At 67.3% G+C, this 195,770-nt stretch carries 175 protein-coding genes, 5 tRNA genes, 1 other RNA gene and 1 riboswitch; of the genes, 87 read left to right on the top strand and 94 right to left on the bottom strand.

Going from position 1 to position 195,770, the window contains the following annotated elements; genetic code table 11:
- Positions 1 to 96: 96 nt before the first annotated feature.
- Positions 97 to 582: a CreA family protein gene (locus CG50_RS07585; protein ID WP_051909697.1), complete on the top strand. Its 486-nt coding sequence runs from the start codon at positions 97 to 99 to the stop codon at positions 580 to 582.
- Here the strand turns inward: CG50_RS07585 and CG50_RS07580 are convergent.
- The 4 genes from CG50_RS07580 to speB all read right to left on the bottom strand — a co-directional run bounded on the left by CG50_RS07580 (position 558) and on the right by speB (position 5,115).
- Positions 558 to 1,073 carry a MarR family transcriptional regulator gene (locus CG50_RS07580; RefSeq protein WP_051909695.1) on the bottom strand — a complete coding sequence of 172 codons (516 nt, stop codon included), beginning with the start codon at positions 1,071 to 1,073 and terminating at the stop codon, positions 558 to 560. The two genes, CG50_RS07585 and CG50_RS07580, sit on opposite strands and share 25 nt — an antisense overlap.
- Positions 1,074 to 1,233: 160 nt before the next feature.
- Positions 1,234 to 2,847, bottom strand: coding sequence for an FMN-binding glutamate synthase family protein (locus CG50_RS07575; protein WP_036636641.1), 1,614 nt, complete (start codon positions 2,845 to 2,847; stop codon positions 1,234 to 1,236).
- Between the two features lie 134 nt (positions 2,848 to 2,981).
- Entirely contained in the window at positions 2,982 to 4,019 is a 1,038-nt protein-coding gene (locus tag CG50_RS07570) for a DUF475 domain-containing protein (RefSeq protein WP_036636639.1), read from the bottom strand.
- 127 nt (positions 4,020 to 4,146) lie between these two features.
- Positions 4,147 to 5,115 (bottom strand): agmatinase, encoded by a 969-nt coding sequence (gene speB / locus CG50_RS07565; RefSeq protein WP_036636636.1) that lies wholly within the window; start codon positions 5,113 to 5,115, stop codon positions 4,147 to 4,149.
- Between the two features lie 183 nt (positions 5,116 to 5,298).
- Here speB and CG50_RS07560 point away from each other — a divergent pair, with 183 nt between their 5' ends.
- Entirely contained in the window at positions 5,299 to 5,799 is a 501-nt protein-coding gene (locus tag CG50_RS07560) for an RrF2 family transcriptional regulator (protein WP_036636633.1), read from the top strand.
- Positions 5,800 to 5,928: 129 nt separating this feature from the next.
- Positions 5,929 to 6,066, top strand: a complete 138-nt coding sequence (locus CG50_RS17035) for a hypothetical protein (protein ID WP_161785392.1) — start codon at positions 5,929 to 5,931, stop codon at positions 6,064 to 6,066.
- Positions 6,067 to 6,353: 287 nt separating this feature from the next.
- Here CG50_RS17035 and ndk read toward each other — a convergent pair whose 3' ends face one another.
- On the bottom strand, positions 6,354 to 6,776 hold the full coding sequence (ndk, locus tag CG50_RS07555; protein ID WP_036636631.1) for a nucleoside-diphosphate kinase: 423 nt from the start codon (positions 6,774 to 6,776) through the stop codon (positions 6,354 to 6,356).
- 278 nt (positions 6,777 to 7,054) lie between these two features.
- On the opposite strand from ndk, the gene CG50_RS07550 reads away from it, so the two are divergent.
- The 7 genes from CG50_RS07550 (at position 7,055) to CG50_RS07520 (ending at position 15,207) form a co-directional block, all read left to right on the top strand.
- Positions 7,055 to 8,917 carry an ABC-F family ATP-binding cassette domain-containing protein gene (locus tag CG50_RS07550; RefSeq protein WP_036636629.1) on the top strand — a complete coding sequence of 621 codons (1,863 nt, stop codon included), beginning with the start codon at positions 7,055 to 7,057 and terminating at the stop codon, positions 8,915 to 8,917.
- 85 nt (positions 8,918 to 9,002) lie between these two features.
- Positions 9,003 to 9,941, top strand: a complete 939-nt coding sequence (locus tag CG50_RS07545) for a nucleoside hydrolase (protein ID WP_036636627.1) — start codon at positions 9,003 to 9,005, stop codon at positions 9,939 to 9,941.
- Positions 9,942 to 9,991: 50 nt separating this feature from the next.
- Positions 9,992 to 11,422, top strand: coding sequence for a protein adenylyltransferase SelO (locus CG50_RS07540; protein ID WP_036636625.1), 1,431 nt, complete (start codon positions 9,992 to 9,994; stop codon positions 11,420 to 11,422).
- 1 nt (position 11,423) lies between these two features.
- Positions 11,424 to 12,122, top strand: a complete 699-nt coding sequence (locus tag CG50_RS07535; protein ID WP_036636623.1) for an endonuclease/exonuclease/phosphatase family protein — start codon at positions 11,424 to 11,426, stop codon at positions 12,120 to 12,122.
- Positions 12,123 to 12,345: 223 nt separating this feature from the next.
- Complete coding sequence (locus tag CG50_RS07530; RefSeq protein ID WP_036636621.1) at positions 12,346 to 13,242, top strand: DMT family transporter; 897 nt, start codon at positions 12,346 to 12,348, stop codon at positions 13,240 to 13,242.
- A gap of 77 nt (positions 13,243 to 13,319) precedes the next feature.
- Entirely contained in the window at positions 13,320 to 14,594 is a 1,275-nt protein-coding gene (eno, locus tag CG50_RS07525; protein WP_036636619.1) for a phosphopyruvate hydratase, read from the top strand.
- A 187-nt stretch (positions 14,595 to 14,781) separates the two neighbouring features.
- Positions 14,782 to 15,207 (top strand): cupin domain-containing protein, encoded by a 426-nt coding sequence (locus CG50_RS07520; protein WP_036636617.1) that lies wholly within the window; start codon positions 14,782 to 14,784, stop codon positions 15,205 to 15,207.
- Positions 15,208 to 15,211: 4 nt separating this feature from the next.
- Here the strand turns inward: CG50_RS07520 and CG50_RS07515 are convergent, their stop codons facing one another.
- On the bottom strand, positions 15,212 to 16,309 hold the full coding sequence (locus CG50_RS07515; protein ID WP_036636614.1) for an anhydro-N-acetylmuramic acid kinase: 1,098 nt from the start codon (positions 16,307 to 16,309) through the stop codon (positions 15,212 to 15,214).
- Positions 16,310 to 16,368: 59 nt separating this feature from the next.
- On the opposite strand from CG50_RS07515, the gene tyrS reads away from it, so the two are divergent.
- A complete protein-coding gene (gene tyrS / locus CG50_RS07510; protein ID WP_036636612.1) occupies positions 16,369 to 17,619 on the top strand; it encodes a tyrosine--tRNA ligase in 1,251 nt (416 codons plus the stop codon).
- A 295-nt stretch (positions 17,620 to 17,914) separates the two neighbouring features.
- Here tyrS and CG50_RS07505 read toward each other — a convergent pair whose 3' ends face one another.
- Positions 17,915 to 18,427, bottom strand: a complete 513-nt coding sequence (locus CG50_RS07505) for a cell division protein ZapA (RefSeq protein ID WP_081880332.1) — start codon at positions 18,425 to 18,427, stop codon at positions 17,915 to 17,917.
- Positions 18,420 to 18,947: a hypothetical protein gene (locus CG50_RS07500; protein ID WP_051909693.1), complete on the bottom strand. Its 528-nt coding sequence runs from the start codon at positions 18,945 to 18,947 to the stop codon at positions 18,420 to 18,422. Before CG50_RS07500 ends, CG50_RS07505 begins: the two co-directional genes overlap by 8 nt.
- A gap of 172 nt (positions 18,948 to 19,119) precedes the next feature.
- On the opposite strand from CG50_RS07500, the gene tkt reads away from it, so the two are divergent.
- From tkt to CG50_RS07485, 3 genes are read left to right on the top strand one after another with little or no spacing between them, the layout of a single operon-like run.
- Positions 19,120 to 21,138 (top strand): transketolase, encoded by a 2,019-nt coding sequence (gene tkt, locus CG50_RS07495; protein WP_036636610.1) that lies wholly within the window; start codon positions 19,120 to 19,122, stop codon positions 21,136 to 21,138.
- A 38-nt stretch (positions 21,139 to 21,176) separates the two neighbouring features.
- Positions 21,177 to 22,106 carry a DMT family transporter gene (locus CG50_RS07490; RefSeq protein WP_245615636.1) on the top strand — a complete coding sequence of 310 codons (930 nt, stop codon included), beginning with the start codon at positions 21,177 to 21,179 and terminating at the stop codon, positions 22,104 to 22,106.
- A gap of 7 nt (positions 22,107 to 22,113) precedes the next feature.
- A complete protein-coding gene (locus CG50_RS07485; protein WP_051909691.1) occupies positions 22,114 to 23,007 on the top strand; it encodes a lysophospholipid acyltransferase family protein in 894 nt (297 codons plus the stop codon).
- Between the two features lie 173 nt (positions 23,008 to 23,180).
- Here CG50_RS07485 and CG50_RS07480 read toward each other — a convergent pair whose 3' ends face one another.
- The gene (locus CG50_RS07480) at positions 23,181 to 24,167 is read right to left on the bottom strand and encodes a DUF1223 domain-containing protein (protein ID WP_051909690.1); all 987 of its coding nucleotides are present in this window, start codon (positions 24,165 to 24,167) and stop codon (positions 23,181 to 23,183) included.
- Between the two features lie 300 nt (positions 24,168 to 24,467).
- Here CG50_RS07480 and acnA point away from each other — a divergent pair, with 300 nt between their 5' ends.
- Positions 24,468 to 27,221 (top strand): aconitate hydratase AcnA, encoded by a 2,754-nt coding sequence (gene acnA / locus CG50_RS07475; protein ID WP_036636605.1) that lies wholly within the window; start codon positions 24,468 to 24,470, stop codon positions 27,219 to 27,221.
- Between the two features lie 324 nt (positions 27,222 to 27,545).
- Here the strand turns inward: acnA and purB are convergent, their stop codons facing one another.
- Positions 27,546 to 28,850 (bottom strand): adenylosuccinate lyase, encoded by a 1,305-nt coding sequence (purB, locus tag CG50_RS07470; RefSeq protein ID WP_036636603.1) that lies wholly within the window; start codon positions 28,848 to 28,850, stop codon positions 27,546 to 27,548.
- 78 nt (positions 28,851 to 28,928) lie between these two features.
- Here purB and CG50_RS07465 point away from each other — a divergent pair, with 78 nt between their 5' ends.
- The 3 genes from CG50_RS07465 to CG50_RS07455 all read left to right on the top strand — a co-directional run bounded on the left by CG50_RS07465 (position 28,929) and on the right by CG50_RS07455 (position 32,593).
- Positions 28,929 to 29,372: a DUF6314 family protein gene (locus CG50_RS07465; RefSeq protein WP_051909688.1), complete on the top strand. Its 444-nt coding sequence runs from the start codon at positions 28,929 to 28,931 to the stop codon at positions 29,370 to 29,372.
- A 147-nt stretch (positions 29,373 to 29,519) separates the two neighbouring features.
- The gene (gene mprF, locus CG50_RS07460; RefSeq protein WP_036636601.1) at positions 29,520 to 32,159 is read left to right on the top strand and encodes a bifunctional lysylphosphatidylglycerol flippase/synthetase MprF; all 2,640 of its coding nucleotides are present in this window, start codon (positions 29,520 to 29,522) and stop codon (positions 32,157 to 32,159) included.
- Positions 32,156 to 32,593 (top strand): EamA family transporter, encoded by a 438-nt coding sequence (locus CG50_RS07455; RefSeq protein WP_036636599.1) that lies wholly within the window; start codon positions 32,156 to 32,158, stop codon positions 32,591 to 32,593. The genes mprF and CG50_RS07455 overlap by 4 nt, the downstream gene beginning before the upstream one ends.
- Before the next feature lie 28 nt (positions 32,594 to 32,621).
- Here the strand turns inward: CG50_RS07455 and CG50_RS07450 are convergent, their stop codons facing one another.
- Together CG50_RS07450 and hisC are read right to left on the bottom strand one after the other, a co-directional pair.
- Positions 32,622 to 32,936: a TM2 domain-containing protein gene (locus tag CG50_RS07450; protein WP_036636598.1), complete on the bottom strand. Its 315-nt coding sequence runs from the start codon at positions 32,934 to 32,936 to the stop codon at positions 32,622 to 32,624.
- A gap of 101 nt (positions 32,937 to 33,037) precedes the next feature.
- Entirely contained in the window at positions 33,038 to 34,099 is a 1,062-nt protein-coding gene (hisC, locus tag CG50_RS07445) for a histidinol-phosphate transaminase (protein ID WP_161785391.1), read from the bottom strand.
- A gap of 357 nt (positions 34,100 to 34,456) precedes the next feature.
- On the opposite strand from hisC, the gene CG50_RS07440 reads away from it, so the two are divergent.
- The 8 genes from CG50_RS07440 (at position 34,457) to CG50_RS07405 (ending at position 41,515) form a co-directional block, all read left to right on the top strand.
- Positions 34,457 to 34,532: transfer RNA gene (locus CG50_RS07440), tRNA-Phe, on the top strand.
- Between the two features lie 149 nt (positions 34,533 to 34,681).
- The gene (locus tag CG50_RS07435) at positions 34,682 to 36,154 is read left to right on the top strand and encodes a UbiA family prenyltransferase (RefSeq protein WP_081880330.1); all 1,473 of its coding nucleotides are present in this window, start codon (positions 34,682 to 34,684) and stop codon (positions 36,152 to 36,154) included.
- Complete coding sequence (locus CG50_RS07430) at positions 36,151 to 36,573, top strand: GtrA family protein (RefSeq protein WP_051909686.1); 423 nt, start codon at positions 36,151 to 36,153, stop codon at positions 36,571 to 36,573. Before CG50_RS07435 ends, CG50_RS07430 begins: the two co-directional genes overlap by 4 nt.
- Positions 36,570 to 37,910, top strand: coding sequence for an FAD-binding oxidoreductase (locus tag CG50_RS07425; RefSeq protein WP_036636597.1), 1,341 nt, complete (start codon positions 36,570 to 36,572; stop codon positions 37,908 to 37,910). The genes CG50_RS07430 and CG50_RS07425 overlap by 4 nt, the downstream gene beginning before the upstream one ends.
- The gene (locus CG50_RS07420; RefSeq protein ID WP_036636595.1) at positions 37,907 to 38,644 is read left to right on the top strand and encodes an SDR family oxidoreductase; all 738 of its coding nucleotides are present in this window, start codon (positions 37,907 to 37,909) and stop codon (positions 38,642 to 38,644) included. Before CG50_RS07425 ends, CG50_RS07420 begins: the two co-directional genes overlap by 4 nt.
- Positions 38,641 to 39,876 carry a glycosyltransferase family 87 protein gene (locus CG50_RS07415; RefSeq protein WP_051909684.1) on the top strand — a complete coding sequence of 412 codons (1,236 nt, stop codon included), beginning with the start codon at positions 38,641 to 38,643 and terminating at the stop codon, positions 39,874 to 39,876. Before CG50_RS07420 ends, CG50_RS07415 begins: the two co-directional genes overlap by 4 nt.
- A 98-nt stretch (positions 39,877 to 39,974) precedes the next feature.
- Positions 39,975 to 41,150 carry a glycosyltransferase family 87 protein gene (locus CG50_RS07410; protein ID WP_051909683.1) on the top strand — a complete coding sequence of 392 codons (1,176 nt, stop codon included), beginning with the start codon at positions 39,975 to 39,977 and terminating at the stop codon, positions 41,148 to 41,150.
- 128 nt (positions 41,151 to 41,278) lie between these two features.
- Positions 41,279 to 41,515 carry a hypothetical protein gene (locus tag CG50_RS07405; RefSeq protein ID WP_036636592.1) on the top strand — a complete coding sequence of 79 codons (237 nt, stop codon included), beginning with the start codon at positions 41,279 to 41,281 and terminating at the stop codon, positions 41,513 to 41,515.
- 144 nt (positions 41,516 to 41,659) lie between these two features.
- Here CG50_RS07405 and CG50_RS07400 read toward each other — a convergent pair whose 3' ends face one another.
- Entirely contained in the window at positions 41,660 to 42,031 is a 372-nt protein-coding gene (locus tag CG50_RS07400) for a hypothetical protein (RefSeq protein ID WP_036636591.1), read from the bottom strand.
- Between the two features lie 111 nt (positions 42,032 to 42,142).
- Here CG50_RS07400 and CG50_RS07395 point away from each other — a divergent pair, with 111 nt between their 5' ends.
- Positions 42,143 to 42,922: an alpha/beta fold hydrolase gene (locus tag CG50_RS07395; protein WP_036636590.1), complete on the top strand. Its 780-nt coding sequence runs from the start codon at positions 42,143 to 42,145 to the stop codon at positions 42,920 to 42,922.
- A 64-nt stretch (positions 42,923 to 42,986) separates the two neighbouring features.
- Here CG50_RS07395 and CG50_RS07390 read toward each other — a convergent pair whose 3' ends face one another.
- Positions 42,987 to 43,325: a hypothetical protein gene (locus CG50_RS07390; RefSeq protein ID WP_245615634.1), complete on the bottom strand. Its 339-nt coding sequence runs from the start codon at positions 43,323 to 43,325 to the stop codon at positions 42,987 to 42,989.
- Positions 43,326 to 43,540: 215 nt separating this feature from the next.
- Between CG50_RS07390 and CG50_RS07385 the strand changes: the two genes are divergently transcribed.
- From CG50_RS07385 to ptsP, 7 genes are all read left to right on the top strand, one after another.
- Complete coding sequence (locus CG50_RS07385; protein ID WP_036636587.1) at positions 43,541 to 44,659, top strand: efflux RND transporter periplasmic adaptor subunit; 1,119 nt, start codon at positions 43,541 to 43,543, stop codon at positions 44,657 to 44,659.
- 10 nt (positions 44,660 to 44,669) lie between these two features.
- The gene (locus CG50_RS07380) at positions 44,670 to 47,738 is read left to right on the top strand and encodes an efflux RND transporter permease subunit (protein WP_036636585.1); all 3,069 of its coding nucleotides are present in this window, start codon (positions 44,670 to 44,672) and stop codon (positions 47,736 to 47,738) included.
- 135 nt (positions 47,739 to 47,873) lie between these two features.
- Positions 47,874 to 49,142, top strand: a complete 1,269-nt coding sequence (locus CG50_RS07375) for a 3-deoxy-D-manno-octulosonic acid transferase (protein WP_051909681.1) — start codon at positions 47,874 to 47,876, stop codon at positions 49,140 to 49,142.
- A 158-nt stretch (positions 49,143 to 49,300) separates the two neighbouring features.
- Positions 49,301 to 49,750 (top strand): NUDIX hydrolase, encoded by a 450-nt coding sequence (locus CG50_RS07370; protein ID WP_036636583.1) that lies wholly within the window; start codon positions 49,301 to 49,303, stop codon positions 49,748 to 49,750.
- 108 nt (positions 49,751 to 49,858) lie between these two features.
- Positions 49,859 to 50,308 (top strand): DUF1178 family protein, encoded by a 450-nt coding sequence (locus CG50_RS07365; RefSeq protein ID WP_036636581.1) that lies wholly within the window; start codon positions 49,859 to 49,861, stop codon positions 50,306 to 50,308.
- Between the two features lie 219 nt (positions 50,309 to 50,527).
- Positions 50,528 to 51,787 (top strand): aspartate kinase, encoded by a 1,260-nt coding sequence (locus CG50_RS07360; RefSeq protein ID WP_036636579.1) that lies wholly within the window; start codon positions 50,528 to 50,530, stop codon positions 51,785 to 51,787.
- A 65-nt stretch (positions 51,788 to 51,852) separates the two neighbouring features.
- Positions 51,853 to 54,096, top strand: a complete 2,244-nt coding sequence (ptsP, locus tag CG50_RS07355; protein WP_036636712.1) for a phosphoenolpyruvate--protein phosphotransferase — start codon at positions 51,853 to 51,855, stop codon at positions 54,094 to 54,096.
- A gap of 145 nt (positions 54,097 to 54,241) precedes the next feature.
- On the opposite strand, the gene CG50_RS07350 is transcribed toward ptsP, so the two are convergent.
- Both CG50_RS07350 and CG50_RS07345 read right to left on the bottom strand, forming a co-directional pair.
- Positions 54,242 to 55,000: an EcsC family protein gene (locus CG50_RS07350; protein WP_036636577.1), complete on the bottom strand. Its 759-nt coding sequence runs from the start codon at positions 54,998 to 55,000 to the stop codon at positions 54,242 to 54,244.
- 83 nt (positions 55,001 to 55,083) lie between these two features.
- A complete protein-coding gene (locus CG50_RS07345) occupies positions 55,084 to 55,617 on the bottom strand; it encodes a GNAT family N-acetyltransferase (RefSeq protein ID WP_036636575.1) in 534 nt (177 codons plus the stop codon).
- 166 nt (positions 55,618 to 55,783) lie between these two features.
- Between CG50_RS07345 and CG50_RS07340 the strand changes: the two genes are divergently transcribed.
- On the top strand, positions 55,784 to 56,329 hold the full coding sequence (locus CG50_RS07340) for an adenine phosphoribosyltransferase (protein WP_036636573.1): 546 nt from the start codon (positions 55,784 to 55,786) through the stop codon (positions 56,327 to 56,329).
- Between the two features lie 36 nt (positions 56,330 to 56,365).
- Here CG50_RS07340 and CG50_RS07335 read toward each other — a convergent pair whose 3' ends face one another.
- The 6 genes from CG50_RS07335 to cyoE all read right to left on the bottom strand — a co-directional run bounded on the left by CG50_RS07335 (position 56,366) and on the right by cyoE (position 62,410).
- Positions 56,366 to 57,754, bottom strand: a complete 1,389-nt coding sequence (locus tag CG50_RS07335) for an FAD-binding oxidoreductase (RefSeq protein WP_036636572.1) — start codon at positions 57,752 to 57,754, stop codon at positions 56,366 to 56,368.
- Positions 57,755 to 57,900: 146 nt separating this feature from the next.
- Positions 57,901 to 58,482, bottom strand: a complete 582-nt coding sequence (locus CG50_RS07330; protein WP_036636571.1) for a GNAT family N-acetyltransferase — start codon at positions 58,480 to 58,482, stop codon at positions 57,901 to 57,903.
- A 2-nt stretch (positions 58,483 to 58,484) separates the two neighbouring features.
- Entirely contained in the window at positions 58,485 to 59,744 is a 1,260-nt protein-coding gene (locus tag CG50_RS07325) for a M16 family metallopeptidase (protein WP_036636570.1), read from the bottom strand.
- Positions 59,741 to 61,138 (bottom strand): threonine synthase, encoded by a 1,398-nt coding sequence (gene thrC, locus CG50_RS07320; protein WP_036636568.1) that lies wholly within the window; start codon positions 61,136 to 61,138, stop codon positions 59,741 to 59,743. Before thrC ends, CG50_RS07325 begins: the two co-directional genes overlap by 4 nt.
- A 124-nt stretch (positions 61,139 to 61,262) precedes the next feature.
- A complete protein-coding gene (locus tag CG50_RS17030) occupies positions 61,263 to 61,412 on the bottom strand; it encodes a hypothetical protein (protein ID WP_161785390.1) in 150 nt (49 codons plus the stop codon).
- Positions 61,409 to 62,410 (bottom strand): heme o synthase, encoded by a 1,002-nt coding sequence (cyoE, locus tag CG50_RS07315; RefSeq protein ID WP_081880329.1) that lies wholly within the window; start codon positions 62,408 to 62,410, stop codon positions 61,409 to 61,411. Before cyoE ends, CG50_RS17030 begins: the two co-directional genes overlap by 4 nt.
- A gap of 168 nt (positions 62,411 to 62,578) precedes the next feature.
- On the opposite strand from cyoE, the gene tldD reads away from it, so the two are divergent.
- A complete protein-coding gene (tldD, locus tag CG50_RS07310) occupies positions 62,579 to 64,000 on the top strand; it encodes a metalloprotease TldD (protein WP_036636567.1) in 1,422 nt (473 codons plus the stop codon).
- Positions 64,001 to 64,046: 46 nt separating this feature from the next.
- Here the strand turns inward: tldD and CG50_RS07305 are convergent, their stop codons facing one another.
- The 3 genes from CG50_RS07305 to CG50_RS07295 form a co-directional block, all read right to left on the bottom strand.
- Entirely contained in the window at positions 64,047 to 64,922 is an 876-nt protein-coding gene (locus CG50_RS07305) for a methylenetetrahydrofolate reductase (protein WP_211248579.1), read from the bottom strand.
- Between the two features lie 320 nt (positions 64,923 to 65,242).
- Positions 65,243 to 66,001, bottom strand: a complete 759-nt coding sequence (locus tag CG50_RS07300) for a gamma-glutamyl-gamma-aminobutyrate hydrolase family protein (protein WP_036636564.1) — start codon at positions 65,999 to 66,001, stop codon at positions 65,243 to 65,245.
- Positions 66,002 to 66,095: 94 nt separating this feature from the next.
- Positions 66,096 to 68,258 carry a malate synthase G gene (locus CG50_RS07295; protein WP_036636563.1) on the bottom strand — a complete coding sequence of 721 codons (2,163 nt, stop codon included), beginning with the start codon at positions 68,256 to 68,258 and terminating at the stop codon, positions 66,096 to 66,098.
- Between the two features lie 190 nt (positions 68,259 to 68,448).
- Between CG50_RS07295 and pepN the strand changes: the two genes are divergently transcribed.
- Positions 68,449 to 70,995 carry an aminopeptidase N gene (pepN, locus tag CG50_RS07290; protein ID WP_036636559.1) on the top strand — a complete coding sequence of 849 codons (2,547 nt, stop codon included), beginning with the start codon at positions 68,449 to 68,451 and terminating at the stop codon, positions 70,993 to 70,995.
- A 227-nt stretch (positions 70,996 to 71,222) separates the two neighbouring features.
- Here pepN and CG50_RS07285 read toward each other — a convergent pair whose 3' ends face one another.
- The 3 genes from CG50_RS07285 to CG50_RS07275 form a co-directional block, all read right to left on the bottom strand.
- Positions 71,223 to 71,459: a hypothetical protein gene (locus tag CG50_RS07285; RefSeq protein WP_161785389.1), complete on the bottom strand. Its 237-nt coding sequence runs from the start codon at positions 71,457 to 71,459 to the stop codon at positions 71,223 to 71,225.
- 93 nt (positions 71,460 to 71,552) lie between these two features.
- A complete protein-coding gene (locus tag CG50_RS07280) occupies positions 71,553 to 72,776 on the bottom strand; it encodes a tetracycline resistance MFS efflux pump (protein WP_036636556.1) in 1,224 nt (407 codons plus the stop codon).
- A 25-nt stretch (positions 72,777 to 72,801) separates the two neighbouring features.
- Positions 72,802 to 73,470, bottom strand: coding sequence for an HAD-IA family hydrolase (locus CG50_RS07275; protein ID WP_036636554.1), 669 nt, complete (start codon positions 73,468 to 73,470; stop codon positions 72,802 to 72,804).
- A gap of 147 nt (positions 73,471 to 73,617) precedes the next feature.
- On the opposite strand from CG50_RS07275, the gene glmU reads away from it, so the two are divergent.
- Together glmU and glmS are read left to right on the top strand one after the other, a co-directional pair.
- Positions 73,618 to 74,964, top strand: coding sequence for a bifunctional UDP-N-acetylglucosamine diphosphorylase/glucosamine-1-phosphate N-acetyltransferase GlmU (gene glmU, locus CG50_RS07270; RefSeq protein WP_152559459.1), 1,347 nt, complete (start codon positions 73,618 to 73,620; stop codon positions 74,962 to 74,964).
- On the top strand, positions 74,965 to 76,779 hold the full coding sequence (gene glmS / locus CG50_RS07265) for a glutamine--fructose-6-phosphate transaminase (isomerizing) (RefSeq protein WP_036636552.1): 1,815 nt from the start codon (positions 74,965 to 74,967) through the stop codon (positions 76,777 to 76,779).
- Between the two features lie 195 nt (positions 76,780 to 76,974).
- On the opposite strand, the gene CG50_RS07260 is transcribed toward glmS, so the two are convergent.
- The 6 genes from CG50_RS07260 to CG50_RS07235 form a co-directional block, all read right to left on the bottom strand.
- On the bottom strand, positions 76,975 to 78,600 hold the full coding sequence (locus CG50_RS07260; RefSeq protein WP_036636551.1) for an alpha-D-glucose phosphate-specific phosphoglucomutase: 1,626 nt from the start codon (positions 78,598 to 78,600) through the stop codon (positions 76,975 to 76,977).
- Positions 78,597 to 80,678 carry a glycogen debranching protein GlgX gene (gene glgX / locus CG50_RS07255; RefSeq protein WP_081880328.1) on the bottom strand — a complete coding sequence of 694 codons (2,082 nt, stop codon included), beginning with the start codon at positions 80,676 to 80,678 and terminating at the stop codon, positions 78,597 to 78,599. Before glgX ends, CG50_RS07260 begins: the two co-directional genes overlap by 4 nt.
- Positions 80,624 to 82,054 (bottom strand): glycogen synthase GlgA, encoded by a 1,431-nt coding sequence (gene glgA, locus CG50_RS07250; RefSeq protein WP_036636538.1) that lies wholly within the window; start codon positions 82,052 to 82,054, stop codon positions 80,624 to 80,626. The genes glgX and glgA overlap by 55 nt, the downstream gene beginning before the upstream one ends.
- A 66-nt stretch (positions 82,055 to 82,120) precedes the next feature.
- Complete coding sequence (gene glgC, locus CG50_RS07245; protein WP_036636537.1) at positions 82,121 to 83,392, bottom strand: glucose-1-phosphate adenylyltransferase; 1,272 nt, start codon at positions 83,390 to 83,392, stop codon at positions 82,121 to 82,123.
- 10 nt (positions 83,393 to 83,402) lie between these two features.
- The gene (glgB, locus tag CG50_RS07240; protein ID WP_036636706.1) at positions 83,403 to 85,562 is read right to left on the bottom strand and encodes a 1,4-alpha-glucan branching protein GlgB; all 2,160 of its coding nucleotides are present in this window, start codon (positions 85,560 to 85,562) and stop codon (positions 83,403 to 83,405) included.
- 27 nt (positions 85,563 to 85,589) lie between these two features.
- Positions 85,590 to 87,986: a glycogen/starch/alpha-glucan phosphorylase gene (locus CG50_RS07235; protein WP_036636536.1), complete on the bottom strand. Its 2,397-nt coding sequence runs from the start codon at positions 87,984 to 87,986 to the stop codon at positions 85,590 to 85,592.
- 147 nt (positions 87,987 to 88,133) lie between these two features.
- Between CG50_RS07235 and CG50_RS07230 the strand changes: the two genes are divergently transcribed.
- The gene (locus tag CG50_RS07230) at positions 88,134 to 89,786 is read left to right on the top strand and encodes an alpha-amylase family glycosyl hydrolase (protein ID WP_051909676.1); all 1,653 of its coding nucleotides are present in this window, start codon (positions 88,134 to 88,136) and stop codon (positions 89,784 to 89,786) included.
- 172 nt (positions 89,787 to 89,958) lie between these two features.
- Here the strand turns inward: CG50_RS07230 and CG50_RS07225 are convergent, their stop codons facing one another.
- From CG50_RS07225 to CG50_RS07210, 4 genes are all read right to left on the bottom strand, one after another.
- On the bottom strand, positions 89,959 to 91,014 hold the full coding sequence (locus CG50_RS07225; RefSeq protein WP_036636535.1) for an ATP-binding protein: 1,056 nt from the start codon (positions 91,012 to 91,014) through the stop codon (positions 89,959 to 89,961).
- A 205-nt stretch (positions 91,015 to 91,219) separates the two neighbouring features.
- On the bottom strand, positions 91,220 to 91,741 hold the full coding sequence (locus CG50_RS07220; RefSeq protein ID WP_036636533.1) for a gamma carbonic anhydrase family protein: 522 nt from the start codon (positions 91,739 to 91,741) through the stop codon (positions 91,220 to 91,222).
- Positions 91,738 to 92,373: a guanylate kinase gene (gmk, locus tag CG50_RS07215; RefSeq protein ID WP_211248581.1), complete on the bottom strand. Its 636-nt coding sequence runs from the start codon at positions 92,371 to 92,373 to the stop codon at positions 91,738 to 91,740. The genes CG50_RS07220 and gmk overlap by 4 nt, the downstream gene beginning before the upstream one ends.
- A gap of 24 nt (positions 92,374 to 92,397) precedes the next feature.
- On the bottom strand, positions 92,398 to 93,312 hold the full coding sequence (locus CG50_RS07210; protein ID WP_051909674.1) for a YicC/YloC family endoribonuclease: 915 nt from the start codon (positions 93,310 to 93,312) through the stop codon (positions 92,398 to 92,400).
- Between the two features lie 215 nt (positions 93,313 to 93,527).
- Between CG50_RS07210 and CG50_RS07205 the strand changes: the two genes are divergently transcribed.
- Positions 93,528 to 94,181 carry a PAS domain-containing protein gene (locus CG50_RS07205; RefSeq protein WP_051909673.1) on the top strand — a complete coding sequence of 218 codons (654 nt, stop codon included), beginning with the start codon at positions 93,528 to 93,530 and terminating at the stop codon, positions 94,179 to 94,181.
- 68 nt (positions 94,182 to 94,249) lie between these two features.
- Here the strand turns inward: CG50_RS07205 and CG50_RS07200 are convergent, their stop codons facing one another.
- Positions 94,250 to 95,620, bottom strand: coding sequence for a class II 3-deoxy-7-phosphoheptulonate synthase (locus CG50_RS07200; RefSeq protein ID WP_036636526.1), 1,371 nt, complete (start codon positions 95,618 to 95,620; stop codon positions 94,250 to 94,252).
- Positions 95,621 to 95,929: 309 nt separating this feature from the next.
- Here CG50_RS07200 and CG50_RS07195 point away from each other — a divergent pair, with 309 nt between their 5' ends.
- Positions 95,930 to 96,886, top strand: a complete 957-nt coding sequence (locus tag CG50_RS07195) for a GlxA family transcriptional regulator (protein WP_245615638.1) — start codon at positions 95,930 to 95,932, stop codon at positions 96,884 to 96,886.
- Positions 96,887 to 97,066: 180 nt separating this feature from the next.
- Here the strand turns inward: CG50_RS07195 and CG50_RS07190 are convergent, their stop codons facing one another.
- Together CG50_RS07190 and CG50_RS07185 are read right to left on the bottom strand one after the other, a co-directional pair.
- Positions 97,067 to 98,281: an MFS transporter gene (locus CG50_RS07190; RefSeq protein ID WP_245615633.1), complete on the bottom strand. Its 1,215-nt coding sequence runs from the start codon at positions 98,279 to 98,281 to the stop codon at positions 97,067 to 97,069.
- A gap of 66 nt (positions 98,282 to 98,347) precedes the next feature.
- On the bottom strand, positions 98,348 to 98,992 hold the full coding sequence (locus CG50_RS07185) for a DsbA family oxidoreductase (protein ID WP_036636524.1): 645 nt from the start codon (positions 98,990 to 98,992) through the stop codon (positions 98,348 to 98,350).
- A 244-nt stretch (positions 98,993 to 99,236) separates the two neighbouring features.
- On the opposite strand from CG50_RS07185, the gene ctaA reads away from it, so the two are divergent.
- Positions 99,237 to 100,388, top strand: coding sequence for a heme A synthase (gene ctaA / locus CG50_RS07180; RefSeq protein ID WP_036636521.1), 1,152 nt, complete (start codon positions 99,237 to 99,239; stop codon positions 100,386 to 100,388).
- A gap of 400 nt (positions 100,389 to 100,788) precedes the next feature.
- On the opposite strand, the gene CG50_RS07175 is transcribed toward ctaA, so the two are convergent.
- The 10 genes from CG50_RS07175 to CG50_RS07130 all read right to left on the bottom strand — a co-directional run bounded on the left by CG50_RS07175 (position 100,789) and on the right by CG50_RS07130 (position 111,879).
- Positions 100,789 to 101,310, bottom strand: coding sequence for a L,D-transpeptidase family protein (locus CG50_RS07175; RefSeq protein WP_245615631.1), 522 nt, complete (start codon positions 101,308 to 101,310; stop codon positions 100,789 to 100,791).
- Positions 101,311 to 101,397: 87 nt separating this feature from the next.
- Complete coding sequence (gene guaA / locus CG50_RS07170) at positions 101,398 to 102,957, bottom strand: glutamine-hydrolyzing GMP synthase (protein ID WP_036636520.1); 1,560 nt, start codon at positions 102,955 to 102,957, stop codon at positions 101,398 to 101,400.
- A 118-nt stretch (positions 102,958 to 103,075) separates the two neighbouring features.
- Entirely contained in the window at positions 103,076 to 104,407 is a 1,332-nt protein-coding gene (locus CG50_RS07165) for a branched-chain amino acid ABC transporter permease (protein WP_211248577.1), read from the bottom strand.
- Positions 104,407 to 105,414 carry a branched-chain amino acid ABC transporter permease gene (locus CG50_RS07160; protein ID WP_036636518.1) on the bottom strand — a complete coding sequence of 336 codons (1,008 nt, stop codon included), beginning with the start codon at positions 105,412 to 105,414 and terminating at the stop codon, positions 104,407 to 104,409. The genes CG50_RS07165 and CG50_RS07160 overlap by 1 nt, the downstream gene beginning before the upstream one ends.
- A gap of 1 nt (position 105,415) precedes the next feature.
- Positions 105,416 to 106,120 carry an ABC transporter ATP-binding protein gene (locus CG50_RS07155; protein ID WP_036636688.1) on the bottom strand — a complete coding sequence of 235 codons (705 nt, stop codon included), beginning with the start codon at positions 106,118 to 106,120 and terminating at the stop codon, positions 105,416 to 105,418.
- A 52-nt stretch (positions 106,121 to 106,172) separates the two neighbouring features.
- Positions 106,173 to 106,961, bottom strand: a complete 789-nt coding sequence (locus CG50_RS07150) for an ABC transporter ATP-binding protein (protein WP_036636516.1) — start codon at positions 106,959 to 106,961, stop codon at positions 106,173 to 106,175.
- Positions 106,962 to 107,065: 104 nt separating this feature from the next.
- Complete coding sequence (locus CG50_RS07145) at positions 107,066 to 108,250, bottom strand: ABC transporter substrate-binding protein (protein ID WP_036636514.1); 1,185 nt, start codon at positions 108,248 to 108,250, stop codon at positions 107,066 to 107,068.
- 425 nt (positions 108,251 to 108,675) lie between these two features.
- Positions 108,676 to 109,806 (bottom strand): tRNA guanosine(34) transglycosylase Tgt, encoded by a 1,131-nt coding sequence (tgt, locus tag CG50_RS07140; RefSeq protein ID WP_036636513.1) that lies wholly within the window; start codon positions 109,804 to 109,806, stop codon positions 108,676 to 108,678.
- A gap of 139 nt (positions 109,807 to 109,945) precedes the next feature.
- Positions 109,946 to 110,401 carry a DNA polymerase III subunit chi gene (locus CG50_RS07135; RefSeq protein WP_211248580.1) on the bottom strand — a complete coding sequence of 152 codons (456 nt, stop codon included), beginning with the start codon at positions 110,399 to 110,401 and terminating at the stop codon, positions 109,946 to 109,948.
- Positions 110,398 to 111,879, bottom strand: coding sequence for a leucyl aminopeptidase (locus CG50_RS07130; RefSeq protein WP_036636502.1), 1,482 nt, complete (start codon positions 111,877 to 111,879; stop codon positions 110,398 to 110,400). Before CG50_RS07130 ends, CG50_RS07135 begins: the two co-directional genes overlap by 4 nt.
- A 265-nt stretch (positions 111,880 to 112,144) precedes the next feature.
- Between CG50_RS07130 and lptF the strand changes: the two genes are divergently transcribed.
- The 6 genes from lptF to rsmA all read left to right on the top strand — a co-directional run bounded on the left by lptF (position 112,145) and on the right by rsmA (position 120,058).
- A complete protein-coding gene (gene lptF / locus CG50_RS07125) occupies positions 112,145 to 113,293 on the top strand; it encodes an LPS export ABC transporter permease LptF (protein ID WP_036636501.1) in 1,149 nt (382 codons plus the stop codon).
- Positions 113,290 to 114,396 carry an LPS export ABC transporter permease LptG gene (gene lptG, locus CG50_RS07120; RefSeq protein ID WP_036636500.1) on the top strand — a complete coding sequence of 369 codons (1,107 nt, stop codon included), beginning with the start codon at positions 113,290 to 113,292 and terminating at the stop codon, positions 114,394 to 114,396. The genes lptF and lptG overlap by 4 nt, the downstream gene beginning before the upstream one ends.
- A complete protein-coding gene (locus CG50_RS07115; protein WP_051909669.1) occupies positions 114,396 to 116,702 on the top strand; it encodes an LPS-assembly protein LptD in 2,307 nt (768 codons plus the stop codon). The genes lptG and CG50_RS07115 overlap by 1 nt, the downstream gene beginning before the upstream one ends.
- A gap of 26 nt (positions 116,703 to 116,728) precedes the next feature.
- On the top strand, positions 116,729 to 118,123 hold the full coding sequence (locus CG50_RS07110; protein ID WP_051909667.1) for a peptidylprolyl isomerase: 1,395 nt from the start codon (positions 116,729 to 116,731) through the stop codon (positions 118,121 to 118,123).
- Entirely contained in the window at positions 118,120 to 119,121 is a 1,002-nt protein-coding gene (pdxA, locus tag CG50_RS07105) for a 4-hydroxythreonine-4-phosphate dehydrogenase PdxA (RefSeq protein ID WP_036636498.1), read from the top strand. The genes CG50_RS07110 and pdxA overlap by 4 nt, the downstream gene beginning before the upstream one ends.
- Before the next feature lie 94 nt (positions 119,122 to 119,215).
- Positions 119,216 to 120,058 (top strand): 16S rRNA (adenine(1518)-N(6)/adenine(1519)-N(6))-dimethyltransferase RsmA, encoded by an 843-nt coding sequence (gene rsmA / locus CG50_RS07100; RefSeq protein ID WP_036636494.1) that lies wholly within the window; start codon positions 119,216 to 119,218, stop codon positions 120,056 to 120,058.
- Between the two features lie 367 nt (positions 120,059 to 120,425).
- On the opposite strand, the gene CG50_RS07095 is transcribed toward rsmA, so the two are convergent.
- From CG50_RS07095 to prfA, 3 genes are all read right to left on the bottom strand, one after another.
- Positions 120,426 to 121,103 (bottom strand): DUF4167 domain-containing protein, encoded by a 678-nt coding sequence (locus tag CG50_RS07095; protein WP_036636493.1) that lies wholly within the window; start codon positions 121,101 to 121,103, stop codon positions 120,426 to 120,428.
- 246 nt (positions 121,104 to 121,349) lie between these two features.
- Positions 121,350 to 122,180 (bottom strand): peptide chain release factor N(5)-glutamine methyltransferase, encoded by an 831-nt coding sequence (gene prmC, locus CG50_RS07090; RefSeq protein ID WP_051909665.1) that lies wholly within the window; start codon positions 122,178 to 122,180, stop codon positions 121,350 to 121,352.
- Complete coding sequence (prfA, locus tag CG50_RS07085) at positions 122,177 to 123,232, bottom strand: peptide chain release factor 1 (protein ID WP_036636492.1); 1,056 nt, start codon at positions 123,230 to 123,232, stop codon at positions 122,177 to 122,179. Before prfA ends, prmC begins: the two co-directional genes overlap by 4 nt.
- A 147-nt stretch (positions 123,233 to 123,379) precedes the next feature.
- Here prfA and CG50_RS07080 point away from each other — a divergent pair, with 147 nt between their 5' ends.
- The 4 genes from CG50_RS07080 (at position 123,380) to tpiA (ending at position 126,355) form a co-directional block, all read left to right on the top strand.
- Positions 123,380 to 123,802, top strand: coding sequence for an SUF system Fe-S cluster assembly protein (locus CG50_RS07080; protein WP_081880324.1), 423 nt, complete (start codon positions 123,380 to 123,382; stop codon positions 123,800 to 123,802).
- A gap of 149 nt (positions 123,803 to 123,951) precedes the next feature.
- A complete protein-coding gene (locus CG50_RS07075; RefSeq protein ID WP_036636491.1) occupies positions 123,952 to 125,028 on the top strand; it encodes an alkene reductase in 1,077 nt (358 codons plus the stop codon).
- A gap of 102 nt (positions 125,029 to 125,130) precedes the next feature.
- Positions 125,131 to 125,490: a HesB/IscA family protein gene (locus CG50_RS07070; RefSeq protein WP_036636489.1), complete on the top strand. Its 360-nt coding sequence runs from the start codon at positions 125,131 to 125,133 to the stop codon at positions 125,488 to 125,490.
- Between the two features lie 106 nt (positions 125,491 to 125,596).
- Positions 125,597 to 126,355, top strand: coding sequence for a triose-phosphate isomerase (gene tpiA / locus CG50_RS07065; RefSeq protein WP_036636488.1), 759 nt, complete (start codon positions 125,597 to 125,599; stop codon positions 126,353 to 126,355).
- 90 nt (positions 126,356 to 126,445) lie between these two features.
- On the opposite strand, the gene CG50_RS07060 is transcribed toward tpiA, so the two are convergent.
- On the bottom strand, positions 126,446 to 126,757 hold the full coding sequence (locus CG50_RS07060) for an ETC complex I subunit (RefSeq protein WP_036636486.1): 312 nt from the start codon (positions 126,755 to 126,757) through the stop codon (positions 126,446 to 126,448).
- Between the two features lie 174 nt (positions 126,758 to 126,931).
- On the opposite strand from CG50_RS07060, the gene uvrB reads away from it, so the two are divergent.
- The 10 genes from uvrB (at position 126,932) to CG50_RS07010 (ending at position 141,501) form a co-directional block, all read left to right on the top strand.
- Entirely contained in the window at positions 126,932 to 129,115 is a 2,184-nt protein-coding gene (uvrB, locus tag CG50_RS07055; protein WP_036636484.1) for an excinuclease ABC subunit UvrB, read from the top strand.
- A gap of 97 nt (positions 129,116 to 129,212) precedes the next feature.
- A tRNA-Arg gene (locus CG50_RS07050) sits at positions 129,213 to 129,289 on the top strand.
- Between the two features lie 1,132 nt (positions 129,290 to 130,421).
- Entirely contained in the window at positions 130,422 to 132,017 is a 1,596-nt protein-coding gene (locus tag CG50_RS07045; protein ID WP_036636482.1) for a GMC family oxidoreductase, read from the top strand.
- A 17-nt stretch (positions 132,018 to 132,034) separates the two neighbouring features.
- On the top strand, positions 132,035 to 133,519 hold the full coding sequence (locus tag CG50_RS07040; protein WP_036636480.1) for an aldehyde dehydrogenase: 1,485 nt from the start codon (positions 132,035 to 132,037) through the stop codon (positions 133,517 to 133,519).
- A 292-nt stretch (positions 133,520 to 133,811) separates the two neighbouring features.
- On the top strand, positions 133,812 to 135,875 hold the full coding sequence (locus tag CG50_RS07035) for an oxidoreductase (protein WP_036636478.1): 2,064 nt from the start codon (positions 133,812 to 133,814) through the stop codon (positions 135,873 to 135,875).
- 68 nt (positions 135,876 to 135,943) lie between these two features.
- Positions 135,944 to 137,017, top strand: coding sequence for an ABC transporter ATP-binding protein (locus CG50_RS07030; RefSeq protein ID WP_036636477.1), 1,074 nt, complete (start codon positions 135,944 to 135,946; stop codon positions 137,015 to 137,017).
- On the top strand, positions 137,014 to 137,883 hold the full coding sequence (locus CG50_RS07025; RefSeq protein WP_036636476.1) for an ABC transporter permease: 870 nt from the start codon (positions 137,014 to 137,016) through the stop codon (positions 137,881 to 137,883). Before CG50_RS07030 ends, CG50_RS07025 begins: the two co-directional genes overlap by 4 nt.
- Positions 137,880 to 138,683 (top strand): ABC transporter permease, encoded by an 804-nt coding sequence (locus CG50_RS07020; RefSeq protein WP_036636475.1) that lies wholly within the window; start codon positions 137,880 to 137,882, stop codon positions 138,681 to 138,683. Before CG50_RS07025 ends, CG50_RS07020 begins: the two co-directional genes overlap by 4 nt.
- Positions 138,684 to 138,757: 74 nt before the next feature.
- The gene (locus CG50_RS07015) at positions 138,758 to 139,777 is read left to right on the top strand and encodes an extracellular solute-binding protein (protein WP_036636472.1); all 1,020 of its coding nucleotides are present in this window, start codon (positions 138,758 to 138,760) and stop codon (positions 139,775 to 139,777) included.
- 59 nt (positions 139,778 to 139,836) lie between these two features.
- On the top strand, positions 139,837 to 141,501 hold the full coding sequence (locus CG50_RS07010) for an amidohydrolase (RefSeq protein ID WP_051909663.1): 1,665 nt from the start codon (positions 139,837 to 139,839) through the stop codon (positions 141,499 to 141,501).
- A gap of 180 nt (positions 141,502 to 141,681) precedes the next feature.
- Here CG50_RS07010 and CG50_RS07005 read toward each other — a convergent pair whose 3' ends face one another.
- Positions 141,682 to 142,518: an alpha/beta fold hydrolase gene (locus CG50_RS07005; protein WP_036636470.1), complete on the bottom strand. Its 837-nt coding sequence runs from the start codon at positions 142,516 to 142,518 to the stop codon at positions 141,682 to 141,684.
- 204 nt (positions 142,519 to 142,722) lie between these two features.
- On the opposite strand from CG50_RS07005, the gene CG50_RS07000 reads away from it, so the two are divergent.
- From CG50_RS07000 to CG50_RS06985, 4 genes are all read left to right on the top strand, one after another.
- The gene (locus CG50_RS07000; protein WP_051909661.1) at positions 142,723 to 143,730 is read left to right on the top strand and encodes a GlxA family transcriptional regulator; all 1,008 of its coding nucleotides are present in this window, start codon (positions 142,723 to 142,725) and stop codon (positions 143,728 to 143,730) included.
- Positions 143,731 to 143,881: 151 nt separating this feature from the next.
- A complete protein-coding gene (locus CG50_RS06995) occupies positions 143,882 to 144,181 on the top strand; it encodes an ArsR/SmtB family transcription factor (RefSeq protein ID WP_036636468.1) in 300 nt (99 codons plus the stop codon).
- On the top strand, positions 144,178 to 145,239 hold the full coding sequence (locus CG50_RS06990; protein ID WP_036636465.1) for a permease: 1,062 nt from the start codon (positions 144,178 to 144,180) through the stop codon (positions 145,237 to 145,239). The genes CG50_RS06995 and CG50_RS06990 overlap by 4 nt, the downstream gene beginning before the upstream one ends.
- 13 nt (positions 145,240 to 145,252) lie before the next feature.
- Positions 145,253 to 145,489: a thioredoxin family protein gene (locus CG50_RS06985; RefSeq protein ID WP_036636463.1), complete on the top strand. Its 237-nt coding sequence runs from the start codon at positions 145,253 to 145,255 to the stop codon at positions 145,487 to 145,489.
- 84 nt (positions 145,490 to 145,573) lie between these two features.
- On the opposite strand, the gene CG50_RS06980 is transcribed toward CG50_RS06985, so the two are convergent.
- The 10 genes from CG50_RS06980 to hisD form a co-directional block, all read right to left on the bottom strand.
- Positions 145,574 to 145,747: a DNA gyrase inhibitor YacG gene (locus CG50_RS06980; RefSeq protein ID WP_036636460.1), complete on the bottom strand. Its 174-nt coding sequence runs from the start codon at positions 145,745 to 145,747 to the stop codon at positions 145,574 to 145,576.
- Positions 145,744 to 146,790 carry a ribonuclease E/G gene (locus CG50_RS06975; protein WP_036636457.1) on the bottom strand — a complete coding sequence of 349 codons (1,047 nt, stop codon included), beginning with the start codon at positions 146,788 to 146,790 and terminating at the stop codon, positions 145,744 to 145,746. The genes CG50_RS06980 and CG50_RS06975 overlap by 4 nt, the downstream gene beginning before the upstream one ends.
- A complete protein-coding gene (locus tag CG50_RS06970) occupies positions 146,787 to 147,374 on the bottom strand; it encodes a Maf family protein (RefSeq protein ID WP_036636452.1) in 588 nt (195 codons plus the stop codon). Before CG50_RS06970 ends, CG50_RS06975 begins: the two co-directional genes overlap by 4 nt.
- Positions 147,371 to 147,589, bottom strand: coding sequence for a translation initiation factor IF-1 (gene infA, locus CG50_RS06965; RefSeq protein WP_036636451.1), 219 nt, complete (start codon positions 147,587 to 147,589; stop codon positions 147,371 to 147,373). Before infA ends, CG50_RS06970 begins: the two co-directional genes overlap by 4 nt.
- 82 nt (positions 147,590 to 147,671) lie before the next feature.
- On the bottom strand, positions 147,672 to 148,589 hold the full coding sequence (locus tag CG50_RS06960) for a carbon-nitrogen hydrolase family protein (RefSeq protein ID WP_051909659.1): 918 nt from the start codon (positions 148,587 to 148,589) through the stop codon (positions 147,672 to 147,674).
- A 5-nt stretch (positions 148,590 to 148,594) separates the two neighbouring features.
- On the bottom strand, positions 148,595 to 149,173 hold the full coding sequence (locus tag CG50_RS06955; protein WP_036636447.1) for a GNAT family N-acetyltransferase: 579 nt from the start codon (positions 149,171 to 149,173) through the stop codon (positions 148,595 to 148,597).
- Positions 149,173 to 149,598 (bottom strand): ketosteroid isomerase-related protein, encoded by a 426-nt coding sequence (locus CG50_RS06950; protein WP_081880323.1) that lies wholly within the window; start codon positions 149,596 to 149,598, stop codon positions 149,173 to 149,175. Before CG50_RS06950 ends, CG50_RS06955 begins: the two co-directional genes overlap by 1 nt.
- Positions 149,598 to 150,068: an arsenate-mycothiol transferase ArsC gene (locus tag CG50_RS06945; RefSeq protein ID WP_036636445.1), complete on the bottom strand. Its 471-nt coding sequence runs from the start codon at positions 150,066 to 150,068 to the stop codon at positions 149,598 to 149,600. Before CG50_RS06945 ends, CG50_RS06950 begins: the two co-directional genes overlap by 1 nt.
- A 4-nt stretch (positions 150,069 to 150,072) precedes the next feature.
- Positions 150,073 to 150,552, bottom strand: coding sequence for a UPF0262 family protein (locus CG50_RS06940; RefSeq protein ID WP_036636442.1), 480 nt, complete (start codon positions 150,550 to 150,552; stop codon positions 150,073 to 150,075).
- A 108-nt stretch (positions 150,553 to 150,660) separates the two neighbouring features.
- Entirely contained in the window at positions 150,661 to 151,968 is a 1,308-nt protein-coding gene (gene hisD, locus CG50_RS06935) for a histidinol dehydrogenase (RefSeq protein WP_036636439.1), read from the bottom strand.
- A gap of 252 nt (positions 151,969 to 152,220) precedes the next feature.
- Here hisD and tig point away from each other — a divergent pair, with 252 nt between their 5' ends.
- Together tig and CG50_RS06925 are read left to right on the top strand one after the other, a co-directional pair.
- The gene (tig, locus tag CG50_RS06930; protein ID WP_036636436.1) at positions 152,221 to 153,555 is read left to right on the top strand and encodes a trigger factor; all 1,335 of its coding nucleotides are present in this window, start codon (positions 152,221 to 152,223) and stop codon (positions 153,553 to 153,555) included.
- Positions 153,556 to 153,853: 298 nt separating this feature from the next.
- On the top strand, positions 153,854 to 154,231 hold the full coding sequence (locus tag CG50_RS06925; RefSeq protein WP_036636434.1) for a DoxX family protein: 378 nt from the start codon (positions 153,854 to 153,856) through the stop codon (positions 154,229 to 154,231).
- 67 nt (positions 154,232 to 154,298) lie between these two features.
- On the opposite strand, the gene CG50_RS06915 is transcribed toward CG50_RS06925, so the two are convergent.
- From CG50_RS06915 to CG50_RS06905, 3 genes are all read right to left on the bottom strand, one after another.
- On the bottom strand, positions 154,299 to 155,195 hold the full coding sequence (locus tag CG50_RS06915) for a hypothetical protein (protein ID WP_036636431.1): 897 nt from the start codon (positions 155,193 to 155,195) through the stop codon (positions 154,299 to 154,301).
- A 44-nt stretch (positions 155,196 to 155,239) separates the two neighbouring features.
- Positions 155,240 to 157,195 (bottom strand): DNA topoisomerase IV subunit B, encoded by a 1,956-nt coding sequence (parE, locus tag CG50_RS06910; protein WP_036636429.1) that lies wholly within the window; start codon positions 157,193 to 157,195, stop codon positions 155,240 to 155,242.
- 267 nt (positions 157,196 to 157,462) lie between these two features.
- Positions 157,463 to 158,122 carry a glutathione S-transferase family protein gene (locus CG50_RS06905; protein WP_036636426.1) on the bottom strand — a complete coding sequence of 220 codons (660 nt, stop codon included), beginning with the start codon at positions 158,120 to 158,122 and terminating at the stop codon, positions 157,463 to 157,465.
- Positions 158,123 to 158,287: 165 nt separating this feature from the next.
- Between CG50_RS06905 and ppk2 the strand changes: the two genes are divergently transcribed.
- A complete protein-coding gene (gene ppk2 / locus CG50_RS06900) occupies positions 158,288 to 159,325 on the top strand; it encodes a polyphosphate kinase 2 (RefSeq protein WP_036636424.1) in 1,038 nt (345 codons plus the stop codon).
- 69 nt (positions 159,326 to 159,394) lie between these two features.
- Positions 159,395 to 160,771: an MATE family efflux transporter gene (locus tag CG50_RS06895; protein WP_036636670.1), complete on the top strand. Its 1,377-nt coding sequence runs from the start codon at positions 159,395 to 159,397 to the stop codon at positions 160,769 to 160,771.
- 184 nt (positions 160,772 to 160,955) lie between these two features.
- Here CG50_RS06895 and CG50_RS06890 read toward each other — a convergent pair whose 3' ends face one another.
- A complete protein-coding gene (locus CG50_RS06890; RefSeq protein ID WP_036636422.1) occupies positions 160,956 to 162,158 on the bottom strand; it encodes a pyridoxal phosphate-dependent aminotransferase in 1,203 nt (400 codons plus the stop codon).
- 178 nt (positions 162,159 to 162,336) lie between these two features.
- Here CG50_RS06890 and CG50_RS06885 point away from each other — a divergent pair, with 178 nt between their 5' ends.
- Positions 162,337 to 162,609 (top strand): FAD assembly factor SdhE, encoded by a 273-nt coding sequence (locus tag CG50_RS06885; protein WP_036636668.1) that lies wholly within the window; start codon positions 162,337 to 162,339, stop codon positions 162,607 to 162,609.
- Between the two features lie 176 nt (positions 162,610 to 162,785).
- Positions 162,786 to 163,283, top strand: a complete 498-nt coding sequence (locus tag CG50_RS06880; RefSeq protein WP_036636420.1) for a MarR family winged helix-turn-helix transcriptional regulator — start codon at positions 162,786 to 162,788, stop codon at positions 163,281 to 163,283.
- Between the two features lie 184 nt (positions 163,284 to 163,467).
- Here the strand turns inward: CG50_RS06880 and CG50_RS06875 are convergent, their stop codons facing one another.
- Positions 163,468 to 164,826, bottom strand: coding sequence for a sigma-54-dependent transcriptional regulator (locus CG50_RS06875; RefSeq protein WP_051909657.1), 1,359 nt, complete (start codon positions 164,824 to 164,826; stop codon positions 163,468 to 163,470).
- Positions 164,826 to 166,589, bottom strand: a complete 1,764-nt coding sequence (locus tag CG50_RS06870) for a sensor histidine kinase (RefSeq protein WP_081880322.1) — start codon at positions 166,587 to 166,589, stop codon at positions 164,826 to 164,828. Before CG50_RS06870 ends, CG50_RS06875 begins: the two co-directional genes overlap by 1 nt.
- 253 nt (positions 166,590 to 166,842) lie before the next feature.
- On the opposite strand from CG50_RS06870, the gene CG50_RS06865 reads away from it, so the two are divergent.
- A complete protein-coding gene (locus tag CG50_RS06865) occupies positions 166,843 to 168,165 on the top strand; it encodes a dicarboxylate/amino acid:cation symporter (protein WP_051909655.1) in 1,323 nt (440 codons plus the stop codon).
- A 156-nt stretch (positions 168,166 to 168,321) separates the two neighbouring features.
- On the opposite strand, the gene CG50_RS06860 is transcribed toward CG50_RS06865, so the two are convergent.
- The gene (locus tag CG50_RS06860; protein WP_036636416.1) at positions 168,322 to 169,062 is read right to left on the bottom strand and encodes an ABC transporter ATP-binding protein; all 741 of its coding nucleotides are present in this window, start codon (positions 169,060 to 169,062) and stop codon (positions 168,322 to 168,324) included.
- On the bottom strand, positions 169,062 to 170,066 hold the full coding sequence (locus CG50_RS06855) for a FecCD family ABC transporter permease (protein ID WP_036636415.1): 1,005 nt from the start codon (positions 170,064 to 170,066) through the stop codon (positions 169,062 to 169,064). Before CG50_RS06855 ends, CG50_RS06860 begins: the two co-directional genes overlap by 1 nt.
- A gap of 181 nt (positions 170,067 to 170,247) precedes the next feature.
- Positions 170,248 to 170,440: riboswitch (cobalamin riboswitch) on the bottom strand.
- Positions 170,441 to 170,636: 196 nt separating this feature from the next.
- Between CG50_RS06855 and CG50_RS06850 the strand changes: the two genes are divergently transcribed.
- The gene (locus CG50_RS06850) at positions 170,637 to 171,854 is read left to right on the top strand and encodes an aminotransferase-like domain-containing protein (RefSeq protein ID WP_036636413.1); all 1,218 of its coding nucleotides are present in this window, start codon (positions 170,637 to 170,639) and stop codon (positions 171,852 to 171,854) included.
- Positions 171,855 to 172,022: 168 nt separating this feature from the next.
- Here the strand turns inward: CG50_RS06850 and ygiD are convergent, their stop codons facing one another.
- Both ygiD and CG50_RS06840 read right to left on the bottom strand, forming a co-directional pair.
- The gene (gene ygiD / locus CG50_RS06845) at positions 172,023 to 172,841 is read right to left on the bottom strand and encodes a 4,5-DOPA-extradiol-dioxygenase (protein WP_036636409.1); all 819 of its coding nucleotides are present in this window, start codon (positions 172,839 to 172,841) and stop codon (positions 172,023 to 172,025) included.
- Between the two features lie 56 nt (positions 172,842 to 172,897).
- A complete protein-coding gene (locus CG50_RS06840; RefSeq protein ID WP_036636407.1) occupies positions 172,898 to 173,305 on the bottom strand; it encodes a DoxX family protein in 408 nt (135 codons plus the stop codon).
- 141 nt (positions 173,306 to 173,446) lie between these two features.
- Between CG50_RS06840 and CG50_RS06835 the strand changes: the two genes are divergently transcribed.
- Positions 173,447 to 174,397, top strand: coding sequence for a LysR family transcriptional regulator (locus CG50_RS06835; RefSeq protein ID WP_051909653.1), 951 nt, complete (start codon positions 173,447 to 173,449; stop codon positions 174,395 to 174,397).
- On the opposite strand, the gene CG50_RS06830 is transcribed toward CG50_RS06835, so the two are convergent.
- Positions 174,366 to 175,202, bottom strand: coding sequence for an alpha/beta fold hydrolase (locus tag CG50_RS06830; RefSeq protein ID WP_036636404.1), 837 nt, complete (start codon positions 175,200 to 175,202; stop codon positions 174,366 to 174,368). The genes CG50_RS06835 and CG50_RS06830 overlap by 32 nt on opposite strands.
- Positions 175,203 to 175,332: 130 nt before the next feature.
- Positions 175,333 to 175,686: a transfer-messenger RNA gene (gene ssrA, locus CG50_RS16525) on the bottom strand.
- Positions 175,687 to 175,772: 86 nt separating this feature from the next.
- On the opposite strand from ssrA, the gene CG50_RS06825 reads away from it, so the two are divergent.
- Positions 175,773 to 176,246: an SspB family protein gene (locus tag CG50_RS06825; protein WP_036636402.1), complete on the top strand. Its 474-nt coding sequence runs from the start codon at positions 175,773 to 175,775 to the stop codon at positions 176,244 to 176,246.
- Between the two features lie 166 nt (positions 176,247 to 176,412).
- Here CG50_RS06825 and CG50_RS06820 read toward each other — a convergent pair whose 3' ends face one another.
- Positions 176,413 to 176,985 (bottom strand): DoxX family protein, encoded by a 573-nt coding sequence (locus tag CG50_RS06820; protein ID WP_036636401.1) that lies wholly within the window; start codon positions 176,983 to 176,985, stop codon positions 176,413 to 176,415.
- Positions 176,986 to 177,299: 314 nt separating this feature from the next.
- Between CG50_RS06820 and fumC the strand changes: the two genes are divergently transcribed.
- The 3 genes from fumC (at position 177,300) to CG50_RS06805 (ending at position 179,374) form a co-directional block, all read left to right on the top strand.
- The gene (gene fumC, locus CG50_RS06815) at positions 177,300 to 178,694 is read left to right on the top strand and encodes a class II fumarate hydratase (protein ID WP_036636657.1); all 1,395 of its coding nucleotides are present in this window, start codon (positions 177,300 to 177,302) and stop codon (positions 178,692 to 178,694) included.
- Positions 178,695 to 178,949: 255 nt separating this feature from the next.
- On the top strand, positions 178,950 to 179,150 hold the full coding sequence (locus tag CG50_RS06810) for a DUF4169 family protein (RefSeq protein ID WP_036636399.1): 201 nt from the start codon (positions 178,950 to 178,952) through the stop codon (positions 179,148 to 179,150).
- A complete protein-coding gene (locus CG50_RS06805; RefSeq protein ID WP_036636396.1) occupies positions 179,147 to 179,374 on the top strand; it encodes a ribbon-helix-helix domain-containing protein in 228 nt (75 codons plus the stop codon). The genes CG50_RS06810 and CG50_RS06805 overlap by 4 nt, the downstream gene beginning before the upstream one ends.
- Here CG50_RS06805 and CG50_RS06800 read toward each other — a convergent pair.
- From CG50_RS06800 to CG50_RS06790, 3 genes are all read right to left on the bottom strand, one after another.
- Entirely contained in the window at positions 179,366 to 180,190 is an 825-nt protein-coding gene (locus CG50_RS06800) for a lysophospholipid acyltransferase family protein (protein ID WP_081880321.1), read from the bottom strand. The two genes, CG50_RS06805 and CG50_RS06800, sit on opposite strands and share 9 nt — an antisense overlap.
- Positions 180,187 to 180,972 (bottom strand): GNAT family N-acetyltransferase, encoded by a 786-nt coding sequence (locus tag CG50_RS06795; protein ID WP_036636395.1) that lies wholly within the window; start codon positions 180,970 to 180,972, stop codon positions 180,187 to 180,189. Before CG50_RS06795 ends, CG50_RS06800 begins: the two co-directional genes overlap by 4 nt.
- Before the next feature lie 132 nt (positions 180,973 to 181,104).
- The gene (locus CG50_RS06790) at positions 181,105 to 181,287 is read right to left on the bottom strand and encodes a DUF3553 domain-containing protein (protein ID WP_036636653.1); all 183 of its coding nucleotides are present in this window, start codon (positions 181,285 to 181,287) and stop codon (positions 181,105 to 181,107) included.
- A 25-nt stretch (positions 181,288 to 181,312) separates the two neighbouring features.
- Here CG50_RS06790 and CG50_RS06785 point away from each other — a divergent pair, with 25 nt between their 5' ends.
- Entirely contained in the window at positions 181,313 to 181,924 is a 612-nt protein-coding gene (locus tag CG50_RS06785; RefSeq protein ID WP_051909651.1) for a histidine phosphotransferase family protein, read from the top strand.
- A 202-nt stretch (positions 181,925 to 182,126) separates the two neighbouring features.
- Here CG50_RS06785 and CG50_RS06780 read toward each other — a convergent pair whose 3' ends face one another.
- The 9 genes from CG50_RS06780 to CG50_RS06740 form a co-directional block, all read right to left on the bottom strand.
- Positions 182,127 to 183,392 (bottom strand): glutamate-5-semialdehyde dehydrogenase, encoded by a 1,266-nt coding sequence (locus CG50_RS06780; protein ID WP_036636394.1) that lies wholly within the window; start codon positions 183,390 to 183,392, stop codon positions 182,127 to 182,129.
- Positions 183,393 to 183,531: 139 nt separating this feature from the next.
- Positions 183,532 to 183,608, bottom strand: a tRNA-Asp gene (locus CG50_RS06775).
- A gap of 30 nt (positions 183,609 to 183,638) precedes the next feature.
- Positions 183,639 to 183,715: transfer RNA gene (locus CG50_RS06770), tRNA-Asp, on the bottom strand.
- 149 nt (positions 183,716 to 183,864) lie between these two features.
- Entirely contained in the window at positions 183,865 to 184,803 is a 939-nt protein-coding gene (locus CG50_RS06765; RefSeq protein ID WP_036636390.1) for a pirin family protein, read from the bottom strand.
- Between the two features lie 234 nt (positions 184,804 to 185,037).
- The gene (gene rplI, locus CG50_RS06760; RefSeq protein WP_036636388.1) at positions 185,038 to 185,610 is read right to left on the bottom strand and encodes a 50S ribosomal protein L9; all 573 of its coding nucleotides are present in this window, start codon (positions 185,608 to 185,610) and stop codon (positions 185,038 to 185,040) included.
- A gap of 12 nt (positions 185,611 to 185,622) precedes the next feature.
- Complete coding sequence (gene rpsR, locus CG50_RS06755; RefSeq protein WP_036636385.1) at positions 185,623 to 185,850, bottom strand: 30S ribosomal protein S18; 228 nt, start codon at positions 185,848 to 185,850, stop codon at positions 185,623 to 185,625.
- Positions 185,851 to 185,867: 17 nt separating this feature from the next.
- The gene (gene rpsF / locus CG50_RS06750) at positions 185,868 to 186,248 is read right to left on the bottom strand and encodes a 30S ribosomal protein S6 (protein ID WP_036636384.1); all 381 of its coding nucleotides are present in this window, start codon (positions 186,246 to 186,248) and stop codon (positions 185,868 to 185,870) included.
- Positions 186,249 to 186,445: 197 nt separating this feature from the next.
- Positions 186,446 to 187,456: an LLM class flavin-dependent oxidoreductase gene (locus CG50_RS06745; RefSeq protein WP_036636649.1), complete on the bottom strand. Its 1,011-nt coding sequence runs from the start codon at positions 187,454 to 187,456 to the stop codon at positions 186,446 to 186,448.
- 158 nt (positions 187,457 to 187,614) lie between these two features.
- Positions 187,615 to 188,580 carry a DMT family transporter gene (locus CG50_RS06740; RefSeq protein WP_051909648.1) on the bottom strand — a complete coding sequence of 322 codons (966 nt, stop codon included), beginning with the start codon at positions 188,578 to 188,580 and terminating at the stop codon, positions 187,615 to 187,617.
- 252 nt (positions 188,581 to 188,832) lie between these two features.
- Between CG50_RS06740 and CG50_RS06735 the strand changes: the two genes are divergently transcribed.
- Positions 188,833 to 190,359 (top strand): acetyl-CoA hydrolase/transferase family protein, encoded by a 1,527-nt coding sequence (locus CG50_RS06735; RefSeq protein WP_211248576.1) that lies wholly within the window; start codon positions 188,833 to 188,835, stop codon positions 190,357 to 190,359.
- Between the two features lie 194 nt (positions 190,360 to 190,553).
- A complete protein-coding gene (locus CG50_RS06730) occupies positions 190,554 to 190,769 on the top strand; it encodes a hypothetical protein (protein WP_036636383.1) in 216 nt (71 codons plus the stop codon).
- Positions 190,770 to 190,776: 7 nt separating this feature from the next.
- Here the strand turns inward: CG50_RS06730 and CG50_RS06725 are convergent, their stop codons facing one another.
- On the bottom strand, positions 190,777 to 190,986 hold the full coding sequence (locus tag CG50_RS06725) for a hypothetical protein (protein ID WP_036636382.1): 210 nt from the start codon (positions 190,984 to 190,986) through the stop codon (positions 190,777 to 190,779).
- Positions 190,983 to 191,699: a peptidoglycan-binding protein gene (locus CG50_RS06720; protein ID WP_081880320.1), complete on the bottom strand. Its 717-nt coding sequence runs from the start codon at positions 191,697 to 191,699 to the stop codon at positions 190,983 to 190,985. Before CG50_RS06720 ends, CG50_RS06725 begins: the two co-directional genes overlap by 4 nt.
- Positions 191,700 to 191,972: 273 nt before the next feature.
- On the opposite strand from CG50_RS06720, the gene CG50_RS06715 reads away from it, so the two are divergent.
- Complete coding sequence (locus CG50_RS06715; RefSeq protein WP_036636380.1) at positions 191,973 to 192,662, top strand: alpha/beta fold hydrolase; 690 nt, start codon at positions 191,973 to 191,975, stop codon at positions 192,660 to 192,662.
- A 27-nt stretch (positions 192,663 to 192,689) separates the two neighbouring features.
- Here the strand turns inward: CG50_RS06715 and CG50_RS06710 are convergent, their stop codons facing one another.
- Positions 192,690 to 193,418, bottom strand: a complete 729-nt coding sequence (locus CG50_RS06710; protein ID WP_036636378.1) for an SDR family NAD(P)-dependent oxidoreductase — start codon at positions 193,416 to 193,418, stop codon at positions 192,690 to 192,692.
- Between the two features lie 150 nt (positions 193,419 to 193,568).
- Here CG50_RS06710 and argB point away from each other — a divergent pair, with 150 nt between their 5' ends.
- The 3 genes from argB (at position 193,569) to CG50_RS06695 (ending at position 195,411) form a co-directional block, all read left to right on the top strand.
- A complete protein-coding gene (gene argB / locus CG50_RS06705) occupies positions 193,569 to 194,447 on the top strand; it encodes an acetylglutamate kinase (RefSeq protein ID WP_036636376.1) in 879 nt (292 codons plus the stop codon).
- Between the two features lie 147 nt (positions 194,448 to 194,594).
- Entirely contained in the window at positions 194,595 to 195,200 is a 606-nt protein-coding gene (locus CG50_RS06700; RefSeq protein ID WP_036636374.1) for an SCO family protein, read from the top strand.
- Between the two features lie 135 nt (positions 195,201 to 195,335).
- Positions 195,336 to 195,411: transfer RNA gene (locus tag CG50_RS06695), tRNA-Val, on the top strand.
- The last annotated feature ends 359 nt before the right edge of the window (positions 195,412 to 195,770 follow it).

Raw genomic sequence — 195,770 nt, 5'->3', positions numbered from 1 at the left:
CCCCCCCCCCCCCCCCCCCCCCCGCCGCAGGCCCGCTCTTGCGCCACGGCGGTGCGCTTCCCATCTCGTCGGCAGAACGATCCGAAGGAACCGCAGATGCACCCCCCTTTTTTCCCGTTTGCCGGACTGGCGCTGGCTGTCGCCCTGGGGTGCGCCCTCGCCGTCCCGCTTCGTGCCGAGGAGGTCGGCCGCGTCGGCGTCGACTGGACTGGCAATGACATCGTGATCGACGCTTTCGACGATCCGAAGGTTCAGGGGGTCACCTGCCATGTCGCCTATTTCGACCGCTCGGTGATCGACCGGCTGAAACAGGGCAACTGGTTCGAAGACCCGTCGAACGGCGCGATCTCGTGCGAGCGCACCGGACCGGTCGTTCTGGGCGACATCGCCCGCGGGCCGAAGGGGGAAAGCGTGTTCTCGGAACGGCGCTCGCTGATCTTCAAGAGCCTGCGCGTGACGCGGATCTATGACGAACGGGCGCAGACACTCATCTATCTGACTCATGCCGCAGAACTGGTCGAGGGCTCGGCGAAGATGTCGATCTCGACGGTGCCGCTTTACGACGGGTCGGACGTGCGCTGAATATCGGGCGCGCGCTGAACCTCGTCGTCATAGGGGATGACCTCGGCGCGGCACACGGCATCGTTGAACCGCGCCACCAGCCCGGCGAACGCGGTAACCTCCTGGTCCGTCCACCCGCAGAGCAGCTTGCTCAGCCCGCGCCGGCGCATCGCCTGCATCTCGCTGCAGCGCAGGACGCCAAGGGCCGACAGCTCCAGAAGGGCGCTGCGCCCGTCCTCGGGGTGCGGCGTGCGGATGAGGTAGCCCAACCGTTCGAGCGCCGCGATCTGGCGCGTCACCGTCGAATGATCGAGCCGCAGCCCCACTGCCAGATCGCCGCTGGCGCGCGGCCCGTCGCGCAGTTGCAGCATCAGAAGATACTGCGCCCGCTCGACCGGATACTTGCGCCGCCGATACAGACTTTCGAGCCCGCGCAGCAAAAACGCCATATCCTGTTCAAGCAGCGCCACTGCCGGGCCGACGGTCCCGGTTTCATCCCGATGCGCGGTCATGTCTCTCTCCCCCGGCCTCTCCGGCCGCCGTTTTTCCGGTCCGAAGCCCAGCATCGCAGCACCGTCCGTTTGGACACACCTGCGCCATCGCGGCATGGGCGTCAAGCGACAGGCGGGTGCGGCACGGTCATAGCAGCCTCCCGCCCGGGAGAGATCAGTCTCAGATCCCGCCGTCGAGCGGCTCGAACGCGGCCGCGCTCGCCCGGCGCCAGCGGTTCAGATAGCCGAAACGGTCATCGTCCTCGCGCAGCAGGAAGCCTTCGGGCATGTAGGGATAAACCTCGTCGCCGACGACCATGTTGCGGTCCTTCTCGCGCATCAGGAAGTGCTGCGGCATGAACTTGCCCGGATGGTCGAGGCCGGCGGCGCCGGTCATCTCGGCCAGCGCCTTGAGCGTATTGCGGTGGAAATTCGCCACCCGCACCGCCTTGTCGGGCACCACCAGAGCACGCTGACGCGACTTGTCCTGTGTCGCCACGCCGACGGGGCAGCGGTTGGTATGGCACGACTGCGCCTGAATGCAGCCGATCGCGAACATGAAGCCGCGCGCCGAATTCGCCCAGTCCGCGCCGAGCGCCAGCACCTTCGCGATATCGAAAGCGGTGATCAGCTTGCCCGAGGCGCCAAGCCGGATCCGGTCGCGCAGACCGGCACCGCGCAACGTATTGTGGGCAAACGTCAGCCCCTCGATCAGCGGCATCCCCATGTGATTGGCGAATTCTTGCGGCGCGGCGCCGGTGCCGCCTTCCTTGCCGTCGATCACGATGAAGTCGGGCGTCACACCGGTTTCCAGCATCGCCTTGACGATGCACATGAACTCGCGCCGATGGCCGATGCACAGCTTGAAGCCCACGGGCTTGCCGCCCGACAGCTCGCGCAGCTGAGTGATGAACGCCATCATTTCGAGCGGCGTCGAGAACGCCGGATGCGAGGCGGGCGAGATGCAATCCACCCCCATCGGCACGCCGCGGGCCTCGGCGATCTCGGGGCTGATCTTGGCGGCCGGGAGCATCCCGCCATGGCCCGGTTTCGCGCCCTGGCTGAGCTTGATCTCGATCATCTTGACCTGAGGGCTCGCCGCCTGGGCGGCGAATTTCTCGGGGCTGAACGAGCCGTCGTCATTGCGGCAGCCGAAATAGCCCGAGCCCACCTCGTAGATCAGATCGCCGCCGCCCTGCCGGTGATAGCGCGAGATACCGCCCTCGCCGGTGTCATGGGCAAAGCCGCCGGCCTTCGCCCCGGTGTTCAGCGCCAGGATCGCATTCGCCGAAAGCGCGCCGAAGGACATCGCCGAGATGTTGTAGATCGACAGATCGTAGGGCTGACGGCAATCCGGCCCGCCGACGCGGACGCGAAAATCGGCGTTCTCGATGTGGCGCGGGCGAATCGAATGGGTCATCCACTGATAACCCGATCCATAGACCTGCATCTTGGTGCCGAAGGGGCGCGCATCCTCGACATTCTTGGCGCGGGTATAGACGATGGTGCGCTCATCGCGCGAGAACGGCACCTCTTCCTCGTCGTTCTCGATCAGATACTGGCGGATCTCGGGGCGGATTTCCTCGAACAGGAAGCGCAGATGGCCGATCACCGGATAGTTGCGCAGGATCGAATGCCGGGTCTGCGCGATATCCCACAGCCCGAGCAGCACCAGACCGAGGCACACCGCCGCCCAAAGCCAGGCCCAGGGCGACCAGATCGTCAGCACAAGGCAGCCGAGGCAAAGCAGGGCCGCAAGCCCAAGAGCCGAGAATCGCAGATATTTTCCGTGCATAGGTCCCCTCGTCGACAGTCGCGGCCGGTCGTTTCGGCCCACACCCTAGACGAAAGAACCGGGCTGTCCACCCATGCCGGCCTCATCCGTGCCGGACGTGAACGTCATGGCCATGGACAGAGGGAAGACCGGCCTCAGTGCCGGCGCGCGTGGCGCCGGAACCGGATCGAGGACAGGAAGGACAGACCGATCAGCACCGCGCCGACAAGGCCGGTCACCGCTTCGGGCACATGCACCAGCGTCTGGAAGAACATCACCACCGACAGGATCAGGATCGACCAGAAGGCGCCGTTCTCGAGGTAACGGAACTCGTTCAGCGTGCCCTTCTCGACCAGCATGATGGTCATCGAACGCACATACATCGCCCCGATGCCCAGCCCGATGGCGATCAGGAACAGGTTCTGGGTCAGCGCGAAGGCGCCGATCACCCCGTCGAAGCTGAACGAGGCATCGAGCACTTCGAGATAGAGGAACGCGCCCAGACCCGCGCGCGCCATCTCGCCGCTTTCGGCCGCGCGGTCGAGCAGCTGGCCGAGGATCTCGACACCGAGGAAGGTGCAGATCCCGGCGATGGCGGAGAACAGGAACGTGTCCTCGGTCCCCGCGGGCAGCAGCCAGGTGAACAGCATGATCATCACCAGCACGATGCCGATCTCCAGCCCCTTGATGCTGGCGCCCGCGCGCATCCGTTTCTCCAGCGCGGCGATCCAGTCGACCTCCTTGCCCGAGTCGATGAAATAGGTCAGCGCCACCATCATCAGGAAGGCCCCGCCGAAGGCCGCGATCGAGACATGGGCGGAGCCTACGATGCGGGCATATTCCGCGGGCTGCGTCGCGGCGAGGCGCAGCGCCTCGATCGGGCCGATACCGGCGGCGATCACCACCACGGCGAGCGGGAACAACACCCGCATCCCGAACACCGCGATCACGATGCCCCAGGTCAGGAACCGGTGCCGCCAGGCCGGCGCCATGTGCTTCAGCCGGTTGGCGTTGACGATGGAATTGTCGAAGGACAGCGAGATTTCCAGCACCGCGAGGATCGCCGCGACCAGGAAGAACGACAACGCCCCCGAAAGCGAACCCGAATAGCTCCAGCCGAGCCACAGCGACAACAGCAACCCCACGGCGGTGAAGGCAAATGCCCCACCGAAATACTTGAACGCCGATGCCATTGCCGAGCCTTCCCTGTGCGTAAGCCATCATTCCCGCCGCGCATCCGAAGCACGGCACGGGATTTCGCACGAAATAGGATCTCACGGCACAGTGTTCAACCCGGCGTTCGGGCCGATGCGCCCCGGATCAGCCGCGCGCCCGCCGGGTCCAGCCGTAAAGCGCGATCATCTCGGTCGCGACATGGGCGCCGGCGATGGCGGTGGCACCGGTGGTGTCATAGGGGGGCGAGACCTCGACCACATCGCCGCCGACCATGTTAACCCCGCGCAGGCCGCGCAGGATCTCGGCCGCCTGCCAGGACGCGAGCCCACCCCACACCGGCGTGCCCGTGCCCGGCGCGAAGGCCGGATCGAGGCAATCGATGTCGAAGGTGATGTAGCACGGCCGCTCTTCCACCGTTTCGCGGATGCGTTGGATGACCGCATCGACGCCAGAGCGGTGCACGAACGGCGCATCGAGGATCTGCACCCCGAGCGTATCCGGGTTGTCGGTGCGGATCCCGACCGAGACGGTGGTCTCGGGCCGCACGATTCCTTCGCGGATCGCCTTGTAAAGAAAGGTGCCGTGGTCGATGCGGTTCGGATCGTCATCGGCCCAGGTGTCGGAATGCGCGTCGAACTGGATCAGCGAGACGGGGCCGAATTTCGCCGCATAGGCGCGCAGGATCGGCAGCGCGATGAAGTGATCGCCGCCAAGGGTGATCGTGCCTGCCCCCGCCTCCAGAATGCCGGCGATGTGACGCTCGATCAGGCCGGGCACGGCGGGCACATTGGCGTAATCGAACGGCATGTCGCCGTAATCGACGATATCGAGCTCGGTGAACGGATCGTAGCCCCAGCCATAGGGCGCATCGAAGGCCTGCAAGGTCGAGGCCTCGCGGATCGCGCGCGGCCCGAAGCGCGTCCCCGGCCGGTTGGTCACCGCCTGATCGAAAGGCACCCCGGTGATCGCCAGATCCGCCCCGCTCAGATCCTTGGAGTAGCGCCGACGCAGGAAGCTGAGCGCGCCCCCGAAGGCGTTCTCATAGGCCAGACCGCGCCGGTCGGTCCGGGTGAAGGCCATGTCGACCTGTGTCTTCGCGTCTTCAAGGGCCATCGTCGTCTCCGCCGGCTGAGGGGTGGGATCAGTGATCTCCCGCGGGCACCGGCGCCGTCAAGCCCCCCGCAGCCAGCTGGAAAGACACATATCTGATCCAAGTCAAATCGTGACCGGGACAGGACAGATAAGATGCACGCCAAAGGCCGAAATCCCTCGGCCATTCCGTAACGAGGCCGAGGCATGAGACTGACGATCCGTAGCAACCTGGCGATGCGCACCCTGATGTTCTGCGCGGTCAACCCCGGCCGCATCGTGCGCAAGCACGAGATCGCCGAGGCCTGCAACGCCTCGGAAAACCATCTCGCGCAGGTGGTCAACACGCTCGCCCAGCTCGGCTTCATCTCGACGCAGCGCGGCCGCGCGGGTGGCCTGACCCTCGCCCATCCGGCAGCGGACATCCGCGTCGGTGCCGTGCTGCGCGCCTTCGAGGCGAGCCTGCCCTTCGCCGAATGCTTCGACGAGAGCGCGAACACCTGCCCGCTCGCCAAGGCCTGCCTGTTCCGCGACGCCCTTGCGGCTGCCGTCGAAGCCTTTTATGCGACGATGGATCGCTGGACGCTGGCCGATCTGGTCGCCGACAACACCGCGTTGCAGCATCTTCTGGCGGTTCCGGGCCGCGACATCCGTCCGACCTGCGCCGGCCGCAAGCCGCATCTGGAGCTGCAGGCGGCGGTTGCGTAACATTTTCGAGACTTTCCCGGCCCGATCCGCTGCGACATATTGACGCAACGTCACACATTGCATAAATGCCTGTCACTTACGATCTGAACCGCCTCGCAGAGGCAGTAAACAGTTGAGATGAGGCACAAGATGCAGATGTCGCAGCAGATGGGTTCCGCTCCCGCTCAGGCTCCGGCCGAGAACAGCAAGCAGCAGCAGGCTCAGGCTCCGAAGCCGGCGCAGCAGCAGGGGTCGACCTACCGCATGACCGACTGGGCGTCGATCTGACCCCTCGGGTCGATCCACCCCGACATTGGCGGAACGTTCCGCCCGCAAGCATTCCCCCCGCGCCCGTCGCGGGGTTTCGTATTTTCGGGGGGCGTTGATTGCCGGCCCTTTGGTCCCGCACTGCATCGGCGGCCGTCTTTCTCCGAAGGCGCCCGCCGCCCGGTGCCTCCCGCCTCACCGTCACGACAGAACGTCACTGCCGCGCAGCCTCACTGCCGCGCGCATGAAAAAGGCCGCTCCGAAGAGCGGCCTGTTCCGGATGTTCTGCGATCGGGCGAAAGCCCGGATCAGCCGACGATCTCGAGACCGGCGAAGAAGAACGAAATCTCCTGCGCGGCGGTTTCCGGAGCGTCCGAACCGTGGACCGAGTTCTCGCCGACCGAGAGGGCGAATTCCTTGCGGATGGTGCCGTCAGCGGCGTTCGCCGGGTTGGTCGCGCCCATCACTTCGCGGTTCTTCGCGATGGCGCGTTCGCCTTCCAGAACCTGAGCGACGACCGGCTCGGACGCCATGAAGCTGCACAGCTCGTCGTAGAAGGGACGTTCCTTGTGCACTTCGTAGAACTTGCCGGCCTGATCCTTGGTCAGGTGGATGCGCTTCTGCGCGACGATGCGCAGACCGGCTTCCTCGAACTTGGCATTGATCTTGCCGGTGAGGTTGCGGCGGGTCGCGTCGGGTTTGATGATCGAAAGCGTACGTTCGATGGCCATGACATGAGCCTTTCAGAGGTAAGGACCGGGCACGATCGCACGGTCGGGATGGGTCTGGCGCCTGCTACCATGGGCCAACGGCTTTGAAAACCCCCGCCGCGCGTCGAAATCTGCCCGATCCGGGCAACATTTTCGCGACAATTCGCGCCCCCGGCGGCGGATCTGCGGCCCCGCCCGGTTCGCGCCGCAGCTCTCACCCCTGCCCCATGACCCGCGACGCCATATCCCCGCCATATCCCCGATTGACGCGGCCGCGCCGCTCGGGCAGGACGGTCGCCATGCTGAAGATCTCCGACATCTCTTATTCCGTCGAAGGGCGCCCGCTGCTCGAGGGCGCCTCGGCCACCATTCCGGACGGCCACAAGGTCGGCCTCGTCGGCCCGAACGGCGCCGGCAAGACCACGCTGTTTCGCCTGATCCGCGGCGAGCTGACGCTTGAGGGCGGCACGATCGAACTGCCGTCGCGCGCCCGGGTGGGCGGCGTGGCGCAGGAGGTGCCGGCCTCGGACGTGTCGCTGATCGACACCGTTCTCGCCGCCGATACCGAGCGCACCGCGCTGATGGCCGAGGCCGAGACCGCCACCGACCCCCATCGCATCGCCGAGGTGCACGCCCGCCTTGCCGACATCGACGCCTGGTCGGCCGAGGGGCGCGCTTCGGCGATCCTCAAGGGCCTCGGTTTCGACGCCGAGGCGCAGCGCCGGCCTTGCGCGGATTTCTCCGGCGGCTGGCGGATGCGGGTGGCGCTCGCGGGGGTGCTGTTCTCGGCCCCCGATCTGCTGCTTCTGGACGAGCCGACGAACTACCTCGACCTCGAAGGCGCACTGTGGCTGGAGAATTACCTCGCGAAATACCCGCATACGGTGATCGTGATCTCGCATGACCGCGAGCTGCTGAACCATGCGGTCGGCGCGATCCTGCATCTGGAGAACCGCCGTCTGACGCTGTGGACCGGCAATTACGACACTTTCGCGCGCAACCGTGCCGCCGCCCGCGCCGTGCAGGCCGCCGAGGCGAAGAAGCAGGAAACCCGCCGCGCCCATCTGCAAAGTTTCGTCGACCGGTTCCGCGCCAAGGCCACCAAGGCCGCGCAGGCGCAGGCCCGGATCAAGATGCTGGAGAAGATGGAGCCGATCTCCGCCCCCGAGGAGGCGGCGAAGCAGGCGTTCAGCTTCCCCTCGCCCGAGCAGCTTTCGCCCCCCATCGTCTCGCTCGACGCGGTGTCGGTGGGCTATGGCGGCACGCCGGTGCTGCGCCGGCTGACGCTGCGCATCGACCAGGATGACCGGATCGCGTTGCTTGGCCGCAATGGCGAGGGAAAATCGACTTTTTCCAAGCTGTTGGATGGCAAACTTGAACCGATCGAGGGCAAGATTTCGCGCTCGTCCAAGCTGCGGATCGGCTATTTCGCGCAGCATCAGGTCGAGGAGCTGGATCTGAACGCCTCGCCGCTGCTGCATCTGCAGCGCCTGCGGCCGGAGGAATCGCAGACGAAACTGCGCGCCCGTCTGGCCGGGTTCGGGCTGCATGCCGATCAGGCCGAGACCGAGGTGCGCAAGCTCTCGGGCGGGCAGAAGGCGCGGCTGTCGCTGCTGCTCGCGACGCTCGACGCGCCGCATCTGCTGATCCTCGACGAGCCGACCAACCACCTCGATATCGAAAGCCGCGAGGCGCTGGTCGACGCGCTGAACGACTACACCGGCGCGGTGGTTCTGGTCAGCCACGACATGCACCTGCTGAGCATGGTGGCCGACCGGCTGTGGCTGGTGAAGGGCGGCAAGGTCGCCCCCTATGAGGGCGATCTGGAGCGTTACCGGGCCGAACTGCTGGCGGGAGATCCCGCCGACAAATCCGCATCGAAGCCCGCGCCGAAGCCTGCCGAGAAGCCCGCTCGCCCCTCGCGCGATCAGGTCAGCACCTTGCGCGCCGAGGCCCGCAAATGCGAAGACCGGGTGAACAAGCTCGCGGAAATGCTTGCGAAACTTGATGAAATCCTCGCCGATCCGGGGCTTTACGACGCCCCCCGCGCGGCCGAGCGCGACAAGTGGCTGCTGAAGCACGCCGAGGCCCGCACCGCCATGGCGCGCGCCGAGGAGATGTGGATGGCCGCCCTCGAAGCGCTGGAGACCGCGGAGGGCTGAGCTCCCCCCGGCACGCCCCCGGCGGGCACTGGACTTCGCCCGCCGCCGGGGGCAGGCTGCTCCCGAGTGACCGACGGAGGGCCAGATGCCGCGCAAGATCATCATCGACACCGATCCCGGACAGGACGACGCCGTGGCGATCCTGCTCGCCCTCGCGAGTCCCGATGAGATCGAGGTTCTGGGCATCACCTGCGTCGCGGGGAACGTGCCGCTCGATCTGACGACGCGCAACGCGCGGGTGTGCTGCGAACTTGCCGGCCACCCCGAGGTCAAGGTCTTCGCCGGCTGCCCGCGCCCCATCGCGCGCCCGCTGATCACCGCCGAACATGTCCATGGCCAGACCGGCCTCGACGGTTACGACCTGCCCGAACCGCAGATGGCGCTGCAACCGGGCGATGCGGTCGATTTCATCATCGACACGCTGCGCGCGGAACCCGAGGGCACGGTGACGCTGTGCACGCTCGGGCCGCTGACCAACATCGCCACCGCCTTCGCCCGCGCGCCCGACATCGTCGCCCGCGTGCAGCAACTGGTGATGATGGGCGGCGCCTATTTCGAGGTCGGCAACATCACCCCCGCGGCCGAGTTCAACATCTTCGTCGATCCCGAGGCCGCGAAGGCGGTCTTCGCCTCGGGCGTGCCCTTGGTGGTGATGCCGCTCGACGTGACGCACAAGGCGCTGACCTCGCCCGAGTGGATCGCGCGGATGGGGGCTCTCGGCACCGGGGCGGGGCGCGCCGTCGCCGGCTGGACCGGCTTCTTCGAGCGGTTCGACATGCAGAAATACGGCTCGGACGGGGCGCCGCTGCACGACCCCTGCGTCATCGCCTATGTGATCGAACCCGGCCTGTTCGAGGGCCGCTTCGTCAATGTCGAGATCGAAACCGGGTCCGAGCTGACGCTTGGCATGACCGTGACGGACTGGTGGGGCGTCACCAAGCGCGCCCCCAACGCGACCTTCATGAACCGCATCGACCGCGACGGCTTCTTCGCGCTGCTGAGCGAGCGGATCGCCCGGCTGTAACCGTGACGGCCCCCATTGACCGGCGCGCCCGAGCCCCCAGATAGACTGTCATGACGCTCACCATCGCCTTCGACAACAGTTACGCCCGCCTGCCCGGCCGCTTCCACGCCCGGCAAACCGCGACCCCGGTCGCGGAGCCGCGGCTGATCGCGCTGAACCGCGCTCTCGCGGCGCGTCTCGGCCTCGATGCGGACGCACTCGCGAGCCCCGAGGGCGTCGCGGTGCTCGCCGGCAATGCCGTGCCAGAGGGCGCCGAGCCGCTGGCGCAGGCCTATGCCGGCCATCAGTTCGGCGGCTGGGTGCCGCAACTCGGCGACGGGCGGGCGCTGCTTCTGGGCGAGATCATCGCGCCCGACGGTGCACGCTTCGATCTGCAACTGAAGGGATCGGGGCGCACGCCGTTTTCGCGCGGCGGCGACGGGCGGGCCTGGCTCGGCCCGGTGCTGCGCGAATATGTCGTGTCCGAGGCGATGGCGGCCCTCGGTCTGCCGACGACGCGGGCGTTGGCCGCCGTCGCGACCGGGGAACCCGTCTGGCGTGACGGCTTCGCCCGGCCGGGCGCGGTGCTGACCCGCGTCGCGGCAAGCCATATCCGCGTCGGCACCTTCCAGTATTTCGCCGCGCAGGGCGATACCGAGGCGGTGGCGCTTCTGGCCCGTCACGCCATCGAACGGCATTATCCGGACGCGTCGGACGCGCTTGGCCTCATCGCGGGCGTGGTCACCCGTCAGGCGCGGCTGATCGCGGGCTGGATGTCGGTGGGCTTCATCCATGGCGTGATGAACACCGACAACATGACCGTCTCGGGCGAGACCATCGACTATGGCCCCTGCGCCTTCATGGACACCTATCGGCCGGACAAGGTGTTCTCCTCGATCGACGCGGGCGGACGCTATGCCTGGGCGAACCAGCCGCAGGTGGCGCTGTGGAACCTCGCGCAGCTCGCCTCGGCGCTGCTGCCGCTGATCGCGCCCGATCAGGAAGCCGCCATCGAGGCCGCGACCGAGGTGGTGAACCGCTTCGCCGCGATCTATCAGGCCGAGTGGACCCGCCGTTTCGGCCGCAAGATCGGTCTGGCCGAGGCGGGCGAAGACGATCTGCCGCTGATCCAGAGCCTGCTCGGCGCGATGGCGCGGAACGAGGCCGATTTCACCCGCTGCTTCCACGGGCTGTCGGACGGCACCGCGCGCGACACCTTCATCGACCCGACCGCGTTCGACGCCTGGGCGGTGGACTGGCAGGCGCGCCTTGCGCGCGAGGCGGATCCCGTGGCGACGATGCAATCGGCGAACCCCGTGCGCATCCCGCGCAATCACCGCATCGAACAGGCCATCGCAGCCGCGCTCGAAGGCGATTTCGCGCCGTTCCATGCGCTCAACGCCGCCCTCGCCGCGCCTTATTCGCACGTCGAGGGGACAGAATGGCTCGAAGCCGCGCCCGAGCCCGAAGAAATCGTCGCGCGCACCTTCTGCGGAACCTGAGATGACCACCCGCATCGCCTCTTACAACACCCACAAATGCGTCGGCACGGATGGGGTGCGCAATCCCGGCCGGGTGATCGACGTGATCAACGCGCTCGGCGCCGACGTGATCGCGCTGCAGGAGGTCGACCGCCGTCTCGGCGACCGCCCCGCCGCCCTGCCCGCGCGGATGATCCAGACGCTGACCGATTACGACATCGCCGATCTGCCGCGCACCGGGCCGAATTCGCTCGGCTGGCACGGACAGGCGGTGCTGATCCGGCGCGGCGCGCGCATCGACGCGACCCATGGCATCGACCTGCCCGGCCTCGAACCGCGCGGTGCGCTGAGCGCGACGATCTCCGTCGCCGGCCGGCCGAGCTTCACCCTCTTCGCCGCCCATCTCGGCCTGCGCCGGCGCGACCGCCGCGCGCAATGGGAGCGCATCGCCCGGCAGATGGAGGACGCCCCCGCGCCGCCCCTCGCCATCGGCGATTTCAACGAATGGTCAAAGCTCAAGGGGTTCGAGCCCCTGACTGGCTTCGAGGTCCATGCACCCGGCCGCAGCTACCCGTCGCGGCTGCCCTTCGGCCGGCTCGACCGGCTGGTGACCGGCCCCGGCGTGAGGGTCGAGCGGATGGGCGTGTTCGACAGCCCCGTCGCGCGGCGCGCCTCGGATCATCTGCCGATCTGGGCTGACGTCAGCGCCATTCGCGGCTGACCCCCCGCCCCGTTCCGCCCGCCCCCGTTCGGCGCGGCGACATCTGCGGCTCCGCGACGTCTTTGTGACCGATACAGCGCCGGCACTGGACGGCGGCGGCCGGCTTTGGCACAGGAAGCAATGACGCCGCGGGATTTCGCCCGCGCGACGCCTAGCCGCACTTCTTCCGACATCCGGGACGGATTTCGCGCGCCTTCATGCCTCGGACCGGACGGAGACGATCATGGAAAATATGCGCGGCGCGCTGCTGATGGTCGCCTCGATGCTCGGCTTCGCGGCCGAAGACGCCTTCATCAAGCTCATGACGGCCGATCTGCCGATCGGTCAGGTGATTCTGGTGCTCGGCGCACTTGGCACCGGGGTCTTCGCGCTAGCGGCACGCGCACGCGGCGAGGCGCTGTTCGCCCGCGATCTGCTGCGCTGGCCGCTGCTGCTGCGCTCGTTTTGCGAATTCGCCGCGGCGTGCCTCTATATCAGCGCCATCGCGCTGACGCCGCTCGCTCAGGCCTCGGCGATCCAGCAGGCGCTGCCGCTCGTGGTGACGATGGGGGCGGCGCTGTTCATGGGCGAGCGCGTCGGCTGGCGGCGCTGGAGCGCCATCGGCGTGGGCTTTGCCGGCGTGCTGGTGGTGATCCATCCGGGGACCGAGGGGTTCTCGGCGCTGTCGCTCCTCTCGCTCGGTTCGGTGTTCTGGCTGGCGCTGCGCGATCTGGTGACGCGCACCATGCCGCCCACCGTTTCGGCGCTGCAGATCGCGGTCTGGGGCTTCGCGGCGCTGCTGCCGGCGGGCGGGCTGTTGCTGGCACTGCAGGGCGACAGTCTGCAACCGATGGACGGGATGCACTGGGGCTGGGCGGTCGGAGGATCGGTCTTCGGGGTGCTCGGCTATTATGCGCTGATCGGCGCGGTGCGGGTGGGCGAGATGTCGGTGGTGACGCCGTTCCGTTACAGCCGGCTGATCTTCGCCGTGCTGATCGGCTGGATCGCCTTCGGCGAGGCGCCGACGCTTGCCACGCTCGCGGGCGGGGCGCTGATCGTCGCCTCGGGGCTTTACACGCTGTGGCGTCAGACAGTGGCGATGCGTGCCGAGGGTCGGCAATCGCGCACTGTCCGTCGCTAACAGTCGCGCGCCCTCTTTTCGCATCGTCTGGGCCGGGATATAGATCGCGCGAAACGCTTCACCGGAGGGCCAACCCCATGAGCACGATCATCGACATTCACGCGCGCGAGATCCTCGACAGCCGCGGCAACCCGACCGTCGAGGTCGACGTCATCCTCGAAGACGGCACGATGGGCCGCGCCGCGGTTCCCTCGGGCGCCTCGACCGGCGCGCATGAGGCGCATGAGCGCCGCGACGGCGACAAGTCGCGCTACATGGGCAAGGGCGTGCTCGACGCCGTGGCCGCCGTCAACGGCGAGATCGCCGAGGCGCTGGTCGGCGAAGACGTGACCGAGCAGGTCGCCATCGACCGCGCGATGATCGAGCTCGACGGCACCGAGAACAAGTCGCGCCTCGGCGCGAACGCCATTCTCGGCGTGTCGCTCGCCTGCGCCAAGGCGGCGGCCGACTTCACCACCCAGCCGCTCTATCGCTACGTCGGCGGCACCTCGGCCCGCGTCCTGCCGGTGCCGATGATGAACATCATGAACGGCGGCGAACATGCCGACAATCCGATCGACATCCAGGAATTCATGATCATGCCGGTGGGCGCCGCGAACATCCGCGAAGCCGTGCGCATGGGCTCGGAAGTGTTCCACACGCTGAAGAAGGAACTTCAGGCGGCAGGTCTGTCGACGGGCCTCGGCGACGAAGGCGGCTTCGCGCCGAACATCGCCTCGGCCCGCGAAGCGCTCGACCTGATCCTGAAGGCGATCGAGAAGGCCGGTTACAAGCCCGGCGAGGACATCTATCTGGCCCTCGACTGCGCCTCGACCGAGTATTTCAAGAACGGCAAGTATGAGATGAAGGGCGAAGGTCTGTCGATGACCGCGGCCGAGAACGTCGAATACCTGAAGAAGCTGGTCGCCGATTACCCGATCATCTCGATCGAGGATGGCTGCGCCGAGGATGACTGGGAAGGCTGGAAGCTGCTGACCGACACGCTCGGCGACAAGGTGCAACTGGTGGGCGACGACCTGTTCGTGACCAACCCCGCCCGCCTCGCCGACGGCATCAAGGCCGGCGTGGCGAATGCGATGCTGGTGAAGGTCAACCAGATCGGCTCGCTGACCGAGACGCTGCAGGCCGTCGATATGGCCCACCGCGCCCGCTACACCAACATCATGTCGCACCGTTCGGGCGAGACCGAGGACGCGACCATCGCCGACCTCGCCGTCGCGACCAACTGCGGCCAGATCAAGACCGGCTCGCTCGCGCGGTCGGACCGGCTCGCGAAATACAACCAGCTGATCCGCATCGAGGAAATGCTGGGCGAGACCGCCGAATACGCCGGCCGCTCGATCCTGAAGTAAATACAGGGCGACGCAGCAGCCCATCGGCCGCCGGGGCACGCTCCCCGGTAGCCGAAAAGGCTCCTGACTTTCGGCTTTCCATAAATATCCCCGCCGGAGGCAAACCCGCCTGCGGCGGGTTTTCTTTTGTTTTCTTGCCTCCGGCGGGGATATTTGAGGCGAATCGAAAGCGAAACCGGAGGCGCGGATGACACAGGCAGAGGCGATCATCGACAGGCTCGGGCTGACGCGCCATCCGGAAGGCGGCTGGTTCAGGCAGACCTGGATCGGGGGCGAGGGCATCGGCGGGCGCGCTGCCGGCACCTCGATCCTGTTCCTGCTGGCGGCCGGAGAGCGCAGCCACTGGCACCGGATCGACGCGACCGAGATCTGGCATTTCCATGCCGGCGCGCCGCTGAACCTGCGGATCGCTCAGACCGCAGCGGGACCGGCCGAAGTGCTGCGCCTCGGGCCCGACGTGCTCGGGGGCGACAGACCGCAGGGCATCGTTCCGCCCGGATACTGGCAGGCGGCGGAAAGCTGCGGGAGCTGGAGCCTCGTCGGATGCACCGTGAGCCCGGCGTTCCGCTTCGAAGGGTTCGAGCTCGCCCCGCCCGGTTTCGACATTCCCTGACCGCTCAGGGCCGGCTGAGCTGTCCGCCACGGCACGGCACCGGAACACCCGTCGTCGAGGGACCGGAGATCGGCAGCCCGCGCGCGACCCGCACCGCGAGCCAGCCGAAAGCCTGCGCCTCGAGCATGTCGCCATCGAGGCCGAGCGCCTCGACCGGCTCGACCGGCAGCCCGGTCCGCTCCGCAAGCGCCGCCATCATCGCGCGGTTGTGCCGCCCCCCGCCGCAGACGTAGAGCGCGGCGGGCACCGACGGCACCTGCGCAAGCCCCCGCTCCACCGCGGCCGCCGCGCAGCCGGTCAGCGTCGCCGCCGCATCGGCATCGGAGAGCCCCTCGACCGCCTGCTGCAGCCCCGCGAAAGCGTCCCGGTCCAGCGATTTCGGCGGCAGGCGATGGAAATAGTCCGCATCGAGGAAGCGTTCGATCACCCCGGCATCGGCCTGCCCCGACAGCGCCAGAGCCCCGCCTTCGTCGCGGCTTTCTCCAAGGCGGCGGTGCATCAGATCGTTGATCGGCGCATTTGCCGGCCCGGTATCGAAGGCGAGGAGCGCCCCGGGCGCCTCCGGCCCCGCCACCCGCGGATCGAGCCAGGTGACATTGCCCACGCCGCCGAGGTTCAGAAACGCCACCGGCGCCCTGAGCCCGGCCCATTGCGCGCAGGCGAAATGGAAGAACGGCGCGAGCGGCGCCCCTTCGCCGCCCTGCGCCACGTCTTCGGAGCGGAAATCCCAGGCGACCGGCGTGCCAAGCGCCGCGGCCAGCCGCGCACCTGAGCCCGCCTGATGGGTGCGGCGCGTGCCGCGCGGATCGTGCGCCAGGGTCTGACCGTGAAAGCCGATGAGTTCCGCCCCGGTGAAGCCAGACAGCAATTCGGCATGGGCGGCCTCGACGATCCGGGCCGCGTCGGAAACCCCCGGCTCTGCCGGCCAGCGCCCGAGGGCCGCGCGCAGAACCCCCTGCTCGGCCGCCGTGTAAGGGCGATAGCCCGCCTTGCCGAAGCCCGCGATGGCGATCCCGTCGGTCTCGATTTCCGCCGCATCCACCCCGTCGAGCGAGGTTCCCGACATGGTTCCGACCGCGCGCACCATTCCAGACCGCAACATGGCTTTCCCTTTCAGCTGCGCGGAGATATACGCATGGCGCCTAACAAGGGACAAGCACGATGACCTACCATCCCAGATCCGACTTCCTGTCGACCATCATCGAGCGCGGCTACCTTGCGGATTGCACCGATCTGCAAGAGCTGGACGCGGCACTGACGAAGGGGATGGTCACCGCCTATATCGGCTATGATGCCACGGCGGCCTCGCTGCATGTGGGGCATCTGCTCAACATCATGCTGCTGCGCTGGTTCCAGAAGACCGGCAACAAGCCGATCACGCTGATGGGCGGGGGCACCACCAAGGTGGGCGATCCCTCGTTCCGCTCGGAAGAGCGGCCGCTGCTGACGCCCGAGAAGATCGACGACAACATCGCCGGCATGGGGCGGGTGTTCGCGCGCTACCTCGATTACGGTGCGACGGGCAACGACGCGCTGATGCTGAACAATGCCGAGTGGCTCGACGATCTGAACTACCTCGAATTCCTGCGCGACATCGGGCGGCATTTCTCGGTCAACCGGATGCTGTCGTTCGATTCCGTCAAGACCCGGCTCGACCGCGAGCAGTCGCTGAGCTTCCTCGAATTCAACTACATGATCCTGCAGGCCTATGACTTCCTCGAACTGAACCGGCGCTACGGGTGCCAGTTGCAGATGGGCGGCTCGGATCAGTGGGGCAATATCGTCAACGGCATCGACCTGACGCGCCGGGTGAACGACCATGTGATCTGGGGGCTGACCACGCCGCTGCTGACCACCTCGGACGGGCGCAAGATGGGCAAGTCGCAGGGCGGCGCGATCTGGCTGAACGGCGAGATGCTGTCGCCCTACAATTTCTGGCAGTTCTGGCGCAACACCACCGACGCCGATGTCGGCCGGTTCCTGAAGCTTTACACCGATCTGCCGGTGGTCGAATGCGACCGTCTGGCGCGGCTCGGCGGGTCCGAGATCAACCATGCCAAGATCGTTCTGGCGAATGAGGTCACGACGCTGCTGCACGGCGCCGAGGCAGCAGCCGCGGCCGAACAGACCGCGCGCGAAGTGTTCGAGAACGGCGGCGTGGGCGAGGAACTTCCGACGCTGGAACTGACGGTCGAGGACGTGGCCGACGGTATCAGCCTCGCGCAGATGGTGATCCGCGCGGGTCTGGCCAAGACCGGCAAGGACGGCAAGCGGCTGATCTCGGAAGGTGGGCTCAAGGTCAATGACGAGATCTGCGTCGATCCGGGCCGGATGTTCGGCGCGGGCGAGCTGAACGAGCCGGTGAAGCTCTCGGCCGGCAAGAAGCGTCACGCGCTGATCGTGCTGAAGTAACCGCCACCGACCTGCTCCCTGAGCTGTCCGAAGCCCGCCGGCCCTGCCGGCGGGCTTTCTCTTGTGCCGGGGGGCGGAAGGGCGACGAGGGGGGCTCCGCGCCGCAAAACAGCGGGTTAAGGGCTGCCCCACAGGACGTGGAAAGACAGGGGGCTCTGCCCCCTCGGGCCTCGCGGCCCTCACCCCCGGGATATTTTCGGCAAAGATGAAAGGCAAAAACACCCGACTTGCGAGGATTTCGCCGAACCATCTCGCGGCGCCGGTTCACGTGAAGATGCGGAAGGCTCCCGGACGGTCAGCCGGGAGGAACGGAGGAGCTTTCGGGCCCGATCCCCGCCTCAGGTTCCTCACTGGCGGACAGCTCATCCGCCAGGGGGCCTTGCGCGATCGTCTCCGGTTCGGTCGGAGCGGCATCCGGAAGCGCAGCAGGCGCGGCCTCGGCACTGGCGGCCAGGGCCTCCGCCTCGGTCGCGATGGCGGCAAGGGCTTCGGCAAGCCCCTCGGGCAAGGCGGGCGGAGCCGCGCAGACCTCGGCCAGGGCTGTCTCGGCTGCGAGACGGGCGGTCTCGGCCCCGGTCAGGCGGGTTTCGAGGGTGCGCAACTGGCGCTGCGCCGCGAGAGTCTTGTCGGCCAGCATCAGTCCCGCCATCAGCAGCATCTTCGGCTCTGTCATCCGCCCGATCGCACGGACAAGAACGCTGGCCTCGGCATCGAGGAGACCCGCCGCGGCCTGCAGCGCGGGCTCCTGACCGGCCTCGCACAGCACTTCGAAACTGCGCCCGCCGATCGATATCCGGACTTCAGGCATGATCGGCTCCTTCTTGCGTGGGATCGGCAGGGGGCTGGACGGCCGCCCCGGAAGCCGGCGATGCGATCAGCGGGTCGATCGCGGCGACGATGGCGCCGATCTCGGTCAGCTCCAGCCGGCGTTCGGCGCGCAGGGCGCAGAGCTCGGCGCGCAGGGCCATGTCGGCGAGCGGGCCGTTCAGATCGCCTTCCGCCGCCAGCAGAACCCGGTTCGCCTCGACGAGATCGCGGTTCAGCCGGCGCAGGCGCGACAGCTCCGCCTCGGCCTCGGCGAGGCGGCGTTCGAGCCCGGCGACGGCGGTCTGCTGCTTCTCGCCCAGAAGCCGCACTCTTTCGGACAGCGCCGCATTCGCCGCGCGTTCGGCCGCGAGCGCGCCATCGGATACGGAAGCGGACGCGCAGGATCGGGCCTGAAGTGCCGCGACACCGGCCCCGATGCGGGCAAACGCCGCACCGATCCGGGCCTCGCAATCGGCGATGGCGTCGAGCTGCGCCAGTGGCTGCGCCGGTGTCTGTGTCATCCCTGCCCTCCCCGAATCGCGGGCTTTTCGCTTTGCATTCCAGATTACCGCGACCGGCCCCGCCATCCCACCCTTTTGCATCAAGCACTTGGGCAGCACGCTTGAACTTGCCCCGATCCCTGCTATCAGGGGCGCAGGTTATCGCAAACACAGCCATCGAAAGGACAGGCCGGTGGATATCGCCACGCTGCGCGCCAATCACCCCGAGCATTGGAAACTTGCGACCGCGATCCGCGTTCTCGCGATGGATGCGGTGCAGGCCGCGAACTCCGGCCATCCGGGTATGCCGATGGGCATGGCGGACGTGGCGACGGTGCTGTTCTCGAAGCATCTGAAGTTCGATGCGAAAGCGCCCCGCTGGGCTGACCGCGACCGCTTCGTGCTGTCGGCGGGCCATGGCTCGATGCTGCTTTACGCGCTGCTGTATCTGACCGGCTACGAGCAGGCGACGCTCGATCAGATCAAGTCGTTCCGGCAGTGGGGCTCGCGCATGGCGGGGCACCCGGAATACGGCCATCTCGAAGGCGTCGAGACCACCACGGGCCCGCTCGGTCAGGGGATTTCGACCGCGGTCGGCATGGCGATGGCGGAAAAGTCGATGGCGGCGCGCTTCGGCAAGAAGGTCGTCGATCACCGGATCTGGGTCATCGCGGGCGACGGCTGCCTGATGGAGGGCATCAGCCAGGAGGCCATCGGGCTTGCCGGCAAGCAGCAGCTCGACAATCTGGTCGTGCTTTGGGACGACAACAACATCACCATCGACGGCCGGGTCTCGGTCGCCGACATCACCGACCAGAAGGCGCGCTTCGCCGCCTCGGGCTGGACGGTTCTGGCCTGCGACGGCCATGACCCCGAAGATATCGAGCGCGCGCTGAGCGCGGCCGAAACCGCGAAGGGCCCGGTTCTCGTCGACTGCAAGACCATCATCGGCTTCGGCGCGCCGCACAAGGCCGACAGCCACGCCGCCCATGGCGCGCCGCTCGGGGCCGAGGAAATCGCCGCCACGAAAGAGATCTACGGCTGGCCCTACGGGCCGTTCGAGATCCCGGCCGAGATCAAATCCGCCTGGGAAGCCATCGGTTCGAAGGGCGCCGCGGATCATGCCGAATGGCAGGTCCGGTTCGAGGCGCTGTCGGGTGCCAAGCAGGCCGAGTTCGAGCGTCAGGTGACGCATGGCGTGTCGAAGAAGCTCGCCACCGCGATCCGCGCCTTCAAGAAGGCCCAGTCGGAAGCCGCGCCCAAGGTCGCGACCCGCAAGGCCTCGGAAATGGTGCTGGCCGCGGTCAACCCGGTGCTGCCCGAGACGATGGGCGGTTCGGCCGACCTGACCGGCTCGAACCTCACGCTGACCCCGGGCCTTGGCGATTTCTCGGCCGAGAACCGCAAGGGCCGCTACATCCGCTACGGCATCCGCGAACACGGCATGGCCGCGGCGATGAACGGTCTGTATCTGCACGGCGGCGTGCGCCCCTATGGCGGAACCTTCTTCTGCTTCACCGATTACGCGCGCGGCGCGATGCGGCTCTCGGCGCTGATGGGGGTTCCGGCGGTCTATGTCATGACGCATGACAGCATCGGGCTTGGCGAAGACGGCCCGACGCACCAGCCGGTCGAGCATCTGGCGATGTGCCGCGCGACGCCGAACACCTGGACCTTCCGCCCGGCCGACGTGATCGAGACCGCCGAGGCCTGGGAACTGGCGCTGTCGTCCGAGCGCACCCCCTCGGTCCTCGCGCTGAGCCGGCAGAACCTGCCGACGCTGCGCACGAAGCATACCACCCAGAACCTGACCGCGAAGGGTGCCTATGTCCTCGAGGAAGCGGCCGGCAAGCGTCAGGCGATCCTGATGGCCACCGGCTCCGAGGTCGAGATCGCGATGAAGGCGCGCGACATCCTGCAATCGCAGGCGATCGGCACCCGTGTCGTCTCGGTCCCCTGCATGGAGCTGTTCGCGGCGCAGGACGAGGCTTACCGGCGCCGGGTTCTGCCCGCGGGCGCGGTGCGCGTCGCCGTCGAGGCTGCCGTGCAGCAGCCCTGGGACCGCTGGCTGATGGGCGAGCGCGGCAGCGAGAAGAAGGCGGGCTTCGTCGGTATGACGGGCTTCGGCGCTTCCGCCCCGGCGAACGAACTCTATCAGCACTTCGGCATCACCCCCGAGGCCATCGCCGAGAAGGTGAAGAGCCTGCTGTGAGCCCGCTTCACACATCTGACGAAGCGAGGGGGCCAGCGGTGGCCCCCTTGTCGCCTGAGGCGCAGACCGGGACGCCGGCTGAGGTCCGGACTGCGGCCGCCGCCCCGGTGACGGCGCCGCATGGCAGGCTCGGCCTTGGGATCGCGCTGCTTTTGGGCGCAGTCGGGCTGTTCACGCTGATGGACGCGGCCGCGAAGCATCTGCAACAGACCTACCCGATGGCTCAGGTCGCCTGGGCGCGCTTCGCGATCAACCTCGCGCTGGTCGGACTGGTGTTCCGCGGCCGGTTCCTGCCGCTGTTCCGCACCCGTCAGCCGCTGTATCAGGGGCTGCGCGGGGTGATGCAGGTCGGCACGATCTTGCTGTTCTTCTTCGCGATCACGCATATCGGCCTCGCCGAGGCGGACGCGCTGTTCGAGATCAACCCGGTGCTGATCGTGCTGGGCGCTGCGCTGTTTCTGGGAGAGAAGATCGGCCCGCGCCGGATCGCGGCGATTGCCGTGGCCTTCGTCGGCGCGCTGATCATCCTGCGACCGGGCATGTCGGCGTTCAGCCTGCCGGCCCTTCTCGCCTTTCTGTCGGCCTTCACCTACACCGTCGGCAATCTGCTGACCCGGGTGGTGCGCAACGATCCGCTGGCGACCTCGGTGATCTGGTCGGCGGCGGTGGGCACCGCGCTGACCTCGGTGCTGCTGCCCTTCGTCTGGCAGCCGGTCGCGGCCGCGGATTTCCCGATGTTTCTGCTGGTCGGTCTGCTCGGTTCCGCCGGTCAGGTGCTGATCATCCGCGCCTTCAGCGTGGCCGAGGCCGGAATCCTTGCCCCGTTCGGTTATGCCGGGCTGATTTTCGCCGGTTTCTGGGGCTGGCTGTTCTTTGACCAGCTCCCCGACCGCTGGACGGTGACCGGTGCGCTTGTGATCGCCGGGGCCGGGCTTTATGTCTGGTATCTCGAACGGAAATCCGCCTGATCTGCAGATGAGCCATCCCCTGAAACCCAGCCTGACCGACCGTCTGTCGAACGCCGCCTTCCGCGCGGTGATGGGTCTTGCGCTGGTGTTGCCCTACGAAAAGCGGGTGCCGATGATGGGCTGGATCGTGTCGCGGCTGATCGCGCCGGTCGCGGGCTGGCGCCGCCGCATCCGCGAGAACCTGCATCTGGTCTTCCCCGAGATGGACCCGGCCGAGGTCGAGCGTCTGGTGCGCGCGGTGCCCGACAACATGGGCCGTTCCATCGCCGAGACCTATTCGGGCGACGAGTTCACCCGCCGGATGCAGGCAAGCCCCGTCGAGGGGCCGGGTCTCGCAGCCCTCGAGGCTGCGCGCGACACCGGCCGCGCCGTGATCATCGCGGGCTCGCATTTCGGCAATTACGACGCCTGGCGCGCCGCGCTGACCGGGCACGGCTTCCCCGTCGGCGGGGTTTATCGGCCGATGGACAACGCATTGTTCAACGACCATTACGTCAAGGCGATCGAGGCGATCTCGCTGCCGCTGTTCGCGCGCGGGCGCGACATGCGCGAGATGCTGCGCTTTCTGAAGAAGGGCGGCATGGTCGCGCTGGCCTTCGATCAGCATTTCAGTTCGGCCCCGGTGCTGCGGTTTTTCGGGCTGCCGGCGAAGACCGCCATCTCGGCCGCCGAGATGGCGCTGCGTCTGGATGTCGATCTGATTCCGATCTACGCGATCCGTCAGCCCGACGGGCTGAGCTTTCGTATCCATGTCGACGCGCCGGTGCCGCACAGCGATGCCCTGAGCATGACCCAGACGCTGAACGACCGGCTGGAGGCGATGATCCGTGCCCATATGGATCAATGGCTGTGGGTGCACAGGCGCTGGAAAGGCGTGAAGCGCGACGGCAAGCGGGGCTGAGACGCCAAAGTTCAGCACCGGAGCGGAAACGCGGCTCGGCTCGTCCGGAACGGGGCAAAGGAAGGGGGCTCTGCCCCCTCGGGCCTCTCGGCCCTCACCCCCGGGATATTTGTGGAAAGATGAAAGAAACAGGGCACGCCCGGCGGCGGAGCGCAGCTTTGCCGCCTGCCGGCTCAGTTCAGGCGGGCGGCGGCGAGGATCGGGCCGGGCAGCGAGCCGGACTTTCCGGGCAGGACCGATTGCACGATAACCACCGCCGGCTGATCGCCGTCGATGCGCGCCGCGAGCCGGGTCTCGCTGCGGCCATCCCAGTCGGCGACCGAATGCCAGGCGGTGACCACGTTGACGTAATCGACCACCATTCCGGCATTTTCGCCACGCAAAATCGCCACCCGGGCATGAGGGGCATAACGCACGATCTGCACCACGGCCGGAAAATCGAGCGGCTTCGGCGCACCGAGGTCGATCACATAACGCCCGTCGTCACCCGAGACGTTCAGCACCACCAGAGCCGGACGGGCCTTCTCTCCGGCGATCATCCCGTCGAGCGCGGACATGTCCGACCCGATCAGCGACTGCGCGCCACCGACCACCATCTGCGGAGTGTAGATCGACCGCGAATGCGCGGCACGGGCATAGGCCTTCTGGCGCGAGGTGAATGCGGGTTGGGCGAAGGGATCCTCCCAGCCGAGATAGTCCCAGTAATCGACATGCAGCGACAGCGCGATGACATCGGGACGCGCCGCGTAGGCCATGAAGGATTCGTCGGCTGGCGGGCAGGACGAACAGCCCTGAGAGGTGAACATTTCGACCACCACCGGCCCGCGCGAGGGCTGGGTGCCGCGCGGAGCGAGCGACATCAGACCGCCGGTGCCGTCCTCGCCCGAAATCGCGCGTTCGAGGGCCTGATTCAGCCGGTCGATCAGCGCGGCTCCGGGCAGGGAAGATCCGGACTGAGAGCTTGCCCCCGCAGATACGCCGGAAGATGCCGCCGGGGACGAAGCGGCGGGCTCCGTTCCGGATGCGGCCGGGGCTGCGGAACCGGGCACAGAGGTCTCTGACGGCTGCTGCGCAAGGGCCGTCTGCGCCGCGCCGATCACCAGAGCAAAAGCCAGACAGCCGCATGCGACAGTTCCGATGATCGCATCCGCCCGCTTCATTCCACCTCTTCCGCACTCGGGGACATTGCACAAACCCTATGCGTTGCCCCTGCCCTTGGCCAATCAAGGTTTTGCGATTTTCACGCCGCCGCCGCAACCCCGCAGGCGCGATCGCGTGAACGAACCGGACGTCGGAGTGCCGGCACGGCGCATTCGCGGCCTTGCTGTCTCTCTGCGTCCGGCCTGAGCGCACGACCGCGGTGTGCAATAGTATACAAAAATTCCACGCCCCTCTTGATCGCGCCGGGCGAATGGGGCAAACAACGCGCAGCGACACCCTATCAGCCAAGGGAGGCCATGATGTCCATCGTCACCGGTAAGGACACTGCCAAGACCCGCCGCAAACTCAGCGTCGGCGGCAAGTCCTATTCCTACTTCTCGATTCCCGCCGCGCAGGACGCGGGTCTGGGCGACTTCTCGAAGCTGCCGGCTTCGCTGAAGGTCGTGCTCGAGAACCTGCTCCGCTTCGAGGATGCGGGCTTCACGGTGTCGGTCGACGACATCAAGGCGTTCGGCGAATGGGCCGAAAAGGGCGGCAAGAATCCGCGCGAAATCGCCTATCGTCCGGCCCGCGTCCTGATGCAGGACTTCACCGGCGTTCCGGCCGTGGTCGACCTCGCCGCGATGCGCGACGGGATCAAGGCGCTCGGCGGCGACGCCAAGAAGATCAACCCGCTGGTTCCGGTCGACCTCGTGATCGACCACTCGGTGATGATCGACGAATTCGGCACCCCGCGCGCCTTCCAGCGCAACGTCGAACTCGAATACGAGCGCAACATGGAGCGTTACCAGTTCCTGAAGTGGGGCCAGGGCGCGTTCGACAACTTCCGCGTCGTGCCTCCGGGGACCGGCATCTGCCACCAGGTCAACCTTGAGTACCTCGCCCAGACCGTCTGGACCGACACCGACCAGAACGGCGAGACCGTGGCCTATCCGGACACGCTCGTGGGCACCGACAGCCACACCACCATGGTCAACGGCGCGGCCGTTCTGGGCTGGGGCGTGGGCGGTATCGAGGCCGAGGCCGCGATGCTCGGTCAGCCGGTCTCGATGCTGATCCCGGAAGTCGTCGGCTTCAAGCTGACCGGCAAGATGGTCGAAGGCACCACCGGCACCGACCTCGTGCTGAAGGTCGTGCAGATGCTGCGCAAGCATGGCGTGGTCGGCAAGTTCGTCGAATTCTACGGCGAAGGCCTCGATCACCTGCCGCTGGCTCAGCGTGCGACCATCGCCAACATGGCGCCGGAATACGGTGCGACCTGCGGCTTCTTCCCGATCGACGCCGAAACGCTGCGCTACCTGCGCCAGACCGGCCGTTCGGAAGAGCGTCTCGCCCTCGTCGAAGCCTATGCCAAGGAAAACGGCTTCTGGCGCGGTGCGGATTACGCGCCGATCTACTCGTCGCATCTCGAACTCGACATGGCGACCATCGTTCCGGCGATCTCGGGTCCGAAGCGTCCGCAGGATTACCTGCCGCTGACCGAAGCCTCGGGCGCCTTCTCGAAGGTCGTCGCCGGCTATCGCGGGATCGACATCTCGGCCGACGCCAAGGACATGGCCGACGAAGGCCCGATCGCCACGAAGTCGATCGAGGTCATCAAGTCGGTCCCCGTCGAGGGCAAGGACTACAAGATCAATGACGGTTCGGTGGTGATCGCGGCAATCACGTCGTGCACCAACACCTCGAACCCCTATGTGCTGATCGGCGCCGGCCTCGTCGCGCGCAAGGCGCGTGCGCTCGGCCTGACCCGCAAGCCCTGGGTCAAGACCTCGCTCGCCCCCGGATCGCAGGTCGTCGAGGAATACCTCAAGGCCGCAAACCTGCAGGAAGATCTCGACGCGCTCGGGTTCAACCTCGTGGGCTTCGGCTGCACCACCTGCATCGGCAACTCGGGCCCGCTCGGCGATCCGGCGATCTCGAAGGCGATCAACGACAACGATCTGGTCGCGACCGCCGTCCTGTCGGGCAACCGCAACTTCGAAGGCCGCATCAGCCCCGACGTGCGCGCGAACTACCTGGCCTCCCCGCCGCTCGTGGTGGCCTATGCGATCGCCGGCGACATGAACATCGACATCTCCAAGGATGCGATCGGCACCTCGAAGGACGGCAAGCCGGTCTATCTGAAGGACATCTGGCCGACCGACAAGGAAGTCTCGGATCTCGTCGATGCCGTCGTGACCCGTCAGGCCTTCCTCGAGAAGTACGCGGACGTGTTCAAGGGCGATGCCAACTGGCAGGGCGTGAAGGTCACCGAAGGGGAAACCTACGACTGGCCGGCCAGCTCGACCTACATCCAGAACCCGCCCTACTTCAAAGGCATGTCGAAGGAACCGGGCACGATCTCGAACGTGCGCGACGCGCGCATCCTCGCGATCCTCGGCGACATGATCACCACCGACCACATCTCGCCCGCGGGCTCGTTCAAGCCGACCACCCCGGCCGGCAAGTACCTGACCGAGCGTCAGGTCGCGCCGAAGGACTTCAACAGCTACGGTTCGCGCCGCGGCAACCACGAAGTCATGATGCGCGGCACCTTCGCCAACATCCGCATCAAGAACGAGATGCTCGATGGCGTCGAGGGTGGCTACACCAAGGGCCCGAACGGCGAACAGACGACGATCTTCGACGCCTCGATGGAGTATCAGGAAGCGGGCGTTCCGCTGGTGATCTTCGGCGGCATCGAATACGGCGCGGGTTCGTCGCGTGACTGGGCGGCCAAGGGCACCAACCTGCTGGGCGTCAAGGCGGTCATCGCCGAGAGCTTCGAGCGTATCCACCGCTCGAACCTGATCGGCATGGGCGTCATCCCGTTCGAGTTCACCGGCGGCGACAACCGCAAGACGCTGAACCTGAAGGGCGACGAGGTCGTGACGATCGAAGGGCTCGAAGGCGACATCAAGCCGCTGTCGCTGGTTCCGTGCACGATCACCTATGCCGACGGTTCGACCAAGACCATCCAGCTCAAGAGCCGGATCGATACCGAAGTCGAGATCGTCTACCTCAAGAACGGCGGCGTGCTGCACTACGTGCTGCGCAACCTCGCCAAGGCCTGAGGCAAGGCGAAAGCCGAATAGACCTGACGAAGCGCCCGGAGGTAACCCTCCGGGCGCTTTGCTTTCCGGGACGTGCACACGCCCCGAACCGCTTGCCCGCGTTCAGGGCATGAAAAAAGGGGGCGCTGCCCCCTCGGGCCTTCGGCCCTCACCCCCGGGATATTTATGGAAAGATGAATGCAGGAAGGCGTCGCGCCTCGGTCCACCGGGAGCGCTCGTCCTGTCTTCGCGTCGCCCCAAATATCCCGGGGGTGAATTTGCATGAAATGCAAAGAGGGGGCAGAGCCCCCTCTCTTTCATCGTCGAACAGGCGGACGCCCGGTCTTATTCGCCGAACACCCGGCGGAAGATCGTGTCGACATGCTTGGTGTGGTAGCCTAGATCGAACTTCTCCTCGATCTCTTCCTTGCTCATCGCCTTCAGCACATCGGGATCGCTTTCCAGCTCGGTGCGGAAGTCGGCGCCGTGTTCCCAGACCTTCATCGCGTTGCGCTGCACCAGACGATAGGCATCCTCGCGCGACACGCCCTTCTGGGTCAGCGCCAGCAAAACCCGCTGCGACATCACCAGACCCTTGAACTTGTTGAGGTTCTTCAACATGTTCTCGGGGTAGATCACCAGCTTTTCCAGCAGCCCCGCCAGACGGTTCAGCGCGAAGTCGAGGTGCACCGTCGCATCCGGGCCGATGCCGCGCTCGACCGAGCTGTGCGAAATGTCGCGCTCGTGCCACAGCGCCACGTCCTCGAGCGCCGGCGTCACCGCCGAGCGGATCAGCCGCGCGAGGCCGCACAGGTTCTCGCTCAGCACCGGGTTGCGCTTGTGCGGCATCGCCGAGCTGCCCTTCTGCCCGGGCGAGAAGAATTCCTCGGCCTCGAGCACCTCGGTGCGCTGCATGTGACGGATCTCGGTCGCGATGTTCTCGATCGACGAGGCGATGACGCCGAGCGTGGCGAAGAACATCGCGTGGCGGTCGCGCGGGATCACCTGGGTCGAGATCGGCTCGGGCTTCAGGCCCATCATCTTGCACACATGCTCTTCGACATGCGGGTCGATGTTGGCGAAGGTGCCGACCGCGCCCGAGATCGCGCCGGTCGAGACCTCATCGCGCGCCGCGATCAGGCGGGTGCGGTTGCGGTCCATCTCGGCGTAGAAGCGCGCGAAGGTCAGGCCCATCGTGGTCGGCTCGGCGTGGATGCCGTGGCTGCGACCGATGCGGACGGTATACTTGTGTTCCATCGCGCGGGTCTTCAGCGCGGCGAGAACCCGGTCCATGTCCTTGAGCAAGATGTCCGAGGCGCGCGTCAGCTGCACGTTCAGCGTGGTGTCGAGAACGTCCGACGAAGTCATGCCCTGATGGACGAAACGCGCCTCTTCGGAGCCGATATGCTCGGCCAGATGGGTCAGGAAGGCGATCACGTCATGCTTGGTCACCGCTTCGATCTCGTCGATGCGGGCGACGTCGAAGGCGACGTCCTTGGCTTTCCAGACCGCTTCCGCGTTGGCCTTGGGGATCACGCCCAGTTCGGCCTGGGCATCGCAGGCATGGGCCTCGATCTCATACCAGATCTTGAACTTGGTGGCGGGTTCCCAGATGTCGACCATCTCTTTGCGGGCATAGCGCGGGATCATGGCGGGTCTCTCGGTTGTGAAGGATTTGCCGCGCTTCTAGACTGCATGGCACACGGGGGCAAGGAAAACGGGGGCGGAATGGAACCGCGGCTTTCGGATTTCATCGGAACATGGCAGCTGTCGCGCCGCATCGTCGAGGCGGACGGCCGTTGCGCCACCTTCACCGGCACGGCCTGCTTCACCCCCGACGCCGAGGGGCTGAGCTACCGCGAAGAAGGCCTTCTGTCCCTGCCCGGCAGCCCCGCCCCGATCCGGGCCGAGCGCAGCTATCTGTGGCGCGAGGACGGGGACGAGATCGTCGTGCTGTTCGGCGACGGCAGGCCGTTTCACCGCTTCGCCCCCGCCCGGCCCGAGGCCGCGCATTGGTGCGACCCGGACGATTACCGCGTGCATTACGACTTTTCCCGCTGGCCGGTCTGGCGCGCCGAATGGCGGGTGAAGGGGCCGCGCAAGGATTACCGCATGAGCGGGGAATATGGCCGAGCCCCGGGCGCGGCTCTTGCCAAGCCTGTCCTGCTTTGACATGCCTTTCGCCATGAAACGACCTGCCGAGCCCTGCCGGCTGTTGCACCGGCGCACTGATGCGCGACCATGTGGCAGTCGCACCTTGTCTGTCGGACGGAAAGCTGCAACCTCGCGGATCACGCGAATGAGAGCGGGGGAGAGCCGATGAGCGCGGGCGCGTGCCGGGATGCGGGACAGCGGGGCAAGGCGTGGCTGCGCCACCTCGGACCGGTGCTGCTGGGGCTCGGGCTGTTCGGTCTGGGCATCTGGGCGATGCATCGTCTGCTGCAACCGCTCCATGCCGGCGAGATCCTCGAGCAGATGCGCACCATGCCGCATTCGGTGCTGGCGATCGCGCTCGCGGCGACGGCCTGCGGCTATACCGCGCTGATCGGCTATGATTTCTGGGCGCTGAAATATCTGGAAAAAAAGCTGCCCCTGCGGGTGGTCGCGCTCGGCGGGTTCCTGGGCTACGCCTTCGGAAATACCATCGGCATCTCGGTGCTGTCGGGCGGCGCGGTGCGCTACCGGATCTATTCGGCCTTCGGGCTGAACGCTTTCGAGGTCGCAGCACTGGCGAGTTACATCGCGCTTGCCATGGGAACCGGGCTGACGCTGGTCGGCGTGTTCGCGCTGGCGCTGCATCCGGCGGCGCTGACCGGGCTGTTGCCGCTCTCCGAAGGCGCGGTGCGCACGTTGGCACTTCTGGGCGGCGGCGGCACAATCGCGCTGCTTTACGCGCTCGCCTTCTCCGGCAAGACGCTGCACATCCGCCGGTTCCAGCTCGCCATGCCGCGTCCGCGCATCCTGACCGGTCAGATGGTCGTCGCGCTGTTCGATTCCTCGATGGCCGCGCTGACGCTTTACGTGCTGCTGCCGCCCGGCGCGCCCGATTTCATCACCTTCATGGCGATCTACGCCACCGCGACGATGGTCGGCGTGCTCAGCCACGTGCCGGGCGGCGTCGGCGTGTTCGAAACCGTGGTGATGGCCGCGATGCCCGCGGGCGTGAACCATGGCGAGGTCGCCGCGGCGCTTCTGCTGTTTCGCATCATCTATTACCTGCTGCCCTTCGCCATCGCCTTCGTCATCGTCTCGCTGAACGAGGCGCGGCTGGCGGGCGGCATCGTCGCGCGGCTGTTCGGCGAGATATCCGAGCCGATGCGCCCCGCCTTCAACGCGCTCGGCGGCATCGTGCCGCTGCTTGCCGGCGCCTGGGTGTTCTGGCTCGGCGCCTATCTGCTCGCCGTATCGCTGATGCCCTCGGTGCGCGCGGCGGTGGTCGACGATGGCGATCTGGTCGGCGCGATCCTGCTCGAAGGGGGCACGCTGTTCTCGGCGCTCGCGGGGATCGCGCTGCTGATCCTGTCGGCCTCGCTGGTGCGCCGCGTTGCGGGGGCCTATTTCCTGACGCTGATCGCGATCGCGGGCGGCGTCGTCGCTGCGCTGCTGAACGATCTGGACCTCGGCAGCGCCGCCCTGCTGATCGCGGGCGGCGTGCTGCTTGTGCCGTTCGGGCGCGAGTTCTACCGTCAGGCGAAGATCACCGACGGGGTGTTCGGCCCGGCCTGGATCGGGCTCGTGGCGACGGTGGCACTGGCGGCAGGGGTGTTCTTCTTCTTCGTCCATCAGGCGACACCCTATCGCGCCGAGCTGTGGCTCGACTTCGCCCGCTCGGCGAACACGCCGCGCTCGCTCCGGGCGGGGCTTGCGGCCTCGGCGGTGCTGCTGGCCTACACGCTGTTCATCGCGCTGCAACCGGCGCGGCGGCGGCGCTTCGAATCGCAGGCCGAGGCCGTGGCCCGCGCCGCACGGGCAATCGAGGGACAGACCGATCCGCGGGCCTGTCTGGCGCTGTCGGGCGACAAGGAGCTGCGCTTTTCCGAAGACGGCCGCTCGTTCGTGATGTTCGCGCGCCGCCGCGCGGTCTGGGTCGCGCTCGGCGATCCGGTGGGGCCGGACGAGGAGGCGCGCAAACGCGCCGGCTGGGCCTTCGTCGATGCCGCGCGCGAGGCGAATTTCGGCCCGGTGTTCTACCAGATCTCGGACCGATCCTTGCCGCTGATGACCGAGGCGGGGCTGTCCGTCCATGCCGTGGGCGATGAGGCCATCGTGATGCTGCGCGAGTTCTCTCTCGCCGCGCCGGGGTTCGAGGCGATGCGCGCGCGCCAGACCGCGCGCCTCGCCGGCGGGCTGAGCCTGAGCGTGGTGCAACCGCCCCATGCGCCCGAACTGCTGTCCGAGCTGAGCGCGGTGTCCTCGGCCTGGCTTGCCGACCGCGCCGGGCGCGAGAAGGCGTTCAGCGTCGGCCCGTTCGATCCCGGCTATCTCGACCGCCTGCCCATCGCGCTGGTGCGCAAGGCGGGCAAGATCGTCGGCTTCGCCGATATCTTCGCGCCGCATTCGGGCGCCTGCATCGCCGTCGACATGATGCGCTACCTGCCCGAGGTGGCCGACGGCATGGTCGAGTTCATCTATCTGGCGCTGATCGAGCATTACGCGGCGGCGGGCGCGCGCGAGCTCAGCCTCGGCATCGCGCCGCTCGCCGATCTGACGGGGCGGCGCACGGAACTGCTGTGGCGCCGCTTCGGCAACGTGATGTTCCGCCATGGCGGGGCCTTCGCCACCTTCGCCGATCTGCGCGCCTTCCGCGAGCGGTTCCGTCCGGTGTGGCGCCGCCGCTACCTCGCCGTGCCGGTCGGCGTCTCGCCGATGAGCGCGCTTTCGGATGTCGCGGTGCTGATCGCGGGCGGGCCGAAGCGGCTGAAGCTGCGCAGGAAACCCGCGCCCGGAGACCCGAGATGACCGCTCTTCTCGTCAGCTGGCAATTCTGGGCGATCCTGTCTGCCGTCTTCGCCGCGATGACCGCGATTTTCGCCAAGATCGGCGTCAGCGGCATCGACAGCGATCTGGCGACCTGGCTGCGCACGCTCGCCATCGCGGCGATTCTGGGGGCGATGGTGTGGGCTGGCGGCAAGCTGCGCGGGATCACGGACATCTCGCCGCGCGCCGCGCTGTTCCTGCTGCTCTCGGCGCTCGCGACCGGGGCGTCGTGGCTGTGCTATTTCCGCGCGCTCTCGCTCGGCGATGCGGCGCGTGTCGCGCCGATCGACAAGCTTTCGGTGGTCATGGTGGCGATCTTCGCCGCGCTGTTTCTGGGCGAGCACCTTCCGCCGCTCGGCTGGGCGGGCGTCGGTCTGATCGCGGCGGGCGCGATTCTGGTCGCCGTCGCGCGCTGAGATCGGGCGCCGATCTCAGCCGCCGATCTCAGCCGTCGTAGCCAGCGCGCATCCGCATCCGCATCGCGCTCATGTCACCCGCGATCATCGCCGGGATCAAGAGCGCGTCGATCAGCCACCACAGCGCCACGACGCCGATCAGAACATATCCGACGCCGATGAAGGTCAGCGCCGAGCCGATGCCGAACAGCACCAGCATCAGCAGCCCCGACAGCCAGCGCCCCAAATAGAACCGGTGCACCCCGAAGAAGCCGAGGAAGAACCACAGCAGATAGGCCACGAGCGTCGATTTCCGCTCATTCGCGATGCGCTGCTCGATGTAAAGATCCCGGGTGTCGGACATTGTGCCTCCGCAAGATGACCGGCCGAGTTCAGGGCCGGTTCCGATGCGAGAATATGGGAAGGCCGCCGCCCGGTTGAAAGAGGCGACGGCCGAAAGGGCGCTCAGTGCGCGACGAGATCGGCGGTGGCGGCAAGAAGCGCCGCGCAATCGGCCTCGGTCCCGATGGAGATGCGCAGCCAGTCGCGGATCCGCTCGGCGCCGAAATGGCGCACCAGAATTCCGCGCTCGCGCAGCCCGGCCATCAGATCGGCACCGGCCACGTCCGGATGCCGGGCGAAGACGAAATTCGCCTGCGACGGCAGCACGGTGAAGCCCTGCGCCGAAAGCCCTTCGGTGACATGGGCGCGGCTTGCCATGACCTTCGCGCGGGTCTCGTCGAAATGCGCGCGGTCCTGCCAGGCGGCAAGTGCCCCCGCCAGCGCCGGACGGCCGAGCGGATAGGAGTTGAAGCTGTCCTTCACCCGCGTCAGCCCCTCGATCAGATCGGGGTGCCCGAGCGCGAAGCCGACCCGCAGCCCGGCGAGGCTGCGCGACTTCGAGAAAGTCTGAACGACCAGCAGGTTGTCGTATTCCGCGATCAGCGGCGCCGCGCTGTCGCCGCCGAAATCGACATAGGCCTCATCGACGATCACCACGACATCCGGGTTTCGGTCGAGCACGTCGCGGATCGCCGCAAGCCCCGGCGCGCGCCCGGTCGGCGCGTTCGGATTGGCGATGACGATGCCGCCGCAGGGGCCTTCGTAGGCCGCCGGATCGAGACGGAATTCGGCATCGAGCGGCAGCGTCCGATACTCCAGCCCATAGAGATTGCAGTAGGTCGGATAGAAACTGTAGGTCACATCGGCGAACAGCACCGGCCCCTTGTCGCGGAAGAAGGCGTTGAACGCATGGGCCAGCACCTCGTCCGAACCGTTGCCGGCGAAGACCTGCGCCATGCTCAACCCGTGTGTCGCCGCGATCGCCTGACGCAGATCGCCCGCCGTCGGATCGGGGTACAGCCGGAGGCTGTCGTCATTCGTTCCGGCGATGGCCGCAATGACCTTCGGCGAGGGGCCGTAGGGGTTTTCGTTGGTGTTCAGCTTGACGAAGCTGCGATGCTTGGGCTGCTCCCCCGGCGTATAGGGCACCAAATTCTGAACGAAGGGGCTCCAGAGCCTGCTCACGGTCTCTCTCCTTGCACGTGGGGCAACGGCGCGCACACTAGCGCCGGATGCGGGCGGGTTCAAATGCCGTCGAAGGGCATGAGAGCGGATGAGCTGTTCCCCCCGCAGCCGAATCCCGGGGGAGGATTTCGGTGAGGATTCGGCATCGGATTCGCCTGCCCTACCCCGCAAGCTGCCGCGATCCCCCACTTTTCCGGATACTGGCGATGCCGGAGACCCGCGCCGCAGCCTTGTCTGCAAGGCCCTTCCCGGCGAGCGGACGATGACCGAAAGAAAATCGCAACAAGGCTCTGGACAGCGCCGGAAACGTCCACTAATAACCCCCCACCAACGCCGGACAGACACTGTCGGCCCGGTGCCCAGATAGCTCAGTTGGTAGAGCAGCGGATTGAAAATCCGCGTGTCCCTGGTTCGATTCCGGGTCTGGGCACCACTTTTCAAAGTCAGGTGCATCATTCATTTTCCGTAAGCGGCGCACAACTTCCCTGTTCGCCGCTTCATAAGTCGTTGTTTCGGCTGGCCCGTCAATTTCGCCGTTGCTATAGATTTCGCAACAGACGAACGAACGGGGACAGACCGGCAATGACGGCGAAGCGGCCAGACGACACGAAGGTGCCGGGCGGGGCGGAGGTGCCGGGCGGGCACTGGCTCGTCGTCGACCTCGACGGAACGCTGATCCGCACCGACATGCTGTTCGAGACCTTCTGGTCGGCCACGTCGCGCAGCTGGACGGCGCCGGTCCGCGCGGGTCTGGCCCTGATGCGCGACGGCCGCGCCGGGATGAAACGCCGCCTGAGCGAGATAAGCGCCGTCGACCCCGCCACCCTGCCCTTCACCCCCGCCGTCCTCGCCATCATCGAGGCATGGCGCGCCGCGGGCGGACGCACCGCGCTCGTCACCGCAAGCGATGACGCGCTGGCGCAGCAGATCGCCGACCGGCTCGGGCTGTTCGACGAGGTGCATGGCTCTGACGGGCACAACAACCTGAAAGGGGCCGCCAAGGCGCGGTTTCTGTGCGCGCACTATGGCGAGCGGAATTTCGATTACATCGGCGACAGTGCGGCCGATGTCGCGGTCTGGACTCATGCACGGCGCGCGATCATGGTCGGCGCAACGGCCGCGCTGCGCCGCCGGGTCGCGGCGACGGGGGCCGGGATCGTCGATCTGCCGGCGCCGAAGGCCACGCTGCGTACGCGCCTGAAGCTGCTGCGCCCGCATCAGTGGCTGAAGAACCTGCTGGTCTTCGTGCCGGTTCTGGCCGCACACAAGACGGACCTGGCCAGCCTGGGCGCGGCGCTGATGGCATTTTGCGCCTTCAGTCTGGTCGCTTCGGCAGGCTATGTGCTCAACGACATGCTCGACATCGCATCGGACCGCGCGCATCCGCGAAAGCGCCGGCGTCCGCTTGCCTCGGGCGCGGTGACGCTGGCCGGGGCAAGTGCGCTCGCCCCCGCGCTGCTCGTCCTGGGGGCGGGGCTGGCGTCTGTTCTGGGGGGGCGGTTTCTGACCGTCGTCGCGCTGTATTTCATCGTGACACTCAGCTATTCGCTGGTGCTGAAACGCCAGCCGATCCTCGATATCTGCGTCCTCGCGGGGCTTTACACGCTGCGCATCGTGGCGGGCGGCATCGCCACGGCGACGGCGCTGTCGTTCTGGCTGGCGGCATTCTCGGGGGCGCTGTTCTTCTCGCTCGCCGCGATCAAGCGTCAGGCAGAGCTTGCCGATCTCGCCCGGCGCGGCATCGAGGCGGTGCGCGGGCGCGGATACCGCACCGCCGATCTGCCGCTGGTGATGGCGATGGCCATCGCCTCGGGCTACGTGGCGATCCTGATCCTCGCGCTTTACGTCACCTCGCCCGACGTGCGCCTGCTTTACGCGGCGCCTGACCGGCTGTGGGCGGGCTGCGTCGTGATGTTCTACTGGATCAGCAGGATGGTGCTGCTGACGCATCGCGGACAGATGAATGACGATCCGGTGGTCTTTGCCGCGACCGACCGGATCAGCCTGATCTGCCTCGGCCTGATGGCCGTCATCGGCGTGGGAGCGACGCTGTGAGCGCGCCGGCGACCCCGGTCGCGACGGCCGCGCGCTACATCGTCTTCGCGGCGGTGGCGACGGTGCTGAACCTCGGCGCGCAGCGGCTGGTGCTGGCGGGCTGGCCGGGGGCGCTGCTGGCCGCGATGATCGCGGGCACGGGCGTCGGCCTCATCGCGAAATACCTGCTCGACAAGCGCTTCATCTTCGACGACCGGCGCGAGGGGATCGCGGTGCACGGGCGGCTGTTCTTCCTGTATACCGCGATGGGCGGCATCACGACGCTGCTGTTCTGGGCCACGGAATACGGCTTCTGGCGCTTCGGTCAAAGCCAGAGCTGGCGCGAGGCTGGCGCGCTTCTGGGCCTCGGGCTCGGCTACGGGCTGAAATACCTGCTCGATCGCCGCTTCGTCTTTGCATCGCGCGAGGTGAGAGCATGATCCTGTCCGGCTGGGGGCGCTATCCGCGCCTCGATTGCGAGGCCCGCCTCGCGCGCGACGAAGACAGCCTGCGCCGCACGCTGGACAAGGCCGCAGACACCGGCCGGCCGCTGATCGCGCGCGGCAACGGGCGCTCCTATGGCGACAGCGCGCTGCAACCGCTCGGCACGGTCGGGATGCGCGGGATGAACCATATCCTCGGCTTCGATCCGGCAACCGGCATCGTCACCGCCGAGGCGGGCGTGCTGCTCGACGATCTGATCTCGGTGTTCCTGCCGCAGGGCTGGTTTCCCTGGGTCACACCCGGCACGCGCTTTGTGACGGTGGGCGGGATGATCGCCTCGGACGTGCATGGCAAGAACCATCACCGCGATGGCTCTTTCGGGAATTTCGTCGCCTGGATCGACGTCATGGGCCCCGATGGCGCGGTCCGGCGCTGTTCGCCCGATGCCGAAGCGGGGCTGTTCGCCGCCACCGTCGGCGGCATGGGGCTGAGTGGCGTCATTCTGCGCGCGGCATTCCGGCTGCGCCCGGTCGAGACCGGCTGGATCCGGCAGCGCACCATCCCGACGGCGAGCCTCGATGCCACAATCGCCGCCTTCGAGGCGAATGCCGATGCGACCTATTCCGTCGCCTGGATCGACTGCATGGCGACGGGGGCGGCGCTCGGTCGTTCGCTGCTGACGCTCGGCGAGCACGCCCGCATCGGCGAATTGCCCGAGGAAGCCCGCGCGCGCCCCCTGACCCTCGATCTCGCGCGCAAGCGCAAGGTGCCGCTCGACGCGCCGGGCTTCGCGCTGAACCGCTGGTCGGTCTCGGCGTTCAACGCGCTTTACTACCGGCGCGGCGCGGCGCAGGCCGGCAGCGCTCTGGTGCCCTGGGACAGCTATTTCTATCCGCTCGATGCGCTCCTCGAATGGAACCGGATCTATGGCCGGCGCGGATTCGCGCAATATCAATGCGTGCTGCCGCTCGATGCCTCGGCCGAAGGGCTGCGCGCGCTGCTGACCGAGATTTCGGCCTCGGGCCGGTCGTCCTTCCTGACGGTGCTGAAACGCATGGGGCCCGAGGGCCTCGGCCGGATCGGCTTCCCGATGGAGGGCTATACCCTCGCCCTCGACTTCCCGATGAGCGCGGGCACCCTTGGCCTGCTGCGCCGCCTCGACGAGATCGTTCTCGCCCATGGCGGGCGGTTCTATCTGGCCAAGGACAGCCGCATCGCCGCCGACACCCTGCGCCGTGCCGATCCGCGCGCCGCCGATTTCCGCTCTCTTCGCGAGGAGGCCGGCCTGAGCGGCCGGTTCGCCTCGGCGCAATCCGAAAGGCTGATCCTGTGAGCAAGACCCCCGTCCTGATCCTTGGCGCCCGGTCCGACATCGGGCTGGCCGTCGCGCGCCGCTTTGCCGCCGCGGGCCATCCGGTCCAGCTTGCCGCGCGCCGCTCGGAGCGGCTCGAAGGCGCGCGCACCGACATGGCGCTGCGTTATAATGTGACAGTGACGCTCCATGAACTCGACGTTCTCGACACCGCCGCGCACCGGCCGTTTCTCGACGCGCTGCTGCCGTTTCCGGGCGTGACGGTCTGCGCCGTCGGCCTGATGGGAGAGCAGCGGGCGAGCGAGCATGACGCGGATCAGGCCGCGCTGGTGATGCGCAGCAATTTCGAGGCGCCGGCGCTGATCCTGGGCGAAATCGCCAACCGCTACGAGGCCGCGGGCGCGGGCGTGATCGTCGGCATCGGCTCTGTCGCGGGCGAACGCGGACGGGCCACGAATTACGTCTACGGCGCCGCCAAGGCCGGTTTCGCGGCCTTCCTGTCGGGGCTGAGGAACCGTCTGGCGAAGAAGGGAGTGCAGGTGCTGACCGTTCTGCCCGGCTTCGTCGCGACCCGAATGACCGAGGGAATGGACCTGCCCGCCCGTCTGACCGCGCGCCCCGAGGAGCTGGGCGAGGCGATCTTCGCCGCCGTCGCAGCGCAGCGCGACATCATCCACGTGCGCCGGATCTGGGGGGTGATCATGACGGTGATCCGCGCGATCCCCGAGCGCATTTTCAAAAGGATGAGCCTGTGAGCGCACCCGCCGCCCCCCGTGCCCGCGCCCTGCTGACGAACCCGGTGCTGGTGTGGGCCATCGTGTTGCTGCTGCTCATTCCGGTCGCGATCCGGATGTTCCAGATTCTGGTTGTCGGAACCGATGTGCGCGTCGTCGACTTCGACGTGTTCTATATCGCGAGCCAGCTGATCGGCGAAGGTCAGGCCGTCCTCGCCTATGATCCGGGCGTCATGACCGCCCGGCAGTCCGCGATGGCAGGCGATCACATGTTCATGCCCTGGGCCTATCCGCCGCAGTTCGATCTGCTGATCGCGCCTCTCGCGCTCGTGTCGCGCGGGATCGGCTACGGGATCTTCAGCGTGCTCAGCCTGACCGCCTATATGGTGGTGCTTCGACGGCTGGCGGGGCCGTGGCTGCCGGGGGTGCTGCTGGCGATCTTTCCCTGCCTGCTCATCATCGCCCCCATCGGGCAAAGCAGTCTGATCGTCGCCGCGCTCATCGGAGTGGTCTGCGCGATGTGGACGGAGAACCGGGGACCGGCGGCCACGGGAATTCCGCTCGGACTGCTGGTCATCAAACCGCATCTGGCGATCGGCCTCGGTTTCGCGGTTCTGGCGGAGCGGAAATGGAAGGTCTTGTTGTGGGCGGGGGCAGTCGTCGCGCTGTCATCGGCGCTGGCAACGCTGGTCTTCGGAACCGGCATCTGGAGCGCCTTTCGCGAAAGCTCGGCCGCGGCGGCCGAACGCATGGCGCATGGGCAGTTCAAGCTTTATCGCATGACCTCGGTCTATGCCTCGCTGCTGAGCCTGAGGCTCGCGCCCTCCGTCGCGCTGGCGGGTCATGTCGCGGTGGCGCTGGCGGCGCTGACGGCCGTCGGTATCGCCGTGCGGCGGGGCTGGCCGGTGCGGCGCGTTCTGGGGATTTCGGTGATCGCCACGCTGACGATCAGCCCATACAGTTACGATTACGACATGCCCATCCTCGGGGTGGCGCTGGCGCTTCTGGCGCGCGATCTGGTCGAGCTATCGCGACCGGCAGAGCGGATCGTGCTGCTCGCCGCGCTGTGGTTCTGGGCGGGCGGAGCAAGCTTCATCGCGGTTATCCTGAACCACGGACGGGAAGAAGATCAGTACAGCTGGCTGGCCGCGGGATCGCTTGGCCTGCTGCTCTCGGCCGGGCTGATCGGACGCATCCTCAGGCGCTGTCCGGCCCGGCCGGGCCCCGCTACCCTCCCCTCACCCAGGCCCTGACCGCCAATCCTTTGACCAGTTTACGTTTTTTCATTGCAGGCTGAACTCCCGTGTCCGATCTCCCATCCCGTATCCGTGCGTTGCTGCGCGATCCCGTCATGAGCTGGGCGCTTCTGATCGCGCTGGCGGTCCTGATCGCGGATGTCGCGGTCAGGATCCCCTATCCCGGCGCGAACGGCGCCGTCATCGACTTCGATGCCTTCTATCTGGTCAGTCAGATGATCCGCGAGGGCATCCTGCCCTATGCCTACGATACCGCCGTCATGATCGACCGCGAAAGTGTCGTGGCCGGCAGCCCGACATTCATGCCCTGGTCCTACCCGCCACAGTTCGACCTGCTGATCGCGCCATTGTCTTTCGTGCCGCGCTGGCTGAGCTATGTGCTGTTCACCGGCCTGACCCTGACGGCCTATGTTGCGGTGCTGCGCCGGCTGGCGGGGCCATGGCTGCCGGGCGTTCTGATCGCGATCTTTCCGGCGCTGATTCTGGTCACGCGCCTGGGACAGAGCAGCCTGCTGATCGCCGCGCTGATCGGGCTGAGCTGCCTGATCTGGCTGCGCGGGAACGACGGGCGGGGGGCGGCCGGCCTGCCGCTCGGACTGCTGATAATGAAGCCACATCTGGGGCTCGGGATCGGGGCTGCGGCAGTGCTGGAGCGTCGCGGGCGAATTCTCGTTCTGGCGGCGACGACAGTCGCGATCACGTCGGCTCTGGCGACACTGGCCTTCGGCCCCGAAATCTGGGCCGCATTTCTGGCCGGATCGGAAGCTGCGCAAGCCAATATGGCAAAGGGACTCTATCCTCTGTTTCGCATGACCTCGGTCTATGCGCTGCTATACAGCCTCGGACTGCCGGCGCGGATCGCCCTGGCAGCCCAGATCGCTGTGGCGGTCGCCGCACTGGCCTCGATCCATCTGGCGCAGCGCCGCCGCTGGCCGGTTCGGCGCGTGCTCGGTGTGGCAACGCTCGCGACGGTCGCGATCAGCCCCTACACCTACGATTACGACATGCCCATCCTCGGGGTGGCGCTGGCGCTTCTGATGCAGGATCTGATGGATTTCGGCCACCGGGCCGAGCGCGTAGCCCTGTTCGCCGCGCTGTGGCTGTGCACCGGCGGCGGCTTTTTCATCGGCAATGCGCTGTTCAGCGGCCTTGTCTACGACGCCCACAGCTGGGTCGCGTTCGGCGGGATCGGTTTTCTGATCTCGGCCGGTCTGATCGGGCGCATCCTGTGGCGCTGTCCGGCCGGAGGCCGGCCGACCTCCGCCCGCTGAGCCCGGTCTCGTTCACAAAAGGTCGATGCGGCGTGGAAATCTCTGGGCTTTGGTGCGGAGCGTGGCTATTTCGGGGCCCGACCTGCGCAAGGGCGCCCGATCGCAGGCAGACCATGAGGATTTCGAAAATGAAGATCGCACTCCCGCTTTTCGCGATGACCCTTGCCCTGGTGGCCGGCGGCTGCTCGGACAACAGCACGGCCAACATGTCGCCCGCCGAGGCGCAGATGCAGAAAGCCTGCAACGGCGGCAATCTGAATGCCTGCTCGGCCCTGATGCAGAACGACCGCGCCAAGGACGAGACCCGGGCCAAGATGGCGACCTCTGGCAACGGTGCGCATCCGGCCGCCACCGGCAATTTCTGATCCTGCGCGGAAGACCCCGCCGAAAAGCCTGAGGGTGAGGGGCCGGAGACGCCCCCGCCCATCCATCACGCTGCGATCTCAGATCCGGGGGACGCGCCCCGGATCTGACACAGGCATCCCGCGCCGAACCGATGGCTCTTGCGCTCAGATCAGCCCGCGCAGCCTGAGAAACAGCGCAAGCCCTCCCAAAACCAGCACCGCCAATACCAGCCGGGCCAGCAGATTGCGCGCGAAATCGCCCCAGCGAACGCCGCGCCCGGCCCGGCGCAGATAGCGCAGGCAAATGTCCTGCGCCTGACGCGCCTCGGCCAGATCCACCTGCCGGGCGAGCCGCGGCGAAGCCAGACGCCCCTCGATCCCGACGAGAACCGCAGCCGCCTCGCGCACCCGCGCAGGCAGCACCCTTGCGCGGCTCTCGACCCGTTCGGCCAGCGTTGCCCCCCGGGCGCCGAGACGCTGCCCCATCAGCCCCGACACCCGGTCGATCATCTGCCGCGCTGCCTGAGCCGGATCCATCGCACGTCTCCCCCTTGTCTGGGCCTCGTCTGGCGGCGCACCATAACGCGGACGACGCGGATCGCAACGCCCGCTCTGGACCCGGGCGCGACCGGGCGCTAGTGTCGCGCCATGCTGCATACTATCGTCCACGGTTCCGAAACCGACCTGCCGCCCCTTGTCATCGTTCCCGGCCTGTTCGGCTCGGCACGGAACTGGGGGGCGATTGCCCGCCATCTGTCCGCGCACCGGCGGGTGATCGCCGTCGACCAGCGCAACCACGGCGACAGTTTTCATGCCCCGGTGCACGATTATCCGGCGATGGCCGACGACATCGCCACCGTCATCGCGGCCGAGGGCCGGGCCTGCGACCTGCTTGGCCATTCGATGGGCGGCAAGGCGGCCATGACGCTCGCGCTGACACGTCCAGAACTGGTGCACCGTCTCGTCGTCGCCGATGTCGCCCCGGTTCCCTACGGACACGCCGGCTATCACCGGGGCCTGATCGCCGCGATGAAGGCGATGCGGATCGACGATCTCACCCTGCGCTCCGAGGCGGACCGGCGCCTTGCCGAACGCATCGACGATCCGGCGACCCGCGCTTTCCTGCTGCAATCGCTGGAATTGCGCGACGGGCCGGTGCACTGGAAATTCGACCTCGACGCACTCGATGCCAACATGGACACGATCATCGGCTGGCCCGATCCGCTGCCCGGGGCCCGGCCGTTCGGCCATCCCGCGTTGTTTCTGAACGGCGGCGCCTCGCGTTACGTCACGCCTGCCATGCACCCGGCGATTCTTGCGCTGTTTCCGAAAGCGCAGTTCCAGACCATCGCAGGCGTCGGCCACTGGCTTCATGCCGAAAAGCCCCGCGAGGTCGAATCCGCCATCGAAGCCTTTCTCCTCGTCTGAACCTGCGCGCCCCCTCACCGCGGTCTTCTTACCCGTCCATCTTCGCCCGCCCGCTCCCTCGCGGCTACGACGGGAACGTGCAGTTCAGCCGGAACCTGGCCTCTCCGGTGTCGCCGACTAGACTGGGTGAGCGGCCCCACCCCCTCAGCGGTTCGACCACGCGACAGGCGGTCGCGGCCTCCGCCGCCAGAATCATCCGCGCCGGCACCCCGTCGCGATCGGCACGCGACAACCACCCGAGGCGGATCACCTCGGCCGCCTCGCCTTTCTGGATCACCGAGAAACGGTAGCCATCGACCTCGACCGCGCGGCGCACACCGTCGTCGAAGCCGGGTGCCGCAGCACATCCCGACAGTCCCACCGCAAACAACCCGGCCATGCCATTCATCCAGCGTCGTCTCATATCCCCTCCTGCACAGCAGACTGTCTCGCCCTTCCTAAAAAACCGTTAAGGCCCCCCGTTCTCCCCTTCGCTTCGCTCCGGACAGTCCCGGAGAGATGCGGCCATGCCGTCGCCGATATCACCGCGAGGTGAATTGAATTGACACTCCCGGCCAATTCTGAACTGATTGGTTCAGTTTTGGCCACCTCCCCCGGCCGTGTCACCCGGAATCGCTCATGTTCAAACGTCTCCTCATCGCCATCGTCGCCCTTGCCGTTCTCGGGGGCGGAATCGTCGGATTCAACCTGTTCCGAGCCCGGATGATCGCGCAATATTTCGCCACGATGAAGCCGGCCCCGTTGCCGGTCACGGTGGCCGCAGTCGCCCCGGCCCCCTGGACGCCGGGCATCGACACCATCGGCACGGCCAACGCGATCCGGGGCGCGGATCTGTCGACCGAGGCCTCGGGTGTGGTGCGCGAAATCCGCTTCAACGCCAATGACAGCGTGACCGAAGGCCAGCTTCTGGTGCAGATCGACGACCGGCAGGAGCGCGCCGATCTCGACTCGGCCAAGGCCTCGCTCAACCTTGCCCAGATCACACTTGCCCGGGCGCAGTCGCTGCAGCAGCGCGGCGTGTCCTCGGTCAGCAATCTCGACAGCGCCCAGGCGGAAGAAATCTCGGCCGAGGCCGCGGTTGCCAAGCTCGAGGCCGTGCTGCAGACCAAGCAGCTTCTGGCGCCCTTCAATGGCACCGTCGGCATCCCGCGCGTCGAGGTCGGCGAATACGTCAGCCCCGGCACCGTCTACGCCACCTTGCAGGACCGCAGCCGGATGCGCGCCGATTTCACCCTGACCGAGCAGCAGGCGGCCGAGGTCTCGCTCGGCTCGCCGCTCACCGCCACGGCCGAGGATGGCAGCGCCCCGATTTCCGGCACCGTTACCGGCATCGACCCGAAGATCGACCCGAATTCGCGGCTGGTGACGCTGCGCGCGACGCTCGACACCGACGGCGGCACGCTGACGCCCGGCCAGTTCCTGCGCCTGCGCATCGCGCTGCCGACCGAACAGGGGGTGATCGCGCTGCCGCAGACCGTCATCGCCTCCTCGCTTTACGGCGATACGGTCTATGTGCTGCGCGAGGAAACCCCGCAGGGCGCCAGCGCGCCCGAGACCGTGGTGCGACAGGTCTTCGTCACGCTCGGCCGGCGCTTCGGCGACAAGGTCGAGATCCGCGACGGCCTGAAGGCCGGCGACCGGGTGGTGACGGCGGGGCTGAACAAGCTCTCGCCCGGCGCGGCGGTGACCGTCGTCGACGATCCGGCGAAGACCGGCACCGCCCCGGCGGCGAACTGAGGACCGGACGATGCATTTCACCGAAATCTTCATCCGCCGCCCCGTGCTGTCGCTGGTGGTGGGCGCGTTCATGCTGCTTCTGGGCACGGCGGGCTATTTCAACCTCGCGGTGCGCCAGTATCCCAAGGTCGACGAGACCGTGGTCACCGTCACCACCACCTATCCCGGTGCCGCGCCTGAACTGATCCAGGGCTTCATCACCGCCCCGATCGAAGAAGCCGTCGCCACCACCGAGAACATCGACTACGTGACCTCGACCTCGGCACCGTCGAGTTCGGTGGTTTCGGTGCACATGAAGCTCGGCTCGAACCCCGACACCGCGCTGACCGAGGTCCTCGCCAAGGTGCAGCAGGTGCGCTCGCAGCTGCCGACCGAGGCGGAGGATCCGGTGATCGTCAAGGGCACCGGGCAGACTTTCGCGCTGCTTTACATCGCTGCGATCAACCCGCGCATGACCAAGGAGCAGCTGACCGAATATATCGAGCGGGTGATCCGTCCGCGCATGTCGACGATCCCGGGCGTCGCGCAGATCGAGGTGATCGGCGCCTCGAAATACGCGATGCGGCTGTGGATCGACCCTGACAAGCTGGCCGCGCGCCATGTCACCGCGGCCGAGGTGCTGGCGGCGGTCAATGCGTCGAACTACCTCGCGGCGGCGGGCAAGACCAAGAACGAATATGTCGCCCATGCGATCACGCTGAAGACCACGCTGCAGACGCCCGAGGCCTTCGGTGCACTGCCGATCCGGGCCGAGGGCGATGCGGTGGTGCGGCTGCGCGACGTGGCGCGGATCGAGCTCGCCTCGGACGAGTCGGGCGAGATCGTGAACTTCCGCGGCAAGCCCGGCACCTTCATCGGCGTCTATCCGACGCCTGCGGCGAACCCGCTCGACACCGCTGCCGCGGTGGTGACGGAGCTGCCGAAGATCAACGCGGGGCTCCCCGAGGGGATGCGCCTCGAGATGGTCTACGATTCCACCGACACGATTTCCGCCTCGATCCACGAAGTGTTCAAGACCATCGCCGAGGCGGTCGCCATCGTGATCGTGGTGATCTTGCTGTTCCTCGGCTCGGTGCGTTCGGTGGTGATGCCGGTGGTGACGATCCCGCTGTCGCTGGTGGGCGTGCTCGCGGTGCTGGCGGCGCTCGGCTATTCGATCAACCTGCTGACGCTCCTGGCGATGGTGCTGGCGATCGGGCTGGTGGTCGACGATGCCATCGTCGTCGTCGAGAACATCCACCGTCATATCGAGGAGGGGATGAAACCGATCCCCGCCGCCGTCGCCGGCATGAAGGAGATCACCGGCCCGGTGATCGCGATGACGATCACGCTGGCCGCGGTGCTGGCGCCTCTGGGCTTCACCGGCGGGCTGACCGGCGCATTGTTTCGCGAATTCGCCTTCACGCTCGCGGGATCGGTGATCCTGTCAGGCATCATCGCGCTGACCATCACGCCGATGATGTCGTCGCGGATCCTGCGCGCGGACGGTGCCTCGGGCTTTCAGGCGCGCGTCGACCGCGTGTTCGAGCGGCTGGCGCAGTGGTATCAGGCGCGCGTCGACGGATCGCTCGATTACCGGCCGGTGACGCTGACGATCGTCGCGGTGCTGATCGGGCTGATGGGCTTCATGTTCGTCCATACCTCGAGCGAGCTCGCCCCCGACGAGGACGAGGGCGCGATCATCGCCATCGCCAACGGGCCGCGCTACGCCACCGATACCTATACCGCGAAATACATCGCCCAGATCAGCAAGGCCACGGCCGGCATCCCCGAGGTGAAGACCGACTTCTCCGTCGCGGGCTTCGGCGGCGACGACAGTCATGGCTTCCTGATCTGGGCGCTGAAGGACTGGTCCGAGCGCGACCGCTCGCAAAAGGCGATCCAGACCGACATTCAGGCGAAGCTCGACCTGAACCCCGGGCTGAAGGGCTTCGCCTTCGCGCCGCCCACCCTGCCCGGCACCGGCGGCGGGCTGCCGATCTCGATCATCGTGCAGTCGATCCATTCGGCCGCTCAGGTCGCCGAGGTCGCCGAGGAAATCCGTCGCCGCGCGCAGGCCTCGGGCAAGTTCATCGTGGTGCAGAACTCGCTCAACTTCGACGCTCCGGAGGCGCGGGTGACCATCGACCGCGAGCGGGCCGCGACGCTCGGGGTTTCGGCCTCGGATGTGGGGGCGACGCTGGGTCTCTTGGTCGGCGGCTACAAGGTGGCGCAGTTCGACCGCGACTCGAACAGCTATGACATCATCCCGCAGGTGCCGCAGAGCTTCCGCGAGAACCCCGCGCTGCTGGGCAGTTACTTCGTGCGCTCGGCCTCGGGCGCGATGGTGCCGCTCAGCTCGGTGGTGACAATCTCGACCGACGCGATGCCGGCCTCGATCGAGCAGTTCAACCAGCTGAATTCCGCGACGATCACCGCGCTGCCGATGATCGGGCTGTCGACGGTGACCGGGGTGAACGAGATCGTCTCGATCGCGCGCGACGTCATGCCCGAGGGCTTCTTCCTCGACTATTCCGGCCAGTCGCGGCTGGAACAGACCCAGGGCAACACCATCGCCATCGCCTTCGCGGCGGCGGTTCTGGTGATCTATCTCGTGCTCGCCGCGCAATTCGAGAGCTTCCGCGACCCGTTCATCATCATGATGGCGGTGCCGCTGACGATCTTCGGCGCGGTGCTGCCGCTGAACATGGGGCTCGGGACGCTGAACATCTACAGTCAGGTCGGGCTGATCACGCTGGTCGGGCTGATCACCAAGCACGGTATCCTGATCGTCGAATTCGCCAACCAGCAGCGCGCCGAGCATGGCCGCGGCCGGCGCGAGGCCATCGTTATCGCCGCGCGCACCCGGTTGCGGCCGATCCTGATGACCACGGCGGCGATGGCGCTGGCGGTGGTGCCGCTGGTCTTTGCGCAAGGTGCCGGTGCGGCCGCGCGCAACGCGATGGGGATCGTGATGTTCTCGGGGCTGCTGATCGGGACGATGTTCACGCTCTTCGTGGTGCCGATGTTCTACAGCTTCATCGCGCCCTCCGACCGCGCCCTGCGCGAGGCCGAGGAACGCCGCGTCGCCGCTGGCTGAGCGCATCCGGCACGGAAACGCTTCGACGGGCGCGGCAGACGATGCCGCGCCCGTCGTCGTTTCCGCCATACGGCTTGCATCCCGCGCCGTGCTGCGGGATGGATGCGGGAAACGCCTTTCCTGCCGGAGCCCCCTTTGCGCCTCTATCGCCTGATCCTTGCCCTCGTGCTGCCCATGCTGCTGATCCGGCTCGGGCTGCGCGTGGCTGCGGACAAGGAAGCGGCGGGAACGCTGGCCGAACGGCTGGGCTTCGGCGCGGCGACGGTGCCGGGTGCGGTCTGGCTGCACGCCGCCTCGAACGGCGAGCTGGTCTCTGCCCGCCCGCTGATCGAGGAGATGCTCGCCCGCGCCCCCGATCTGCGGCTTCTGATCACCGTCAACACCGTCACCGCCCGCGCGCTGGCCGAGGGCTGGATGCGCGAGCCCGCGCTGACCGGACGCCTCGCGGTGCGGATGGCGCCCCTCGACAGCCGCGGCTGCCTTCGCCGGTTCTTCGCCCGCCATGCCCCTTCCGCGCTGATCGTGATCGAGAACGAGATCTGGCCGAACCGGCTGGCGATGGCGGGTGAACGCGCGATCCCGGTGCTGATCGCCGGCGGGCGGATGTCGGCGCGTTCCGCCCGACGCTGGCGCAAGATCGGGCTCGGCCGGGTGCTGGCGCCGGCGATCGACGCGGTCTCGGCGCAGGACGAGGCAAGCGCCGCGGGCTTTCGTGGCTTCGGCGTGCCGGATGCGCGGATGCTGCCGGCGGTCAATCTGAAGACCGCCGTCGCGCCTGCCGCCGCCACATGGTCGCCGGGATGGCAGCGCGCGCTAACGGTTCTCGCAGCCTCCACCCATGAAGGCGAGGACGAGATCGTCCTCGATGCCTTCCGTGTCGCACGCGAACAGGTGCCCGGCCTGCGCCTGATCCTCGCGCCACGCCATCCGCGCCGCGCCCCCGCCATCGCGCGCCTGATCGCGGACCGCGGGCTGAGCGTCGCGATCCGTTCGGCCGGCGACGATACCGCCACGGCCGATGTTCTTCTGGCCGACACGATGGGCGAGATGGCGAACTGGTATCGTGCGGCCTCGGTCTGCTTCGTCGGCGGCACGCTCGTCGACAAGGGCGGCCACACCCCGTTCGAGCCGGTGGCCTGCGGCGCAGCCGTGGTGCACGGTCCGTTCACCGAAAATCACCGCGCCCCGTTCGGGGCACTCGACGCGGCAGGCGCCGCGGTTGCCGTCCGCGATGCGGCAACGCTCGGCCCGGCGCTCGCCATGGGCGGGGCCGAGGCCGCCCGCCTTGCCGCGCGCGCCACCGAAGCGCTTGGCCCGATGACCGGACGCGCGGCAATCGGCGGGCTGGCCGCCGCATTTCTCGGCATCATTGCCGCGAAAACGGGCAAGATCCGGGCAGGCTGAGCAATTTTCTGCGACTGCGGCCCGGGTTTGCCCCTCCGGCTCTGGAACTCGGCCGCGCCCGCTCTTTATCTTTAGACCGAAACGATGCGATCCGGCCGGGGCACAACGGGCGGGCGCGAGGCAGGCCGGCAAGACACGGGGGGCGATCGGGCTACAGGATGAAATACGAGAAGAAACTCGAACTCCTGCGAAATGCGAGCGGGGTTCGTCCGGTGCAGTTCGCCGCGCTGTGCCTGCGGCGCAAGGCTGGCCGGGCCGAGGTTCTGATGATCACCTCGCGCGAGACCGGCCGCTGGCTTTTGCCCAAGGGCTGGCGGATGGACGACCGTTCCGAGGGCGAGACCGCGCTGACCGAAGCCTGGGAAGAGGCCGGGGTGATCGGCCGGCTGAGCGGGCCCGCTCTCGGCACCTATGGCGCGCAGAAGGCGCTCGAAACCGGGCGGCCGCTGCAGTGCCGGGTCGAGGTCCATCCCGTCAAGGTCGACAAGCTCGCCGCGCGCTACCCCGAAAAGGGCCAGCGACGGCGCAAGTGGGTGCCGCTTGCCAAGGCGGCCAGGCTGGTCGCCGAACCCGAGCTGGCCGAGCTGCTGCGCAGCCTGAAACATTGACCCCGGCGGCCCCGCGGCCGGGGAGCCCGGCTCTCGTCAGGGGTTGCATTTCGGGCGCCACACCATATCTGTTTCCTTCGCCCAGACCCTTTTGCGCGGAAGCGACGGATGATCCGCTACACCCTGAAATGCGACCATGACCACGCTTTCGAAAGCTGGTTCGCCTCGGCCGAGGCGTTCGACAAGCTGAGCGCGGCCGGCATGGTCGCCTGCACGGTCTGCGGCTCGGCCAGGGTCGCGAAAACGCTGATGGCGCCCGCTGTGCGCCCGGCACGCAAGGCGGGCGCTCCTGAAGCGCCTCACCCCGAAACCGCGCAGGCGGCGCCTGCGGCCGCGCCCGATCCGGCCGGGATCATCGCCGCACTGCGCCGCGCGGTCGAACAGAATTCCGATTACGTCGGCAAGGATTTCGCCACCGAGGCCCGCGCCATGCACGAGGGCGAGGCACCCGAGCGCGCGATCTGGGGCGAGGCGCGCCCCGACGAGGCCCGCGCGCTGATCGAGGACGGCATCGAGGTCACGCCCCTGCCCTTCATGAGCCCGCGCAAGACCAACTGAGCGGGCCGCCCGATCGCCACGGCATCGCCCGGCAACGCAAGAAACCGAAACCCGCCGCAGCCAAACCCGGGCAATCCGGGAACAATCGGCACGGATCCCCACCCTCGCGCGCAACAATGTGCCCGCCGGGGCGCGCGGCCCTTGCAAGCCCTTCCGCCATCCGCTAGCAGGAACCCGTTCGACCGGGCAGCGGGCCCGGCACGTCTGTGGGGGAGTATCATGCCGCTTCTCGTCATGAAATTCGGCGGCACCTCGGTAGGTGACCTCGACCGCATCGCCAACGCGGCGGCCAAGGTCAAACGCGAGGTGGAGCGCGGCTATGACGTCATCGTCATCGTTTCGGCGATGTCGGGAAAGACCAACGAGCTGGTCGGCTGGGTCGAGAAGACCTCTCCGCTTTACGACGCGCGCGAATACGATGCCGTGGTGTCCTCGGGCGAGAACATCACCGCCGGTCTGATGGCGCTGCGGCTGCAGGAAATGGACGTGCCCGCGCGCAGCTGGCAAGGCTGGCAGGTCCCGATCAACACCACCTCGGCGCATGGTTCGGCGCGCTTCCTGTCGATCCCGCGCGCCAACATCGACCAGAAATTCGCCGAAGGGATGAAGGTCGCCGTGGTCGCGGGCTTCCAGGGCCTGTCGCCCGAGGGCCGGATCACCACGCTCGGCCGGGGCGGTTCGGACACCACCGCCGTCGCCTTCGCCGCCGCCTTCGAGGCGGAGCGGTGCGACATCTACACCGATGTCGACGGCATCTACACCACCGATCCGCGGGTCTCGTCGAAGGCGCGCAAGCTCGACAAGATCGCCTTCGAGGAGATGCTCGAACTCGCCTCTCTCGGTGCCAAGGTGCTGCAGACGCGCTCGGTCGAGCTGGCGATGCGCTACAATGTGCGCCTGCGCGTGCTGTCCTCCTTCGAGGACACCGATGAAACTTCTGGAACCCTGGTCTGCGCCGAGGAAGAAATCATGGAATCGAAAGCCGTCTCCGGTATCGCCTTCTCGCGCGAGGAAGCGAAGATCACCCTGTTCACCATCGAGGACCGCCCCGGCATCGCCACCGCGATCTTCGGGCCACTGGCCGAGGCCGGTGTGAACGTCGACATGATCGTGCAGAACATCTCGGAAAAGGACTATGACGAGCACCACGCCGGCGCCGTCACCGACATGACCTTCTCTTGCCCGATCAATCAGGTCGCCCGCGCCGAGAAGGCGCTCGAAGACGCCAAGGCCGCCGGCAAGATCCGTTACGACGAGCTGATCATCGACACCGATGTCGCCAAGGTCTCGGTCGTCGGCATCGGGATGCGCAGCCACGCCGGCGTCGCGGCGAAGATGTTCAATGCGCTTGCCGCGGAAAACATCAACATCAAGGTCATCACCACCTCCGAGATCAAGATTTCGGTGCTGATCGACCGGAAATATATGGAACTGGCCGTGCAGGCCCTCCATGATGCATTCGGACTGGACAAGGCCTGACCGAGACGAGGCCAGGCCCCCGCACGGGGGAGCGTCGCGACATGGACGACGGCAAGGGCAACCCTATACCGGAGCGCAGCGTGCCCGACAGCCGCAGCCTGCTGCGGCGGCTGCGTGACACGCTCGCCGAACCGACGGGGGGGCAGGACCGGCTCGACCGGATCACCAGCCTGATCGCCGATTCCATGCACACGCATGTGTGCTCGATCTACCTGTTCCGCGATCCCGAGACGCTGGAGCTGTGCGCGACGACCGGCCTCAACCCGGAATCGGTGCACCACACGCGGATGCGCCTCGGCGAGGGGCTGGTCGGGCGCGTCGCGCGCACCGGCACGCCGGTGAACACCGGCGACGCCCCCGGCGCGCCCGGGTTCCGCTACATGCCCGAGACCGGCGAGGAGATCTATTCGAGCTTCCTCGGCGTGCCGATCCAGCGCGTCGGAGAGATCCTCGGCGTGCTTGTCGTGCAGTCGCGCGAGGCGCGCGAGTTCCTCGAGGATGAAGTCTACGGCCTCGAGGTCGTGGCGATGGTGCTGGCCGAGATGACCGAGCTTGGCGCCTTTACCGCCGACCACAACGGCATCGGCGCGACGCATCGCTTCCCGGTGCTGTTCCGCGGCGCGACCGGACAGGAAGGCGCGGCCGAGGGCCGGGTCTGGCTGCACGAGCCGCGCGTCGTCGTCACCAACCCGGTCGCCGACGACATCGAGCACGAGCAGAAGCGTCTGGTCGAGGCGGTCTCGGGGCTGCAACATCAGATCGACGACATGCTCTCGGGCTCGGCCACGATGGACAAGGAGCAGCGCCAGGTTCTCGAAGCCTATCGGATGCTCGCCCATTCGCGCGGCTGGATGCGGCGCATGGTCGAGGACATCGGGCTCGGTCTGTCGGCCGAGGCGGCGGTCGAGAAGGAACAGGCGACGACGCGTTCGAAGCTCGGACAATCGAGCGATGCCTATCTGCGCGAGCGGCTTCACGATTTCGACGATCTGTCGAACCGGCTGCTGCGGCTGCTGACCGGACAGGGACGCGACACCGGGGCGCAACTGCCCGAAAACCCGATCCTCGTCGCGCGCAACATCGGCCCGGCGGAGCTGCTCGATTACGGCCGGGTGCTGAAGGGCGTGGTGCTGGAAGAGGGCTCGGTCGGCAGCCATGCGGCGATCGTCGCCCGAGCGCTGGCGATCCCGCTGGTCATCCACGCCGGGCGCATCACCACCGAGGCGCTGAACGGCGATCCGATCCTGGTCGACGGCGACAACGGTATCGTGCATCTGCGCCCCGAGGACAGCGTGACCGCCGCTTTCCGCGACAAGATGGCGATGGCCGCCGAGGCGCAGAAGCGTTACGCCGATCTGCGCGAACTGCCGGCCGAGGATCAGTCCGGCAAGGTGATCTCGCTGACGATGAACGCCGGGCTGATGGCGGATCTGCCCTCGCTCGCGGGGTCGGGCGCCGATGGCGTCGGTCTGTTCCGCACCGAGTTGCAGTTCCTGACCCGTTCGCGTGTGCCCTCGCGCGGCGAGCTGGCGGCGCTTTACAAGCGGGTGATGGACGCGGCCGGCGGCAAGCAGGTGCAGTTCCGCACGCTCGACATCGGTTCGGACAAGGTGCTGCCCTACATGAAGCCGCAGGACGAACCCAACCCGGCGATGGGCTGGCGCGCGATCCGGGTGGGCCTCGACAAGCGCGGCGTGCTGCGGATGCAGCTTCAGGCGCTGATGCGCGCCGCCGACGGCCGGCCGCTGTCGGTGATGTTCCCCTTCATCGCCACGCCCGAGGAATTCCACGCCGCCCGCGCCGAGGCGCTGCACATGCGCGACCGCGAGGCCAAGATCGGCCGGCGCGTGCCCGAGACGCTGCGCATCGGCGCGATGATGGAAACGCCGTCCCTCGCCTTCGCGCCGGACAGCTTCTTCGCGGCGTGCGATTTCATCTCGCTCGGCGGCAACGATCTGAAGCAGTTCTTCTTCGCCGCCGACCGCGAGAACGAGCGGGTGCGGCGCCGCTATGACACGCTCGACACCGCGTTCCTGAGCTTCATCTCGGGCATCATCGCGCGCTGCGACAATGCCGGAACGCCGCTGAGCTTCTGCGGCGAGGATGCCGGGCGCCCGGTCGAGGCGCTGACTTTCGCCGCGCTCGGGATCCGCACGCTGTCGATGCGCCCGGCCTCGATCGGGCCGGTGAAGCATCTGATCCGGCGCGCGAACCTTGACGATCTGGCGCAGGTGATCCGCGAGGCGCAGGACGCAAACGTCGAGACCGTGCGCCCGGCCGTGACGCGCTATCTGGCAGGGTTGCACTGAGGCCCGATCGGGGCCTTGCGCGCGCCCCGCAGAAAGATCCCGCAAAGAGAGTAAGGGAGGGGGCTCTGCCCCCTCGGGCCTGCGGCCCTCACCCCCGGGATATTTGCGGCGAATCGAAAGGGGGACGGCGCGCCTGTGTCGCGGCTCAGCGCTTGCTCAGGCGCGCGACCAGTTCCTCGCGCAAGAGGCCCTCGTCCTCGCCGCTGGTGCGGGCGAGCTGTTTCAGCCCGAAATGCACATGGGCGATTTCCTGATAATAGCTGGTGAAGCCGTAGTTCACCGCCGCGCCCGCCACAGCGCCGAGGACCGGGGCGGCCTGAGCGGCGAGCTTCTCGCCCAGCACCGCCGCGAGACGCGGCGCGACGCGCGCGATCAGGTTCGACAGCCCGGTGCCGGTGATCGTGAGTTTCGCGGTGAAGAACCCCATGTCGGTGCCGTCGTCACTTGCAAGGGGTCCGGCCGAAGCGAAGACCCGCAGGCATTCGAGGCGGACCTCGTCGGAATCCGGGTCGAACCCGTGCTCGGCCGCGATGCCCTGAATGGCGCGCAACAGCATGGTGACGGTGAACGGCAGTTCCGCGAGCGCCCCGGCGAGCCCCGCGAAGCCGCCTGCCGCCCCCATCGCCGTGGTCAGCGCCCGGTTCACCCAGTCGGGCCGGTCGGCCACCACATGACGCGAGCGCGCCGCGGCGCCCATCGCGGTCACCAGAGCGCGCTCCGTCGCGCCGTCGAGGCTCTGGCGCACCGGCGCCGGCAGACGGGCGAGCGCCGCCTCGGCAGAACCGCCGATGAAGCCCATCACCTGCATCACCGGCCCCGCCGCCCCCTTGTAGCGCAGCGCCAGACCGTCGAGCGCTGCCAGCGTCTCGGGGCAGCTCACCGGCAGCAGAATTTCCTGGGTCATCTGGATCTTGCCTTTGCGAAGAGAGGGCCGAACTCCTCCGATATGGGGCGGAGCGGGCCGGATGGGAAGATCCACCCTTCGCGTCAGTGCGCCGTCGCACCGGTGACGGGGGCTGCGTCAGGCACGAACTGCTCGGCCCCGGCCTTCTGGACCGGACCGCGCACGCCCTCCCAGGCACCGGGCACCAGTTCGAGGGCCAGCACACGTTCGGGGTTGGTCGGCGGCGGCATGACCACCCCGTCGATCTTCCAGAACCCGAAGCGCTGATAATACGGCCGGTCGCCGACCAGAAGCACCCGCTCCCACCCGAGGCGGCGCGCCTCGGCGAGGCTTTCGTGCATCAAAAGACCGCCGAGCCCCTCGCCCTGCCGCGTCGGATGCACCGCGACGGGGCCGAGCAGCAGGACTCGCCTGCCGCCGACCTGCACCGGCCAGTAGCGGATCACCGCCGCCAGCACCCCGTCTTCGCGCAGCGTCAGGCACAGAGGATGCACCTTCTCGACCCCGTCGCGCAGCCGATACGAGGACAGCGCCGTTCGCCCCGGCGCGAAACAGAGGTCATAAAGCGCCTCCACATCCCACCAATCGGCTTCGGTCTCTTCCTCGAGCTGATACATCGCGCACCCCGACTCTGTTGTCGAAACCGCCCGTAACACGCGGGTGTGTCAGGATCAAATCAAAGGACGCTGCGTCAGGGATCGGGGCTTTTCCTCGGACGCACGGGCGCCTAGATTGCGCCCCGCCCCGGCCGGATCCGGACGGCCTCCAGACGAAAGACCTCAGATGACCACGACCCCGCGCAAGACCGTCAAGGACTACATCCGCACCATCGCCGACTTCCCGAAGGAGGGCATCCTGTTTCGCGACGTCACCACGCTGTTCGCCGATGCCAAGGGCTTTCGCATGGCGATCGACGAGATGGTCCAGCCCTGGGCGGGCGAACCGATCGACAAGGTGATCGGGCTCGAGGCGCGCGGCTTCATCCTCGGCGGTGCCATCGCGCATCAGCTGTCGAAGGGCTTCGTGCCGATCCGCAAGAAGGGCAAGCTGCCGGGCGCGACAATCAGCCAGTCCTACAAGCTCGAATACGGCGAGGCGATCATGGAGATCCATGACGACGCCATCCGCCCGGGCGAGCGCGTGCTGATCGTCGACGATCTTCTGGCGACAGGCGGCACCTGTCAGGCGGGCGCGCAGCTGGTGCGCCGACTGGGCGGCGAGATCGTCGGCTGCTCCTTCGTCGTCGATCTGCCCGAACTCGGCGGGCGCACCCTGCTGGAAACGCAGGGCCTCGACGTCAACGTGCTGTGCGCCTTCGACGGGGAATGATCCCCGCCGGTCCTGGCACTCTCAGGCCGACCGTCATCAGGCCAGCACCGCGCCGGGGTTCAGGATGCCCTCAGGGTCGAGCGCGGCCTTGAGCGCGCGCATCATCGCCATCTTCGCCCGGTCGGCATAGCGTTCGAGATCGCCGACCTTCAGACGCCCGATGCCATGCTCGGCCGAGACCGAGCCGTTGAACCCCGAGACCACAAGATCGTGCACCGCGTGCTTGACCGCGGCCATGTCATACGCCTCGCGCCGGCGGCCGGCGGCGGGGAAGACGTTGTAATGCAGATTGCCGTCGCCGACATGACCGAAGCAGTTGATCCGCATGTCGCCCATGGCGTGCAGCATCCGCCCGGCCTCGTCGATGAAGCGCGGGATCTCGGCGACCGGGACAGAAATGTCGTGGCTGGAAATGGCGCCGATACGGCGGTTGGCGACCGGAATGGTTTCGCGCAGGAACCAGAATTCCGCCATCTGCGCCGCCGATTGCGCGACGACCGCATCGGTGACCAGATCGCCCGCCGCCTCGTAAAGCCCGGCGAAGGCCTCCTCGACATCCATCCCCGCTGGCAGGCCGAGCTCGATCAGCACCATCCACGCGGGATCCTCGGCGAACGGGAAGCGCACCTCCGGCCCGGTCTGGCGCAGGAAGGCGAGGCCCTGGCCCGAGATCAGCTCGAACATCGACACGCAGCCCGCGAAGCGCCCCTGCGCGAGGCTCAGCAACTCCACCGCCGCGGCGGGCGACGGCACCGTGAAGAACGCCGATCCCTCGACCGCAGGCGGCTCGAACAGCCGCAGCGCCGCCGCCGTGACAATGCCGAGCGTCCCCTCCGCCCCGATCAGCAGATCACGCAGATCGTAGCCGGTATTGTCCTTGCGCAGCCGGGTCAGCCCGTTCCAGACCGTGCCATCGGCGAGAACCGCCTCCAGCCCCAGACACAGCGCGCGTGCCGTGCCGTAGCGGATCACGTTCACCCCACCCGCATTGGTCGAAAGACAGCCGCCGATCTGCGCTGTCCCCTGCGAGCCGATGGTCAGCGGAAACCGCCGCCCGACAGAGGCCGCCGCCTCATGCACCGCTTCCAGCGTCGCCCCCGCTTCGATCACCAGACTTTGCGGGTCGATGGCACGCACGGCGTTCATCCGCTCAAGGCTCAGGATCAGCGCACCCTCGCCCGCCCCCATTACCTGACCGCCGACGAGCCCGGTGCCGCCGCCATAGGGCACGATGCCTACACGCGCCGCCGATGCCGCCCGCAGCACCGCCGCGACCTCGGCGGTATCGCGCGGCCGCGCGACGGCCGCCGCACGTCCGGGCCAGCGCCCGCGCGGCTCCTCCAGATAGCGCGGCTCCGGCGCGACAACTTCGATCCCCTGCCCGCGCAACCCGTCCAGAAACGCCGCATCAGCCCCGTTCAGCATCCGTCCATCCTCATTCGTCGCCGAAAGAGCCCCTGACCCTTTCGATTCGCCGCAAATATCCCGGGGGTGAGGGCCGCGAGGCCCGAGGGGGCAGAGCCCCCTCTCTTACTTGTCGTCTGCAGGGCAGAGCCTTCTAACGCCCCCGTTCACCCCACATCCGTCCGCCCGCGCCGGTCCGAGCGCAGGCTCGAATACAGCACATGATTGCGCCAGCGCCCATCGATCTGCAAATAGGCCTGCGCGACGCCTTCATACTTGAACCCGGATTTCTCCAGCGCACCGCGCGAAGCGGCGTTTTCGGGCAGACAGGCGGCTTCGATCCGGCTCAGCCCGAGGTCGTGGAAGGCGTAGAACACCACTGCCTCGATCGCCTCGCGCATGTAGCCCTGCCGGGCGTAGCGCGCGCCGATCCAATAGCCGATGGTGCCGGACTGCGCCGGCCCGCGCCGGATATTGTCGAGCGTGATCGCCCCCAGAACCCGGCCGTCCTCGCGCCGGATCAGGAAGAATGGCACGGCGGTTCCGGCGATCTCGGCGCGCTGCGCCCAGTAGACGCGGTTGGTGAAGGCGCGCTTGCTCAGATGGTCGTCGGACCAGCTCGGCTCCCAGGGTGTCAGGAACTCGCGGCTTTCCTGACGCAGCAGCGACCAGTCGCGAAAGTCGCCGTGTGCCGGCAGGCGCAGCGTCATGCGCTCCGTCTCCACACGGGGCTTGCGACGGCCGAGCATCATCAGGCGGCGAGCCTCGCACGCAGCGTCGCGAGATCGGGCGCGTCCCCGGCCGGACCGTAAAGCGCCATCGCGTCGCGGTTCTGGGTCAGCACCTTCTCGGCATAGGCCTCGACATCGGCGACACTCACGGCGTCGATGCGTTCCGAGATTTCGGCGAGATCCGGCACCCGGCCCCAGACGGCGAGGTTGCGCGCCAGACGCTCGGCCCGGCTCGATGCGCCTTCGAGGCCCATCAGAAGACCCGCCTTCATCTGCGCCCGCGCGCGGGCGACCTCGGCCTCGGTCATGTCGCCGGTGGCGCGCTTCAGCTCGTCGATGGTCAGAAGCTCCAGCGCCGCGACCTCTTCCGACGAGGTGCCGGCGTAGATCGTCACCATACCAGTATCGTCATAGGACGAGGCCTGCGCGAAGATCGAGTAGCAAAGCCCTCTTTCCTCACGGATTTTCTGGAACAGCCGGCTCGACATGCCGCCGCCCATCGCGGTGGCGTAGACCTGCGCGACGTAAAGGTCCGGGTCGGCGTAACTCGGCCCCTCGAAGGCCAGCGCGAAATGCACCTGTTCGAGGTCGCGGATCTCGCGCCGCTCGGAGCCTTTCCACACCGCAAGCGCGGGCGCGGGCTGGCGGATCGGCGAAAGCGAGGCAAAGATCGTCTCGGCCTGGCGCACGATGGCGTCGTGATCGACCGCCCCGGCGGCGGCGAGGATCATCTGATCGGGGCCGTAATGCTCGGCCACGAAACCCGCCAGATCGCTGCGCTCGAAGGTCGCGACCCTCTCGGCCGGGCCGAGGATGGTGCGCCCGAAGGCCTGATCCGGGTAGGCCGCTTCCTGCAGCCAGTCGAAGATGATGTCATCCGGAGTATCGAGCGCCATGCCGATCTCCTGCAAGATGACGTTGCGCTCGACCTCCAGCTCCTTCTGGTCGAACACCGGGTTCAGCACGATGTCCGACACCACATCGAGCGCGAGCGGCACGTCCTCGCCCAGCACGCGGGCGTAGAACGCCGTCATCTCGCGCGAGGTATAGGCGTTGATGTAGCCGCCCACGTCCTCGATCTGCTCGGCGATCTGCAGGGCGGTGCGCGTCTTCGTGCCCTTGAACGCCATATGTTCGAGGAAATGCGCGATGCCGTTCTGCTCGGGCCTTTCGTGGCGGCCGCCCGCCATCACCCACAGCCCGACCGAAGCCGAGGCAAGCCCCGGCATCGGCTCGGTGATGATCCGAAGCCCGTTCGCAAGCGTTGTGGTGCGGATCATTTCCGGCGTTCTCCGCGCACCAGCGCCTCAAGTGCCGCGAGGTCGTTCGCGACGCGGGTGACGCGCTCGGGGCGCTCGAACAGATCCTTCATCCGCGGCGGCAGCGCCGGGCGGATGCCGGTCGCTTCGTTCACCGCATCGGGGAATTTCGCCGGATGCGCGGTCGCGAGCGTCACCATCGGCGTCGCCGGATCGCGGTCGAGCGCATCTTCCGCCACGCCGACGGCCACCGCGGTATGCGGGCAGATCAGCTCGCCGGTTTCCTTCAGCGTGCGGCCGATGATCTCGAGGGTGCGGCCCTCGCCGATACGGCCGCTGTCATAGATCTCGCGCAGCGCGCCGATGGCGTTGGGCGAAACGGTGAAGCTGCCCGCCTCCTTCAGCTCGGTCATCAGGGCGGTGATCGCATCACCGTCGCGGCCATAGGCGAAATACAGCGCGCGCTCGAAGTTCGAGCTGATCTCGATGTCCATCGACGGGCTCATCGAGGGTTTCACGCCGTGCCTGGTGTAATCCCCGCCCTTGATGCAGCGGTCGAGGATGTCGTTCTGGTTGGTGGCGATCACCAGACGCTCGACCGGCAGGCCCATCTGTTTCGCTAGGAACCCCGCGAAGATGTCGCCGAAATTGCCGGTGGGCACGGTGAAGCTGATCTTGCGCTGCGGGGCGCCGAGCGCCACGGCCGAGGTGAAGTAATACACGATCTGCGCCAGCACCCGGGCGAAGTTGATCGAATTGACCCCGGCGAGGCCGACTTCGTCGCGGAAGGCGAAATCGTTGAACATGTCCTTCAGCCGCGCCTGGCAATCGTCGAAATCGCCGTCGAGCGCGAGGGCGTGGACGTTTTCCTCGATCGGCGTGGTCATCTGGCGGCGCTGCACCTCGCTGACGCGGCCATGCGGGAACAGGATGAACACGTCGACATTGTCGAGGCCGCGGAACGCCTCGATCGCGGCGGATCCCGTGTCGCCCGAGGTCGCGCCGACGATGGTGACCTTGCGGCCCTGCTTCGCCAGCTCGATCTGGAACAGCTGGCCGATCACCTGCATCGCGAAATCCTTGAACGCGAGGGTCGGGCCGTGGAACAGCTCAAGCAGGAAATGGTTCGGCGCGAGCTGCACCAGCGGCGCGCGCGCCGGATGGCCGAAGCCCGCGTAGGCGCGCTCGATGGCGCCTTGCAGTTCCTCGTCGGTGAAGGTGTCGCCGGTGAACGGCTTCATCACCCGGAACGCGACCTCTTCATAGCTCAGCCCGGCAAGATCGGCGATCTCGGCCGCGGTGAGGGTGGGGATCGTCTCGGGGACATAAAGGCCGCCGTCGCGCGCGAGGCCGGTCAGCATCGCCTCGCCAAAGCTCAGAACCGGGGCCTGCCCCCGCGTGGACACGTAGCGCATTCGTCTTCCTTCGAAACTGTCGAAAGGGTGATACGCTACTCGCGCGGCGCTGTCACGCCTTCGGGAGCCGGACGTTCGGGGAAATGGCCGCCCGGATGAACGGCCGGGGGCATGGGCGGCGCGCTCAGCGGCCCTGCAGTTTCACCATGGCGATGCCGTAGATCAGGCAGGCGAAGGCCGCCAGAACCGTCACCAGCGCCCACTTGCGGCTGCGGGCGCGCTGCGCGCGGGCTTCGGGGCTTTCGTCGCGGGGGGGCGCGGGCTTGCGGCTCATGCGGGGACTCCGATCAGGTGCAGGGCCTTTTCGGCCAGAAGCGCCGCGAAATGCAAGAACAGATAGAGGAGCGAGAACCAGAACACCCGACGCTCGGCGCGGTAGTTGTCGGCCTCGGCCTCGGCCTCCGTGCGCCGCCACAGCTTCCAGCCGCCGGCGATGAACAGCGCGTTCAGCACCACCGAGACCGTCAGATAGACCGGCCCGCCGATCGAGGTGAAGCCGGTCGCCACGGCAACGGGCGCAAGGATCAGCGTGTAGACGAGGATATGCGCCCGCGTCACCCGCCGGCCATGCGTCACCGTCAGCATCGGCACGCCGGCGTTGGAATAGTCGTCCTTCATGAACAGCGCCAGCGCCCAGAAGTGCGGCGGGGTCCACAGGAAGATCAGCAGGAACATCGCCACCGATTCGACGCTGATGCCGCCCGTCGCGCAGGCCCAGCCGATCATCGGCGGGAACGCCCCCGAGGCGCCGCCGATCACGATGTTCTGCGGCGTCGAGCGTTTCAGCCACACCGTGTAGACCACGGCATAGAAGAAGATGGTGAAGGCGAGGAAGGCCCCCGCGAACAGGTTGGTGGCAAGCGCGAGCATCGCGCAGGACAGCACCGACAGCACCAGCCCGAAGGCCAGCACCGCATCGCCCGCGATCAGCCCGGCCGGGATCGGCCGGCCGCGGGTGCGTTTCATCACACTGTCGATGTCGGCGTCATACCACATGTTGAGCGCACCCGACGCCCCGCCACCGAGCGCGATGAACAGGATCGCCGCCGCCCCGACCAGCGGATGCACCGGCACCGGCGCGACCAGGAGCCCGACGAAGGCGGTGAACACCACGAGCGACATGACCCGCGGCTTCAGCAGCGCGAACCAGTCGCCGGCGCCGGCATCGCCACTCGACGCGACCCGGGGGGCATCCCCCTGCCGCGCGTCACGATGACGCAACCCTTTGGCCTGTCCGGCCCGTCCCTCGGTGTCGAAGGCGATGTCGCTCATAGAGATCTCCCGTGATGGGATTTCCTTAGCGGGAAAGACATGTTTCGTAAAGCCGGGCCGATATCGGTGCCGGTTCCGGAGCGGACAAGGGACAGGCGCGCAATTGGCCGCTTCCCTTCCCCGCCCGAGAGCTTAATTAAGGGGAAAAGGACCCGGAAAGGACGACCGATGGCCGAAGACCGCTTTGCCCCCTTCGAGACGCTGCTCGATCAGGACCGTGCTCTTGCCACGCTGCGCGCGGCGACGGCGGGGGCCGAGGATGGCGAGCTGTATCTGGAACGCTGCCGCTCCGAGGCGCTGGTGCTCGATGACGGGCGGATCCGCAATGCGTCCTATGACGCCTCCGAGGGCTTCGGTCTGCGCGCGGTGAAGGGCGAGGTCGCGGGCTATTCGCATTCGACCGAGATTTCCGAGGCCGCGCTGAAACGCGCCACCGAGACCGTGCGTCTCGCCGTGGGCGATGGCGGCGGCACGATGGCCGCGCCGCCCGCGGGCACGAACCACCGCCTTTACACCGATGCCGATCCGATGGCGGATGCGGGTTTCGCCGCCAAGATCGACATCCTGCGCGAGATCGACGCCTATGCGCGCGGTCTCGATCCGCGGGTGGTGCAGGTCTCGGCCAGCATCGCGGCAAGCCATCAGGAAGTGTTCATCCTGCGTCCCGAGGGCGGGCTGGTGAGCGATATCCGGCCGCTCGCGCGGCTGAACGTGTCGGTGATCGTCGAGGAAAACGGCCGGCGCGAGTCGGGCGGTGCGGGTGGCGGCGGTCGTTACGGTCTGTCCGGTCTGATCGCGCCCGAGCACTGGCAGCCCGCCGCGCGCGAGGCGCTGCGCATCGCGCTGGTGAACCTCGCGGCCGAACCCGCGCCTGCGGGGCAGTTCGACGTGGTGCTCGGGCCGGGCTGGCCGGGGGTGCTGATCCACGAGGCGGTGGGCCACGGGCTCGAAGGCGATTTCAACCGCAAGAAGACCTCGGCCTTCGCCGGGCTGATGGGCAAGCGCGTTGCGGCGAAGGGGGTGACGATCCTCGATGACGGCACGATCCCGGACCGGCGCGGCTCGATCACCGTCGATGACGAGGGCACGCCCTCGGGCAAGAACGTGCTGATCGAGGACGGGATCTTGGTCGGCTACATGCAGGACCGGCAGAACGCCCGGCTGATGGGGGTGGCGCCCACCGGCAACGGCCGGCGCGAAAGCTTCGCCCATGCGCCGATGCCGCGGATGACCAATACCTACATGCTCGGCGGCGATGCCGATCCGAAGGCGATCCTCGCGGATCTGAAGGACGGGATCTATGCCGTGGGCTTCGGCGGCGGTCAGGTTGACATCACCAACGGCAAGTTCGTGTTCAACTGCACCGAGGCTTACCGGGTGAAGAACGGCGTGGTCGGCGCGCCGGTGAAGGGCGCGACGCTGATCGGCGACGGGGCGACGGCGCTGCAGCATATCCGCGCGATCGGCAATGACATGGCTCTCGATCCGGGCATCGGCAATTGCGGCAAGGCCGGGCAATGGGTGCCGGTGGGCGTAGGAATGCCCACGGTGATGATCGGCGCGATCACGGTCGGCGGCTCTGTCGCCTGACTGAGACCGCCCCCCGGAACCGGCGGCCGGAGTGCAGGCCGCCCCCTCAGCCGAGAGCCCGCGCCGCCCAGTCCGAACAGGCTCTCAGCCCGCCGAGCGGAAACAGATGGATCCCCGAGATCCGGCTTTCGGGATGCGCGGCCAGATGGTCGGCCAGAGCGCTCAGCATGTCGTCGGGCGCGAACGGGCGCAGCATGTGGCCGAGGTCGCCCGCCCGGCGCGACAGCACCCGCAGCGAGGCCCCGACGCCACAGTTCAGCCCATAGCGCAGCAGCGTCGCGGGCTTCGCCGGCCCCGCCAGACCGACCCGGACCGGAAGGTCGATGCCAGCCGCAGCGATCCGCCCGGCCCAGGCCAGCACCGGCGCCGGATCGAAGGTGAACTGCGTCACCAGGGCGGCTTTCAGATCGCTGCGCGCGACGAAGGCCTGCTTCCACGCGAGCGCAGCATCGAGATGCGCGGTTCCCCCATCGGGGTCGATGTCGCGATTGCCCTCGGGGTGGCCGGCGAATGCAATCTCGCGAAAGCCCGCGGCGTCGAACAGTCCGGTCCCCAGAAGATCCATGGAGCTGGCGAAGGGGCCGGCCGGCGTGGCCAGACCTCCCGCGAGCAGCAAGGCGCGTTCCACCCCCGCCTCGCCCCGATAGCGCGCGAGCCAGTCGGCGAGTTCCGCGCGCGAACCGAGCAGCCGCGCCGGAATATGCGGCTGCGGGTCGAACCCTTTCGCACGCAGACGCCGCGCGGCAGCAACCATCTCGGCGATGTGAGTGCCGGCGATGTGGGCGATGAACACGACCTTGCCCGCGGGCAGAAGCGAGGTCAGATCGGCCTCCTTCGCAAGGGTCTTCGGCGTAACCTCGACCGAACTCGAGGCCAGCAGATCCGCCGCGATGGACGTGGGGGGCGTTCGTTCCTGCGTCATACCGGACATCTCCTGAGCTGCGCTTCCGGGTTAGCGCAGAGACGGCACGCATACCAGATCCACAGGCGACGGGCGAAGGGCGGAAAGCGACAGACAGGAACCGCGCAGACGGTCTTCGGCCCGGGGACCGGCGTGTCCTCACCGCGGCGATCGGGTCCGCGTGCTGAAGACCGCCTGCTTTGCCGTCCGCATTCCGGGGCAAGTCCCCTGCTGTCGCCGGAAAATCCGTGCCCCATCGCGCAAGACGATCCAGGGACACCGGGTTCCATGCTCTCGCCCGGCCTCTCCACGTGAAAGCCTGTGGTGCCGGGAGCGGCGGGTCAGCTCCGCCGGGTAAGGGCCCAGTCCTGCACCGCCGCGCCGAAGGCCCGGAACAGCGGACGCGAGACGGGATCGGCCTCGGCGTTCCATTCGGGGTGCCATTGCACCGACAGGGTGAAACCCGGCGCATCGGCGACGCGGATCGCCTCGGGCGTGCCATCGGGGGCGGTGCCCTCGACCACGATGCGCGGGCCGGGCTGTTTGATGCCCTGACCGTGAAGCGTGTTGGTCATCACCTCGGCGGTGCCGAACAGCGTGGCGAAAGTGCCGCCGGGCGTCAGCGTAACGGTGTGGCGCAGCGCGAAGGCCTGTTCGAGCGTTCCTTCGGGCGGCATCCGGTGGTTCATCCGCCCCGGCAACTCGCGGATCTCGGGGTGAAGCGAGCCGCCCATCGCCACGTTCACTTCCTGAAAGCCGCGGCAGATCCCCATGAAGGGCTGGCCCGTCTCGACGCAGGCGCGCACCAGAGGCAGCGTGATGGCATCGCGGGCGCGGTCGAAGGTGCCGTGCTTGTCGGTCTCGGGCTCGCCATATTCGGACGGGTGCACGTTCGGCCGCCCGCCGGTCAGCAGGAAACCGTCGCAGACCTGCATCAGCTCCTCGACCGTGACGTAATCGGGGTCGGCCGGGATCAGCAGCGGGATGCAGCCCGCGACATGGCTGACTGCGCATGAATTCATCTGCCCGCCCTCATGGACGGGATAGCGGTTGTTCACGAGACCGCGGTTGCCGATGATGCCGACGACAGGACGATGCATGACGAATACCTCTCGCCCCACAAGCTAGCGGCGAAGGCGCCGCCCGGAAAGGCCGGGCAGCGCGCAGGGGCTGTGCATCAGCGCCCGGAACGGCTCAGCCTTTCAGGGCCGCCTTCACCTCGGCGCGGTAGGCGTGAAGGAGCGGCTCGGTGTAGCCGGCGGGCTGCGCGCAGCCCAGCAGCACCAGATCGCGTGCCGCGCGGAAGGCCGCGCCGTCATAGCCCGGCGCCATCGGCGTATAGGCCGGATCGTCGGCGTTCTGACGGTCGACCACCAGCGCCATCTTGCGCAGCGCCTCCATCACGCGGGCTTCCGACACCACGCCATGATGCAGCCAGTTCGCCAGCAGCTGCGACGAAATCCGGCAGGTCGCCCGGTCCTCCATCAGACCGACGTCATGGATGTCGGGCACCTTCGAGCAGCCGACCCCCAGATCGACCCAGCGCACCACATAGCCGAGGATGCCCTGAGCGTCGTTCTCGATCTCGTCGGCGATCTCGGCCTCGGAGTAGTTGCGGCCGAGCGCGAGCGGGATCGTCAGCAGATCGTCGAGCCGCGCCGGGCGGTTCATCGCGGCGATCTCGCGCTGGCGGGCGGGCACGTCGACCTGATGATAATGCGTGGCGTGCAGCGTCGCGGCGGTGGGCGACGGCACCCAGGCGCAGTTCGCCCCGGCCATCGGATGGCCGATCTTCTGCGCCAGCATGTCCGCCATCCGGTCGGGCATCGCCCACATGCCCTTGCCGATCTGCGCCTTGCCGGCCAGCCCGCAGCGCAGACCGATGTCGACGTTGCGGTCTTCGTAGGCCGAGATCCAGGGCTGCGATTTCATCTCGCCCTTCCGAAGCATCGGCCCCGCCTCCATCGAGGTGTGGATCTCGTCGCCGGTGCGGTCGAGGAAGCCGGTGTTGATGAAGGCCACCCGGTGCTTCGCGGCGCGGATACATTCCTTGAGGTTGACCGAGGTGCGCCGCTCCTCGTCCATGATGCCGAGCTTGACGGTGTAGCGTGGCAGGCCGAGCATGTTCTCGACCCGGTCGAAGGTCTCGCAGGCAAAAGCGACCTCCTCGGGGCCGTGCATCTTCGGCTTCACCACATAGACCGAGCCGGTGACGGAGTTGCGCGGGCCGCCCGTCTTGCGCAGATCGTGCATGGCGCACAGCGTGGTGATCGCGGCATCCATCAGCCCCTCGGGCGCCTCGCGCCCGTCGCGGGTCAGGATCGCGGGATTGGTCATCAGATGGCCGACGTTGCGCACCAGCATCAGCGCCCGGCCCTTGAGGGTGACCGAACCGCCCTCGGGCGCGGTGAACTCGAGATCGCCCGACAGCCGGCGGGTGAAGGTCTTGCCGCCCTTCTCGACCGTCTCGGTCAGATCGCCCTTCATCAGCCCGAGCCAGTTCGAATAGGCGAGAACCTTGTCCTCGGCATCGACCGCGGCGACGGAATCCTCGCAATCCATGATCGAGGAGATCGCGCTCTCGATCCGCACGTCGGAGATATGGGCCGGATCGTCGCGCCCGATCGGATGGCCGGCGTCGATCGAGACGATCACATGCAGCCCGTTGTGGCGCAGCACGACCGCGGTCGGCGCCTCCTCGGGGCCGGAGAAGCCGACGAATTGCGCCGGATCGCGCAGGCCGGTTTCCTCCTCGGTCTCGGCGAAGAGCCCTCCGCCCTGCACCCAGAGCCGCGAGGCATCGGCCCAGCCCCCGGCGACCAGCGGGAAGCTGCGGTCGAGGAAGGCCTTCGCCCAGCCGATCACCCGCGCACCGCGCGCCGTGTCATAGCCCTTGCCCGAGGGCAGATCGCCAAGCGCATCGGTGCCGTAAAGCGCGTCATAGAGGCTCCCCCAGCGGGCGTTCGCTGCGTTGAGCGCATAGCGCGCGTTCATGATCGGAACCACCAGCTGCGGGCCGCAGACGGTGGCGAATTCCGGGTCGGTCGCCGCGGTCTCGATGCTGAAGTCGGGGCCTTCGGGAACGATATAGCCGATCTCGGTCAGGAAGGCCTTGTAGGCCGCCATATCCTGCGGCTGGCCGCGGCGCGCCTTGTGCCAGTCGTCGATGCGGGTCTGAAAGGCCGTGCGCTTGTCGAGAAGCGCGCGGTTGAGCGGCCCCATCTGGTGCAGAAGCGCCGAGAACCCCTTCCAGAACGCGCCGGGCGCGACGCCCGCACCCGGGAGCGCCTTCTCCTCGATGAAGGCTGCAAGCTCCGCCGCAACCTGCAACCCTTCGCGTTCCACCCGTTCGACCATCTCGTGCCTCCTCCGCAGCGTGTGTCGGCCGGCACTGTCCCCGAGCGGGCGCGAACTGTCCAGCGCTTTCCCCGCCGCCCCCTTCCCGCGCCCGTCCCCCATTCCTGTCTGCCGGACTTCTTCCCCGCTTGCGCTTGCCCCCGGCCGCCCGCGCGCCTAGCTTGCCCTCAGACACATGTGGCAGGATCCAATGGACGGCACGACTTATCTTTCCGATTATCGCCCCTATCCCTTCACGCTCGACCGGGTGGCGCTGACGTTCCGGCTGGCGCCGAAAGCGACGCGGGTGATGGCGAAACTGCATCTTTCACCGCGCGAGGCAGGCGCTGCGCTGCATCTCGACGGCGAACAGCTGAAGCTGATCTCGATCGCCATCGACGGTCAGGCGCTGAAACCGGCGGATTACCTGCTCAGCGACACCGGCCTGACCGTGCACCCGGCGGCGCTCCCCGAAGGCGAGTTCACCCTTGAGACCGAGGTCGAGATCGCGCCCGAGGACAACACCGCCCTCGAAGGGCTTTACATGTCGAACGGCATGTATTGCACCCAGAACGAGGCCGAGGGGTTCCGCAAGATCACCTTCTACCCCGACCGCCCCGACGTCATGGCGCGCTTCCACGTGCGCATCGAGGGCGACAAGCCGGTTCTTTTGTCGAACGGCAACCCGGTCGGTCAGGGCGAGGGCTGGGCCGAGTGGGACGACCCCTGGCCGAAGCCGTGCTATCTCTTCGCGCTGGTCGCGGGCGATCTGGTGGCGACGCATGGCACCTTCACCACCATGTCGGGCCGCAAGGTCGATCTGAACGTCTGGGTGCGCCCGGGCGACGAGGACCGCACGGATTACGCCCTCGGCGCAATCCAGCGCTCGATGAAATGGGACGAGGAGGCCTTCGGGCGCGAATACGATCTCGATCTGTTCAACCTGGTCGCGGTCGGCGATTTCAACATGGGCGCGATGGAGAACAAGGGGCTGAACATCTTCAACTCCAAGCTCGTCCTCGCCTCGCCCGAGACGGCGACGGACTTCGATTACGAGCGTATCGAGGGCGTGATCGGGCACGAGTATTTCCACAACTGGACCGGCGACCGCATCACCTGCCGCGATTGGTTCCAGCTGTGCCTGAAGGAGGGTCTGACGGTGTTCCGCGACCAGTCCTTCACCTCGGACATGCGGCTTGGCCCGGTCAAGCGGATCGAGGATGTGATCGCGCTGCGCACCCGCCAGTTCCGCGAGGATGCCGGCCCCCTCGCCCATCCGCCGCGCCCCGATCATTACCGCGAGATCAACAACTTCTACACCACCACCGTCTATGAAAAGGGCGCCGAGGTGGTCAGGATGCTGAAGACGCTTCTGGGCGATGCGGGTTTCCGCGCCGCGATGGATCTGTATTTCGCGCGTCACGACGGTCAGGCCTGCACCATCGAGGACTGGATCAAGGTGTTCGAGGATGCCTCCGGCCGGGATCTGAGCCAGTTCAAGCGCTGGTATACCGATGCCGGCACCCCGCATCTGAAGGTGAGCGAGCGTTTTGATGGCGGCACCTATACCCTGAGTTTCCGCCAGAGCACCCGCCCGACCCCCGGTCAGGACACGAAACCGCCGCGGCTGATCCCGATCGCGGTGGGGCTTCTGGGCCCGAACGGCGACGAGCTGGTGCCGACGCAGGTTCTGGAGATGACCGAGGCCGAGCAATCGTTCCGCTTCGAGGGCCTCGGCGCGAAGCCGGTGCCCTCGATCCTGCGCGGGTTCTCGGCGCCGGTGGTGCTGGAACGCGAGACCTCGGCCGAAGAGCGGGCGTTCCTGCTCGCCCATGACAGCGATGCGTTCAACCGCTGGGAAGCGGGCAGCGCGCTCGCCCGCGACACGCTGATCGCGATGACGGAGGGGCGCGACGCCGGGAGCGATTACCTCGACGCCATCGGCATGCTGATCGGTGACGAGAGCCTCGATCCGGCGTTCCGCGCGCTGCTGCTGCGCCTGCCCTTCGAGGACGAGATCGCCCAGACCATCGCGACGCGCGGAGGCGTGGCCGACCCGGACGCGATCCATGCCGCGCGCGAGACCCTCGCCCGCGATCTGGCCGCGCGCCACGAGGCCGCGCTTTCCGCGACCTATGAGGCCTGCGCCGTCGCCGGCCCCTATGCGCCCGATGCAGAACCCGCCGGACGGCGCGCGCTGCGGCTGGTGTGTCTGAAACTTCTGGCGCTCGTCGATGCCGGCGCGCGGGCCGAGGCCTTGTATACGGCTGCCGACAACATGACCGAGAGCCTCGGCGCGCTCTCGGTGCTGATCGGGCTGGGCAAGGCGGAAGGCAAGCTCGCCGCGTTCCGCGCGAAGTGGCAGGACAATCCGCTGGTGATCGACAAGTGGTTCACCACGCAGATCGCCCTTTGCCCGCCCGAAGAGGCGGCGGAGCGCGCGGCGACATTGGCGGCCGATCCCCTGTTCAACTGGAAGAACCCGAACCGCTTCCGCGCGCTGATGGGCGGTCTGTCGGCCAATCACGCGGGCTTCCACCGCAAGGACGGCGCGGGCTATCGCTTCTATGCCGACTGGCTGATCCGCCTCGATCCGCTGAACCCGCAGACCGCGGCGCGGCTCTCGACCGCCTTCGAGACCTGGGCGCGTTACGATGCCGGCCGGAAGGAGAAGATCCGCGCCGAGCTGAGCCGGATCGCCGGCCAGCCCGGGCTGAGCCGCGATCTGTCGGAAATGACCGCGCGGCTTCTGGGCTGAAACCGGAAGAGAGGGGGCGCTGCCCCCTCTTTGCCCTGACGGGCAAATTCACCCCCGGGATATTTGGGGCGAATCGAAAGACAGGAGCGGCGCTCTGCGCGATACGCGTCGGCCGTGTCGCGCAGCCGCGTTTTCAGCTGCAAGCGCTGGCGGGCGTTTCTGTCCGGGTTGATGACGCCGACGCGATCAGCCCGCTCGAAGATGTCGCCCGAAAACGCGGAGCGTTCTCAGCCGGCAATGACCTCGATCCCGATGCGACGCTTGCGCAGCTCTGCGTAAAGGGCGGGCAGAACGCGCAACTCTCGCGCGGCATGAGCGATGGCCTCGTCGACCTCGGCCTCTGGCACGCGGCCGGTGACGCGCCAGACCATCCGCCGGGCTACGCCGTCGTCATAGACGATCTCGACATCGCCATGACGCAGCCTTTTGCCGATGAAGTCGAATCCCTGGTCCACACTGCGCATCACGCTCCGCATGTCGCCCTCTGCCTCGAAGATTTTTGTTTTTCTGAGGCAGAGAGTGAACTCCATGCGCAAACCGGTCAACCCGGAGAGCGATCACGAAACGCGGCGTCTCAGCCGTATGAACATCGCCATCGCAAGCATCAGCACCGCGGCCGCGACCAGATAGGCGATCCCGGCCGAGCGGACCGGGGCGCGCTCGGACAGGAAAAAGCCGAAGATCTGCGTGAAGAACAGCGTGCCCGCGAGCATCGCGAGATTCATCAGCGCCGAAATCCCGCCCTGCAGCGCGCCCTGAGCGTCCTCGGGCACGGCTTTCGACATCAGCGTCGACAGCATCGGATGCACGAACCCGTCGGGGGCGTGCAGCACCAGCAGCACCGCCACCACCCAGACCTGCCCCGCAAGCCCATAACCCGCGCAGCACGCCACGCTGACCCCAAGCCCGAACAACGCCAGACGCACCTCGCCGAAGCGCGCGACGGCCGGGCCGATCGCGGTGCTTTGCAACAGCGCCATCACCAGCCCGAACGCGGCGAGCGAGGCACCGATCATCGCCTCGGACCAGCCGAATTGCGCGATGCCCCAGAACGACCAGATCGCCGGATAGACAGAGGAACCGAAGAAATACACGAAGAGCACCCCCGCAAGGCCCAGCACCCCGGGATAGCGGCCGAACACCGCGAGCGCACCGAGGGGATTGGCCTCGCGCCAGCGAAAGCGGCGGCGGCGCTCGGGCGGCAGGGTTTCGGGAAGCACGACGAGGCCGAAAACGAAATTGGCAAGCGCCAGCCCCGCCGCCACCCAGAACGGAACCCGCGGCCCGAACGCGCCGAGCAGCCCCCCGAGCGCCGGCCCCAGAACGAAGCCGAGACCGAACGCCGCCCCCATCAGACCGAAGGCACGGGCGCGTTTCTCGGGCGCGGTGATATCGGCGATGCAGGCGTTGGCGATGACGAAGGACGACCCGCAGGCCCCGGCGAGGATGCGCCCCACCACCAGCCAGCCGAGCGTGGGCGCGAGCGCGTGCAGGATGTAATCGACCCCGATCCCGCCGACGGCCAGCAACAACAACGGACGGCGCCCGATCCGGTCCGACAGCGCGCCCACCGCCGGCGCGCACAGCAGCTGTGCCAGGCTGAAGGCCGCGAACAGCCCGCCCCCGACCGAGGCCGCCCCGTCGAGCGACACATGGCCGACCTCCTCGATCAGCCGCGGCAGGACCGGCAGGATCAGGCCGACGCCCGAGATATCGATGAAGACCACAATCAGCGCGAAGGCGAGAGTGCGCCGCGCGGCCGCGGGGGAAAGCGGGGACATGAGACCTCGGTCGGATAACGGGATATCAGCGGGGCAGAAGACGCTCGGCCAGCGCCGGAAGCGCATCGTAACGGTCGAGAAGAGCCTCGGGTGCGAGGCGAGCGATGCGCCCGCCCTCGGGACCGAAGGTGACGAGAACGCTGGCGACACCGGCATTGCGCGCGGTCTCGCGGTCGGTCTGGGTGTCGCCCACGAGGAAGGAGCGCGCCATCTCGCCGCCGGCCTGCGCCACCGAGGCGCGATAGGGAGCGGGATTGGGCTTGCGCACCGGCAGCGTGTCGGCGCCGATCAGCGCGTCGAACAGCTCCGCGATGCCGAGGTGACCGACCAGCTCGCGCGCCAGGGCCTCGGGCTTGTTGGTGCAGATCGCCGTGCGGAACCCCGTGCCACGCAGCGTTTCCACCGCCTCGGCCGCGCCCGGATAGAGCCGGGTGTGCGAGGCGAGATCGGCCGCGTAATGATCGAGAAGACGGGTGTAATCATCCTCGGCAAGCTGTTCGGCGCCCACCACATCGGCGCGTCCGTAACCGAGGCGCAGCATCGCCCGCCCGCCCTGGAACGCCACCAGCGCATCCGCCACCGGATCGAGCCGGTCGCCGAGCCCGCGGGCACGGAAACACGCATTCGCCGCCGCGATCAGATCGGCCGAGGTATCGGCGAGCGTCCCGTCGAGATCGAAAACCACCGTGCGCATTGGGGCCCTCCCGGCATGGGCGGCCGGCGGGACGCGCGAAAATGCGGGCGTCGGCCGAAATACCCAGAAAGATTGTGTGATCGGCCAAGACTTGCGGCCGGATGAGGCATCGGTAAAACGTGTGAGAGCAGAAGAAAAGGCATAGATATGGGCATCGCACTGATCGTGCTGGCGGCAGGCCAGGGAACGCGCATGAATTCCGACCTGCCGAAGGTGCTGCACCGGCTGGGCGCGGCGCCTCTCGTGGCACATGCGCTGGCCGCAGGCCGGGCGCTGGAACCCGAGCGCGTGGTCGTCGTCGCGGGCCATGGTGCCGCGCAGGTCGAGAAGGCGGTGAAGGCCTTCGATCCCGAGGCAGAGATCGCGATTCAGGCCGAGCAGCTCGGCACCGGACATGCGGTGGCGCAGGCGATGCCGCTTTTGGATGGCTTCGAGGGCAAGGTGATCGTGCTTTACGGCGACACCCCGTTCATCCGCCCCGAGACGCTGGAGGCGCTGGCGGCAAGTGCGGCCGAAGTGACCGTTCTGGGCTTCGAAGCGGCTGACCCCGGCCGGTACGGGCGGCTGATCGTCGGCACCGACGGCTTCGAAAAGATCGTCGAATTCAAGGATGCGACGGATGAGGAACGTCTTATAACCCTTTGCAATTCCGGCGTTGTTGCCGCGACGGCAGAAACGCTTCGCGCGCTTCTGCCCGGGCTTGGCAATGACAATGCGGCGGGGGAATATTACCTGACCGATATCGTCGCGGCGGCACGCTCGAAGGGCCTTTCCGCCGAGGTGGTGACCTGCCCGGAAGAGGAAACCCTCGGCATCAACACCCGCGCCGAACTCGCCCGCGCCGAGGCGCTGTTCCAGACCCGGATGCGCGCCGAGGCGCAGGACAACGGCGTCACCATGACCGACCCCTCGACGGTGTATTTCGCCCTCGACACCTGGATCGGGCGCGATGTGACGCTCGGGCCGAACATCGTCTTCGGCCCCGGTGTGACCATCGAATCCGGCGCGGCGATCGAGGCGTTCTGCCATCTCGAAGGCTGCCATATCTCGGCCGGGGCGACGGTCGGCCCCTTCGCGCGGCTGCGTCCGGGGGCGGAGCTCGCCGAGGACGTGCATGTCGGCAATTTCGTCGAGGTGAAAAACTCGACCCTCGCCGAGGGGGTGAAGGTCGGCCATCTGACCTATCTGGGCGATGCCGATGTGGGCGAGCACACCAACATCGGCGCGGGCACGGTGACCTGCAATTACGACGGTTTCTTCAAGCATCGCACGGTGATCGGCGCGAACGCCTTCATCGGCTCGGACACCATGCTGGTGGCGCCGGTGACGGTGGGCGACGGGGCGCTGACGGCTTCGGGTTCGGCGATCACCGAGGATGTGCCGGCGGGCGCCATGGCCTTCGGCCGGGCGCGGCAGGCGGTGAAACCGGGGCTTGCGACGAAACTCTTCGAGGTGCTGCGCGCCAAGAAGGCATCCATGAAGAAAGGTGCGTAAATGTGTGGTATCATTGGAATTCTCGGAAAGCATGAAGTCGCGCCGCTGCTGGTCGAAAGCCTGAAACGGCTGGAATACCGCGGCTATGACTCGGCCGGGATCGCGACGGTGAACCATGGCCATCTGGAGCGCCGGCGCGCTGTCGGCAAGCTCGCCAATCTGTCGGACCTCCTAGTGCACGAGCCGCTTCCGGGCAAGTCGGGGATCGGTCATACCCGTTGGGCGACGCATGGCGCGGCGACGGTGACGAACGCCCACCCGCACATGTCGGGCCCGGTCGCGGTCGTCCACAACGGCATCATCGAAAATTACCGCGCCCTGCGCGAAGAGCTGGCGGCCGCGGGTCTGACTCCCGAGACCCAGACCGACACCGAGACCGTCGCCCTGCTGACGCGGATGTTCATGGACCGCGGCGAGGATGCGCGCACCGCCACCGTCTCCACCCTGAAGAAGCTCGAAGGCGCCTTCGCGCTCTTGTGGATCTTCGAGGGCGAGGACGATCTGATGATCGCCGCGCGCAAGGGTTCGCCCCTCGCCATCGGGCACGGCGAGGGCGAGATGTTCGTCGGCTCCGACGCCATCGCGCTCGCGCCCTTCACCGACCGGATCACCTATCTCGACGAGGGCGATTATGCCTTCGTCACCCGCGCCGGCGTCGAGATCTTCGACCAGGCCGGGCGGCGCGCGAACCGGGCCGAGGCGCGCATCGACCTTGGCGCGACGCGGGTCGAAAAGGGGGGCTTCAAGCATTTCATGGCCAAGGAAATCGCCGAACAGCCGGTGGTTCTGGCCGATGCGCTGACCCATTACCTGCCGGAAGGCACGATCAACCTGCCGGAAACGCTGGATTTCCGCGGGCTGGACCGGCTGACTCTGGTGGCCTGCGGGACGGCGTTCTATGCCTGCTCGGTCGCGAAATACTGGTTCGAGAGCCTCGCCGGCCTGCCCTGCGAAATCGACGTAGCGTCCGAGTTCCGCTACCGCGAGCCGCCGCTGCCGCACAACAGTTTCGCGATCTTCGTCAGCCAGTCGGGCGAGACCGCCGACACGCTGGCGGCCTTGCGCTACTGCACGGACAAGGTGGCGAAGATCGTCTCGGTGGTGAATGTGGCGACCTCTTCCATCGCGCGCGAAAGCGACGTGGCGCTGCCGATCCTCGCCGGGATCGAGGTCGGCGTGGCCTCGACCAAGGCGTTCACCTGCCAGCTTCTGACGCTCGCGGTGATGGCGCTGAAGGCCGGGCGCGACCGCGGTCATCTGTCGGACGAGGATTTCGCGGCCCATGTCGCGGCGCTGAAGACGCTGCCGGGGCTGATGAATGCGGCACTCTCGGGCGCGCCGCGCATCGCCAAGCTCGCCGAGCAGATCGCCGAGGCGCAGGACATCCTGTTCCTGGGCCGCGGGGTGATGTATCCTCTGGCTCTGGAAGGCGCGCTTAAACTCAAGGAAATCAGCTACATCCATGCCGAAGGTTATGCTTCCGGAGAGCTGAAGCACGGCCCCATCGCGCTGATCGACCGCACCGTTCCGGTGATCGTTCTGGCGCCCCATGACCGGCTGTTCGACAAGACCGTCTCGAACATGCAGGAGGTGATGGCGCGCCACGGCAAGGTGCTGCTGATCTCGGACGCGCGCGGTATCGCGGCGGCCGGCGAAGGTGCCTGGGAAAGCCTGACCATGCCCGAGGTGGCCGAGCCTTTCGCGCCGATCCTCTACGCGCTGCCAGCCCAGCTTCTGGCCTATCACACGGCCATCGCCAAGGGCACCGATGTCGACCAGCCGCGAAATCTGGCGAAGTCCGTGACCGTGGAGTGATCCCGGAAAGCCGATCGGACCGAATCGGCCCATCGGTGGGCATTGCCGCCGTGTGCCCTGTTCGCGATATGAAAGCAAAGAAAAACCCGGCCAGCGCAGGACGCGGGCCGGGGCACTGATTACCGAACCAAGACCCGGCACCACCGGACCATGAGCATTGCTTACCACATTCCGATTACGGAATGGTATACTGCTTCACGAAATCACGTCAGGTGCGGTGCGTCCGGTGGCGCGGGCGATCCCGACGATCTTTTCGACCGCGGCGATCACCGGCTTCAGCGCCTCCTGCGCATCGCGTTCGAGCCCTTCGGGACCGGCCACGTATTTTTCCAGGTAGACGCGCAGCGTCGCCCCCTCGGTGCCGGTGCCCGACAGCCGCAGCACGATGCGCGAACCGCCCTCGAACAGGATGCGGAAGCCCTGATGGTTCGATACCGAACCATCGACCGGATCGTGATAAGAGAACTCGTCAGCCCCCGCGACGGTCATGCCCTCGACGCTGAGCCCCTTCAGCGTGTCGAGGCGCCCTGCCAGATCCGCCAGCAGCGCATTCGCCACATCCTTCGGCAGCGCCTCGTAATCGTGGCGGGAATAGTAGTTGCGGCCGAACTTGCGGAAATGCCCCGAGACGATTTCGGCCACGGTCTCGCCGCGCACGGCCAGGATGTTGAGCCACATCAGGATCGCCCACAGGCCGTCCTTCTCGCGCACGTGATCCGAGCCGGTGCCGAAGCTCTCCTCGCCACAAAGCGAGCATTTGCCCGCGTCGAGCAGGTTGCCGAAGAACTTCCAGCCCGTCGGGGTCTCATAATGCGGAATGCCGAGCGACTGCGCCACCCGGTCGGCCGCCATCGAGGTCGGCATCGAGCGCGCGACGCCCTTCAGCCCGTCCCTGAAGCTGCGCACCAGCGTCGCATTCGCCGCGATCACCGCGAGGCTGTCCGAGGGCGAGACATAAACCCCCGCGCCGAGGATCATGTTGCGGTCGCCGTCACCGTCCGAGGCCGCGCCGAAATCGGGGGCATTCGGCCCCATCATCTCGGCCATCAGCTCCTTCGCCCAGGTCGGGTTCGGATCGGGGTGCATCCCGCCGAAATCCGGCAGCGGCTCGGCATGGACCACGGTGCCCGGTGCCGCGCCCAGGCGGCGTTCGAGGATTTCGACCGCATAGGGGCCGGTCGCGGCGTGCATCGAATCCATCCGCATCCGGAAGCCCTTGGCGAACATCGCCCGGATCGCGTCGAAATCGAAGATCGTCTCCATCAGATCGGCGTAATCGGCGACCGGATCGACGACCTCGACCGCCATCCCGCCGAGATCCGAGGTGCCGAGAGTCTCCAGATCGACATCGGCGACATCGAGGATGTTGTAGCTGTCGAGGGTCTTCGTGCGCTCGTAGATCGCTTCGGTGATGCTTTCGGGGGCCGGGCCGCCGTTCGACATGTTGAACTTCACGCCGAAGTCGCCGTTCGGGCCGCCCGGATTGTGGCTTGCCGACAGGATCAGCCCGCCGTCGGTCTTGCGCTTGCGGATCATGTGCGACACCGCCGGGGTCGACAGCAGCGCGCCCTGCCCGACGATCACCCGCGCCGCGCCATTCGCCGCCGCCATCTTCAGGATGGTCTGCGCGGCCGCAGCACCGAAGAAGCGCCCGTCGCCCCCCAGCACCAGCGTCTTGCCCGCCGCACCGCCGATGGCGTCAAAGGTCGCCTGGATGAAATTTTCCAGAAATTTCGGCTGCATGAAGACCTGCGTCTTCTTGCGCAGCCCCGAAGTGCCGGGTTTCTGGCCGTCAAACGGTTGGGTCTGATGAATCGTCATGATCTCTCCTGAGTGGCCCCCGCGGCTGCGACCGTGGGGCGCGCGAACAGTTGAACGGATTGCGCCGAGACGCAAGAGCTGTCGCCCTCGCAGGCGGTTTCCTGCGCGTCCGGATGGGCGGTATCGAGCAGGAGCCGCCACGCCCCCGCGGGCAGCTGCACGGTCTTCCCGGGGCCGGCGTTCAGCACCACGAACACCGCCTCGCGTGCGGCCTCGCCATCCGGGCCCTCGGCGGCACCGCGGATCTCCAGTCCGATGCAGTCGAGCGAGGGATCGGTCCAGTCCTGCAGGCTCGGTTCGGTCCCCGAGGGCAACCGCCAGATCAGATCGCGCACCCCGTCCTGACGGCGCACCCGCGCGTGCAGAAAGCGGCGCTGGCGCAGCACCGGATGCGCCTTGCGCAGCGCCACCAGCCGCGCGACGAACCGCATCAGCCCGAGGTCGGCCTCGCGCCAGTCGGTCCAGCCAATCTCGTTATCCTGGGCATAGGCGTTGTTGTTGCCCTTCTGGCTGTTGCCGATCTCGTCGCCGGCGAGGATCATCGGCACGCCTTGCGAGATCAGCAACGTCGCCAGCATCGCACGCTTGCGCGCCGCGCGCTCTTCTTCGGTCGGCAGCGCCTCGGAATAGTTGGCGGAATGGCCGTCGCGGTTGTTCTCGCCATTCGCCGCGTTGTTCTTCTCGGCATATGAGACGAGATCGTGCAGCGTGAACCCGTCATGCGCGGTGATGAAATTGAGCGAGGCGGACGCCGAGCGTCCCGCCCGGTCGAAAATCTCGGCCGAGCCCGCGATACGGCGCGCAAGCTCCGCCGTCATGCCCGGTTCGCGCTTCCAGAACCGGCGCACCCCGTCGCGGTAGCGGTCGTTCCATTCCGAAAACGGCCAGGGAAACCCGCCGAGCTGATAGCCCCCGGGACCGACGTCCCAGGGCTCGGCGAACAGCTTGACCGAAGCCAGCGCCGGATCCTGCCGCAACGCCGACAGGAACGCCGCATCCGGCCCGAACCGGCCGGCGCTGTCGCGCCCGAGCGTCGCCGCCAGATCGAAGCGGAACCCGTCGACGCCCAGGTCGCACACCCAGTGGCGCAGGCAATCCGTCGCCATGCGCAGCACCATCGGATGCGACAGGTCGATCGTGTTGCCGGTGCCGGTATCGTCGATACAGCTGCGCCCCGGCCCGCTGAGGCGATAGTAACTCGCGTTGTCGATGCCGCGCAGCGACAGGCTCGGGCCGGCGTCGTCGCCCTCGCCCGTGTGGTTCAGCACGATATCGACGAGCACCTCGATGCCCGCGGCATGAAGCCCCGCGACCATGGTGCGGAACGCCTCGGGCCCGCCATAGCGCGGATCGGGCGCGAAGAAACCGACCGGCTGATAGCCCCAGTAGTTGGTCAGCCCCTTTTCCAGCAGGAACTGGTCGTCGATGAAGGCGGCGCAGGGCAGCAGTTCCAGCGCGGTGACACCGAGCGCGCGCAGATGCGCGATCACCGGTTCCGAGGCCAGCGCCTCGAACCGGCCGCGCAGCGCCTCGGGCACCTCGGGGTGCAGCATGGTCAACCCGCGCGGATGCGCCTCGTAGACCACGGTTTCAGAAAGCGGCACCTGCGGGCGCGCCCAGTCGATGCGACGGTCGGCGCAGACGATGGCCTTGGGCATCACCTCGGCGCTGTCGCGCACATCCGGGATCGGCCCGGTGCCGCCCTGCATCAGCACGTGCCAGCGGATCGGCGCATCGAGAGCGCGCGCGTAAGGGTCGATCAGCAGCTTCGCCGGATTGAAGCGCTGCCCCTGCGCGGGCGCCCAGGGCCCGTGAACCCGGTAGCCGTAGCGCGCCCCTTCCCCGATGCCCGGCACGAAACCGTGCCAGATATCGCCCGAGCGTTCCGGCAGCGTCAGCACCGTCTCGCCGGCCTCGGTGAACAGGCACAGATCGACCCGCTCGGCGCCCGCAGAGAACAGCGCGAAATTGGTCCCGCCGTCGCGCGGGATCGCACCGAGACGGGTGCTCTCTCCGGTCGAAATCACGCGATCAGGCCCTCGTAGAGCGCGGCATAGGCCACCGCCGAGCGCTCCCATCCCCAGTCCATGCGCATCCCCCGCCGCACCATCGCCTTCCAGCGCGGCGCATCGGCATGGAGCGCGACCAGCCGGCGCAGCGCCTGAGTGAGGCCGAGCCCGTCTACCGGCGAGAACACGACCCCCGTCTCCGCACCAAGCGCCTGAGTGGCCGGGCTCGCCCCCACAACGGTATCGGCAAGCCCGCCCACCGCCGAGACAACCGGCACGCAGCCATAACGCAGCCCGTAAAGCTGGGTGAGTCCGCAGGGCTCGAACCGCGAGGGCACCAGAACGGCATCGCCGCCGGCGAACATGCGATGGCTCAGCCCCTCGTCATAGCCGATCCGCACCGCGACCCGGCCGGGATAGCGCAGGGCGAGATCGCGCATCGCCGCCTCGGCCCAGCTGTCGCCCGAGCCCAGCACCGCAAGCGCGCCGCCCGCCGCGACGAAGCTCTCCACCGCCTGCGGCAGCAGATCGATACCCTTTTGCGGCGTCATCCGCGTCACCATCACCAGAAGCGGGCCGGAGACCTCCGCATTCAGCCCGAACTCGGCCAGCAGCGCCTTGCGGTTCTTCGCCTTGCCCTGCGGCTTTGCGGCGGAATAGGGGTGCACCTCGGGGTCGGTCTCCGGGTCCCAGACCTGTCCGTCGACACCGTTCAGAATGCCGCTCACCACACCCGCGCGGGCCTGAATCACCCCTTCGAGGCCCAGCCCGAACTCGCCACGCATCAGCTCTTCGGCATAGCGCGGGCTGACCGTGGTGATCGCGTCGGCCGCCATCAGCCCCGCTTTCAGCGTCGAGACATCGCCCCAGAATTCATACCCCTCGCGGTGGAACCATTCGGGCGGCAACCGCATCGGCCCGGCCTTCTGCGGCCCGAACCGGCCCTGAAACGCCATGTTATGAATGGTCATCACCGTCGGCACCCCGGTGTTCCAGTAGCGCAGGAACGCCGGCGCAAGCCCCGCCTGCCAGTCATGGGCATGAACCACCTCGGGCTTCCAGCCCTCGATCCCGTCGCGCGCGACGATGGCGGCCGCCCAGCTCAGCGCGGCGAAACGCTCGGCGTTGTCCCAGTAATCGCCCTGCGCGCCCGAATAGGGCCCGCCTGCCCGATCGTAAAGATGCGGCGCATCGAGGGCCAGAACCTCCATCCCCCCGACCGAGCCCAGACAGAGCCGGGCGGAACCGCCGAAGAAATTCTCCGCCGCCCAGACGACATCGGTCGCCCCCACCCGGTCGAGCACGCCGCGATAGGCCGGCATCATCACCCGCATGTGCCAGCCCTGCCCGGCCAGCGCCGCCGGCAGCGCCCCCACCACATCGGCAAGCCCCCCCGTCTTCACCAGCGGAACCGCCTCCGACGCGACCGACAGCACTCTCTTCATCCGGGTTTCCCTTCGATTCGCCGCAAATATCCTCGGGGGTCCGGGGGCAGACAGCCCCCGGCGGTCTCACTCCAGAGCCGCCGCCCGGCGATCCAGCATCGCCTGGGTGATCAGCACCACACCGCCCTCGGTGCGGCGGAACCAGCGCGCATCCTCTTCCGGGTCCTCGCCCACGACCAGCCCGTCGGGGATCTGCACCCGGCCGTCGATCACCACCTTTTCAAGCCGCACATGCCGGCCGATGTCGACATGCGGCAGCGCCACCACCTGATAAAGGCTCGACCAGCTGTGCGCCCGGCAGCCGGTGAACAGCAGCGAATTGCGCACCTCCGCGCCCGAAACGATACAATCGCCCGACACCAGCGAGCTGACCGCCGAGCCGCGCCGGCCGTCCTCGTCATGGATGAACTTCGCCGGCGGCACGAGCTCTGCATAGGTCCAGATCGGCCATTCGTTGTCGTAGAGATCGAGCTTCGGAGTGAAATCGGTCAGGTCGATATTGGCCTGCCAGAACGCGTCGATGGTGCCGACGTCGCGCCAGTAGGGTTCGGTCTCCAGCCCCGTCTTGACGCAGCTCTCGCTGAAGCGATGCGCCATCGCCTTGCCGTTGCGCACGATATCCGGGATCAGGTCCGAGCCGAAATCGTGGCTGGAGTTCGGGTCCTCGGAATCGCGGATCAGCAGCTCGCGCAGGAATTCCCAGTCGAAGACATAGATCCCCATCGACACCAGCGAGGTGTTCGGATCGCCCGGCAGCGCCGGCGGGCTGGCGGGCTTTTCAAGGAATTCGGTGATCCGGTCGGCCTTGTCGACCTTCATGCAGCCGAAAGCCGAGGCCTCGGCCCGCGGCACGGTCAGACAGCCGATGGTGACATCGGCCCCGGTCTCGACATGCTGGCGCAGCATGACCTCGTAATCCATCTTGTAGACGTGATCGCCGGCCAGAACCACGACATAGCGAACGTTGTAATCCTCGATGATGTCGATGTTCTGCGCCACGGCATCGGCGGTGCCCATATACCACTTGGTCTCGTCGACGCGCTGACTGGCGGGCAGGATGTCGAGGTATTCGTTGCGCTCGGCGCGGAAGAAGTTCCAGCCACGCTGCATGTGCCGGATCAGGCTGTGCGCCTTGTATTGCGTCGCCACCGCCATCTTGCGGATACCCGAGTTCAGCGCGTTCGACAGCGCAAAGTCGATGATCCGGGTCTTGCCGCCGAAATAGACCGCGGGTTTCGCGCGCCGGTCCGTCAACTCCTTCAGCCGCGAGCCGCGCCCGCCGGCCAGAATGAACGCCATGGCCTGAGACGACAGGCGCTGGTTCGGATTGTATTGCATACTCCCCCCCTCACTCCGCCCGGTCGGGCGCGAACATCACCACCGAAAGCGGTGGCAAATACACTTCGGCGCCGAACGGGCGACGCTGCGCAGGCAGCTCGTCGGCCTGGATCGTTCCCAGGTTGCCCCAGTTCGCCCCGCCATAATAATCGCTGTCGGTATTCAGAATTTCACGCCAATGCCCGCCTTCGGGCAAGCCGATACGTTGCGTCCGTTCGATGGGCGTCAGGTTCGCGGCGATCACCACCGGATCGGCCCCCGGCGCACGGCGCTCGTAGACGTAGACCGAGGCATCGGCATCGTCCGGCTCGATCCAGGAGAATCCCGCAGGCTCGCAATCGCCCCAGTGCAGCGCCTTCATCTCGCGGTAGAGCACGTTCAGATCGCGCACCAGATTGCGCACCCCCTCGTGCATCGGCGCATCGAGCAGCGCCCAGTCGAGTTCGTCATCGTGGTTCCACTCCGACCACTGGGCGAATTCCTGGCCCATGAACAGCAGCTTCTTGCCCGGATGCGTCCACATCAGCGCATAGAAGGCGCGCAGGTTGGCGAATTTGTCGAGCGTTCCGCCCGGCATCTTCCCGATCATCGAGCCCTTGCCGTGCACCACCTCGTCATGGCTGATCGGCAGGAAGAAGTTCTCGCTGTAAGTGTAGGAACTGGCGAAGGTAATCTCATTGTGGTGCCAGCGGCGGTGGACCGGATCGCGGTTGAAGTAGCGCAGCCAGTCGTTCATCCAGCCCATGTTCCACTTGTAGCCGAAGCCGAGCCCGCCCTTGTCGGTCGGCCGCGTCACGCCCGGATAGGTCGTGCTTTCCTCGGCCACCGTCATGATGCCGGGTTTCTCGCCGTAGGCCAGACGGTTGACCGCCTGCAGGAAGGCGATGGCCTCCAGATTTTCGCGCCCGCCATGGACATTGGGCACCCATTCGCCCTGTTTTCGCGAATAGTCGCGGTAGAGCATCGAGGCCACCGCATCCACCCGCAGACCGTCGAGGTGATACTGATCGAGCCAGAACAGCGCGTTCGCCTCGAGGTAATTCGCCACCTCGCGCCGGCCGAAGTTGTAGATCAGCGTGTTCCAGTCCTGCTGATAGCCTTCCTTCGGGTCGGCATGTTCGTAAAGCGCGGTGCCGTCGAAACGCTTCAGCCCGTGGTCGTCGGTCGGGAAATGCCCCGGCACCCAGTCGAGGATCACGCCGATGCCGCGCCGGTGCGCCGCGTCGACCATCGCGGCGAATTCCTCGGGCCGGCCGAGGCGGATGGTCGGCGCATACATGCCGATCGGCTGATAGCCCCAGCTGCCGTCGAACGGGTGTTCGGTAAGCGGCAGGAACTCGATATGGGTGAACCCCATCTCGGCCACGTAGTCGATGAGCTGCCGGCCGAGTTCGAAATAGCTGAGCGAGCGGTTGCCTTCCTCCGCGACACGGCGCCACGATCCCGCGTGCACCTCATAGACCGAAATCGGCGCATGGATCTCGTTGAGCGCCTTGCGATCCTTGATCCAGGCGCCGTCGCCCCAGGGATGCAGCCCGAGTTCGCGCACCAGCGAGGCCTTGGCCGGCGGGTGTTCCGCCCCGAAACCGACCGGATCGGCCTTCAGCGGGCAGATCTCGCCATTCGCGCCGAGGATCTCATATTGATAGGCTTCGCCGGCCTGCAGACCGGGGACGAAGATCTCCCACACCCCGGTCACGCCGCGCCGCCGCATCTGATGGCGCCGCCCGTCGTGGTTGTTGAAGCCGCCGACCACCGACACCCGCAGCGCCGAAGGCGCCCAGACCGCGAAATGCACGCCCCGGATGCCTTCATGCGTGATCACATGGGCACCCAGAACCTCCCAAAGGCGGCGGTGCGTGCCCTCTCCGATCAGATATTCGTCGATCGCGCCCAGCACCGGGCCGAAGCGGTAGGGATCGTCGAAATCCCAGGTCACCTGCGGGTTCGACGCCCTCAGACGGTAGTTTCCGCCGTCCCAGGCGCCACAGAACACACCCGGGCAGACCGGAAACAGTTCTACCTCGGTGCGGCCTGCCACGGCCCAGACCCGCTCGGCATCGGGGATCAGCGCGGTCACCCAGCCGTCATGCAGCCCCAGAACGGAAAATGGATCGGAATGGCGCCCCCGCGCCACGGCTTCTGCGGTGCTTCTGTCTGTCGCCGGCATCATCCCCCCGTCGTCTCGGGTTTCCGATCACAGCGCCGACTCGGTCCCCCAGATATCTTCCATGTAACCACGGATCGCCCGGTCGGAGGAAAAGAATCCCATCCTCGCGGTGTTCAGGGCTGCCATGCGCCACCAGCGGTCAGAGTCGCGGAACGCCTCGTCGACCTCGGCCTGAGCCCGGCGATAATCCTCGAAATCGGACGCCACGAGGAAATAATCCGAATTCCACATGTTGTGCACGAGACCGTGATAGCGCGTCGGCTCGTCCGGGCTGAACCGGCCCTCGGCGATCATCTGCAACACGTCCTGCATGGTCTGGCTTTGCTGGATCGCGTGGCGGGCGTGCTCGGGATCCTTGCGGTGCTCCACCACCTCCTCGGCGGTCAGGCCGAACAGGAAGAAGTTGTCCGCCCCCACCTCCTCGCGGATCTCGACATTCGCGCCGTCGAGCGTGCCGATGGTCAGCGCGCCGTTCATCGCGAATTTCATGTTGCCGGTGCCCGAGGCCTCCTTGCCCGCGGTCGAGATCTGCTCGGACAGGTCCGAAGCCGGGATCAGCCGCTCTGCCATCGAGACATTGTAATTCGCCGGATAGACGATCTTCAGCCGGTCGCCGACGTAAGGGTCGTTGTTGACGACCTCTGCCACATCATTGATCAGATGGATGATTTCCTTCGCCGCCTGATAGCCGGGCGCCGCCTTGCCGCCGAAGATCTTGACCTTGGGCAGGTAATCGCCCTGCGGCGTGTTGCGGATCGCGTGCCATTCGCCGATGGTCTGCAGGATGTTCAGCAACTGCCGCTTGTATTCGTGGATGCGCTTCACCTGAACGTCGAACAGCGCATCGGGCGGCACCTTGACGCCCTGCGTCTCCATCAACCAGTTCGACAGCGCAACCTTGTTGGAGCGCTTGGCGGCGGCGAATTTCTCGCGAAACCCCTTGTCCTGCACATGCGGCTCCAGCTGGTGCAGCATGTCGAGATCGGCTTCCCATCCCTCGCCGATGGTGTCGGTGATCAGATGCGACAGCTCCTTGTTGGCCGAGCGCATCCAGCGCCGCGGCGTCACGCCGTTGGTCTCGTTCACGATCCGGCCGGGGTGCAGCCTGTGCAGCTCGGGAAACAGGGTCTGCTTGACCAGTTCGGTATGCAGCGCCGAGACCCCGTTGACCTTGTGCGAGCAGATGAAGGCGAGTTCGCCCATCCGCACCTCGTGGTTCTTGACGATGCCCACCCAATGCGGCCGCGAAGGGTTGTTGCGCATGTGCCAGGCGTCGATTTCCTCGATGATCTGCATGTGGCGCGGCAACACCGCGGTCATCAGATAGCTCGCCCATTTCTCCAGCGCCTCGGGCAGCAGCGTATGATTGGTATAGCCGAGCGTCTCGACGGTGATCGCGATGGCCTGCTCGAACTCCATGCCATGATCGTCGACCAGCACGCGCACAAGCTCGGGCCCCGCGATCGAGGGATGGGTGTCATTCATCTGGATCGCCACGTATTTCGGCAGATCGGTCAGCGACAGCCCCCCCGCCAGATGCCGGCGGATGATATCGGCGATGGCGGCGGCGGTCAGGAAATACTCCTGCTTCAGGCGCAGTTCCTTGCCCTGATAGGTGGTGTCGTCGGGATACAGCACCCGGCTGAGCGTGCGCGCGAAGGTCTCGGGCTCGGCCGCGGCGGTATAGTCGCCGTGATTGAACCGGTTCAGGTCGAATTCGTTGACCGATTTCGCCGACCACAGGCGCAGCGTGTTCGCCCAGTGCCCCTGCCAGCCGATCACCGGCATGTCATAGGCCTCGGCGATCACCGTCTCGGCCGGCACCCAGACCGGCTTGCCGTCGCGCTTCTCGACCGTTCCCTTGAAGCCGATGGGATAGGCGGATTCGGGGCGCTCGAATTCCCACGGATGGCGCTGCTTCAGCCAGTCCTCGGGCATCTCGACCTGGCGGCCGTGATCGAAGCCCTGCTTGAACAGGCCGTGCTCATAGCGGATGCCGTAGCCATATCCCGCGCAACCGAGCGTCGCCATGCTCTCCATGTAGCACGCCGCCAGACGCCCGAGCCCGCCATTGCCGAGCGCGGCATCGGGCTCGTTCTCGACCACCGCGTGCCAGTCCTGACCGAGTCCCTCGATCGCCTCGCGGCACACCGCCCGCATCCCGAGGTTGATCGCCGCGTCTTCCAGCATCCGCCCGATCAGGAATTCCATCGACAGATAATAGACGCGCTTGCGGCCCTGCTCCCAGGTCTGCCGGGTCGAGGCGAACCACGGCGTCACGATCCGGTCGCGAATCGCGAAGCTCAACGCCATGCGCCAGTCATAGACCGAGGCATGATCGGGATCCTTGCCCATCGTATAGGTCAGGTGATGGAGGATGTCTCCGCGAAGGGTCTCGACGCTCGGGGGGAGGACGTCTTTCACAGCTGCAGCCTTTCGTGGCGGTTTCCTTGTCTGATTTGTGGGCCTTGCGAAGCAGTTACGTCAAGTCGAACCACGCAAGCGTTTGCGCTGCCGCCAAAGCCGTCTAATCTTTGCCCGATTCATCGGCACAGCGAGGGCGGCACGAAGATGACCACACCAGCGGCGAAACCGGCGGTTTCGGAGGCAGTTTCCGGGGCGACAACAGGGGCGGACTGGTGGCGGGGCGCGGTTATCTACCAGATCTATCCGCGCAGTTTTCAGGACAGCGACGGCGACGGGATCGGCGATCTGAAGGGGATCGCGGCGCGGCTCGATCACGTGGCCTGGCTCGGGGCGGATGCGATCTGGCTGTCGCCGATCTTCCGCTCGCCGATGGCGGACATGGGATATGACGTGTCGGATTACACCGACATTGATCCTCTGTTCGGCACTTTGGAAGATTTCGACGCGCTGGTCGCACGCGCGCACGAGCTCGGCCTGAAGGTCATCATCGACCAGGTGCTCAGCCATTCGTCGGACCGCCATGCGTGGTTCACCGCCTCGAAGGCGCGCGGCGAGACGGCGGACTGGTATGTCTGGGCCGATCCGAAACCCGACGGCACGCCGCCCAACAACTGGCAATCGGTGTTCGGCGGGTCGAGCTGGGAATACTCGCCCGAGCGCGGGCAATATTACCTGCACAATTTCCTGATCCAGCAGCCCGACATGAACCTGCGCAATCCGAAGGTGCAGGACGCGCAGCTGAAGGTGCTGGATTTCTGGCTGAAACGCGGCGTCGACGGGTTCCGGCTCGATGCGATCAACTACTGCATCCACGACGCGAAGCTGCGCAACAACCCGGCGGCGAAGCCCGATCCCGTGCGCTGGCCGCCGGTCTCGACCTATGACATGCAGGACCATCTGCACGACAAGAGCCAGCCCGAGATGCTGCCTTTCCTGCGCCGGATCCGCGCGCTGACGGACAGCTATCCGGACCGCGCGATGGTGGGCGAAGTGGGCGACGGGCCGGGCCGCGCGCTGGAGCTGATGGCGGAATACACGTCCCACGGCGACAAGCTGCACATGGCCTACAGCTTCGACATGCTGGGACCTGAATTCACCCCGGCGCATTTCCGCACCAAGATCGAATCCTTCTTCGCCGCCGCCCCCGACGGCTGGCCGTCCTGGTCGTTCTCGAACCATGACGTGAACCGCCATGTCTCCCGTTGGGCGAAGTTCGGCACGCCCGAGGATGTGGCGCGGCTGGCGATCTCGATGCTCGCCTCCTTCGAGGGCACGATCGGCCTCTATCAGGGCGAAGAGCTCGGCCAGACCGAGACGGACCTCGACTATTCCGAGCTGACCGATCCCCCCGGCATCCGCTTCTGGCCGGAGAACAAGGGCCGCGACGGATGCCGCACGCCGATGGTATGGGACGCGGGTCCCAATGCAGGGTTCAGCATCGGCAAGCCCTGGCTGCCGGTCAAGGCGCCACAGGCCGCGCGCAATGTCGCGGCCGAACGCGCGAAGCCGGATTCGGTGCTCGCCCATTACCGCGCCATGCTGGCGTTCCGGCGCGCGACGCCCGCTCTGCGCGCCGGCAAGACCCGCTTCATCGACGGCCTCCCGGACCCCGTTCTGGGGTTCGAACGCCTGCTCGGGGACACGACCCTCACCTGCCTGTTCAACCTCGGCCCCGCTCCGGTCCGCCTGCCCCAGCTCAGCGGCACCCCCACCGGCCCCGTCCGCGCCGCCACCCTCGCGGGCAAGACCCTGACGCTTGGCCCGAATGGCGCGATCTGGCTCGAAACGACAGCCTGAGCCCCGCCGGCCCCACGAAAGCCCCCTTTTCCCCTTTCGCTTTGCCGCAAATATCCCGGGGGTGAGGGCCAAAGGCCCGAGGGGGCAGAGCCCCCTCACTTTTACGCTCCGCGGTTTTACGCTCCGCGGGGCAAAGCCCCCTCGTTTGTATCTTCCCCCGCGGACCGACCGCTCATCCCGCCGGCAGCAGCACGCTGAACCGCGAGCCCTTGCCCTTTTCGCTCTCGATCCGCATCCGCCCGCGATGGCGCGCGACGATATGCTTGACGATGGCCAGACCGAGCCCGGTGCCGCCCTGCTCGCGCGAACGGTGGGTGTCGACGCGGTAGAATCTCTCGGTCAGCCGCGGAATATGGATCGGGTCGATACCCTCGCCCTTGTCGGCCACCTCGACGCGCACCGCCGGGCCGCGCAGACCGGGTTCATGCGCGATCTGCTCGACCGTCAGGCGCACCTCGCCGCCCGATCCGCCGTATTTGATGGCGTTTTCCAGCAGGTTCGAAAACACCTGCGTCAGCTGATCGGGATCACCCGGCAGGCGCAGCGGCCCGGTCTCGCCAGCGCGCACCAGAACGACGCCGCGCGCCTCGGCCAGCGGCGCCAGCGCCTGCACCGCGCCTTTCAGCACGGCCGACAGATCGACCAGCGCGGTCGGGCGCACCCGTTCATCGGCCTCGACGCGGCTCAGCGACAGCAGATCGCCCACCAGCCGGTTCATCCGCGAGGCCTCGCGTTCCATGATCGTCAGAAAGCGGTCCCGCGCCGCCGCATCGTCGCGGGCGGCACCGCGCAGCGTCTCGATGAAGCCGATCAGTGCAGTCAGCGGCGTGCGCAGCTCGTGGCTGACATTGGCGACGAAATCGCGCCGGATCGCCTCGGCCTCCTCGATGCCGGTCACGTCCTCCATCGTCACCAGCGCCCCGCCCTTCGGCATCCGCAGGTCGACGTCGGGCGGCAGCGGCGCGACGGTGGCAAGCGCGATGATCTCCTTCGCGCGGGCGGCGATAGTGACACGCACCCGCCCCGCCACGCCGTCGCGCAGCGCAGCTTCGAGCGCTTCGCCGATCGCCGGATGGCGCAGCACGGTGACGAAGGGCCGCCCCGCCAGATCCGGCCCGAACAGATGTGCCGCGACCGGGTTCGCCCAGACCACCTTCTCGTTGCGGTCGACCAGCAAGATCGCATAGGGCAGCGCATCGACAAGCGCGATGGTCAGGGAACCGGGCATGACACCTCCGCAAACGGTCATTGGCGGCGGACCCTCGCGCAGAATCGGGGGCAAGTAAACATCGCCGGACCGGAGCAAAGCGAACACGGGACAGCCGCGGAAACCGGTAGCGACGAAACATGACAATCTGGTGACAGCGCGGCGGGAAACACCCGCTCACCGTTTCAGACTGTCATGTTTCGTGCGCGAGCCGCTTTCCGGCCCATCACTCCGTGCGCTTCAGCCCGGCGGCGAAGCGCGCCGCGTTGGCGCGGTATTTCGCGGCGGAGCTGAGCAGCTTCGCCCGCGCCTCGGGGTCGAGCAGCCGCACCACCCGCCCAGGCGCCCCCATCACCAGCGCGCCATCGGGGATCTCCTTGCCCTCGGTGATCAGCGCGCCCGCGCCGATCAGGCAGCCAGAACCGATCTTCGCGCCGTTCAGCACCGTCGCCCCCATGCCGATCAGCGTGCCCGCGCCGATGGTGCAGCCATGCAGCATCGCCTTGTGACCGATGGTGCAATCGGGCCCGATCACCAGAGGAAACCCCATGTCGGTATGACACACCGCATGGTCTTGCACGTTCGCGCCGCGCCCGACGCGGATTTCCTCGTTGTCGCCGCGCAGCGTCGCGCCGAACCAGACCGAGGCCTCGTCTTCCAGCACCACCGCCCCGATGACATTGGCGTCAGGCGCGACCCAGGCGGCGCGGCCGAGCTCGGGCGTGCGATCCTCAAGCGTCCAGATCATCGCGCCTCGAACTCCCGGTTCAGCTCGCGCACGAAGTCGTTCAGCCCCGGCTGACGGTCGGCGCGGGCGCGCTCGGCCTTCAGGATCACCCGCAGCTCCTCTTCGGCGTCCTCCAGATCGTGGTTCACCACGACGTAATCGTATTCCGCCCAATGGCTGATCTCGCTGCGCGACTTGGCCATGCGGTCGGCGATCACCGTCTCGCTGTCCTGCGCCCGGCCGCGCAGACGGCTTTCAAGCGTGGCGATCGACGGCGGCAGGATGAAGATCGAGATCACATCCTTCGACAGTGCCGAGCGCCGGATCTGCTGCCCGCCCTGCCAGTCGACGTCGAAGATGGTGTCGCGGCCCTCGGCCATCGCGGCCTCGACCGGCGCGCGCGGCGTGCCGTAAAGATTGCCGAACACCTCGGCATGTTCGAGCATCTGCCCCGCCTCGACCATGGCAAGGAATTCCTCGCGGCTGACGAAGTAGTAATCGCGCCCGTTGACCTCGCCGGGACGCGGCGCCCGCGTCGTCGCCGAAACCGAGAACCGCAGCGTGTTGTCCCAGGCCATCAGCCGCTTCGACAGCGTCGATTTGCCGGCACCGGAGGGCGATGACAGGATGATCAGCAGCCCGCGCCGGGCGATCTTGGTTGAGATGACTGTCATGGCTCACTCCACGTTCTGGACCTGTTCCCGCATCTGGTCGATCGCCTGCTTGAGGTCAAGCCCGATCGCCGTCAGCGCCGCCGAGCCCGATTTGGAGCACAGCGTATTCGCCTCGCGCACGAATTCCTGGGTGAGGAAATCGAACTTGCGCCCCACCGGCCCCGCCTCGGCCAGCAGCGCGCGCGCCGCCGCGACATGAGCGCGAAGGCGGTCGAGTTCCTCGGTCACGTCGGCCTTGACCGCGAGAAGCGCAAGCTCCTGCGCGATGCGGGCGGGATCGGCGCCGGGCGCGGCTTCGCTGACGCGGGCAAGCGCCGCGGAAAGGGCCGCCTGAACCTCGGGGCGGCGGGCCTCGGCGGCGGTATCCGCCTGCGCCACCAGCGCCTCGATCCGGTCGATCTGCCCGGCGAGGATCCGGCCCAGATGCACCCCCTCGGCCCGGCGCATCGCCGCGAAATCGTCAAGCAGCGCGTCGAGATCGTCGAGCAGCACCGCGCGCAGCGGCGCCATGTCGGTCGCGGGCGGCGGTCCCTGCTCGATCACACCGCGCAAGCTCAGGATATCGGTCGCCCGCGGCGGGTCCAGCGCCACACCGCGCGCCCGCGCCGCCGCCTCGGTCGCCGCGATGGCGGAGAGCGCGGCGCGCAGCCCCTCGGGCGACAGGCGCAGCGCGTCGGGGCTGTCGCTGCGGCTCAGCCGCAGGGTCAGGGACACGTTGCCGCGCGCAGCGACCCGGCCCACCACGGCGCGCACCGCCACCTCCAGCCCCTCGATCTCGGGCAGGCGCAACCGCAGATCCAGCCCCTTGCCGTTGACCGAGCGGATGTCCCACTGCCAGTCCTGCGTGCCCGACCGCCCCGAGCGCGCCGCGAACCCCGTCATCGAGACGCAGGCCGTCTCTGCCGCTTTTTGCCCCATGCCGCGCCCCCGATCCCGTCGCCCGCACCGCCCATCGTGCCGGCATTAACCATTTGGTAATTTTAACCATCCATCAAGGATAAGACGGGCGTAGTAACGATCCGTAAACCAATCGCCTCCGGGGTCAAGAACAGGCTGCCCCTCAGGCCGGGCCGGGGAAAGGCGGGGCCAGAATGACCGAGGACAGATCAGGCAGAAACCGGCCGCGGCACGGAATGGACGCCAGCGGAGAGCTGGCGGGCAGCACGCCCCACGCCGCAGCGACGTTCGACGCGCTCCGCTCCTATTGGCAAAGCCGGCGCGACGGCGGGCGGCTGCCCCTGCGCGCCGAGATCGACCCGAGGGCGATCGCCGCGGATCTGGAATACAGCTTCATCCTCGAACGCGTCGCGCCGGGCGTGGCACGGTTTCGCGTGGCCGGGATGCATCTGTGCGACCTGATGGGGATGGAGGTGCGCGCGATGCCGCTGAGCACGCTGATCGCCCCCGAAAGCCGCCCACGGTTCGCCGAAGCCCTCGAAGCGGTGTTCGCCACCCCGGCGGTGCTGCACGCAGAACTGACCTCGCCGGCCGGGTTCGGCAAGCCCGCGCTGACGGCGCGACTTCTGCTGATGCCGCTGCGCTCGGGCCGGGGCACGGTCGCGCATGGACTGGGCTGTCTGATGGCCGGGGGGATCGCCGGCCGAACCCCGCGCCGGTTCATCCCCAGTTCCCTGTGCATCGAGCCCTGCCGCCCCGAGGTCGTCACACTGTCCGCCCCGCTGGATTCTTCCACCCCGGGTTTCGCCGAACCCGCCGCGGCCTTCGTCGCCCGGCTGTCGCCCGAGGCCCGGCGCAGTCGGTTTCGGGTGATCTCCTCCGCCGACTGACGTCTGAACTTCACATGAAAAGGCCCGGCAAACCTGCCGGGCCTTTGACTTCTCAGGTTTTTCCCCGATTACAGGCCGGCAGCCTTCTGCATGGCGCGGCGGTCCTGCAGCTCCTCGGCGACAAGGAAAGCAAGCTCCAGCGACTGCGAGGCATTGAGCCGCGGGTCGCAGGCGGTGTGATAGCGGCTCGACAGATCCTCGTCCGATACGGCGCGCACGCCGCCGGTGCATTCGGTCACGTCGCGGCCGGTCATCTCGAAATGCACGCCGCCGGGGATCGTGCCCTCGGCCTTGTGGACGGCGAAGAAGTCGCGCACCTCGCGCAGCACCGAATCGAACGGACGGGTCTTGTAGCCCGAGGCCGACTTGATCGTGTTGCCGTGCATCGGATCGCACGACCACAGCACATCGGCCCCCTCGGCCTGAACCGTGCGGATCAGCCGCGGCAGGTGATCGCCGACCTTGCCCGCACCGAACCGCGCGATCAGCGTCAGACGGCCCGGCTCGTTCTCCGGGTTCAGCCGCGCCATCAGCACCTTCAGATCCTCGGGCGTGGTCGAGGGACCGCATTTCAGCCCGATCGGGTTCTGCACGCCGCGGCAGAACTCGACATGCGCGCCGTCGGGCTGACGGGTGCGGTCGCCGATCCAGATCATGTGACCCGAGCCCGCCACCGGCAGGCCGGTGGTCGAATCGACGCGGCACAGCGCCTCTTCGTATTCGAGCAGCAGCGCCTCGTGCGAGGTGTAGAAATCGACCCGCCCCAGCTCATGCGCGGTTTCCGAGGTGATCCCCGCCGCCGCCATGAAATCCATCGCGTCCGAGATCCGCATCGCCACCTCGCGGTAACGCGCCGCCTCAGGACCGTCGGCGAAATGCGCGATCCACGACTGCACGCGGTGCATGTCGGCGTAACCGCCGCTGGAGAACGCACGCAGCAGGTTCAGCGAGGCCGCGGCCTGAGTATAGGCCTGAAGCATCCGGTAGGGATCGGGGATGCGCGCCGCCGGCGTCGGATCGAAGCCGTTGACGATATCGCCGCGATAGCTCGGCAGTTCCAGCCCGCCGATGGTCTCGGTCGCCGAGGAGCGCGGCTTGGCGAACTGCCCGGCCACGCGGCCGACCTTGATCACCGGCACCTTGGCGCCCCAGGTCAGCACAATCGCCATCTGCAGCATCACCTTGAAGGTGTCGCGGATGTTGTCGGCCGAGAATTCCTGGAAGCTCTCGGCGCAATCTCCGCCCTGCAACAGGAACGCTTCGCCACGCGCGGCCTTCGCCAGATCCGCCTTCAGCCGCCGGGCCTCGCCCGCGAAGACAAGGGGCGGCATACGCGACAGCCCCGCCTCGACCGAGGCGAGCGCCGCATGATCGGGATAATCCGGCATCTGCACCCGCGGTTTCGCGCGCCAGCCGGACTTCGTCCACCCCTTGACCATCTCGACCTCCGATATTCTGGTTCAGTGACTGCTTATATAGTCTGCGCCGCAGCGTCACAAACCCGTTTTTCGCCTGCCTGTTTTTTCCGCGCCTGAAAGAAATTTCGGCACTGGGCGGCGGCGGCCCCTTGCAAAAGATGCAAGCCATCCGCACAGAATCCGAAAACGACATACTGCAGGTCGCACATGCGCATTCCCACCCCGATTCCCCGTCTGCACGCCCGGCCCGCGCCCTCGCACGGCACCCTGCCGAGGCCGGTGCAGGACAAGCCAGAGCGGTTCCTGTTCCTGCTCCTCGACCGTTTCACCATGATCGCCTTCGCCTCGGCGATCGAACCGCTGCGGCTGGCCAATCAGGTGTCCGGGCAGAAGCTCTACGAATGGGCGCTGGTGTCCGAAGACGGCCAGGACGTGACCTGCTCGAACGGGGTGACGATGCGCGTCGACATGGGGCTGGGCGAGGTCGGGCGCGACGACACGGTGATCGTATGCGGCGGCATCGACGTGGTCGAGGCGACCTCGAAACCGGTGCTGAACTGGCTCAGGCGCGAGGCGCGGCGCGGCGCGGCGGTGGGCGGTGTGTGCACCGGCGCCTGGTCGGTCGCGAAGGCCGGCCTTCTCGAAGGCCGGCGCGCCACCATTCACTGGGAAAACCAGGACAGCTTCTCCGAGGATTTCGACGAGATCGACCTGGTGAAATCGGTCTTCGTGATCGACGGCAACCGGCTGACCACGGCGGGAGGCACCGCCTCGATCGACCTGATGCTGCGGCTGATCGCACGCGCCCATGGCGATGCGCTGGCCAATACCGTGGCCGATCAGCTGATCTACAACACCATCCGCACCGACCGCGACAATCAGCGCCTGTCGATCCCCACACGCATCGGCGTGCGCCATCCGAAGCTCGCCCTCGTCATCGGCCGGATGGAAGCGAACATCGAGGAACCGATCAGCCCCGCCGATCTGGCCGAGGAAGTCGGCATGTCGACACGACAACTCGAACGGCTGTTCCGCCGCTACCTGAACCGCTCGCCGAAGCGCTATTACATGGAGATCCGGCTGCAGAAGGCGCGCAACCTGCTGATGCAGACCGAGATGAGCGTGATCAACGTCGCCCTCGCCTGCGGCTTCGCGAGCCCCTCGCATTTCTCGAAATGCTACCGGCTGCATTACGGCACCACTCCTTACCGCGAGCGCGGCGCCTCTGGCAGCGAATCGCCGCGCCCCGATGCGACAGTCTCCCTTCCGGCCGAACTGGCCGTCTGAACGAGGGGGCGGACCGGTATGGGCCGTCTTCCTTTCATCTTTCCACAAATATCCCGGGGGTGAGGGCGAAGCCCGAGGGGGCAGAGCCCCCCTCTCTTTGATTTTATACCAAAGGAGGAGGGCAAACTCCCTTCTTTCACGCGCCACGAGGCCACGACGCAGCCCCTGCCCCCGGAGCGTTCAGCGCGTCACCCGCCCCATCAGTGCCCAGGCCAGCGCCGAGCAGCACAGCGTCGCCCCGACCAGCGGCACCGCCGTGCCGTCGAACGCAAGCCCGACCGGCGCCGCGATCAGCGCCACCGCCGCCACCGTCGACAGCGCCGTGGTCACGCTGACCGTGGTCCCCGCCAGATGCCCCATCGGCTGCATCGCCATCGCATTCAGGTTGCCGAAGGCCAGGCTCGCCACGCACACGACCGAGCCGTTCCACAAGAACAGCACGATCAGCCCCGTCCAGCCCGGCCCGAGCCCGGCAAAATGCAGCCCCAGCATCACCGCCGAGGACACCACCTGCATCGCGAAAGCACCGCGCGCGATGCGGAACATGCCAAGCCGCATCACCAGCTTCGCGTTGACGATCGAGGCCGTCCCCCCCATCAGCGCCACCGCGCCGAACCAGTAGGGAAAGGTCTTGTCGACGCCATAGGCCATATAGACCTGCTTGGCGCTCGACAGCATGGCGAACATCTGCCCGAACCCGAGCGCCAGCACCGCCGTCAGGATCCGCACGTTGCGGTTCGCCAGCACCTCGCGCACGCCGGCCAGAAGCGCGCGGAGATCCAGCCGGCGCCGGTCCTCGGGACGCAGCGTCTCGGGCTGGCGCAGACCGAGCCAGACCGCCCCGATCGCTCCGAACAGCACGAAGGCCCAGAACACCCCCCGCCAGCCGGCCCAATGCGCGATCAGCCCGCCCGCCATCGGTGCGAAAGCCGGCACGATGATGAAGCAAGTCATGATGATCGAGGTGATCCGCGCCATCTGCGGCCCCGCGTGCAGATCGCGGATCAGCGCCATCGGCACCGTGCGTGCCCCCGATGCCCCGAGGCCCTGCAAGAACCGGCCCGCCAGCAACAGTGTCAGATCGGTGCTCAGCGAGGAAGCGATGGCCCCCGCGATATAGATCGCCATCCCGCCGATCAGCGTCGGCTTGCGCCCGATCGCATCCGACAGCGGCCCCGTGACGAAGGTGCCGATCCCCATCCCCAGCATGAACACCCCAAGGATCAGCTGAGCGCGGTTCACATCGTCGGGCGAGAGCTCCGCGGCGATCTCGGGCAGCGAGGGCAGCATCGCGTCGATGGAAAAGGCCACCGTCGAAATCAGCGTGGCCATCAACGCGACGAATTCGACGAGAGACAGCCGGCGCGCGGCGGAAGGGGCGGAAACAGGTGTCACGACAAAACTTTCAGGCAGAACTTGCAGGGAAGATCCCGGCAATCGGAAACCGGCGGAAACCGGCGCTCAGTGCCGGGTTTCAGCCGGGGCCGGTCCGGCCAGATCGGCGATGACGTCCGACCAGAAGGCCTCGTCCTGCGCGCCCGCGATGACGTAATCGTTACCGAGAACGAAGCTCGGCGTGGCGTCGATGCCGCGTTCGCGGGCATGGGCCTCGCGGGCGGCCACGGTGTCGCGGTCGGCATCGGTTGCCAGCAGCCGGCGCACGAGGGCCGGATCCATCCCGGCGTCCGCGGCGATCCCGGCCAGCGTGTCCGCCTGCCCCAGATCGCGCCCCTCGCACCAGTAGCCGCGCATCAGCCCGGTCATGACCGCGCTCTGACAGCCTTCGAGGCCGGCCCAGTGCAACAGCCGGTGCGCGTCGGTGGTGTTGGGCACGCGCCGGATCGCGGCGAGGTTCAGCGGGATCGACAGCGCCTGAGCTGCCTCGATCAGCGGCAGATCGGCGCGCGAGGCCCCGGCACCGAAGCGGGCACGCAGATAAGCCTGCCGCTCCATCCCGGCCGCGGGCAGCGTCGGGTTCAGCTGGAACGGCTGCCAGACCAGGATGAACGGGTGATCGGGCCGCGCCGCCAGCGCGCGTTCGAGCCGGGTCTTCGCGATCAGCGACCAGGGGCAGACAGGATCGGCGAAGATGTCGAGGGAAATCATGGCGGGCTCCGTGCTGGTCGCTGTGGCAGATCCCGGTTCGGCGCTTCCGGCCGCACGACACAGCGCGCACCCGGGCAGAGCGGAAGCCATAGGGAACATGCGACGATGTATCACGCAAACCCGCGCCGACAAGGGCGAAGGCGCCAGAGCACGCGCGGCGGCTCCCGCCACGCCCTGTTGCCCGCGCCCCTCTTGCCCGCGCCGGCCGGCCGGCCTAGGGTCGCGCACGATCAATGGAGGCAGCATGACCGCGAAACGCAGCATCTTCGAGGAGGTGTCGGAAACCTCCGCCGCAACCCAGCCCGCCCAGCCGAAAGGCGGAATGATCGACGCCCGCCCGAAAGGCGCGCGCAGGGCGATCCGGATCTGGCTGTTCGTGATGTTCGCGCTGGTCGCGGCGATGGTGCTGGTGGGCGGCGCGACGCGGCTGACCGATTCCGGGCTGAGCATCACCGAATGGAAGCCGGTCACCGGGGCGATCCCGCCGATGACCGAAGCCGACTGGCAGAAGGAATTCACCCTCTATCAGGCGACGCCGCAATATGCGCTGGTCAACGCCCAGATGACGCTGTCGCAGTTCAAGGGCATCTACTGGTGGGAATGGGCGCATCGTCAGCTCGGCCGGACTATCGGGCTGATCTGGGCGCTCGGCTTCGTGTTCTTCTGGGCGACGGGGCGGATCCCGCGCGGCTGGTGGGGGCGGCTGTTCCTTGTGGGCGTGCTCGGCGGGATGCAGGGGCTCGTGGGATGGTGGATGGTGTCCTCGGGCCTCGTCGGAGACATGGTGCGGGTGGCCTCCTACCGGCTCGCGACGCATCTCGGGCTCGCCTTCCTCATCCTGATGGTGATCGGCTGGTATGCGATGCTGCTGGGCCGCAGCGAGGCGGATCTGTTGCGCGCGCGCCGCGAGGGTGACGGGCGGCTTGCAGGTCTCGCCGGTGTCGTGCTGACGGTCGGCTTCGTGCAGGTGCTGCTCGGGGCGCTGGTCGCGGGCATCGATGCCGGGCGCGGCTTCACCGACTGGCCGCTGATGGGCGGCGACTGGCTGCCGCCCGATCCGTTCTCTATTCAGCCCCTGTGGCGCAATTTCTTCGAGGACCCCGGCCTCGTGCAGTTCGATCACCGGGTCGGGGGCTATCTGCTGTTCATCGCTGCGGTGACGGTGGCGCTGCGCGGCCGTCGCTCACCTCATGCCTCGGTGCGGGTGGCCTTCGCCTGGATGGGTGCCTGGGTCTTCGTGCAGGCGGGTCTGGGCATCGTGACGCTGATGTATGGCGCGCCACTGTCGCTGGGTCTGGTGCACCAGACCGGGGCGATCGTCGCCATCGCGCTGATCCTGCGCGCGCGGTTCATGGCGCGGTATCCGGTGCTCGGCTCGGTGCGCGATCACGGCTGAGCGCCGTTTCAGGACAGAACGAACAAGCCCCGCCGTCAGGCGGGGCTTGTTCCTGCCCGGAGCGGCCGCCTCAGCGGTGACCGCCGCCAAAGCCGCCACCCCCGCCGGGGCCGCGCCGAACCCACCGCCAGGTCCGGCAAAGCCGCCGCCCGGCCCGCCGCCGAACCCGCCGCACGGGCCGAGGCCGAACGGCCCGCAGCCGCACCCCGCCAGTCCGAAAAGCGCCACAAGCACGGCCGCAACCCGAAGGGTGCGATGAGCTGTCGTCAGGTTCCTGTTCCTCTCGTCCACCTTACCCATTGGGGCAAGACAGCGGATTTCACGCCCGGCCCGGACGGTTCCGTCGCCCGCCCCCTGCCCCCGGCGATCAGATTCCCGTGAGAGCGCGGGCGCAGCCCCCTCAGTTGTCGCGAAAACACAGCCGGGTGCCGGGCGCGGCGCGTGCGAGGAATTCCAGCAGATCCCCCCGCGCCAGCGCGGCGCACCCCGCCGTCGGGCCGTAATCCGGGCGCGCGACATGCAAAAACACCGCGCTGCCGCGCCCCGGCACGACAGGATCGTCGTTCTGCCCCAGAACGACAACGATGTCGTAAAGATCGTCGTCGCGCCACATCCGTTCATGGCTGAACGCAAAGGGAAGCCGGACCGGGCGGTTGTATTCCACCGCCTCCGGAGCATCGCACCAGCCGTCGTCGGGGGCGATGGCGGCCATCGGAAAGACCGTCACCGGCGCGGCGATCTTGTCGGCACGATAGAGCACGCGCCGGATCGGCCAGCAGCCGAGCGGGCTGATCCCGTCGCCCTCGGCGCGCTTCGGAGCGATGCCGCCGCGCCCCCCCGCAGCACGCCAGATCCTTTCGCCATGGCGGGCCTGCCAGTCGCTGCCCTGCCGCGTCACCACCAGATCCATGGGCCGGTCCATGACGACCTCCTGTCTCACCTGTCCGCAATGAAAACGGGCGCAGCCCCGGCTGCGCCCGTTGCACGACATGCTAACGCGCGTCGCGGATCATTCCCACTCGATCGTGCCCGGCGGCTTCGACGTGATGTCGTAGGTGACCCGGTTGATGCCCTTGACCTCGTTGATGATCCGCGTCGCGGTCTCGCCGAGGAACTCGTGACTGTAGGGGTAGTAATCCGCCGTCATGCCATCGACCGAGGTCACGGCGCGCAGCGCGCAGGCGTAATCGTAGGTCCGCCCGTCGCCCATCACGCCCACGGTGCGGACGGGAAGGATCGCGACGAAGGCCTGCCAGATCTCGTCATACAGACCGTGCTTGCGGATCTGGTCGATGTAGACGGCATCCGCCTCGCGCAGGATCGCCAGCTTCTCGCGGGTGATCTCGCCGGGGCAGCGGATCGCCAGACCCGGGCCCGGGAAGGGATGACGGCCGATGAAGCTTTGCGGCAGGCCGAGTTCGCGGCCGAGCGCGCGGACCTCGTCCTTGAACAGCTCGCGCAGCGGTTCGACCAGCTTCAGGCCCATCTTCTCCGGCAGACCGCCGACGTTGTGATGCGACTTGATGGTGACCGAGGGGCCGCCCGAGAACGACACCGATTCGATCACGTCGGGGTAAAGCGTCCCCTGCGCGAGGAACTCGGCCCCTTCGATCTTGTTGGCGTATTTCTGGAACACGTCGATGAACAGCTTGCCGATGGTCTTGCGCTTGACCTCGGGGTCCGACACGCCATCGAGCGCGGTCAGGAACAGCTCGCTCTCGTCGGCGGCGATAAGGTTGATCTTGTAGTTGTCGCGGAACATCGCGACGACTTCCTCGGCCTCGCCCTTGCGCAGAAGACCGTGATCGACGAAGACGCAGGTCAGGTTGTCGCCGATCGCCTCGTGGATCAGCACCGCCGCGACAGAGCTGTCGACGCCGCCCGAAAGCCCGCAGATCACCTTCTTGTCGCCGACCTGTTCGCGGATCTTGGCGATCGCCTGTTCGCGGTAGCCCGCCATCGTCCAGTCGCCGGTGAAGCCGGCGAGGCGGACGAAATTCTCGTAGAGCTTGGCGCCCTTCGGGGTGTGGTGGACCTCGGGGTGGAACTGCACGGCGAAGAAGTTGCGCGACACGTCCGCGGTGATCGCGAAGGGCGCGTTCGGAGAGGTGCCGTAGACCTCGAAGCCCGGGGCGATCTGGCTGACGTGATCGCCGTGGCTCATCCAGACCTGTTCCTTGCCGCCGTCGGCGAACCAGCCGTCGAGGAGCGCGAGGGTCTTCGCCCCCGGCGTCACGAAGGCGCGGCCGAATTCGGCGGTGCCGTGACCGCTTTCGACCTTGCCGCCAAGCTGGGTCATCATGGTCTGCTGGCCGTAGCAGATGCCCAGAACCGGCACCCCCATGGTCCAGAGGGCTTCGGGCGCGCGGGGGGATCCCGCACGCGTCACGCTGTCAGGCCCGCCCGACAGGATCACGGCCTTCGGCGCGAAGTCGCGCAGGAAGGCGTCGGTGACCTGCTGGTAGGGGTGGATTTCGCAGTAGACGTTCAGCTCGCGCAGGCGGCGCGCGATGAGCTGCGTGACCTGCGAACCGAAGTCGATGATGAGGAGGCGCTGGTGCTGTGTCATGTGCGGGGAATAGGGGGCCGGACGACGAAAATCAAGCGAAACGGAGCGGGTGAGGAATGACGAAGGGGCCGGGATGATCCCGGCCCCTTGCGAAGGTGTGACGCGAGGTCCGGAGGCCCTATTTCTCGGGCAGCAGACCGCGCGGGCTGAACCGCAGCACCAGAAGCAGCAGCAGCCCCATCACGATCACCCGCATCTGCGGCGCGGCGTCGAACAGGTGCTGGCGCAGCGGGCCTTCGGACATGTGGCTGATCGCGAGGTTCATGATCTCGGGGCCCCAGGCCTCGGCCTTGATCCACAGGAACCACACCAGAACCGCCCCCAGAACCGAGCCCCAGTTGTTGCCCGAACCGCCCACCACGACCATCACCAGGATCAGGAAGGTGTAGCGCAGCGGGTTGTAGGAGGCGGGCGTCATCTGCCCGTCGAGGGTGATCATCATCGCACCCGCAAGCCCCATCACCGCGGCGCCGAGCATGAAGATCTGCAGATGGCGGCGGGTGACGTTCTTGCCCATGGCGGCGGCGGCGGTCTCGTTGTCGCGGATCGCGCGCATCATCCGGCCCCAGGGCGACTTCAGCGCGAGCTGCGCCCCCCACAGCAGCAGCGCCAGAACGATGCCGAACAGCCCCATGTAGATCAGCTTCACCGTGAGGGTGGAGCCGGTCACCGGGTCGATGCCCCAGCCCTGCATCCGGGCGACGAAACCGGGATCGGCCTGCAGATCGACCTCGTAGGGCACGGGCCAGGGCCGCGGGATGCCGGTGACGTTCAGCACGCCGCGGTCGAGCCATTCCTCGTTCTTCAGCACGGCGACGATGATCTCGCCGATGCCGAGGGTGGCGATCGCCAGATAGTCCGAACGCAGCCCGAGCGAGGTCTTGCCGATCGCCCAGGCGGCGGCGGCGGCCAGCACCGCGCCCACCGGCCAGGCCAGCAGCACCGGCAGGCCGAGCCCGCCCAGATAGCCCTGCGAGGCCGGGTTGATCGCCTGCACGCGGGCGACCGCCGGGTCGAACACCGCGCGGAACAGCACGAAGCCGATCACCAGCGCCGCGACCACGCCTGCCGCGCGGGCGGCGCCATGCAGCCGATGGTTGAGCTTCGTCGCGACGACGAGGGCCAGAACGGCGATCAGCAGCGCGCCGAGGATCTGCCAGCCGCCTTGCGACATCGCCCCCCCGGTCGGCGGCATCGAGATCAGCACCGGCGCGAGGCCGCCGAGCGCGGTGAACCCCACCACGCCCGAGTTGAAGAGGCCCGCATAGCCCCATTGCATGTTCAGCCCAAGCGCCATGATCGCCGAGATGATCCCCATGTTCAGGATCACCAGCGCCGAATCCCAGCCCGTGGTCAGGCCTTCCATCACGATCAGCGCGGCCATCACCGCGAACAGCAGCGGCGCGCGAAACTTGCCGCCCTTGGCGGCATCGGGTTGACGGGTGCTCATCAGTAGGCCTTCCCCTTGAACAGTCCGGTCGGCTTGAACAGCAGGACGATGATCAGGATGGTGAAGCTGACGGCGAACTTGTAGTCGGTCGACAGCAGTTGCAGCAGGCTATCGGTGTCCCACGACGGGAACAGGTAGCCCGCGACCTTCTTCCAGGCATAGGTCACCGCGACCTCGGAATAGGCGACGATGAAGCCGCCGGCGATCGCCCCGAGCGGGTTGCCGAGGCCGCCGACGACGGCCGCGGCGAAGATCGGCAGCACCAGCTGGAAATAACTGAACGCCTTGAACGACTTGTCGAGGCCGTAGAGCACCCCCGCGGTAGTCGCGAGCGCGCCCGCGATGATCCAGGTGACGGTCACCACGCGGTCGGGGTTGATGCCCGACAGCAACGCCAGATCCTCGTTGTCGGCATAGGCGCGCATCGACTTGCCGGTGCGGGTCTTCGCCAGAAACCAGAACAGCGCCCAGACCAGCAGGCCCGCGACGATAACCGTGATCGCCTGGGTCGAGCGGATCGCCAGCGGCTCGGTCAGCCCGGTCCAGGACTTGAATTCGGACGCCGAGATCAGGAAGCGCGCGCCATCGGCGAACTTGATCTCGTCGACGCCGATCAGGATGCGGGTGATGCCGTTCATCAGGAACATCACGCCGACCGAGACCATGACCAGGATCACCGGCGCGGCGCGCACCGTGCGGTAATAGCGGTAAACCACCCTGTCGGTGCCCAGAAGCAGCGCGCAGGTGATCGCGATGCCGAACGGCAGGGCGAGAAGCGCGGTCGGCAGCGGCCCGAAGCCGATCCCGAGGCTTTGCAGCCCCCAGGTCACCATGATGGTGATCGCGGTGCCGAAGGCCATGGTGTCGCCCTGCGCGAAGTTCGAGAACCGCAAGATGCCATAGATCAGCGTCACCCCGAGCGCGCCGAGCGCGAGCTGCGCGCCATAGGTGGTCGCCGGCACGATCACGTAATTCAGGATCGCGACGATTGCGTTCAGAATATCCATCTCAGCCCCCGAGGAAGGTGCGCCGGACTTCGGGATCGGCCATCAGCGCGGCACCCGTGTCGGTGTATTTGTTGGCGCCCTGCACGAGGACATATCCGGTATCGGCGATCTCCAGCGCCTGACGGGCGTTCTGCTCGACCATCAGGATCGAGATGCCGGTGCGCGCGACCTCGATGATGCGGTCGAACAGCTCGTCCATCACGATGGGCGAGACGCCCGCCGTCGGCTCGTCGAGCATCAGCAGTTTCGGTTTGGTCATCAGCGCGCGGCCGACCGCGACCTGCTGGCGCTGGCCGCCCGAAAGTTCGCCCGCGTGCTGGTGGCGTTTTTCGCGCAGGATCGGGAACAGCTCGTAGACCTGCTCCATCGTGTCGCGATAATCGTCCTCGCGGATATAGGCGCCCATCTCGAGGTTCTCCTCGACCGTCATGGTCGGGAAGACGTTGTTGACCTGCGGCACGAAGCCCATGCCCTTGCGCACGCGTTCCTGCGGCGAGAGCGCGGTGATGTCTTCTCCGTCGAGGGTGACCGAGCCGCCGCGCAGCTTCAGCATCCCGAAGACCGCCTTCATCGCGGTCGATTTGCCCGCGCCGTTCGGGCCGACGATCACCGCGATCTGGCCCTTCTCGACGCGCAACGTGCAGTCGTGCAGAATATCCGAGACGCCATAGCCCCCGGTCATGTTCGAAGCGTCGAGGAAGCTCATGCCCGGCCCCCGCGACATCCCGTGACGCCTTGCTTGATCAGCAGAAATCCGGTCATACCGCGGCCCCCACCTTGTCCTTGTTCTTCAGCCCGCGGCCCAGATAGGCCTCGATGACGGCTTCGTTTTGCATGATCGTCGCGGGGCTGCCCTCGGCCAGAACCTTGCCCTCGGCCATGACGATGACCGGGTCGCACAGGCGGCCGATGAAATCCATGTCATGCTCGATCACGCAGAAGGTGTAGCCGCGTTCCTTGTTCAGTCGCACGATGGCGTCGCCGATGGTGTTCAGAAGCGTGCGGTTCACGCCCGCGCCGACCTCGTCGAGGAACACGATCTTGGCGTCGACCATCATCGTGCGACCGAGCTCCAGGAGCTTCTTCTGTCCGCCCGACAGGTTGCCCGCGCGCTCGTCGCGCAGATGCGAGATGGTCAGGAAGTCCAGCACCTCATCGGCCTTCTTGCGCAACGCGGCCTCTTCGCCGGCGATGCGGCCACGGTGGAACCAGCTGTTCCACAGCGTTTCGCCGCTCTGGCCGGCGGGCACCATCATCAGGTTCTCGCGCACCGTCAGCGAGGGAAATTCATGCGCGATCTGGAAGGTGCGCAGCAGCCCCTTGTGAAACAGCTCGTGCGGTTTCAGCCCGGTGATGTCCTCGCCGTCCATCGTCACCTTGCCGGCCGTGGGCGTGTAGACCCCGGCGATGACGTTGAACAACGTGGATTTCCCCGCGCCGTTCGGCCCGATCAGCCCGGTGATGGACCCGGTGGCAATTTCGAGCGACGCCCCGTCCACGGCCGTGAAGCCGCCGAAGCGTTTTTGCAGGTTCTCGACCCGTATCATGCAGTCCCCTGTTCTTCACGTTGGTCGTGAAGCGTGCCGTTTTCGGCTTGTCGTGAGTCGGAAAACGGCCCGGGTCACCCCCGGGCCGCCGTCGTGGAAGGCGTTCAGCGGAACTTGACGGTCTCGATCTTGCCGTCCTTGATCGCGATCTCGCGGAACGAACCCGAGGCCTCGCCCGGCCCGATCAGGTGAACCGCGGTCGCGCCCTCGTAGTCGATCGGCTTGCCCGCGGCGAGCAGTTCGAGACCCTTGGCAAGGTCGCCGGCGTAGATCTTTTCGCCCGGACCGTTGGCGATCTCCATCACCTTGTCCTTGTAGACCTTCGGATCGGTCGACTTGGCGGCCTGCATGGCGAGCAAGATCAGCGCGGCGGCGTCATAGGATTCGCCCGCATAGGTGCCGTTGCCGTCGAAGCCCGCGGCCTTGGCGGCAGCGACGAACTTGTCATGGCCTTCGCCTTCCGAGGACGGAACCTGACCGAAGGAGCCGTTGACTTCCTTGCCGAAGTTCTTCTCGAGCGAGCCGCCGACCATGCCGTCGGGGAACACGAAGGTCGAGAACGCCCCGGTGTCGAGCGCACCGCGCAGGATGCCCGCGCCGCCCTGGTCGACGTAGCCCGCGATCACCAGCGCCTGACCGCCGGCCGAGGCGAGCGCGCCCACTTCGGCCGAGTAATCCGGCTTGCCGTCGTCATGTGCGGCGGTGATGGTGACAGTGCCACCCTTTTTCTTGAACGCCTCGACGAAGCTGTCGGCCAGACCTTTGCCGTAGTCGTTGTTGGTATAGGTCACCGCGACCGACTTGATGCCGTGCTCGAGGATCTCGTCGGTCATCACTTCGCCCTGACGCGCGTCGGAGGGGGCGGTGCGGAAGAACAGCCCCTTGTCATCGATCGTGGTCAGTGCCGGCGAGGTCGCCGAGGGAGAGATCATGACCATCCCGTTCGGGATCGCGACGTTGTTCAGCGAAGCGATGGTCTCGCCCGAGCATTCGCCACCGACGATGCCGTCGACCTTCTCGGAGGTGATCATCTTAGTCACCGTGGCGGTGGCCGCGGCCGCGTCGATACAAGTCGAATCGCCGCGCACCGAAATTACCTTGTCGCCGCCGAGCAGCTTGCCCGAGTCCGACACTTCCTTCATCGCCATCTCGGCACCCTTGGCCATGTCCGGCGCCATCGATTCGAGCGGGCCGGTAAAGCCGATCGAGATGCCGATCTTGACGTCGGCGGCATTCGCCGCGCCGGCAGCCAGCAGCACTGCGGTGCTTGCCAGAAGGAGGTTCTTCATTCCGTGACTCCCCATTGTGTGGATACAAAGGGACGCTAGGGGCTGGACGCGGAAAAAGGAAGCGGGTGTGCTTAAGAAAAGCAGCAAAAACGGATCGAATGGTCAGCTCCGGAGGGGGAATCCGGGCACCATTTCCATAAATCGCCTCAATATTGACTAATTAAGCCTACTTATTAGGCGAAACCTTAAGCTGGGGCACCTTCGGAAAGAGGGCCTCAGACTCTCGACGCGAGCCGGAACATACCTGGCCGCACGGCTGCAGACAGGGGGCTCTGCCCCCTCGGGCCTTCGGCCCTCACCCCCGGGATATTTTCGGAAAGATGAAAGCAGGAGCCCTCTGCCCCATTCGTCTTTCCTTAAATATCCCGGGGTGAATTGCCCCGCAGGGGCAAGAGGGGCAGAGCCCCTTCGCACCCGCCCGGGGATCAGAGCGGCTCGATATCGCCTTCGGCCCTGAGCGCGTGGAACTGAGCCACGAATTCGTTCAGCCGGCCCGCGGCGATGGCGTCGCGCAGTCCCTGCATCAGCTCCTGATAATAATGCAGGTTGTGCCAGGTCAGCAGCATCGCCGAGAGGATCTCCTGCGCCTTGAAGACGTGATGCAGATAGGCGCGGCTGTAGTTGCGGCACGCCGGGCAGCTGCAGTGTTCGTCAAGCGGGCGCGGGTCGTCCATGTGCCGGGCGTTCTTGATGTTGACCTGACCGCGCCGGGTCCAGGCCTGACCGGTCCGCCCCGAGCGCGAGGGGAGCACGCAATCCATCATGTCGATGCCGCGCTCGACCGCGCCGACGATATCATCGGGCTTGCCCACGCCCATCAGGTAACGCGGCTTGTCCTCGGGCAGGAAGCCCGGCGCGTAATCGAGGGTCGAGAACATCAGCTCCTGCCCCTCGCCCACCGCGAGACCGCCGACCGCGTAGCCGTCGAAGCCGATCTGCCTCAGCGCCTCGGCGGATTCCTCGCGCAACTCGCGGTTGGTGCCGCCCTGCATGATGCCGAACAGCGCATGTCCCGGCCGGTCGCCGAAGGCATCGCGCGAGCGTTGCGCCCACCGCATCGACATCCGCATCGAGCGCGCCACCGCCTCATCCGTCGCCGGCAGCGCCGGGCATTCGTCGAAGGCCATCACGATGTCCGAGCCGAGCAGGCGCTGGATTTCCATGCTGCGCTCGGGGCTGAGGAAATGGCGCGAGCCGTCGACATGGCTGGCGAAGGTGACGCCCTCCTCGCTCATCTTGCGCAGATCGGAAAGCGACATCACCTGAAAGCCGCCGGAATCCGTCAGGATCGGCTTGTTCCAGTTCATGAACCTGTGCAGCCCGCCCAGATTGGCGATGCGCTCGGCCGTCGGGCGCAGCATCAGATGATAGGTGTTGCCGAGCAGGATATCCGCCCCGGTCGCCGCGACGGATTCGGGCATCATCGCCTTGACCGTCGCCGCGGTGCCGACCGGCATGAAGGCCGGAGTGCGAATGTCGCCGCGCGGGGTGTGGATCACGCCGGTGCGGGCGGCGCCGTCGGTGGCGTTGAGGGTGAAGCTGAACGTCTCGGTCATCTCGGGCTCCGGTTGCGGAAACGGTCCTCGGGGGCGCCCGGCCTCGGGCAGCGGCCCCCTTGCCAGATGCGCGCGCAGGGACTGCGGGCGGATCGTCGGGCGCGCTCTAGCGCGGGGGCGGGGCGAAGGGAAGGCCGAACTAGGCCTCGGCCTTCTTCTGCCAGCGGCCGGTTTCCTCGCTCCAATACTGGGCACCGGCGCCCGAGGCCGCCAATGCCCGCCACTGGTCGCGGGCACGTTCGACCGCCATCGGGTCGCGGCCGTCGAACAGGATCCAGACGCGTTCATGGGCCGGAACCTCGTCGGGCGCGACTTCGGCGCCCTCGACGCTCATCACCGCCTGAAAGCCCGGCCCCGCCGCATGCTCGGTCAACAGCACGGGTTGCAGCGCATCGTGCGGCCCGCCCTGCAGCCCGTGCGGCAAGAACCCCTCCTCCGAACCGAGCCACAGCCGCTGATCGTACCAGTCGCTGCGCTCGCGCGAGGGGGTGCGCAGCTCGATCCGCCAGCCCTGTTGCAGCGCACGTTCAAGCAGCGTCGAAACCACAGCATCGACGCTCGATTGCGTGACGTGATAGAACAGCGCAGGCATCAGACCTCGAACCTGTCGCGGATCAGCCGGTCGAGCGTGCGCACGCCCCAGCCGGTCGCGCCCTTGGGGGCGAGCGCGGTCTCTCCGGGCGGCAGGGCGACGCCTGCGATGTCGATATGGCACCAGGGCGTGCCGGGCGCGACGAAGCGCTTGAGGAACGCCGCCGCCGTCGCCGCACCGCCCCAGCGGCCGCCGGTGTTCTTGATATCCGCGAGCCGCGATTCGATCAGCTTGTCGTAGCCCGGATCGAGCGGCATGCGCCACGCGCCCTCGCCCTCGGCCCCGGCTGCCGCCAGAAGCCCCGCCGACAGCGCATCGTCATTCGAGAACACCCCGGCGCGCTCGTGGCCGAGCGCGACGATGATCGCGCCGGTCAGCGTCGCGAGGTCGATCACCGCCGACGGACGGAAGGTCTGCTGCGCATACCACAGCGCATCGGCCAGAACCATGCGCCCCTCGGCATCGGTGTTCACCACCTCGATCGTGTCGCCCTTCATCGAGCGCACGATATCGCCCGGCCGCTGCGCCGCGCCGTCGGGCATGTTCTCGACCAGACCGACGATGCCCACGGCATTCACCGGCGCACCGCGCAGTGCGAGCGTGCGCATCACCCCGGCAACGACCGCGGCGCCGCCCATGTCCATCGTCATCTCTTCCATGCCGGCGGCGGGCTTGAGCGAGATGCCGCCGGCGTCGAAGCACACCCCCTTGCCCACGAGGGCCACCGGCGCAGGGGCCTCGACCCCCTCTTCCGCGGCGATGCCGGTCCAGCGCATCACCACCAGCCGCGACGGGCTCGACGAGCCCTGCCCGACCGCCAGAAGCGCGCGCATCCCGAGCGCCGCGAGATCGTCCTCCTCGAGGATGGTGACATCGAGGCCAATCTCCTGCATCGCCGCCAGACGCGCGGCGAAATCCTGAGTCGTCAGGATATTGGCAGGCTCGTTCACCAGATCGCGGGCGAAGAACACCCCCTCGGCCAGCGCCGCGTGATCGAGGGCGGCAGCGGCCACAGCCTCGGGATGGGCGACCAGCATCTTCACCGGGCCGAAGGCGGGCTTCTCGGCGGTGTGGTAATCGAAACGGTAGGCGCGCAGCGCAAGGCCGAAGGCGATCTCGGCCGCCCGCGGATGGGCGCCCGCGATGACCAGCGCCCCGGCCGCGCCGAGCTTCGCGCCGATCGTCGCACCGGCCTGACGCGCGTCGTGGTCCGAAGCGCGCCGTCCGAGCTTCACGAGCTGCACCGCCTCGGCCGCCAGCCCCGCGGGCCAGCCGATATCGACGGATTGCCCGGCGCCGAGCTTTTCCCACGCCCCCGAGGCGAGCGCGCGCCCGATCTGGCCGCGGGTCATGCGGTCGAGGCGGCGCACCAGCGGCCCCGGCGCGCCCTCGGGCGGCACGATCACCGCGATGCGGCCGGCGAAGGACGCGGCCGGTTCGAGGTCGGTATCGGCGAAGGAAATCGGAATGGGCTGGGACATGAACGGACCTTGAAAACGGGAGGGGGGACAACGGCAGGGCTGCGGGCGGTTTTTGGGAAGGTAGCGCCTTGCCCCCGGGTTGAAAAGCACCCCCCGCCCGCATTCCGGGCAATCCCCCCGGATCCGGCAGGGGACAGCACCGGCCCCGGCAGGTTTCAGCCCTCCGCGCAATCGGCGGTGCCCGAAGGCCGAGGCAGGGCTTTTCGCCGCGCCCGCGTCGGGTTAGACAGGACCAAAGCCGTCACCAGCCCGCGCGGGAGCTTCGTTGCCTCAACTCGAAAGATATATCCTGTCCAGGCTGATGGGGCTGTTCGGCTTCTTTGCGCTGGTGCTGGTCTCCGTTTACTGGGTCAACCGGGCGGTGGCGCTGTTCGACAAGCTGATCGGTGACGGTCAGACCGCCTGGGTGGTTCTGGAATTCACCTTGCTGACGCTGCCGAACGTGATCCGTCTGGTGCTGCCGGTGGCGGCCTTCGCAGCGACGATCTACGCGGTGACGCGGCTGTCGTCCGATTCCGAACTGGTGGTGATGCAGGCGGCCGGCGCTTCGCCCTGGCGTCTGGCGCGCCCGGTCGCGGCCTTCGGGCTGATCGTGGCGGCGATGATGCTGGTGCTGGTGCATGTCCTCGTGCCGGTGTCGCGGGCCGAACTCAGCGCACGGCAGTCCGAGATTGCCGAGAACATCACCGCGCGCTTTCTGACCGACGGCAGTTTTCAGCATCCCGTCGAAGGGGTGACGATCTACATCCGGCAGATATCGGAGCGGGGCGAGCTGCTGGACATGTTCATGTCCGACGCGCGCAATCCCGACATGACGACGATCTACACCGCGACGAAGGCACTGATCGTGCGCTCGGACAGCGGGCCGAAGATGGTGATGTTCGACGGGATGGCGCAGTCGCTGCGCCGCGCCGACACCAGCCTCGAGGTCACGCGCTTCACCGATTTCACCTATGATATAGCGGCGCTTCTGGGCGCGCCGTCAGCGGGACGGATCGACTGGGACGAAGTGCCGAGCTGGTCGCTGATCGCGCCCCCCGCCGCGCTGCTGAGCGCGACCGGATCGACCGTCGGCGCCGCCTGGTTCGAGATGAACAGCCGGATCGCGCAGGTGCTGCTTGCGCCGGTGGCGGCACTTCTGGGCTTCGCGGCACTGATGCTCGGCGGGTTCTCGCGGTTCGGGATGTGGCGGCAGGTGGCGCTTGCGGTGTTCGGGCTGATCGTGCTGCAGTTCCTGACCAATGCGGCCGACAGCGCGATGCGCGGCAAGATGGCGCTGTGGCCGCTTGCCTATGTGCCGGCACTGGCGGGCCTCGCCGCGACGGGGCTGATGTTGCACATCGCGGGCCGGCCGCGCCGCCCGGCACCCGAGCCTCTGCCCCAGTCCCTGCCGGTGGAGGGGGCCGCACCATGACGCTCTCCCTTTACATCGCGCGCCGGTTCCTGAAATCCTTCCTGATCGTCGCCGCAGCGTTCTGGGGGATCATCTTCCTGATCGAGATGGTGGAGAAGATCCGCTCTTTCGGCAATGCACAGATCGGGCTCGGACGCACGGCGGTTCTCGCGGCGCTCGCGGTGCCCCAGTCAATCTACACGATCTTGCCGCTTCTGGTGGCGATGGCGGCGATGCTGCTGTTCATCGGCCTCGCCCGCAGCTCCGAGCTGGTGGTGATCCGCGCGAGCGGTCGCTCCGCGCTGCGGATGCTGGCCGCGCCGGTCGCGGTGGCGCTGATCCTCGGCGTGCTCGCGGTCGTGGGCTTCAACCCGATCGCCACAGCGACCTCGAAACGCTACGACGAGCTTGCCGGCCGGTTCAGTGCGGGCGACGTGCAGTCGGTTTCGGTGGGATCGGGGGGGGTATGGATGCGTCAGGGAATGGGCGGCGACGACGGCACCCAGGCGGTGATCCATGCCGCGCGCGCCACGCTCGACGCGACGAAACTTTCCCGCGTCACTTTCCTGATCTTCGCCCCCGGCGAGGGACCGGTGCGGCGCATCGACGCCGACGAGGCCGTGCTGAGCCCCGGCGCCTGGCAGCTGAGCGGGGTCAAGGACTGGACACTCTCAGGCAGTGAGAACCCCGAGCTGTCGGCGAAAACCGCCCCCGCGATGACCCTCGGCTCCGATCTGACGCCAGAGCGCATCCGCGACAGCTTCGGCACCCCCTCGGCGGTGCAGATCTGGCAACTGCCGGGCTTCATCCGCGGCCTCGAAGAGGCCGGTTTCTCCGCCCGGCGCCACCTCGTTTGGTTCGAGATGGAACTCGCCCTGCCCTTCGTCTTCGCTGCGATGGTGCTGATGGCGGCGGCCTTCACCATGGGCCACGCGCGCTTTGGCCGCACCGGAGCGATGGCGCTTCTGGCGCTTGGCGGCGCGCTCGGGATTTTCTTTTTGCGCAACATCGCGCAGGTTCTGGGCGAGAACGGCGAGATTCCGGTGGTGCTGGCCGCCTGGGCGCCGCCCGCGATCGCGCTGATGCTTGCCCTTGCCCTGATCCTGGCCCGAGAGGACGGATGATGCCCCACCCCGCACACCCCGAAATTTCGGCGGCAATCTCTGCCCGGAGCGCGCCGCGGAAGGCTTTCGACGGGCCGTCTCGCCTGCACCGGGCGCTGGTTGCCGCGCTGATGCTGGGCGTGGCCTGGCCGGTGCTGCCGGCTGCGGCCGAAACCGGGCCGGGGACGAGCGCACCGGCGCCCGCCGCGACACAAACCGTCGCGGAAGGCACGGACATCGACCAGGCGGCGACACTGATCGCCGACCGGGTGGAGGTGACCGGTCCGGACACGCTGACCGCCGAGGGCAATGTCGAGATCCACTTCCGGCAAAACGTTCTCAGCGCGACGCGGGTGGTCTATGACAAGACCACCGACAAGGTTCAGATCGAAGGGCCGATGCGTCTTGTGCAGCCGGGGCAGACCGGCTCGGTGATGGTCGCCGACAGCGCAGAGCTGTCGAGCGATCTGCAAAACGGCATCCTGATCGGCGCGCGCATGGTCATGGCGCGCGAGTTGCAGCTTGCCGCCAACCGCGTCGAGCGCCGCGACGGCCAGACCACGACGATGACCGATGTCGTCGCCTCCTCGTGCCAGGTCTGCGCCTCGGACCCGACCCCGCTGTGGGAGATCCGCGCGCGGCGCATCACCCACACGATGGACGACCACCAGCTGCGCTTTGAAGACGCGCAGTTCCGCTTCATGGGGGTGCCGCTGCTGTGGACGCCGGCGCTGCGCCTGCCCGATCCGACGGTGAAGCGCTACCAGGGCCTGCTGCGCCCCGAGTTCCGCACCACCACAAGCCTCGGCCCCGGGCTGAAGCTGCCGTATTTCATCCCGGTCGGCAATTCGGCCGATGTGACGCTGACCCCCTATCTGTCGTCCGATTACACCCGCACGATGGGGATGCGCTATCGTCAGGCCTTCGAGGCCGGCACCCTCAGCGTCGAGGGCGCGCTGAGCCGCGACAGCATAGATCCGGGCACGAACCGCGGCTATATCTTCGCCAACGGCGCTTTCGCGCTGGAAAACGGCTACAACCTCGGCGTGCAGCTGCGGATGGTGACCGACCCGTCCTATCTGGTCGATTACGACATCACCGACGAGGACCGGCTGTGGTCCGGCGTCTGGATCGAGCGGGTCCGCCCCGACCAGCTGACCTGGATGCGCGCCGGCAACACCCACTCGATCCGCGACGGCGAAAGCAACGCCACGCAGCCGATGGGCTCGGCCGATTTCGTCTGGGAGCGGGTGATCCGCCCCGCCACCATCGGCGGCGAAAGCACCATCACCTGGGAGACCCACGCCCATCGCCGGTCATCGGATCTCGATTATGACACGCTGGCCGATGAAGACACCGTTTCGGACGGGCGCGACACGCTGCGCAGCTCGCTCAGTGCCGACTGGCGGCGCAACTGGGTGCTGCCGCAAGGCATCGTCGCCTCGGGGCTGGCGAACCTCAGCCTCGATACCATGCTGGTGCGCCAGGACGAGGTTTACAGCGGCTCGACCGTGCGCGGCCAGCCCACCCTGGGCGTCGAGCTGCGCTGGCCCTGGGCCAATACCTCGGGCGACGCCACCAACGTGATCGAGCCGGTCGCGCAGCTGCTGTGGTCGCCCGATTACCTCAAGCCGATCGTCGACGAAGACAGCCTGCTGACCGAATTCGACGAGGGCAACCTGTTCTCGTTCTCGCGCTTTCCGGGCGGAGACATGCGCGAGCAGGGCACGCGTGCCAATCTGGGCGTGACCTGGACGCGGATCGACGCCGCGGGCTGGTCCGTCGGCACCACCGTCGGGCGGGTGATCCGGGTCGACGACCTGAACCAGTTCCCCGAGGACTCGGGCCTCGACGGCACCTACAGCGACTGGCTTCTGGGCACGACCTTCACCGCCGCGAACGGGCTGACCATCGCCAACCGCGCACTGTTCGACGACAACTTCGACTTCGCCCGCGAGGAGCTGCGCGTGGGCTATCTTCAGGGGCGTTACTCGGTCGCGGCGGGCTATATCTGGATGCAGGCCAACGCCGCCGAGGGCCGCCCGCTCGATACCTCGCAGCTCGCGCTCGAGACCAAATGGGCCTGGAACGACGACTGGTCGAGCAAGATCATCACCCGCTACGACCTGACGGCACAGCGCGCCGCCAAGGCCGGGCTCGGGCTGGAATATGCCAACGAGTGCATGACCGTGGATCTTTCCCTCTCGCGCCGTTACACGTCCTCCACTAATGTGACGCCCGAGACCAGCTTCGGCTTCGCGGTGCAGCTGGCAGGGTTTGGCGCGAAGACGACGACGGGCAACACCACGCGCGTGTGCCGGGGCTGACCGGAGCGCGGGCAGGACGAAATGCAATGAAGAACGGACGACCGATGCGGAACATGGTGCGAATGACGACACTCGCGGGCGCGGCGCTGGCCACGGGGCTGACGCTGATCGCCCCGGGGCTGCCGGCCGTCGCGCGCGACACGGCGGCACGCCCCGCAGCGTCGGGCGGCCCCTATGCCACCGCGATCACGGTGAACGGTCTCGGCATCAGCAATTACGAGATCGAGCAGCGGATGGCGTTCATGCAGGCGCTGCGTCAGGCGGGCGATCTGCGCAAGCTGGCCGAGGACGCGCTGATCGACGACCGGCTGCGCGCCTGGCAGGCGACACGCGACGGCATCACCGTCAGCGAGGACGACATCACCAAGGGCATGACCGAATTCGCCGGCCGCGCCAATCTGAGCCTCGATCAGTTCACCGCGGAACTGGCGAAATCGGGTGTCGGAACCGCCACGTTCCACGACTTCGTGCGCTCGGGTCTGATGTGGCGCGAGGTGATCCGGGCCCGCTTCGCTCCGCGGGTCAAGATCTCCGACGCCGACATCGACCGGGCGCTTCTGGTGGAATCGCGGCGCGGACAGAACGCGCGGGTGCTGCTGTCCGAAATCATCATCCCCGCCCCGCCCGAGCATCTGGACGAAGCGCGGGCGCTGGCGAAGCAGGTTGCGGCGGTGCGCGGCGAGGCGGCATTCTCCAGTGCAGCGCAGCAGGTCTCGGCCTCGCAGTCGCGCGACAACGGCGGCAAGATCGACTGGCTGCCGCTCGGCAATCTGCCGCCGGTGCTGCGCGATGCGGTTCTCGCGATGAAGCCCGGCCAGGTCAGCGCGCCCATCGACCTGAACGGGGCGATCGGCGTGTTCCTGCTGCGCGATTTCGATGCCGGAACCGTGTCGAAAGAGGCGCAGAGCCTCGGCTATGCCACGCTCGCGCTCGGTCCGGCCGGGTCCGAGGAAACGCAAAAGCTGGAAGCGCGGATCGCCTCCGATGCGCACAGCTGCGACGATCTTTACACCATCGCGAAGGACCGCCCCGGCGCGCTGAGCCGCATCGCGCCGACCCCGCAGGGCCAGATCCCGCCGGTGATCGCGGTCGAGCTGGCACGGCTCGACATCGGCGAGACCGGGGTTCTCGATCTCGGTGCCGGGCGGACGCTGGTGATGCTGTGTTCGCGCACCGCCGCGGCCGGCGATGCAACGCCCGATGGCGGACAGACCCCGGATCTTGCCCCGGCCCCCTCGGCGCCGAAAGGACCGGGCATCGAATCCACCAAGGCCGAGGATGCCGTCCACGCCAGCGAGTCGCTTCCGGGCGGCGCGCAGCGCGACCAGATCCGCCAGCAGCTGATGAATGTGCGGCTCTCGGCCTATTCCGAGAATTTCCTGGCCGAACTGCGCTCGGATGCCGTGGTCGTGCGCAAATGAGCCGCGATCCCGCTTCCGATCTTCCGGTGATCCTGACCTGCGGCGATCCTTCGGGCATCGGCCCCGAGATCGCGGTGGGGGCGTGGCAGGCGCTCGGTGCGGCGCTGCCCTTCGTGTGGCTGGGCGATCCGGCACATCTGCCGCGGGGCACGAAATACCGCGAGATTGCGACCCCCGCCGAGGCGATGCTGCACGCCGGCGCCGCCCTGCCGGTGCTTCCCCATCCGTTTCCCGCCGCCGCGCGCCCGGGCGACCCGGAACCCGCAAACGCTCAGGCGGTGATCGACGTGATCGCCCGCGCGGTCGGGATCGTGCAGGCCGGTGAGGGGCTTGCGGTCACCACCGCGCCGATCAACAAGAAGGTGCTGAAGGACGGGGCGGGATTTCCGTTCCCGGGGCATACTGAATATCTGGCGCATCTGGCGGGCGATGCCGAGGTCGCGATGATGCTCGCGTGTGAAACCGTCGATCCGCCGATCCGCGTGGTGCCGGCGACGATTCATATCGCGCTTTCAGAGGTGCCGAAGGCGCTGACCCCCGAGGTGCTGCGCCGCGCCATTCAACTGACCGCCGAAGGGCTTTCGCGCGACTTCGCCATCGACAATCCCCGCATCGCGGTGGCCGGGCTGAACCCCCATGCCGGCGAAAACGGCGTGATGGGCACGGAGGAACGCGACTGGATGCGCGACGTGATCGCGGGGATGCGGTCCGAAGGCTATGCCGTCACCGGGCCGCTTCCGGCCGACACGATGTTCCATCCGGCGGCGCGGGCGCGTTATGATGCGGCGGTCTGCGCTTATCACGATCAGGCGCTGATCCCGATCAAGACGCTGTCTTTCGACGGCGGGGTGAACGTGACGCTGGGGCTGCCCTTCGTGCGGACCTCGCCCGATCACGGGACGGCCTATGACATCGCGGGCAGCGGGCGCGCCAGCCCTGCGAGCCTGATCGCGGCGCTGAGGATGGCGGCGCGGATGGGATCGGCGCGGCGCGGCTGAAACCGGCATCGCTTGCGGGTGAGCGCGCCGGGGGGCTGTCTGCCCCCCGAACCCCCCGAGGATATTTGAGGCAAAACGAAGGAGACAGGGCCGGATGGCGACGATCGACGGGCTTCCGCCCCTGCGCGAGGTGATCCGCGACCACGAGCTGGTGGCGAAGAAGAGCCTTGGGCAGAATTTCCTGCTGGATCTGAACCTGACGGCGCGGATCGCGCGCTCGGCGGGGGATCTGGCGGGCTCGGACGTGCTGGAGATCGGGCCGGGACCCGGGGGGCTGACCCGCGGGCTGCTGGTCGAGGGGGCGCGGCGGGTGCTCGCGGTCGAGAAGGATCCGCGCTGCATGGCGGCGCTCTCCGAGATCGCCGCCGCCTATCCCGGGCGGCTTGAGGTCATCGAGGGCGATGCGCTCGAGGTCGATGTGCGCGCCCATCTGACGCCGCCGATCCGCATCGCGGCGAACCTGCCCTACAATGTCGGCACCGAGCTGCTGGTGCGCTGGCTGACGCCGCCCGAGTGGCCGCCGTTCTGGCAAAGCCTGACGCTGATGTTCCAGCGCGAAGTGGCCGAGCGCATCGTCGCGAAGCCCGGCACCAATCATTACGGCCGGCTGGCGATCCTGGCGCAGTGGCGCTGCGACGCCAAGATCGTGATGAGCCTGCCGCCCGAGGCCTTCACCCCCGCGCCCAAGGTGCATTCGGCGGTGGTGCATCTGACCGCCCTGCCCGAACCGCGCTATCCGGCCGATCCGAAGGTGCTGGAACGCGTGGTCGCGGCCGGGTTCAACCAGCGCCGCAAGATGCTGCGCGCTGCGCTGAAAAGCGTGCATCCGCAGATCGAAGCGCTGCTCGAAGAGGCCGGCATCCCGCCGACCGAGCGCGCCGAACGGGTGTCGATCGAGGCGTTCTGCCGCCTCGCCCGGCTGGTCGCCGCCGCCTGAGGCGCGCAGATCCGGGCCGGGGAACTCGCCTGCACTGACGCCTCTCATGCAGATCCGGGTCGGGGTGACTGCGGGCCGGCCCGCAGCCCCATCCGGGCCAGGACGTCGGTCGTATCCTTGCTCGCAGCAATAGCGGCCGCACGGCAAAATCGAGAATTAACTCACACGAAAACAAGGGGAATGTCCGGTCCGTCGGGGTGCGGTTCCCCCCGGTGTGCCCGGTTTCGCGCGGATCAGCCTTGCTTCTCCACGCCCTGACCATGTGCCGAATACCGACGCCCGATGCGGGCCCCCGTCGCATGACCCGGAAAGCGAAAAGGGCCGCCCGTCAGGGCAGCCCTTCGATACCGTCATCCGAACGGACGGATCACTCGTTGGCGATCTTCGCCTCTCCGGCATCGTCCTTCGCGCCTTCGGCCTTCGGGGCCTTCGGAGCGGCGGGCTTGCGCGGGCTGCGACGGCGCGGTTTGCGCTCGGGAGCGGCTTCGGCCGGGGCCTCGGCGCTCTCGGCCGGAGCAGCGGTCACCGGCTCAACGACCGGAGCCACCTCGGCGCGCATCTCGGGCGTCTCGACCAGACCGGGACCTTCGTCCTCGACCGGCAGGAACGCCTCGGGCATGGCATCGTCATCGGCATCGGGCGGCAACACGGTGCCAAGCGGGGCACCGGCAGTCTCGCCACGTTCCTCGGGGGTGTCGCGCTCGAAGCGATCCTGGCGGTCGCGGCCCTGCTGGCCGTTCTGACCGCCATTGCCGTTCTGCTGATAACTGCGCTGACGCTCTTCCTGCTCGCGCGCCATCTCGCGCTGCGCCTCGCCCAGAAGGCGGGTGTAATGCTCGGCATGCTGCAGGAAGTTCTGTTCGGCCACGCGGTCGTTGCCGAGCTGGGCGTCACGCGCCAGCGCCAGATATTTCTCGATGATCTGCTGCGGCGTGCCGCGCACCTTCCCCTCGGGGCCCGAACTGTCGAACACCCGGTTGATGATGTTGCCGATCGAGCGTTGACGGTTCGACTTGTTGCGCGAACGGGATTTAGAGGATCTCATTGGCCTTCATGGGTTGTGCCCTTCGGGGCGCTGAAGTCCGGGCCGGTCGGGCATCTTGCCACGCGCCGGACCCGCCGTGCGATCAAAGGGCTGCATTCGGCGGCTTTCGCCTCAGACCTTCGATGCGCAGTGTGAGCTGAGCTGCGCACCGGAAAAATCTCACGGGACGCCTGCATCACTAAGCACTTCCCGCTCAGCCGTGCAAGCGCCAAAATGCGCCGGGAAAATAAATAATGCGTTTCGCTTTCAGGGCAAGGTCGCGAAAATGCAGCGGTCGCGACCGTCGAAATCGCGCAGCACCTCGGGCGCCGGAAAACCGTCCTGCCGCAGCATCTGACAGACCGCGTCGGCCTGGGTCGGGCCGATCTCGAGACCGATGCGGCCACCCGGGGCCAGATGCGCGGCCGCCCCCGCCGCAATCGCGCGATAGGCATCGAGCCCGTCGCCGCCCGGCGTCAGCGCCGCAAGGGGTTCCCAGTCGCGCACGTCAGGGGCAAGGCCGGCCATCTCGTCCTCGGCGATATAGGGCGGGTTCGAGACGATCAGATCGAACGTCTCCCCGACCGAGGCGAACCAGTCCGAGCGGCGGAATTCGATCCGATCCGAAAGGCCGAGCAGTTCGGCATTGTCGCGCGCGACGGCCAGCGCCGCTTCGGACAGATCCGTCGCCAGACCGCGCGCTTCGGGCCGTTCGGCCAGCAGCGTCAGCGCGATGCAGCCGGTCCCGGTGCCGAGATCGAGCACGCGGGTGAACGGCGCCGAAAGCGCCGCCTCGATCAGGATCTCGGTCTCAGGGCGCGGATCGAGCGTGTCTTGGGTGACGCGAAACTCGCGGCCCCAGAACAGCCGCCGGCCGGTGATCTGGGCGACCGGGCGATGCGTTGCGCGCGCGGCGATGGCGGCGTCGAAGCGTTCCCCGGCGCCGTCGGGCATCTCGTCTTGCAGCACGAGGATCAGACGGTCCGGCGAAAGGCCGAGCGCATGGGCCAGCAGATAGCGCGCATCGGTGCCGGCACCGTCGATCCCGGCCTCCTTCAGCGCACGCGTGCCGAACACCAGCGCCTGTTGCGCCCTCACCCCTCCAGCTCCGCGAGCTTCGCGGCCTGATCGTCGGCGATCAGCGCGTCCACGACCGGATCGAGGTCGCCGTCCATGATCTGGCTCAGCGAGTAAAGCGTCAGGTTGATCCGGTGATCGGTCATCCGGCCTTGCGGGAAATTGTAGGTGCGGATCCGTTCCGAGCGGTCGCCCGAGCCCACCTGCGACTTGCGGTCGGCCGAGCGTTCGCCGTCGATCCGCTCGCGTTCGCGCTCATAGAGCCGCGCGCGCAGCACCGCCATCGCGTTGGCGCGGTTCTGGTGCTGCGATTTCTCCGACGAGGTGACGACGATGCCGGACGGAAAATGCGTGATCCGCACCGCGGAATCGGTCTTGTTGACGTGCTGACCGCCCGCGCCGGTCGAGCGATAGGTGTCGATGCGGATGTCGGAATCCTTCACCTCGATATCGACATCTTCCGCCTCGGGCAGAACGGCGACCGTCGCGGCCGAGGTGTGGATGCGCCCGCCCGCTTCCGTCGCAGGGACGCGCTGCACCCGGTGCACACCCGATTCGAACTTGAGGCGCGCGAAGACGCCCTCGCCCTCGATCCGGGCGGTGGCTTCCTTGACGCCGCCAAGCTCGGTCTCGGTGAAGTCCATCAGCTCGAAGCGCCAGCCCTTGGTCTCGGCATAGCGCTGATACATGCGCAGAAGGTCGGCCGCGAACAGCGCCGCCTCCTCGCCGCCGGTGCCGGGGCGGATTTCCAGAATCGCCGGGCGGGCATCGGCCGCATCGCGCGGCAGCAGCGCCAGACGCAACGCCTGCTCCATCTCCGGCAGGCGCGCTTTCAGCCGCGGCAGCTCGTCCTCGGCCAGCGCTTTCATCTCGGGATCGGCAAGCCAGCCCTCGGCCTCGGCCAGATCGTCGAGCAAGCCGCGATAGGCGGCGAATTCCTCGACCACCGGCTTCAGCGCGGAATATTCCCGCGACAGCTCGGCGATTTCATGGGGAGCGGAGGCCGCGTTTAGCCGCGCCTCGACATAGTCGAAGCGCTGCGCGATCTGAACGAGTTTGTCCATCGGAACCATGTGCTGCCTGTGCCCCGTTCGCGCCTGCGGGTCAAGCCTGCCGTTCGGGCCCCACCGGCCGTATCCCCTGATTTCCGCCCCCGTGGCCTTTACCTTCGGCCCCCTTTTCTTATATGAACAATCAACTTTATCGGAGCCGGACAGAGCATGACCACCGAAGCCGAAACCCCCGAACCCGCCGCCCGGCCGACCGAAACCGCGACGCCCGAAGCTGCTGCGCCCGAACTGACCGAAGGCGCGCCGCTGATCCGCCCCTCGACGACCGAACATCCGCTGTATGACTCGGTCGCCGATGCCTGCCGCACGGTGTTCGACCCGGAAATCCCGGTGAACATCTACGACCTCGGGCTGATCTACACGATTGCGATCAGCGATGACGATGTGGTGAACATCGTGATGACGCTGACCGCGCCGGGCTGCCCCGTGGCGGGCGACATGCCGGGCTGGGTGCAGAACGCCGTCGAGTCGGTGCCCGGCGTGCGAGAGGTGAACGTCGAGATGACCTTCGACCCGCAATGGGGCATGGACATGATGTCGGACGAGGCGCGTCTGGAACTCGGCTTCATGTAAGCCGCGACCGCCGGCCTCCGCGCGACCTGACGCGGAGGCTTTGCGCCCCCGCCCCTTGCCGCGGAGCGTTTCAGCCCCAGGTTGGGCTGACAGAGAGGCCCGGGCGTCGCGGCGCCCACGGACTCCCCAGCTAACCACGGAGATCGGACATGACCGACACATTGTTTTCGCCCGGACGCCTCGGCGCGATCGAGATCGCCAACCGCATCGTCATGGCGCCGCTGACCCGCAACCGCTCCTTCGACCGGGTGCCGACGGCGCTGATGGCCGAGTATTACCGCCAGCGCGCCGGCGCCGGGCTGATCGTGTCGGAAGGCACGCAGATCTCGCCCGTCGGTCAGGGCTATGCCTGGACGCCCGGCATCCACACGCCCGAACAGGTCGCGGGCTGGAAGACGGTCACCGAGGCGGTCCACGCCGCCGGCGGCAAGATCGTATGCCAGATCTGGCATGTCGGGCGAATTTCCCTGCCGACGATCATCGAAGGCGGGCTGAGCCCGGTCGCCCCTTCGGCGATCTCGGCGCATTCGAAGACCTTCGACGGCAAGGGCTTCGCCGAGACCGGCGTGCCCCATGCGCTGAGCGTCGAAGAAATCGCTGCCACGCTGAAGGACTATGCCCATGCGGCCGCCTGCGCCATCGAGGCGGGCTTTGACGGCGTCGAGATCCACGCCGCCAACGGCTATCTGATCGACCAGTTCCTGCGCGACACCTCGAACACCCGCACGGACGGCTATGGCGGCCCGATCGCGAACCGCGTGCGCTTCCTGAAAGAGGTCGTCGCGGCGGTCGTGGGTGCCATCGGCGCCGGGCGCACCGGCATCCGCCTCTCGCCCTGGTCGAACGCCAACAACGTCGGCATCGACAGCGACACGCCCGCCCTCTTCGCCGAGGTCGCGCGCGAGATCAACGCCGCGAACCTCGCCTTCGTCCATGTGGTCGAGGGACAGACCGGCGGCCCGCGCGACTGCCCCGAAGCGGAGCTTGTCGCGCTGCGCGAGGCCTTCACCGTGCCCTATATCGCCAACAACGGCTATGACGGCGCGATGGCGGCCGAGGCCGTGGCCTCGGGCAAGGCGGATGCGGTGGCTTTCGGCCGGCCGTTCATCGCCAACCCCGACCTGCCCGCGCGCCTCGAACAGGGCGCCGCGCTGAACCCGCTGCGCCCCGAGTTCCTCTATGGCGGCGGCGCCGAGGGCTATACCGACTATCCCGCGCTCGGCTGAGCCCGGAAACCATCGCCCGGACGGGCGCCTTGTGCGCCCGCCCTCCCCGCCTTATCCTGTTCACCTGCCGGGCGCCCGATGCCCGCGCCAAGGAGAGACCCGATGTTCGCCATGCCCGGCAAGCCCCCCGTCACGCTGACCCCCGCCGCCGTCGCCCAGATCGCGCGCCTGATGCAGCGCGAGAATGCGGCCGGCTTCCGCATCGGCGTCAAGAAGGGCGGCTGCGCCGGCATGGAATACACCATGGAAATCGCCGCCGAGGCCGACCCGATGGATATCGTGGTCGAGGAAGGCGAGGCCCGCGTGCTGATCGCGCCGCTCGCCCAGATGTTCATGATCGGCACCGAGATCGACTATGAGGTCGGCGTGATCGAATCCGGCTTCAGGTTCCACAACCCGAATGTCGTCGAGACCTGCGGCTGCGGCGAGTCGATCAAGTTCCGCGATATCTCCGAGGGCTGAGCGCCCCTTTGCCGAATGTTTGCGTTATCACGGGGTTGGCAGCGCATTTTGCGCTTTCGCACCGGCCCGGCCCTGACCTAGATAGGGTCAGCAATGGAGGCTTCGGATGCGCAGAAAGCTGGCGGCAGGCAACTGGAAGATGAACGGCCTGAGGGCCGATCTGGCCGAGATCGAAGCCATCTCTGCCGCCATGGGCCTCAGCCCCGATCCCGCCGCCCGGGCCGAGGTGCTGCTGTGCCCGCCCTCGACGCTTCTGATGAACGCCGCCGATATCGCGCAGGGCCGCATCGCCATCGGCGGGCAGAACTGCCACCGCCTGCCCTTCGGCCCGCATACCGGCGACATTTCGGGGCCGATGCTGATCGACGCGGGCGCAAGCCATGTCATCCTCGGCCATTCCGAGCGCCGCATGGACCACCGCGAAACCGACGCCAAGGTGCGCGAGAAGGCGCTTTACGCCCATTCCATCGGCCTCGTCACGGTGATCTGTCTGGGCGAGACCGCCGAGGACCACGACCTCGGCCAGACCGTGCGTATCGTCGGCCGGCATCTGCAGCACTCGCTGCCCGAGGATGCGACCGCGGCGAACACCGTCGTCGCCTATGAACCGATCTGGGCGATCGGCTCGGGCAAGACGCCGACGCCCGCCCAGATCGCCGAGGTCCATGGCTTCATGCGCACCCAGCTGATCGAGCGCTTCGGCGCCGAGGGCGAAGGGATGCGGCTGCTGTATGGCGGTTCGGTGAAGCCCGGCAACGCGGCCGAGATCTTCGCCGTGCCCGAGGTCGATGGCGCCCTCGTCGGCGGCGCCAGCCTGACCGCGCGCGACTTTCTGCCGATCGTCGAGGCGCTCGAACGCAGCTGATCGACGTCAGGCCCTGACAAAACGAAACCGGGCCCCATCACGGGGCCCGGTTTCGTTTTCAGCGGTGCTTCGGTCCGAAGGAAGTGACGCTCAATGCGTCCAGTTCGACCGGCGGCCCGAGGCGAAGTTGTCGCCATAGCCCATAAGACGGGCGTTCGGCGCGCGCTTGTGCGGCTCGCTCACGGCGTAATCGAGGCGGTGTTCCCGGGCATAGACCTCGGCCGCCTCGCGGCTGTCGAAGCTCAGGCGGATCTGCGTTTGCGTATCGTCGCTGCTGGTCCAGCCCATCAGCGGGTCGATCTGGCGCGCATCGGCGGCTTCGAATTCCAGAACCCAGGCCCTGGTCCTGGCCTGACCCGATTGCATCGCCGTCCGTGCCGGCTGGTAGATGCGCGCGCGCATGGGTGCCCCCGTCCTTGTTTCGCCCCGATTTACGCGCCTTTCCCCCGCCTTGGCAAGGCCGCTGCAGCAGTGCCGTCGGGGAATGCCTCCTCTGCACCGGCCGAGACCGCTTGAAAGAGAACGGAAAGTGATCAAATGTAAGCCACGCCCGACCCGCCTGCCCCGGAGGCTCCGATGCCGCATAACAACTCCAACCTGCCGACCGAACGTTTCGACGTTCTGACCAAGCCGAAGCTGGAAGGTGGGCGGCGGTTCGTGATGAAAAGCGAGTTTTCGCCGGCGGGCGACCAGCCCACGGCCATCGCTGAACTGACCCGTGGCATCGACGCGGGCGAGCACGATCAGGTGCTGCTTGGCGCGACGGGCACCGGCAAGACCTACACCATGGCCAAGGTGATCGAGGCGACGCAGCGCCCGGCGATCATCCTCGCCCCCAACAAGACCCTCGCCGCGCAGCTTTATGGCGAGTTCAAGGGCTTCTTCCCGGACAACGCCGTCGAGTATTTCGTCAGCTATTACGACTACTACCAGCCCGAAGCTTACGTGCCGCGCACCGACACCTACATCGAGAAGGAGTCGATGATCAACGAGCAGATCGACCGGATGCGCCACTCGGCCACCCGGGCGCTTCTGGAGCGTGACGACGTGATCATCGTGGCCTCGGTCAGCTGCATCTACGGTATCGGCTCGGTCGAGACCTATTCGGCGATGACCCAGGATCTGACGGTGGGCCAGCTCTACGAGCAGCGCAAGTTTCTGGCCGAACTGGTGGCGCAGCAATACAAGCGCCTCGATGCCGCCTTCCAGCGCGGCAGTTTCCGGGTCAAGGGCGACACGGTCGATCTGTGGCCGGCGCACCTCGAAGACCGTGCATGGCGCTTCAGCTTCTTCGGCGAGGAGCTTGAAAGCATTATCGAATTCGATCCCCTGACCGGGCAGAAGACCGACACGTTCGAACAGATCCGCATCTATGCGAACAGCCACTACGTCACGCCGCGCCCGACGCTGCAACAGGCGGTGAAGCAGATCCGCGTCGAACTCGCCCACCGGCTTAAGCAGTTCAACGACGAGGGCAAGCTCCTTGAGGCGCAGCGTCTGGAGCAGCGCACCAATTTCGACATCGAGATGCTGGAGGCCACGGGCATGTGCTCTGGCATCGAGAACTATTCGCGCTACCTGACCGGCCGCGGCCCCGGCGAGCCGCCGCCGACGCTGTTCGAGTTCATCCCCGACAACGCCATCGTCTTCGCCGATGAATCCCACGTCACCGTGCCGCAGATCGGCGGCATGTATCGCGGCGACTTCCGGCGCAAGGCGACGCTCGCGGAACACGGCTTCCGCCTGCCGTCGTGCACCGACAACCGCCCGCTCAAGTTCGAGGAATGGGACGCGATGCGGCCGCGCTCGATCTTCGTCTCGGCCACGCCCGGCAAATGGGAGCTGGAGCAGACCGGCGGCACCTTCGCCGAGCAGGTGATCCGCCCGACCGGCCTTCTCGACCCCGAGATCGAGATCCGCCCGGTCGATACCCAGGTCGATGACGTGCTCGACGAGATCCGCAAGGTCGCGGCGAAGGGGCTGCGGGTGCTGGTGACCACGCTGACCAAGCGCATGGCCGAGGATCTGACCGAATATCTGCACGAACAGGGCGTCAGGGTGCGCTATATGCACTCGGACATCGACACGATCGAGCGCATCGAGATCCTGCGCGATCTGCGCCTCGGCGCCTTCGACGTGCTGATCGGCATCAACCTGCTGCGCGAGGGGCTCGACATCCCGGAATGCGGGCTGGTGGCGATCCTCGACGCCGACAAGGAGGGCTTCCTGCGCTCGGAAACCTCGCTCGTGCAGACCATCGGGCGCGCCGCGCGCAACGCCGACGGGCGGGTGATCATGTATGCCGACAGGATCACCGGCTCGATGGAGCGTGCCATCGGCGAGACCGACCGGCGTCGGGCGAAACAGATGGCCTACAACCTCGAACACGGGATCACACCGCAGACCGTGCGCAAGAATGTCGATGACGTTCTGGCGGGGCTGTATCAGGGCGATACCGACATGGCGCGCGTCACCGCGAAGATCGAGGCGCCGAAGGTCGGCGCGAACCTCGCCGCGCATCTCGACGAGCTGCGCACCAAGATGCGCAAGGCGGCCGAGAACCTAGAGTTCGAGGAAGCCGCGCGGATGCGTGACGAGATCAAGCGCCTCGAAGCGGTCGAACTTGCGGTGGCCGAGGACCCGCTGGCGCGGCAAAGCGCGGTCGAGGAAGCGGCCGAACAGGCGGTTCAGGCGCGCGGCCGCTCGACCGCCGGGCGCCCCGGACAGCGCGGCGGGGTGAAGCGCAAGCGCAAGTTCTGAGTATGCCCGAACCGGTCGAGAAACGGTCGTTCTTTCCGCCCGATGACGCGCGGCCATGCGTTGCGATCCGTTTTCCGAACCGCTATCAAGGCACTACGGCCCCGTAGCTCAACTGGATAGAGCACGGACCTTCTAAGTCTGGGGTTGGGGGTTCAAGTCCTCCCGGGGTCGCCAATTGCTTGAAATATCTACATAAAATGGACATCCGCCCCCGGTAGCGAAGCCCCATGGCGATTCAGGTCGTTGACGCGCGGCTCGCAGAGCAGATCGGCTCCGGTCGGGTGACCTTCGGCACCGCCGACAACGGAAGGACCGGCCTCGACGTGAGCGAAGGCGAGAGGAACGCAGACCTCAATCGCTGCGGCAGCTCTCACCCTGACGGTCATTTCAGACGGCGCAGGCAAAAGGGAAATACGGCTGTGTGCCGCGCTGCGGGCAAACGACAGAATGCCCCACCCCGCGGGCCGGTTGGTTTAAGCGTATCTCTCCGACGGTGACCGTCTGACGGGGTTTCGGCGGCGGCGCCAGATCCGGCCTGATGACCCACCACAGGTTCAGACCCGAAATCGAAGTTCTTTCTGCCGCTGAGTGCCGCACCAGCGACACAGGAGCGATCCAGGCCAGATCGGGACAACGACACCTGGGGTCCGTTACATGAGTTTCGGCCCGCAACTCCGACGCGGGTCGCACGATGGCCCGGGCGGACCGGCGGCCCCGACCGGCAAGACACGAGCTGCCCCGCCTGTCACGAAACGCTCATGGCCCAGCCGGGGCCGGGACACCTCGCCATGGCGCTTCCTTTTTGTCCTGTGAAGGGATCGCCCCCACGGGCTCAGACACAGCCGCCATCGGGGCCATTTTCCATCGGCGAAAATGCCGTTCGGTTACGATGAAAACGCACGGTCCTGCCATTTCCGCACCATGCTGCGGCGCCAGCACATTTCCGGCGTCAGATTCTGCTTTCCATGAGCTTTCGGGCAGAATCTGACGATATCCCCCTCGCCCCGGGAAATTCCTTCGAAGAACGACCCGAAAACCTGACACCGATCCCCCGCGGCGGAACAGGCCGATATGTTCTCAGATCGCCCATATTAAATTCACTTCGCTCGAAATATAGGCAAACATGCTCAGCCCGCCACGTTCATCGGTCTGCCTCGTTTCCCGAAATTCCGTTTCCGCGCCATACCTTGGCGCGTCATTCCGGCCCGGTTCGAGTTTCCCGAGCCAATGGTTCGTCAAATGCTTCTGCACACTTTCCAAACGTCTCGGCCATGGTCCGACGCATTGACGACAGGAGGCCGGCGACATGGACCAGAACGAATTCGACTACATCATCATCGGAGCGGGCTCCGCCGGCTGCGTCCTCGCCAACCGGCTCTCGGCCGATCCGAAGGTGCGGGTCTGCGTGATCGAGGGCGGCGGCAGGGAAAGCGCGCCGAACGTGCGCGTGCCGGCCGGAATCCTGTCGCTCTACGGCAATCCGAAATACGATTACGCCTATATGAGCGCGCCGCAGGAACATCTGAACGGCCGCCGCATCCCGGTGAACCGCGGCAAGGCGCTCGGCGGATCGTCGAGCATCAACTCCATGCTCTATGTCCGCGGCCGGCCGTCGGATTACGACGAATGGCGCGATCTCGGATGCGCGGGCTGGGGCTGGGACGACGTCCTGCCGGTGTTCAAGGACCTTGAGGACAACCGCATCGGCCAGTCGCCCGCGCTGCACGGCACCGGAGGCGAGCTGCATGTCGACCGCGCCCGCGACCCGAACCCGGTGGACCGGATATTCATCGACGCCGGCCGCGCCGTCGGGCTGAAGGAGAACGAGGATTTCAACTCCGAGGTTCAGGAAGGCCTCGGCATCTACAACGTGACGCAGAAGGACGGGCTGCGCTGGTCGTCCTACCGCGCCTTCCTCGACCCGGTGAAGACCCGGCCCAATCTGACAATCCTGATCCACAGCGAGACCCGGCGCATCCTCGTCGGGAACGGCCGCGCGACGGGCGTCGAGATCGCGGGCGAGGACGGGATCCACACGCTGTCGGCGCGCCGCGAAGTGATCCTCGCCGCCGGCGCCATCGGCTCGCCCACCGTGCTGTTGCGCTCGGGCATCGGGCCGGGGGCGATGCTGAAGGCGGCGGGCGTCGCGGTGGTGCACGATCTGCCGGGCGTCGGGCAGAACCTGCGCGATCACGTCGACGGTATGATCACGGTGCGCTCGGCCTCGACGAAGACACTGGGGCTGTCGCTCGGCAATCTGCCGGCGATGATCGCGGCGCCGTTCCAGCTTCTGTTCGCCCGCAAGGGGATGCTCGAAACCAATTACGTCGAGGCCGGCGGCTTCGCCCGCACGAAATATGCCGGTGACGAGCCCGACATCCAGTTCCACTTCGTGCCGGGCTACCGCAGCCACCGCGACCGGCTGGTCGAATACGGCCATGGCTACGCCGTTCACACCTGCGTGCTGCGCCCGAAGTCGGTGGGCGAGATCCGCCTCTCGCCGCAGCGCGAGATCGAGATCGACCAGAAGTTCTTCTCGGACCCGCAGGATGCGAAGGTGCTGACCGAGGGCATCAAGATCGCCCGCGCGATCTTCGCCGACAGCGCCTTCGACGCGATCCGCGGCAAGGAGATGCTGCCCGGCGCCGAAGTGGCGAGCGATAGCCAGATCCTCGATTACCTCGTCAGCCATGCGACGACCGTCTATCACCCGGTCGGCACCTGCAAGATGGGCCGCGATGCGCTGGCCGTGGCCGATCCCGACACGCTGAAGGTCCACGGCATCGAGGGGCTGCGCGTCGCCGATGCCTCGATCATGCCGACGCTGATCGGCGGCAACACCAACGCCCCCACCATGATGATCGGCGAGCGCTGCGCCCGCATGATCCTCGGCACGCTCTGAGCGACAGGAGACCCGGAATGACCCAAACCCTCGCCCATTTCCGCACCGCCGCCAGCCAGCTCAGCCTGCGCAACCAGTGCTGGATCGACGGCCGCTTCGTCCCCGCCGCCTCGGGGGCGCGCTTCGACAGCGTGAACCCCGCCACCGCCAGTGTGCTGACCGATGTCGCCCGCGGCGGCGCCGAGGACATCGACCGCGCCGTCGCCGCCGCTCGCCGCGCCTTCGCCGATGGCCGCTGGTCCGCCAAGACCCCCGAGGCGCGCAAGGAGGTGCTGCTGCGCCTTGCCGCGCTGCTGCGCGAGCATACCGAGGAATTCGCCCTTCTCGACACGCTCGACATGGGCAAGCCGATCACCGAGACGCTGACCGGCGACGTGCCGGGCGCGGCCGCCTTCCTGCAGTGGCACGCCGAGGCGATCGACAAGATCTATGACGAGGTCGCCCCCACCGGCGGGCGCGACATGGCGCTGATCCGGCGCGTGCCGCTTGGCGTGGTGGGCGCGGTGGTGCCGTGGAACTACCCGCTCGACATGGCGATCTGGAAGCTCGCCCCGGCGCTCGCGGCGGGCAATTCGGTGGTGCTGAAACCGGCCGAGCAATCGCCGCTCTCGGCGCTGCGTCTGGCCGAGCTTGCCGCCGAGGCCGGGTTGCCCGACGGCGTGCTGAACGTGGTGCCGGGCTTCGGCGAGGATGCCGGGCAGGCGCTCGGCCGGCACGGCGATGTCGATTGTCTGGTGTTCACCGGCTCGACCCAGGTCGGCAAGATGTTCATGCGCTATGCCGGCGAGAGCAACATGAAGCAGGTCTGGCCTGAGACCGGCGGCAAGAGCCCCAATCTGGTCTTCGCCGATGCCGATCTGGATCAGGCGGCCGAGATGGCGGCCTTCGGCATCTTCACCAATCAGGGCGAGGTCTGCTCGGCCAATTCGCGGCTGCTGGTCGAGGAAAGCATCGCCGAGGAGATGCTCGCCCGGCTGAAAGCCGAGGCCGAGGCCCGCACGCCGGGCGATCCGCTCGACCCGGCGACCCGGATGGGCGCGATGGTCGACGCGGGCCACGCCGCGAGGGTCGAGAGCTTCCTGCAATCGGGCAGGCAGAGCGCGCGTCTCATCACCGGCGGCGAGCGGGTGCGGATCGGCGCCTCGGACGCCTTCATCCAGCCGACGATCTTCGCCGACGTGCCGCGCGACGCCCGCATCGCGCGCGAGGAGATCTTCGGCCCGGTGCTGGCGGTGCAGACCTTCCGCGACACCGAAGAGGCTATCGCGCTCGCCAATGACAGCGTTTACGGCCTCGCCGCCTCGGTCTGGACCCGCGATCTGAGCCGCGCGATGGAGGTGTCGGAGCGGCTGACCGCCGGCACCGTCTCGGTCAACACGGTCGATGCGCTCTCGGCGATGACGCCGTTCGGCGGGCTGAAACAATCGGGCTTCGGCCGCGATCTGTCGCTGCATTCCTTCGACAAATACACCGCGCTGAAAACCGTCTGGATCAAATATTGAGCACAACCCCGGGGGTGCGATGCCGGGGCATTCCGGATCGCGCCCCCGGCACCGCCTTCACCGCAATCGACGGCACGAAAAGGGAAATTCTGAAGATGGCCGGACGGGACCCACCTTCCGAGGGCGTTTCAGGCGCGCGCAACCGCGCCTGAGAGGACAGCCTCTGCCCAAAAGAACGGCGCTTAGCCCCGGACTAATTCAAAGTTCTACAAGGTATAATTTACTTATCCCCCACCCCGCCGGATCGTCCCGTCAGGGCCGCGGAAACTCCGCGACCGGCAAGGAGAAGAAATTGCGTAACCCAGCCTATGATATCCTGTTCCAACCCATGCAGATCGGCCCGCTGACGGCGAAGAACCGTTTCTACCAGGTGCCGCATTGCAATGGCGGAGGATACCGCGATCCGACAGCCGTGGCCGCGATGCGCGGCATCAAGGCAGAAGGCGGCTGGGGCGTGATCTTCACCGAACAGACCGAGATGCACCACACCTCGGAGATCACCCCGTTCATCGAACAGCGGCTGTGGGACGATGCCGACATCCCGGCGCTGAGGCGCATGTCCGAGGCGATGAAGACCCGCGGCGCGCTTGCCGGGATCCAGCTCGCCTATTCCGGGATCAACGGCCCGAACCTCTATACCAAGGAAGTGCCGCTCGCGCCGACGGCGCTGCCGATCCGCACCTTCACCAACGATCCGGTGCAGGCCCGCGCCCTCGACAAGACCGACATCCGCGATCTGCGGCGCTGGTTCGTCAATGCCGCGAAGCGCTCGAAGCTCGCCGGCTTCGATCTGATCTGCCTTTATGGCGCGCATGGCTTCGGCATCTTCCAGCATTTCCTCAGCCGCGCCACCAACCAGCGCACGGATGAATACGGCGGCTCGCTGGAGAACCGCTCGCGCTTCGTCAACGAGGTGATCGCCGACATGCGCGACGCGGTGGGCGACACGATGGGCATCACGCTGCGCGTCAGCCTGGACGAGCATATCGGCACGCTCGGCTTCTCCAACGCCGAGCTGCGAGACTTCATCGAGATGAACGCCGATCTGCCGGATCTGTGGGACCTCGCCCATGGCACGTGGGAGGATTGCTCCGGCCCGTCGCGGTTCAAGGACGAGGCGGCGCAGGAAACCCTGGTGACCGGCATCCGCGAGCTGAGCTCGAAACCCGTGGTCGGCGTCGGCCGCTTCACCTCGCCCGACGTGATGGCGCGGCTGGTGCGGCAGGGCGTGCTCGACTTCATCGGCTGCGCGCGGCCCTCGATCGCCGATCCGTTCCTGCCGAAGAAGATCGAGGAAGGCCGGATCGAGGACATCCGCGAATGTATCGGCTGCAACATCTGCATCACCGGCGACATGACGATGAGCATCAGCCGCTGCACCCAGAACCCGACCTTCATGGAGGAATGGCGCAAGGGCTGGCATCCGGAGAAGATGAACCCGAAGGGCGAGAGCAGTAACGTTCTGGTCGTGGGCTCGGGCCCGGCCGGGCTCGAGGCCGCCCGCGCGCTGAGCCTGCGCGGCTATGACGTGGCGCTGGCCGAGGCGGGCACCGCGCTCGGCGGTCGGGTCGCGCGCGAACGGCTGCTGCCGGGGCTGAGCGCCTGGGGCCGGGTGGTCGATTACCGCCAGTATCAGCTGAGCCAGCGCGCGAATGTCGAGACCTATTTCGACAGCCGGCTGAGCGCCGCCGACGTTCTGGAATTCGGTTTCGAGAACATCTGCCTCGCCACCGGCTCGCACTGGCGCGCCGATGGCGTGGCGCGTCAGCACGTGACCGCGGTCTCGGCCGATCCCGCCATGCCGGTCTACACCCCCGATGACATCATGGCCGGCAAGCGCCCCACGGGCGAGGTCGTGCTGTTCGACGACGATCATTACTACATGGGCGGCGTGATCGCCGAGCTGCTGGCGAAGGAAGGCTGCAAGGTCACCCTCATCACGCCCTGCGCCTATGTCTCGGACTGGACGCGCAACACGCTCGAACAGGGCGCGATCCATCGCCGGCTGGTCGATGCGGGGGTGACGATCCGGCTGAACACCGGCCTCGCCTCGGTCGCGGCCGAGGGGGTGGAGACGGTCGATGTCTACACCGATGCACGCGCGCGCCTCGGTTGCGATGCGGTGGTGATGGTCACCTCGCGGGTATCGGACAATGCGCTTTACCGCGATCTGATGGCGCGCCGGGACGACTGGGCCGATGCGGGCATCCGTTCGGTCAAGGTGATCGGCGATGCCGCAGCCCCCGCCCCCATCGCCTGGGCGACCTATGCCGGCCATCGCTATGCGCGCGAGCTCGACATGCCCGACATCGGCGATGCCCTGCCGTTCCGCCGCGAAGTCACGGCGCTCGCCTGACCCCAGCCCATCCCCGCCCGTCGCACCCCGCTGCGGCGGGCCCCACCCCAGAGGGAGCCTGCAACGACATGACACGCGGAAAAGCGGTCGAGGTTTTCAAGGTCAGCAAATCCTTCGGCGATTATCAGGCGCTGAAGGAGGTGAGCTTCACCATCCATGAAAACGAATTCTTCACCCTTCTGGGCCCCTCGGGCTGCGGCAAGACCACGCTGCTGCGGATGATCGCAGGCTTCGACATCCCGAGCACCGGCTCGATCAGCCTGTTCGGCACCGAGATCGGCACCCTGCCGCCGCACAAGCGCCGGGTGAACACGGTGTTCCAGAGCTATGCGCTGTTCCCGCACATGACGCTCGAACAGAACATCGCCTTCGGGCTGGAGAACCTCGGCTGGGACAAGGCGCGGCGCAAGGCGCGCGTGGCCGAGATGCTCGAACTCGTCCACATGACACCTTTCGCGAAACGCAAGCCCGCGCAGCTCTCGGGCGGGCAGCGTCAGCGCATCGCGCTCGCCCGCGCGCTGGCACCCGAGCCGCAGGTGCTGCTGCTCGACGAGCCGCTCTCGGCGCTCGATCTGAAGCTGCGTCAGGCGATGCGCGACGAGCTGCGCACCTTGCAGCGCCAGACCGGCATCACCTTCATCTTCGTCACCCACGATCAGGACGAGGCGCTCGACATGTCGGACCGGATCTGCGTGCTCGGCGAGGGAAGGATCCAGCAGCTCGGCACCCCCTCCGAGATCTACGAGGAGCCCGAGAACCGCTTCGTCGCGGATTTCATCGGCGCGACCAATTTCCTCGATGTCGAGGTGCTCTCGGTCGACGGCCCCCGCGCCCGCGTGCGCACCCCGATGGGGATCGAGATCGAGGCGGCGCAGAAAGGCGTGAGCGGCCCGGGCAAGGCCACGCTGTCGCTGCGCCCCGAGAAGATCGGCATCGAGGATCAGGCGGCGGGCGAGATCATCGCCGGCACGGTGACGGCGCGCAACTACATGGGCGGCTTCACCCATTACACCGTCGAAACCCGGGGCGCCGTGCTGCGGGTGTCGCGGCGCAACGCCCTGTCGCAGGCCGAAAGCTACGCCATCGGCCAGCAGGTGCGGCTTGGCATCGTGGCGGGTTCGGCGCGGGTGCTCGGCCAATGAGGCGGGGGTTCCGCTTCTGGGGTCTGGTCCCCGCCTGGGTGCTGATGGCGGTGACGCTGCTCGCGCCTCTGGTGATCGTCGCGCTGGTCTCGGTGGCCAAACGCGGCGCCTATGGCGGGTTCGAGTGGGATTTCACCCTCGCGCCCTATCGCGACATCCTGTTCACCGCCGGCTGGTCGGACGAGCTGGAATTCGATCCGAAATACGTGCTCATCATCGGCCGGACCGTGCTGCTGGCGCTGATCACCACGGCGATCTGCATGGCGCTGGCGCTGCCCGTCGCCTATGTCATCGCGACGCGCGGGCCGCGGGCGAAGGCGCTGCTGATCTATCTGGTGACGCTGCCGTTCTGGGTGTCGATGATCGTGCGGGTCTATGCCTGGCTCATCATCCTCGGCAATGACGGGTTCGGCGGGCGGCTGTGGCAGTTCCTCGGCGGCGAGGGATCGCTGCTGTTCACCCCGACCGCGATGCTGATCGGCATGGTCTACAGCTATATCCCGCTGATGGTGCTGCCGGTCTTCGCCGCGATCGAGAAGCTCGATCCGGCACTGCTGGAAGCGGGCGCCGATCTTTACGCCAGCCGCTGGACGACGGCGCGGCGGGTGATCGTGCCGCTCGCCTGGCCGGGGCTCGCGGCGGGGGCGATCCTGGTCTTCGTGCCCGCGCTCGGCACCGTGCTCGAACCGATGCTTCTGGGCGGCGGCAAGCAGATCACCATGGGCACGCTGATCCAGACGCAGTTCGGCAGCGCCCGCAACTGGCCGTTCGGCGCGGCCATCGCGCTGGTGCTGATGGCGCTGGTGATGGGGGTGCTGATCGTCAACGCGCTGCGCGCCGGGCACAAGCGGGAGGCCGAGGCATGAAGAAATCCCATGACATCCGTCGCTATCCGGGCTTCGGCACGGTGACGGTGCTGTTCTTCCTGTGGCTCTATGCCCCGATCGCGGTGGTGATCTGGCTGTCGTTCAACGAGAACCGCATCGTCTCGGTCTGGACCGGGTTCTCGCTGAAATGGTATCGCGCCGCGCTCGACAACGGGCCGCTGCTCGATGCGGTGCGGACCTCGCTGATCGTGGCGGTCGTCGCGACCGCCATCGCGACAACCGTCGCGCTGATGGCGGCGATGGTGCTCAGCCGCAACCCGACGATGCGCGGCGCGAAGCTGTCGGAAACCGTGGTCAACCTGCCGCTGCTGCTGCCCGAGATCGTGCTCGCGGTGGCGACGCTGATCCTGTTCTCGCAGCTCGGTCTCGCGGATGGAATGACCCGGCTGATCGTCGCCCACAGCACCTTCTGCACGCCCTTCGCCTTCCTGCCGATCCGCGCCCGGCTGCAGGGCATGAGCACCGATTACGAAGAGGCGGCGCAGGATCTTTACGCGAAGCCCCTGACCGCGTTTCGCCGCGTGACACTGCCGCTGATCCTGCCCGGCGTGTTCTCGGGGGCGATGCTGTCCTTCGTGATCTCGATGGACGATTTCATCACCTCGAACATGCTCGCCACGGGCGGCACCACCACGCTGCCGGTGTATTTCTTCAGCCTCATCAAGAAGAGCGCCTCGCCCGAGCTGAACGCGATCTCGACGCTGCTGATCGTGCTGTCGCTGGTGCTGGCCAGCGCCGCGCTGGTGCTGTCGATGCGCGCGATGCGGCGCGATCCCTGAGCCCGATACCGCCCCCGCCCGCCGGGAGCGGATGACCACGACCCGCAAAACAAGATCCAACAGGAGACAGATCCATGACCAAGACCTCCCTGATGCTCGGCACCGCGCTGAGCCTCGGCCTCGCCCTCCCCGCCGGCGCCGAGACGCTGAACCTCTACACCTGGGCGGATTCGATCTCGCCCGATCTGATCCAGAAGTTCGAGAAGGACACCGGCATCACCGTCAACGTGTCGAGCTACACCTCGAACGAGGACGCGCTGACCAAGCTGCAATCGGGCGCCTCGGGTTATGACCTCGTGACCCCCTCGCAGCATTTCGTGAAGATCATGATCGACCAGGGGCTGCTCGAGGACATCGACGCCGCGGACATGCCCGCCTTCTCGAACCTCGAGGACAAGTGGAAGCACCAGTGGTGGGACCCGAAGAACGATTACTCGATCCCCGTCGCCTATGGCACCGCGGGCTTCGCGGTCAACCGCACCCTCTACAAGGGGCCGGTCGACAGCTGGAAGGTGCTGTTCGAGCCGGGCGCCGATCTGAAGGGCAAGATCGGCATGATGGGCGCCCCCGACGAGGTGGTGAGCGCGGCCGAGATCTACCTCGGCGTGCCGTTCTGCACCGAGGACAAGGCCGAGATGAAGAAGGTCTATGACCTGCTCAAGGCGCAGAAGCCGGCGGTCGCCACCTACAGCTCGGACAACATCTCGAACAGCCTCGCCGGCGGCGAAGTCGCGGCGCATTTCTGGTGGGACGGCGAAGAGCTGAAGGCGCGCACCGAGGGCGCCCCGGTCGAATACGCCATGCCGAAGGAAGGTCTGGTCGGCTGGCTCGACAGCTTCGTCGTGCCGAAGGGGGCAGAGCACGTCGCGGCCGCGAAGAAGTTCATCGACTTCATGTCGACGACCGAAAACGCCACCGAACAGGCGAATTTCTACTCGCACGCCTCGCCGATGAAGATCGACCCGGCGAAGGCGAAATACACCCCCCAGAATGCGCCCGAGATCTTCCCGAGCGTGCCGGTGAAATTCGCTCAGGCCTGCTCGCCCGCCGCGCAGGATCTGGTGACCAAGGTCTGGACCGACCTGCTGCAATAACCCTCTGCCCCGCCCGGTTCTTCCGGGCGGGGCCTCTCCTTTCCCCGAAAGACTGCCTCATGCCCAAGCCGCCCATCCAGACCCTCGACATCGTCAACGCCCGCGACGTGCTGAGCGGCAAGGCCGTCTCGGTCCGCATCGAAGGCGGTCGGATCGCCCATGTCGGCGCGCCCGATACCCTGCCCACAGCCCCCGAAGCACGCCGGATCGACGCGCAGGGCCGGGTTCTGGCGCCCGGCTTTTGCGAAAGTCATCTGCATCTGTTTCAGGGCGGCGTGACGCTCGATCAGCTCAACCTGCTGGAAGTGCAGTCCGAAGAGCAGCTCGCCCGCGCGCTGAGCGCCTATCGCAAGGGTCGCGAAGGGGAACCGCTGCTCGGCGCCTGGTCGGCGAATTACGAGGTCCTCGGCCCCGGCACCCGGCCCGACCGGCACGCGCTCGACCGCATGGTGCCCGATCAGCCGTTCCTGATGCTGGCGGTCGATCTGCACACCGCCTTCGCCAATACCGCGGCGCTGAGGCTGGCCGGGCTGATGGATCATGTCCCCGCCCTCGAACGGGCCGAGGTGGTGATCGGCCCGGACGGGCTGCCCACGGGAGAGCTGCGCGAGGACGGCGCGATGCAGCTCGTCGGCCGTTTCGCGGCGACCGGCGGGCGCGACGGTCTTGCCATGGCCGGGGACGAGCCCGCGACGCCCCCCGATGCCGCCGCCCGCGCCCGCGACATGAAAACGCTGCGCCGCGCGCTCGATGCCTGCGCGGCGCAAGGCATCACCACCGCCGTCAACATGGACGGCAACCTCTATCAGGCCGATCTGCTGCGCGAGATGGCGCGCGCGGACGCGCTGCCGATCCGGGTCAGCGCGGCCTTGCGCATCGCCCCCTCGCACGGCCCCGAGCGCGTGGCCGAGATGATCGCCGCCGCCCGCTCCGCCCCGGTGGGCAAACTGTCCTTCGGCCGGATCAAGATGTTCCTCGATGGCGTGTTCGACACCTGGACGGCATTTCGCACCGACGATTATCCCGGCCGGCCGGGGTTTCGCTCAAACCCGCTGTTCCGCCGCGAGGCCTTCATCGACATCTGCCGGCAGGCCGATGCGGCCGGACTTCAGATCCAGACCCATTGCGTCGGCGATGCGGCGGTGCGGTTGGCGCTCGACGGCTATGAGGCGGCGCGAAACGCCAATGGCGCGCGCGACGCCCGCCACCGGATCGAGCATATCGACATGCTGCACCCCGACGACCGGCCGCGCCTCGCGGCACTCGGGGTGATCGCCTCGATGCAGCCGGTGCATCCGCCGGGGTCGAGCGGTCTGCCGCTTGAGCCCACGGTGTCGATCATGGGCCGCGCCCGCTGGGGCGACACGTTTCCCTGGGCGGCGCTTGCGCGCGAAGGCACCACCATTGCCTTTGGCACCGACTGGCCCACGGCGCCGCTCTCGCCGTTCAACGCGATCCATGCCGCGCTGAGCCGCCAGCCCTGGGCGCCCGATGTCCCCGATCAGCGTCTGCCCTTCGCCGATGTGATCCGCGCCTATACCGAGGGCGGCGCGAAGGCGCTTCACGCCGAGGCCGACCGGGGGCGGATTGCCGCAGGGATGGCGGCGGATCTGGTCCTGCTTGAGGGAGATCCGCGCAAGCTGCGTGACAGCGCCACAGCCTGCCGCGCGGCGCTGACGATCTGCGCGGGCGAAATCGTGCACGAGGCATTTCCCCCAAGCTGACCGGCATCGCACGGAACCGCGGTCGCGGGCCGGGCCCCGGCCGGGATCCGGGGCGCGCGCGCCCCGGCCGGAAGCGCCCCCTTGCCACCGAAAGACCGGCGGCCGATCCGCGTCCGCCTCGGGCCGGCGGACAACGGACGCGAACCGGCGCCGGTCGACAGTCCCCGATCCGCGAGGTCTTCAGGCCCTGGCGAAGGCGAGCAGATCCGCGTTCAACACCCCGGCATTGATGGTCAGCATCCCGTGCGAGAAGCCCGGATAGGTCTTCAGCGTGCCGTTTCGCAACAGCCCGATCGACTTCAGCGCCGCGTCGTGGATCGGCACGATCTGGTCGTCCTCGCCATGCAGGACCAGCGTCGGCACGGTGATCGCCCTGAGATCCTCGGTCTGATCGGTTTCCGAAAAGGCCCTGATCCCGTCATAGTGAGCCTTGGCGCTGCCCATCATGCCCTGCCGCCACCAGTTCTGAACGACCCCTTCGAGAACCGTCGCCCCGTCGCGGTTGAAGCCGTAAAACGGGCCGGCGGGCACGTCGTGGAAGAACTGCGCCCGGTTCGCGGCCAGTGCCGTGCGAAAACCGTCGAAGACCTCGACCGGCAGGCCCTCGGGGTTGGCGGCAGTCCGGAGCATCAGCGGCGGCACCGCCGAGACCAGCACCGCCCTGTCGACGCGGCCCGCGGGCTCGCCATAGCGGGCGACATAGCGTGCCACCTCCCCGCCACCGGTCGAGTGACCGATATGGATCACCCGGTGCAGGTCGAGGGCCTCGACCACGGCGAAGGCATCGGCGGCGTAATGGTCCATGTCATGGCCCTCCGGGACCTGGGCCGAACGGCCGTGCCCGCGGCGGTCATGTGCAATGACGCGGTAGCCCTGCGACAGAAAGAACAGCATCTGCGCATCCCAGTCGTCTGAACTCAGTGGCCAGCCATGATGGAACATGACCGGTTGCGCGTCCTTCGGCCCCCAATCCTTGTAAAAGATCGCGACGCCATCGGTCGTGGTGACATAGCCCATTGTGAAGACTCCTTCCGGTGTGGCGAGGGCAGACTGGCACCCGCCCCCCCCGCGAGGCTCTCCGCCGCGGCGGAGATCGGCAGATGGCGGCGGGTGAGTGCGATTTGCTTGGCCTGCGCTCTTGGTTTCGACCCGACCAGGACTACCTCGAACGGTGGCCGTCGGCGCGTGGCGGATCTGACAAGAACAGAGGCAAAACGGACAATGACGCCCCCGCCGCCCCCGGTCGCCGAAATCGGCCTGCTGATCTATCCCGATTGCCAGCTATCGGCAGTGCACGGGCTGACGGACCTGTTTCGCATCGCAAGCGACTGGTCGGGCCACCCTGACCGCCATATCCGCGTCTCGCATTGGCAAGCGGATGCGAGCGGCGTGGCCCCGGTCTGGGACAGTCACCCCGCCGAGGGGCATCGTCTGACCCATGTCATCGCGCCGCCGAGCATCGTGATGCCCGCGCACATGCAGCCGCAGCCCGCCCGCGCCGAATGGCTGCTGAATTGCCATGCCGGAGGAACGACGCTGTGCTCGGTCTGCGCGGGAGCCTTCGTTCTGGCCGAGACGGGCCTGCTGAACCGCCGCCGCGCCACCACTCACTGGGCTTTTGCCGAACAGCTCGCCCGGCGCTTCCCCGAGATCCGCCTCGCCGCGGAGCATATGGTGCTCGACGAGGGCGATATCGTGACCGCGGGCGGCATCCTCGCCTGGACCGATCTCGGGCTGACGCTGGTCGAGCGGCTCCTCGGCCCAACGGCCATGCTGGCGACGGCACGCTTCCTGCTGGTCGACCCGCCGCGCAGCAGCCAGCGCCCTTATGCCAGCTTCATTCCTCGCCTCGATCATGGCGACGAGGCGATCCGACGCGCACAGCACCACATTCACGCCCATTCCGCCGAGGCCCTGCCGCAAGGCGAATTGAACGACATCGCCGGGCTGACCGAACGCACCTTTCTGCGCCGGTTCACCGCCGCGACCGGCTACCGGCCCCGGACCTACGTGCAACAGGTGCGCATCGCCAGGGCGCGTTCGGAACTGGAAAACGGGCAGGATGCGATCGACCGCATCGCCTGGACGGTCGGCTATGCCGACGTCGCCGCCTTCCGCAAAAGCTTTCACAAGCTCACCGGAATGACGCCTGCCGCCTACCGTCAGGCCTTCGGCCCCGCAAGGATGGCCGGCCGCGGCGAAAGCGATCCGCCGTCCCCGGCCCCCTGAACGCGCCCCCGCCAAAAAGCGCATCGGAGACTTTGACGAGCGCATTCTGACAGCCCTCTGGCGGACCGCCACGGGTTTCGGGCGCCGACCTGATCCAGATCAAGGCGTGCCCCCCTGCATATGCGCAGATGCGCATGAAGGGAGTCTGACCATGATGGTGCCGATCCTTGCCGCGATCGCGGAACATACCCGTCTTCAGGCGCTGCTTCTGCTCGCCGATGGCTCAGAGCATTGCGTGTGCGAACTGATGCAGAAGCTCGATGCCACGCAAAGCCGCATGTCGCGCCACATGCAGGTTCTGCGGCAGGCGGGGTTGGTGGTGGACCGGCGCGATGCGCAATGGGTGCGCTACCGGCTGAACCCCGACATGCCCCCCGGGGTGTATGCGGTGCTCAAGACGATCCTTGCCGCCGAACGGGGCGAAAGGCCCGAAGAAAGGAAAATCGCATGAATGCCGATATCGCTCATCCCGCCCGCCCGGCGCGTCCCGACTGGCTGTGGCATCTGGGCATTCTTGCCTTTCTTGTCGCGTGGGGAACAGTCTACCGCGCCTTGCCGCCGTTTTCCGAATGGGTGACGGCGCTCATTCCGGTGGAACGCCACAGCCACACCGGCGAAGCGGTCGCCTTTTTCTTCTATGACGTTCCGAAGGTGATGATGCTGCTGACGCTCATCGTCTTCGTCATGGGCGTCGTGCGCAGTTTCTTCAGCCCGGAGAAGACGCGGGCGCTGCTGTCGGGCAAGCGCGAGGGCATCGGCAACATCCTGTCCGCGGGGCTTGGGGTCCTGACGCCGTTCTGCTCCTGCTCGGCCGTTCCGCTGTTCATCGGCTTCGTCTCGGCGGGGGTGCCGCTTGGCGTGACCTTCTCGTTCCTGATCGCCGCGCCGATGGTGAACGAAGTGGCGCTGGTTCTGCTGTTCGGCCTCGTGGGCTGGAAGGTGGCCATGACCTATCTGGCCTTCGGGCTCGGCATCGCCATCGTCGCGGGCTATGTCATCGGCAGGCTTCACCTCGAAGGCTGGTTGCAGGACTGGGTGCGCGACATCCATTCCGGCGCGAGCGCTCCCGCCCTGGCCGAGGACGAGCACCCCTCCATGGCGGATCGCTACCGCTTCGGCATCGCGGCCGTGCGGGAGATCTTCGGCAGGGTCTGGGTCTGGATCATTCTCGGCATCGGCATGGGGGCGCTGATCCACGGCTATGTGCCCGAGGATCTGATGGTGAGGATCATGGGCGCCGACGCCTGGTGGTCCGTCCCCGTCGCGGTGATCATGGGCATTCCCATGTATACCAATGCCGCCGGTGTCATTCCCATCGTCGAGGCCCTGCTGGGCAAGGGGGCGGCGCTTGGCACGGTGCTCGCATTCATGATGAGCGTGATCGCCCTCAGCCTTCCCGAGATGATCATCCTGCGGCAGGTCCTGACCCTGCGTCTGATCGCCGTCTTCATCGGGGTGGTGGCAAGCGGCATCCTTGCCGTTGGTTTTCTCTTCAACCTGATCTTCTGAAAGGACAATTTCCATGAAAATCGTCAAGGTCTACGGCTCCGGCTGCAAGCGCTGCCAGGCCACCGAGGCCATGGTCAAGGCTGCGGCCGAAAAGCTCGGCATCGAGGTCGAGGTCGAGAAGGTCACCGACCCGAAATCCATCGCCATTGCCGGCGTGCTGTCCACCCCGGGCATTTCGGTCGATGGCAAGCTCGTTCATGCCGGCGGACTGCCGGATGCGACCAGACTGGAAGGATGGCTTTCCGCCTGAGGACCGGGCGCGCGACTGGCCACGCACACCGTGCTGGGGCCGCTCGGCACCGGCACGACGCCCCGGAAGCGCCTTTGCCCGGGGTCAGTGCTGCGTGTCGTCTCCGGTCGGGACCGAGGGGATTTCGTCATCCGTCTCGGTTCCCGGAATGACGTAGGATCCGTTCAGCCAGCGCGCCAGATCGACATCGGCGCAGCGCTTCGAGCAGAACGGCCGGTATTTCGGATCCGCCGGCTTGCCGCAGACCGGGCAGCTCATGCCCGGCCCCCGTCGCCCAGAAGCAGGCTCAGCGCCACGCGGTCGCGCTTGCGCACCAGCTCGTAAAGACCGAGCTGGGTCCAGCCGGCAAGGCTCGTCTCGGCGGATTCGCCTTTGAAGGCGGCGCGAAGCTGCTGTTCCAGCGTCGCACGGTCGCGCTTCGGCATCGGAGCGAAGTCGATCACCACCTGCCCGCCCAGACCGCGCAGACGAAGCTGGCGCGGCAGATCGCGCGCCGCGGCGATATTCGCCTTCAGCGCCGCCGCCGGCGTGGTGTCATTGCCGGTGTTCACATCGACCGCGATCAACGCACGCGTCGGCTCGATCATCATGTGACCGCCGCCGGTCAGCGCGACGCGGACGGTTTGCAGTGCCTCGACCGCTTCCAGAACGCCATGTTCGGCGAAGCCCTCGACCACCTCATCAGGCGCGGGATCGGCCCAATCGCGCCAGGCCTCGTCATGGGGCCCGGGCGCATCAAGCAACAGTTCCGGCTCGCCCGTGGCATCGGCGAGGATCGCCTCGGCCAAAGCGCGCAGCTCGGCAAGCTCGGTGGCGATCTCTTCATCATCGGCGTTTTCGCACACCGAGCGCAGGATCAGCCCCATGCCGGAGCCCTCCATCGCCGCCTCGCCGATCGCCTGCAGCTCCGCGCGCAGATCCTCGGAGGCGATGCGGCGCGAGACGTTGATCCCCGGCGCGCCCGGCGTGACGATGCCGTGGCGGCCCTTGAACAGCAGCCGCAGCGAGACCGGAAGCGCCTTGCCGGGTTCGGTGCCGCCGGTGACCTGCACCAGAACGTCAGCCCCCGGCGCCAGGCCCTTGGCCTCGCGCAGGAAGCCGTTCACCCCGCCCGGAAGCCGGACGAACACGCCGCCCTGCCCCTTCATCTGCCGCTCGATCCGGCCGCGGCAGATCGCGCCCGGCGCCAGCGTCACGTGATCCGAGGCATCGACCAGCAGATCTTCGAGCTGTCCGTCGACCATCAGCGCGGCAGCTTCGAGACCTTCGATCTCGCCCAGAACGACGATACGGCCTTTCATGCACTCACCTTGTCAGCAGCAGTGACGTCGATCCCCGCCGCCGCCAGCAGCAACGCGGTCTCCGACAGAGGCAGCCCGACGACGCCGGTGAAACTGCCCTGAATCCACGGGATGAACGCGCCGGCGCGGCCCTGGATGGCATAGCCACCCGCCTTGCCCCGCCACTCGCCCGAGGCGAGATAGCCGTTCACATCCGCATTCGACAACGCGCGGAACTTCACCGCCGTGTCGACCAGACGTTCGCGCAAGGCACCCTGCGTGCGCACCGCGACCGCGGTCAGCACGTGATGGCGACGGCCGGACAGAAGCCACAGGAATTCCGCCGCCTCTTTCTCGTCCGCCGGTTTGCCGAGGATCCGCCGGCCGCACACCACGGTGGTATCGGCACACAGCACGACCTCATCGGCGGCGCAGGACACCGCAGCCGCCTTCTCGCGGGCCATGCGCGCGACGTAATCGCGCGCGGGCTCGCCCTTCATCGGGGTCTCGTCGATGTCGGGGGCGCGCGTCCCGGCAGGCGTCAGCCCCAGCTGCGCGACCAGCTCGCGACGCCGCGGGCTGGTGGAACCGAGGATCAGTTTCACTTGAAACGATAGTTGATACGGCCCTTGGACAGGTCGTAGGTGTTCATCTCGACCTGCACCTTGTCGCCGGCCAGAACCCGGATGCGGTTCTTCCGCATCTTGCCTGCCATATGCGCGATGATCTCATGGCCGTTTTCCAGCTCGACCCTGAACGTCGCATTCGGCAGGAGTTCCTTCACGACGCCGGGGAATTCGAGCATTTCTTCCTTGGCCATGGTCACTCCAGAATAAGGCGCCCGCGCCTAATCGCGGGCGCGCGTTTCATGCGCCGGGATCACGCGGATTTCAAGGAAAATGTCAGGAATCGAGCCGATCTTCGGCAAACCCCGGGACCGGGGCCTCGGTGAAGATGCGCACATCGGCCGCCTGCGCCGCCTGTTCGGGCCAGTGCATGAAGGGCATAACCGCCCCGTTGCCGCGCGATTCAAGCACCTTGTCGAGGTCGACCGTCGCCACCACCCAGCCGGGCACATCGGGCGCGCCCTCGGCGACGATGCCGTTGTCGGGCCAGCCCTTGTCCGAGGGGCCGTAGATCGCCGCGGTGCCGCGGTTCTCGTCGATCGCCGGGCACCACAGCGCATCGCCGACCGTCGGCGACTGCACCGTGACGCATTGGTTTTCCAGCGCCCGCGCCATCGCGCCCACCTTCACCCGCCAGTAGCCCGCGAGCGTGTCGGTGCACGACGGGATCAGCAAGATCTCTGCCCCCGCCTCGCACAGCGCACGCGCGAGCAGGGGGAATTCGCTGTCATAGCAGATCAGCACGCCGATCTGACCGAGCGCGGTATCGAACAGCCGCAGCCCCTCGCCCGCCTCGACATGCCAGATCTCGCGCTCGAACCGGGTCATGATCGCTTTGTCGACATGGCCGATCAGCCCGTGCGGGCCGTACAGGCAGGCGCGGTTGAGCCGCCGTCCGTCCTCGATCACCGGCCCGGAGGGGGCGAGGATATGCCGCCCCGTGTCCATCGCCAGCATCTCGAACAGCGCATCCATCGCCGGGCGATGCGCCACCACCTCGTCAAGTGCACGGTCGAGGTCCGCCGCCCCCTCGGGCCCGCCAAGCGACGCGAGTTCCATCGCGCCATATTCCGGAAAGACCAGAAGATCCGCGCCCTTGTCGATGCCGCGCTGCACCCAGTCGCGCACCTTCGCCTCGTAGGACGCCCAGTCCTCGTGCCAGTCGAGCGGCCAGGCCGCGGTCGCGATCGTCACGTCTCTCACAGCGCGCGCCCCCAGAATTGCAAAGGTTTCTCGGTCTGGCGGTCCTCGCCGACATCGGTCCATCGGAACCGCGCCACCACGCCCGGCATCGGCGCGTAGCCGCGCTTCGTCCAGAACGCATCAAGCGGGCGATACCCCGCGGGGCGGGCCGGATGATCCGCCGGCCGGATGACCGAGCAGAACGCCGACCACCCGCGCCCGAGCGCGCGGGCATGATCCTCGCGCGCGTCAAAGAAGGCGTGTCCGAGGCCGTGGCCGCGATACTCCGGCAACAGCACCGATTCGGCGCAGTAGAACACATCGGACAGCTTCAGCCCGGTCGCGGCGAAGGGGGCGGCGAAATCCCCGGCATGGTCTTCGAGCGGCGTTCCGGTCGCCGCCCCGACCAGACGCGCGCCGTCGAAGGCGCCGATCACCACCGCGCACGCGCCGTGATAGCTTTGCAGATAGTCGCGCTCGTAATCGAGCGAGCCCTCGTAAAGATACGGCCAGTCGCGGAACACCGCGATGCGCAGCCGCGCCACGTCGTCAAGCGCGGCGTCGAGCGCCGCCCCGGTCAGCGTCCGGACTTCCATCAGCGGACCTGCCGCACCCAGTCGGCGAGGTTGTAATAGGTCGTCACGCGCTGGATCCGCCCGTCGCGCAGGGTGAAGAAGGTGCCCGCGGGCAGGATATAGGTCTGCCCCTTCGCCTCGGGCAGGCCGTCGTCGGTTTCGATATAGACGCCGTTCACGGTGAATTCGGCCGCCGCGCGCGTGCCCGCGTCATTCGCCATCACCACGATGTCGGTCAGATGCTCGCGGTAGCAGCGCGTCATATGGGCGTTGAATTCGCGGAACGCCGCGACGCCGCGCCGGATCTGACCCTCGTTGACGTGATGCTCGAAATCCTCGGTCAGAAGCGCCTCCATCGCGTCGGTATCGTCGCGGTTGAAGGCCTCGTAATAGGCCGAGACCACCGACAGCGCGGTCATGCGGGGGGCGATATGCGGGGCGGTCATCAAACGCTCTCCTTCTGGGGTTCCGTGGGCGGGCCGAAGCGCTTCAGGATCTGCGCCCGGATCTGGTCGCGGCTCTGGCGATAGGCGTCGAGGCGCGCCTCTCGCCCTTCGCCGATGCCGGTGGGGTCCATGATCGGCCAGTATTCGACGTCGATGTGAAACCGCCGGGTCTGTTCCTGCGCATGGCGCAGCGCCGCGGGGCTGAGCGCGACCACCAGATCGAACGCCCCCAGATCGTCGCCCCATTCCTGCAGCTCGTGAAACGAGCGTGAGCGGTGGCGTTGCAGATCGACGCCGATCTCGTGGCACACGGTGATGGCGAAACCGTCGATGTCGAGGTCCGACTTCACCCCGGCCGATTGCACATACATGCGCCGGCCGTAGAACTGCTTCATCATCCCCTCGGCCATGGGCGAGCGCGTGGCGTTGTGGTCGCAGCAGAACAGCACCGCCTGAGGAATGTCGCTCATCGCGTTATTTCGCCTGGCTGAGAACGCAAACCAGCGTGAACAGGCGCCGCGCGGTGTCGATGTCGAGAACCGCCTTGCCCTCCAGACGCTCCTGCAACAGCCGGGCGCCCTCGTTGTGGATGCCGCGCCGCGCCATGTCGATGGCCTCGATCTGGCCGGGCGGCAGGGTTTTCACCGCCTCGAAGTAACTCGCGCAGATCTGGAAGTAATCCTTGATCGCCTGCCGGAACGGGCCGAAGGACAGATGAAACTCGGCGAGCTTGTCGCCCGCCTCGGTGGTGGTGTCGAACACCAGCCGCCCGTCACGCACCGCGAGGCGCAGCGCGAACGGCCCCTCGGGCGGCGTCTCGCCGTCGCGGCCGGGCAGAGCGAAGGAATTGTCCTCCATCAGATCGTGGATGGCGACGCGGCGCTCCTGCTCGATCTCGGGGCTGCTCGGCGGCAGGCCGGTATCGTCGAAATCCAGACGGGAGATGCGGGTCATCGGGCGTCTTCCTTGCTCAGTAAACTCCGGCCCGGTGCGGGGCCGGGCCGTCTGTCATAGTGTCGTCAACCGCGCGCCCAGTCAAACGGGGCGCGCGGCCGGGATCCCTCACTTCGTCGCGTTCAGCGCATCGAGGCGCGCCCGCACCGACAGGCCATGCGCCTGAAGGCTCTCGGATTTGGCCAGCGTCTCGGCCGAGGGGCCGATGGCGGCAAGCGAGTTCATGCTCATCTTGGCAAGGGTCGTGCGCTTGAGGAAGTCCAGAACCGACAATCCGGAGGAGAACCGCGCCGAACGCGCCGTGGGCAGCACGTGGTTCGGCCCGCCGACGTAATCGCCGATCGCCTCGGGCGTCCAGGAACCGAGGAAGATCGCCCCGGCGTGATGGATCTCGGCCGCGAGCGCATCCGGATCGGCGACGCACAGTTCCAGATGCTCGGGGGCGACGCGGTCCGACAGGCGCGCCGCCTCGGCCAGATCGCGGGTCACGATGACGGTGCCGTAATCGCGCCAGCTCGCCCCGGCGATCTCGCGCCGTTCGAGGGTTTCGAGGCGCTTCTCGATCTCGGCCACCACGCGGGCGGCAAGATCGGCATCGGGCGTCAGCAGCAGCGCCTGCGCGCTCTGATCGTGCTCGGCCTGGCTGAGCAGGTCGATCGCCACCCATTCCGGGTTCGCGGTATGATCGGCGATGCACAGGATCTCGGACGGGCCGGCGATCATGTCGATGCCGACCTTGCCGAAGACGCGCCGCTTCGCCGCGGCGACGAAGGCGTTGCCCGGCCCGGTGATCTTGTCGACCGGATGAATCGTCGCCGTGCCATAGGCCAGCGCGGCGATGGCCTGCGCGCCGCCGACGCGATACACCTTGTCGACGCCCGCGATCCGCGCCGCCAGCAGCACCAGCGGATTGACCGCACCGCCCGGCGTCGGACAGGCGACGACGAGACGCTCGACCCCAGCCACCTTGGCCGGAATGGCGTTCATCAGCACCGAGGACGGATAGCTGGCAAGCCCCCCCGGCACGTAAAGCCCCGCCGCCGAGACCGGCGTCCAGCGCCAGCCGAGTTCCGCGCCCGTGGGATCGGTCCACAGCGCATCTTCCGGCATCTGCCGCACGTGATAGGCGCGGATGCGTTCGGCCGCGAGTTCGAGCGCCTCGCGCTCGGCCTCGGGCACGCGGGCGATCTCGGCCTCGATCTCCGCCTCGGTGAAGGCGAGCGTGTCGGGGCGCAACTCCAGCCGGTCGAATTTCGCGGTGAGCTCGATCACCGCCGCGTCGCCGCGCCGGCGCACGTCGTCGATGATCGCCGCCACGGCCGCATCGACATCGGGACTGTCCTCGCGCTTCAGCCCGAGGATCTGCGTGAAACGGCTGTCGAAATCGGCATCGGTGGTTTTCAGGAAATGCGGCATGGCGGGCCCTCCTTGGTCGCCCCCGGCTTACGGCCTCGCGCGCGGTATCGCAAGCGCAAGCCGTCGCCGGGGCGCCCGTCGCGCGCACCCGCCGTCCTATCCCGCGCGAAACCGCCCGCAGCCCCCGGCGCAGGGCTTGCGCACACAGCTTTTCGCCTTGCCTCCGCCCCCCGCCCCCAATAGAAGGGCGGCTGAAATTTCGGGAATGTTGCGCGCCCGTCCGTGGCGCGCCCATGCAGATAGAGGAACTCCATGCAGGTCACCGAGACGCTGAACGAAGGCCTGAAGCGCGGCTACCAGATCACCATCCCCGCCGCCGAGCTCGATGCGAAAGTCACCGAGAAGCTTCAGGAAGCGCAGCCCGAAGTCGAGATGAAGGGCTTCCGCAAGGGCCACGTGCCGATGGCGATGATGCGCAAGACCTTCGGTCAGCGTGTGCTCGGCGATGCCATGCAGGAAGCCGTCGACGGCGCGATGAAGGACATGTTCGACAAGAACGGCGACCGTCCGGCGCAGCAGCCCAAGGTCGAGATGAAGGACGGCGAAACCTGGAAGGAAGGCGATGACGTCACCGTCACCGTCGAATACGAAGCCCTTCCCGAGATCCCGGATGTCGATTTCTCCGGCGTCGAGCTGGAGCGTCTGACCGTCAAGGCCGATGACGAGGCCGTCGAGGAAGCGCTGAAGAACCTCGCCAAGACCGCGCAGTCCTTCGAGGACCGCCGCAAGGGGTCGAAGGCCAAGGAAGGCGATCAGGTCGTGATCGACTTCGAGGGCTTCCTCGGCGACGAGCCCTTCGAGGGCGGCAAGGGCGAGGATTACCCGCTGATCCTCGGCTCGAACACCTTCATCCCGGGGTTCGAGGACCAGCTCCTCGGCGCCAAGGCCGATGACGAAGTCGAAGTGAAGACCACCTTCCCGGCCGAATACGGCGCGAAGCACCTGGCCGGCAAGGAAGCCGTGTTCAAGTGCACCGTGAAGGCCGTCAAGGCGCCGAAGGAAGCCGAGCTCGATGACGAGCTGGCGAAGAAGTTCGGTGCCGAGGACCTCGCCGCGCTGAAGAAGCAGATCGCCGAGCGTCTGGAAGCCGAATATGTCGGCGCCGCGCGTGCGATCCTGAAGCGTGGCCTGCTCGATGCGCTCGACACCAAGGTGAGCTTCGAGCTGCCGCCCTCGCTGGTCGAGGCCGAGGCGCATCAGATCGCCCATCAGCTCTATCACGAAGAGCACCCGGACGATCACGAGCACAACCACGCCGCCATGGAGCCGACCGCCGAGCACAACAAGCTCGCCGAGCGTCGCGTGCGCCTTGGCCTGCTGCTCGCCGAGATCGGCCGTCGTCAGGATATCGAGGTTTCGGATGCCGAGTTCACTCAGGCCGTGCTGAACCAGGCCCGTCAGTATCCGGGTCAGGAGCGTGCGTTCTTCGAGTTCGTGCAGAAGAACCCGCAGATGCAGCAGCAGCTTCGCGCCCCTATCTTCGAGGACAAGGTCGTCGATTACATCGTCGGCAATGCCAAGGTCGCCGAGAAGGAAGTCTCGAAGGACGAGCTCCAGAAGGCCATCGAGGCGCTGGACGAGATCTGATCCCGTCCAACGTCCCGGGGCGCGCAGGCGCCCGGGCCGGAACGAGCTGACCCATCGAAGGGCTGCCCCATCCGGGCGGCCCTTTTTCATGCGCCGGTGCCAGACGGGTTCAGGCATCGGGCCGTTGCAGATCCCGGGCCGCGGGCTTCGCTCGTCGCCGCACAACCGTTGCGCGAAGCGGAAACGAAGCAAGGGTTCGCAGCAGGCCGGTTTCGGGCTAGACAGAGACGATCCGCCGCCGAGCCGGCGGGCGACCCTCCTCCCCGGGCCGCGATGGCCTCTTTTGAAAGGAACAGACATGGAGCAGAAACTGAACGCCTGGCAGCCTTACGCGCTCGGGCTGCTGCGCATCGTCCTCGGCCTGGTGATGCTCAACTTCGGCCTTGCCAAGATCTTCCACTTCCACGCCGGCGTGTTCATGCCGCCGACCGGCTCGATGCCGTGGTTCGCCGGGCTGATCGAGCTGATCCTGGGCGCCGCTCTGCTGATCGGACTGCAGACGCGCCTCGTCGCCTTTGTGCTGTCGGGCGAAATGGCCTTTGCCTATTTCATCGCGCATTTCCCGAAGAGCTTCTTCCCGACGGAGAATGGCGGCGCGCTGGCGGTCAGCCTGTGCTTCGCGTTCCTCTATCTGGTCACCGCCGGCGGCGGCGCTTTCGCCCTGACGCGCAAATAATACACCTCCCGGGGGCAATGGCGCTGGCCCTGCCCCCGGGATCGCGGCACATCGGCCGGGCCGGCCCTCAGGCGACGCTGAGCAGTTCCACGCCACGGATCGCGGCAGCATCGCGCATGTCGCGCTCGTATCCCGAACCGAGCTGATCGACGAACCCCTGATCCCAGCCGGGCAGCGCCACCTCGGCCTCGGTCTGATCGGCGAGGGCGAAGATCTCCAGCACCTCGGCGACCAGCGCATCGCGGGCCGCCCCGTATCTCTCCGCGGCAGGCAAAGCGGACAGGCGGCGCTCGAATTCCTCCATCCCGGCCGTCGAGACCAGCTGCGCGAGCAGGCTGTTCTCGGCGTTCAGCGCCGCGCCCCCATCGGGCAGCCCGGCCAGACGCCGCATCAGCAGCGGCTGCAAAAACGGCATATCCTCGTTCGCCCAGACCAGGAACGAACGGCCCGAGGCCGCCTCGGCGATCTGGGCGATGACCGGGCCCCAGAGCAGCGTCTCGGGCGGCTGACCGGCAAGAATATCGTCATAGCTGCGGCGCCCGGATTGCCGGGTCAGCATGTTCGACAGCAGGATCGCCGGGTTCAGCGTGGCAAGGCAGAAGGTCAGATCGTCTTCCGGAAACAGATTGACGAGGCCGCGCACCCGGTCGCCCGCGAAAGGATAAAGCCCGCGCTGCGTGATCACACGCTCGGGAGCGGACAGGAAATTGCCGCCGTAAAGCACCAGCCGGCGCACATCGGAGGGAGCGCCCTCGAGGCACAGATCGAGCACCCGCTCCTGCGTCGCATCGTCGGCAACAGCCCCGCCGAGCCCCGAGACGATCTCGCGCAGCGTGGCGCGATAGGAAGCCGGGGCCGGACACCAGATGCCGTGCGCGGCCAGAACCTCCGGGTTCGCCATCAGCCCCCCGGCCAGATGTTCGACGTCGCTCGAATAGGCACCGAGGTGAAAGACGATCTGCATCCGGATGACTTTCCTTTGTTTTTCCGAAACCGACTAAGCGCGGATCAAACGTCCAGATCCTCGACGAAGCGGGCGTTTTCCTGAATGAACTGGAAGCGCATCTCGGGCTTCTTGCCCATCAGCCGCTCGACGATATCGCCGGTCTCGCCGGGGAAATCCTCGGCGGTGGTGACGCGGATCAGCTTGCGGCTGGTCGGGTTCATCGTGGTATCCTTCAGATCCTTGGCATCCATCTCGCCAAGGCCCTTGAAGCGCTGCACGTCGATCTTGCCCTTGCCGCCGAGGCCCTTCTTCAGCCATTCTTCCTTCTCGGCATCGTCCGAGACATAGATCCGGCGCGCGCCCTGGGTCAGCCGATAAAGCGGCGGACAGGCCAGATACACATGCCCCTTGTCGACCAGAGGCCGCATCTGGGTGAAGAAGAACGTCATCAGAAGGGACGCGATATGCGCCCCGTCGACATCGGCATCGGTCATGATGATGATCTTGTCGTAGCGCAGATCGTCGAGGCGGAACTTGCTGCCCATCCCGGTGCCGAGCGCCTGCGCGAGATCGTTGATCTCCTGGTTCTGGCCGAGCTTGGAGCTCGCCGCGCCCAGAACGTTCAGGATCTTGCCGCGCAGGGGCAACAGCGCCTGATGCTCGCGGTCGCGCGCCATCTTGGCCGAACCGCCGGCCGAATCGCCCTCGACGAGGAACAGCTCGGTGCCCGAACGGTCCTTGGCCGAGCAATCCACCAGCTTGCCGGGCAGGCGCAGTTTCTTGGTGGCGGATTTGCGCTGCGTTTCCTTTTCCTGCCGGCGCTTCAGCCGCTCCTCGGCGCGCAGCACGAGGAAATCGAGGATCGCACCCGCCGATTTCGGATCGGCGACAAGCCAGTTGTCGAAATGGTCGCGGACGGCCACCTCGACCCATTTCGCGGCCTCTTCCGTCGACAGCCGGTCCTTGGTCTGGCCGACGAAGGAGGGCTCGCGGATGAACACCGACAAAAGCGCGCAGCCGCCGGTCAGCAGGTCTTCGCGGGTGACGAGCGCGGCCTTCTTGTTGCCGACCATCTCGCCATAGGCACGCACGCCCTTGAGAATCGCGGCCCAGAAGCCCGCCTCGTGGGTGCCGCCTTCGGGCGTCGGCACGGTATTGCAGTAAGACGAGATGAAACCGTCGCGCATCGGCGTCCAGTTGATCGCCCATTCGACGGAGCCCGGCACGCCGAACTTCTCCTCGAAGCTGACCTTGCCGGCGAAGGGACGCTCGGAATAGGTCTCGGTGCCGGTGAGGGTCTCGTTCAGGAAGTCGGCGAGGCCGTTCGGGAAGTGGAACACCGCCTCCATCGGGGTGTCGCCATCGGCGATGGCGGTCTTCCAGCGGATTTCCACGCCCGAGAACAGGAAGGCCTTCGAGCGCGTCATGCGGAACACGCGGGCGGGTTTCAGCGTCAGCGCGCCGAAGATCTCGGGGTCGGCATGGAAGGTGACGGTGGTGCCGCGCCGGTTCGGCGCCGCGCCGAGCTTCTCGACCGGGCCGAGCGGCACGCCGCGCGAGAAGCGCTGTTCATAGAGTTCGCGGTTGCGCGCGACCTGCACGATCATGCTGTCGGAAAGCGCGTTGACCACCGAGGAGCCGACGCCGTTCAGACCGCCCGAGGTCGAATAGGCCTTGTTCGAGAACTTGCCGCCGGCGTGCAGCGTGCACAGAATGACTTCGAGCGCCGATTTGCCGGGGAATTTCGGATGCGGATCGACCGGGATGCCGCGGCCGTTGTCGCGCACGGTGATCGAGCCGTCGGCGTTCATCTCGACCTCGATGCGGTTGGCGTGGCCGGCGACGGCCTCGTCCATGGCGTTGTCGAGGATTTCCGCCACCATGTGATGCAGCGCGCGCTCGTCGGTGCCGCCGATATACATGCCGGGCCGCTTGCGCACCGGCTCGAGCCCCTCGAGCACCTCGATCGAGGAGGCGTCATAGGTCTCTGCCTGTTGCGAAAGGAGATCGTCGGCCATGCTGCCTGCTTTCTGTCGTGTCTGTCGGGCTTTGGCACCCCCAACGGTGCCCGTCGTGTCAGGGATAGCGCAGGCAGGGGGGCGGGAGCAAGCCGGGCCTCGGCGGATCGGTGCCGGGGGCCTGAAACTCGGGGCGGAGAGGAAGAGAGGGGGCGCTGCCCCCTCGCGCGTGCCGCGCTCACCCCCGGGATATTTTCGGAAAGATGAAAGAGAGGGAGCGCGGCACGGTTCGGGAGGGTCGTCCGGCAGGACAGGCCGGCGGAGAGGTCAGATCACCTCGGCCTCGCGCAGGGCCCACATCTTCTGAAACGCGGGGCGCGACTGGCAGGCGGCGAGCCAGGCCTTGAGATGCGGGCGGGCGTCGAACAGCGCCGTCGCGGGGCGGGCGTAGCGCAGGATCTCGGCGACGCCCACGTCGGCGATGGTGAACCGGCCGCCGACCAGTCCGCCCTCGGCGGCGAGCCGGCCTTCGAGCACGTCGAGCGGGCGGGCGAGCTTCGCCGCGGCCGCGGCGAGGGCTGCGGCGTCGGGGCTCGCCGCCTCGGCATTCTTGTCGATGACGAGCGCTGCGTCCTCGATCCAGGTGGCGGCGTAGAGCGAGACCTCGGTCATGCGGGCGCGTTCGATGGCGTCACTGGGCGCGAGCGGGCCACCCGCTTTCTCGGCAAGGTAGAGATTGATCGCGAGGGATTCGCCGAGCACGAAGCCGTCGTCGTCGATCACCGGGATCGCACCCGCAGGCGACAGACGCAGGAACGCGGGCGAAACGGTATTCAGCGCAGCATCCGCGGCCAGCGGATCGCGTCCCATCCGGCGCATCCGCGGCGCCTGGATGACAGGAACATGGCGCCAGGCGAGGCCGAGTTCCTCGAGCGCCCAGATGGTGCGCGTCGCGCGGGAATGAGCGATGCCGTAAAGCGTAATCATGGAGGACTCCTTGCAGGCCGGAAATGGATCCGGGTGGATCATCTGCCTGTCAGGCGGAGATGAAAAGACGCGAATCCGGCATCCGGGATAACGAATTTTGATCGGCATCAAGGCGGCGTTGTCACATTTGCGTCACGATAGGCAAATGACCAACAGGAGAGCGCCATGGAAGACCTGAACCAGAGTGCCGTTCCCGCCCGGGAGCCTGCCGTGACGGCCGTCGCGCCGCAAAGCGGCCCGACGGGTGCCGAGACGGTGCCGCTGTCCGGGGAGCAGCCCGACACCGAGCCCGGAGAAGGCCGCCTTGAAGGCCCGAAGGTATTCCCGACGGTCGATCCGAATGCGATCCGTCTGGCCTTCGAAAGCGGCAAATACCCCTATCCGCGCCGGATGGGCCGACCCGCCTATGAGAAGGAGAAGGCGCTTTTGCAGGCCGAACTGCTGAAAGTGCAGATCTGGGCGCAGGAGACGGGGCAGAAATTCGTCATCCTGTTCGAGGGCCGCGATGCTGCGGGCAAGGGCGGCACGATCAAGCGCTTCATGGAGCATCTCAACCCCCGCTTCGCCCGCGTCGTCGCGCTGAACAAGCCGACCGAGGTCGAGAAGGGTCAGTGGTTCTTCCAGCGCTATATCCAGCACCTGCCCACCGCGGGCGAAATGGTGTTCTACGACCGCTCCTGGTACAACCGCGCCGGGGTCGAGCGGGTGATGGGCTTTTGCACGCCGTCCGAATACCTCGAATTCATGCGCCAGACGCCCGAACTCGAACGGATGCTGGTGCGTTCGGGGGTGCGGCTTTACAAATACTGGTTCTCGGTGACCCGTGACGAGCAGCGCCGCCGCTTCGCCGAGCGCGGCACCGACCCGCTCAAACGCTGGAAGCTCAGCCCGATCGACATTGCCTCGCTCGACAAATGGGACGATTACACCGAGGCGAAGGAGGCGATGTTCTTCTACACCGACACCGCTGACAGCCCCTGGGTCATCGTCAAGTCGAACGACAAGAAGCGCGCCCGGCTGAACTGCATGAAGCATTTCCTGTCGACGCTGGATTACCCCGACAAGGATCCGGCCATCGCCACCCTGCCCGATCCGCTGATCGTGGGCCACGCAAGCCATGTGGTGCGCGCTTCCGAGCATATCCTCGGCGCGGCGCTGCACCCGGCGCAGGCCGCTGCCCGGACCGCGGCCGCGAAGGCCTGACCTCCCGAAATGCCAGAGCCCGCGCGCGGGCTCTGGACGGCGCGGAACCGCACCGATAGCTTGCGCGCCATGTCCGGTTCCATCTCCCTCCCCCCCGCGTCCAGTCCTCCGGGTCATGCCCGCGCCCTTCTCGTGCTCGGGCTGCCGATCATCGGCTCGAACCTCGCGCAGGTGGGGCTGCATACCGTCGATACGGTGATGATGGGCTGGTATGGCGTGCGCGAGCTGGCCGCGGTGGTGCTGGCGGCGGGGCTGTTCTTCGTGCTGTTCGTGGTGGGCTCGGGCGTGTCCTATGCGCTGATGGGGCGGGTTGCCGCCTCGCTCGGCGCGGGTGACGAGACACAGGTGCGGCGCGATACCCGCATGGCGCTGTGGCTGTCTCTGGGCTATGCCGCGGCGATCCAGCCGGTGCTGTTCCATTCGGGCGCGCTGCTGCGACTGATGGGACAGGAAGACGACATCGCCGATCTCGCCCAGCAGTTCCTGCGCGTGTCGATGATCGGCATGTTCCCGGCGCTGACCGTGGCGGTGGTGAAATCGTGCCTCAGCGCGTTCGAACGCACCCGTGTCGTTCTCGCCGTGACGCTGATCGGGGTGGGGATCAACATCGCGCTGAACTGGGTGCTGATCTTCGGTCGCTACGGCTTCCCCGAGCTTGGCCTGCGCGGCGCGGCGGTGAGTTCGGTCGTCGTGCAGCTGGTCACGGCGGCGGCGCTGGTCGGCTACGCGGCACGTCAGCCGCAGATGCGCCGGTTCGGTCTGTTCCAGCGACTGTGGCGCCCGGACTGGGAGGCGGCGCGCACGATGGCGCGGCTCGGGGTGCCGATCGGGCTGACGGCGCTCGCGGAATCGGGGCTGTTCCAGGCGACGGCGCTGATGATGGGCTGGATCGGCACGGTGCCGCTCGCGGCCCATGGCATCGCGATGGAACTCGCCATGCTGACCTTCATGGTCCACATGGGGCTGTCGAGTGCCGCGACCGTGCGGGCCGGGCGCGCCTTCGGGCGGCACGACCGCGCAGCGCTGCGCATGGGGGCCTGGGTCGCTCAGGCGCTGTCGCTGTGCTTCGGCGCCGTCGTGGTCGCGGCATTCCTGCTCATCCCCGGCCCGCTCGTCGCGCTGTTCCTCGACCCGGCGAAACCCGAGGCCCCCGAGATCATGGCCGTCGGCATCGCGCTTCTGGCCGTCGCCGGGCTGTTCCAGCTGTTTGACGCGACACAGGTCATGGCGCTCGGTCTGTTGCGCGGGGTGCAGGACACGCGCGTGCCGATGTGGGTCGCGGTCACCTGCTATTGGGGGATCGGCCTGCCGGCGAGCTACCTGCTCGGCTTCACTTTCGGAGGAGGGGCGCAGGGGATCTGGCTCGGTCTGGTGGTGGGACTGGCCTGCACCGGGCTCACGCTGATCGTGCGGTTCTGGCGCGGCCCGTGGTGCGTCGCCCGCTGACACCGGAGACCGGCCTTTGGCTTTCGCTTTGCCGCAAATATCCCGGGGGTGAATTGGCCGTCAGGCCAAGAGGGGGCAGAGCCCCCTCGCGCGGTCCGTCCGATGCGCCCCCCTGGCCCGGACATGAAAACGGGGCCGGCGCGACCCGCCGACCCCGTTCTGCGTCATTCCTGCCGCTCAGACCTCAGTTCAGACCTTCGCAGAACAGCCTGATCCTGCGGCAGGCCTCGGTCAGCGCCGCGTCCGAGGTCGCATAGCTGATGCGGAAGTTCGGGCTCAGCCCGAAGGCCGCGCCGAACACCACGGCGACCCCCTGCTCTTCCAGCAGCGCCGAGGCGAAGGCCTCGTCATTGACGATCTTCACGCCGCTCGCCGAGGTCTTGCCGATGCAGCCGGCGACCGAGGGGTAGACGTAGAACGCGCCTTCGGGCGTCGGGCAGGTGATGCCCGGGCAGGCATTCAGACCGGCGACCACCAGATCGCGGCGGCGCTGGAACACGGCGAGACTGTCGTGAATGTAATCCTGCGGCCCGGTCAGCGCCTCGACGGCGGCATATTGGCTGATCGAGGACGGGTTCGAGGTCGACTGCGACTGCACCTTGGCCATCGCCTTGATCAGCGTCTCGGGGCCGCCGGCATAGCCGATGCGCCAGCCGGTCATCGCATAGGCCTTGGAGACGCCGTTCACCGTCAGCGTCCGCGATGCCAGAGCGGGCTCGACCTGCGCGGGCGTGGCGTATTCGCGGCCGTCGAACAGCAGATGCTCATACATGTCGTCGGACAGCACCCAGACATCGGGGTGACGCAACAACACATCGGTCAGCGCCTTCAACTCGTCCCGGCTGTAGGCCGCGCCCGAGGGGTTCGAGGGCGAGTTGAAGATGAACCACTTGGTCTTCGGCGTGATCGCCGCCTCGAGCTGCTCGGCCGAGATCTTGTAGCCGGTCTGCATGTTGCCTTCGACGAAGGTGGGCGTGCCGCCGGCCAGAAGCACCATGTCGGGATAGCTCACCCAGTAAGGGGCAGGAATCAGCACCTCGTCGCCGGGGTTCAGCGTGGCGACGAGCGCGTTATAAAGGACCTGCTTGCCGCCGGTGCCCACGGTGATCTGCGAGGGGGTATAGCTCAGCCCGTTCTCGCGGGCGAACTTGTCGCAGATCGCCTGCTTCAGTTCCGGGATACCGTCGACGGCGGTATACTTGGTCTTGCCCTCTTCGATGGCGCGGATGGCGGCACGCTTGATGGTGTCGGGCGTGTCGAAATCGGGTTCGCCCGCGCTCAGCGCGATGACATCGCGCCCGGAGGCCTTCATTTCCCGCGCCTTGTTACTGATCGCGATCGTGGACGAGGGCTTCACGCGCGCAAGCGTGTCGGAAAGGAAAGCCATGTCGGGGAACCTCCGGTTGAGACAGACCGTCGTCAGTCTTTACGCCCGCCCCCCGAACGGATCAAGGGTGTGGATCGGGGACCGGGCCCGGGCGGGCTTGACCCGGAGCGACGGCGGTGGCACGAGCGAACTAGGCGCGGCATGATGCAGCGGCAGGAGGACCCCGATGAGCGAACCCGTGGCGGAAACACCCGAAGCGCGTCTGAAGCGGATGCGGATGCGCAGCTGGCGGCGCGGCACCAAGGAGATGGACCTGATCCTCGGGCCCTGGGCTGACGCGAAACTCGCGACGATGGACGCGGCGACACTCGAACTTTACGACCGGCTGCTAGAAGAAAACGATCAGGATCTGTATCCCTGGGTCTCCGGTGCGCTGCCCTGCCCGACCGAATATTGCGAACTTCTCGGCACCATCGCCGATTTCGCCCGCAGCCGTCATCTGAAACTCTGAGCTCGTCCCGCCGGGGACAGCACAGATACGGGGGCGCTGCCCCCGTCGCGGCCCTGCCGCGACTCCCCCGGGATATTTGTGGAAAGCCGAAAGCGGCATCCCCCGGCGCTTAACCGAATATTCGGTTTTGTGCGCCAGTCTCTCCCCGTTCGGCATGGAGGACGGGGCACGTGACGATGCAGATCCCGATCGGGGCGGGAGAGCGGCAGAGGCCGGGGCGGATCCTTGCGGGGTATCTGGAGTGCATCGCGCTGATCGAGCGGCTGCACCGGCTGCTTCTCGATGTGATCAAGGACGAGTTCGAGAGACTGGACGTGCTGGAGATCAATCCGGTTCAGGCGCTGTTGCTGTTCAACATCGCCGGAAACGAGGTGACGGCGGGCGAGCTGCGCAGCCGCGGCTACTATCAGGGATCGAACGTCAGCTACAATCTGAAGAAGCTGGTCGAGACCGGCTATCTGCACCACCAGCGCAGCGAGGTGGACCGCCGATCGGTCAGGATCCGGCTGACCCCCAAGGGGGTGGCGATGCGTGCGACCGTCGGAACTCTGCTGAACCGCCACGCCGAAGAACTGGAACGAGAAAGCACTTTTGGCGAGAGCGAAGAGGCCACGCGCATGACGATGCGCCTGCTGGAGGAATTCTGGTCGGGTCAGATCCGGTATATCTATTGACCGCCCCACCAGCGCGGCGAAGGCGGGGCGGCGCGCCGCAGTTCCCCCCCCGCAGGAGGGCGGGAAGGCAGCGCGACCAACAGCGCTTGGGCATCGCGGCTGCCGGAGCGGAAACGGCTTCTCTCACCGGCAGGCCCTTGCGGCCGGGGCGCTTGCAACCGGAGCCCTTCGATCAACCAGCCCCTCAGCTGCGATTGCGGAAATCGGCCGGGTTGATGCCATGGCGGGTGAGCTTGTCATAGAAGGTCTTGCGCGGCAGCTTCAGCCGCACCATCGCCACCGAAGCGTTGCCGCGCGCCATGCGCAGCGCATCGCGCAGGATCGCGGCCTCGTAATCGGCGACGCGCTCCGCAAGACCGACCTCGCCGCCCGGGTCGAAGCCGGCCTCGGGTGCGGCCTCGACGCCCAGAACATGGCGCTCCGCGAACTGGCTCAGCTCGCGCAGGTTGCCCGGCCAGTCATGGCTGATCAGCCGCGCCTCGAGCGCGAGGGTCAGCGGCGGCACCGGCCGGCCGAGCCGGGCCGCCGTCTGCAGCACGAAATGGCGAAACAGCAAGGGAACATCGCCCGGACGGTCGCGAAGCGGCGGCACCGTCAGCACCAGTCCGGACAGCCGGTAGCGCAGATCGGCACGGAACCGGCCGGCCTCGGCCAGCGCGCCGAGATCGGCCCGCGTCGAGGCCACCACCCACAGATCGAGCGGACGCGGCGCTTCGGCGCCCACCGGCCAGACCTCGCCGGTTTCGATCACGTTCAGCAGCCGGGCCTGCAGATCCATCGGCAGCGCGTCAATCTCGTCGAGAAACAGCATCCCCCGATGCGCCCGTTCGAGACGGCCGATCTGACGTCCGGGATTGGAGCGGCTGGCCGCCACGCCCAGGAATTCGGCATCGAACCGCTCGGGCGAGATCGCGGCGCAGTTCACCGCGACGAAGGGGCGCGCGCGGCGCGGGCTTTGCCGGTGCAGCATCCGCGCCAGACGCTCCTTGCCCGCCCCGGATCCGCCGGTGATCAGCGTGTCGAGGCAGGCCTCAGCCACCCGCTCGGCGGTCTCTCGCAGATGCACGATGGCGCCGCTGGTACCGATCAGACCGTCGTCGCCGGCCGCATCCGCGCGCGCCAGCCGCAGCGCGCGGTTCTCCAGCACCAGCCGGCGCGCGGAAAGCGCACGGCGCAGCGTGGCGTGCAACACCTCGGTCGGCACGGGCTTGGTCAGGAAATCATAGGCCCCCCCCTTCAGCGCCTGCACCGCCATCTCGACATCGCCATGCCCGGTCAGCAAGATCACCGGCAGCTCCGGATCGAGCGCATGGAGGCGCTGCGCGAATTCGAGCCCATCCATCCCCGGCATCCGCACATCCGACAGCACGACGCCCGGATATCCCGCCCCGAGATCGGCGAGCGCCTCGGCGGCCGAGGCATTTTCCTCGACCTCGAAGCCGCGCAGCCGCAGCCCCTGCATCTGCGCCGCACGCAACGCCGCGTCGTCCTCGACCAGCCGCACCAGACCGCCCACCGGTGCCGCGGCAATCTCATCGGCCATCAGTCCGCCTCCCTCAGGTCGATGTGAAACCGCGCGCCGCGTCCGGGCCCGGGCGGATCGGCCCGCAACCGGCCGCCGAAATCGCGCATGATACCTTGCGAAATCACCAGACCGAGGCCGAGCCCCTGCGCCTTCGTGGTCAGGAACGGCGAGAACAGGTTGCCCGCCACCTCGGGCGCGAGGCCCGGGCCGTTGTCGGCGACGGTGCAGGTAATCCAGCGCGCGCCCGCAGCGTCCGTGCTGCGCGAGAGGGTCACGCGAATCTCGGGGTCGGGGCGGTCGTGAAGCGCCTCGTGGGCGTTTTGCAGCAGGTTCACCAGCACCTGTTCCAGACGCACCTTCTCGGCCATCACCCGCAGGCCCGGGGGAATGTCGGGGGCGATCAGGCGCACCCGGTCGGCCGCGCGCCGGCTGGCCGAGAGCAGAAGCGACGCCTCCCAGGCTTCGGCGAAGGAGACCGCCTCGTGCCCGCCGCCCGCCTTGCGCGAGAAGCCGCGCAGCTCCGACGTGATGGTCTGGATGCGTTCGCACATGCGCACGATCTGGTCGAGATTGCCCGCCACCTCTGGCAGAGCCGGAGCAGGATCGGGGGCGGCAAGCATCGCCTGCCCGTTCTCGGCAAGCAGCCGGATCGTGGCCAGCGGCTGATTGACCTCATGCGCCACCCCCGCCGTCACCTGACCGAGCGTCGCCAGCCGGTTCGCCTGCACCAGACGGCCCTGCATCTCGGCAAGGCGCTTCTCGGCATCGACACGCTCGCGGATTTCGCCCGACAGCTCCCGGGTGCGGGCGGCGACCTCGCGTTCGAGATCCTGGCGATAGGTCAGCTCGGCGCGTGCCCGCGCCAGCGCCCGGCGCCGGCGGCGCAGGAAATACCCAAGCCCCGACAGCAGAGGCAACAGCCCCAGCCCCGCCATCACGGTATTCATCATCGCCTGACGGCGCACCTCGGCAAGCGAGAGCGTCATCACCAGCGTCCAGGGCGTTCCGGCCACCGGCTCGACGAGCCGCAACCGCCCCTCGTCAAGCGCGGGCAGCGGGCCGAAGCGCAGCCCCGGCTCCGAGGTCAGGGTGACCCGGCCGGAGGCATCCACCACCACCGTGTGTCCGCCGCTGCGCTGCCAGGCGGCTTCTGTCTCGGCGAAATCCACCTTGTCGATCACCGCCCCGAGCGCCGCCCCCTCCGGCCCGACACGCTGCGACAGATACAGGCCCGGCCGCCGGCTGACGGAACCGAGCGCGTATTCCACTCCCGCCCCCGACTGCATCGCATCGCTGAAATAGCTGCGAAACCGATAGTTCGATCCGCGAAAGCTGTCGGGTTCGTTCCAGTTCGAGGCGGCAAGCGCGGTGCCGTCGTCCGACACGATATAAAGAACCGATCCCCCCGCCGCATCGCGCAGCCGTTCGAGCTTTTCCGACAGCGCCTGACCGCGGGTCCCGGTCGGAGCGGAGAGCGCCTCGATCACGTCGCGGTCGCCTGCGAGGATGGCCACGACCGCACGCTGATGCGCCACCTCGGACGCCAGCCCCGAGGCCCGCGCCTGCGCCGTGGCCCGCCCGGTCGCGGCCAGATGCGCGCTCCCGCGCTCGGCGCTGAGCCGGTAGATCTCGGTCAGAGCGATCACCAGCGCGACGAGCGCGACCGCCGCGATCAGCGCGCGCCGCAGCCCCGGTGCGCGCCGGCCCACGCCGGGGCGCGAAGCTCCGTCCCCCGATGCAGGATCCGGGACCGGACCGCAAACAGCTTTCTGTTCGGCCATCCGGCCCTCCCCCCATGTGCGGCCCCAATGTGCGGACCGGCGGACGGAACCGCATGGGCCGGTGGCTCGACTTTGTATCGAAAATCGCATCGCAACATTGTTGCTGTGCGGAAAATGAAACAGTTTCGACCGGCACGCAAGAATATTTTTCGTTCTATTCCTGCGTCTTGTCGTTTCCTGCACGAAAAACTGACAGTTTCGTAACAGGCTCTATTTTAGCCAGGCACACGGGAAAGCTGACAAGAGGAGTGTCATGCAACAGAACGTTTCCGCGGCAACCGCGCTGCCGCACATTCCGTTTTACCGCTCGCTTTACTTCCAGGTTCTGGTCGCCATCTTCATCGGCGCCATTCTGGGCCACTACTGGCCTGACCTCGGGATCGCGATGAAGCCTTTCGGCGACGGTTTCATCAAACTGGTGAAGATGATCATCTCTCCGATCATCTTCCTGAGCATCGTGACCGGCCTTGCAGGAATGGGGAACCTGAAGGGCGTGGGCTCGGTGGTCGGCAAGGCGTTCGGCTATTTCCTGTTCTTCTCGACGCTCGCGCTGATCCTCGGGCTGATCGTGGCGAACGTGGTTCAGCCGGGCGCGGGCTTCAACGTCGATCCGGCGACGCTCGATCCGAAGGCGGTGGCGAGCTATGCCGACAAGGCGCATGAGACCACCGTCACCGGCTTCCTGATGGCGATCATTCCGACGACGCTCATCTCGCCGCTGACGCAGGGCGACATCTTGCAGGTGCTGTTCGTGTCGATCCTGACCGGCGTGTCCTGCATCCTGATCGGCGAAAAGGCCGCGCCTTTCGTCAAGGTCTGCGAATCGGCGATGGGCGTGGTGTTCCGCATGGTCGCCATCCTGATGAAGGTCGCCCCGATCGGCGCCTTCGGCGCCTTCGCCTTCACCATCGGCAAATACGGCCTCGGCTCGATCGTCAATCTGGCCTGGCTGGTGGGCACGTTCTACGCCACCTCGCTGATCTTCGTGCTGGTGATCTTGGGCGCGGTGTGCCTGCTCAACGGGTTCTCGGTGCTGAAGCTGATCAGCTACCTGAAGGCGGAGCTGCTGCTGGTTCTGGGCACCTCGTCGTCGGAATCGGCGCTGCCCTCGCTGATGGACAAGATGGAGAAGGCCGGTTGCGCGCGTCCCGTCGTGGGTCTGGTGGTTCCGACCGGCTACTCGTTCAACCTCGACGGCACCAACATCTACATGACGCTCGCCGCGCTGTTCATCGCTCAGGCGACGAACACCGATCTGACGCTCGGTCATCAGATCCTGCTGCTGCTCGTCGCGATGCTGTCGTCGAAGGGTGCGGCCGGTGTGACCGGCGCGGGCTTCATCACGCTTGCCGCGACGCTCGCCGTGGTGCCGGAGATCCCGGTCGCCGGCATGGCGCTGATCCTGGGCGTCGACCGCTTCATGTCGGAATGCCGCTCGCTGACCAACTTCGTCGGCAACGCGGTCGCCTGCGTGGTGGTCAGCCGCTGGGAAGGCAAGCTCGACACCGAGCGCCTGCACAAGGTGCTCGGCGGTCACGAGATCTTCGAGGGCGAGAAGCATCGCTTCCAGGACTGATCTTGACCATATCGCAATCGGACAAGGGGGCCTTCGGGCCCCCTTCGTCGTTTTTGCCGCACCGGTGCAGGGGGCTCTGCCCCCGTCTCCTGCGGAGACTCCCCCGGGATATTTTCAGCGAATCGAAAGGGGGGCCGGGCGCTTTTTCGCCCCGTGTCAGAGCCGGGAGAGCGGCTGGAACACCAGACCTTCGGCTGTGTCGCCGATCCAGGCGCGGATACCGAAGACTTCGGCGAGGAGCTTTTCGGTGAGCACCGCGCGGGGGGCACCGTCGGCGACGACGCGGCCGGCCTTCAGCACGACGAGCCGGGTGCAGTGGCGCGCCGCGAGGCCGAGATCGTGGACCGAGGCGAGGACCGAGCGCCCCTCGGCCGCGAGCGCCGCGAACAGCGCCATCGCGTCGATCTGCGCCGCCGGGTCGAGGCCGGCGGTGGGTTCGTCGGCGAGCATCAGCGGCGCCTCTTGCGCCAGCGCGCGGGCGAGGAGGACGCGGGCCTGTTCTCCGCCCGAGAGCGCCGTCACCGGGCGGTGGCGCAGCGCGTCGAGGCCGAGGCGGGCGAGAGCGCGGGCGACGGCGGCGCGGTCCTCGGACCGGGCGGCGCCGGGCCAGGCGGCACGGCCAAGCGCGACCACCGCCTCGACCGGCATGTCCCAGGCGATCTCGCGCCCCTGCGGCAGATAGGCGGCAGCGCGGGCGCGCTCGGCGGGCGGCAGCGCGGCGAGAGAGCTGTGCCCCTGCGCCGGAATCAGTCCGAGCGCCGCACGTAACAGCGTCGTCTTGCCCGCGCCGTTCGGGCCGATCAGCCCGACGCATTCGCCCGGCCCCACCGAAAGCGTGATCCCGTCGAGGACAGTGCGGCCGGCACGCGCGAGGCGCAGATCCGTCAGTGTCAGCATCACAGCCCCTCGCGTCGGGATTTCAGGATGAGGTGGAGGAAGAACGGCGCGCCCACCAGCGCGGTCAGCACGCCGAGCTTCAGGTCGCGCTCGGGCGCGATCAGCCGCACCGCGAGATCGGCCGCGAGCACCATCGCCGCCCCGCCGAGCGCCGCGGCCGGCAACAGCCGCGACGGCCGCCCGCCCACCGCGCGGCGCAGCAGATGCGGCATCACCAGACCGACGAAGCCGATCGCCCCCGCGACCGCCGTCGCCGCCCCGACGAGGAGCGCGACCGACGCGACCGTCAAAAGCCGCATCCGCCCGATCCGCACCCCCATCGTCGCCGCCACATCCTCGCCGAGCGTCAGCGCATCGAGACCGCGCGCCACCGGCACCGCCAGCGCAGCCCCCGCCAGCATCGGCAGAAGCGCCACCTGGACATGGCTCATCGAGCGGTCGGCGAGCGAACCCATCATCCAGAACACGATCTCGTTCGCCGCGAAGGGATTGGGCGAGAGGTTCAGCACCAGCGCCGTCCCCGCCGTCGCGATGGCCGAGATCGCCACCCCCGACAGGATCACCGTCAGCGTGCTGCCCCGGGGACCGCTGAGCGCCACCATCAGCGCGACCGAGATCGCCGCCCCGCCAAGCGCCGCAAGCGGCAGCGCCAGCGCGAAAGCCGTGGCGAGCCCGCTTTGCAGCGCGATCACCGCACCGAGCGCGGCCGAGGCCGACGTGCCGAGAAGCCCGGGTTCCGCCAGCGGATTGCGCAACCAGCCCTGCATCATCGCCCCCGCGAGGCCAAGCGCGCCGCCCACCATCACCGCGAGGATCGCGCGCGGCAGACGGACCTCCTGCATCACCAGAACCGCCATATCCGCCCCGCCCCGCCCCGAGATCAGCGCCCGCAGCCCCTGCCCGACCCCGATCCCCGACGGGCCGGTCAGCAGCGAGGCCAGAAACAGCGCCGCCACCGCCGCGCCGAGCGCCGCGAGCAGCGTGAAGAAACCGAACCGGGCCATCTTTCCCCCGATGAGGCCGGCATCCGGCCCCGTTTGCGTGACATCCCGGTCCCCGCGGACGGCAAACCGGACCCGCGCGCACCAATGGCGAGGTCACCCCTTCCGTTCGGGCCGATGTCGCGCCGGATCGCAGATCCCCGGGCGCGGGCCACATCCGGCACGTGCACCCCCGCACGGGCCCGGATCGGGTGAGGCTGCGGCAGGTCTCCTGACTTGCGGGTCATCGCCCGGACGCGCCTTCCCGGTTGCAGCCGGTGGCCGTTGCGCCCTCGCTCGCCGCTTACAGTTGCGGGGACAGTCGCGGACTTGGCGAGGCGCCGCACCGCATTCCCTTTTCACCGGGCACACCCGGAACCGAAGCCCGCCCGGAATGCGCCACAAATCGCGCCGCTGTCAAGGAATCTCGGGCCGGCACGCGGCCCGAGATTCGCATGGGCCCCGCCCTGTCCCGATGCGGAAACGGAAATGTGACAAGCGAATTTCATGAAATTAAATTGCGCAGATGAATTCCAAATTGACATTACCTTAAAAAGGCGCGACAGCAGGCCCTATCCGATTTGGGGAAGAAAGATGTCCGTTACCGAACTTTTCGCGACGCGCACCGAGGGAATGCATGCCTCGGAAATCCGCGAACTTCTGAAGCTGCTCGACCAGCCTGAAATCATCTCTTTCGCCGGGGGCATCCCCGACCCGGCGCTGTTTCCGCGCGTAGAATTCGCCGAGGCGCTGGCCTGGGCCACCTCGGACACCGAGGCGGCGCAGTCGCTGCAATACGCGCCCTCCGAGGGTTACACCCCGCTGCGCGAATGGATCGTGCGTTACATGGCGACGCTCGGCGTGAGCTGCGCGGTCGATAACGTGCTCATCACCGCCGGCTCGCAGCAGGCGCTCGATTACCTCGGCAAGCTGTTCCTCGATCCCAAGGACACCGCGCTGGTGGGCTGGCCGACGTATCTCGGGGCGCTCGGCGCGTTCAACGCCTATCAGCCGGTCTATGGCCGCATCGACCCGCGCGCCAATCGCAGCGCCGAGGAGATCACCCAGAAGGCCGCCAGCCGCGGCGGCAGGGTGAAATTCGCCTATCTCTCGGCCGATTTCGCCAACCCGACCGGGCTGACCTTCGATCGCGCCGAACGCGAGGCGATCCTTGCCAAGGCCGATGCGCTCGACATCGCGGTGATCGAGGACGGTGCGTATCAGGCGCTGCGTTACAGCGGCACCGCCTATCCGCCGATGCTCGCGCTCGAACAGGCGCGCAAGGGCGACATGGAGGCGTGCCGGACGATCTATTGCGGTTCGTTCTCGAAGACGCTGGCGCCGGGTCTGCGCGTGGGCTGGGTGGTGGCGGCGAAGCCGGTGATCCAGCAGATGGTGCTGATGAAGCAGGCGGCCGATCTGCAGACCGCGACGCTGAACCAGATGGCGGTGGCGCGCGTGGCCGAGGCGGTGTTCGACAGCCATGTCGAGAAGCTGCGCGAGGTCTATGGTCACCGGCTGAACGCGATGCTCGCCTCGCTCGGGCATCACATGCCCGAGGGCGTCGACTGGACCCGGCCCGAGGGCGGGATGTTCGTCTGGATGCATCTGCCCGAGGGGATGGACGGGGCCGAGCTGCTGGCGCAGGCGCTGCGCACGCAGAAGATCGCCTTCGTGCCGGGCGGCGCGTTCTTCGCCGACGGCTCGAACCGCAACACGATCCGGCTGAACTTCTCTCTGCTTGACGACAAGACCATCGACGAGGGTATCCGCCGGCTGGGCGAGGCGCTGCGCGCGGAGATGGCGAAGTAATCGCCCTGGCGAGAGAGACGGGAAAGGCCCGCCGGGGGATCTCCGGCGGGCCTTTTGCCTTGTGCCCGGGGTCAGAGGGGGCTCTGCCCCCGCTGCGGCTGCGCCGCAGCCCCCCGGGATATTTGTGGAAAGCCGAAAGGGGGAGCCGTTCGCTCCCCCACCCGGCTGTCAGCAGAACACGAAGCTGCGCATCGAGACCGAGGCGATGTCGATCGACTCGTTCATGAAGATCAGCTTGTCCTTGTCCGAGGCCGCCCCCGCGATGGTCAGTGCCGGCAGGTAGTGGTCGACCGTGGGCTGGGCCATGCGCAACAACTCTCCCATGCCCTTGCGGTCAGAGATCGCCGCGAGGTCGCGATCGGTCAGCCGGTCGGCGAAGAAGTTGTCGAACTCGACCGCCCAGTCGTAGGGCGAACCGCCCCAGCGCATGGCGCGCAGGTTGTGAACGACATTGCCCGAGCCGAGGATCAGCACGCCCTTGTTGCGCAGCTCGGCCAGGTCGCGGCCGATCTGCACGTGATGGTCGAAACTCGCCCGCATGTCGATCGACAGCTGGAACACCGGCACGTCATGACCGGGATAGAGCCAGGTCAGCACCGACCAGGCGCCGTGATCGAGGCCCCAGGTATCGTCGCCCTGCACGTGATGGCTGGCGAGGAGAGTCTTGACCTCGCGCGCCATGTCGGGGGCGCCGGGAGCCGGGTATTGCTGCGCGAAAAGCTGCGGCGGGAAGCCGTAGAAGTCGTGGATCGTGCGCGGCAGCGCCGAGACGTCGACGAGCGTCGTCCCCTCGGTCATCCAATGCGCCGAAACCACCAGGATCGCCTGCGGGCGCGGCAGGGTTTCGCCGAGGCGCTTCCACGACCGGGAATAACTGTTGTCCTCGATCGCGTTCATCGGCGAGCCGTGGCCGAGGAACACCACCGGCATCCGGTCGGAGGCCTTCAGCCGGTCTTTGAGCTGCTGCATGGACTGGTTCAGGCTCATGTCGGGTCCTCCGGGAGCAAGGGGCCCCGCCGGGAGGGCGGGGCCGGATCAGGGTCTCAGTTCTTCTTCGAGGGGACAAGCGCCTTCGCGCCGTCGCCGAGCAGAGCGATCGCGAACATCACGATGGCCCAGAACACCGGGTATTCCCAGCCGCCGCCGTTCGGCGCGGCGAAGCTGAAGCCGTTCTGCACGTGGCCGAGCAGCGCGGCGCCCAGCATCTCGAGGCCGAACAGAGCGGCGAGCGGGCGGGCGTAGACGCCGACGATCAGCGCGACGCCACCGATCAGCTCGAACGCCATCACCAGATAACCGACGAAGCCCGGCAGGCCGAGCGAGGCGAAATAGGCCGCGGTCCCGGCGGGGGTGAACACGAACAGCTTGGTCAGCCCGTGCACGATGAACAGCACGCCCGTCAGGACGCGCAGCAGCAGAACGCCGTAAGGCGCAAGTTTGGTGTCGATCATGGTTCTCATCCTGGTTGGATCCGGCGCGAAAGCGGCGCGGGAAATCTGTATTTGCGAGATGCAATATCGGCCTTGTAGACACGGAACAAAATGGCGAAACTGTTCAATGAATTTCCATGAAATGTTCCCAATGAGGGCGGGATGGACATCGTTGACGGACTTCGGGCCTTCGTCGCCACGGCGCAGACCGGATCGTTCACCGCGGCGGCGGAGCGGCTGGGGATCTCGAACCGGCTGGTGTCGAAATACGTGGCGGAGCTGGAGGGGCGGCTCGGGGCGCGGCTGTTGCAGCGCACCACGCGCCGGGTCGGGCTGTCGCCCGAGGGCGAAGATCTGCTGAGCCGGGCGCCGGCGCTGATCGAGGCGTTCGACGACATGCTCGCGGGCGCACGGGCAGGCGCGCGCGGGCTGACCGGGATCTTGCGGATCTCGGCGCCGGTGACGTTCGGGACGCTGCATGTGAAGGACATGCTGGCGCGTTTCGCGGCGCTGCATCCGGGGTTGTCGATCGACCTGCGGCTCGACGACAGCTATGTCGATCTGGCGGCGGGGGGGATCGACCTCGCCTTCCGCATCGGAGCACCGGGGCAGCAATCGCTGAAGATGCGCCGGATCGGCGAGATCGGCGCGCGGGTCGTGGCCTCGCCGGCCTATCTGGCCGAGCATGGGCGCCCGGAGACGCCCGAGGATCTGGCCGGGCATGTCTGCATCGTCGACACCAATCGGCGCGCGCCGTTTCGCTGGCTGTTCCGCCGCGACGGCACCGAGATCGCGGCCCGCGTGCAGGGCCGGTTCATGGTGAACAGCGCGCAGGTCACCTGCGATCTGGCGGCGGCCGGGCTGGGCGTGGCCTATTGCCCGGATTTCGTGCTGGCCGAAGCGCTGGCGCAGGGCCGGCTGGTGACGCTGCTCGACGATTACGAGGGGGTGAGCGCGCCGCTGAGCGTGGTTTATCTCGGCGGCCGGGCGCTGCCGCACAAGGTTCGCGCACTGATCGACTTCGCGGTGCAGGAACTGGGCCCGGCAGTCGGCGGGCTGAGGGCGCAGGCCTCGGCCCCGCTCAGCGGCGCAGCAGATCGAGCCAGGCCCTGACCCCCGCGAGCGCTTCGGGCTCGTCGAGGAACGGCACATGGGCGCGGTCGGGGACCTCGGCGAAGATCATGTCGGGGCGGCGGCGGCGCATCTCGGCCGCGGTCGCGGGCGACAGAAGGTCCGAATTCGCGCCGCGGATCAGCGCGAGCGGCAGCCCCTGCGCGGCATCGAACCCCGACCAGCCCGTCGGCACCGGATCGCGACGGAACTGGCCGAGGAAGGCCTCGCGCAGCGCCGGATCGTAGGTGAAGCGCAACCGGCCGTCGCGCTCGACATACTGGCGCGTGACCTCGGCAAACCAGCGTTCAGGCGGCACATTGTCGAAGCCGCGCATCGCACGCGGCAGCCGGGCGGCCATGTCCTCGAAGGTTTTCGCCGCCGGATTGTGGCCGAGGTAATCGAAGATCCGGCGAAGGCCCCCCGGCGCCAGCTCCGGCCCGATGTCGACGAGGCACAGCCCCCTGAGGCGCTCATGCGCGACCTCGGCCAGGTGCATTCCGATCATGCCCCCGCGCGAGGTTCCGATCACTGCCGCCCGTTCGATTCCGAGATGATCGAGCAGGTTCAGCGCATCGCGCCCCTCGCGCCCGGCGGTATAGGTCTCGGCGCCGGTGAAAGCACTCTCACCCCGTCCGCGGCAATCCATGCGGATCAGCCGCACGCCCGTGAGCCAGGGCGCGAGATAGTCGAAATCGGCCCCGGTGCGGGTCAGCCCGGCGAGCGCCAGAACCGGAATGCCCGCGCCCTGCTCGCTCCAGGCGATGCGGGCGCCGTCATCGGCGGTGAAATATCGGATCTGCTGCATCGGACACCTCTTTCCAAGACATAGCGCCATGCAGAGCGGCGGGAAAGAGCGGCGGTCGGCACATGACATCATGTCCAGAGAAAGGATTCGAAAAACCGTCTGGATACCAATGATTTGCAAGGGGAAGTTAAGTGCAGGTTTCTGTTGCCAGGTACCTGCGAACCCCGCCTGGCCTGGCTAGAGGACAGGACTTAGTTTTCGGTACTCGAACTGCTTACGCAGCCAGAGCCACCGGAGCACGGTTGTCATTGGCAACTATCATGCTTGCACCGATAACGGTGGTAGCTCACCGGCCCGCACGAGTCACCTTTCCCCCCCAGTCGATCCTGTTTCGCCCCCAAGCCACGGCAATGATCCGTTGATTGGTGGAGGCGGGGGGTATCGCACCCCCGTCCTGCAAAGGTAGTCAATGGTCGGTCTACGAGCGTAGTCAGCTTGCGCTGACACAGCCAAGGTAGTGGGCGGCGCGGGGAAGTTCAAGGGGGCGGAAATCAGCGCCCGGGCAACCGCCGCGCCCCCTTCCCTTGCGCGTCAAATCTCCTATGCTGGCCGAAAGACGGGAGACGCCCTATGACCGACAGCATCGACTACGGCAACCTCATGCATCGCGCGATGCGCGGCCTGATCCAGACCGTGCTGACCGATGTGTCGCGCAACGGTCTGCCCGGTGCGCATCATTTCTTCATCACCTTCGACACGCAGAACCCGGATGTGCAGATCGCCGACTGGCTGCATGCCCGCTACCCCGAGGAAATGACCATCGTCATTCAGAACTGGTTCGAGAATCTCGAGGTGACGGACAAGGGATTCTCGATCACGCTGAACTTCGGCAATTCGCCGGAGCCTCTCTATATCCCCTTCGACGCGGTGCAGACCTTCGTCGATCCGTCGGTGGAATTCGGCCTGCGGTTCGAGACTCAGGACTCGGATGAGGACGAAGAGGAAGACGAGGACGAAGATGGCCCCGACGACACCCCGCCCGAGCCCGAGAAACCCCGCGGCGAGGCAGAGGTGGTCAGTCTCGACAAGTGGCGCAAGCCCTGAGGCGATCCCCGCCCCGACGCGACGCCCACGGCAGCCTTGAACCGAAACGAGGCGGGCATAGGCCCTTCCCCAGACCACACGAAACGCCCCGCGACAGCGGGGCGTTTTTTGTCGGAATGCACCGGTATTCATGCCCGGCGTCCCCGGTTTCGGAACGCCCGTTCTTTCAGAACTCCTTGCCGATCAGCCGGTCGAGCGACACCTTGCCGCCGCCGAACGCCGCGATGATCGCGGCCCCCGCCGCCCAGAAGATCGAGCCGAGTTCAGCCTTGCCCTGCACCAGACCGAGGAACACCGCCCCGCCATCCGACAACAGCCGCTTCTGTCCCGCTTCGGTCAGGTATTGCGCATTGGCCTTGAGGAACGCGATCCCCTCGGGCGTGAGAAACGCCTGACCGTAGGGGTGGGTATAGTGATAGATCAGCGTCACCACGAGAACGAAGGCATTCGCCAGCGCCACCGGCCGCGTCAGCACTCCGAGAGCGATGGCCAGACCGCCGAAGAACTGCACCGCCGACAGCAGCGGCGAGAACAGCCAGCCCGGGTAGAAGCCCATCATCTCGGCGAAGGGAATCGAGGACATCGGCGCCAGAATCTTCGACCAGCCCTCGAGCGCCAGATAGCCGCCGATGACGATGCGGAACACCGCCCGGCCATAGGGCTGCGCGAGCTTGTGATAGAAGGGCGCCATGAAGGGCAGAATCAGCCGCTCGCGCGGGCTGGAGGTCATTTCGTCCATTGTCGTCTCAATTCTCGACCGAAGCCGGACAAGCCCGGTGCCTTGTGGTCATCTCCGCCGTCGGCCCCGTTCACGGGGAGAAGCCCCGAACGAACGGCCCCGAACCGACCGGACGCCCCGAAACGCCAAAGCATAACTGACCGGCCGGTCTTGTCGCGGATCAAACCGACGGCTGAAATTCCTGTTTTCTGACCATGACTTTCGGCGATTTCCGGCATACCGCCGCATACATCTTGCTGCAGACAGATTGCATTGCGGTCGCCGCCGCCGTAAGAACCTTGCAGCTTTGCAACCCGGTTTTCATGGAGGCCCTGATGACCGCGACCCGCACCGAGACCGACAGCTTCGGTCCGCTCGAAGTTCCCGCCGACAAGTATTGGGGCGCGCAGACGCAGCGCTCGATCATCAACTTCCCGATCGGCTGGGAAAAGCAGCCCGTCCCGATCATCCGTGCGCTCGGCGTGATCAAGCGCGCCGCCGCCGAGGTCAACAAGGACCAGGGCCGGATGAAGGACGAATGGGCCGATGCGGTCATCGCCGCGGCGCAGGAAGTGATCGACGGCAAGTTCGACGACAACTTCCCGCTGGTGGTCTGGCAGACCGGCTCGGGCACCCAGTCGAACATGAACGCGAACGAGGTGATCTCGAACCGCGCCATCGAGATGCTGGGCGGCGTGATGGGCTCGAAGAAGCCGATCCACCCGAACGACCACGTCAACATGGGCCAGTCGTCGAACGACACCTTCCCGACCGCGATGCATGTGGCGATCGCCATGCAGGCGCGTGACGTGCTGATCCCGGGTCTGCAGAAGCTGTCGAAGGCGCTGTGGGCGAAGTCCGAGGAATTCAAGGACATCATCAAGATCGGCCGCACCCATACGCAGGACGCGACGCCGCTGACCCTCGGTCAGGAATTCTCGGGCTACGCGACCCAGGTCGACAAGGGCATCGCCCGCGTCGAGTCGACGCTCCACGACATCTACGAGCTCGCTCAGGGCGGCACCGCCGTCGGCACCGGGCTGAACACCAAGAAGGGCTGGGACGTCCAGATCGCGGCGAAGATCGCCGAGATCACCGGCCTGCCCTTCGTCACCGCGCCGAACAAGTTCGAGGCGCTCGCCGCCCATGACGCGATGGTGATGTTCTCGGGCGCGCTGAAGACGGTCGCCGCCGCCTGCTTCAAGATCGCCAACGACATCCGCCTGCTCGGCTCGGGTCCGCGCTCGGGTCTCGGAGAGCTGATCCTGCCGGAGAACGAGCCGGGGTCGTCGATCATGCCGGGCAAGGTCAACCCGACCCAGGCCGAGGCGATGACCATGGTCTGCGCCCATGTCATGGGCAACGATGCGGCCGTCGGCTTCGCCGGCTCGCAGGGCCATTTCGAGCTGAACGTCTACAACCCGATGATGAGCTACAACGTGCTGCAGTCGATGCAGCTCCTGGGCGATGCGGCGGGTTCGTTCACCGATCATATGGTCGTCGGCATCGAGGCCAACAAGCCGCGCATCGAGAAGCTGATGAAGGAATCGCTGATGCTGGTGACGGCGCTGGCCCCGACCATCGGCTACGACAACGCGACCAAGGTCGCGAAGACCGCGCATCACAACGGCACCACCCTGCGCGAAGAGGCCGTCCGTCTCGGCTTCGTCGACGAGGAAACCTTCGACCGCATCGTGCGCCCCGAGGACATGGTCGGCCCGTCGGAGTGATCCGAAGCAGATCGAGGCAAGAAAGAGGGCGGCCCGGACGGGTCGCCCTTCTTTCATTCCGCGCCACATATAACGTCCGCGCAAGCGGGGGTTTTCCACCCCCGCACCCCCGGAGGATATTTATGGAAAGCCGAAAGGAAAGGCCCGCCATCACTTTCGGCTTTCCATAAATATCCCGGGGGAGCCCGCAGGGCGGGGGCAGAGCGCCCACTCGCGACAGTGGCAATCGGAGCCGCCCCATGGCATGATGCGATCATGGCCGAGATCATCAACCTCACCCGTTTTCGCAAGCAGAAGGCCCGTGCGGACAAGCGCAGCGGGGCCGACGCCAATGCCGCGCGCTTCGGCCGCAGCAAGGCACAACGCGCGCTCGAAGCGGCGGAAGCCGAAAAGACGCGAGATCACCTCGACGCGCACCGGCGCGACAAGCCCGCCCCCGACGATGCCGCCCCATGAGCCGGCCCGAGAAACATTCCCTGACACTCGAGGGGCACCGCACATCGGTCTCGCTCGAACCCGAGTTCTGGCGTGCCTTCCGCGACATCGCGACGGAGCGTGGCATCGGGCTGAATGCGCTTGCCTGCGAGATCGACATTGCCCGCGGCGCGGAGACCGGCCTCGCCTCGGCGATCCGACTGCATGTTCTGGCGCATTATCGCAGCAAGACCGGCTCAGACTGACGCGGGCATGGCGGCACGCACCGAAGCTTCAGAAGCGGCGGCCAGTTCCTTGCGCGAAGCATAGTCCGCGACGCGCAGCGGATCGTGAAACACCACCTCGACCCCGCCCCGGCCGCGCGCCGACAGCACCCGCGCCAGATGCGCTCCGAACGCCATGTCTCCCCACCAGCCATAAAACCGCGGATCGACCCCCTCGGGGGCGGTATAGCGCACCGTCACCGGCTGCACCCAGGTCACCTCCGACAGCCCGCCGTTGTAGAAGGTCTGAAACAGCGAGGTCTTGAACGGCAGCACGCGTTGCCCATCGGTCGAGGTGCCCTCGGGGAAGATCAGGATCCGGGCACCCGCGCGGATCCGCGCGGCCAGCATCTCCTGCTGGGCGGCCGCCTCTTTCGGGTCGCGACGGATGAAGATCGTCCCGACCGAGCGCGCCAGCATCCCGATGCCGGGCCAGCGCGCCACGTCGTCCTTCGACACGAAAGTGACCTGCTGGCAGGCGCTCAGCGTCACGATGTCGATCCAGCCGGTGTGATTGGCGACGATCGCACCCGGATGCGCCATCGGCCGGCCGATGACGCGATAGCGCAGCCCGAAGGCCCGCACCACCTGACGGAACGCCAGACGCGGCACATGGCGCGACAGAGGCCGGGCGGCGCCGAAGGGGCGCTCAGCCAGGCGCAGCGCAAGCATCGCGGCAAGGCCGGAATACAGGATCCCCACCGCCGCCCCGCCCCGCAGCGCAGCACGCACCCACCCCGCCGTGCCGATCCGTTCGGGCGCGGGTGGCGGCGCATCGCCTTGCCAGGTCACGCTCACGACCGGGCCTCGTGTCTGCGGCTGTAGAATTCCAGATGGCGCGCCGACATCCTCTCGGTATCCATCAGCAACAACACATCCGTGGTGTTGAAGGCGCGGTCGACGAAGGCCCCCTCGCCGACGAACCCGCCAAGCCGCAGATAGGCGCGGATCAGGTTGGGCATCGCGGCCATCGCCTGACGCTTGTCGAGTGCCGACTCGGGCACCAGATCCATCTCAAGCCGCCCCGGAGCCCGCGCCTGCGGGCGCATCCCGGCGGGCGCCAGATGATGGCAATGCAGCCACGACAGCGGCATCGCCAGCGCACCGGCATCGGTGCCGTGGAACGACGCCACGCCGAACATCACCTCGACGCCACGGTCCAGCACGTAATCGGCAAGCGCCGCCCACAGCAACGGCATCGCCACGCCGCCGCGCAGATCGGCCCTCACGCAGGAGCGGCCCAGCTCCAGCAGATGCCGCCCCGACGCCCGGAGCGGCCCGAGATCGTATTCCGCATCGCAGTAATAGCGCCCGAATGTCGCCTCGCGCTCGGAATCGAGCAGCCGATACACCGCTCCGACATGATTTTCCGCGGCCGGATCCCGGGTCGGGTCGATCAGCAGCAGGTGATCCGAGACCGGATCGAACTCGTCCGTCTCCAGCCGGTTCAGCCGATCGACCCCGGGACCGTCAGCGCCCAGCTCCTCGACGAAGACCTCATAACGCAGCCGCTGTGCCGCCCGCAGGTCAGCGCCATCCCGCGCCAGGCGGATCTCGTAGGAAATCGGTTCAGTTGTCATCGCCCCGTCCGGGCCCCGTTTGTGGTCCCCGGCCGCCATCTAAGACGGGCACCGCAGGTTTCGCAATGCCCGCTCACCGGCCTTCGCGCCGGTTTGATGAGCACGCACCGCTCCCGAAGCAACGTTAATGTTTCATAAACCTTGATCCGGGATAACAAGCATGAGCTGAATTCTCTTGCCGTCGATCACCTGCTTGCCCGCATGTTCAAAGTTCACCGTGATCCTGTCGCCGACCCGCGACTGCACCTGCCCGGTGCCCCAGTCGGCGGCGAGAGGATTTCGCACCAGCATACCCGGCTCGAGAAATTCGTTCATGTCGTCATCATCTCCGGAATGGTTCATGTCCAACGATCTGTCGCCCGTCCCTGCCGAACCCGATCTCGTGGCCCTCGTCGGCTCGCGACTCTGCCATGACCTTATCAGTCCGCTCGGCGCAATCGGCAACGGGGTCGAGCTGATCTCGATGACCGGCGCCGCCGGGGGCCCCGAGATCGAGATGATCGCCCAAAGCGTGGCTGCGGCAAACGCGCGGATCCGGTTCTTCCGCCTCGCTTTCGGGCGAGCGACGGATCAGCCGGTCGGACGCGGAGAAATCGTCTCGATGCTCAGCGAATACGGCCGCGACGGGCGCACCCGCTATCTGTGGCAACCCGAGGGTGAACAGCCGCGCCGGCTGGTCAAACTTGCCCTGCTGGCCGTCCTGTGCATCGAACCGGCCCTGCCCCGTGGCGGAGAGATCCGCGTCAGCACCGCAGAAGGTCGCTGGACAGTGCGCGGCGAGGCCCGCCAGACGCGGAATGATCCCGGCCTTTGGGCGCATCTCGACGACAACGGAACGGACGCGCTCAGCCCGGCGCAGGTGCAGTTCGCGCTGCTGCCACGCGAAGCCCGGGCCGCGGGGCGCTCGGTCGGCTGGGCGCTCGACGACACAAGTGCCGAAATCCGGTTCTGAGTGCCGCGAAACACACACGCGCCAGCAGACCCCCAGAGGACGCCCCACCCTCGCCTGTCCCGCGAGGACGCGCCTCTTCTTTCGCCTTTCCTCAAATATCCCGGGGGTGAGGGCGCAGCCCGAGGGGGCAGAGCCCCCTTTCTCACGCCTTTCTCACGGCGTCCGGAACGCAGAGCCCGCTCTCAGGCCAGGCCCACTTTTCTCAGGCCCGAATCGTGCCGTCACCGGTCACCAGATACTTGAACGAGGTCAGCTGCTCCGCCCCCACCGGACCACGTGCATGGAGTTTGCCGGTGGCGATGCCGATCTCGGCCCCCATCCCGAATTCACCGCCATCGGCGAACTGGGTCGAAGCGTTCCGCATCAGGATCGCCGAATCGAGCCGCGTGCAGAACTTGTCCGCAGCCGCATCGTCTTCGGTCAAAATCGATTCGGTGTGGTTCGAACCGAAGCGGCGGATGTGCTCGATCGCCCCATCCACCCCCTCGACGATCCGCGCCGCGCAGATCATGTCAAGGAACTCGCGTCCGAAATCATCGGGCGCCGCCGCAACCGTGCCAGGCACTTTCAGCAAAGCGCCCTCCGCGCGCACCTCGACGCCCGCCGCCACCAGATCCTCGACCAGCACCGCGCCGTGGCGGTCATAGAAGGCGCGGTCGATCAGCAGGCATTCCATCGCGCCACAGATCCCGGTGCGCCGGGTCTTGGCGTTCAGCACCACGCGCCGCGCCTTTTCCAGATCGGCAGCCCCGTCGGCATAGACGTGGCAGATGCCTTCGAGATGCGCGAAGACCGGCACCCGCGCCTCGGTCTGCACAAGGCCCACCAGCCCCTTGCCGCCGCGCGGGATGATGACGTCGATCAGCCCCACCGCGCGCAGCATCGCCCCCACCAGAGCGCGGTCCCGGCTCGGCACCAGCTGGATCGCGTCCTCGGGCAGCCCGGCCGCCCGCAGCCCCCCGACAAGACAGGCATGGATCGCGCGCGACGCATTCAGGCTTTCCGAGCCGCCGCGCAGAATCACCGCATTGCCCGATTTCAGACACAGCGCCCCGGCGTCGGCCGTGACGTTCGGGCGCGATTCGTAGATCACCCCGATCACCCCGATCGGCGTGCGCACCCGGCGGATGTGCAGCCCCGTCGGCCGGTCCCATTCCTTGATGACCTCGCCCACCGGATCGGGCTGAGCCGCGACATCGCGCAGCCCCTTGACGATCGCCGCGATCCGCCCGGCATCGAGCTTCAGCCGGTCCATCATCGCCGCGCTCAGCCCCTTCTCGGCGCCATAGGCGAGATCGAGGGCGTTGGCCGCGAGAATCTCGCTCTCGCGCGCCTCGACCAGATCCGCCGCCGCATTGAGCGCCGCGGCCTTCGCCGCTGCGGGGGCATAGGCAAGCTCCGCGGCGGCAGTGCGGGCACGGCGGCCCATCGCTTCGATCTGGCTGGTCGCGTCGGTCTCTTCGGTCATGGCAGGCTCCCTTTCGGGCCTCATATAGGCGCGTGCGCCCGGATGCGGCAAGGCGGCACAAAGGCCGTCAGAGCGTTTCGCGCAAGATCCGGGCTGCTCCGGCCCTGGGCGTCACAGATGTCGAAGGGGAAATGAAAAGTGGCGCGGTTGACGGGGCTCGAACCCGCGACCCCCGGCGTGACAGGCCGGTACTCTAACCAACTGAGCTACAACCGCGCTTTTCAGCGCACGGGCGATCCGAGAGAGTGGCGCGGTTGACGGGGCTCGAACCCGCGACCCCCGGCGTGACAGGCCGGTACTCTAACCAACTGAGCTACAACCGCATTGGCCATCTCTGCCCGGATCGCTTCCGAGCGTGAGGGGGTGTTTACGCAGGCCCGCGCCCCCCGTCAAGCGGCCCCGAGCGAAAAGTTTCACAATTCTCCCAGGAAATCTTCTCCGACAAGCAAAACACAGGAATTTCCGTGCCTTGTCAGTGTTCTGGGGCGGGAATGAATTCCCGGTCGTCGCCCGGAGGCAGACGGAACCGGCCGTGCATCCAGTCCCCGGCACGCCAGGCCTCTTTCGCGGCCTCGATCCGCTCTCGCGAGGAGGCGACGAAGTTCCACCAGATGAACCGCGGCCCGCCGAGCGTGGCGCCCCCCAGAACGACAAGCCGCGCCCCCTGCGCACCCGCACGCAGCGCGATGCGGTCTCCGGGGCGGAACACCAGCATCCGGCCCGCCTCGAACACCTGCCCTGCCACTTCGACCGAGCCGGCCATGACATAGACGCCGCGGTCCTCGTGCTCGTCGGGCAGCGGCATCAGCGCATGGGCGTCGAGGTCGGCATCGGCGTAGAACAGTTCCGACGGCATGGCCAGCGGCGCGCGCTCTCCCCAGGCATTGCCCAGAACCAGCCGCACCCGCTTGCCCTCGGCGTCGAGAAACGGCAGCGCGGCCTTCTCGACATGAGAGAACCCGGCCGCCGAATCCTCGGCGCCATCGGGCAACGCAACCCAGGTTTGGATTCCGGCGAGCGTCTGCCCGCTCTGACGGACGGCACCGTCGGTGCGCTCGGAATGGGTGATGCCGTGGCCAGCACTCATCCAGTTGACCGCGCCCGGCTCGATCCACTGATCGGTGCCGAGGCTGTCGCGGTGGTGCAGCCGGCCGCGATACAGGTAGGTCACCGTCGCCAGCCCGATATGCGGATGCGGCCGGATGTCGAGCCCCTGCCCCGTCACGAACTCCACCGGGCCGATCTGATCGAAGAAGATGAACGGACCGACCATCTGTCGTCGCGCCGAGGGCAAGGCACGGTGCACCTCGAACCCACCGAGGTCGCGCGCCCGGGGCACGATCACCGTTTCGATCGAATCGACCGCATCGCCGGTCGGGATCGTCGGATCGAGAAGGGGGCTCCAGCTCATGGTCTGTGTCCTTTCGCTTGTGCTGCCGGTTCGGTTTCCTGTCGCGACAAGGATAGCGCGAAAAGCCCTCTGCGGGCATCCCCCGGTCGGAGGACGGCTCCGCACAGCCGTTGTGCCGGCCTGAACACCGAAGCGGCACGAACGGAAGCGGCACGAACGCGAAGGCGGAGGCCAACACGGAAAAGGGCCGCACCCTCGCGGGTGCGGCCCTTCTGACGTTCCCGGAGGAAAGTCTTACTCTTCGTCGGCCGCAGCGGCGCCGACTTCGTCGAACAGCTCGGCGATCTCGAACTCGGCAGCGGCATCAGCCTCGTGCTGCAGATCGACAATCGACTTGCCCGACGCCTGAAGCTCGGCCTCTTCGACCGACCGGGCGACGTTGACGACGATGGTCGCCGACACTTCCGGGTGCAGAACGACGTGCAGCTCGTGCAGGCCGAGGTCCTTGACCGGAGCCTTCAGCGAGATCTGCTTGCGGTCGATGGTGAACCCGGCAGCGGTGGCGGCCTCGGCGGCGTCACGCGGGGTGACCGAGCCGTAGAGCGCGCCCGAATCCGACGCCGAGCGGATGATCACGAAGGTCTGACCGTCCAGCTTTTCAGCCAGCGATTCAGCTTCCTTCTTGGTCTCCAGGTTACGGGCCTCGAGCTGGGCCTTCTTGGCTTCGAACGCCTTGATGTTGGCGTCCGAGGCGCGCATCGCCTTGCCCTGCGGCAGGAGGAAGTTGCGCGCGAAACCGTCCTTGACGTTGACGACTTCGCCCATCTGGCCGAGCTTGGCCACACGTTCCATCAGAATGACTTGCATGGGTCTCGCTCCTTACTTCACGGCGTAGGGGAGCAGAGCGAGGAAACGCGCGCGCTTGATGGCGCGGGCGAGTTCACGCTGCTTCTTTGCCGAGACGGCGGTGATGCGGGCCGGAACGATCTTGCCGCGCTCAGAGATGTAGCGCTGCAGAAGACGCGTGTCCTTGTAGTCGATCTTCGGCGCGTTCTCGCCCGAGAACGGGCAGACCTTGCGGCGGCGGAAAAACGGTTTGTTGGCCATGGATCAGTTCCTCTCGATCAACGACGGTCGCCGCGGGGGCCGCGGTCGCCACGCGGGCCGCGCTCTTCGCGGTCGTCACGCTTCTGCATCTGGACCGAGGGGCCCTCTTCGTGAGCTTCGACCTTGACGGTCAGAACGCGCATCACGTCGTCATGCAGACGGGCCAGACGCTCCATTTCCTGAACGGCGGCCGAGGGGGCCTCGGTGCGCAGGTAGGCGTAGTGACCCTTGCGGTTCTTGTTGATCTTGTAGGCCATCGTCTTGACGCCCCAGTATTCGGAACCGACGATCTTGCCGCCGTTATCCGTCAGGACGGTCGAGAAGTGTTCGATGAGGCCTTCGGCCTGCGCGTTGGACAGATCCTGACGCGCAATGAGGACATGCTCGTAAAGCGGCATGTGTGCTCCTGTTTCACGAGGCGGCTTCATAGGAGGGCGCAAACTTCCGCCGCCCGCCACGAGAGGCTCCGCCGGTTCAGATGAATGCGGAAGTGAGCGGGCTTATACGCGAGTGACGGGGGATTGCAAGGCCGCATCGGGCGAGTCCCCCCGCCCGGGCACGATCCCCCGACGTCTGACCTCCAACGTCTGACCGATCAGCCCGCGGCGTTGATCCGGCCCATCACCTCGGCGCCGATGGCGAAGCTGCGCTTGCGGGCTTCGGGGTCGTGGATATGGCCGGTGAGGATGATCTCGTCCGGGCGATAGGCGGCGATGTAGCGGCGCAGCTGCACCTCGACGCTTGCCGGGGTGCCGACGGCCACGACACGCAGCGCGCGCTCGGCCTGGGCAAGCTCCTGCGCGCTGGCGTGTGCGGTGAGATCGTCGACCGGCGCCGGCAGCGGGCCGGGCGTGCCGCGGCGCAGATTGACGAAATTGAGCAGCATCGACGAGCGCAGCCGGTGCGCCTCGGCATCCGTTGCGGCGGCGAACAGGTTCACCGCCAGCATGAAGCGCGGCTTCTGCATCGGGTTCGCCGCGATCTGGCTCGGCCGGAAGCGGTGACGATAAAGCTCGATCGCCTCGTCGAGATCGTCGGGTGCGAAATGCGAGGCGAAGGCGTAAGGCAGCCCGAGATAAGCCGCGAGCTGCGCGCCGAAGAGCGACGAGCCGAGCATCCACACCGGCACATGCGTGCCCTGCCCCGGCACCGCGCGCACCGGCTGACCGGGCGCCCCGTCGCCGAGAAAGCCCATCAGCTCGATCACGTCATCGGGGAAATGCTCGGCCTGCGCCGGGTTGCGGCGCAGCGCCCGCACCGTCAGCTGATCGGTTCCGGGCGCGCGCCCGAGGCCGAGGTCGATGCGGCCGGGAAACAGCGTCTCAAGCGTGCCGAAGGCCTCGGCCACCTGCAAAGGCGAGTGGTTCGGCAGCATGATGCCGCCCGAGCCGACGCGGATCTTGCGGGTATGGTTCGCCACATGGCAGATCACCACCGCCGTCGCGGCCGAGGCGATGCCGGTCGAATTGTGATGCTCGGCCAGCCAGTAGCGGTTGTAACCCAGATCCTCGGCGGCGCGGGCGAGATCGACGGTGTTGCGCAGCGCATCGGCTGCGGTGCCGCCCTCGGGGATCGGGGAAAGGTCGAGCAGGGAATAGGGAATCATCATCTTCGTCCTCAGCCGCGCCCGACAGGCGGGCCCTTTCCCCCGATCTAGGCGGCAGGCCGTATCCGTCAAACCTGGCCCCGTCAAACCTGACCCCGTCAAACCTGACCCCGTCAAACCTGGCGGCGCCGAACTCCGCACGGGCGGAGCGGCCGGGGTCAGGCGGTCTTCGGGCGGCCCCGGCTGGCGACGACGATGCCCACGAGAATCGCCGCGATGCCTGCGCCGTGATAGGGATGAAGTGTCTCGCCCAGGAACACCGCGCTGAGGATCGCGCCGTAAAGCGGCATCAGATGGATCGCCTGCCCCGCCAGCGCCGGCCCGACCGTGCCGACCGCGCGCATGAACAGAATCAGCGCGATCAGCGAAGCGACGATGCCCACATAAAGCACCGCCGCGACCGAGGCGGGCGTCAGATGCAGCCCCGGCCCCTGCCCGCGGCTCAGCACCAGAAGCGGCAGCAACGTCACCACCGCCAGCCCCAGATGCACCAGCAGCAGCCCGAGCCGGTTGATCTGCGCCGGGATCGTCGACAGTCCGAGCGTATAGAACCCCCAGCCGATCATCGCGATCAGGATGATCGGATCGCCCGGCGCGAATTGCAGCGCCAGAAGCCGCCCCAGATCGCCTTGCAGGATGATCGTCGCCACCCCCACCGTCGAAATCGCCAGCCCCAGAACCTGCACCCCGCGGATCGGCCGGCCCCAGAAGATCGCTCCGAAGATCAGGATCCACATCGGGATCGTCGAGTTCATCAGAACGCCATTGGTCGCGGTGGTGTAATGCAGCCCGTAATAGACCACGGTGTTGAACATCGTCACGCCGCAAAAGCCCACCAGCACGACCCGCACCCAATGCGCCCGATACCAGTCGGCCTGCGCGCGCACATGTTTCCAGGCGAAAGGCAGCAGCACCACGAACGCCAAGACAGAGCGCAGGAACGACAGCATCACCGGCGAGATGTCATCGCGCACCGCCCGGCCGACGATGAAATTCCCCGCCCAGAACAACGGCGGCAGCGCCAGCACCGCGACCGCCAGCCAAAGCGGCGCCCGCGGCTTCGTCTCCGGCGATGGCCTATCCGGCGCCTGAGTGTCCGGGGCTGGGTCTGCGCTCTGGGTCATGGCCGGTCCTTTTTTGTGTCAAGGGCGGTTTGATGCAGATCGCCCGGGGCTGCAAGCCTTGCGTCACGATGGATGAGCCATGCAACAATTGCATACCACGGAACACATTGCATACCATGGAACACATAGACAAAACGTCATGGCCGTGATTGCCTGTCGCGCGCACGGGATACGAGACGGGGTGCAGACAAGCTGCACGCCGCCCTGTATCTTGAGTAATGTCATCACGTCCGGAAGCCAGGGAGGAGCCACGTGACCCAATCGACCATCAGTTCCCGCATTCGCAATGCGGATTTCGCGGCGAAGATCACCACCGCCGAAGAAGCCGCGGCGATGATTCAGCACGGTGCCACGCTCGGCATGTCGGGCTTCACCGGCGCGGGCTATCCGAAAGCCATTCCGCTCGCCCTCGCTGCGAAGGCCGAGGCCGAACATGCCGCCGGCCGTCCCTACAAGCTGCGCGTTCTGTCCGGCGCCTCGACCGGCCCCGAACTCGACGGCGCGCTCGCAAAGGCCGAGGCGATCGGCTTCCGCGTGCCCTACAACTCGGACGCCACGCTGCGCGGCCAGATCAACGCCGGTGACGTCGATTACATCGACATGCACCTGAGCCACGTCGCCTGGATGACCCAGGCCGGGCTTTACGGCAAGGTCGACTACGCGGTGATCGAGATTTCCGGCATCACCCCGGACGGCAAGCTGATTCCGTCCTCCTCGGTCGGCAACAACGTCGCCTTCATGCAATGCGCCGAGAAGATCATCCTCGAGGTGAACAGCTGGCAGTCGGCCTCGCTCGAGGGGATGCACGACATCTATTACGGCACCCGCCTGCCGCCGTTCCGCAGCGCGATCCCGCTGGTGAAACCCGACGAACGCATCGGTTCGCCCTATTACGAGATCGACCTGTCGAAGGTCGTCGCGGTCATCCCGACCGACATCCCGGACCGCAACGCGCCCTTCGCCCCTCCGGGCGAGGATGCGCAGGCCATCGCGGGCTACCTGCTCGACTTCTTCCAGCATGAAGTGAAGATGGGCCGCCTGCCGGCGGGGCTGCTGCCGCTGCAATCGGGCGTGGGCAACGTGCCGAACGCCGTGATGGCGGGCCTGTGCGAAGCGCCGTTCGAGCCGATGACCGCCTTCACCGAAGTGCTGCAGGACGGCATGCTCGACATGATCGACGCCGGCAAGCTGCGCATGGCCTCGGCCACCGCCTTCTCGCTGAGCCCCGAGCGCGCCCATGACCTGAACGAGCGCGCCCATATCTACCGCGAGAAGCTGATCTTGCGTCAGCAGGACATCTCGAACCATCCCGAGCTGGTGCGCCGTCTGGGCATCATCTCGATGAACGGGCTGATCGAGGCCGACATCTACGGCAACGTCAACTCGACCAACGTGATGGGGTCGCGGATCCAGAACGGCATCGGCGGGTCGGGCGACTTCACCCGCAACGCCTTCCTGTCGATCTTCCTGACGCCCTCGACGGCGAAGGGCGGCAAGATCTCGGCCATCGTGCCGATGGCGGCGCATGTCGACCATATCGGCCAGGACGTGCAGGTGATCGTGACCGAGCAGGGTCTGGCCGACCTTCGCGGCCTCGCGCCGCGCAAGCGCGCCGTCGAGATCATCAAGCACTGTGCCCATCCGGCCTATCGCCCGATGCTCGAGGATTATTTCGAGCGCTCGATGAAGGACAGCTTCGGCAAGAACAATCCGCATCTGCTGAACGAGGCGCTGTCCTGGCATCAGCGTTTCGTCGAGACCGGCTCGATGATGCCCTGAGCGGCACCTGGCCCAAGGGTGTCGGGGGGCTCTGCCCCCCGCTGCGGCGCGGCCGCAGCTCCCCCCGGGATATTTGAGGAAAGATGAAAGGAGGGGCAGGCCGCGCGGCCTGCCCCTTTTTTCACCGGCGTCAGCTTTCATGGATGCCGGTTTCCGGGCTTGCCGTGCCGGACGGCGCGCCGCATATATCGGCCATGCTTGAACATTGCACCGCAGAGCTGATCGACGATGGCACCCGGTTCCGCATCCGGCGCGGCGCCTGGTCGAACGACTATCCGATCGGCGAACTCGATGGCTGGATCGACTTCTACACCCGGGTGCGCGCCGATCATCCGAAATCGCTGACGTCCTATGACGAGACCATCGCCGCGCTGGAGGCGCTGAAGGCATCGCTGCAGCCCAGGGGGTAGGCGCGTCTCAGGTGCGCCAGCCGAGGCGCCGGGCGATGGCATAGGCGATCTCGGTCGCCGTGCCGAGCACGAGCCCGGCGGCGACGGTCACCGCCTCGAGCAGCGCCGGATCGGTGGCGAGCGCCGCGCCGGTGTCGGCGCCGAGCAGCCCGCGCGCGACCAGCGCGCCGGCGAGATAGCGCAGGATATTGCGCACGATGGCGGGATTGAGCGTCATTCCGGAATCTCCTCTTCGGTGATGAGCATGGCCCAGCTGAGCGGGCCGGCGATGCCGTCTTCGGTCAGGCCGCGGGCACGCTGGAAGGCGCGCAGCGCGGCTTCGGTCAGGGTCCCGAACCGGCCATCGTCCGTCAGCGCCTGCCCGAGGCCCCGGGCCAGCGCGCGTTGCAGCCGCGCAACCGGCGCCCCTTGCATCCCGCGCCGCAGCAGCGCGGTGTCGAGGGGCGTCAGCGCAGCTTCGTAATCGTCGGCGAGCGCGGCGATCCGGTCGGCGCAGTCGAGGCCGTTGACGATCCGCCGCGCCTCGGTGAAATCGCTTCCCCCGGCCGAGATGAACTGCCCGAGGCGCCGACCGGTGAACCAGCCCTCGGTCATGCCCCGCACCAGCACCCGGGCCGCGATGTCCGGTTCGAGCGCACGGTCGGGATCCGCCAGCAGATCGACGCCGAGCGCCTCGCCCGCGCGCAGGTAATTGGCCCGCCAGGTCAGCTGCACGAAGCCGCGCCCATACCACGGCGCATAGCGCAGCCCGTCGCGATAAGCCCCGGCCCGCGCGCCGAGATAGAAGGCCTCGCGCACCGGCCGCATCGTGCCGGCCGTCTCCCAGCAGGCTGTTGCCAGCACATAGGCGGTTTGCGGCGCGCTCAGCCCCGCTTCGGCAGCGACCGAGAGCACCCGCCCCGTCTCGCCCCGCGTCAGATCCACGGTCATGTCAGAAAATTCCCCATGCAAAGATGCGAGGACTTTTCCCCAGACGGGTAAATGCGGCCCGAGGGCAGCGTGCGCTGCGGCAACGGTCGCGGGGGTCAGGGCGTATTCGGCACGCCCGGAAACCGACAAACGCCGGATTCATATATTGGACAGATTCTGGCCAATGACCTAGACAGCCGGTCGCAGCCCGGTCAGACGCGGGCGGATCCCCGAGGGAAAACCGATGAACACGCCCGTCAGATCCGGAAGACGCACCCTGGGCACAGCTTCGGCATGACGCGGCTGGTTCTGGTTCCGGGGCTGCTCAACGATGCCGATCTGTGGCGCGATCAGATCGCGGCGCTGGCGGGGTTGTGCACGCCGGTCGTGGCCGACATCACCCGGGGCGAGACGCTCGGGGCGCTGGCGGAGGCGGTTCTCGATGCCGGAGGCGCGCGCTTTGCGCTGGCGGGGTTCTCGCTAGGCGGAATCGTCGCGCAGACAGTGATGCGGATCGCGCCCGAGCGGGTGTCGCATCTGGCGCTTCTGGACACGACGATGCTGCCCGACAGCCCCGGCCGCGCCGAGGAGCGGAGCAATCTGATCGCGCTTGCCCACAACGCGGGCAGGTTCCACGGCTTCGGCGAAAAGCTGATCGCACGCTATTTCGCGCCAGAACACCGCACCGACGCCACGATGACCGACCGGGTGCGCGCCATGACGACCCGCCTCGGGCCCGAAGTGTTCATCCGGCAAAGCCGTCTGCACCGTCCCGACAACCGAGAGATGCTGAAGACGGTCACGGTGCCCACGCTGGTGCTGTGCGGGGCGCACGATCTGCTGACCCCGCCGCAGCTGCACCGCGAGATGGCGGCGCTGATCCCCACCGCCCGGCTGGTCATTGCCAACCACGCCGCCCATATGACGCCGATCGAGGCCCCCGAAGTGGTCTCGGGCGCGCTGGCGAGGCTTCTCGGGCGCTGAGACCCGGACGAATTCCGGCGCGCCGGATCAGACGTGCTGGCCGCCGTTCACCTCGATCTCGGTGCCCGAAACGTAGCTCGACGCGGCTGTGCACAGGAACCAGATCACCTCGGCCACTTCCTCGGGTTCGCCGAGCCGGCGCAGCGGCAGCGCGGCCGCCAGTTTCTCCGTTCCGGGGCTGAGGATCGAGGTGTCGATCTCGCCGGGCGCGATGGCGTTCACCCGAACGCCGAGCGGGCCGAAATCATGGGCCATCTCGCGCGTCAGCGCCTTCAGCGCCGCTTTCGAGGTCGCATAGGCCGCGCCGGCGAACGGATGCACCCGCGAGCCCGCGATCGAGGTGACGTTGACCACCGCCCCCTTCGCCGCCGAGAGTTCGTCCTTCAGCCCGCCCGCCAGCCAGATCGGCGCGAAGAAGTTGACGTTGAACACCGTAGTCCAGGTGGAATGCGCGGTCTCGATCGAATTGAGCCGCGCCCCGCCCACTCCCTTGGGCGAAATTCCCGCGTTGTTCACCAGCGCGTCAAGCCGGCCGTCCAGCCGGCCGCGAATGTCCTCGAGCGCCGCAGCCGTCGCCGCGGGGTCCGACAGATCAATCTGGATGTGATTCTCGGCACCCATCCAGGGGCAGCGCGGATCGAACGCCTGGCGCGAACAGGTCAGGATACGCCAGCCCTCGCGGTCGAAGCGCTTCACCGTCGCATGGCCGATCCCCCGGCTTGCCCCCGTCAGCAAGAGCACCTTGCGATCGTCCATCAGACCCTCCGTCGGTTCAAGGCGCGCACGCCTTCCAGAACGCGCAACGTAGGCCTGCGCGCGCGATTGGCAATACCCTTGGCATACCTCCGCTTTGGCCGTAACAAGAAGCCCGAGGTTTCCGGGGAAAAACGCATGAGAAAGCAACCCATGGATCGTGACTGGATCACCACCGCCCGGACGCTGTCCGAGGCCCTTCCCTATCTGCAGCGCTACAGCGGCGCCACCGTCGTGGTCAAGTTCGGCGGCAACGCCATGGGCGACGACGAGGCGATGGCCGATTTCGCCCGCGACGTCGTGCTGATGAAGCAGGTGGGAATGCACCCGGTCATCGTTCACGGCGGCGGCCCGATGATCAACGAGATGCTGACCAAGCTCGGCATCAAGTCGGAGTTCATCCGCGGCAAGCGCGTCACCGACAAGGCCACCGTCGAGGTGGTCGAGATGATCCTCTCGGGGCTCGTCAACAAGCGCATCGTGCAGGCGATCAACGATCAGGGCGGGCGCGCGGTCGGCATCTCGGGCAAGGATGACGATCTGATGGTGTGCGAGCACGACGATCCCGAGCTGGGCTTCGTCGGTCGCCCGGTCGAGATGAACGTTCAGGTGATCCGCGATCTGAACGAGGCGGGCATCATCCCCGTCATCGCCCCCGTCGCCACCGGCACCGAGGACAACGAGACCTTCAACGTCAACGGCGATACCGCGGCGGGCGCCATCGCGGGCGCTCTGCAGGCCGACCGGCTGCTGCTTTTGACCGATGTCGCCGGCGTCAAGGACAAGGCGGGAGACGTCATCACCCAGATGTCTCCCGAGCAGGTCGCCGTGCTGATCGAGGACGGCACGATCTCGGGCGGCATGATCCCCAAGGTGGAAACCGCTCTGAAGGCGGTGCGCGAGGGCGTGCGGGCGGTTGTGATCCTCGACGGGCGGGTGCCGAACGCGTGCCTGCTCGAACTGTTCACCGAACATGGTGCGGGTTCGATGATTCGCTCGACTGCGCCGCGGGTGAAGCCGCACACGCGCTGAGCGCTCCGGCACCGGGGCAGACGCCGGGGTCCGCGACAGCGCGGGCGCCGGCGTTTTCGTCCGGGAAGCCCGGCGCGCCCCGGGGGTTGTGCCCCGGCCCGCTTCGGGGCGATACAGGGGCGCACGGCGACGACGAGGACTAACAGCATGGCACGGAACAAGCGCGACACATCCTTGCGGAAGGTGCAGCTTGCGGCACTCGGCGTGACGATCGCGGCGCTCGCGGCCATGGTCTGGGTCGCGCTGCGCGGCCCCGAAGGCGGGCCGGACCTCGGTCAGGGCGACTATGCGCTTCAGGCGACCGACGGCACGCCGTTCACCGAGGCCACACTGCACGGCAGGCCCTCGGCGGTGTTCTTCGGCTATACTCATTGCCCCGATGTCTGCCCGACGACGCTTGGCGACGTGGCAGGCTGGCAACGCGACCTCGACAGCGCGGCCTCGCAGCTGCGGATCTTCTTCGTCACCGTCGACCCCGAGCGCGACACCCTGCCGATGCTGCGCGACTACCTGTCCTGGACCGACGGGGTGATCGGCGTGACCGGCCCCCGCCCCGAGATCGACAAAGCCATCGCGGCGTTCCGGATCTATGCACGCAAGGTCCCGGGACAGGGCAGCGATTACACGATGGATCACACCGCTTCGGTCATGCTGTTCGACAGCGACGGCCGCTTCGTGGAGAAGATCGCCTATCAGGAGCCGATCGAAACCGTTTTGCCGAAACTGCACCGTCTCATCGGCATCGAACACTGACACGCGCCCCGGCAACCGGCACGGGACAGCGGGTGCTGCCCGGCGTGAAACGGGCCGCAAATCCGGGGCTTCAAATCCCCGATCCGAGTCGCTAGAAACACTTGACCGTCCGCTCTCCAGAGGGGCGGGAATGGCGGGTGATTAGCTCAGTTGGTAGAGCGTCTCGTTTACACCGAGAATGTCGGGGGTTCGAGTCCCTCATCACCCACCATATAAATCAATAGCTTATGACGTTTTTCCAAGTTTCCCCCAGGTCCATCGAACCTGATGGGAAGTTCTTGCGCCACTTCCACGGCATCTCGAACTCACTCGCCCAGGTGCCGCGGCGCGCCGTTTTGGCTTCGGCCTCCCTCCGGGACACAGGCTGTCGAATACACGGGGCGAAAAGCGGTCGGTCGGGGCACGGGACACCGCCGACAGCCCACGGAAGTTAGCTGCGAAGCGCACGATCTGAGCACCGCGACGGCGTGGTCCCCGAAGCCTTCCGCATCGCGGGGCTGGCTGGGGAAGGCAAACTCGACATGGCGCCCGATCGCGCAGTTCGGCTCGCCTGTCGCGACGCGTTTCGAA

Source organism: Paenirhodobacter enshiensis (genome assembly GCF_000740785.1).
Lineage (GTDB): Bacteria > Pseudomonadota > Alphaproteobacteria > Rhodobacterales > Rhodobacteraceae > Rhodobacter > Rhodobacter enshiensis.
This window is presented reverse-complemented; position numbering and strand designations above follow the sequence as displayed.

Bases quoted from the DNA above. Each gene is read 5' to 3' on its own strand.
- acnA (WP_036636605.1), top strand. From the start codon at position 24,468: ATGTCCATCGTCACCGGTAAGGACACTGCCAAGACCCGCCGCAAACTC.
- pepN (WP_036636559.1), top strand. From the start codon at position 68,449: ATGGACGGCACGACTTATCTTTCCGATTATCGCCCCTATCCCTTCACG.
- CG50_RS07390 (WP_245615634.1), bottom strand. From the start codon at position 43,325: ATGAGACGACGCTGGATGAATGGCATGGCCGGGTTGTTTGCGGTGGGA.
- pdxA (WP_036636498.1), top strand. From the start codon at position 118,120: ATGAGCCGCGATCCCGCTTCCGATCTTCCGGTGATCCTGACCTGCGGC.
- hisD (WP_036636439.1), bottom strand. From the start codon at position 151,968: ATGCCGCATTTCCTGAAAACCACCGATGCCGATTTCGACAGCCGTTTC.
- CG50_RS07165 (WP_211248577.1), bottom strand. From the start codon at position 104,407: ATGAGCACCCGTCAACCCGATGCCGCCAAGGGCGGCAAGTTTCGCGCG.
- CG50_RS07340 (WP_036636573.1), top strand. From the start codon at position 55,784: ATGACCACGACCCCGCGCAAGACCGTCAAGGACTACATCCGCACCATC.
- tpiA (WP_036636488.1), top strand. From the start codon at position 125,597: ATGCGCAGAAAGCTGGCGGCAGGCAACTGGAAGATGAACGGCCTGAGG.
- CG50_RS06895 (WP_036636670.1), top strand. From the start codon at position 159,395: ATGTCCGGTTCCATCTCCCTCCCCCCCGCGTCCAGTCCTCCGGGTCAT.
- CG50_RS17030 (WP_161785390.1), bottom strand. From the start codon at position 61,412: ATGAGCCGCAAGCCCGCGCCCCCCCGCGACGAAAGCCCCGAAGCCCGC.
- CG50_RS07220 (WP_036636533.1), bottom strand. From the start codon at position 91,741: ATGATCTGGACGCTTGAGGATCGCACGCCCGAGCTCGGCCGCGCCGCC.
- mprF (WP_036636601.1), top strand. From the start codon at position 29,520: ATGAGCGCGGGCGCGTGCCGGGATGCGGGACAGCGGGGCAAGGCGTGG.
- CG50_RS07455 (WP_036636599.1), top strand. From the start codon at position 32,156: ATGACCGCTCTTCTCGTCAGCTGGCAATTCTGGGCGATCCTGTCTGCC.
- CG50_RS06715 (WP_036636380.1), top strand. From the start codon at position 191,973: ATGACGCGGCTGGTTCTGGTTCCGGGGCTGCTCAACGATGCCGATCTG.
- CG50_RS06820 (WP_036636401.1), bottom strand. From the start codon at position 176,985: ATGGACGAAATGACCTCCAGCCCGCGCGAGCGGCTGATTCTGCCCTTC.
- CG50_RS07480 (WP_051909690.1), bottom strand. From the start codon at position 24,167: ATGAAGCGGGCGGATGCGATCATCGGAACTGTCGCATGCGGCTGTCTG.
- CG50_RS07365 (WP_036636581.1), top strand. From the start codon at position 49,859: ATGATCCGCTACACCCTGAAATGCGACCATGACCACGCTTTCGAAAGC.
- CG50_RS06795 (WP_036636395.1), bottom strand. From the start codon at position 180,972: ATGACAACTGAACCGATTTCCTACGAGATCCGCCTGGCGCGGGATGGC.
- CG50_RS07295 (WP_036636563.1), bottom strand. From the start codon at position 68,258: ATGGTCGAACGGGTGGAACGCGAAGGGTTGCAGGTTGCGGCGGAGCTT.
- CG50_RS06865 (WP_051909655.1), top strand. From the start codon at position 166,843: ATGCAACAGAACGTTTCCGCGGCAACCGCGCTGCCGCACATTCCGTTT.
- CG50_RS07155 (WP_036636688.1), bottom strand. From the start codon at position 106,120: ATGAGCTTCCTCGACGCTTCGAACATGACCGGGGGCTATGGCGTCTCG.
- CG50_RS07305 (WP_211248579.1), bottom strand. From the start codon at position 64,922: ATGACGCAGGAACGAACGCCCCCCACGTCCATCGCGGCGGATCTGCTG.
- uvrB (WP_036636484.1), top strand. From the start codon at position 126,932: ATGCCGCATAACAACTCCAACCTGCCGACCGAACGTTTCGACGTTCTG.
- CG50_RS07410 (WP_051909683.1), top strand. From the start codon at position 39,975: ATGAGCTGGGCGCTTCTGATCGCGCTGGCGGTCCTGATCGCGGATGTC.
- CG50_RS06995 (WP_036636468.1), top strand. From the start codon at position 143,882: ATGATGGTGCCGATCCTTGCCGCGATCGCGGAACATACCCGTCTTCAG.
- CG50_RS07350 (WP_036636577.1), bottom strand. From the start codon at position 55,000: ATGACCCAGGAAATTCTGCTGCCGGTGAGCTGCCCCGAGACGCTGGCA.
- CG50_RS07185 (WP_036636524.1), bottom strand. From the start codon at position 98,992: ATGATTTCCCTCGACATCTTCGCCGATCCTGTCTGCCCCTGGTCGCTG.
- CG50_RS06805 (WP_036636396.1), top strand. From the start codon at position 179,147: ATGAGCCGGCCCGAGAAACATTCCCTGACACTCGAGGGGCACCGCACA.
- CG50_RS07000 (WP_051909661.1), top strand. From the start codon at position 142,723: ATGACGCCCCCGCCGCCCCCGGTCGCCGAAATCGGCCTGCTGATCTAT.
- CG50_RS07570 (WP_036636639.1), bottom strand. From the start codon at position 4,019: ATGGCATCGGCGTTCAAGTATTTCGGTGGGGCATTTGCCTTCACCGCC.
- CG50_RS06745 (WP_036636649.1), bottom strand. From the start codon at position 187,456: ATGATTCCCTATTCCCTGCTCGACCTTTCCCCGATCCCCGAGGGCGGC.
- CG50_RS06950 (WP_081880323.1), bottom strand. From the start codon at position 149,598: ATGACCGCCCCGCATATCGCCCCCCGCATGACCGCGCTGTCGGTGGTC.
- CG50_RS06990 (WP_036636465.1), top strand. From the start codon at position 144,178: ATGAATGCCGATATCGCTCATCCCGCCCGCCCGGCGCGTCCCGACTGG.
- CG50_RS06790 (WP_036636653.1), bottom strand. From the start codon at position 181,287: ATGAACGAATTTCTCGAGCCGGGTATGCTGGTGCGAAATCCTCTCGCC.
- CG50_RS07285 (WP_161785389.1), bottom strand. From the start codon at position 71,459: ATGCGCAGTGTGGACCAGGGATTCGACTTCATCGGCAAAAGGCTGCGT.
- guaA (WP_036636520.1), bottom strand. From the start codon at position 102,957: ATGACACAGCACCAGCGCCTCCTCATCATCGACTTCGGTTCGCAGGTC.
- rpsR (WP_036636385.1), bottom strand. From the start codon at position 185,850: ATGGCCAACAAACCGTTTTTCCGCCGCCGCAAGGTCTGCCCGTTCTCG.
- CG50_RS07405 (WP_036636592.1), top strand. From the start codon at position 41,279: ATGAAGATCGCACTCCCGCTTTTCGCGATGACCCTTGCCCTGGTGGCC.
- prfA (WP_036636492.1), bottom strand. From the start codon at position 123,232: ATGGTTCCGATGGACAAACTCGTTCAGATCGCGCAGCGCTTCGACTAT.
- CG50_RS06765 (WP_036636390.1), bottom strand. From the start codon at position 184,803: ATGAGCTGGAGCCCCCTTCTCGATCCGACGATCCCGACCGGCGATGCG.
- CG50_RS06740 (WP_051909648.1), bottom strand. From the start codon at position 188,580: ATGACCCAGAGCGCAGACCCAGCCCCGGACACTCAGGCGCCGGATAGG.
- CG50_RS07175 (WP_245615631.1), bottom strand. From the start codon at position 101,310: ATGGACCGGCCCATGGATCTGGTGGTGACGCGGCAGGGCAGCGACTGG.
- CG50_RS06870 (WP_081880322.1), bottom strand. From the start codon at position 166,589: ATGGCCGAACAGAAAGCTGTTTGCGGTCCGGTCCCGGATCCTGCATCG.
- CG50_RS07280 (WP_036636556.1), bottom strand. From the start codon at position 72,776: ATGTCCCCGCTTTCCCCCGCGGCCGCGCGGCGCACTCTCGCCTTCGCG.
- CG50_RS07010 (WP_051909663.1), top strand. From the start codon at position 139,837: ATGCCCAAGCCGCCCATCCAGACCCTCGACATCGTCAACGCCCGCGAC.
- CG50_RS07360 (WP_036636579.1), top strand. From the start codon at position 50,528: ATGCCGCTTCTCGTCATGAAATTCGGCGGCACCTCGGTAGGTGACCTC.
- CG50_RS06780 (WP_036636394.1), bottom strand. From the start codon at position 183,392: ATGACCGAAGAGACCGACGCGACCAGCCAGATCGAAGCGATGGGCCGC.
- CG50_RS06700 (WP_036636374.1), top strand. From the start codon at position 194,595: ATGGCACGGAACAAGCGCGACACATCCTTGCGGAAGGTGCAGCTTGCG.
- CG50_RS07210 (WP_051909674.1), bottom strand. From the start codon at position 93,312: ATGGGGCAAAAAGCGGCAGAGACGGCCTGCGTCTCGATGACGGGGTTC.
- CG50_RS07110 (WP_051909667.1), top strand. From the start codon at position 116,729: ATGAAGAACGGACGACCGATGCGGAACATGGTGCGAATGACGACACTC.
- tig (WP_036636436.1), top strand. From the start codon at position 152,221: ATGCAGGTCACCGAGACGCTGAACGAAGGCCTGAAGCGCGGCTACCAG.
- CG50_RS07540 (WP_036636625.1), top strand. From the start codon at position 9,992: ATGACGCTCACCATCGCCTTCGACAACAGTTACGCCCGCCTGCCCGGC.
- tldD (WP_036636567.1), top strand. From the start codon at position 62,579: ATGGCCGAAGACCGCTTTGCCCCCTTCGAGACGCTGCTCGATCAGGAC.
- argB (WP_036636376.1), top strand. From the start codon at position 193,569: ATGGATCGTGACTGGATCACCACCGCCCGGACGCTGTCCGAGGCCCTT.
- CG50_RS06730 (WP_036636383.1), top strand. From the start codon at position 190,554: ATGCTTGAACATTGCACCGCAGAGCTGATCGACGATGGCACCCGGTTC.
- CG50_RS07115 (WP_051909669.1), top strand. From the start codon at position 114,396: ATGCCCCACCCCGCACACCCCGAAATTTCGGCGGCAATCTCTGCCCGG.
- CG50_RS07230 (WP_051909676.1), top strand. From the start codon at position 88,134: ATGACCACACCAGCGGCGAAACCGGCGGTTTCGGAGGCAGTTTCCGGG.
- parE (WP_036636429.1), bottom strand. From the start codon at position 157,195: ATGGCCGACGATCTCCTTTCGCAACAGGCAGAGACCTATGACGCCTCC.
- CG50_RS06985 (WP_036636463.1), top strand. From the start codon at position 145,253: ATGAAAATCGTCAAGGTCTACGGCTCCGGCTGCAAGCGCTGCCAGGCC.
- thrC (WP_036636568.1), bottom strand. From the start codon at position 61,138: ATGCGCTACGTGTCCACGCGGGGGCAGGCCCCGGTTCTGAGCTTTGGC.
- glgX (WP_081880328.1), bottom strand. From the start codon at position 80,678: ATGGGAGCGCTCGGCGGTGGCCTATGCCGCGCTCTACGAGGGCCTGAT.
- CG50_RS07040 (WP_036636480.1), top strand. From the start codon at position 132,035: ATGACCCAAACCCTCGCCCATTTCCGCACCGCCGCCAGCCAGCTCAGC.
- CG50_RS07300 (WP_036636564.1), bottom strand. From the start codon at position 66,001: ATGCATCGTCCTGTCGTCGGCATCATCGGCAACCGCGGTCTCGTGAAC.
- rpsF (WP_036636384.1), bottom strand. From the start codon at position 186,248: ATGCCGCTTTACGAGCATGTCCTCATTGCGCGTCAGGATCTGTCCAAC.
- CG50_RS07465 (WP_051909688.1), top strand. From the start codon at position 28,929: ATGGAACCGCGGCTTTCGGATTTCATCGGAACATGGCAGCTGTCGCGC.
- CG50_RS06720 (WP_081880320.1), bottom strand. From the start codon at position 191,699: ATGACCGTGGATCTGACGCGGGGCGAGACGGGGCGGGTGCTCTCGGTC.
- rplI (WP_036636388.1), bottom strand. From the start codon at position 185,610: ATGCAAGTCATTCTGATGGAACGTGTGGCCAAGCTCGGCCAGATGGGC.
- CG50_RS07385 (WP_036636587.1), top strand. From the start codon at position 43,541: ATGTTCAAACGTCTCCTCATCGCCATCGTCGCCCTTGCCGTTCTCGGG.
- CG50_RS06810 (WP_036636399.1), top strand. From the start codon at position 178,950: ATGGCCGAGATCATCAACCTCACCCGTTTTCGCAAGCAGAAGGCCCGT.
- CG50_RS07425 (WP_036636597.1), top strand. From the start codon at position 36,570: ATGATCCTGTCCGGCTGGGGGCGCTATCCGCGCCTCGATTGCGAGGCC.
- CG50_RS06890 (WP_036636422.1), bottom strand. From the start codon at position 162,158: ATGGCTTTCCTTTCCGACACGCTTGCGCGCGTGAAGCCCTCGTCCACG.
- rsmA (WP_036636494.1), top strand. From the start codon at position 119,216: ATGGCGACGATCGACGGGCTTCCGCCCCTGCGCGAGGTGATCCGCGAC.
- CG50_RS07195 (WP_245615638.1), top strand. From the start codon at position 95,930: ATGATCGCCTTCGCCTCGGCGATCGAACCGCTGCGGCTGGCCAATCAG.
- CG50_RS06975 (WP_036636457.1), bottom strand. From the start codon at position 146,790: ATGAAAGGCCGTATCGTCGTTCTGGGCGAGATCGAAGGTCTCGAAGCT.
- CG50_RS07550 (WP_036636629.1), top strand. From the start codon at position 7,055: ATGCTGAAGATCTCCGACATCTCTTATTCCGTCGAAGGGCGCCCGCTG.
- CG50_RS07520 (WP_036636617.1), top strand. From the start codon at position 14,782: ATGACACAGGCAGAGGCGATCATCGACAGGCTCGGGCTGACGCGCCAT.
- glgB (WP_036636706.1), bottom strand. From the start codon at position 85,562: ATGCCGGCGACAGACAGAAGCACCGCAGAAGCCGTGGCGCGGGGGCGC.
- CG50_RS07020 (WP_036636475.1), top strand. From the start codon at position 137,880: ATGAAGAAATCCCATGACATCCGTCGCTATCCGGGCTTCGGCACGGTG.
- CG50_RS07370 (WP_036636583.1), top strand. From the start codon at position 49,301: ATGAAATACGAGAAGAAACTCGAACTCCTGCGAAATGCGAGCGGGGTT.
- CG50_RS07345 (WP_036636575.1), bottom strand. From the start codon at position 55,617: ATGTATCAGCTCGAGGAAGAGACCGAAGCCGATTGGTGGGATGTGGAG.
- CG50_RS06840 (WP_036636407.1), bottom strand. From the start codon at position 173,305: ATGATCGACACCAAACTTGCGCCTTACGGCGTTCTGCTGCTGCGCGTC.
- CG50_RS07075 (WP_036636491.1), top strand. From the start codon at position 123,952: ATGACCGACACATTGTTTTCGCCCGGACGCCTCGGCGCGATCGAGATC.
- CG50_RS06835 (WP_051909653.1), top strand. From the start codon at position 173,447: ATGGACATCGTTGACGGACTTCGGGCCTTCGTCGCCACGGCGCAGACC.
- CG50_RS07485 (WP_051909691.1), top strand. From the start codon at position 22,114: ATGAGCCATCCCCTGAAACCCAGCCTGACCGACCGTCTGTCGAACGCC.
- CG50_RS06945 (WP_036636445.1), bottom strand. From the start codon at position 150,068: ATGAGCGACATTCCTCAGGCGGTGCTGTTCTGCTGCGACCACAACGCC.
- fumC (WP_036636657.1), top strand. From the start codon at position 177,300: ATGACCGCGACCCGCACCGAGACCGACAGCTTCGGTCCGCTCGAAGTT.
- CG50_RS06875 (WP_051909657.1), bottom strand. From the start codon at position 164,826: ATGGCCGATGAGATTGCCGCGGCACCGGTGGGCGGTCTGGTGCGGCTG.
- CG50_RS07005 (WP_036636470.1), bottom strand. From the start codon at position 142,518: ATGGGCTATGTCACCACGACCGATGGCGTCGCGATCTTTTACAAGGAT.
- CG50_RS07200 (WP_036636526.1), bottom strand. From the start codon at position 95,620: ATGGTCAAGGGGTGGACGAAGTCCGGCTGGCGCGCGAAACCGCGGGTG.
- CG50_RS07025 (WP_036636476.1), top strand. From the start codon at position 137,014: ATGAGGCGGGGGTTCCGCTTCTGGGGTCTGGTCCCCGCCTGGGTGCTG.
- CG50_RS07450 (WP_036636598.1), bottom strand. From the start codon at position 32,936: ATGTCCGACACCCGGGATCTTTACATCGAGCAGCGCATCGCGAATGAG.
- glmU (WP_152559459.1), top strand. From the start codon at position 73,618: ATGGGCATCGCACTGATCGTGCTGGCGGCAGGCCAGGGAACGCGCATG.
- CG50_RS07145 (WP_036636514.1), bottom strand. From the start codon at position 108,250: ATGAAGAACCTCCTTCTGGCAAGCACCGCAGTGCTGCTGGCTGCCGGC.
- CG50_RS07395 (WP_036636590.1), top strand. From the start codon at position 42,143: ATGCTGCATACTATCGTCCACGGTTCCGAAACCGACCTGCCGCCCCTT.
- CG50_RS07380 (WP_036636585.1), top strand. From the start codon at position 44,670: ATGCATTTCACCGAAATCTTCATCCGCCGCCCCGTGCTGTCGCTGGTG.
- glgC (WP_036636537.1), bottom strand. From the start codon at position 83,392: ATGCAATACAATCCGAACCAGCGCCTGTCGTCTCAGGCCATGGCGTTC.
- CG50_RS06905 (WP_036636426.1), bottom strand. From the start codon at position 158,122: ATGATTACGCTTTACGGCATCGCTCATTCCCGCGCGACGCGCACCATC.
- CG50_RS07535 (WP_036636623.1), top strand. From the start codon at position 11,424: ATGACCACCCGCATCGCCTCTTACAACACCCACAAATGCGTCGGCACG.
- CG50_RS07160 (WP_036636518.1), bottom strand. From the start codon at position 105,414: ATGGATATTCTGAACGCAATCGTCGCGATCCTGAATTACGTGATCGTG.
- CG50_RS07560 (WP_036636633.1), top strand. From the start codon at position 5,299: ATGAGACTGACGATCCGTAGCAACCTGGCGATGCGCACCCTGATGTTC.
- CG50_RS06830 (WP_036636404.1), bottom strand. From the start codon at position 175,202: ATGCAGCAGATCCGATATTTCACCGCCGATGACGGCGCCCGCATCGCC.
- CG50_RS06860 (WP_036636416.1), bottom strand. From the start codon at position 169,062: ATGCTGACACTGACGGATCTGCGCCTCGCGCGTGCCGGCCGCACTGTC.
- CG50_RS06980 (WP_036636460.1), bottom strand. From the start codon at position 145,747: ATGAGCTGCCCGGTCTGCGGCAAGCCGGCGGATCCGAAATACCGGCCG.
- infA (WP_036636451.1), bottom strand. From the start codon at position 147,589: ATGGCCAAGGAAGAAATGCTCGAATTCCCCGGCGTCGTGAAGGAACTC.
- CG50_RS07225 (WP_036636535.1), bottom strand. From the start codon at position 91,014: ATGCCCGGTTCCCTGACCATCGCGCTTGTCGATGCGCTGCCCTATGCG.
- CG50_RS07045 (WP_036636482.1), top strand. From the start codon at position 130,422: ATGGACCAGAACGAATTCGACTACATCATCATCGGAGCGGGCTCCGCC.
- CG50_RS06940 (WP_036636442.1), bottom strand. From the start codon at position 150,552: ATGACCCGCATCTCCCGTCTGGATTTCGACGATACCGGCCTGCCGCCG.
- CG50_RS07030 (WP_036636477.1), top strand. From the start codon at position 135,944: ATGACACGCGGAAAAGCGGTCGAGGTTTTCAAGGTCAGCAAATCCTTC.
- ctaA (WP_036636521.1), top strand. From the start codon at position 99,237: ATGACCGCGAAACGCAGCATCTTCGAGGAGGTGTCGGAAACCTCCGCC.
- glmS (WP_036636552.1), top strand. From the start codon at position 74,965: ATGTGTGGTATCATTGGAATTCTCGGAAAGCATGAAGTCGCGCCGCTG.
- cyoE (WP_081880329.1), bottom strand. From the start codon at position 62,410: ATGAGCGACATCGCCTTCGACACCGAGGGACGGGCCGGACAGGCCAAA.
- CG50_RS06725 (WP_036636382.1), bottom strand. From the start codon at position 190,986: ATGACGCTCAATCCCGCCATCGTGCGCAATATCCTGCGCTATCTCGCC.
- tyrS (WP_036636612.1), top strand. From the start codon at position 16,369: ATGACCTACCATCCCAGATCCGACTTCCTGTCGACCATCATCGAGCGC.
- CG50_RS06955 (WP_036636447.1), bottom strand. From the start codon at position 149,173: ATGGAAGTCCGGACGCTGACCGGGGCGGCGCTCGACGCCGCGCTTGAC.
- CG50_RS06825 (WP_036636402.1), top strand. From the start codon at position 175,773: ATGACCGACAGCATCGACTACGGCAACCTCATGCATCGCGCGATGCGC.
- CG50_RS07335 (WP_036636572.1), bottom strand. From the start codon at position 57,754: ATGCTGAACGGGGCTGATGCGGCGTTTCTGGACGGGTTGCGCGGGCAG.
- CG50_RS07505 (WP_081880332.1), bottom strand. From the start codon at position 18,427: ATGCCTGAAGTCCGGATATCGATCGGCGGGCGCAGTTTCGAAGTGCTG.
- CG50_RS06850 (WP_036636413.1), top strand. From the start codon at position 170,637: ATGTCCGTTACCGAACTTTTCGCGACGCGCACCGAGGGAATGCATGCC.
- CG50_RS06915 (WP_036636431.1), bottom strand. From the start codon at position 155,195: ATGCAGATCGTCTTTCACCTCGGTGCCTATTCGAGCGACGTCGAACAT.
- CG50_RS07150 (WP_036636516.1), bottom strand. From the start codon at position 106,961: ATGATACGGGTCGAGAACCTGCAAAAACGCTTCGGCGGCTTCACGGCC.
- ndk (WP_036636631.1), bottom strand. From the start codon at position 6,776: ATGGCCATCGAACGTACGCTTTCGATCATCAAACCCGACGCGACCCGC.
- CG50_RS07070 (WP_036636489.1), top strand. From the start codon at position 125,131: ATGTTCGCCATGCCCGGCAAGCCCCCCGTCACGCTGACCCCCGCCGCC.
- CG50_RS07275 (WP_036636554.1), bottom strand. From the start codon at position 73,470: ATGCGCACGGTGGTTTTCGATCTCGACGGGACGCTCGCCGATACCTCG.
- CG50_RS07325 (WP_036636570.1), bottom strand. From the start codon at position 59,744: ATGATCCGCACCACAACGCTTGCGAACGGGCTTCGGATCATCACCGAG.
- CG50_RS06710 (WP_036636378.1), bottom strand. From the start codon at position 193,418: ATGGACGATCGCAAGGTGCTCTTGCTGACGGGGGCAAGCCGGGGGATC.
- purB (WP_036636603.1), bottom strand. From the start codon at position 28,850: ATGATCCCGCGCTATGCCCGCAAAGAGATGGTCGACATCTGGGAACCC.
- CG50_RS07330 (WP_036636571.1), bottom strand. From the start codon at position 58,482: ATGCTCGGCCGTCGCAAGCCCCGTGTGGAGACGGAGCGCATGACGCTG.
- CG50_RS07015 (WP_036636472.1), top strand. From the start codon at position 138,758: ATGACCAAGACCTCCCTGATGCTCGGCACCGCGCTGAGCCTCGGCCTC.
- CG50_RS07575 (WP_036636641.1), bottom strand. From the start codon at position 2,847: ATGCACGGAAAATATCTGCGATTCTCGGCTCTTGGGCTTGCGGCCCTG.
- CG50_RS17035 (WP_161785392.1), top strand. From the start codon at position 5,929: ATGCAGATGTCGCAGCAGATGGGTTCCGCTCCCGCTCAGGCTCCGGCC.
- CG50_RS07545 (WP_036636627.1), top strand. From the start codon at position 9,003: ATGCCGCGCAAGATCATCATCGACACCGATCCCGGACAGGACGACGCC.
- tgt (WP_036636513.1), bottom strand. From the start codon at position 109,806: ATGACCGAGACGTTCAGCTTCACCCTCAACGCCACCGACGGCGCCGCC.
- eno (WP_036636619.1), top strand. From the start codon at position 13,320: ATGAGCACGATCATCGACATTCACGCGCGCGAGATCCTCGACAGCCGC.
- CG50_RS07060 (WP_036636486.1), bottom strand. From the start codon at position 126,757: ATGCGCGCGCGCATCTACCAGCCGGCACGGACGGCGATGCAATCGGGT.
- CG50_RS07530 (WP_036636621.1), top strand. From the start codon at position 12,346: ATGGAAAATATGCGCGGCGCGCTGCTGATGGTCGCCTCGATGCTCGGC.
- lptG (WP_036636500.1), top strand. From the start codon at position 113,290: ATGACGCTCTCCCTTTACATCGCGCGCCGGTTCCTGAAATCCTTCCTG.
- CG50_RS07260 (WP_036636551.1), bottom strand. From the start codon at position 78,600: ATGACGATTCATCAGACCCAACCGTTTGACGGCCAGAAACCCGGCACT.
- CG50_RS07500 (WP_051909693.1), bottom strand. From the start codon at position 18,947: ATGACACAGACACCGGCGCAGCCACTGGCGCAGCTCGACGCCATCGCC.
- CG50_RS07435 (WP_081880330.1), top strand. From the start codon at position 34,682: ATGACGGCGAAGCGGCCAGACGACACGAAGGTGCCGGGCGGGGCGGAG.
- CG50_RS06925 (WP_036636434.1), top strand. From the start codon at position 153,854: ATGGAGCAGAAACTGAACGCCTGGCAGCCTTACGCGCTCGGGCTGCTG.
- speB (WP_036636636.1), bottom strand. From the start codon at position 5,115: ATGGCCCTTGAAGACGCGAAGACACAGGTCGACATGGCCTTCACCCGG.
- CG50_RS07205 (WP_051909673.1), top strand. From the start codon at position 93,528: ATGGACGCCAGCGGAGAGCTGGCGGGCAGCACGCCCCACGCCGCAGCG.
- CG50_RS07580 (WP_051909695.1), bottom strand. From the start codon at position 1,073: ATGACCGCGCATCGGGATGAAACCGGGACCGTCGGCCCGGCAGTGGCG.
- CG50_RS06785 (WP_051909651.1), top strand. From the start codon at position 181,313: ATGTCCAACGATCTGTCGCCCGTCCCTGCCGAACCCGATCTCGTGGCC.
- CG50_RS07515 (WP_036636614.1), bottom strand. From the start codon at position 16,309: ATGTTGCGGTCTGGAATGGTGCGCGCGGTCGGAACCATGTCGGGAACC.
- ygiD (WP_036636409.1), bottom strand. From the start codon at position 172,841: ATGAGCCTGAACCAGTCCATGCAGCAGCTCAAAGACCGGCTGAAGGCC.
- CG50_RS07400 (WP_036636591.1), bottom strand. From the start codon at position 42,031: ATGGATCCGGCTCAGGCAGCGCGGCAGATGATCGACCGGGTGTCGGGG.
- ppk2 (WP_036636424.1), top strand. From the start codon at position 158,288: ATGGAAGACCTGAACCAGAGTGCCGTTCCCGCCCGGGAGCCTGCCGTG.
- glgA (WP_036636538.1), bottom strand. From the start codon at position 82,054: ATGAAGAGAGTGCTGTCGGTCGCGTCGGAGGCGGTTCCGCTGGTGAAG.
- CG50_RS07080 (WP_081880324.1), top strand. From the start codon at position 123,380: ATGACCACCGAAGCCGAAACCCCCGAACCCGCCGCCCGGCCGACCGAA.
- CG50_RS07095 (WP_036636493.1), bottom strand. From the start codon at position 121,103: ATGAGATCCTCTAAATCCCGTTCGCGCAACAAGTCGAACCGTCAACGC.
- CG50_RS07130 (WP_036636502.1), bottom strand. From the start codon at position 111,879: ATGTCCCAGCCCATTCCGATTTCCTTCGCCGATACCGACCTCGAACCG.
- CG50_RS06880 (WP_036636420.1), top strand. From the start codon at position 162,786: ATGCAGATCCCGATCGGGGCGGGAGAGCGGCAGAGGCCGGGGCGGATC.
- CG50_RS06855 (WP_036636415.1), bottom strand. From the start codon at position 170,066: ATGGCCCGGTTCGGTTTCTTCACGCTGCTCGCGGCGCTCGGCGCGGCG.
- CG50_RS07585 (WP_051909697.1), top strand. From the start codon at position 97: ATGCACCCCCCTTTTTTCCCGTTTGCCGGACTGGCGCTGGCTGTCGCC.